The sequence below is a fragment of the Halobaculum halobium genome (assembly GCF_030127145.1).
Lineage (GTDB): Archaea > Halobacteriota > Halobacteria > Halobacteriales > Haloferacaceae > Halobaculum > Halobaculum halobium.
The window spans coordinates 1,830,995-2,056,580 of record NZ_CP126158.1 but is presented as its reverse complement, the minus strand read 5'-3'; the positions used below and the strand labels follow the sequence as shown (position 1 = coordinate 2,056,580).

215 protein-coding genes, 3 tRNA genes and 9 pseudogenes (2 of these 227 cut by a window edge) are annotated in these 225,586 nt (G+C 66.3%); 93 read left to right on the top strand and 134 right to left on the bottom strand.

Features of this window, described 5'->3' with window-relative positions:
• Window positions 1–800, top strand: the 3' portion of a protein-coding gene (locus P0Y41_RS10675; RefSeq protein ID WP_284061327.1) for a glycosyltransferase family 4 protein. The gene continues 301 nt to the left of window position 1, outside the view; the window shows 800 of its 1,101 coding nt (coding positions 302–1,101); its start codon lies off the left edge, out of view; it ends in the stop codon at window positions 798–800.
• Here the strand turns inward: P0Y41_RS10675 and P0Y41_RS10670 are convergent.
• From P0Y41_RS10670 to P0Y41_RS10655, 4 genes are read right to left on the bottom strand one after another with little or no spacing between them, the layout of a single operon-like run.
• A complete protein-coding gene (locus P0Y41_RS10670) occupies window positions 797–2,320 on the bottom strand; it encodes a flippase (RefSeq protein ID WP_284061326.1) in 1,524 nt (507 codons plus the stop codon). The genes P0Y41_RS10675 and P0Y41_RS10670 overlap by 4 nt on opposite strands.
• Window positions 2,317–3,414, bottom strand: coding sequence for a glycosyltransferase family 4 protein (locus P0Y41_RS10665; RefSeq protein WP_284061325.1), 1,098 nt, complete (start codon window positions 3,412–3,414; stop codon window positions 2,317–2,319). The genes P0Y41_RS10670 and P0Y41_RS10665 overlap by 4 nt, the downstream gene beginning before the upstream one ends.
• Before the next feature lie 28 nt (window positions 3,415–3,442).
• The gene (locus P0Y41_RS10660; RefSeq protein ID WP_284063402.1) at window positions 3,443–4,972 is read right to left on the bottom strand and encodes a glycosyltransferase family 39 protein; all 1,530 of its coding nucleotides are present in this window, start codon (window positions 4,970–4,972) and stop codon (window positions 3,443–3,445) included.
• On the bottom strand, window positions 4,965–6,251 hold the full coding sequence (locus P0Y41_RS10655; protein ID WP_284061324.1) for an O-antigen ligase family protein: 1,287 nt from the start codon (window positions 6,249–6,251) through the stop codon (window positions 4,965–4,967). The genes P0Y41_RS10660 and P0Y41_RS10655 overlap by 8 nt, the downstream gene beginning before the upstream one ends.
• Before the next feature lie 533 nt (window positions 6,252–6,784).
• On the opposite strand from P0Y41_RS10655, the gene P0Y41_RS10650 reads away from it, so the two are divergent.
• Window positions 6,785–7,462 (top strand): hypothetical protein, encoded by a 678-nt coding sequence (locus tag P0Y41_RS10650; RefSeq protein WP_284061323.1) that lies wholly within the window; start codon window positions 6,785–6,787, stop codon window positions 7,460–7,462.
• Window positions 7,463–7,492: 30 nt separating this feature from the next.
• Here the strand turns inward: P0Y41_RS10650 and P0Y41_RS10645 are convergent, their stop codons facing one another.
• The 4 genes and pseudogenes from P0Y41_RS10645 to P0Y41_RS10630 all read right to left on the bottom strand — a co-directional run.
• Window positions 7,493–8,839, bottom strand: a complete 1,347-nt coding sequence (locus P0Y41_RS10645; RefSeq protein ID WP_284061322.1) for an arylsulfotransferase family protein — start codon at window positions 8,837–8,839, stop codon at window positions 7,493–7,495.
• 1,539 nt (window positions 8,840–10,378) lie between these two features.
• Window positions 10,379–12,280: a glycosyltransferase family 39 protein gene (locus tag P0Y41_RS10640; RefSeq protein WP_284061321.1), complete on the bottom strand. Its 1,902-nt coding sequence runs from the start codon at window positions 12,278–12,280 to the stop codon at window positions 10,379–10,381.
• 1,413 nt (window positions 12,281–13,693) lie between these two features.
• Window positions 13,694–15,595 (bottom strand): ABC transporter ATP-binding protein, encoded by a 1,902-nt coding sequence (locus P0Y41_RS10635; protein ID WP_284061320.1) that lies wholly within the window; start codon window positions 15,593–15,595, stop codon window positions 13,694–13,696.
• A gap of 399 nt (window positions 15,596–15,994) precedes the next feature.
• Window positions 15,995–16,348 (bottom strand): annotated as a pseudogene (locus P0Y41_RS10630) (calcium:cation antiporter family protein); the annotation flags it as partial.
• Here P0Y41_RS10630 and P0Y41_RS10625 point away from each other — a divergent pair.
• Together P0Y41_RS10625 and P0Y41_RS10620 are read left to right on the top strand one after the other, a co-directional pair.
• Window positions 16,341–17,264: pseudogene (locus P0Y41_RS10625) on the top strand (RNA-guided endonuclease InsQ/TnpB family protein); the annotation flags it as partial. The pseudogenes P0Y41_RS10630 and P0Y41_RS10625 sit on opposite strands and share 8 nt — an antisense overlap.
• A 354-nt stretch (window positions 17,265–17,618) precedes the next feature.
• Complete coding sequence (locus tag P0Y41_RS10620) at window positions 17,619–18,812, top strand: orc1/cdc6 family replication initiation protein (RefSeq protein WP_284061318.1); 1,194 nt, start codon at window positions 17,619–17,621, stop codon at window positions 18,810–18,812.
• A gap of 318 nt (window positions 18,813–19,130) precedes the next feature.
• Here P0Y41_RS10620 and P0Y41_RS10615 read toward each other — a convergent pair whose 3' ends face one another.
• From P0Y41_RS10615 to P0Y41_RS10555, 13 genes are all read right to left on the bottom strand, one after another.
• A complete protein-coding gene (locus P0Y41_RS10615) occupies window positions 19,131–19,913 on the bottom strand; it encodes a phage NrS-1 polymerase family protein (protein WP_284061317.1) in 783 nt (260 codons plus the stop codon).
• A 112-nt stretch (window positions 19,914–20,025) separates the two neighbouring features.
• On the bottom strand, window positions 20,026–22,122 hold the full coding sequence (locus P0Y41_RS10610; protein WP_345783155.1) for a VirB4 family type IV secretion system protein: 2,097 nt from the start codon (window positions 22,120–22,122) through the stop codon (window positions 20,026–20,028).
• Window positions 22,115–23,125, bottom strand: coding sequence for a TraC-like domain-containing protein (locus tag P0Y41_RS10605; protein ID WP_284061315.1), 1,011 nt, complete (start codon window positions 23,123–23,125; stop codon window positions 22,115–22,117). The genes P0Y41_RS10610 and P0Y41_RS10605 overlap by 8 nt, the downstream gene beginning before the upstream one ends.
• Window positions 23,122–24,420, bottom strand: coding sequence for a TrbL/VirB6 family protein (locus P0Y41_RS10600; RefSeq protein ID WP_284061314.1), 1,299 nt, complete (start codon window positions 24,418–24,420; stop codon window positions 23,122–23,124). The genes P0Y41_RS10605 and P0Y41_RS10600 overlap by 4 nt, the downstream gene beginning before the upstream one ends.
• Window positions 24,417–25,040: a hypothetical protein gene (locus tag P0Y41_RS10595; protein WP_284061313.1), complete on the bottom strand. Its 624-nt coding sequence runs from the start codon at window positions 25,038–25,040 to the stop codon at window positions 24,417–24,419. The genes P0Y41_RS10600 and P0Y41_RS10595 overlap by 4 nt, the downstream gene beginning before the upstream one ends.
• A 243-nt stretch (window positions 25,041–25,283) precedes the next feature.
• Window positions 25,284–26,966, bottom strand: a complete 1,683-nt coding sequence (locus P0Y41_RS10590) for a DUF8186 domain-containing protein (RefSeq protein WP_284061312.1) — start codon at window positions 26,964–26,966, stop codon at window positions 25,284–25,286.
• A 38-nt stretch (window positions 26,967–27,004) separates the two neighbouring features.
• Window positions 27,005–27,292 (bottom strand): hypothetical protein, encoded by a 288-nt coding sequence (locus tag P0Y41_RS10585; RefSeq protein ID WP_284061311.1) that lies wholly within the window; start codon window positions 27,290–27,292, stop codon window positions 27,005–27,007.
• 474 nt (window positions 27,293–27,766) lie between these two features.
• Window positions 27,767–28,924 (bottom strand): hypothetical protein, encoded by a 1,158-nt coding sequence (locus tag P0Y41_RS10580; RefSeq protein WP_284061310.1) that lies wholly within the window; start codon window positions 28,922–28,924, stop codon window positions 27,767–27,769.
• A gap of 191 nt (window positions 28,925–29,115) precedes the next feature.
• On the bottom strand, window positions 29,116–29,601 hold the full coding sequence (locus P0Y41_RS10575; protein WP_284061309.1) for a DUF8154 family protein: 486 nt from the start codon (window positions 29,599–29,601) through the stop codon (window positions 29,116–29,118).
• Complete coding sequence (locus P0Y41_RS10570; protein ID WP_284061308.1) at window positions 29,591–30,181, bottom strand: nucleotidyltransferase domain-containing protein; 591 nt, start codon at window positions 30,179–30,181, stop codon at window positions 29,591–29,593. Before P0Y41_RS10570 ends, P0Y41_RS10575 begins: the two co-directional genes overlap by 11 nt.
• 189 nt (window positions 30,182–30,370) lie before the next feature.
• Window positions 30,371–30,772: a hypothetical protein gene (locus P0Y41_RS10565; RefSeq protein ID WP_284061307.1), complete on the bottom strand. Its 402-nt coding sequence runs from the start codon at window positions 30,770–30,772 to the stop codon at window positions 30,371–30,373.
• Between the two features lie 79 nt (window positions 30,773–30,851).
• Window positions 30,852–31,796: a transcription initiation factor IIB gene (locus P0Y41_RS10560; RefSeq protein ID WP_284061306.1), complete on the bottom strand. Its 945-nt coding sequence runs from the start codon at window positions 31,794–31,796 to the stop codon at window positions 30,852–30,854.
• 70 nt (window positions 31,797–31,866) lie between these two features.
• On the bottom strand, window positions 31,867–32,349 hold the full coding sequence (locus P0Y41_RS10555; RefSeq protein ID WP_284061305.1) for an SWIM zinc finger family protein: 483 nt from the start codon (window positions 32,347–32,349) through the stop codon (window positions 31,867–31,869).
• A gap of 148 nt (window positions 32,350–32,497) precedes the next feature.
• Here P0Y41_RS10555 and P0Y41_RS18135 point away from each other — a divergent pair, with 148 nt between their 5' ends.
• A complete protein-coding gene (locus tag P0Y41_RS18135) occupies window positions 32,498–32,692 on the top strand; it encodes a DUF8150 family protein (RefSeq protein WP_465260676.1) in 195 nt (64 codons plus the stop codon).
• A 142-nt stretch (window positions 32,693–32,834) separates the two neighbouring features.
• Here P0Y41_RS18135 and P0Y41_RS10550 read toward each other — a convergent pair whose 3' ends face one another.
• Window positions 32,835–33,605 carry a DNA-binding protein gene (locus P0Y41_RS10550; protein ID WP_321170846.1) on the bottom strand — a complete coding sequence of 257 codons (771 nt, stop codon included), beginning with the start codon at window positions 33,603–33,605 and terminating at the stop codon, window positions 32,835–32,837.
• A 1,071-nt stretch (window positions 33,606–34,676) separates the two neighbouring features.
• Between P0Y41_RS10550 and P0Y41_RS10545 the strand changes: the two genes are divergently transcribed.
• The 3 genes from P0Y41_RS10545 to P0Y41_RS10535 all read left to right on the top strand — a co-directional run bounded on the left by P0Y41_RS10545 (window position 34,677) and on the right by P0Y41_RS10535 (window position 40,546).
• Window positions 34,677–37,766 carry an ATP-binding protein gene (locus P0Y41_RS10545; RefSeq protein ID WP_284061303.1) on the top strand — a complete coding sequence of 1,030 codons (3,090 nt, stop codon included), beginning with the start codon at window positions 34,677–34,679 and terminating at the stop codon, window positions 37,764–37,766.
• 811 nt (window positions 37,767–38,577) lie between these two features.
• Window positions 38,578–39,975: a DUF4330 family protein gene (locus P0Y41_RS10540; protein WP_284061302.1), complete on the top strand. Its 1,398-nt coding sequence runs from the start codon at window positions 38,578–38,580 to the stop codon at window positions 39,973–39,975.
• 67 nt (window positions 39,976–40,042) lie between these two features.
• The gene (locus P0Y41_RS10535; RefSeq protein WP_284061301.1) at window positions 40,043–40,546 is read left to right on the top strand and encodes a hypothetical protein; all 504 of its coding nucleotides are present in this window, start codon (window positions 40,043–40,045) and stop codon (window positions 40,544–40,546) included.
• 21 nt (window positions 40,547–40,567) lie between these two features.
• Here P0Y41_RS10535 and P0Y41_RS10530 read toward each other — a convergent pair whose 3' ends face one another.
• Entirely contained in the window at window positions 40,568–40,972 is a 405-nt protein-coding gene (locus P0Y41_RS10530) for a hypothetical protein (protein WP_284061300.1), read from the bottom strand.
• A 211-nt stretch (window positions 40,973–41,183) separates the two neighbouring features.
• Here P0Y41_RS10530 and P0Y41_RS10525 point away from each other — a divergent pair, with 211 nt between their 5' ends.
• Together P0Y41_RS10525 and P0Y41_RS10520 are read left to right on the top strand one after the other, a co-directional pair.
• A complete protein-coding gene (locus P0Y41_RS10525) occupies window positions 41,184–43,478 on the top strand; it encodes an STT3 domain-containing protein (RefSeq protein WP_284061299.1) in 2,295 nt (764 codons plus the stop codon).
• A gap of 56 nt (window positions 43,479–43,534) precedes the next feature.
• Window positions 43,535–43,879: a VanZ family protein gene (locus P0Y41_RS10520; protein WP_284061298.1), complete on the top strand. Its 345-nt coding sequence runs from the start codon at window positions 43,535–43,537 to the stop codon at window positions 43,877–43,879.
• A gap of 229 nt (window positions 43,880–44,108) precedes the next feature.
• Here P0Y41_RS10520 and P0Y41_RS10515 read toward each other — a convergent pair whose 3' ends face one another.
• The 13 genes from P0Y41_RS10515 to P0Y41_RS10455 all read right to left on the bottom strand — a co-directional run bounded on the left by P0Y41_RS10515 (window position 44,109) and on the right by P0Y41_RS10455 (window position 62,375).
• Window positions 44,109–44,717 carry a flagellin gene (locus tag P0Y41_RS10515; RefSeq protein ID WP_284061297.1) on the bottom strand — a complete coding sequence of 203 codons (609 nt, stop codon included), beginning with the start codon at window positions 44,715–44,717 and terminating at the stop codon, window positions 44,109–44,111.
• Window positions 44,718–44,828: 111 nt separating this feature from the next.
• Window positions 44,829–45,641, bottom strand: coding sequence for an undecaprenyl-diphosphate phosphatase (locus P0Y41_RS10510; RefSeq protein ID WP_284061296.1), 813 nt, complete (start codon window positions 45,639–45,641; stop codon window positions 44,829–44,831).
• Window positions 45,642–45,695: 54 nt separating this feature from the next.
• Entirely contained in the window at window positions 45,696–45,824 is a 129-nt protein-coding gene (locus P0Y41_RS10505) for a hypothetical protein (RefSeq protein WP_284061295.1), read from the bottom strand.
• A gap of 81 nt (window positions 45,825–45,905) precedes the next feature.
• The gene (locus P0Y41_RS10500) at window positions 45,906–47,225 is read right to left on the bottom strand and encodes a hypothetical protein (protein ID WP_284061294.1); all 1,320 of its coding nucleotides are present in this window, start codon (window positions 47,223–47,225) and stop codon (window positions 45,906–45,908) included.
• Window positions 47,218–47,952 carry a hypothetical protein gene (locus P0Y41_RS10495; RefSeq protein WP_284061293.1) on the bottom strand — a complete coding sequence of 245 codons (735 nt, stop codon included), beginning with the start codon at window positions 47,950–47,952 and terminating at the stop codon, window positions 47,218–47,220. Before P0Y41_RS10495 ends, P0Y41_RS10500 begins: the two co-directional genes overlap by 8 nt.
• A 30-nt stretch (window positions 47,953–47,982) precedes the next feature.
• Complete coding sequence (locus tag P0Y41_RS10490; protein ID WP_284061292.1) at window positions 47,983–49,173, bottom strand: AI-2E family transporter; 1,191 nt, start codon at window positions 49,171–49,173, stop codon at window positions 47,983–47,985.
• Window positions 49,174–49,297: 124 nt separating this feature from the next.
• Window positions 49,298–49,906, bottom strand: a complete 609-nt coding sequence (locus P0Y41_RS10485) for a flagellin (RefSeq protein ID WP_284061291.1) — start codon at window positions 49,904–49,906, stop codon at window positions 49,298–49,300.
• 279 nt (window positions 49,907–50,185) lie between these two features.
• The gene (locus tag P0Y41_RS10480; RefSeq protein ID WP_284061290.1) at window positions 50,186–50,797 is read right to left on the bottom strand and encodes a flagellin; all 612 of its coding nucleotides are present in this window, start codon (window positions 50,795–50,797) and stop codon (window positions 50,186–50,188) included.
• 2 nt (window positions 50,798–50,799) lie between these two features.
• The gene (locus P0Y41_RS10475; RefSeq protein ID WP_284061289.1) at window positions 50,800–51,405 is read right to left on the bottom strand and encodes a flagellin; all 606 of its coding nucleotides are present in this window, start codon (window positions 51,403–51,405) and stop codon (window positions 50,800–50,802) included.
• Window positions 51,406–51,641: 236 nt separating this feature from the next.
• Window positions 51,642–52,253: a flagellin gene (locus P0Y41_RS10470; RefSeq protein WP_284063401.1), complete on the bottom strand. Its 612-nt coding sequence runs from the start codon at window positions 52,251–52,253 to the stop codon at window positions 51,642–51,644.
• Window positions 52,254–52,508: 255 nt separating this feature from the next.
• Entirely contained in the window at window positions 52,509–53,261 is a 753-nt protein-coding gene (locus P0Y41_RS10465; RefSeq protein WP_284061288.1) for a VOC family protein, read from the bottom strand.
• A 155-nt stretch (window positions 53,262–53,416) separates the two neighbouring features.
• Window positions 53,417–61,153 carry a PKD domain-containing protein gene (locus tag P0Y41_RS10460; RefSeq protein ID WP_284061287.1) on the bottom strand — a complete coding sequence of 2,579 codons (7,737 nt, stop codon included), beginning with the start codon at window positions 61,151–61,153 and terminating at the stop codon, window positions 53,417–53,419.
• A gap of 139 nt (window positions 61,154–61,292) precedes the next feature.
• A complete protein-coding gene (locus P0Y41_RS10455) occupies window positions 61,293–62,375 on the bottom strand; it encodes a hypothetical protein (RefSeq protein WP_284061286.1) in 1,083 nt (360 codons plus the stop codon).
• Window positions 62,376–62,519: 144 nt separating this feature from the next.
• On the opposite strand from P0Y41_RS10455, the gene P0Y41_RS10450 reads away from it, so the two are divergent.
• Both P0Y41_RS10450 and P0Y41_RS10445 read left to right on the top strand, forming a co-directional pair.
• A complete protein-coding gene (locus tag P0Y41_RS10450) occupies window positions 62,520–63,020 on the top strand; it encodes a hypothetical protein (RefSeq protein ID WP_284061285.1) in 501 nt (166 codons plus the stop codon).
• A gap of 60 nt (window positions 63,021–63,080) precedes the next feature.
• Window positions 63,081–63,980: a DUF7979 domain-containing protein gene (locus P0Y41_RS10445; protein WP_284061284.1), complete on the top strand. Its 900-nt coding sequence runs from the start codon at window positions 63,081–63,083 to the stop codon at window positions 63,978–63,980.
• 43 nt (window positions 63,981–64,023) lie between these two features.
• On the opposite strand, the gene P0Y41_RS10440 is transcribed toward P0Y41_RS10445, so the two are convergent.
• The gene (locus P0Y41_RS10440) at window positions 64,024–64,473 is read right to left on the bottom strand and encodes a DUF8050 family protein (protein ID WP_284061283.1); all 450 of its coding nucleotides are present in this window, start codon (window positions 64,471–64,473) and stop codon (window positions 64,024–64,026) included.
• 1 nt (window position 64,474) lies between these two features.
• Window positions 64,475–65,584, bottom strand: a complete 1,110-nt coding sequence (locus P0Y41_RS10435; protein WP_284061282.1) for an OBG GTPase family GTP-binding protein — start codon at window positions 65,582–65,584, stop codon at window positions 64,475–64,477.
• A gap of 201 nt (window positions 65,585–65,785) precedes the next feature.
• Here P0Y41_RS10435 and P0Y41_RS10430 point away from each other — a divergent pair, with 201 nt between their 5' ends.
• The 7 genes from P0Y41_RS10430 (at window position 65,786) to P0Y41_RS10400 (ending at window position 69,930) form a co-directional block, all read left to right on the top strand.
• The gene (locus P0Y41_RS10430; RefSeq protein WP_284061281.1) at window positions 65,786–65,986 is read left to right on the top strand and encodes a VNG_1110C family protein; all 201 of its coding nucleotides are present in this window, start codon (window positions 65,786–65,788) and stop codon (window positions 65,984–65,986) included.
• Between the two features lie 57 nt (window positions 65,987–66,043).
• Window positions 66,044–66,421: a DUF7541 family protein gene (locus tag P0Y41_RS10425; protein ID WP_284061280.1), complete on the top strand. Its 378-nt coding sequence runs from the start codon at window positions 66,044–66,046 to the stop codon at window positions 66,419–66,421.
• 94 nt (window positions 66,422–66,515) lie between these two features.
• The gene (locus P0Y41_RS10420) at window positions 66,516–66,965 is read left to right on the top strand and encodes a DUF6684 family protein (RefSeq protein ID WP_284061279.1); all 450 of its coding nucleotides are present in this window, start codon (window positions 66,516–66,518) and stop codon (window positions 66,963–66,965) included.
• Window positions 66,966–67,093: 128 nt separating this feature from the next.
• Window positions 67,094–68,845 (top strand): cbb3-type cytochrome c oxidase subunit I, encoded by a 1,752-nt coding sequence (locus P0Y41_RS10415; protein ID WP_284063400.1) that lies wholly within the window; start codon window positions 67,094–67,096, stop codon window positions 68,843–68,845.
• Window positions 68,846–68,925: 80 nt separating this feature from the next.
• Entirely contained in the window at window positions 68,926–69,078 is a 153-nt protein-coding gene (locus P0Y41_RS10410; RefSeq protein ID WP_284061278.1) for a hypothetical protein, read from the top strand.
• Window positions 69,075–69,428, top strand: a complete 354-nt coding sequence (locus P0Y41_RS10405) for a DUF7520 family protein (protein ID WP_390215211.1) — start codon at window positions 69,075–69,077, stop codon at window positions 69,426–69,428. Before P0Y41_RS10410 ends, P0Y41_RS10405 begins: the two co-directional genes overlap by 4 nt.
• A 100-nt stretch (window positions 69,429–69,528) precedes the next feature.
• Complete coding sequence (locus tag P0Y41_RS10400) at window positions 69,529–69,930, top strand: universal stress protein (RefSeq protein WP_284061277.1); 402 nt, start codon at window positions 69,529–69,531, stop codon at window positions 69,928–69,930.
• A gap of 176 nt (window positions 69,931–70,106) precedes the next feature.
• On the opposite strand, the gene P0Y41_RS10395 is transcribed toward P0Y41_RS10400, so the two are convergent.
• The 8 genes from P0Y41_RS10395 to P0Y41_RS10360 form a co-directional block, all read right to left on the bottom strand.
• On the bottom strand, window positions 70,107–70,814 hold the full coding sequence (locus P0Y41_RS10395; RefSeq protein ID WP_284061276.1) for a DUF4013 domain-containing protein: 708 nt from the start codon (window positions 70,812–70,814) through the stop codon (window positions 70,107–70,109).
• Window positions 70,815–70,998: 184 nt separating this feature from the next.
• Window positions 70,999–71,718 carry a thioredoxin family protein gene (locus P0Y41_RS10390; protein WP_284061275.1) on the bottom strand — a complete coding sequence of 240 codons (720 nt, stop codon included), beginning with the start codon at window positions 71,716–71,718 and terminating at the stop codon, window positions 70,999–71,001.
• 2 nt (window positions 71,719–71,720) lie between these two features.
• Entirely contained in the window at window positions 71,721–72,440 is a 720-nt protein-coding gene (locus tag P0Y41_RS10385) for an ABC transporter ATP-binding protein (protein ID WP_284063398.1), read from the bottom strand.
• A 143-nt stretch (window positions 72,441–72,583) separates the two neighbouring features.
• Window positions 72,584–73,342 (bottom strand): ABC transporter ATP-binding protein, encoded by a 759-nt coding sequence (locus tag P0Y41_RS10380; RefSeq protein WP_284061274.1) that lies wholly within the window; start codon window positions 73,340–73,342, stop codon window positions 72,584–72,586.
• Window positions 73,339–74,508, bottom strand: coding sequence for a branched-chain amino acid ABC transporter permease (locus tag P0Y41_RS10375; protein ID WP_284061273.1), 1,170 nt, complete (start codon window positions 74,506–74,508; stop codon window positions 73,339–73,341). The genes P0Y41_RS10380 and P0Y41_RS10375 overlap by 4 nt, the downstream gene beginning before the upstream one ends.
• Window positions 74,505–75,458 (bottom strand): branched-chain amino acid ABC transporter permease, encoded by a 954-nt coding sequence (locus P0Y41_RS10370; RefSeq protein ID WP_345783207.1) that lies wholly within the window; start codon window positions 75,456–75,458, stop codon window positions 74,505–74,507. The genes P0Y41_RS10375 and P0Y41_RS10370 overlap by 4 nt, the downstream gene beginning before the upstream one ends.
• A gap of 127 nt (window positions 75,459–75,585) precedes the next feature.
• Window positions 75,586–76,929, bottom strand: coding sequence for a substrate-binding protein (locus P0Y41_RS10365; protein ID WP_284061271.1), 1,344 nt, complete (start codon window positions 76,927–76,929; stop codon window positions 75,586–75,588).
• A gap of 186 nt (window positions 76,930–77,115) precedes the next feature.
• Window positions 77,116–77,790, bottom strand: a complete 675-nt coding sequence (locus P0Y41_RS10360) for a haloacid dehalogenase type II (RefSeq protein WP_284061270.1) — start codon at window positions 77,788–77,790, stop codon at window positions 77,116–77,118.
• A gap of 160 nt (window positions 77,791–77,950) precedes the next feature.
• Between P0Y41_RS10360 and P0Y41_RS10355 the strand changes: the two genes are divergently transcribed.
• The 3 genes from P0Y41_RS10355 to P0Y41_RS10345 all read left to right on the top strand — a co-directional run bounded on the left by P0Y41_RS10355 (window position 77,951) and on the right by P0Y41_RS10345 (window position 80,586).
• Window positions 77,951–78,703 carry a GNAT family N-acetyltransferase gene (locus P0Y41_RS10355; RefSeq protein ID WP_284061269.1) on the top strand — a complete coding sequence of 251 codons (753 nt, stop codon included), beginning with the start codon at window positions 77,951–77,953 and terminating at the stop codon, window positions 78,701–78,703.
• Window positions 78,704–78,814: 111 nt separating this feature from the next.
• Window positions 78,815–79,732 (top strand): P-loop NTPase, encoded by a 918-nt coding sequence (locus tag P0Y41_RS10350; protein ID WP_284061268.1) that lies wholly within the window; start codon window positions 78,815–78,817, stop codon window positions 79,730–79,732.
• Complete coding sequence (locus tag P0Y41_RS10345; RefSeq protein WP_284061267.1) at window positions 79,729–80,586, top strand: fructosamine kinase family protein; 858 nt, start codon at window positions 79,729–79,731, stop codon at window positions 80,584–80,586. The genes P0Y41_RS10350 and P0Y41_RS10345 overlap by 4 nt, the downstream gene beginning before the upstream one ends.
• A 101-nt stretch (window positions 80,587–80,687) precedes the next feature.
• Here the strand turns inward: P0Y41_RS10345 and P0Y41_RS10340 are convergent, their stop codons facing one another.
• The 5 genes from P0Y41_RS10340 to P0Y41_RS10320 form a co-directional block, all read right to left on the bottom strand.
• The gene (locus P0Y41_RS10340; RefSeq protein ID WP_284061266.1) at window positions 80,688–82,298 is read right to left on the bottom strand and encodes a long-chain-fatty-acid--CoA ligase; all 1,611 of its coding nucleotides are present in this window, start codon (window positions 82,296–82,298) and stop codon (window positions 80,688–80,690) included.
• A gap of 239 nt (window positions 82,299–82,537) precedes the next feature.
• Window positions 82,538–84,532, bottom strand: coding sequence for an acetate--CoA ligase (gene acs / locus P0Y41_RS10335; RefSeq protein ID WP_284061265.1), 1,995 nt, complete (start codon window positions 84,530–84,532; stop codon window positions 82,538–82,540).
• 215 nt (window positions 84,533–84,747) lie between these two features.
• The gene (locus tag P0Y41_RS10330) at window positions 84,748–85,050 is read right to left on the bottom strand and encodes a DUF8036 family membrane protein (RefSeq protein WP_284061264.1); all 303 of its coding nucleotides are present in this window, start codon (window positions 85,048–85,050) and stop codon (window positions 84,748–84,750) included.
• 70 nt (window positions 85,051–85,120) lie between these two features.
• Window positions 85,121–85,396: a winged helix-turn-helix domain-containing protein gene (locus P0Y41_RS10325; protein WP_284061263.1), complete on the bottom strand. Its 276-nt coding sequence runs from the start codon at window positions 85,394–85,396 to the stop codon at window positions 85,121–85,123.
• Window positions 85,397–85,512: 116 nt separating this feature from the next.
• Window positions 85,513–87,216 (bottom strand): acyl-CoA mutase large subunit family protein, encoded by a 1,704-nt coding sequence (locus P0Y41_RS10320; protein ID WP_284061262.1) that lies wholly within the window; start codon window positions 87,214–87,216, stop codon window positions 85,513–85,515.
• 128 nt (window positions 87,217–87,344) lie between these two features.
• Here P0Y41_RS10320 and P0Y41_RS10315 point away from each other — a divergent pair, with 128 nt between their 5' ends.
• Window positions 87,345–87,788, top strand: a complete 444-nt coding sequence (locus P0Y41_RS10315) for a DUF5788 family protein (protein WP_284061261.1) — start codon at window positions 87,345–87,347, stop codon at window positions 87,786–87,788.
• A gap of 107 nt (window positions 87,789–87,895) precedes the next feature.
• Window positions 87,896–89,689: a DNA polymerase/3'-5' exonuclease PolX gene (locus P0Y41_RS10310; RefSeq protein ID WP_284061260.1), complete on the top strand. Its 1,794-nt coding sequence runs from the start codon at window positions 87,896–87,898 to the stop codon at window positions 89,687–89,689.
• A 150-nt stretch (window positions 89,690–89,839) separates the two neighbouring features.
• Here P0Y41_RS10310 and P0Y41_RS10305 read toward each other — a convergent pair whose 3' ends face one another.
• Window positions 89,840–90,901 (bottom strand): cell division protein CdpA domain-containing protein, encoded by a 1,062-nt coding sequence (locus P0Y41_RS10305; RefSeq protein ID WP_284061259.1) that lies wholly within the window; start codon window positions 90,899–90,901, stop codon window positions 89,840–89,842.
• Window positions 90,902–91,084: 183 nt separating this feature from the next.
• On the opposite strand from P0Y41_RS10305, the gene P0Y41_RS10300 reads away from it, so the two are divergent.
• Together P0Y41_RS10300 and P0Y41_RS10295 are read left to right on the top strand one after the other, a co-directional pair.
• On the top strand, window positions 91,085–91,375 hold the full coding sequence (locus tag P0Y41_RS10300; protein ID WP_284061258.1) for a DUF5789 family protein: 291 nt from the start codon (window positions 91,085–91,087) through the stop codon (window positions 91,373–91,375).
• 105 nt (window positions 91,376–91,480) lie between these two features.
• Window positions 91,481–91,930 (top strand): DUF302 domain-containing protein, encoded by a 450-nt coding sequence (locus tag P0Y41_RS10295; RefSeq protein WP_284061257.1) that lies wholly within the window; start codon window positions 91,481–91,483, stop codon window positions 91,928–91,930.
• Here the strand turns inward: P0Y41_RS10295 and P0Y41_RS10290 are convergent.
• The 3 genes from P0Y41_RS10290 to P0Y41_RS10280 all read right to left on the bottom strand — a co-directional run bounded on the left by P0Y41_RS10290 (window position 91,906) and on the right by P0Y41_RS10280 (window position 95,004).
• On the bottom strand, window positions 91,906–92,262 hold the full coding sequence (locus P0Y41_RS10290; protein ID WP_284061256.1) for a twin-arginine translocase TatA/TatE family subunit: 357 nt from the start codon (window positions 92,260–92,262) through the stop codon (window positions 91,906–91,908). The genes P0Y41_RS10295 and P0Y41_RS10290 overlap by 25 nt on opposite strands.
• 115 nt (window positions 92,263–92,377) lie before the next feature.
• Window positions 92,378–93,652, bottom strand: a complete 1,275-nt coding sequence (nreA, locus tag P0Y41_RS10285) for a DNA repair protein NreA (protein ID WP_284061255.1) — start codon at window positions 93,650–93,652, stop codon at window positions 92,378–92,380.
• A gap of 347 nt (window positions 93,653–93,999) precedes the next feature.
• Entirely contained in the window at window positions 94,000–95,004 is a 1,005-nt protein-coding gene (locus P0Y41_RS10280) for a transcription initiation factor IIB (protein WP_284061254.1), read from the bottom strand.
• An 85-nt stretch (window positions 95,005–95,089) separates the two neighbouring features.
• Between P0Y41_RS10280 and rnhA the strand changes: the two genes are divergently transcribed.
• Window positions 95,090–95,680 carry a ribonuclease HI gene (gene rnhA / locus P0Y41_RS10275; protein ID WP_284061253.1) on the top strand — a complete coding sequence of 197 codons (591 nt, stop codon included), beginning with the start codon at window positions 95,090–95,092 and terminating at the stop codon, window positions 95,678–95,680.
• Between the two features lies 1 nt (window position 95,681).
• On the top strand, window positions 95,682–96,329 hold the full coding sequence (locus P0Y41_RS10270; protein ID WP_284061252.1) for a DUF7108 family protein: 648 nt from the start codon (window positions 95,682–95,684) through the stop codon (window positions 96,327–96,329).
• Between the two features lie 72 nt (window positions 96,330–96,401).
• Here the strand turns inward: P0Y41_RS10270 and P0Y41_RS10265 are convergent, their stop codons facing one another.
• Entirely contained in the window at window positions 96,402–96,767 is a 366-nt protein-coding gene (locus P0Y41_RS10265; protein WP_284061251.1) for a PadR family transcriptional regulator, read from the bottom strand.
• Window positions 96,768–97,097: 330 nt separating this feature from the next.
• On the opposite strand from P0Y41_RS10265, the gene P0Y41_RS10260 reads away from it, so the two are divergent.
• From P0Y41_RS10260 to P0Y41_RS10235, 6 genes are all read left to right on the top strand, one after another.
• On the top strand, window positions 97,098–97,631 hold the full coding sequence (locus P0Y41_RS10260; RefSeq protein WP_284061250.1) for an inorganic diphosphatase: 534 nt from the start codon (window positions 97,098–97,100) through the stop codon (window positions 97,629–97,631).
• Window positions 97,632–97,791: 160 nt separating this feature from the next.
• On the top strand, window positions 97,792–97,950 hold the full coding sequence (locus P0Y41_RS10255) for a hypothetical protein (protein ID WP_284061249.1): 159 nt from the start codon (window positions 97,792–97,794) through the stop codon (window positions 97,948–97,950).
• A gap of 109 nt (window positions 97,951–98,059) precedes the next feature.
• Window positions 98,060–98,983 (top strand): rhomboid family intramembrane serine protease, encoded by a 924-nt coding sequence (locus P0Y41_RS10250; protein ID WP_284061248.1) that lies wholly within the window; start codon window positions 98,060–98,062, stop codon window positions 98,981–98,983.
• A 6-nt stretch (window positions 98,984–98,989) separates the two neighbouring features.
• Window positions 98,990–99,838 carry an endonuclease V gene (locus tag P0Y41_RS10245; protein WP_284061247.1) on the top strand — a complete coding sequence of 283 codons (849 nt, stop codon included), beginning with the start codon at window positions 98,990–98,992 and terminating at the stop codon, window positions 99,836–99,838.
• 57 nt (window positions 99,839–99,895) lie between these two features.
• A complete protein-coding gene (locus tag P0Y41_RS10240; RefSeq protein WP_284061246.1) occupies window positions 99,896–100,720 on the top strand; it encodes an SDR family oxidoreductase in 825 nt (274 codons plus the stop codon).
• Between the two features lie 4 nt (window positions 100,721–100,724).
• Window positions 100,725–101,048 (top strand): DUF8152 family protein, encoded by a 324-nt coding sequence (locus tag P0Y41_RS10235; RefSeq protein ID WP_284061245.1) that lies wholly within the window; start codon window positions 100,725–100,727, stop codon window positions 101,046–101,048.
• 8 nt (window positions 101,049–101,056) lie between these two features.
• Here P0Y41_RS10235 and P0Y41_RS10230 read toward each other — a convergent pair.
• Window positions 101,057–102,273, bottom strand: a pseudogene (locus P0Y41_RS10230) (ArsA family ATPase).
• Between the two features lie 213 nt (window positions 102,274–102,486).
• Window positions 102,487–103,587: a pyridoxal phosphate-dependent aminotransferase gene (locus P0Y41_RS10225; RefSeq protein ID WP_284061244.1), complete on the bottom strand. Its 1,101-nt coding sequence runs from the start codon at window positions 103,585–103,587 to the stop codon at window positions 102,487–102,489.
• Window positions 103,588–103,662: 75 nt separating this feature from the next.
• On the opposite strand from P0Y41_RS10225, the gene P0Y41_RS10220 reads away from it, so the two are divergent.
• A complete protein-coding gene (locus P0Y41_RS10220) occupies window positions 103,663–104,181 on the top strand; it encodes a CinA family protein (RefSeq protein ID WP_284061243.1) in 519 nt (172 codons plus the stop codon).
• Window positions 104,182–104,286: 105 nt separating this feature from the next.
• Entirely contained in the window at window positions 104,287–104,793 is a 507-nt protein-coding gene (locus P0Y41_RS10215; RefSeq protein ID WP_284061242.1) for a metal-dependent hydrolase, read from the top strand.
• Between the two features lie 29 nt (window positions 104,794–104,822).
• On the opposite strand, the gene P0Y41_RS10210 is transcribed toward P0Y41_RS10215, so the two are convergent.
• Window positions 104,823–105,584, bottom strand: coding sequence for a PHP domain-containing protein (locus P0Y41_RS10210; protein WP_284061241.1), 762 nt, complete (start codon window positions 105,582–105,584; stop codon window positions 104,823–104,825).
• A gap of 156 nt (window positions 105,585–105,740) precedes the next feature.
• On the opposite strand from P0Y41_RS10210, the gene P0Y41_RS10205 reads away from it, so the two are divergent.
• Window positions 105,741–106,037, top strand: coding sequence for a DUF7565 family protein (locus P0Y41_RS10205; protein WP_284061240.1), 297 nt, complete (start codon window positions 105,741–105,743; stop codon window positions 106,035–106,037).
• A 120-nt stretch (window positions 106,038–106,157) separates the two neighbouring features.
• Here P0Y41_RS10205 and P0Y41_RS10200 read toward each other — a convergent pair whose 3' ends face one another.
• The 5 genes and pseudogenes from P0Y41_RS10200 to P0Y41_RS10180 all read right to left on the bottom strand — a co-directional run bounded on the left by P0Y41_RS10200 (window position 106,158) and on the right by P0Y41_RS10180 (window position 111,198).
• Window positions 106,158–106,613 carry a transcription elongation factor Spt5 gene (locus P0Y41_RS10200; protein ID WP_284061239.1) on the bottom strand — a complete coding sequence of 152 codons (456 nt, stop codon included), beginning with the start codon at window positions 106,611–106,613 and terminating at the stop codon, window positions 106,158–106,160.
• Between the two features lie 2 nt (window positions 106,614–106,615).
• A complete protein-coding gene (locus tag P0Y41_RS10195) occupies window positions 106,616–106,789 on the bottom strand; it encodes a protein translocase SEC61 complex subunit gamma (RefSeq protein ID WP_284061238.1) in 174 nt (57 codons plus the stop codon).
• A 223-nt stretch (window positions 106,790–107,012) separates the two neighbouring features.
• The gene (gene ftsZ, locus P0Y41_RS10190; RefSeq protein ID WP_284061237.1) at window positions 107,013–108,203 is read right to left on the bottom strand and encodes a cell division protein FtsZ; all 1,191 of its coding nucleotides are present in this window, start codon (window positions 108,201–108,203) and stop codon (window positions 107,013–107,015) included.
• A 151-nt stretch (window positions 108,204–108,354) separates the two neighbouring features.
• A pseudogene (locus P0Y41_RS10185) lies at window positions 108,355–109,799 on the bottom strand (D-aminoacyl-tRNA deacylase).
• A 73-nt stretch (window positions 109,800–109,872) separates the two neighbouring features.
• Complete coding sequence (locus tag P0Y41_RS10180) at window positions 109,873–111,198, bottom strand: calcium:cation antiporter family protein (RefSeq protein WP_284061236.1); 1,326 nt, start codon at window positions 111,196–111,198, stop codon at window positions 109,873–109,875.
• Window positions 111,199–111,313: 115 nt separating this feature from the next.
• Here P0Y41_RS10180 and P0Y41_RS10175 point away from each other — a divergent pair, with 115 nt between their 5' ends.
• The 6 genes from P0Y41_RS10175 (at window position 111,314) to P0Y41_RS10150 (ending at window position 116,742) form a co-directional block, all read left to right on the top strand.
• Entirely contained in the window at window positions 111,314–112,150 is an 837-nt protein-coding gene (locus P0Y41_RS10175) for a shikimate dehydrogenase (RefSeq protein ID WP_284061235.1), read from the top strand.
• Between the two features lie 100 nt (window positions 112,151–112,250).
• A complete protein-coding gene (locus P0Y41_RS10170; protein ID WP_284061234.1) occupies window positions 112,251–113,000 on the top strand; it encodes a helix-hairpin-helix domain-containing protein in 750 nt (249 codons plus the stop codon).
• A gap of 73 nt (window positions 113,001–113,073) precedes the next feature.
• On the top strand, window positions 113,074–114,696 hold the full coding sequence (locus P0Y41_RS10165) for an anthranilate synthase component I family protein (protein WP_284061233.1): 1,623 nt from the start codon (window positions 113,074–113,076) through the stop codon (window positions 114,694–114,696).
• Window positions 114,693–115,316 (top strand): anthranilate synthase component II, encoded by a 624-nt coding sequence (locus P0Y41_RS10160; RefSeq protein ID WP_284061232.1) that lies wholly within the window; start codon window positions 114,693–114,695, stop codon window positions 115,314–115,316. The genes P0Y41_RS10165 and P0Y41_RS10160 overlap by 4 nt, the downstream gene beginning before the upstream one ends.
• Window positions 115,313–116,281, top strand: coding sequence for an aminotransferase class IV (locus P0Y41_RS10155; RefSeq protein WP_284061231.1), 969 nt, complete (start codon window positions 115,313–115,315; stop codon window positions 116,279–116,281). The genes P0Y41_RS10160 and P0Y41_RS10155 overlap by 4 nt, the downstream gene beginning before the upstream one ends.
• Before the next feature lie 35 nt (window positions 116,282–116,316).
• Entirely contained in the window at window positions 116,317–116,742 is a 426-nt protein-coding gene (locus P0Y41_RS10150; protein WP_284061230.1) for a Rieske (2Fe-2S) protein, read from the top strand.
• Window positions 116,743–116,754: 12 nt separating this feature from the next.
• Here P0Y41_RS10150 and P0Y41_RS10145 read toward each other — a convergent pair whose 3' ends face one another.
• The 5 genes from P0Y41_RS10145 to P0Y41_RS10125 all read right to left on the bottom strand — a co-directional run bounded on the left by P0Y41_RS10145 (window position 116,755) and on the right by P0Y41_RS10125 (window position 119,392).
• Window positions 116,755–117,207: a hypothetical protein gene (locus P0Y41_RS10145; RefSeq protein ID WP_284061229.1), complete on the bottom strand. Its 453-nt coding sequence runs from the start codon at window positions 117,205–117,207 to the stop codon at window positions 116,755–116,757.
• A gap of 320 nt (window positions 117,208–117,527) precedes the next feature.
• Window positions 117,528–117,602: transfer RNA gene (locus tag P0Y41_RS10140), tRNA-Met, on the bottom strand.
• A gap of 74 nt (window positions 117,603–117,676) precedes the next feature.
• Window positions 117,677–118,126 (bottom strand): GtrA family protein, encoded by a 450-nt coding sequence (locus P0Y41_RS10135; RefSeq protein ID WP_284061228.1) that lies wholly within the window; start codon window positions 118,124–118,126, stop codon window positions 117,677–117,679.
• Window positions 118,123–119,064, bottom strand: a complete 942-nt coding sequence (locus P0Y41_RS10130; RefSeq protein ID WP_284061227.1) for a glycosyltransferase — start codon at window positions 119,062–119,064, stop codon at window positions 118,123–118,125. Before P0Y41_RS10130 ends, P0Y41_RS10135 begins: the two co-directional genes overlap by 4 nt.
• A gap of 61 nt (window positions 119,065–119,125) precedes the next feature.
• The gene (locus P0Y41_RS10125) at window positions 119,126–119,392 is read right to left on the bottom strand and encodes a hypothetical protein (RefSeq protein ID WP_284061226.1); all 267 of its coding nucleotides are present in this window, start codon (window positions 119,390–119,392) and stop codon (window positions 119,126–119,128) included.
• 197 nt (window positions 119,393–119,589) lie between these two features.
• Between P0Y41_RS10125 and P0Y41_RS10120 the strand changes: the two genes are divergently transcribed.
• Window positions 119,590–122,001 carry a DUF2298 domain-containing protein gene (locus P0Y41_RS10120; RefSeq protein WP_284061225.1) on the top strand — a complete coding sequence of 804 codons (2,412 nt, stop codon included), beginning with the start codon at window positions 119,590–119,592 and terminating at the stop codon, window positions 121,999–122,001.
• Window positions 122,002–122,040: 39 nt separating this feature from the next.
• Here P0Y41_RS10120 and P0Y41_RS10115 read toward each other — a convergent pair whose 3' ends face one another.
• The 6 genes from P0Y41_RS10115 to P0Y41_RS10090 all read right to left on the bottom strand — a co-directional run bounded on the left by P0Y41_RS10115 (window position 122,041) and on the right by P0Y41_RS10090 (window position 127,685).
• On the bottom strand, window positions 122,041–122,307 hold the full coding sequence (locus tag P0Y41_RS10115; protein WP_284061224.1) for an HAH_0734 family protein: 267 nt from the start codon (window positions 122,305–122,307) through the stop codon (window positions 122,041–122,043).
• Between the two features lie 84 nt (window positions 122,308–122,391).
• Entirely contained in the window at window positions 122,392–123,177 is a 786-nt protein-coding gene (locus P0Y41_RS10110) for an ABC transporter ATP-binding protein (protein WP_284061223.1), read from the bottom strand.
• On the bottom strand, window positions 123,174–123,989 hold the full coding sequence (locus P0Y41_RS10105) for an ABC transporter ATP-binding protein (protein WP_284061222.1): 816 nt from the start codon (window positions 123,987–123,989) through the stop codon (window positions 123,174–123,176). The genes P0Y41_RS10110 and P0Y41_RS10105 overlap by 4 nt, the downstream gene beginning before the upstream one ends.
• Window positions 123,982–125,403: a branched-chain amino acid ABC transporter permease gene (locus tag P0Y41_RS10100; RefSeq protein ID WP_284061221.1), complete on the bottom strand. Its 1,422-nt coding sequence runs from the start codon at window positions 125,401–125,403 to the stop codon at window positions 123,982–123,984. The genes P0Y41_RS10105 and P0Y41_RS10100 overlap by 8 nt, the downstream gene beginning before the upstream one ends.
• Window positions 125,400–126,347, bottom strand: a complete 948-nt coding sequence (locus tag P0Y41_RS10095) for a branched-chain amino acid ABC transporter permease (RefSeq protein WP_284061220.1) — start codon at window positions 126,345–126,347, stop codon at window positions 125,400–125,402. Before P0Y41_RS10095 ends, P0Y41_RS10100 begins: the two co-directional genes overlap by 4 nt.
• Before the next feature lie 6 nt (window positions 126,348–126,353).
• Window positions 126,354–127,685, bottom strand: coding sequence for an ABC transporter substrate-binding protein (locus P0Y41_RS10090; protein WP_284061219.1), 1,332 nt, complete (start codon window positions 127,683–127,685; stop codon window positions 126,354–126,356).
• A 182-nt stretch (window positions 127,686–127,867) separates the two neighbouring features.
• Here P0Y41_RS10090 and P0Y41_RS10085 point away from each other — a divergent pair, with 182 nt between their 5' ends.
• Window positions 127,868–128,746: a proline dehydrogenase family protein gene (locus tag P0Y41_RS10085; RefSeq protein ID WP_284061218.1), complete on the top strand. Its 879-nt coding sequence runs from the start codon at window positions 127,868–127,870 to the stop codon at window positions 128,744–128,746.
• Here the strand turns inward: P0Y41_RS10085 and P0Y41_RS10080 are convergent, their stop codons facing one another.
• Window positions 128,747–129,460 (bottom strand): helix-turn-helix domain-containing protein, encoded by a 714-nt coding sequence (locus P0Y41_RS10080; protein WP_284061217.1) that lies wholly within the window; start codon window positions 129,458–129,460, stop codon window positions 128,747–128,749.
• 127 nt (window positions 129,461–129,587) lie between these two features.
• Here P0Y41_RS10080 and P0Y41_RS10075 point away from each other — a divergent pair, with 127 nt between their 5' ends.
• Window positions 129,588–131,108 carry an aldehyde dehydrogenase family protein gene (locus P0Y41_RS10075; RefSeq protein WP_284061216.1) on the top strand — a complete coding sequence of 507 codons (1,521 nt, stop codon included), beginning with the start codon at window positions 129,588–129,590 and terminating at the stop codon, window positions 131,106–131,108.
• Window positions 131,109–131,256: 148 nt separating this feature from the next.
• On the opposite strand, the gene P0Y41_RS10070 is transcribed toward P0Y41_RS10075, so the two are convergent.
• Entirely contained in the window at window positions 131,257–131,802 is a 546-nt protein-coding gene (locus P0Y41_RS10070) for a hypothetical protein (protein WP_284061215.1), read from the bottom strand.
• A 256-nt stretch (window positions 131,803–132,058) separates the two neighbouring features.
• Between P0Y41_RS10070 and P0Y41_RS10065 the strand changes: the two genes are divergently transcribed.
• A complete protein-coding gene (locus tag P0Y41_RS10065; RefSeq protein ID WP_284061214.1) occupies window positions 132,059–132,970 on the top strand; it encodes an HVO_0234 family beta-propeller protein in 912 nt (303 codons plus the stop codon).
• 76 nt (window positions 132,971–133,046) lie between these two features.
• Window positions 133,047–133,898 (top strand): ribose-phosphate diphosphokinase, encoded by an 852-nt coding sequence (prs, locus tag P0Y41_RS10060; protein ID WP_284061213.1) that lies wholly within the window; start codon window positions 133,047–133,049, stop codon window positions 133,896–133,898.
• 23 nt (window positions 133,899–133,921) lie between these two features.
• Here the strand turns inward: prs and P0Y41_RS10055 are convergent, their stop codons facing one another.
• Window positions 133,922–134,164 carry a DUF8151 family protein gene (locus tag P0Y41_RS10055; RefSeq protein WP_284061212.1) on the bottom strand — a complete coding sequence of 81 codons (243 nt, stop codon included), beginning with the start codon at window positions 134,162–134,164 and terminating at the stop codon, window positions 133,922–133,924.
• Window positions 134,165–134,375: 211 nt separating this feature from the next.
• Here P0Y41_RS10055 and P0Y41_RS18130 point away from each other — a divergent pair, with 211 nt between their 5' ends.
• The 6 genes from P0Y41_RS18130 (at window position 134,376) to P0Y41_RS10030 (ending at window position 137,604) form a co-directional block, all read left to right on the top strand.
• Window positions 134,376–134,474: a DUF7860 family protein gene (locus tag P0Y41_RS18130; RefSeq protein ID WP_465260675.1), complete on the top strand. Its 99-nt coding sequence runs from the start codon at window positions 134,376–134,378 to the stop codon at window positions 134,472–134,474.
• Window positions 134,475–134,667: 193 nt separating this feature from the next.
• Entirely contained in the window at window positions 134,668–134,997 is a 330-nt protein-coding gene (locus tag P0Y41_RS10050) for a TM2 domain-containing protein (RefSeq protein ID WP_284061211.1), read from the top strand.
• A 75-nt stretch (window positions 134,998–135,072) separates the two neighbouring features.
• On the top strand, window positions 135,073–135,540 hold the full coding sequence (locus P0Y41_RS10045; RefSeq protein WP_284061210.1) for a zinc ribbon domain-containing protein: 468 nt from the start codon (window positions 135,073–135,075) through the stop codon (window positions 135,538–135,540).
• Between the two features lie 111 nt (window positions 135,541–135,651).
• Complete coding sequence (locus P0Y41_RS10040; protein ID WP_284061209.1) at window positions 135,652–136,161, top strand: hypothetical protein; 510 nt, start codon at window positions 135,652–135,654, stop codon at window positions 136,159–136,161.
• Between the two features lie 133 nt (window positions 136,162–136,294).
• Complete coding sequence (locus tag P0Y41_RS10035; RefSeq protein WP_284061208.1) at window positions 136,295–136,714, top strand: HIT family protein; 420 nt, start codon at window positions 136,295–136,297, stop codon at window positions 136,712–136,714.
• Window positions 136,715–136,800: 86 nt separating this feature from the next.
• Window positions 136,801–137,604 (top strand): P-loop NTPase family protein, encoded by an 804-nt coding sequence (locus P0Y41_RS10030; protein ID WP_284061207.1) that lies wholly within the window; start codon window positions 136,801–136,803, stop codon window positions 137,602–137,604.
• Between the two features lie 95 nt (window positions 137,605–137,699).
• On the opposite strand, the pseudogene P0Y41_RS10025 reads toward P0Y41_RS10030, so the two are convergent.
• A pseudogene (locus tag P0Y41_RS10025) lies at window positions 137,700–138,214 on the bottom strand (DUF7858 family protein).
• A gap of 167 nt (window positions 138,215–138,381) precedes the next feature.
• Here P0Y41_RS10025 and P0Y41_RS10020 point away from each other — a divergent pair.
• Window positions 138,382–139,242, top strand: a complete 861-nt coding sequence (locus P0Y41_RS10020; RefSeq protein ID WP_284061206.1) for a transcription initiation factor IIB — start codon at window positions 138,382–138,384, stop codon at window positions 139,240–139,242.
• Window positions 139,243–139,333: 91 nt separating this feature from the next.
• Here the strand turns inward: P0Y41_RS10020 and P0Y41_RS10015 are convergent, their stop codons facing one another.
• The 10 genes from P0Y41_RS10015 to P0Y41_RS09970 all read right to left on the bottom strand — a co-directional run bounded on the left by P0Y41_RS10015 (window position 139,334) and on the right by P0Y41_RS09970 (window position 149,084).
• Window positions 139,334–139,996 carry a MinD/ParA family ATP-binding protein gene (locus P0Y41_RS10015; protein WP_284061205.1) on the bottom strand — a complete coding sequence of 221 codons (663 nt, stop codon included), beginning with the start codon at window positions 139,994–139,996 and terminating at the stop codon, window positions 139,334–139,336.
• Window positions 139,993–140,838 carry a DUF7857 domain-containing protein gene (locus P0Y41_RS10010; protein ID WP_284061204.1) on the bottom strand — a complete coding sequence of 282 codons (846 nt, stop codon included), beginning with the start codon at window positions 140,836–140,838 and terminating at the stop codon, window positions 139,993–139,995. The genes P0Y41_RS10015 and P0Y41_RS10010 overlap by 4 nt, the downstream gene beginning before the upstream one ends.
• A gap of 73 nt (window positions 140,839–140,911) precedes the next feature.
• Window positions 140,912–141,832, bottom strand: a complete 921-nt coding sequence (locus P0Y41_RS10005; protein ID WP_284061203.1) for a DUF7856 family protein — start codon at window positions 141,830–141,832, stop codon at window positions 140,912–140,914.
• Window positions 141,829–142,167 (bottom strand): DUF7855 family protein, encoded by a 339-nt coding sequence (locus P0Y41_RS10000; protein WP_284061202.1) that lies wholly within the window; start codon window positions 142,165–142,167, stop codon window positions 141,829–141,831. The genes P0Y41_RS10005 and P0Y41_RS10000 overlap by 4 nt, the downstream gene beginning before the upstream one ends.
• A gap of 67 nt (window positions 142,168–142,234) precedes the next feature.
• Window positions 142,235–142,519, bottom strand: a complete 285-nt coding sequence (locus P0Y41_RS09995) for a DUF7854 family protein (protein WP_284061201.1) — start codon at window positions 142,517–142,519, stop codon at window positions 142,235–142,237.
• Between the two features lie 6 nt (window positions 142,520–142,525).
• On the bottom strand, window positions 142,526–144,640 hold the full coding sequence (locus tag P0Y41_RS09990; RefSeq protein WP_284061200.1) for a minichromosome maintenance protein MCM: 2,115 nt from the start codon (window positions 144,638–144,640) through the stop codon (window positions 142,526–142,528).
• 486 nt (window positions 144,641–145,126) lie between these two features.
• Window positions 145,127–145,444, bottom strand: coding sequence for a 2Fe-2S iron-sulfur cluster-binding protein (locus P0Y41_RS09985; protein WP_284061199.1), 318 nt, complete (start codon window positions 145,442–145,444; stop codon window positions 145,127–145,129).
• A gap of 6 nt (window positions 145,445–145,450) precedes the next feature.
• A complete protein-coding gene (locus tag P0Y41_RS09980; protein ID WP_284061198.1) occupies window positions 145,451–146,854 on the bottom strand; it encodes a selenium-binding protein SBP56-related protein in 1,404 nt (467 codons plus the stop codon).
• A gap of 254 nt (window positions 146,855–147,108) precedes the next feature.
• Window positions 147,109–147,181 (bottom strand) — tRNA-Pro (locus P0Y41_RS09975).
• 61 nt (window positions 147,182–147,242) lie between these two features.
• Complete coding sequence (locus tag P0Y41_RS09970; RefSeq protein ID WP_345783206.1) at window positions 147,243–149,084, bottom strand: SLC13 family permease; 1,842 nt, start codon at window positions 149,082–149,084, stop codon at window positions 147,243–147,245.
• Between the two features lie 159 nt (window positions 149,085–149,243).
• Between P0Y41_RS09970 and P0Y41_RS09965 the strand changes: the two genes are divergently transcribed.
• Window positions 149,244–149,843, top strand: a complete 600-nt coding sequence (locus P0Y41_RS09965; protein ID WP_284061196.1) for a DUF5789 family protein — start codon at window positions 149,244–149,246, stop codon at window positions 149,841–149,843.
• A 64-nt stretch (window positions 149,844–149,907) separates the two neighbouring features.
• Here the strand turns inward: P0Y41_RS09965 and P0Y41_RS09960 are convergent, their stop codons facing one another.
• From P0Y41_RS09960 to P0Y41_RS09950, 3 genes are all read right to left on the bottom strand, one after another.
• Window positions 149,908–150,330, bottom strand: a complete 423-nt coding sequence (locus P0Y41_RS09960) for a DUF7539 family protein (RefSeq protein ID WP_284061195.1) — start codon at window positions 150,328–150,330, stop codon at window positions 149,908–149,910.
• Between the two features lie 123 nt (window positions 150,331–150,453).
• A complete protein-coding gene (locus P0Y41_RS09955) occupies window positions 150,454–152,496 on the bottom strand; it encodes a DEAD/DEAH box helicase (protein ID WP_284061194.1) in 2,043 nt (680 codons plus the stop codon).
• Window positions 152,497–152,666: 170 nt separating this feature from the next.
• A complete protein-coding gene (locus P0Y41_RS09950; protein ID WP_284061193.1) occupies window positions 152,667–153,110 on the bottom strand; it encodes a cupin domain-containing protein in 444 nt (147 codons plus the stop codon).
• 75 nt (window positions 153,111–153,185) lie between these two features.
• On the opposite strand from P0Y41_RS09950, the gene P0Y41_RS09945 reads away from it, so the two are divergent.
• The gene (locus P0Y41_RS09945) at window positions 153,186–154,373 is read left to right on the top strand and encodes a CBS domain-containing protein (RefSeq protein ID WP_284061192.1); all 1,188 of its coding nucleotides are present in this window, start codon (window positions 153,186–153,188) and stop codon (window positions 154,371–154,373) included.
• A gap of 143 nt (window positions 154,374–154,516) precedes the next feature.
• Here the strand turns inward: P0Y41_RS09945 and P0Y41_RS09940 are convergent.
• Window positions 154,517–154,589 (bottom strand) — tRNA-His (locus P0Y41_RS09940).
• A 200-nt stretch (window positions 154,590–154,789) separates the two neighbouring features.
• On the opposite strand from P0Y41_RS09940, the gene P0Y41_RS09935 reads away from it, so the two are divergent.
• Together P0Y41_RS09935 and P0Y41_RS09930 are read left to right on the top strand one after the other, a co-directional pair.
• On the top strand, window positions 154,790–155,245 hold the full coding sequence (locus tag P0Y41_RS09935; protein WP_284061191.1) for a DUF5814 domain-containing protein: 456 nt from the start codon (window positions 154,790–154,792) through the stop codon (window positions 155,243–155,245).
• Between the two features lie 74 nt (window positions 155,246–155,319).
• On the top strand, window positions 155,320–155,628 hold the full coding sequence (locus P0Y41_RS09930; protein ID WP_284061190.1) for a HalOD1 output domain-containing protein: 309 nt from the start codon (window positions 155,320–155,322) through the stop codon (window positions 155,626–155,628).
• Here P0Y41_RS09930 and P0Y41_RS09925 read toward each other — a convergent pair.
• The 3 genes from P0Y41_RS09925 to P0Y41_RS09915 form a co-directional block, all read right to left on the bottom strand.
• Window positions 155,625–156,044: a DUF8146 domain-containing protein gene (locus P0Y41_RS09925; protein ID WP_284061189.1), complete on the bottom strand. Its 420-nt coding sequence runs from the start codon at window positions 156,042–156,044 to the stop codon at window positions 155,625–155,627. The genes P0Y41_RS09930 and P0Y41_RS09925 overlap by 4 nt on opposite strands.
• 95 nt (window positions 156,045–156,139) lie before the next feature.
• Entirely contained in the window at window positions 156,140–156,739 is a 600-nt protein-coding gene (locus tag P0Y41_RS09920; protein ID WP_284061188.1) for an RPA family protein, read from the bottom strand.
• The gene (locus P0Y41_RS09915) at window positions 156,739–157,677 is read right to left on the bottom strand and encodes a replication factor A (RefSeq protein ID WP_284061187.1); all 939 of its coding nucleotides are present in this window, start codon (window positions 157,675–157,677) and stop codon (window positions 156,739–156,741) included. The genes P0Y41_RS09920 and P0Y41_RS09915 overlap by 1 nt, the downstream gene beginning before the upstream one ends.
• Window positions 157,678–157,887: 210 nt before the next feature.
• Between P0Y41_RS09915 and P0Y41_RS09910 the strand changes: the two genes are divergently transcribed.
• A complete protein-coding gene (locus P0Y41_RS09910; RefSeq protein WP_284063397.1) occupies window positions 157,888–158,181 on the top strand; it encodes a DUF7091 family protein in 294 nt (97 codons plus the stop codon).
• 96 nt (window positions 158,182–158,277) lie between these two features.
• Complete coding sequence (locus tag P0Y41_RS09905) at window positions 158,278–159,366, top strand: mannose-1-phosphate guanylyltransferase (RefSeq protein WP_284061186.1); 1,089 nt, start codon at window positions 158,278–158,280, stop codon at window positions 159,364–159,366.
• A 68-nt stretch (window positions 159,367–159,434) separates the two neighbouring features.
• On the opposite strand, the gene P0Y41_RS09900 is transcribed toward P0Y41_RS09905, so the two are convergent.
• The 3 genes from P0Y41_RS09900 to P0Y41_RS09890 form a co-directional block, all read right to left on the bottom strand.
• Window positions 159,435–160,217 (bottom strand): SDR family oxidoreductase, encoded by a 783-nt coding sequence (locus tag P0Y41_RS09900; protein WP_284061185.1) that lies wholly within the window; start codon window positions 160,215–160,217, stop codon window positions 159,435–159,437.
• 112 nt (window positions 160,218–160,329) lie between these two features.
• Complete coding sequence (locus P0Y41_RS09895) at window positions 160,330–160,824, bottom strand: Tfx family DNA-binding protein (protein WP_284061184.1); 495 nt, start codon at window positions 160,822–160,824, stop codon at window positions 160,330–160,332.
• Window positions 160,825–160,899: 75 nt separating this feature from the next.
• Window positions 160,900–161,355 (bottom strand): TRAM domain-containing protein, encoded by a 456-nt coding sequence (locus tag P0Y41_RS09890; RefSeq protein WP_284061183.1) that lies wholly within the window; start codon window positions 161,353–161,355, stop codon window positions 160,900–160,902.
• A 136-nt stretch (window positions 161,356–161,491) separates the two neighbouring features.
• Here P0Y41_RS09890 and P0Y41_RS09885 point away from each other — a divergent pair, with 136 nt between their 5' ends.
• On the top strand, window positions 161,492–162,172 hold the full coding sequence (locus P0Y41_RS09885) for a hypothetical protein (protein WP_284061182.1): 681 nt from the start codon (window positions 161,492–161,494) through the stop codon (window positions 162,170–162,172).
• A gap of 37 nt (window positions 162,173–162,209) precedes the next feature.
• Here P0Y41_RS09885 and P0Y41_RS09880 read toward each other — a convergent pair.
• Window positions 162,210–162,544 (bottom strand): annotated as a pseudogene (locus P0Y41_RS09880) (hypothetical protein); the annotation flags it as partial.
• 279 nt (window positions 162,545–162,823) lie between these two features.
• Here P0Y41_RS09880 and P0Y41_RS09875 point away from each other — a divergent pair.
• The 5 genes from P0Y41_RS09875 to P0Y41_RS09860 all read left to right on the top strand — a co-directional run bounded on the left by P0Y41_RS09875 (window position 162,824) and on the right by P0Y41_RS09860 (window position 167,444).
• Entirely contained in the window at window positions 162,824–163,939 is a 1,116-nt protein-coding gene (locus P0Y41_RS09875; protein WP_284061181.1) for a tRNA (guanine(26)-N(2))-dimethyltransferase, read from the top strand.
• 107 nt (window positions 163,940–164,046) lie between these two features.
• Window positions 164,047–164,874 carry a YihY/virulence factor BrkB family protein gene (locus P0Y41_RS09870; protein WP_284061180.1) on the top strand — a complete coding sequence of 276 codons (828 nt, stop codon included), beginning with the start codon at window positions 164,047–164,049 and terminating at the stop codon, window positions 164,872–164,874.
• Window positions 164,875–165,023: 149 nt separating this feature from the next.
• Window positions 165,024–165,923, top strand: coding sequence for a YihY/virulence factor BrkB family protein (locus tag P0Y41_RS17835; protein WP_321170844.1), 900 nt, complete (start codon window positions 165,024–165,026; stop codon window positions 165,921–165,923).
• A 3-nt stretch (window positions 165,924–165,926) separates the two neighbouring features.
• Window positions 165,927–166,346, top strand: a complete 420-nt coding sequence (locus P0Y41_RS17830; RefSeq protein WP_321170843.1) for a hypothetical protein — start codon at window positions 165,927–165,929, stop codon at window positions 166,344–166,346.
• A 9-nt stretch (window positions 166,347–166,355) separates the two neighbouring features.
• Window positions 166,356–167,444 carry a phosphatase PAP2 family protein gene (locus P0Y41_RS09860; RefSeq protein ID WP_284061179.1) on the top strand — a complete coding sequence of 363 codons (1,089 nt, stop codon included), beginning with the start codon at window positions 166,356–166,358 and terminating at the stop codon, window positions 167,442–167,444.
• A 218-nt stretch (window positions 167,445–167,662) separates the two neighbouring features.
• Here the strand turns inward: P0Y41_RS09860 and glnA are convergent, their stop codons facing one another.
• Entirely contained in the window at window positions 167,663–169,042 is a 1,380-nt protein-coding gene (gene glnA, locus P0Y41_RS09855) for a type I glutamate--ammonia ligase (RefSeq protein WP_284061178.1), read from the bottom strand.
• A 126-nt stretch (window positions 169,043–169,168) separates the two neighbouring features.
• Here glnA and lrp point away from each other — a divergent pair, with 126 nt between their 5' ends.
• Window positions 169,169–169,627, top strand: a complete 459-nt coding sequence (gene lrp / locus P0Y41_RS09850) for an HTH-type transcriptional regulator Lrp (RefSeq protein ID WP_284061177.1) — start codon at window positions 169,169–169,171, stop codon at window positions 169,625–169,627.
• A 69-nt stretch (window positions 169,628–169,696) separates the two neighbouring features.
• Here the strand turns inward: lrp and P0Y41_RS09845 are convergent, their stop codons facing one another.
• The 5 genes and pseudogenes from P0Y41_RS09845 to alaS all read right to left on the bottom strand — a co-directional run bounded on the left by P0Y41_RS09845 (window position 169,697) and on the right by alaS (window position 174,547).
• Window positions 169,697–169,849 (bottom strand): hypothetical protein, encoded by a 153-nt coding sequence (locus P0Y41_RS09845; protein ID WP_159435754.1) that lies wholly within the window; start codon window positions 169,847–169,849, stop codon window positions 169,697–169,699.
• Window positions 169,850–170,182: 333 nt separating this feature from the next.
• Window positions 170,183–171,271: an aminopeptidase gene (locus tag P0Y41_RS09840; RefSeq protein ID WP_284061176.1), complete on the bottom strand. Its 1,089-nt coding sequence runs from the start codon at window positions 171,269–171,271 to the stop codon at window positions 170,183–170,185.
• Between the two features lie 52 nt (window positions 171,272–171,323).
• Complete coding sequence (locus P0Y41_RS09835; protein WP_284061175.1) at window positions 171,324–171,485, bottom strand: hypothetical protein; 162 nt, start codon at window positions 171,483–171,485, stop codon at window positions 171,324–171,326.
• Window positions 171,482–171,739 carry a DUF7964 domain-containing protein gene (locus P0Y41_RS09830; RefSeq protein ID WP_490396653.1) on the bottom strand — a complete coding sequence of 86 codons (258 nt, stop codon included), beginning with the start codon at window positions 171,737–171,739 and terminating at the stop codon, window positions 171,482–171,484. The genes P0Y41_RS09835 and P0Y41_RS09830 overlap by 4 nt, the downstream gene beginning before the upstream one ends.
• 40 nt (window positions 171,740–171,779) lie before the next feature.
• A pseudogene (gene alaS / locus P0Y41_RS09825) lies at window positions 171,780–174,547 on the bottom strand (alanine--tRNA ligase).
• Between the two features lie 103 nt (window positions 174,548–174,650).
• Between alaS and P0Y41_RS09820 the strand changes: the two are divergent.
• A complete protein-coding gene (locus tag P0Y41_RS09820) occupies window positions 174,651–177,419 on the top strand; it encodes a GAF domain-containing protein (RefSeq protein WP_284061173.1) in 2,769 nt (922 codons plus the stop codon).
• 150 nt (window positions 177,420–177,569) lie between these two features.
• Here the strand turns inward: P0Y41_RS09820 and P0Y41_RS09815 are convergent, their stop codons facing one another.
• Together P0Y41_RS09815 and P0Y41_RS09810 are read right to left on the bottom strand one after the other, a co-directional pair.
• Entirely contained in the window at window positions 177,570–178,094 is a 525-nt protein-coding gene (locus P0Y41_RS09815; protein ID WP_284061172.1) for a TspO/MBR family protein, read from the bottom strand.
• A 92-nt stretch (window positions 178,095–178,186) separates the two neighbouring features.
• Window positions 178,187–179,212, bottom strand: a complete 1,026-nt coding sequence (locus P0Y41_RS09810; protein ID WP_284063396.1) for a threonine aldolase family protein — start codon at window positions 179,210–179,212, stop codon at window positions 178,187–178,189.
• Between the two features lie 121 nt (window positions 179,213–179,333).
• On the opposite strand from P0Y41_RS09810, the gene P0Y41_RS09805 reads away from it, so the two are divergent.
• From P0Y41_RS09805 to P0Y41_RS09790, 4 genes are all read left to right on the top strand, one after another.
• Window positions 179,334–180,122: an alpha/beta fold hydrolase gene (locus tag P0Y41_RS09805; protein WP_284061171.1), complete on the top strand. Its 789-nt coding sequence runs from the start codon at window positions 179,334–179,336 to the stop codon at window positions 180,120–180,122.
• Window positions 180,123–180,213: 91 nt separating this feature from the next.
• Window positions 180,214–180,927, top strand: a complete 714-nt coding sequence (locus tag P0Y41_RS09800) for a type 1 glutamine amidotransferase (protein ID WP_284061170.1) — start codon at window positions 180,214–180,216, stop codon at window positions 180,925–180,927.
• A gap of 127 nt (window positions 180,928–181,054) precedes the next feature.
• Complete coding sequence (locus P0Y41_RS09795; RefSeq protein WP_284061169.1) at window positions 181,055–181,210, top strand: DUF7859 family protein; 156 nt, start codon at window positions 181,055–181,057, stop codon at window positions 181,208–181,210.
• A 125-nt stretch (window positions 181,211–181,335) separates the two neighbouring features.
• Entirely contained in the window at window positions 181,336–182,541 is a 1,206-nt protein-coding gene (locus tag P0Y41_RS09790) for an inorganic phosphate transporter (protein WP_284061168.1), read from the top strand.
• 96 nt (window positions 182,542–182,637) lie between these two features.
• On the opposite strand, the gene P0Y41_RS09785 is transcribed toward P0Y41_RS09790, so the two are convergent.
• Both P0Y41_RS09785 and P0Y41_RS09780 read right to left on the bottom strand, forming a co-directional pair.
• Window positions 182,638–183,651, bottom strand: coding sequence for a two-component system sensor histidine kinase NtrB (locus P0Y41_RS09785; RefSeq protein WP_284061167.1), 1,014 nt, complete (start codon window positions 183,649–183,651; stop codon window positions 182,638–182,640).
• Window positions 183,652–183,791: 140 nt separating this feature from the next.
• Entirely contained in the window at window positions 183,792–185,174 is a 1,383-nt protein-coding gene (locus tag P0Y41_RS09780; RefSeq protein WP_284061166.1) for a hemolysin family protein, read from the bottom strand.
• A 131-nt stretch (window positions 185,175–185,305) separates the two neighbouring features.
• Between P0Y41_RS09780 and P0Y41_RS09775 the strand changes: the two genes are divergently transcribed.
• Genes P0Y41_RS09775 through P0Y41_RS09765 form a run of 3 tightly spaced genes read left to right on the top strand, consistent with a single transcriptional unit; the run spans window position 185,306 to window position 186,715 of the window.
• Entirely contained in the window at window positions 185,306–185,575 is a 270-nt protein-coding gene (locus P0Y41_RS09775) for a glutaredoxin family protein (RefSeq protein WP_284061165.1), read from the top strand.
• Complete coding sequence (locus P0Y41_RS09770; protein WP_284061164.1) at window positions 185,576–186,088, top strand: redoxin domain-containing protein; 513 nt, start codon at window positions 185,576–185,578, stop codon at window positions 186,086–186,088.
• 9 nt (window positions 186,089–186,097) lie between these two features.
• Entirely contained in the window at window positions 186,098–186,715 is a 618-nt protein-coding gene (locus tag P0Y41_RS09765; RefSeq protein ID WP_284061163.1) for an L-threonylcarbamoyladenylate synthase, read from the top strand.
• A gap of 18 nt (window positions 186,716–186,733) precedes the next feature.
• Here the strand turns inward: P0Y41_RS09765 and P0Y41_RS09760 are convergent, their stop codons facing one another.
• Entirely contained in the window at window positions 186,734–187,447 is a 714-nt protein-coding gene (locus tag P0Y41_RS09760; protein WP_284061162.1) for a CRISPR-associated protein Cas4, read from the bottom strand.
• A 434-nt stretch (window positions 187,448–187,881) separates the two neighbouring features.
• On the bottom strand, window positions 187,882–188,478 hold the full coding sequence (locus tag P0Y41_RS09755; protein ID WP_284061161.1) for a conditioned medium-induced protein 4: 597 nt from the start codon (window positions 188,476–188,478) through the stop codon (window positions 187,882–187,884).
• 200 nt (window positions 188,479–188,678) lie between these two features.
• Here P0Y41_RS09755 and P0Y41_RS09750 point away from each other — a divergent pair, with 200 nt between their 5' ends.
• Complete coding sequence (locus P0Y41_RS09750; protein WP_284061160.1) at window positions 188,679–190,805, top strand: heterodisulfide reductase-related iron-sulfur binding cluster; 2,127 nt, start codon at window positions 188,679–188,681, stop codon at window positions 190,803–190,805.
• 51 nt (window positions 190,806–190,856) lie between these two features.
• Here the strand turns inward: P0Y41_RS09750 and P0Y41_RS09745 are convergent, their stop codons facing one another.
• Window positions 190,857–191,177, bottom strand: a complete 321-nt coding sequence (locus P0Y41_RS09745) for a 4Fe-4S dicluster domain-containing protein (RefSeq protein WP_284061159.1) — start codon at window positions 191,175–191,177, stop codon at window positions 190,857–190,859.
• 142 nt (window positions 191,178–191,319) lie between these two features.
• On the opposite strand from P0Y41_RS09745, the gene P0Y41_RS09740 reads away from it, so the two are divergent.
• Window positions 191,320–191,808, top strand: coding sequence for a cupin domain-containing protein (locus tag P0Y41_RS09740; protein WP_284061158.1), 489 nt, complete (start codon window positions 191,320–191,322; stop codon window positions 191,806–191,808).
• 63 nt (window positions 191,809–191,871) lie between these two features.
• The gene (locus P0Y41_RS09735) at window positions 191,872–192,255 is read left to right on the top strand and encodes a thiol-disulfide oxidoreductase DCC family protein (RefSeq protein ID WP_284061157.1); all 384 of its coding nucleotides are present in this window, start codon (window positions 191,872–191,874) and stop codon (window positions 192,253–192,255) included.
• Window positions 192,256–192,258: 3 nt separating this feature from the next.
• Here P0Y41_RS09735 and P0Y41_RS09730 read toward each other — a convergent pair whose 3' ends face one another.
• Together P0Y41_RS09730 and P0Y41_RS09725 are read right to left on the bottom strand one after the other, a co-directional pair.
• Window positions 192,259–192,564, bottom strand: a complete 306-nt coding sequence (locus P0Y41_RS09730; protein ID WP_284061156.1) for a DUF7853 family protein — start codon at window positions 192,562–192,564, stop codon at window positions 192,259–192,261.
• 177 nt (window positions 192,565–192,741) lie between these two features.
• Window positions 192,742–193,905, bottom strand: coding sequence for an acyl-CoA dehydrogenase family protein (locus tag P0Y41_RS09725; protein WP_284061155.1), 1,164 nt, complete (start codon window positions 193,903–193,905; stop codon window positions 192,742–192,744).
• Between the two features lie 308 nt (window positions 193,906–194,213).
• Here P0Y41_RS09725 and P0Y41_RS09720 point away from each other — a divergent pair, with 308 nt between their 5' ends.
• Together P0Y41_RS09720 and P0Y41_RS09715 are read left to right on the top strand one after the other, a co-directional pair.
• Complete coding sequence (locus tag P0Y41_RS09720; protein ID WP_284061154.1) at window positions 194,214–195,161, top strand: NEW3 domain-containing protein; 948 nt, start codon at window positions 194,214–194,216, stop codon at window positions 195,159–195,161.
• A 108-nt stretch (window positions 195,162–195,269) separates the two neighbouring features.
• The gene (locus P0Y41_RS09715) at window positions 195,270–196,220 is read left to right on the top strand and encodes an ArsR/SmtB family transcription factor (RefSeq protein WP_284061153.1); all 951 of its coding nucleotides are present in this window, start codon (window positions 195,270–195,272) and stop codon (window positions 196,218–196,220) included.
• Between the two features lie 306 nt (window positions 196,221–196,526).
• On the opposite strand, the gene P0Y41_RS09710 is transcribed toward P0Y41_RS09715, so the two are convergent.
• Window positions 196,527–197,045, bottom strand: a complete 519-nt coding sequence (locus tag P0Y41_RS09710) for a metallophosphoesterase (RefSeq protein ID WP_284061152.1) — start codon at window positions 197,043–197,045, stop codon at window positions 196,527–196,529.
• An 88-nt stretch (window positions 197,046–197,133) separates the two neighbouring features.
• On the opposite strand from P0Y41_RS09710, the gene P0Y41_RS09705 reads away from it, so the two are divergent.
• Window positions 197,134–198,099: a cation diffusion facilitator family transporter gene (locus P0Y41_RS09705; RefSeq protein WP_284061151.1), complete on the top strand. Its 966-nt coding sequence runs from the start codon at window positions 197,134–197,136 to the stop codon at window positions 198,097–198,099.
• Between the two features lie 21 nt (window positions 198,100–198,120).
• Here P0Y41_RS09705 and P0Y41_RS09700 read toward each other — a convergent pair whose 3' ends face one another.
• Window positions 198,121–199,110 (bottom strand): replication factor C small subunit, encoded by a 990-nt coding sequence (locus P0Y41_RS09700; protein WP_284061150.1) that lies wholly within the window; start codon window positions 199,108–199,110, stop codon window positions 198,121–198,123.
• Between the two features lie 134 nt (window positions 199,111–199,244).
• Between P0Y41_RS09700 and samp2 the strand changes: the two genes are divergently transcribed.
• Both samp2 and P0Y41_RS09690 read left to right on the top strand, forming a co-directional pair.
• Window positions 199,245–199,445 carry a ubiquitin-like small modifier protein SAMP2 gene (gene samp2 / locus P0Y41_RS09695; protein WP_284063395.1) on the top strand — a complete coding sequence of 67 codons (201 nt, stop codon included), beginning with the start codon at window positions 199,245–199,247 and terminating at the stop codon, window positions 199,443–199,445.
• On the top strand, window positions 199,442–199,894 hold the full coding sequence (locus tag P0Y41_RS09690; RefSeq protein WP_284061149.1) for a GNAT family N-acetyltransferase: 453 nt from the start codon (window positions 199,442–199,444) through the stop codon (window positions 199,892–199,894). Before samp2 ends, P0Y41_RS09690 begins: the two co-directional genes overlap by 4 nt.
• Before the next feature lie 16 nt (window positions 199,895–199,910).
• Here the strand turns inward: P0Y41_RS09690 and P0Y41_RS09685 are convergent, their stop codons facing one another.
• Complete coding sequence (locus tag P0Y41_RS09685; RefSeq protein ID WP_284061148.1) at window positions 199,911–201,278, bottom strand: alkaline phosphatase family protein; 1,368 nt, start codon at window positions 201,276–201,278, stop codon at window positions 199,911–199,913.
• A 69-nt stretch (window positions 201,279–201,347) separates the two neighbouring features.
• Window positions 201,348–202,748, bottom strand: a complete 1,401-nt coding sequence (locus P0Y41_RS09680; protein WP_284061147.1) for a phosphoglucomutase/phosphomannomutase family protein — start codon at window positions 202,746–202,748, stop codon at window positions 201,348–201,350.
• 181 nt (window positions 202,749–202,929) lie between these two features.
• On the opposite strand from P0Y41_RS09680, the gene P0Y41_RS09675 reads away from it, so the two are divergent.
• Complete coding sequence (locus P0Y41_RS09675) at window positions 202,930–203,550, top strand: NADPH-dependent FMN reductase (RefSeq protein ID WP_284061146.1); 621 nt, start codon at window positions 202,930–202,932, stop codon at window positions 203,548–203,550.
• Between the two features lie 36 nt (window positions 203,551–203,586).
• Here P0Y41_RS09675 and P0Y41_RS09670 read toward each other — a convergent pair whose 3' ends face one another.
• The 3 genes from P0Y41_RS09670 to larB all read right to left on the bottom strand — a co-directional run bounded on the left by P0Y41_RS09670 (window position 203,587) and on the right by larB (window position 205,168).
• Window positions 203,587–203,814, bottom strand: coding sequence for a GIY-YIG nuclease family protein (locus tag P0Y41_RS09670; RefSeq protein ID WP_284063394.1), 228 nt, complete (start codon window positions 203,812–203,814; stop codon window positions 203,587–203,589).
• A 273-nt stretch (window positions 203,815–204,087) separates the two neighbouring features.
• Window positions 204,088–204,240 carry a DUF7563 family protein gene (locus tag P0Y41_RS18010; RefSeq protein WP_432764881.1) on the bottom strand — a complete coding sequence of 51 codons (153 nt, stop codon included), beginning with the start codon at window positions 204,238–204,240 and terminating at the stop codon, window positions 204,088–204,090.
• A 103-nt stretch (window positions 204,241–204,343) separates the two neighbouring features.
• Entirely contained in the window at window positions 204,344–205,168 is an 825-nt protein-coding gene (gene larB, locus P0Y41_RS09665; protein ID WP_284061145.1) for a nickel pincer cofactor biosynthesis protein LarB, read from the bottom strand.
• A 153-nt stretch (window positions 205,169–205,321) separates the two neighbouring features.
• On the opposite strand from larB, the gene P0Y41_RS09660 reads away from it, so the two are divergent.
• Window positions 205,322–205,489 carry a DUF1931 domain-containing protein gene (locus tag P0Y41_RS09660; protein ID WP_073308856.1) on the top strand — a complete coding sequence of 56 codons (168 nt, stop codon included), beginning with the start codon at window positions 205,322–205,324 and terminating at the stop codon, window positions 205,487–205,489.
• 130 nt (window positions 205,490–205,619) lie between these two features.
• On the opposite strand, the gene rpiA is transcribed toward P0Y41_RS09660, so the two are convergent.
• Window positions 205,620–206,315: a ribose-5-phosphate isomerase RpiA gene (gene rpiA / locus P0Y41_RS09655; RefSeq protein ID WP_284061144.1), complete on the bottom strand. Its 696-nt coding sequence runs from the start codon at window positions 206,313–206,315 to the stop codon at window positions 205,620–205,622.
• Between the two features lie 105 nt (window positions 206,316–206,420).
• On the opposite strand from rpiA, the gene P0Y41_RS09650 reads away from it, so the two are divergent.
• The 4 genes and pseudogenes from P0Y41_RS09650 (at window position 206,421) to P0Y41_RS09635 (ending at window position 210,552) form a co-directional block, all read left to right on the top strand.
• The gene (locus tag P0Y41_RS09650) at window positions 206,421–206,663 is read left to right on the top strand and encodes a ferredoxin (RefSeq protein WP_284061143.1); all 243 of its coding nucleotides are present in this window, start codon (window positions 206,421–206,423) and stop codon (window positions 206,661–206,663) included.
• Window positions 206,609–207,079 (top strand): annotated as a pseudogene (locus P0Y41_RS17825) (lycopene cyclase domain-containing protein); the annotation flags it as partial. The gene P0Y41_RS09650 and the pseudogene P0Y41_RS17825, both read left to right, overlap by 55 nt.
• A 263-nt stretch (window positions 207,080–207,342) precedes the next feature.
• Window positions 207,343–207,711, top strand: a complete 369-nt coding sequence (locus P0Y41_RS09640) for a lycopene cyclase domain-containing protein (RefSeq protein WP_284061142.1) — start codon at window positions 207,343–207,345, stop codon at window positions 207,709–207,711.
• Window positions 207,712–208,047: 336 nt separating this feature from the next.
• Window positions 208,048–210,552, top strand: a complete 2,505-nt coding sequence (locus P0Y41_RS09635) for a DEAD/DEAH box helicase (RefSeq protein ID WP_284061141.1) — start codon at window positions 208,048–208,050, stop codon at window positions 210,550–210,552.
• A gap of 44 nt (window positions 210,553–210,596) precedes the next feature.
• Here the strand turns inward: P0Y41_RS09635 and P0Y41_RS09630 are convergent, their stop codons facing one another.
• Window positions 210,597–211,355, bottom strand: a complete 759-nt coding sequence (locus tag P0Y41_RS09630; RefSeq protein WP_284061140.1) for an Sjogren's syndrome/scleroderma autoantigen 1 family protein — start codon at window positions 211,353–211,355, stop codon at window positions 210,597–210,599.
• A gap of 54 nt (window positions 211,356–211,409) precedes the next feature.
• Window positions 211,410–211,883, bottom strand: a complete 474-nt coding sequence (locus tag P0Y41_RS09625; RefSeq protein WP_284061139.1) for a histidine kinase — start codon at window positions 211,881–211,883, stop codon at window positions 211,410–211,412.
• Between the two features lie 166 nt (window positions 211,884–212,049).
• Here P0Y41_RS09625 and P0Y41_RS09620 point away from each other — a divergent pair, with 166 nt between their 5' ends.
• Window positions 212,050–214,245, top strand: a complete 2,196-nt coding sequence (locus P0Y41_RS09620; protein WP_284061138.1) for an ATP-dependent DNA helicase — start codon at window positions 212,050–212,052, stop codon at window positions 214,243–214,245.
• Window positions 214,246–214,484: 239 nt separating this feature from the next.
• On the opposite strand, the gene argF is transcribed toward P0Y41_RS09620, so the two are convergent.
• From argF to P0Y41_RS09575, 9 genes and pseudogenes are all read right to left on the bottom strand, one after another.
• Window positions 214,485–215,423 (bottom strand): ornithine carbamoyltransferase, encoded by a 939-nt coding sequence (gene argF / locus P0Y41_RS09615; RefSeq protein ID WP_284061137.1) that lies wholly within the window; start codon window positions 215,421–215,423, stop codon window positions 214,485–214,487.
• A gap of 111 nt (window positions 215,424–215,534) precedes the next feature.
• Window positions 215,535–216,620 (bottom strand): [LysW]-lysine hydrolase, encoded by a 1,086-nt coding sequence (locus P0Y41_RS09610; protein ID WP_284061136.1) that lies wholly within the window; start codon window positions 216,618–216,620, stop codon window positions 215,535–215,537.
• A 19-nt stretch (window positions 216,621–216,639) separates the two neighbouring features.
• Window positions 216,640–217,803 carry an aspartate aminotransferase family protein gene (locus tag P0Y41_RS09605; RefSeq protein WP_284061135.1) on the bottom strand — a complete coding sequence of 388 codons (1,164 nt, stop codon included), beginning with the start codon at window positions 217,801–217,803 and terminating at the stop codon, window positions 216,640–216,642.
• The gene (locus tag P0Y41_RS09600) at window positions 217,800–218,738 is read right to left on the bottom strand and encodes an acetylglutamate/acetylaminoadipate kinase (RefSeq protein ID WP_284061134.1); all 939 of its coding nucleotides are present in this window, start codon (window positions 218,736–218,738) and stop codon (window positions 217,800–217,802) included. Before P0Y41_RS09600 ends, P0Y41_RS09605 begins: the two co-directional genes overlap by 4 nt.
• Window positions 218,735–219,796, bottom strand: coding sequence for an N-acetyl-gamma-glutamyl-phosphate reductase (argC, locus tag P0Y41_RS09595; RefSeq protein WP_284061133.1), 1,062 nt, complete (start codon window positions 219,794–219,796; stop codon window positions 218,735–218,737). Before argC ends, P0Y41_RS09600 begins: the two co-directional genes overlap by 4 nt.
• Window positions 219,793–220,671, bottom strand: coding sequence for a lysine biosynthesis protein LysX (lysX, locus tag P0Y41_RS09590; protein ID WP_284061132.1), 879 nt, complete (start codon window positions 220,669–220,671; stop codon window positions 219,793–219,795). The genes argC and lysX overlap by 4 nt, the downstream gene beginning before the upstream one ends.
• A gap of 1 nt (window position 220,672) precedes the next feature.
• A complete protein-coding gene (gene lysW, locus P0Y41_RS09585) occupies window positions 220,673–220,843 on the bottom strand; it encodes a lysine biosynthesis protein LysW (protein ID WP_284061131.1) in 171 nt (56 codons plus the stop codon).
• 358 nt (window positions 220,844–221,201) lie between these two features.
• A pseudogene (gene argH / locus P0Y41_RS09580) lies at window positions 221,202–222,742 on the bottom strand (argininosuccinate lyase).
• A 4-nt stretch (window positions 222,743–222,746) separates the two neighbouring features.
• A complete protein-coding gene (locus P0Y41_RS09575) occupies window positions 222,747–224,012 on the bottom strand; it encodes an argininosuccinate synthase (RefSeq protein ID WP_284061130.1) in 1,266 nt (421 codons plus the stop codon).
• A 381-nt stretch (window positions 224,013–224,393) separates the two neighbouring features.
• Between P0Y41_RS09575 and hemC the strand changes: the two genes are divergently transcribed.
• Window positions 224,394–225,530 carry a hydroxymethylbilane synthase gene (gene hemC / locus P0Y41_RS09570; protein ID WP_284061129.1) on the top strand — a complete coding sequence of 379 codons (1,137 nt, stop codon included), beginning with the start codon at window positions 224,394–224,396 and terminating at the stop codon, window positions 225,528–225,530.
• Window positions 225,531–225,586 carry the 5' end (the start) of a uroporphyrinogen-III C-methyltransferase gene (cobA, locus tag P0Y41_RS09565; protein WP_284061128.1) on the top strand. It continues 835 nt past the right edge of the window, so 56 of the gene's 891 nt are visible here — the first part of the coding sequence; it begins with the start codon at window positions 225,531–225,533; its stop codon lies off the right edge, out of view.

Genomic DNA, 225,586 nt, shown 5'->3' with positions numbered 1-225,586 from the left:
TTGCCGGCCTTCTTGCTGGCACCCCAGTCATTATTCACGAAGTCCACGGCGATCCAATCACTGACGATCGGCCGTGGCTGTTTAACCAGTTTCTGCTCACGTCTGAACGGCTCTGCGCTCGGTTTTCCAACCGAATCGTCGTGAAATCTGAACGGATCCGTGAAACATATCTCAAACGGGACATTGGCCAGCCGAATCAGTACAAACTCATCTATCATGGTGTAGATATTGAGCAGTTCCGAACGGCAACGCCTTCGTCTGTTCCTGCCGACAATTGTACAACCCTACTGTACGTTGGCCGCCTTGCGGACGGAAAAGGGCTTTATGACCTGCTAACTGCGCTAAACCGACTACACCAGCCGAGTGTTGAGTTGCTCATAGCGGGCGAAGGTCCAGAGCGAGCTGGGCTGGAGGCTAAGGCCGAGGCGCACGGACTTCCAACTCATTTCCTCGGATACCGCGAGGATGTGCCAGCACTGATGGCAGGCGCCGATGTGTTAGTTTTACCATCATACCGCGAAGGGACGCCTCGGGTTGTCACGGAAGCGCTAGCCTCCGGAACCGCCGTGGTGGCGACCAATGTCGCGGGCATCCCTGAACAGGTGGCAGATGGCGAGACTGGCCGATTGATTGAACCCGGCGATGTGGAGGCTTTGTCGACAGTCCTCGCCGATGTTGTTGAGAACCCGAAAAAGTGGGAACTGATGGGTAACCGCGCTCGTGAAAGCGTTGCCAAGTTTCGTTTAAGTAGGGCATCAGAGGCTTATCGGAAATTATACCGCTCAATAACTCCGGATTAATCATCGACAAACCGGTCAAGTATCTCGGTGAGTCGCCCGTCTGATAATCCGATCCGCTGACCGACCTGTTCCAGTAGCTCAACTTCACGTACGCTAATTCCGCCAAGCCGTACCACCGCAACGGGAAACAGCAACAAAGCGACGGCGGCGACGATCAAGCGGACTGTAGCGGCGTCAATGAACCACGTCCAAAGGACGGCTGCTGCGCTAATGAGACTAAAGAGGTATAGACGAATTGCTGAGCCAGGGAAGGGTAGGATACCGAGCGCACGAAAAAGCTGTGCGGAATAGAGAATATTAATTCCGACATACGCAACTGCGGTGGCGATCGCAGCACCAAGGATTCCATATCGAGGGATGAGCAAAAAGTTCAATATCACATTAATAGCAGCGACAACAATATTGTCATACATTATAGTCCGGGTGCGGCCGATGGATGTGAGTGTCGTCCCGTTAGGACCGACAGCTGTGTGAGTGACAAAACCAACACAGAGAACAATCAGCGCGAGTGTGCCGCCAGTGTACTCGGCACCAAACAACAATATGATAATTTGTTTAGGAGCACTGATAAGAACAAGGAACACAGGAACTGTGGCGACAAACACCCACTTCGTGACGGAAGCATACGCTTCGACGGCACCCGCAAGATCATCATCAGCGTGCCGCTCAGAAATCTGTGGCATAAATAGGAACTGGAACGAACGGAGGACAATCAAAAGTAACATCGCCAGTGGATAGACGACTTTATAATCGCCAACCGTCCCAGAGGACGCGAAGTATCCCAGCATGAGAGTATCGATCTCAGAAAATACCAACAACATCGCTGAAGTGATCAGAAGAGGTATGGAGAAACTGAGTAACTCGCGGTGGGCCGGGTCATAGCCGGTTGTTCGAATCGATGAAAGCGAACGCGAAATAACCCATAACGCATATCCTGAAAGGGCTACATATGCGCCGACAGTCGCAGCGACAACTCCCGATAAACCCAACCCGAACAGAACCGCGATACCGAGGAATACAAAACGGGCGCCGGGGATCCCAATGTTCTGAAGATAGACTCTGGGGAGTACCTCTTGACTCCCTTGAATAGTCCCATTAGCGAATCTTACGACAGTATTGAATGGTACACCAACGGCAAAAGCGATGATTACCCACCTAAGCTTCTGATCGTTGAGTAGGGCTTCAGCCAACGGAGTTGAAAACACGGCGAGGACGACTGCCGCCACTACTGACAGGGGAATGACAATATGTAGGGCAGATATAATAACCCCGTTTCGCTCTCGAGGGGTATCGGATCGAGGGATATAACGACCGACACCAGTGTGCAACCCAGCAAGAACCACAGTAGCGACGATAGTCATCAGCGTCATACCGATGGAGACAATGCCAAAGTCGACACGGCCTAGATAGCGGGCCAAGAGTACTTTCACACCGAAGGATATGCTCAGTTCAATGGCTAGACCAACGAGTAGAAGGCTGCCTCCTCTGAATAACGCTTGTATACCGTCCTCGTTTGTCATCGCCCTGTGAGTCGATTGAGCACCTTCCGAAACTGCTTGCCAACGGCGCGGTCGGTGTTACGTTCAGCGACTATTCTGCGGTGAGCTCGTCCGAGCGACCTGCGGTGGTCGGAGTGATTAATCAATTTGTTGAGAGAGTCTTTGATTGTCGTCGGCTCGCCAAGATCAACGACATAACCTGTCTCGCCGTCCGCTACCTGCTCGGGCATTCCACCCGAATCGTTCACGACCACCGGCAAGCCGTAGCTACCTGCTTCGAGTACTGTCGAGGGGTAAGCGTCAAGCCGCGAGAAGTGAACAAACACATCGGCACTGCGGTACTCGGTAGCGAGATCATCAACATAACCCAGTAAATTGATATCGTCGGTGTCGGCAGCTGAGACAGCATTAGCTACCAAGTCATGATGCCGCCCATCGCCCGCTATTCTGAGCTGCCATTCTGGATGTGCGTCAAGAACCTCTACGATTTCCGGGATGGCATCAGCCAGCCCTTCGGCCTTCTCGCGGAATACAAAATTACTAACTGAAAGAATGACTCCTCCATTGTCAATCCCGGTTACAAGGGCATTCCCATCTGAAGTATCGGTTTCTGTCTCAGGAAGCGGTGTAGGTGTGGGAATGACTGGGTCTTGTTCGTGTTTAAATAGCCGACATAGGCTGCGATCGCGAAGAAATTCGGAGACGAACAACCGACAGGATGCAGCTGACAGCGAGACTACAGTGCATCCAGTCTTGATTATCTCTTTCAGAAACTGGAATGCAGAACGCTCACTGGCGTGCTCTCGTAGCCATATACCGTGTTCAGTTAGCGCGTCACCGCGAACCCGGACAGCATACGGTATGCGGTGGCGAACGGCTACGGCGAATGTGATTGCGCCGACCCAGCCAACGGAGTCTGTGATGATGATGTCAGGATCGAAGGCACCAACGCGCCGGGAAAACGGGAGGAGTGACTCTGATCCAGTGAACTGGAGATGTTTCACATCAATGTCGGCTTGGGTGAGGGGACTAGTTATTTTGCAGGTTCGGTCGGTGGTGCCGACGACAAACACGCGGATCGGTCCATCGGTCAAAGACATTTTACGGATCGACATTGTGGAATACCATTTAAAAAATCATTTATTAAGGGCTCTCGGAGTCGCGCCAATATCGGAGTCCGCGGTGATAATCATCTGGTCCCAGATACTGGTCGCGGACAACCATACAACTCCGAGAGAGTGTCCGGCAATCGCGAATGATAACCACAGGTGGCCGAGTAGATGCGATTCGTCGTGCGAGACCGGCATCGGTGTACGAAATTCCTCGGTTGATCGGTAAGTAGTAGACGTTTCGCCCCATCGGACGACGGTCAGCTAAGAAGTAGAATTGCGGTTCTGCCGAAAGTAAAACGATAGGTTCATTCGGGTCAGTCTCCATGGCGATACGATCTGCAAGGACACGTTGATCGGCCAGCGTACCATCGCCACCGGGAACCGTCACAGTATTGATGGCTGTGGGCCCGATGATTGGCGATGTTATTACGAGTACTCCAATAATTAATCCACGCCGGGTAACCACACTCGACAACTCAAATCGCTCGGCGAGCCATTCGCCTGCGACAAAAATTCCCCCGGCCGTGAGCAATACTACGAAAGGGAGCATAGTGATGAAATAGTGGTGGAACTGATGGACAATCAGAGGAACAGCTGTCGCTACCAGTAGCGCCGTAAACACAGCTCCCCAAACTGCCCACTCACGCTTAGCGACAGTGAGGAGTAGGCCAGTACTAATTGCAGCAATCAACCACAACTCCGTCGCGAGACCAACCCGTTCGATTATCAACTTGAGAGTTCGAGTTGGAGACATGATCCCGTAACCTACATTTGCAGTAGTAGTCCAAAATAATAGTTCACCTATCGAATCATTTGCAATAAAGTATCCAGAAGTTATCAGTAGCGGAACTGCGAAACCGATTGCTAGCGGTACTAATGGACGTAAATAGTGATAGGAGATAGGAAGAGCCAATCTATTGTCGTGGACTGCTGGGAGTATGACGATGGCAACGGCGAAGATTGGAAGTCCAGCAAGAGCGACTTGTTTGAACAACAGTGCAGCACCTATTGCGAATCCAGCGGCAGCTGCAAACTTTAGATCGCGGTGTTCGACATACCGGCTGAGCATAACCACCGTAGCGACTAACGCGAGCGCGAGAAACGGTTCAGTGAGGAGAAATACACCTTGGTATAGCGGAAGCGCCGCAAGGTAGAGCAACGCTGCAAGCAAACCAACGTCGCGCGACCAGCAATTGCGTGCGACGGTCACCAGCAACGCTGACGTCGCGACGTTAGTCACTAGTAATAATGTCCGAGCTGTCTCGACCGACCGGTCAATAACCAGTACAGCCGCTAGCGTATAATAAATGCCCGGTGGCTTATGGTCTACGTACTCGCGGTACGGTAATTGACCCTCAAGTATACCATCGGCAATTGTAAGGAAAGCACCTGCGTCACGTGGCACCCGGATTGTGAAGAGATTAATATGAGCCAGGATTGTAAATGTCAAGAGTACCAATATTAGGAATTCGACGCCACCTGTAATTGGCAAACGATCTGTCAACGACCTCTGAATATGAGAGAGCGTTTCAGTGAGAGACCGTAAGCGAGCGTTAGACATTTTGGTCATTATGATCTGTCTGCCGCAGGAACATACCGCTGGCGACAGCGAACACGATCCAAAGTTCATATGAATACACTCCACGGAAAAATTGTGCCTCAAGAATGACTGCTGCAAGCGCGAAAGGTGCAGCCGATGCTAGTATATTGTCTCCATTTTTCAACAACTGGGTTCCTCGTCGAGCAACCCGGCAGAAGAGGGCGAGGAACAAAGCCAATCCAGTCAGCCCCGTTGTGACAGCAATCTCAAGGAATAGGTTGTGGACAGCAACGTCAATACCAACTGGGGTTGCGAGTGGACGGAATCCGTCGAATCCGACGCCTAAAACCAGGTTGTCGGCGATTACGACAAGAGCAAATCGGTAGACGCGGATGCGCTCAAAAACCGTGGCAGGCTCAATAGCAACGAGAAAACGAGCCAGGAGCACTGCGAGCGGTCCAGTCAGCAGCGCTGTCACTATCACGACAGCGACTAGATCCGCCAGTGAGTAGCGTTCAGTGATTCGTCGAAAAGCGATCAGTCCAATGACGACGCCCGCTGCCATCCAAGTTGCCCGGGACTGCGAAACGAGGACGCCAACCAGTAGAACACCGATGGCACTCGCGGCGAACCAGCGGCGTTGATTTGACCGACCCGCTGCTACGAGTGCGACCGCCAATCCCGTATTCACCAGCATTCCGTACCGTCCATACGTACCGTATGGGCCAGCACTCCGGTCAAACGGTAGGTTAAAGCCCGCAACAGACCGTCCCGGGAGGAGTCGACCAATGCCTGCCGGGACGCCGGTTACGCTTTGGGTGACAGCCACGCCTGCAGCAAGTACAGCAGCTCCGACAACCGCGGCAACGATCGCGCGGGTCGCCGGCAACATTGCGATTATGTATGCGACCAGCGCATACGTCAAGAAAAATTTAGTATACAGTTTGAGCACGGCTAACGCATCAGCGCTCCCGGAGACGAAGGTAGCAACAACAGCGAGTCCAACGAATACACCAAAAATGACGATGTCACCAACGAGCGGTCGTGGGATGACTAGTGGTCCGTCGGTGAGCGCAGCTAAACCGACGATAGCAGCCGTTATCAGAAGCGCTAGATCCGCAAACGAGAGCCGTCCAACCGAGAATGTCGTTAGGCCCTCGACTGGTAACGCCAAGAGGAACGTAATTAGCACTACCACTGCTAACTTTTGAAGTCGAATCCTGCGAATGCTGTTGGTGGAAAGACAATTGAATGCTGGATCGGATTCAGCAGTAGATTCAGAAGATGCTTCCGAGGTCACTCGTTGTCGGAACGAACCACTGGTCACACATGAAACTGCCGACAGTCGCTAACCGAGGATTACTCAGTTTATTAATATTTTATGCGATATTATACAAATTAGTTTGATAACTGAGAATTTAACTTCTCGATAGGGCATATTCTGAGTTAACTTTCCATGTTGTTTTTATTTGACATTAGTCTTTTACTGTGGTTTCTACATTTTTGTTCCAATTCCTCATGATTAAGAACATAGTCATGCGATTGTAGATGTTGGCCAGGCCCGGAATCACACCTCCGAAGATCAACGCATCCCCGACGATGACGCCGGTCGGTTTGAGGAATTCGGAACCAACTACAATATCCTCGACAGATCAGGTATGGAATCCGACCCTTCCGAATGCTATCAGACCAATCATCACCCAGAGTTTTTATACCTAATCAAGAAGATTCTATCATTAAATGAATCGCCGTCAATTTTTGTCTTCCACCTGTACTGGCCTGCTCGGCCTGGGTTCCGGTTGTATTAGTGGTAGGCAAAGCTCCCCAAGTGTAATGGAGTACCACGATGATTTCACATGGACAGACCCATCAGAGAGTGAATTTAGCTGGAACCCCCGGTTGGGAGATGGTTCTAAAATTACTCCCCATCCCTCTGAGGGATTCGTTGAATTTAAAAACTCAAAGACAGATGAGCAAGCATACTTAGAAATGGAAGAAAATGTGATCGATTTAGACAAGAATCCAGATGTCCGATTCACTGTGGTTGAGAGTGCTTCACAACCGCAAATGGGCGGTGCTTGGGAGTTCTTTATTATATCTCAAGATTCTGCTGGACACAGGCCGTGGGTACTAATTGACGCCGGAGGTGGGATGGGGGTCGAAAATACAGAATTGAAAGATGATAGCTCTGGAGATGGATTCTTCGCCAGAAAGGATCAAATCTTATCGCATTGGCGAGATGATGTAGGTAACCCAATGTTTAGTTGGGATAAATTCAAATCCGCGCCCATTGATCATTCTGAGAAACGCGAACTAAGGCTTGAACTCCGTTCATCTACGGGTGAAGTCCGAGGATATGTTGACGGGGAATTGCAAGCAGATCTGTCCAAAGAGAATGGGCAAAATTTCCCATCAAAAGGAAAAGTTGCCGTCATGATGAAGCTCCATGATAGGGGAGATCACTCAGAACGGGGGTTCGTACACAGCGCAACTTTGGAGATCATAAATTAAACTCCAAAATCGTATAATTCACTACCCACCTCACAAGCCCATTCCCCTCCGAACCTGTAGTTGACGCTTAAGTTCAAAGATTACTTCTCCGAATATCGCCACAGCCCCGAGTACGACGCCGACCACAGTTTGTGCACCCACCCATGGCGGGATGATGAACAGCAACCCATTAATCAATAGTCGAATGTGTGGTGAGAAGAATGCCCCATTCACGTTGTCAGCCTCGTTATCGGATTCCCCACGGATCTCGCTCATAGGGAGACCAGTTTCACTTTCGTCACCTGTTCCAAGTCGTTCGGCTTCGTAGTTCCCGTCAACTCGAACTCCCCAGACTACCTCTCCAGAGGGGGTCACCTCTATAATTCGGTCTCCTCCAGTGTCACCGACGAGCGTGTTTCCATTGGGAAGCCGATCAGCGTCTCGTGGCCACCGGAGACCGTCATCACGCCACGTCCATGTCTCTACCCAGCTGCCGTTCCGGCGTTCGTATTCGATGATTCGATTATTCTGTGAATCCGCGACCAGGACGCTACGTGTTTGCCCGTCGCCGGTGAGGTAATCCGGATTATGCTGCTCGTAGAGGATGTCGTACTCCTCGTCAGCACCCAGCGTTCGATCGCGGACGAGCCCTTCGCCCGGACGAACGAATATCACTTGGTCGTGGTTTCGGGGGCTGAGCATATACGTCCCATCCTCAAGAATCTCCACGTCATTCAGATGAGCCCAGTCATCGCTATCGCCACCAGAAGTAGCTGGATCAAATGCGGAGTCCATCCGCCATTCCCACACAGTTTCATCACTCGTGATATCGACAACGATGAGCCTATCCTGTGAGATATCGGCGATAGCGAAGTGAGTCTCATTGATCCGATCTGCATCGTGCCAGCGCGTGTTCGCCACACCAGCCGTCTTCTCAGTGTAGAGACGCTCCCGTTCTCCCGTCGAAAAGTTCAGGTACTCGATGAAATTCCGAGTGCACGGCGATGAGTTGAACCCAGCACAGTCCTCACCAGTCAGTATTTCCGCAGCAACGTATGAAACGCTGTACCGGCCGTATGGACTAGGATCGACATCATCATAGATGTTGTACCGGGACTCCTGATGGACGACAGTTCCGTTCGGCGTCACAACAAATAGTGCACCACGTTCTTGCGCCGAAGAAATCGCTCCTGCCACACTCGTTACGACGGTCAAGTTGTTCGGCTTATAGGAGGAGTTCGTTTCGATCAGTACAACCGACTCAGACGGACTTCCCTGGAGTGAAGATCGCTCTTCAAGGGTGTCTCTTTGGGCGAATACATACTCGGAACCAACCAGCCCAACCGAGACGAGAAGGAGCAGTGCAAATATCGTTCGAATTGTCCGTGCGGAGACCACGATAATTGGTAGATCCTTCCGTTGCTAAAATCAGTTTGGAACTCTCATTCAATGGGCCAGCGATCAATCACCAAAATGGCGTGGAAGATTTATGTGGCGTGTGGCTTGTTGCCGAACATCGACCTCTGTACGTACCGAATCTGCGGGCCTTTCATCCCGACTTGGAGCCCACTCCATGTCCATCCCATCGAGCTTGTGGAAGTGCTTATTCGGACACTGGTCAATGGTTGTCTCCGCCGGGTCATATACCTATGACATCACCGCTGTCAATAAGATCATAGATAGTCCCAATCAAAGACACCAACAACTCCAGAGAGTCTCTTTAGCGTAAGTGAAGCGATTGACTACGTCGTCTACAAAAAGCGGAGAGATTCTCGCGGGCCCACAGTCTGAGAGATTCACACCCTGGGTTGCGACGACCTTTACACCGTTCTTTAGGTTGCTATCGAGGGATTGAACGCCTGAAACTTAGGACCTGCGTTCAGTACAGCAAGGCCACGGTCAAAGCCAGAACCAGCAATCCGGCAAAAAACGCACAACTACGGTCAGACGAGAGTCAACTAGGGAAACGATCTCGACGATGATCTATTCGTAACAACGGGGTACAACTGCTTCTTGAATCACTATCTCAGCGGTAACAGAGATAACAACACACCTGGCCACGTCATCCATCGGGATGAAACTGTTGACTGCTATTCAGCTGGACGGTGTTAATACTACGAATTTTTGATAAACGAAACGCCTGAAGACGGGATGCACCTAGAAAACAGATATTGGTACTTTTTGGCGATTCTACCAGGTCTACTGTGGGGAAAATACGTTGTATTGCGCCCGCGTCCACGCTGCGACGGGCAAATCTGTAGTCTTGGCGAATACCATCAGAGGAAACGACGCAGCCAACCTTGGTCAATGAAAGAGACGGATATTTTATCAATGTTATTGGCTTTAAGTGGATAAACCCAGAGACTCTATAGAAGTCTTGGAAACATAGAACGCTCGCTGACTTTACCGACACAGATGACGACAACTGCATTTAGCTCACGCCAGGTGACGGAGTCATGCACAAGTTGCGTAGGATCAAACTTTGTAGCAAGTTGTTCTCTTATTGCTGGCTGTATCAATCCTCGACGGCGATGTGTCGCCCTCAAATCTGACCGGTCCTCGTCGGAGTCATCACACAAACGGCCTGACGGAGGCGCCGTGTCTGAGAAGAAATAGCGACAAGTGAGTTCTGACGGTCCATCAGATGGATCCAGCTTAGACTTTCTGGATGATCATCTGAAATATGATCTGAATATCAGGTCAGAACAATACGGTCTGTCATAATAACTACTGAGACCCATAAATTGTGAACGACAATTGGGTCAAATCGGGTGTTCTCACTACTGCAGATGGCCAATGAGCTGAAGCTGGGGAATTCGCACGCGAATACTGTGTGAAGAAACGAAAATAGCTATCTGTTCTAAATTGAAATCCGACGGCACATTATTAAAAATCAGCTCCGGAAATTCATCGGGTTTCACCAAACTGTCAACCAGATCAACATCCGTCAACCGTCGTGCTCCCATTGTTGTATCGGATCACCATTGCTTCACAGTGGTCACGGTTGACTTGTGTCTTGGAGTCAACTAATTCCGGACTTGTTTCTCGTGCCCCCGGGACCGCCCCATAGTGCCACGTTCCATTCATTGGCACTCCTGAGTACGTGAGTATTCGGACAGCGTCACCCCTGTAGAACCCATTAAATGAGTTGTACGACCAGTTTCCGACGAACACGACATCGCTACGCGACTCGACACCGTGCGCCTTCAGTTCCCGACCGAGAGCGACCCCGCCAGTATATCCGGCTGGGCCACTCGCGGGATACGCAAAGTTATCAACTGCGTCTTGGGTGGGTCCGAGAGAGCCCTCATGGACTACGATACTTCCGGAAGCAACGATCACAGCGAATATCGCAATGACGCGAAGGCATGCTTGAGCAGATCCTTTCGTTCGTTCTTGCTCAATCTTATCGACAATCTGACCGACAAGTGCAGCAGCTGTCAAAGACATTGGAGCCATCAATCCCCAGAGATAGTATGAGTGGTTCACCCCGCCAGGTAGAAAAAACGGAATTGTGAGTCCAGAAATTAACCAACCCACCATCACATCCGGTCCTAATTCCCTTTGTCGGGCAGTCCACGACCAAAACCCGATTGTGGGGAATGCTAGTAGCATATGAAGTCGGTGCGCGGCGAAGTACGGTGGCATCGGCCATCGATTTATCACCTGGAACCACCGAGACCACCATTCACCGCTCCAGAGAAGACCCGGGCCGGTATTGATTACTGCATATTTCATTGTTTCTGCAGGATTCGGCTGGAAGCCTGTCGCGATGAACATCATCCCCACCATCGAGAAGATCGCTATTGTGGTCGTTGTGATTTTCTTCCACTCAGATCTCCAAAGAAGTACAATCACCAATGGAAGCCCGATAATAGCCTCCCACGAGTGATTAGTAATTCCAAGCAGCGCCACGGCTATACTCACATAGAACCACTTCTCGTCCGAGGTTCGAATATATTTCAAGATAGCTGCGAGAGCAGCAACAGTGGTTGCCACGCTAACTGACTCTGGATAGATAGTCCATGAGTACCTGATGAAATACGGGTTCGCTAAAAGCGCAACTGGGGCTAAAAGGGCGACCCTCCGTCCGAACAGTTCCTTCGCAACGACGGCAAGGCAAACTGCTGCAACTACTGTTGCACCGAAACTAACCAACCTCCCTCCCTCAACGTACCCGAGTGCGACAAGCGGACTTGCTAAGATCGATGAGAGGTGGAGCGCCGCGTCAGATTCTTGCAGAGTGATGTAAGTAAACGACTGAATAGGGTCCCGAATAAATGCGAATGCTTGATAATAACCTGCGTACTCCCGCGCTGGGCTAAGCGAGAGTGGAATCTTTGTTGTCAGAAGTGGGATTAGAAAAGCTACTGGGAGGTACCGAACCAACCGAAACGCGAGATTGAGTTGTCCGAATCGAAGATCTTCAGTGACCTTTTGGGTAGAATCCTCGAAGCGGACGTGTTTAGATATCTCTGATAGGAGTATGTCTGAAGTAATTTCATCAGATCGTGTGATAGGCGCGCATGAAGCTTTGCTTGCGTCTGTACTATCCATACTGGCAGGAGAATGAGACTCAGGCTCTGATTTTTGTGATGATTTGGTAGCTGACGATGCGTAATCGACAGACGAAACTAGATCTTCAAACAGCGAGATCACCTCTTCGTCCAACGATTCATCTGGTGCATTTACCGAGCTTGCCAAAGCCTCGGCCAGTTTCTCCCCCTGTTGACGAGACAGCTTCGACTTCTCCGATGCCCGCTTGACGTATTCCTTGATCGTCTCATCATCGTTTTTATCGATCCCAGTATGTTCCTCAATTTCTGCGACTGATCTCATTTGCCGAGAATACGATCACACATCTCGCAAGGGTACTTATTATGCTCTTGAGCCTTGGAAACTGATACTTCCTCAAACCCAGTATCTGAGTCGCCGGCGCCATAGATTGGATTTCCATATTCTCCCGGTTCTTGATAGGCGTATCCATAGTTCGCGGCCCCTTGTCGTCGAGATAAGACAACCTTGTCTGGTGAACGCCAATCGTCTTTGGCGAGTTGATTTCGTTTCTCTGGCGATGGGCGAGAACTACCAGGCATGGAACGAGTCCACACTCTGTCTTGGTATTAATCTAACTATAGCATTAAACTATGCAGAATTTTCCTATCAGTTGTTCAACCTTAGTAAATATCTAACCAAAATAACCCAATAGGGTCGAATGTTCTGAAAGTCAACTATTTTCCTCTAGCCTACGTGCCCTCGTGTCTGAAGCAGGGATACGCGTAGACTTTCTATTCGGTGAGATGTCGCCCTCACACAGCACGCTCCCACTTGTAACGTTACGTTCTCCTCAATGTTCACTCCATCAGATGCTGTCGAGAAGAGACCCTGTGTGATCTCCACTTCGAATCTGTCTCCGGGAACTTGCGCGTTCGAATTGGACGCCACCGCGAACATCCATCACCCCTGACAGTGACTGTCTGGCTCTCAAGGATCGCCAGACTCCTCAAACACGCGTCCGAGTTCGTGAGGGGGCGACGTAATCTGGGATACACAACATCGACTCCCACAACCGGCAGCACTCGCGTCCAGTCGTATCCGCAGTGACGGTGATGGCTGCGATAGGGCGGAACCTGACAGCTGTAGGATCGTCGACTGAACGCTGGAGGACACCCTCACCGAGTTACGAGGTGAGAACTCGTACTGCGAAACCAAACCCCGGGGGGATCTGATCGGTATCGACCCATCGATGCAGCCGCCAGAATGATGTGTGCTGTCAGCGAATGCGAACTGGACTCGATTTTCGGAATGAGGCCGCCCCGAATAGCGTCCCGTCAGGGTACTCGCATAACCGGAAGTTGCCCATTTCGAGGAACTCCTCACCAACGGAGCGCAGTCGCGGTGGCGTTATCTCGTCAACGGGCGGGTCTGACACGGGAGAACGATCCATACCGCCACCAACATCCAGTAGTTCATCGTGTTTCTCGCGCCCATCGTTTCGACCGTCGTCGACAACAAGGTTGCAGTCCGCCGCGTTGGCCATAGAAAACTGGCGTGCGATCACCAGCGTTGTCCCCGGTCGGCAGTGGACCGGGCGAACCCGCGCTGGATGAACATCACCGTCTCGTTATCAATGACCAGCGTCATCGATATTGCCCTCCGAGGTGCGGCGACGGAGACCACAGCGACTGTCTGACTCAACTTTGTTCACCGTGTACCACGACGGATGGGGCCCACAGTCGACGACAGGCGTCCCTACTCATCCCCGTCCGAGAGGATCGTCGACTGGCGCTCGAGGGCGCGTTCGAGGAACTCCGCCGGCAACGACTGGACATCTCCGACCTGCACGCGCCAGAGGTTCGCGTACAGGCCGTCCGCACACAGGAGGTCCTCGTGGCTCCCGTCGTCGACGACCCGCCCGCCGTCGAGGACGAGTATCCGGCCGGCGTTGCGGACGGTCGAGAGCCGGTGTGCGATGACGAACGTCGTCCGGTCCGCGGCGAACTCCCGTAGGCTGGCCTGGATCAGTGCTTCGGTCTCTGTGTCCACCGCCGAAGTGGCCTCGTCGAGGATCAAGATCTCGGGGTCTTTGAGCATCGTCCGGGCGATGGCGAGCCGCTGGCGCTGGCCGCCCGAGAGTTTCACCCCGCGCTCGCCGACGGGCGTGTCGAACCCGTCGGGGAGCTTCCGGACGAACTCGGCGGCCTGTGCTCGCTCGGCGGCCCGCTCGACCTCTTCGTCCGTTGCGTCGAAGGTGCCGTAGCGGATGTTCTCGGCGACCGTCCCGTAGAACAGGAACGGGTCCTGGCTCACGTAGCCGATCGACTGCCGGAGGCTCCGAATGGTGACGTCTCTGATGTCCTGCCCGTCGATGCGGACGCTCCCCTCGTCGGCGTCGTACAGGCGCGGCAGGAGCTTCAACAGCGTCGACTTTCCGGCGCCGGTGGGTCCGACCACCCCGACGGTCGCGCCGCCCGCGATGTCGACGTCGACGTCTCGGATCACCGGTTGCTCACGGTAGGCGAACGAGACGTCCGCGAACGTCACGGCGCCGTCCGTCACCGTCAGGTCGGGGGCGTCGGGACGGTCGGTTACGGCCGCGTCGCGTCCGAGTAGTTCGTCTACCCGGAGGCCGGCTGTTTTCGCCCGCTCGTAGTCGTCGACAACGTCGCCCAGCCGAATAATTGGCCAGATGAACTGCTGGGCGTAGATGACGAACGTGACGAACGCGCCCGGCGTGAGCGTCCCCGAAAAGCCGAACGGGGCGACGCCGAGTACCCACAGTCCGCCGACTAGGAAGGTGACCGCGAACCCGGCGCCGGAGATGAGTGTGAGTCCCGGGAAGTAGGTGATCCGGACGCGGATGGCCGCCAGGCTGGCCCGGAGGTAGCTCTCGGACGCCTCGCGCACTCGCTCGGTCTCGAAGGACTCCCCACCCTGCGTCTTGATGACCTCGATGCCGCTGACGCTGTTTTCCAGCCGGGCGTTGAGATCGCCGATCTCCTCGCGGACACCCAAGTACCGCGGCTCGACGATCCGCGTGAACGCCAGTGTGAACGCGGCAAGCAGGGGGATCGGCAACAGGGTGATCGCCGTCAGCGCCGGATTCAAGCCGACGAGGATCGCGCCGATGCCGGCGACAGTCGCGAGGATCCACACCGTCGCGCTGAGGCCGTCCTCCAAGAACGTCTGCAGGGCGTTGACGTCGTTGTTCAGGACCGACATGAGGTCGCCGGTGCGCCGTCGGGTGAAGTACGCCAACTCCTGGCGCTGGAGGGCGTCGTAGGCGTCGACACGGAGCGAACGCTGGACGCGCTGGGCGAACACGCTCCACCCCCAGTCTTCGACCCAAGAGGCGACCGCGCCGACCGCGGTCGCGACGACCAGCACGGTGACCGAGAAGTACAACTGCCCCGTCGCATCCGCAGGGATCAGGTCGGCCGGGACGAAGGGAAGGTTGTAGGGTCGCTGTGCGAGAAAGACCGCGTCGACCGCTAGCCCGATCACCAGCGCGGGAACCAGGCTGACGGTCCGCCCGACCAGGGTCGCGACCGTCCCCAGGGCCGCGTATCGGCGTCCGTCGTCGGCGTACTCCGTGTACAGCCGCCAGACGACATTCCTAGGTTGGCCCTCGGCGCCGGACGTCCGCTCGCACATACGGTACTTCCCGCCGCCCACACTCATCAGCATGTGGGCGCCTCGCGTCGCGTAGCCGGTCCTCACGCCCAGAATCCGTGACGGCGTCGCCGCTCCCGTCCGCCCGGTCGGTACGTGGTTCCGCGTCACCAGCCGGAGTAGTTCGTGAGAAACGCTCACCGTCGGGCGATGAATCCGCGCTGTGGAAGGCAGGGGCTGGCGAACGTCCCATCCACCACGTGCGCCCGAAGTCGGACGGGGGACACGAGCCGATTTCCGGTCGAGTTCGTCACGGATCTCCCGACAGCGTCGGGGGAGTGATCCCCGACAGCGTCCGTGTGAGACCACCTCCGATCACTCGTATTCACGCGATGAGACCGATACCGTCGCTTGACCGTCTTCGTTCGGTGGGCCCGCGATTCAGATCCCCCGGACGGTGTTGATCGCACCGATCGATTCGAGGGTCATCCAGACGAGGAACAGCCCATACAGCGCGATGAAACCGACGGCTTCGAGATTGGTGAGCTCCAAGTCCGTGCGGGCGAACACGATGAATACCAGGGTGGCGAACGCGAGAAACCCCATCGTCGGTATCGCCGCGAGGAAGTTGATGGTCGCCGATCCCGCGAGGAGGACGCCGATTGGAATGGCAACGAGGAGGTTGAACGTGTTGCTCCCCAAGACGTTCGTGAGGCTGGTGACGCTGTCGTCGTTGCGAGCGGCGCGGACGCTGACGAACGTGTCGGGCAAACTCGTTCCTGCGGCGATGACACTGTTTGACGACGATACCTTGTCGCTCTCCACAACGGAGAGTCGCGTCCGGTGCGACCTTGCTCTGCCCCACGCCGACGACGGCTACCAACGGCAGTATCTCGACTCGGACACGTGGAGCGTCACGGAAAGCACGCTCACCGCCCGCGACGGCGACTACTTCCTGCACATGGGGTTTCGCCGACCCAAGACAGACACCGAGCGAAACACCGCCGAGGACGGAACGGTTCTCGGGGTTGACCTCGGTATCGAAAACCTCGCCGTCACTAGCACCGCCCGATTCATCAATGGGCGCGAACTCGCTCATACCCTCCGCGAGTTCGAAAAAGTTCGTGCAGGACTCCAACAGACCGGGACGCGAAGCGCCCACAGAACACTCGAACAGTCAAGTGGACGCGAGCTACGATACGTTCGTGACGTGCTTCACCAAGCGTCGAACGCTATTGTAGAAGAAGCACTCCGATACGAGTGTGACGTGATCGCGTTCGAGGACTTAACCCACATCCGCGACCGGACAGGCGCGTCGTGGGGGCACAAATGGGCGTTCCGAACGCTGTACGAGCAAGTAGCGTACAAAGCCGAGGTAGATGGCATCTCGGTGAAGCAAGTGGGGTCGGCGTACACGTCGCAGCGGTGTGCCGAGTGCGGGTTCACGGCAGCCGAAAACCGCCTGACTCGTACTGACTTCCGGTGCGTGAAGTGCGAGTCAGAGGCGAACGCGGACTACAACGCAGCAAAGAACATCGGGATGCGGTATGTCCGTCGAGGCCAACAGTCGTCTCGACGGACGGGCGACAGTCAGCTCGCCCTGAAGTCTGGAACAGTGACGCCGAGTGGCGGATTCACCGCCCACCCAGACGGGTTCGAAGCCGGGTTCACGGACAAGCCCCACCCTCAACGAGCAAACCCGTCAGGGTGAGCGAAGTAGGGTGGGGTAGTTGACCAGAACCGTGTGAGAGTACATTTCGTGTGTTCTACTCTAGCAGGTCTCGGATTCTTCTGTGGATGAGAGAGAGTACATTTCGTGTGTTCCATTCGCGGAGGTGCGGGGGCCTTCTATGAGTGAAAGAGTACATTTCGTGTGTTCCATTCGCGGAGGTGCAGGGGCCTTCGATGAGTGAGAGAGTACATTTCGTGTGTATTCTCACGTGGTCTATCCCGGGAAATCGCTAACAGTGCCCTTGCTGCACTGATAGTAGGATGAACAGCGATAACAAACAAAACTCGCGAACAGTACCTTTATAAAATCACTCAGGTATTGCAGAGACAACCGATGTCGGGCCCGTTCAGTGATGTGGGAAACACGATCTTCGAAAACAAATCCGTTCTCACCGAAAGCTATCAACCGGATACGATTCTAGAGCGGGATGAGGAGATCGAAGCCTACAGTCACGCACTACAGGATATCCTGTTCGGTCGCGAACCCGAGAACATTTTCTTGTACGGTAAAGCTGGACTCGGGAAGACTGCCGTGACGACGTATATGATGAACGAGCTGCTGGCTGAAGTGGATACCCGTCCTGAAGCAGACCACGTCCACATCCACAAAATCAATTGTAACGGCCGAACGCTGTTCATGGTAGTCCGCGAACTGGTGAATGAACTCTTACCAGAGAACGCGAGTCCGTTTCCGAAACGCGGACTCGGAACTGGGGACGCATTCGACGAACTATATGCGCAACTCGACCGGATCGGCGGGACGCATCTGTTCGTTATTGATGAGATTGACCACCTGGAGGACGTGAACACGCTACTGTATGAGCTCCCACGGGCACGGGCAAACGACCATATCTCAAACGCGTTCGTTGGAATCGTTGGAATCAGCAACGACTACACGTTTCGACAGTCGCTCTCCCCAAAAGTCAAAGATACACTGATGGAAACCGAGATATCCTTCAGTCCGTACGACGCCGCTGAGCTTCAGACAATTCTCCAGTACCGTGCCGACAAGGCGTTTCGTGATGGCGTCTGTAAGCAGTCTGCGATCGCGAAGGCCGCCGCCCTCGCAGCGCAGGACATGGGAAATGCACGACAAGCGATCGATTTCCTGCGGGTTGGCTCTGAGGTTGCAGAACGAACTGGCGAAGCTCACGTGACCGACGAACACATTGAGCGGGCGCGAGGACTCGTCAGGCGCGGTCGATTGGAGAACAAGATCCGCGATCAGACTGAACACGCCCAGTACATCCTCGAGGCGATTGCACGGCTGGCAGAGACAGACGACTTACCGGCGCGTTCGAAGGCGGTCCAAACAGTGTATGAAACTGTTGCTGACTCACACGGTGCGACGCCACTGACGACACTCAAAAGCGTTCAAGATCATCTCTCTGACCTCCAGATGCTTGGGTTTCTCATTCGCCACGAGCGAAACCACGGGCGCAGTGGGGGGCAGTACTACGAGTATGAACTCAACCTCGATCAGGAGATCATCCTTGAGACTCGGGCGGAAATCGCGCGCCACACGTAGCGGTGTAGTTCGCTCTGAGAACACACGAAATGTACTCTCTCACTCGTACTCCCGCGGACGGCCACGTATCCAGAAAACGCCAGTAGATACTCCAAAACAGAACTATGACGAAGGACAGGTCTCTTCGTCGATAACAAAGACCAGACCATCAGCTTCCGCACGACCTCTGCCGAGAACCCGACAAGAGGGGTTCCACCAGTGGACGCGAGAACACACGAAATGTACTCTCTCACTCGGTGGTCTCAAGACATTCGGACAGTCGATCGCCTCCCGTGGAGTGAACCGTCTCGGGGTCAAGCCCCGAGGCACTCGCCTTGTTTATCTGTATAAATCGTCTGTCCTCACGATCGCTCGCTCGATCGTTCGTTCGCCGTACGTCGCGCCGTCACTGAAGTGAACCTCATCCCACTTCTCCCGAAGAAGTCCAGACTCTCGAAAGAGGCGATCCATCTGGACGTCATCGCCACCGGTCCAGAACGCGAGCAAACAACACAATGCCATGTCGGCCTCAGAGTGACTTTCGTATCCACTGATTGAGCCGTTCCACAGTCTGGAGAACTTCTCACCGTTTTTCGCAGCCTTCGCACGCTGGAGCACCTCCGTATCGTCCATCGTAGTAGACACAGAGCCAACCTGCGCAACCCGACTTGACACAGCCTCATCAGGGCCTTCGTCATCGTCGTCCGCCACATACGACGCATGGACCCACCGAAGCGCACTGGGGCGGACACAGGCCCGCTCAGGCGTTCCCTGTACTCGATCGCCGGTCATCGTGAAGAAGCGCGCGTCGTCGTACATCTCGACGCCGCCGCGGCGTCGCGGCCCACCCGGAAGTCGACCGCGTGCGATCACGTGGACACCCGTGCCTGACGGCGAGACCTCCGTGTATGACTGCAATCGTGTGACGATACGGATTGCATCCGGATCGAAGGCCCCGGATTCTGGATCGCGACAGTCGTCCAAGTCGACGCCGACATACGGATCATCACTCGTGAACACGAAACCAATACCGCTGACATCGGGGCGCGTCGCTGTCGAGAGGGCTTCCTCGAACGTACTCCACGTCTCCGGGTCGGCTGTCGAGGCGAACGTCCTGCTCACCGGGTCGAGTGGGACTTTCGTTTGCTTGCCACCGCGTTCACGCGACGCCCAGCACACCCACTGGGGACGGGAGCGAAGATCGACCGGGAGTGCATTCGGATTCACAATCGAATCACAACTTCCGAGGGATCGAGTCATCACCCGTCAGGGACTCCGATAGACCGCTCTCTGGCGTCGATCCAGACACAGGCTTGTTCTCACGCTCGACTCCAGCAGGTGCAGGTCCTGGCATTCCACTCGCGATCACCTGCGCTTCGAACCCACTGGCCCGCACGCGAAGCGGGAACCACCCTTCCTCGTCGATACCGAGTAACGCCTCTGAATACCCGTCTTCATCATTCCCAGCTTTTGCCGTCTGCACCCAGTTCACCTCGCGTTCGCTCAACCCGAACCACTCGGCGAGCTTCTCAGCCTCCTCTTGCACACGGTGGATGAGTGTCATCGAGCAGAGGCTCGCGATCGTCCGCGCCTCCGGTGTCAAGGCGAATTCACCACCAGTTTGCGTGATAAACTGCAGCGACAGGTCGTAGTGCCTGCTGTGACGTACGGCCGTCTCCAGAAACCCGAGTGAGGTCGCATCCGACATCAGGTAGTGCGCTTCGTCGATGACGAACACGACGCGCTTGTCGGTCTCCTTCGCGCGTTCATACACCGCGTTGAATAGTACCTGCATCATGAGGCTCGTCTCCGAGCGTCCGCGGGTACCCTCCTCTTGGTGTAAGTCGAGGTAGATCACGTCCGAGTCGAGTTCGAGCTCGGTCGGCTCGGCGAGGTTCGCGAGGTCGCCACCGTCGCGGAACGAGGGACGAAGGTCCTTCAACAGCGATTGTGCGTCCGCAGCGACGCTCTCTTGCTCACCTGCAGTCACATACCCGAAGTCACCCGGGTCTGCGAGCAGGTCCTCAAGCACACCGACCACATCACGGACGGTCGGCGATGCACGCGAGTGCGTCGACGGATCACGTGTGATTCCCTTGCGCTCGTACGCCTCTTGGATCGCCCGCCGAAGCGTCTGTGTTCGGTCACCGAGCGGATTCGCCGCGATGTGTGCGAAGAACGTCTCGAAGAAGGTGAGCACCCACGAGATCTGCTCAGACCACGGATCGAGGTCAGGGACGTCCGCAAGGATCGCGTCGGGCGTCGCCTTCAGCTCAAGCGGATTCAGCCCGCGCGTCCCGCCGATAGTCACACGCTCGCCGCCGAGCGCGTCGTTCACGCCCGCGAAGCCCTCCAGTGGATCGAGCATGACGATGAGTGTGTCCTCATCGTACATCGCCCGACGGAGCAGCTGGAGCTTTGTCGAGAAGGACTTGCCCGCACCGAGCTTTCCGATGACCATCGCACAGTAGCCTGTCTCGCGATTGAACCGATCGAGAATAAGCGGGCTTTCGTTCAGGGCATACGTCCCGTACTCGATCCCGGGCTCGGCGAACGCGCCGGCGACGAACGGGAACATCGCACCCAGTGCGCCACCGAGCATGGGCGTCCGGGTATCCATCGACTGGTTGAGCGTGTCCACGCCGATTGGACTCGCCGAGATGAGTGAGTCGAGTTGTGCCCACCGCGGCGTCACCGGCGTGAGATTCGATGGGGAGCGTCGCGCAGCGTTACTCACGCCGTCGACGTTGATCTCATCAGCCGAGTCACCCCGGACGGTGAGATACATCGAGGCGTCGAACGCCCGCATCGACGTGTTCCTGAGGACATCATACAGTTCCTGGTAGTCGGCAAGATCTTTCTGCACGCCACGGGCACCGGCGCGGCGCTTCTCTGCGAGATATTCGTGATTCGCCTCCAGCGACTCGAGTTTGTTCTCAAGTGAGTCAAGCGTCCGATGCGTATCACGTGGCTCGATGTGTAACGAGATGTCCGTTGTGCGCGTTTCTGGTGTTGAATAGAGTCCTTCGAAGAGCCCGTCACTCGGTGCGTCTGGAAACTCACTTACCCACAGTGTTTGCGCCCACTGTTCGCCCGTTCGGGTTGCATTTGGCGTCCGCTCGATATCCGAGGGCGTGAGGATTGACTGGTGGACAGACTCGATACTCCCCAGTGGGGAGTCATTTGTCTCGTAATTGATTGAGAGTCGATCCGAGGGTTCGCCTTCATGCTCGTCTTTCGAGTCCTCGGTATCTTCGTTCGCCGTCTCCACAGCGTGTTCATCACTCGGGCCCCCACCGTTTCCAGTAAATGGCAGTCTATCTCTAATCATTGCTCACGAGCGGGCGCGTTCGAAGCACCTGCTCCAGATTTGCATATTCTCGTGTCTCGCCAGCCCAGAACTCGGCAAGAAGCGTCGTTGCATCCTCAACCGCGAGTCGACTCGCCCCGCAGCCGTCGATCTCGCGAATCCCCGCCTCGACGTGTCGCAAGCGCTCGTCGAGTTCATCGAGCATCGCCGATCGTTGGTCGTCAACAGACGGCGCCAGCCAGACATTGAGGAATACGCCGAGCACGGGCACGGCCGCGAGTTTCTCGATGAGGCTCTCGCGTTCGAAGCGAACCTCCGCTGGCGTTACGGGGATCACGATATAGTGATCGCGGATCGTCATCTGTCGGTTATCGAGTTCACTCGCATACCACTCGAGGTAGTGCTCGATGAGCGCCGCCAACCGCGGGTTTGCCTTCACATCCGGATCGCTGAGTCGTGCTTCATATTCGGCGAGGAACTCGTCGACGGGAAACGGCTGTGTCGTCGAGTAGATCTGAATCGGATACTCAACGACCGTGTTGCAGAACTCCTCGAACGCATGGGCTTTCGCTCCCCACTCTGCACTCGTCGCAAGTGCCATCGACGGCGGCTTGACGTGGATCAGCCCGACGAACGCGCCGTCGGTCCGCTCGATCACACCCTCGATCGGGTGCACACGCTCGACGTGTGTGTACTGCTTCGCCTCCTCGTGGGTGAGTTCGTGCTCACTCCGGTGGAAGCCGACGAAGGTAACGAACCAGTCCAGACTTGTGGTGTACGCCGGAGTGAGGTAGACAAAGAGCACACCGACTGCGATTCCCACTCCCGCGAGCGGAAGTGTGAGCGTCTGTGGGTGATACCCCCCGACTGTGAACTCCGATGGGAGGAGCACCTGCGTCAGGAGAATGACTGCGACGCCTGGTGAGAGCGCAACCGCGAGGTCAGTAAGCGTGTATGAGCCAAACAGCTTCGTCTCCGTCCCGATGAATTTCGGAATACGCTTCGCTGGGTCGCTCGTGCTCATGATCGGTCCCTCCGATCACGATCATCTCGACCGGGTGCATCTTGTTTTGGCCGAGAGCGAGACGGTGCGCTCCCCGTCTCTTCTCTGAACGATCGTTCAGGATTTTCCCCTCCTGAAGCGCGATCCGGTGCAAGCGGATCACGCCGCGTGTCTCCACGTCCACGGCCGACGCGTTCGCGAAGCCCGCCGTCGCGGTTAGATGCATCATCACGTGTCGGTCGTGCGACGCGGTCGGCGAGTTTCGTCTTCGTCTTGCGCGTCCGCGAGCGCAGTTGCATCCCCGCCCGATTCGCGCGTGAGTCACCCGACCCGAACTCGCGGGTTCCATCACGAGCGATCGCGCCGTCGCCGCGGACGCCACGGAGGAAATTCCGTCCGTGGTGCGCCCCTGACTGGCTGGCAGTCGTCGCTTGCGTGGCTCGTCGACGAGCGCGTTCTGCAGACACGTGTTGGGCCGTCCGATCGGCTGTGAACAGTAGGGCCCCTGCCTGCCAGAACAATACGAACGGCGACGCGACTGCGACGACGGGGATCACGAGTGCCGTGATCCATGCGCCGATTCCATCCGGGGAGAGCGTGACGCTATCGCCGAGGATCTCTCCGAGACGAAAGAGGATCGCCACCGGGACTGTCATGAATAAGAACGGCACGTAGAAGCCGGCAAGGCGACGGACGAATCCAGAAACCAGTGTGAACGGACCGACCCCGGGAACCCAGAGGGCGATGAGGATCGGCATCATCAGAACGAACAAATAGAGGACGATCTCGCGAACGAAGTAGACGAGTCCGACGAGGACGAACAATGTGAGATTAACAGAAAGAGAGAGCGCAACCCCGAGAACACCGATTGTGCCGAATGAGAGGGTCTCAAAGAGCGTAATATCTGAGATATCCGGAACGAGATAGCCAGTGAGAGCCTCCATGAACCGCAACGAGAGTGCGGCGATCCACCACCAGAAGAGGATTCCGAGAAGCCCCGAAAAAGCCCGCTTCTTCAGTTTTGAGCGGTGGTATCCGCTGAACAGGTAGCTCGTCGATTCGAGAAAGATCACAATCCCGATTGAGAGTCCCCAAAGGAGGAGTGCAAGCGGGAAGATGAATTCCCAGTACTGGTCGTACATTGCGGGCCAAGCGTTGTTTGTTGGGCGAGTAAACACGGAATCTGGACGCGGTGTTCCAACGATAGTTTTGATGACTGCCTCAACGTTCGATTCGATTACAGATGGTACTTCATTCAGCAAGTCCTCGATAAACTGCTTCAGTGCTTCAATGATCACCTCAATGAGCGAGTTCATGTCGCACCTCTAATGCTCGGATTTGCATGTGCCAGTCGTTGACGAGTTATTGATATCGAGAGGGCTGAACAAACGGTTTCCCCAAATCTCACTGTATAGACATCGCCTCCATATGAGACATCAAGATCCAGGCGGATGTGTGATCCATCACTAATTCCTACAAGTAGAATCACCTCATCGCCGCTATCGCACATTATGCCGTCCTCATCGAAGAGGAACGGACTCTCATCGGCAACGTATTGTTGACTTTCACCGGCTTCAATGAGAGCCTCAGCAGGAGTTTCTTGGATACCAAAATAGGGGATACCTGATCCGACAATTAGCTCTTCATTGGTAGCCCAATTCGGAGCACCACGAACCGCGAAGTCTGTGAGCCAAGCCGGAGCAGTACCAGTATTTTCAACCGTGACAACAAGTCTGGCCAAGTCTATGTTGGATTTCCCATCAGTGTACTGTGAGACATCCGTAATTCGGATATCAGGAGCCAGCTGAAGCTCAACAGATTCCTGCGATTCACCTGAAATTGCGATGACCTCGTGGGTACCGGTCGTGTAGTGATCGGACATTCCAGAGCGCGGGTCAAGCATCTCAATTGCCACTTGGGTCTCCCCGACTGCCACACCTCGCTGTGCGAACAGACTCCCATCGGGCCCGATCACGTTGACTGCTGAGACATCGTGGTCTTCCCGAAGTCGAATCACGAGATGTTGGCCCTCGAACTCGATCGACTCAAAGACGGAATCGCGCGATGGCGTCTCACTCGACGGTCCGTCGCCACCTACACAGCCCGCGACCGCTGTCGCACCAAGCGCACCAACGCCCGCGAGCACACGCCGACGTGACCACCGTTGATCACGCCGCATCTACAGCCCCCTCCATGGTGGCCACACGGCCCAGCCTGTCAACCGGTCGATGACGAACACCCCGAACAAGAGCAACGCCAGCGGTATGGCGAACTCGAAGAGCGTCCGTACCGTCTGGAGAACCACACCTCGGGGATACACCGCATCAGAGTCCCCGACGTATGCGGTCCCGCCGAACCACCACGGGCGTGGCTCATATCGGGCAGAGACCCCACCGACATCGCGATCAAGCGTCACAGTCGCCGTTCCATCGGGGCCGGTGTCGACTTCGCGGTCGGCAATGTGGATTGATTCGTTGCGTTCGCTGGTATCGATCGCTGCTCCAGAGCCAGCATCACGGAGGTCGAGTCGAACCGTGATCGTCTCGCCGGTCGTGTTCTCGATAGCGAGTGTGAGATTGCTACGGTTCATCGGTACCGATGGGAGATCCGCAGGGTCAAGGACGACGTGCTCGCGGCCAACCAGTCCACGTGCGGTGACCTGCCACGGAGCAGTCTCGTCCCCAGCGGAGCGCGTTGCGATCCCGTAGCTGGCCGTGTATGGGTCAGTGAGCACGTCGAGGTTGATGTCCTCGGGCAGCGTGGGTGGAACGACTTGCTCGCCGTAGGTCTCCACAAGCTCGATGTGTGAGCGCGGCGCCGCGGTCGGCCCCGTCTTGATCGGATACGCGTGTACCTGTAGCGGATGCACTGGCGAGTGCTCGACCGTCTCTCCCGTTCCGTCACTCCGCGTAAGCGTATCCCACGACAAGTCGCGTGCAGAGTAGAAGCGCCACACGCCGCTAACCGAGCCCTCGCCGAGCGAATAGCCGAGCCAAGGCTGGTTCTTGTAGAGGACGATGCCGATATCGCCGTTCGGATAGCGCGTTCGCGCTCCAGAAACGTCGAGTTCGTACCCAACGACATCGATGGAATCGGAGACCGTACGCGTCTCCTCAATGGTCCGAACACTCGTCGTCCACGTCGTCGTGCAGTTCGTGCTGTTGTTCACACTCCGGCAGGTTCGGTCGCCGACGCGCGTCGTCCGGATGAGTGAAATGGCGATTTCAGCTTCGAGTGTGAGCGTTCGCGGCTCGTCGGCTGCATCATCGAGATCGTACGCGAGTGTGGGTGTCCGAGTCCCGTCACCGCGGGCGACGATACTCTCGTTGACCAATAGTCGCGTTTCAGTGATCTCGTGATCGGCCAAGCGCCATGACACGCGGTACAGGCCGCTGCGATCATCACGGGGAACTGCGATGCGATAGTCCACAACGCCGAGCACGTCGCCGCGATCAGCGACATATAACGGAGCGTCACCGACTGAAAGCCGTGCACGCGTCGACGGCTGCACTGTGACCAGCGTCGCGTGTGCATCCGCGATGAATCGCCCATCAACTGGCTCTGCACGCGCAGGATACACTGATTCACTCGGACCGGTCTCCGGAAATTCGGTGAGCTCGCCCTCGTTCCACTGCTCGACTGCGGCAGGCGGCGCATCCAAGGGAATGTCCGTCCCCGCGGCAAGCAGTCGGAGTTCGGAGGGAGATTCGCCGTCACCCCTCGAGTTGGCCAGCGCTGTGAGGTTCGCGGTGTCTGTATCTCCTGACCACAGCGTCGCGTGCGTCGACTCGTTGACGCCGTGGTCAGTCTCGTTCACCGGGTGGGCGAGCGAATGCGATGTCGTCGCGACGACTGTAGCCACGACCAGCAACGCGAGGAGGACAGACCGCGTCGCCGTGGTTAGAAGCCGCAACTGGTGCCTCCGACGACCACGTTGTTGAGCAGGAACGCGATGATGGCCGTCCCGAGCGGCGCCACAAGCACCCCCCAGACGACTGCCTGATTGCGCATCTCGGTGAGTTCCTTCTTGCGGTCTGCACGCGAAACGGCGGGGAGTGCGACCGTCGCTCCCAACGCGATCACGCCGCCGATGAGCGGCCCGCCGAACTGGATGAGCGTGAAGACGTTCTTGATCGTCGCGACCATATCGGTTTCACAGAAGGCCGTCCCCGTGGTCTGTGCCTGCACCGGGGCGATAGCGACGATCGCGAACAACACGAGCGCGGTCAGTGGCCCGTGAAGGCGAATACGACGAGCGGCGATCCAGCGAACGATCGAGTAGGATATTCCTAGCATGATCTGTCGAATACCCGCAGCCAGCAGCGACAGCCGCAGTGCGTGGAGATCGACGATTCACTCGGAGGAGAACGCGCTAATAAAATTTCTCTTTAATTATTGAGTAAGAAATGGTGGCCAATTAGCTGTATCCGGTGAAAACCAGGCTATCATCCGGTGCTGTAAGAGAGATATCTATGACACATCTGAGTCGTAAATTCGCGGGGTCAGACGGCGTTCGACCACGTGCACACGCCGAGGGTTCCCAACAGATCAGAACGCTCTCGCCGACGAGAAAGGAGAATGCCAAATGAGCTACACAGAATCAGAAGAACGTACAGACCGCACAGACTATGCGGCTACTGAGGAAAGCGAATCGTGTCCAACTCAGTCGTCAGCGACTGACGCAAACCGGCTGCGAAGTTCTGCTTCTCGCTCCTCGAATCGGCGCGCGTTCGAATGGATGTCTTCGCCGACGCGTTCGAGTTGTGCGAGGGCAACCTGGCTTTCGAGATCAGTCTGCCCGTTCGTCTCCCTCGCTTCAGCCGCACGTCGTTCGAAGCTTCGTTCGACCACGTCCAGCGTCGCACTCGGGTTAAACAAGATATCGTTCGCGGTCGTGACGTAGCGGTCGAGAGCCACTCCATCACCGCCCGTGAAGAAGTGCGTGAGTGCATACGTCGCTCCCGAGTGAAGTGTCCACATATCCACATCGAGTGGGTTGCTCGCCATCGCACGGACATCGCGAACCGCGTGGTCGACGAGGTACTCGGGGAATCCAAGCAGGGCGTAGAACTCGGCGAGGTCGAACGGAACCTCGGTGAAGTCGACGGAACTGTCGCTCGCCTCGGCGATGAACGCGATGAGGTCGTTAGCAACGAGGTCCAACTGTGTGAGGATGCGCTCCCACCACTCGCGGAAGTCGCCAATCGCGCCGACGTGTCGCACTGTCTCACGATCGGTGAGCTGTCGAATCGAGTTCGCACACACGGTATCGCGTGCGAAGCCCTCGACGTAGACCGCGTGCCCGCCGAAGTAATCGTATCCAGTAGTCACACCGAGTGTAATGGGCTCACGGCGACCGGGAAGTTCGACCGAGTAGCCGTCGAAGAGGATGTCCATGTGGACTTCGCCACCGCCGCGCGATTGGCGTATCTCGCCGAACGTCACCTCCCCGAGCACTCTGTCGTCGTACTCTGTCTCATGGAGCACCTTTTCGAGCGGTCCGTACACGTCAACGGGGTTGATCACAGAGTACGCATCAGTCGGGATCGCGAATAGCGGCTCTTCGGCTTCATCGGACTGCTGCTCGGCCAATCGCCCGGGCTCGACGATCGCTGTGAACCGATCGGTCGCAACCCAGTCATCCAGGTAGGGATTTCTGTAGGCAACCTCGGTGGTGCTCGCCCGTGGAAGGCACCTGATCGCCTCAGAGAAGGTGATCGTCTCCGGATCGTGGTGGTGACGACGGTACCACTCGGGGAGGCTCGCTGGCGTTCGTGCATCGATACCCGCAAACACGGTTGTGTGTGGTGTGTTCGACATCGAGTTCTCACGAGCGCGATGTTCTGTGCGCCCGCACCCGTCAGGGGGCAACAAACAGCTCTATGCGAAAGTGAAACGCCGACCGCGACAGTACTCAACCATACCCAACACGAGAAGGACGAACCTGACCAGATCTCATCTGGAAATTCCCTCAAGCGTCAATTAACACGCTCAAGTGGTGCGTCTACTCATCAACAGAGACACTGATAGCTCGCTCGACTCTCGTCAACGAGATGAATATGAACTGCATTTGCGAGTTCCTGCATCGCTTCAGCCTGCTCTTTCGTCGCGATGCGGAGGCGGTAGTACGTTTTTGTTCGGTTCTGATTCCACAACTCCGCTAATTCGTCACCGAACGCCTCGTCATAGAGCCCGATCTCGGCACCGCGCTGGTAGAGCCGGCGATGACTACTGATGACCTGAGATGGATCCATTGCGCCATCGTGAATAAGCCGGAACTGTATCGTCCGCTCGATTGCCACGAATGAGGACTCGATGACGACCGTGTAGTAGCCATCTTCGAGTAGCAGTGAGCTAGCTGCGAGGAGCCGGCACGCCCGCCGGAGCTGTACTAACTCCGGCTCGTCGACGTCAAGCCCGTCCTCCACTGTATCTGGTGACTGTTCGAAACTGTGCTCCGCCTCTGCCAGTGCATCCAAAACGTCGCTATTCTCCATCTGTGTGGGCCCTCCGTCGGATAGTGGTCAGTTCGTCGGAACTGACAAGCGTGATTCCACCGTCGAACTGCTGATGGAGTCGATCCCCGATTCGTTTCGCGCTGTCGGTCGACTCAACCAATACCTCAAACGCATAGCGGTTTCCGTCGAACTTTGTCTCTTCAAGATCCCTTACGATTGATTGGACGGTTTGACGAGCCTGGGTCTTGTTTTCTTCAACGAAGACGATGAGATCGATATCACTCGCTCTGTCAGCCTCTCCACGCGCAACGCTGCCGAACAGAACGATTCCGACAAGTCCGGAGATCTTCGTTTGGACGCGGTCGACGAACGTTCGAACCGGCTTGTGAAACTCCGCTTGTGGAATCAAGAGCACTGGATCGGAATTCGTGAGTCGGTCACGATCGATACTCACGTACTGTTTCCGACCGTCGCGGCGGGTCTGAATCGGTCCTAGTTCTTTGAGGAGCTGAACGGCTTTCGAGACTGTTGCTTGGTTCGCCCCGACTAGCTCCCCTAGTTCGCTGACGGTGAACTCTTCGTAGGGCTCCTCAATAAGAACCGAGAGGACATCCTGCATCGCCTGGTATCGAAATACTCGGTCATCGGGAAATGGATACTCCAGCGCAATTGTAGCCGATCCATTCCTATTGGGCATAGGATTCCTATTAGGAATACATTCCTATAAATTTGTTTTTTGCTGGAAGTCGTACCAGCAGAGCTACACAGAGGTCACATCACTGCAGTGTACGATTCTCTCGCCAGACACTCAGTCGCTGCGCGTGATCTCTACAAGTCGACCATCAGTGAACTTCGCTTCAAGGCTGACATAATCGCCGTCCACGGTCCGGTGGAATTCGAATATCCCGTGATAGTCTGTATCCGACCACCCATGGTGCACCTTCTGCAGACTACCCGCGGCCCTCATAAGTGGGCTCTCGAACCCACCGGCATCTTCGTCGTAGTGTGGGCGCTCTTCCTCAGGAACGTGCTCGTAGTCGGTATCTTCCTTGAACAGACGGCCTGCGTTCGTTATTTTGTAATTCTCCATCAGCGGGTTGTGGCGAGTAATCGATTTCTTCTGCCACGTGATCTCGAATGGATCAGCACCGATGCCCGGGAACTCAATAGCAAGGCCGTCTTCGAATCGGAGTCGATCGAACGCTCCCATCGCTATTCTTCCTCATATTTGAGGTCCCGGTAGTAATCAATTTCTCCAGAAAAACACGGCCTGTTCATTGTGATCTACATTACGACTCGATCGCGCCAATCGCCGCAGCGTCATTCATCCGCGCTCGAAGCGTCACATCTGTCACGCCCGCTGCCTCCGCGACCGCTCGCTGGAGAAGCGGAACATCGTGTTCGCGAGCCGCGAGATACACACACGCGGCTGCGATCCCGGCCGGATTGCATCCGGTCCCACGCTTCACCTCGAAAACCGCTGTGGCCACGTCGGTCGCTCTCGCGCGGACCGCCGCGGGCACGTCGAACTCGCTCGCGAGGCGGGCGAGTGTCTCCATGGGTGTTGGTGGCTCTGCTTCAAGGCCCAGTTCCGTGTTGAGCACGCTGTATCGCGCGCGAATCTCCTCCGTCGAACAGTGTGAGACCGCCGCGATCGACGCAAGGGTCCGGGTGCTCGAGCCACACCGACAGCCAGCATACACACTCGCGGCTGCCATCCCCTCGATCGACCGCCCGACAATCAAGTCGTGTGTCTGGGCCTCCCGGTAGATCCGCGAGGCAAGTTCGCGCGTTGCCCGGTCGAGTTCGAGTGCACTCGTGAGCCGGGCGATCTCACTCAGAGCGGCCGCGAGATTCCGCTCGGCTTTCGACGCGAACAGCCCACGGCTATCCTCACGCCGAAGGCGCTGGAGTTGCGCACGCTTCTTCCCGGTGAGGAACGCACCATTCGCGTCCCTTCCGCGGCCGATCGTCGTCGAGAGGCCGCGGTCATGGCGCGTCTCCGTGAGTGGTGCACCCACCTGTTCTCGGCTCTGGTCACACTCAGCGAACGACCGCGGCGTCGCACCGTGATCGTAGCGATACTCGTCGATGAGTAGTCCACACGCCGTGCACGCTGTCTCGCCGCCGTCGGTTCGAAGCCCACCTTCGCATTCTGGGCAGGTCGCTGTCGGGAGCTCGCCGCCGTATTCGTCATCGTACTGCTCGTCGAAGTAGTCGATCTCTGTCGTCATCGGTAGTCACGCGAAGCACATCACGCGCCCCGCACCCGTCAGGGGGCGATAAACAGCCCACGCCACGATCCTACTCGGGGACTGTGCGGCGACCCGCATCCACACATGCCCAGCACGGGAAGCCATCGAGGCCGTCGCACTCGCAGTCTTCGGGGGTCTCCACGTCGCCACCGCCTGCAGGTGTGTCGTCCTCGTCGATCGAGTCGGTATCGACGGGCGATCTACGGGGAGTGACCGCGCCACGCTCCCCACCGTCGGCCGCAACGCGGGTCGTGCTCACGTCGCGTGCTGCAGCCAGCACGGGACTTCGAATCGCGACGGCAACCCGGTGTTTGCACGCCCCGTCGAACCGCGCATCCGCGGGGCACGTACACGCCGCTGGAATCTCCTCTGAGAGCGTCACGAGATACTCGTGATTCTCAGGATCCGCGTAACTCGCATTCCTGACGTGGATGCCGTCAGTTCGGATGGAGAACTCGAATGCTTCGTATTGTGCACGCTTGAGGACGCGCGTTGTCGGTGCTAGCTGTCTGAGTGCGTCTGCTGGAGTCATCTGTTCGATCCGAGTAGCCTCGTGAGGCCACCCGCACCCGTCAGGGGATGATAGACAGCTCTCGGTTGATGACATCCTCCTGGCCGTACACGGCGAGGTTTCCCCATCCGCGCTCGGGGTCGCTCCGGCCATCGCACCCCGCAAACTGGTGCATGGGACTCCGGTGCGTCCGACGGGGGCAAATCCGTGGGTCGAGTACATTCAGACACATCCGCCTGAGGAGTGGGGCCCTCAGCAAAACGCTGTGGTAAACGAGCAACTCCGTAGTGCACAGGAGACGGGACTGTCGGCCGAACACGAACAGCGTGTTCGTGCGTTCGCAGAAGAAAATCCTCCCGAATGATCGTACTTGCGAGTATGATATTACGAATACGAAGTGCTATCGCCAACCCGATTTGACGGTGGGCGCTCCAACGGAAGGACCCACTTCTCGAACACGGCACTGTTCCCAACGCTTTGGAGGCAAAATCGAACGCGCTCGCTCGTTAGCCGACCCACTCCACCTCGCTCCACCCCGTCAGTGACACGCTCACACGCCCATTGTACCAGTTCTTCGCGACGTGACACAGCCGCACCCGCTCGCCCACCCTGACTGGGTCGACACCGCTGCGCTTCCAGGCAGTGAACTTGATCGTCCCCGTATCATCCTCGATGAGTCCCACCTGCGCGATCGCCTGTGACGTGTGCTCGAATAGCTGCGTCACCTCGCCTTCGAGACTCACTTCCCCCGATTGAACATCTCCGACCCGCGCGATATCGACCACCCGCTCGGGCCGCGTTTGCTCGGCTTCCACAACTGCCAGTGACGCGCTCATGAGTGACCGCCCTTGCTCGACTCGCTCGGCCAACTGCCGTGCAAGCGCCGCCCGGGACGTCCCGTTCGCCAGCCCCGCCTCCAACCGTGCCGCCTCCTGATTCACAGCCGCCAACTCCTCGCGCGCCAACCGCTCTCTCGGGTCGACCGGGTCGAACCGCGGGTCGACACTCGCCGCCCGCTTATCGAACGCCGCACGCGCCGTCCGCGACGCCGTCTCCACAACGTCTTGTGTACACGCCTCACGCAGCCGTCCCTGACCACGGTCTGCCCGCTCGACCGTCCGCGCGATCTCGAACTCCCACGCCGCAATGCATTCTGCTTCTTCCAGCGTCAATCCCGCCTTCCGAGCCGCCGGGTTGTCCGTATCGATCACCGCCTGCGTCTCCATCTCGACTGTGGGCCGCAGTGCCGCTTCCCGCTCTGCCGCCTCATCGATCACCTCGAATCCGTCTTCATCAACCACCGCGTCCGCCGATTGTTCAGTGTCCTGTCCGACAGCTTCACTACCGAGTGCGTATTGACTACTCATTGGTCTACTTGACCGAAGGCGTTTCACGACGCCCACAATCCGCGCTCCACCGCGGATTTTCAACACGAACCGACTACTCTACTGAGATTCGTCTTCGCGCGCCGCTCGCGCCTTCACGCGCCCGCAGGGCGCGGGCGGCGCGCGCCGATGGAAGGGACACAACCAGCCGCGCGCGCCGAAGCGGTCGGGGCGAGCGGCCAGCAGAGCGTGGGTTGCGTGTCGCGAGCACGCGAGGGACGAGCGCGCGAAGCGACCGCAAGCCACAGCCTGCTGGCGTGCCGGGGAGGCACGAGCGACGCACGGCGCGACGACAGGAGCGCCGTGAACCCGGCCGTGAGAGGCGAGCGCGGCGTGCCGTCTGCGATGTGAACACTGGTATCTCCGATGGAGGCGTCGACGAGACAGATTGCGACAACATCCAGCCGGATGGGTTCACGATCAGCTTCAGATACGGTCGTTCGGGCTTATTACAGAAGACTCGAACCGGATGCCAGTAGTCGCCGTCTACGCCACGCAGTCATGTCAGCCCCACATTCAGACCCCGATAAGCGGAATCTCCCCGTTCCCGCAACGACAACGCGGACCTACCTGCAGATCACGCCGAGTGATGACCCGCTTTCGCCGTCACGCATTACGCAGCAGCTTCGGCGTCTTCACGCACTGTGTTCGCCTGACTCTAGCGAGCAGGGAATACTCACACGCCTCTTCAGCACTCGAGATTCAGCGACACTTGAAGTCCTCCTCGTTTCGCCCGCCGAGACGACCACCGTCTCCTACTACATCGGTATCGACGATCCCGAGGCCACCGCCTCGATCGAACACGTGCTTCGAGCAGCATTTCCGGATACGTATGAATTTCAGCGAGTCACCCGGAGCGAGACGTGGCCGACAACCTCGCTTCAGGTGGCCGAGGATGACCCACACACGACTTCAACGGCCGTCGAGTACTACGGAGCCCCTTCACGTAGACGCGACTGGCTCATGCCTCTCGGGCGCTTTGCCGACGCCTACACCGAAGAGGCGCACCGACTTCCGTTAGGGTCGGTGATCGACACACTCACCGAGACGACAGGCGCGGGGGTGTACCAGGCGCTGATCACACCTCACCCAGATCTCACGGGAGCGGTCTCGGATCGAATCGCACGCCTGCAGGCGAATCAGGATACGTTCAGGCAGCAAGTCGCGAATACGTTGCTCGGGGCACCGGACCCACAGACAGACGTCGAGGACCTCCTTCCGACAGAACGCGATCGAATCGCCGGCCTCGAAACCCGACACGCCCACAACACCTTCACACTCACCGCCCGGGCTGGCGTCACAACCGACGAGGCTGGGGGGACCCGACTCGCTCGCGAACTCGCCGACGCGTTCGAGACGCTGTCGACGCCGTTCAACGGAGTCGATGGACGGGTTCGAACAGGACGCGACGCACGCGGGGTTATTGACGACCTTGCCGCGCGCGTTTCGCCTCCGCCCGCTCACGGTGGGCGACGACGCCTCCCTGGAACTTCGAATGCGACCCGTGGGATCGTCGTCGACGAAGCCGAACTCGCGAGCTTCGCGTTCGTCGATGGCAACGCACTCACTGCCGAAGGCGGGCGGACGCTCGCACCGACACCGGGAGAGCGACACACCCTGCCTGCACCACCTGTAGCGCAGCTTGAGCGATATCACACGCCCGGCCTGCTGCTTGGCCACCCCCTCGGCGAGGATGGCACGAGCGACCCGACGCCGATCGCACTCCCACCAAGCCACCAGCCGATGCACACGCTCTGGAGTGGGCGCACCGGCCACGGGAAGACGATCGCACTCATCAACGCCATCCTCGCGAACCACGAGGCGACAGCTGGCGCGAGCATCGTTATCGACCCTAAGGGGGATGGCATGCCGACTGAACTCCTCAGGGCACACTACGCTCGCCATGGAAACCTCGACGATGTCGTCTACTTCGATTGTGCGGAGGTGCTGCCCGCGCTCTCGTTTTTCGATATCCGCGCAGAGCTTGCTGCGGGGGTTGACCGAACGACCGCAGTCGAGGATCGGGTCGACCACTACCTTGAGATCCTGATGCAGGTCATGGGCCGTGAGCGCTTCGAGCGCGCGGTCCGTGCTCCAGACATCATCCGCTATCTCGTGAAGGCGATGTTCGACCCCGTCTCCGGGTATGACGCCTACTCACATCGCCAGTTCCACTCGATGGCCCGTCAGATGCACGAGCGCCGTGCAGCACCCCCCGTTTCTGATGGCGACCTTGAACGGATGCTCGAAGGCGTCGTCTCGAATCGCGCCCAAACCTTCGATGAACTCATGGGCGGGGTCGCAAACCGTATCGAGAAGATTCCCGTCGACCGCCGTCTCGCCGCGATCTTCAATCACGTCCCCGAGGGGGATGACCCACACTTCGACCTCGCCGACTACCTCGATGAGGACGTCCTCCTCATCTTCGATACGGGTGGGCTGCGCTCGGAAGCACAGCGTGTCCTCACGCTCGTCTTGCTGTCGAATCTCTGGACGGCTCTTCGACGGCGGAAATTGGACCCGCACACAGAAACCGAGAGAGATGACCCGCTGGTGAACCTCTATCTCGAAGAGGCCGCGAGCGTCGCCGTCTCTGATCTCCTCTCGACGCTGTTGTCACAGGCGCGTAGCTTCGATTGTGCAGTCACCCTCGCGACGCAGTTCCCGGGGCAATTCGCCCAGCATGAAGCCGGGACGTACGAGGAAGTGCTCAACAACGTCTCGACGATCATCACGGGGAACGTCCCACTCGACCGCGATCTCGCCGAGCGGCTCGCAACCGAAGATCTGAACTCGAGGGCCGTCCGCGCACGGCTGCGTGCACTCAAGCGTGGACAGTGGTTCGTCTCACTCCCAGCAGGATTCGGCAAGCCCGCACCGCGACCGTTTCTCGTCGAATCCGCACCACTGCCTGCGGGACATCCAGAAAGCACACGCCCGCTCACTCCTGCAGAAGAGACGCGGTTTCAACACCTGCTGCAGGCGTGTGCTGTCGAGACGGGTGACCGGGCGGGCATCCACCTCACCACGCCCGGGGGAGTTGATCGGGATGGTGCCGAAGAAGATGATGATGCCGTCGATCCCGAGGACCTCCCGCGGATCGACTCGGCACTCCCGTATACGAACCGGTTGCCGGAGGCGGTCGAGTACGACGCCGCACTGCATGCCCTCCGCTGCCAGTCGTGTTCGAATCGATACGACCCGGATATCCGCGGGATGCAACGGGCGATCCGCTGTTGTCACAGCATGGACGCTGTCGAGAAAGACGATATCCCCATCTGCGACCTGAATGTGAAGCTCACACCCGATGAGCGAGCCGTCTCCGAGTGGGATGACCACCACCTCATGTTCCTCCAAGCGGTGTACAACGCCCAGCAGTTGCGGTATGATCCACTCGAATATGACCTGCTCTCGGATTCGATGATCCGCCTGCAGGAGTACGTCGGCATCGACTCGAGTGCGATTCATGACCTCATTGATGCGGGTCTGCTTCGCCACGATACGGATCATCCCCACCGGCTGTACACGGTGACGCCTGACGGCCGCACCGCCATCGGCGAGAGCTATCGCCAGGGTGTTGATTACGGCCACGGCGCAGGCGACCTCGAAGAGTCGAGTCAACACGTGTTCGCGATCGAACTCGCACGGCAGTACCTCATCACAGAGTACGTCGACGACCCCGAGTCGTCCGTCGCCGAGGTCATCCCCTATTACGATCTCGATGAGAACCGTCGCCTCGATATCGCCGCCGTCGATGAGGACGGCGAGATCGTCATCGCGGTCGAGGCCGAACGCGTGAATCACGACCTTCGACGAGCTGTTCCTGAGGACTTCGATAAGATGGCCGACTGCGATGTCGAGGAGGCCATCTGGGTGGTGATGACCCGCAGCGCTGGCCACGACGTCCTCGGTGCGTTGAACGACCCGCTCGATGGTGACCCCCGCGTCGAGAAGACCTACAGCCCGAATACCCCGCCGAGTCAGTTCCGGATCGACACACCGGGCCTCACCGCGGTCTTCCCGGTCGAATACCTCCGGAAGAAGCGAATGTGAACGAGCGCTCGAACACGCGTTCCCGATCGGTGGCCGTCTCCTCGATACTGTATCGGCCCTTAACGCGCGCTCTGACTGGTGCACAACGGACTCGGTATGCGTCAACGAGGGAGACCACTCACTGTTCGGCGGTACATCAGCACGAGAATCCATTCATGTCTGAACAATATCTAGAACGAGAGAACAATCGACAGCGGCGCCGAGGGAGTGTCTCGTGGGGAGAGGATGCGCCGTGGGAGTTGCACAATCGCCTCCAGCCACCGCAATCGGGTGTCTGAAGGGATTGAGTGGGCGTGTGTGAAGCGCGATTCGCGGGGGGTGGCCGATAACTGTCGTCGGCGATCGAGGGTTTCAGGGCTGTACTCCTCCAGTCTCGATGAGATGCGCGTCTGTGGTGACCGCGTGGTCGACCCTCGCAGCGCCGGGTGAGTGAGGTGTGAGACTGAAACCGCAAGACGCGACCCATGTGTGAGCGCCTTCGAGAGGAGACTGTACACTCGTTGCAGACTGCTCACTGACCGCCCAAGCAACGACGACATCGCTGTTCTCGTACGCGAGCCCCGCGCTCACACACTGCTCTGGATCTTCGTGTCGGGGTCCCCCCGGGGGCGACGACGGACTACACAGTGTGATTGCAACTGCTCAGCATGCTACTTCCCGGGGGATACAACCGATTGTGCTTGAACTGCCAGTCACGACGGTACCGGAGGGTACAATCGTACGGGAGCAGTGTGTGCGTGGGATTCGATCCGGAACCGTTTTGCTGCAGATACTACACGTACGGAGCAATGCGACTAGCGGGTGACTTCCAATGAATCTCATCGACGACGAGGGCAACCTCTTTGGCGTCATCAATGTCATCGACGCCCTCGCCGTACTCCTCGTTCTCGCCGTCGTCGCCGCGGGTGCGGCGTTCGTCCTCCAGCCCGACCCGGAACCAGAGGGATCGAATACCGCGACCAGAAACGCGACGCTTGATCTCGGGACGGTCCCTCAGTATGTCGCCGACGAGATCAATGAAGGAGACAGCTACAGCCCCGGAAGCAACCAACAGATCACGATCACCGACGTCCACTTCACTCCCCAAGAAGACCAGACGCGGGCTATCCTTCGTGTCCAGATACAGGGCGTCCAGTCAGGTGGCTTCAGCTATGACGGTGCACCAGCCCGATTAGGACGCACGCTCCAGATCGCGACGGATCTTTACCAAATTGAAGGCCAAATCCGCGCAGTCGGCTCCGGGACCGCACTCGAAACCCCCGAGACTCCTGTGGTCATCCGCGACACCCTCTCCACACAAGACGCCCGTGACCTGACTGCCGGCGATGAGATCCGGCTATCGGGCCGCACAGTCGCGACAGTCGAGACAGTCCGTGCATACCCAACCGACGATTCGGGTCAACACCAAGTCTATCTAACAGCGAACCTCAGCACGCATCGACAAAGCGGAACACTCCGATACGGTGGGAACCAACTCCGTCGCGGACAAACGGTTACGCTTCCGGGAGACGGGTACATGATCGACGGGCGCGTCCTCTCGGTCAGAACTGGTCTCGAGAGCGGGCAGTCGGAGGTGCTCATCAGCGAAGTTGTCCCGACAGATGTCGCTGACCAAATCTCTGAGGGCGACACCGCGGCCGCAGGGATGCAAGACATCGCCACCGTCGAACACGTTGCCACCTACGGAACGAACGACCCCGATCGCAAGCGCGTGTTCGTTGGGCTGTCACTGACGACAGTCACCACCGGTTCCGAACCTCAGTTCGGGTCGACCGAACTCCGGCAGGGGTCGCAGTTGACGTTCGCGACGGACGCCTACAGCCTGACTGGCGACATCGAGCGCGTGGGCGCGACGACCCAACGCGGGACACTCGCAAAACGCACAGTCACACTGAGTATGCGCGAAGTCCGACAACCGATGGCACAATCCATCGACGCCGGCTTGCGTGAGCGCTCCGACGGCGAAACGATCGCACGCGTCAACCGCGTGAGTATCGAGCCGTCGACGATCATTCTTGAGGGTGACCGTGGAACTCTTGGTGTGTACGACCACCCCACGCTCCGGGATGTGACACTCACGACGACACTGCAGGTCCGTGAGACTACCTCGGGCGTCCAGTTCAAGGGACAGACAATCCAGCAAGGCTCGACCGTCGTGTTAGATCTCGGGTCGATCACTATCCGCGCAACGGTGGTCTCGGTCAGGTGACTAGCCAACCTCACCTCGTGACGCAACTGCCCATAGCGGCCAACCTGAACAGAAATCCAGACAAGTAATGTCGAACCAGAACCCAAAATCGCCCGTGCAACGGCTGAAGAGGCGTGTCCAACACGTCGCTGTGGACTCGACGATTGGGTCGACTATCGCCAGCCTCGCCGACGCAGCACGAACATCATCGTTCTCGACCCTCAGAACGCGTATCAGCACATTTGTACAAAACTCGTGGCTGTACACCTGGTTGACGAAAGAGCCCGAACCGGAGGTGATCGTCATTGATCTTCGAGAAACGTGGACTGTCGGGCCATTCATCGCATTACTCGACTGGCTGATCGAGCGAGTGCTCCCCTACTGGCGCGGGTCGATGATCAAGCGCGGCCTCACCCACGCTGTCGTACTCGGTGAGCAGGCTGCAGAGACGCGAGCCGGGCAGCTCATCATTCGAATCCTTGAACCACCTGAACCGCCCGAGGGAGACACAAAACACTCCGACACCGGTCGCGTGGAGACACATGAGCAAACGAGTGGTACTGAAAGCGAGCACGTCGACGACGATCGCTGAAGGCATTACGCCGCCCAACTACTACTCGTCGTCAGGCGATCCATATGTCCCCGTTGGGTCCTCCAAATTTAAGACGACCAGCGACTGGTCGTCATCGTCGTCCCAGACAGGGTCATACTGCGTGGTCACATCGGGGATGAGGTCGTACGTTTCGAGAAACGCCTTCGGTGCGATCGTTCCACCCGAATCGGTCACCGAGACGGTATAGGCGGCATCATCGGCGTCCGTATCGGGAACAGGTTCGATTCCGATCCGATTCACGTCCTCGTCAAAGTATAAGACTGCACCCTCGTTGTCCTCGAAGAACTCCTCAAGTGCTGCCCGGTTCACACCGATGCTTCCCGACTTCCGGATAGAGATCATCGGGTCGGTACCTGCTGGTCGACCGCGGCCGGAACCTGCCTCGTCGAATTTTTCGAATCCCATAGACCGATTTCGACGGATATTGTGATATAACTATTGTCTATTTGTATATTGCTGAGTAGAGATGTTTCTAAGCGTTGATGGAGATAGTTCTACGCAATCTTCTAAGTTTCATATATCGACTACTCAAAACAGGTTCGGTCACCGGTCCCGTGGCGTACTCGCACGTACTGGAGACGACGGCTTCTTTACCCGAGTGACACAGACTGGCGCTATGGTAACCGCTCGCGACATCAGGGACCTCCTGGACGAGCGGCCTGATCTCGAACCCGCAATCACCGCCGTCCTCGAACCCAACGACCCCTGGACGTTCGAAGACGTTGACGTCGACTCGGGTGCCTTCGGCGAATTAGTCTCACGCGGCGTCGTCACGAAGACCGACGACGGCTACGTCGTCGCGGATCGCGAGGCCACACGACAGGCACTCACTGGTGAGGTCTCCGAACAGGCCGACAGCCACACCGCAGAATTCGACCTCTCGCTTCCCTCCCTCCCGAACACGCGCGTTCTCACAGGACTTGCTGGAGCGTTAGCAGTTGTGGTCCTGCTCCGCATCACGACGTTCTCGACTGTCTTCCAAGGAGAGGTCGTCCTCACTGCGAACGATCCCTACTTCTACCGGTACTGGGTCGAGCGCATGCTCACCAATCCCGACACCACACTCACCACCGTTCCAGGTGGGATCGCAAAGGGTGAGCCGCTCCTCGTTGCCACGCTATGGCTGGTCAGTTCCATCCTTGGTGGGACCAAAGCCGTCACCGGGCAGGTCTTTGCGTGGTATCCCGTCGTCTCTGCGCTCATTACCGGCGTGTTCGTGTACGGCCTGACCGTTGAGGTCACCGACGATCGCCGCATCGGGATCGCAGCCGTCGTGTTCATGGGCACCGTTGCTGGCCACGGCCTTCGCACGAGCCTCGGATTCGCCGACCACCACGCATTCGACTATATTTGGCTGCTGCTCACTGCACTCGGTGCAACAGTGATTGTGCGCGATGCGATCGATGCACGACCACTCACCTCACTGCGAACGGTCGCCGCAATGGCGGCAGTCACTGTCGGCGTCGCCGCACAGACGCTCGCGTGGGACGCCGGCCCGCTCCTCCTCGTTCCGCTCGGTCTCCTCATCGCCGCGGACGCCGTCGTCGCGGTCTACACCGACCGCGACCCGCTGCGAAGCGGCGGACCGCTCATCATCGCGAGTGCGCTTGGAGCGGGGCTCGTCTGGATCGCTCACACCTCCTTCGACTGGCACACGACGCTCGTCGTCATCTCGCCAGCACTCCTAGCGGCCGGCGGCGTCGGGGTCGTCCTCGCCGGCACCCTTACACACCGCTTTGACCTCCCAACGACAGGCCTCGCTGGAGTCACAGTCATCGGCGCAATCGGCGGCACCATCGCATTCACCAGACTCGCACCAGACCTGTGGGCCCGCATAGAGCAGAGCCTCAATTCCCGCCTGTTCCGTACAGACTCGATCGCCGAGACGACAGGGCTGTTCGGTGAATCAGGTGGGTGGCTCCTGCTCATTGGGTTGCTCCTGTTCGTCGGCGTCCCGTACCTCCTGTGGGCGACCTACCGGGTACGCAACGACAGCAAATGGCTGGTCCCCGTCATCTACACGTGGTACTTCCTCGCGCTTGCGGCGGTGCAAATCCGCTTTGTCGGCCAACTCGGGCCGTTCCTCGGCATCTTCGGTGGCCTCGCGTTCGTCCACCTCGCCGAGCGTGTCGATGTCGCCAGACCACCGACTCCCTTCGGTGGCGACCCAGTCCGTGATATCGGCACACCGGATCGACAGACCGTCTTCGCGGTCGGCGCGTTATTCATCCTGCTTGGTGCGTTCGGTGCCGCCCAAGTACCGCTCAAGAGTTCACAAATCGTCCACACCCAAGAACAGTTCCAGACGACGTCGTGGATGAGTGACCACGCAGCAGAACATAACAACGAATATCCACAGAACTACGTGTTCAGCTTCTGGCCGGATAATCGCCACTACAACTACTTCGTGAGTGGCGAGTCCCGATCCTACGGATACGCACGAGCGAACTACGGGTCATTCGTTTCGGCAACTGATGGGGGCGGTTGGTACAATCGCCTCAACAATCGTGCTGGATACGTGGTCGTCACACCCAACGTTGTCGGGAACGACTCTCAACTGGGTACGCGTCTGTACCGCGAGCATGGCTCCGGTGCCAACGGAACAGACGGCCTCGCCCACTACCGACTGCAGTACGTTAGCAGCGACGAGCAGTACAAGGTATTCACACTCGTTCCCGGTGCGGTCATCCGTGGAACTGCAACGCCGAATGCGACTGTGACCGCCGAGACAACTGTCGAGGTCGAGGGCGCATCGTTCACCTACACGAGACAGACGACAGCCAATCCGAACGGCGCATATACACTGCGTGTGGCACAACCCGGGAAGTACAGCGTTCCAAATGGAACAGTCGCTGTTAACGAATCAGTGGTCAACAACGGAACGACAATCACAGAGAATACAGGCTCATGAATCGAATCAGGTTCCCACTCCTCCCGCGGTGGGTCCGGTACCTCGGAGTTGCGAGTGTGCTCGGCGTCATCGGGTACTTTTCGTTATTCACTGCACCACCGTCGGCACCTGCACAGACCCCCTTCTGGGACAAACACCTACACTTCGCTGCATATGCGGGCCTCGCACTCACGCTGGCGTACGCGACCGTTCGATACCGCGACCGCCCGGCTGTTCGTGCGGCCATCGTCATTGGGGGCGCGTTCGCGGTCGGAGCTGGAATCGAACTGATCCAGGGAACGCTCCCGAATCGCTACTTCGGCTGGGGCGATCTGCTTGCGAATATGCTCGGAAGCATCCTCGTCGGGATTTGGTTCTACATTGAGCGCCGCGTGCGCTACGTGCGGATCCAGCGAATCTGAATGCGGACGCACTGAAGTGAGTTCTCTTCCAGACAACCACACATGCTGGTACCTGGTCGATACACTTAGCCCAGGGAGAACACGAATATAGCGTGCTGAGCCCTATCCGGACTCAGTGAACTCAAACATTGGAGCAGTCCTCACGGACCGCTTTTGTGGAGCTAACTATCGGATAGCTCAGAAGCTATTACTGTATTAAAATAGCTGATCGAAAAAGGGTGCAGCGACGTTACAGCTCGACCGCTTCCTTGTTCCCGAGCGCTTCGGGCACACTAAACCGGATACTTGTGGTGGCACCAGCCATCGTGTTGATCTTGATCGTCACTTCATTGCCCTCACCCAGATCGCTGGTGAACGTACTGACATCGAAGACCATCTGAAGTCTATCGTCAGCGTCGTTCAGCACCGGTGCGGAGTTGTCCGTGTCTTTCGTCACCTTGTGACCGAACTCCTTGGTATCCGCCGGCACCACTTCACCGGCGGTGAAGTTCGCACCGTGCGTCAGCTGGTACGTTCCCTTTGGTCCGATCCAGGTGACAGTTGCGTTCTGGAGGTCGATCTCACCAGCACCAGGTGCCTGCGTCACCGTTACGTTCACGAAGTCTACCTTCTCGGGAGAGCCGGTCACGTTCCCGACGGTTGCAACTTCCTGCAGGCGGTTGCTAACTTGCTTACTACTCTGTTGACCCGTTTCTTGCGACTTACTCTGGAGGAAGCCAGCAGTGTTGATGAGGACACCAGCGGCGATCGCTGCTACGAGTACCATCGCGATGAACACGATGAGCGTCCCAATACCAACTTGCCCGCGCTCTTCCTCGTCGGTGATAAACTCGAACATTGTGTTGTTGTCCGCTCCCTCTCCGGAGCTATCTCCCGATATTCCGAAGGAGTACTTACCTCTAACTCCACACTAATCAGAACTAATAATCAGACGACTCCGACAGGAAGATCACACCACTAAGAGCCCACCAGCCATCGCCAACCCCCCCAATCCAACACACACCGCCCAGAAGGAAACGCGCTCAACGATACGAATGAGCACGTCGATTGTGGCATACCCGACGACACACGCTGCCGCAAGCGAAACGAGCGCCGCAGTGGGAGTCACCCCACCCAATCCTGTATCGAGATACGCGAGTAGTCCCCCGCCGACAGCTGCCGGAATCGATAGTACGAACGAGTACCGGAATGAATCGGGCGCGTCATGCCCCCGCAACAGGAGCGTTCCAGTCGTCATCCCCGACCGAGAAATCCCCGGAAGGATAGCGAGTCCTTGTGCGATCCCCACGAGAACAGCGTCAATCGCATCCGGATCGCTCCGCTCATCTACATCCAGCCGTGAAGAGACCCGCTGAAACACGCCGGTCAGCACCAACAGTACGCCAATCGCAACGACCACTGCACCGCCAGTGAGCGCTGGGACGACCTCCTCAAGCGTCGCGTAGGCGGCGATACCCACAACACCCGAGACGAGCGTCCCGATCGCGAGAAACGTGACGACTGCTTGTTCACCCTCAAATGCGCGACCCGGACGCCACCGTGGCAACAACGCAATCAGTCCACGAAGTTCCTCACGGTAGTAGACGGTCGCAGAGAGCGCGGTTCCCAGATGGAGAAACAATGCGAACGCGACAGCTGTCTCGGGTGGGCGACCCAAGGCAGAGAGCGCGATCGTGATATTCCCCTCACTGGAGATAGGGAGCCACTCGAAAATCCCTTGGAGTGCACCGATGACGAGCGCGACGACGAGCGAACGGTCCACACTCAAAGAGAGGACCGTCCGGCTATAATGGCATACTGATTTGCTACTGGAATCTCACGTCGGCTGCGGAGCCCTTATCGTTAGACGAGCCCGGCGCCCGTACACGACGAAGCAGTCGTGACCTGGCGACTCAAACGCCTCTTCGAGCGCCGCAAACTCGTCGACCCGGTCGTAGAAGACCATTATTTGGGTGATTATTATCGCGATACGGACCTCGCTGCACTCCTTAGATACACCCCGAACGGCCTGCCCACGAGATCACAGTCACTCGCGTTCCAGCGCCCGCGCCACCGCGGCGCTGGCGTCGCCGACAGACCGCGCGACCGCCTCGATCCGGACGTAATCGCGCAGCTCCCAGTTCAGCCGCGAGAGCGCGAACTCGTCGTCGGCGTCGAAGTGCGACAGTTCGTCGTCGACGTACCCCAATACAGCCGCGAGGCGATGCGTCTGAAGCCGGTCGAGCCGCGGGTACGCTCCGTCGGCGTGGACCGCGACGAGCGCCTCTCGGGCGCGAGTACGGATCGTGTCGACGTCCTCGACCGACGCGGGGTTGATCGCCTCCCCGGCGTCGATCCGCGCCCGGAGCGTCTCGACGGCGCCGATCGTCGCGAGCGCGTTGTGTGCCTCGACGATCGCCTGCGGGAACGCGCCGGCGTCCCGTGTCTCTCCGATGTCGCCGCGGCGGATGTCGTCGCGGAGGTCGCGCAGCGCCCGCTCGGCGGGCGTCGCTTCCCGGTCGGCTTCGGCAGTGAACACGCCCTCATCGAACCCGGCCGCGGGGCGACGCTCGTCCACGCGGTCGACCAGCGCGTCGGCCGCGGCCGCGAGCGCGTCCCGACGATCCCGAACCCCGTCGCGTTCGCGGAGGCGATCGAGGAGGTGGGCCGCGTCCCGGAGCTCCCCGCGGGCGGACGCCAACCGCTCGTCGGCTTCGGCGACATCGAGCACGGTCGTCGAGTCACGCTCGCGCACTGACAGCACATGGTTCAGGTCTCCGATGCACGCCCGAACGAGCCCCGCGATCGCGGAGTTGACGACGACGGCCTCGATCGTGTCCGTGCCGAGGTACGCCCATCGGCGACGAAACGTGTCGAGTTCGCCGCGAATGACCTCCCCATCTTCCCGTACGTCGGGGATCGTCCGGTCGTCGTCGATCGCCGTCCAACCGCCGACCACGAACCCCATCTCCTGTCGGGCACGGCGGAGGCTGCCGGCGCGTTCCCAGGGTGCCGGCTCCTCGCCCGCCCCGGCGAGCGTCTCGCGAGCGGTCTCCGACTCGTGGTTGAGTTGGTCCCGGATCGCGCCGTTGGGAATCTGCGCGGCGTCGAACGGCGCTGGAACCGACGCCAGCGCCGACTCCAGTTCGCTCGCGACCTCGTCGAGGTACGATCGCCCCATCCCGACCGGGAGTCGGTCGGGGATCGCCGGCGCCTCCTCGTCGAGGACCGCAGAGAGCTGTTCGCCCGTGACTGTCGGCTCGTCGTCGCCGAACGGGAGCCCCGAACAGCCCGCGAGCGACGCGGTGACGGCCGCACCCGCGCCCGCGAGGATCCCACGACGTGTCCGCCCGGTCGACTCACGCATCGTCGCCCTCCGCGGTCGCGTTCGGCGCCGGGACCGCGTCGGCGGTGATCGGTTGCTCGCGCTCGGGCGGATGGCGCCGCTCGCCACACGAGTTCCCGCTCACGCCCGAGCCGTAGCTCGTGATCTGGTCGGTGTCGAGCGCCTCGGGGATGCGGACGAGCCACGCCGTCGAATCGCGGGCGTCGGGCTCGCAGGCGACGTCCGCGTCGCGAAGCACCCGGCCGAACTGCGTATCGATGTCCGTCGCCGACCACGACACGTCGCACAACTGGAGCTCGTAGCAGCGCCGAACGGGAAACCGTTCGAGGAAGATCGTTGCCGAGTCGAACGCCGTTTCCTCGAGGAACGTTCGGGCGGTCTCGACGCCCTCGACGTCGGCAAATTGGAGGCGGTCGACCTGGTCGCCGGACGTGAGGAACGTGGGCCGGCGACGGCGCGGCTCCCCGTTCGTCTCAGTTTGCGTCTCGTCGGGCAGCCACACCAGCGGCCCGTCAATCGTCCCACGGAGGCGCCGGTGCGGGGGCACCGACTCAGGGTCGAACGGTTCGCGTGCAGGCTCGGTCGGCGTCACGCGGTCACCGCTGCTGTCGCTTCCGCTGCAGCCCGCGAGCGCCGCGAGCGCCCCGGCGGCGCCGAGGAGGGTTCGTCGTCGGGTAGGTTTGGAGGGGACCATCGCCCGGAACTGCACGCGAGCGTACCAAGTGTCTTGTTCTTCGGTAGCCCGCATGCCCACCCCGGCGACAGTCGTTCATGGCGGCTACCTGGTCGGGTCGGGATCGACACCGGCACCCTCGTCGACATCTGTGCCGGCACCTTCATCCACGCGAGGTCCCGAATCATCGTCGCGCTCGCGGTCGCCCTCGGCGTCGTCGGACGCCGATAGCGTCGTCTGGGCGTCGTCGGCCCCGAGCAGCCGCGGGAGAGCGGTGTTCGCGAATGTCAGCCCGATCACGAGCACGATCGGTGCGAAGAACAGCCCGTAGAACCCGAGCACGACCGGGCCGAGCGTGTACGCCAGCATCAGCAGGCCGACGTGGGTCTCGTCGCCGCTCAACAGCGGCCGCAACACCAGATCCGGGACCGTGTCGACGACGACGACCGCGACGACGAGAAACGCGAGGACGTACCCGAACTCCCCGATCGACCCGTCGAGCAGCGGCGGGACCGCCATCGCCGCGGTGACGGGGAGGTACACGATCTTCATCCCGACGATCGGAACCAGGCTCGCGACCCCGGTGAGTGCGCCGGCAAGGGCGGGGTACGGCACGCGAACGCCTGCGGGGACGAGCGCGTTGTACGCGCTGAACGTTGCAATCGCGATGAGCGAGATGGCGACGACGTTCAGGAGGTTGCCGAACAGGACCGCCTCTAGTTCGCGGTCGACGGCCTCCAGGTACTCGCGGATGATGGCGTCGTCGTCGAACCGAAGCAACCAGTCGCTGATTCGATCGCCGTCGACGAGGAGGTAGTAGGTGACGATGGTGACGACGAAGAGATTGAGCACGAACTCCGAAACGACCGTCGTGAGGAACGCGGCGTTATCAGTCGCGAACTCGACGAACGGCTCCAGGTCGCCCGAGCGATACGCCTCGTAGATCCCCTGCACGGTGAACTCCGGGATGCGCTCGATCGCGGCGAACCACGCGATGTTCGATGCCGCCGCGCTCACCAACGCGGTGTCGGCGACGAACTGCCGCGCCTCGACGACGAGCAGGACGCCCGCGTAGCTGATGAGCAAGATCAACGGGATCGCCAGCGACGCGAGCACGACCCCCGCCCGCACCCGCGGCGGGAGCCGGAACCGCGCCAGGAACCGGTGATAGCGTCGCGTCGAATAGTAGAGGAACACCGAGACGGTGAACGCCGCGATGAAGCGGTACGCGAGCGCCCCGATGACGACTGCGACCGCGAGCCCGAACAGCGCGACGACGAGGCGCTTCTCGTTCACGTCGTGATTAGGTCAGCACGTTGACTTAATTGATTCGAAACTATGAGATCACGTAGTGACGGTTCAGCGGTCTCTTTCGGTTCTGAATGCGGAGTCCGAAAAGTCGTCCGCAGGAATATTCGAATTATAGTTCGACTGCTTCCTTACCCCCGAGCGATTCGGGCACAGTAAAGCGGATAGTTGTCGTCGCACCGGACATCGTGTTGATCTTGATCGTAACCTCGTCGCCCTCGTTGAGGTTGTTCGGTGCATCCGTGTCACCGAATCCGTTGTCTCTCAGTGGGAATTCGATATTAAATCGATCGTCGGCGTCGTTGAGGACCGTGGTCGAGTCGTCGGTGTTCTTCACCTGGTGGGTGTTGAACTCCCAGCCAGCCTCGCTGGAACTGGAGTGAGTCAGGGTCTCAGTTCCCTGTGGGCCGATCCAGTTGATCGTCGCGTTCGAGAGATCGATCTCGCCGGCACCGGGTGCCTGCGTTACCGTCACGTTGACGCTCTTAACTGTATTATCGGTCGTGTTGACTGTTCCGGTCGTGACGACCTCCTGTAGACGATTACTAACTTGCTTACTACTCTGTTGACCCGTTTCCTGTGACTTACTTTGGAGGAAGCCAGCAGTGTTGATCAGGACACCGGCAGCGATCGCTGCCACCAGCACCATCGCGATGAACACGATGAGCGTCCCAATACCAACCTGCCCGCGCTCTTCCTCATCGGTGATAAACTCGAACATTGTGTTGTGATTGGCTCCCTATCCGGAGCTATCTTATCGGAAAACAAGATGCTATTAGAGCATTCCCCACAGAGAATCAACTTCGATATTCGTGAGAATGTACAGCTATCCGATGGTTGTCACTCAAGTAGGGTTAGAAGAGTGGTGGGAGAACCACCACTGTTCGAATTCATGGGCCGAGCAGGCCCAAATGGGCCTATACACAACTCGCATATAACATCTTCTACCCAAGCTGTGGGCTCATGCTATTCCGCAGCAAAAATCAATTGCTCCGATGGCCTACAACTCGACGCCTTGGCTTTGCCCAAGCGACTCGGGCACAGTGAAGCGGATCGTCGTCGTCGCTCCTGCCATCGTATTGATCTTGATTGTCACTTCATCACCCTCGTGGAGGAAGTTCGGCTGTTCGCTTGTATCGGAGAGATCAAAGTCAATGGTGAATCGATCGTCAGGATCGTTCAACACTGTACTTGTGGAGTCTCCGTCAGCGTTCTTGATTATCGATGTACCGAACTTACTGTCGACATTCCCTGACGCATCTTCATGGATGAGAGTGAACGTCCCTTCTGGACCGATCCAGGTTATCGTCGTATTCTGGAGATCGATCTCACCTGCACCAGGAGATTGTGTCACTGTCACATTTACGGCACCAATGACGTCTTCGCCACCGTTCTGTGTGACATTACCGACAGTTGTGACCTCCTGCAGGCGGTCGCTGACCTGTTTGGTCGACTGTTGACCTGTTTCCTGTGACTTACTTTGGAGGAAGCCAGCGGTGTTGATGAGAACGCCAGCCGCGATCGCAGCCACGAGCACCATCGCGATGAACACGATGAGCGTCCCGATACCAACCTGCCCACGCTCTTCCTCATCTGTAATGAACTCGAACATTGTTACAGTTCCACAGCGTCCTTCTTACCGAGCGACTCAGGCACGGTAAAGCGGATAGTCGTAGTCGCACCCGCCATGGTGTTGATCTTGATCGTCACAGACTGACCTTCCTGCAGTAGTCCCGGTCCGTTACTAATCCCAGTCGATGTACTAAGATTGAAATTAATATTGAACCGGTCGTCAGCATCATTCAGGACAGTGCTATCCGTAGTACCGTCGCTATTTTTCACTGCAGTTGTTGTGAAGACCCAGTCAGTTTGACCTGCGCTCTTGTGCGTAAGCGTTTCAGTCCCCGAAGGACCGATCCAATTGATCGTCGCATTGGACAAATCAATCTCGCCGGCGCCCGGAGCCTGTGTGACTGTCACGTTAACATCAGTGACACCATTGTCACTCACTTGTCCAACAGTCACAACCTCTTGCAGTCGGTTGCTGACCTGTTTGGTTGACTGTTGACCCGTTTCTTGTGATTTGCTTTGGAGGAAGCCGGCAGTGTTGATCAGGACACCGGCAGCGATCGCTGCCACCAGCACCATCGCAATGAACACGATGAGCGTCCCAATACCAACCTGCCCGCGCTCTTCCTCATCTGTGATGAACTCAAACATGCTTGATTGACCACGCGGTCGTTGCGGGTCAATTGGGGATTGTGTAGAACTACTACTATAACGCACTGCAGAAAATATCTTACTTGATATTCACAGATAGAGGTTACGTACCGAAACAGTAGAGCGTGAAAGCGCTTCAGACTGAATATCGGGGACCAATTGAAACCAACCCTTCGTGAACCGTAAGACCCGCTCAGGTTGGTTCCAATCGTCCCCAAAATGATGATTTCGTGGCGTTACAGCTCGACGGCTTCCTTGTTCCCAAGCGACTCGGGAACAGTGAAGCGGATACTCGTTGTCGCGCCGGCCATCGTGTTGATCTTGATCGTGACCTCCGAGCCCTCGGTGAGATCATTTGCAAACGTGTCTACGTCGAACACGAGGTTGAGGCGGTCGTCCGGATCGTTCAGGACATTCGAGCTACCGTCAGAATCCTTGACAGGCTGGTAGCCGAACTCCTTCCCCTGAAGGCCAGAACCCAGCTTATCGAATGTCCCAGTACTGTTCGCGATTAATTGGTACGTCCCGCTGGGACCGATCCAGGTGACGGTCGCGTTATGGACGTCAATCTCACCAGCTCCGGGGGCCTGGGTAACTGTGACGTTCACGATACTGACTTTCTCGGGAGAGCCGGTCACCTTCCCGACGGTTGCAACCTCTTGCACACGGTCGCTAACTTGCTTACTACTCTGTTGACCCGTTTCTTGCGACTTACTCTGGAGGAAGCCAGCAGTGTTGATCAGGACGCCAGCGGCGATCGCTGCTACGAGTACCATCGCGATGAACACGATGAGCGTCCCAATACCAACCTGCCCGCGCTTTTCCTCGTCGGTGATAAACTCAAACATTGTGTTGTTGTACGCTCTCTTTCCGGAGCTATCTCCCGATATTCTGAAGGTGTACTTACCTGTAACCCTGTACAAATCAGATATGATAACCATATTTACTCCTATAAAGGGTTAGATACGACGGGAGCAAGGTGATCAAAATTCAAGGGTACGTCCTTAAAAGTACGTCACAGCAGAGCCAGATCCGAGGGGCTAGGTTCGCCAATCACGTACTATCAATCATATTTCGATTCCTGTATTAAAGATGTTGTCGGCTTACCGCTCTAACAACTCAATCTCATGTCCGTCTGAGTCCGTCGTGAACGCATAGCTGTACCCACACGACTCCGGATCACGATACTCAGCCGACTCCCGCATCAGCACCGTCTCCCAGTCTTCCTCTAGGTCATCCACGCGAACACACAGGTGCCCCCACGCGTCGCCCATCGTGTACTCGCGGCCGTCGTAGTTGTACGTCAGCTCCACAGCCATCGCCTCCTCGGCGGCGTCCTCGGGCTTCATGAAGTAGTTCGCGAACGTGTCGGCCTCCCAGCGGCCGGTGTGTTCGTACTCGAAGGTGCGCGTCCAGTAGCCGAGCGCCTCGGTGGCGTCCTCGACGCGGATCATCGTGTGGTCGATCGACCAGCGGGCGCCGTGGTCGCGCTCGACGATCTCGATCTCGTGACCGTCGGGGTCCTTGACGAACGCGTAGCCGGGGTTCTCCTCGGGCGGGCGGTAGTCCTCGACGCCCTCGTCCATCAGCTCGTAGTACGCCTCCTCCACGTCCTCGACGCGGACGGCGATGTGGCCCCACGCGTCGCCCATCTCGTAGGTGTGGTCGCCGTGGTTGTAGGTGAGCTCCAGCAGCGCGCCGTCCTCGTGCACGTCCTCGGGCCCGAGGTAGTAGTTCGTGAAGTCGCCGCCTTCCATCTCGCCTTTGATCTCGTAATCGAGGTGCTCGGTGTACCAGTCGAGGGACTCCTCCTCGTCCTCGATCCGCATCATCACGTGGTCGAGTGTATACGCCATACACGATACACCGGCCGCGCGCTCGAAAAGCATACCGGACGGGGAATCCGAATCGGGCGTTCGAATCGATCGAATCAGATCGGAGCGGAACGACACGATCCCGTCGGGCGATTCGGGAACGGTCGGCGGTGCGAGCCCGGTAAGGCGACGGTCGTCTACCGATCGTCCTCGACGGAGACGGCGTACACGCCCGCACCGGTGCCGACGTACAGCGTCCCGTCGCGATAGCCGGCGCCGTAAAGGGCGTAGTCGGTCGCGCCACGCCACCGGGTCTCGCCGGTCTCTGCGTCAAGGACCGTTCCGATCCCGTCGGACTCAACGAGGACTCGACCGTCAACGATCCGGACGACGTTGGGATAGTCGATCGACAGGCTACGGTTCCACACGACCGAGCCGTCGGTCCGGTCGTAGGCGGTGACGCCTCCCTCGGCCGCGACGACGACGTGCTCCGGGCCGACGCGGAACTCGGCGTCGTCGCGGACCCGCGTCGACCACACCCGAGTGCCGTTCGAGCGTAGTGCGGTCACCGACCGGTTCGGGTACTGTTCGGCCATCGCGTAGATCGTGTCCCCCTCGATCCGAACGTCCGAAATGTACGAATACTCGGCGGCGTCGGGGAGTCGGCGCGTCCACAGCTCCTCGCCGTCCCCGGCGTCGCGCGCGGTGAGGTTACCGTCCGTCGAGACGAGGACACGACCGTCGACGACGCCCGCGAGCGAGGGCGCCCCCTCGCGGGTCAGCGACCAGAGAATCGTCCCGGTGTCACGGTCGCGGACGACGAGCGACGAGACCAGGCGGTTCGACGTCTCGTTGTACGTCTGCCCGTACGTCGCGATCACGTCCGCACCGACGACCTGCTCGTAGACCGGGGCGTCCGCGGTACGGTTCCACCGCTCAAGTCCGTCGTCGATAGCCAGTGCCACCGCCCTCCGGTCGTCGGTGACGTACACTGACTCCCCGGCGACCGTCGCGTCGACATAGCCATCGCCGCTCCACGTCCAGTCGACGGCGCCGGTGTCGACGTCCACCCGCGCGACGCCCTCGCCCACGGCGTACACTGCTCCGTCGCGAACGATCGTCTCGTATGCGCCGAACGGGAGCGTCGCCTCCCAGATGGTCGAGCCGTTCGACCGCGAGAGCGCACGGATCGTCGATCCACCCTCGTCCTCGCCTTCGGGAGCTTGCTCCTCACCGCCGGAGACGATCACCCGGTCGTTAGTCACGGTGACCGTCTCGCCGATACCGACGTCGCGCCGCCAGTCGATCGTCACGTTCGTGTCGACCGAGTCGACGGACACTGTCTCCGTCTCCGTGGTCGTCGGGATCTCCGGCCCGCTCACGCGGACTGCGACCTCGTAGGTTCCCGACTCGTTGACGATCCGGTCGTGGACATATCCACCGGCGGTCTCGAAGCGTCCGTCGCCGTCGAGATCCCACTCGAAGGAGACGTTCTCGTCGTCGTAGCGGTAGTCCGGATACGAACTGGCGGAGAGCACCCGTCCCCCGAAGAGCGGTTCGACCTCGAGGGAGAGATCGTAGGCCGGTTCGACCTCGATCGTTCGGTTCACCTCGGTCACAGCGCCGTCGTCGTCCTCAACGAAGAGATCAACACGAACGTCGCCCGCCTCGGACAGTGTGACCGTCACGTTCTGCCCAGTATAGCTGTCGTTGCCGACGAGCCACGTGTACTCTCGGACGGTACCGTCAGTGTCGACCGCGTCGGCCGACAGCGTCACCGACTCGCCTGCGACGACCTCCGTGCGCGCGTCGATCCCCGCGTCCGGCGGCGCGTTCACCGGTAGCGTCCGGTTCACAGTCGTCGTCGCGCCGTCGTCGTCGAAGACCGTCGCCACGACCGTCCAGTTGCCGCTCTCGTTGAATCGGACGGTGGTAGTCCCGTCGGCGAGGACGGTCCGCGTGCGGTTCGTCGGCGACGTGAACGTGATCGAGGTGTTCCCCGCGGTCCCGTCGTCGTCGAGCGCGTCGACGGTGTACTCCACGGTCTCGTACGTTTCAACCGGTGTCGTGTCGGGCGAAACACGGGTGAGCCACAGCTCCGGCGGCCGGTTCTCGACGGTCACGTTGCGCGTGAGCGACGCGCTCGCACCGTCGTCGTCCGTGACGGTGAGTGTGACCGCGTAGGTGCCGTCGTCGGCGTACTCTCGGGAGACGGTCTCGCCGGTCTGGACCGCAGTCCCGCCGAGATCCCATTCGTACGCAACTATCTCGCCGTCGGGGTCGGCGCTCTCGCTGGCGTTCAGCGTGAGTTCCTCGCCGGTCAGCACCGAGGAGGGGAGATCCACCGCCGGCTCGGGCGGCGCGTTCACATCCACGGTTACGTTCGTCCGGTTCGTCGCACCGTCGTCGTCGGTCACGCGGACGGTGACAGTCTGGTTGCCGGACTCGGCGAACGACGTCGTGACGGCCTCACCCATTCGTTCGAACGAACCATCACCGTCGAGGTCCCACTCGTAAGCCTCGACCTCGCCGTCAGGATCGACGCTGTCTGCGGCGTCGAAGCGCATGACCGATCTAACGGTCGGGTCACTCTCATTGGCCGCCGCGACCGCCTGGGGCGGTCGGTTCAGCACCGTCACGTTCCCCGTCGCTGTTCGGGTGGTGCCGTTGTTGTCCTCGACGGTCAGTGTGACCTCGTAGGTACCGTCGTCGGGGTACGAGACCGACGTGGTCTGACCGTTCGCGTCGACTGCCCCGTCGGCGTCGGTGTCCCACAGGTAGGCGACGACGTCGCCGTCGGGATCGATACTGTCACCGGCATCGAGCGTGATCGGTTCGTCCGTGTAGACGGGAGTATCGGCGTCGATCGCGGGCTCAGGCGGCGCGTTCACGTAGAAGCTGACGGTCGTTTCGTTTGTCGCGCCGTCGTCATCAGTCACGGCGACCGTCGCAGTCTTCGTTCCGTACGCCTCGTAGGCGGCAGAGACAGTCGAGCCGTTCTTCTCAGCGGTACCGTCACCGTCGACGTCCCACTCGGAGGCAACGACTGTCCCGTCCGGATCGCTGCTCTCGGACGCATCAAAGGCGACCGACTCGCCGACGACCGGTACATCAGTCGTAACTGTTCCTTTGACGTTCGGCGGTCGATTCAACACTGTCACGTTCGCCATCACAGTGTCACTGGCCCCATCGTCGTCCGTGACAATCACCGACACCGGGTATTCCCCGTCGTCACTGAAGGTCACCGTCCCGCTCGCGCCACCATCAGGTGCTGGGGTAGGTCCATCAACTGTCCAGCCGTAGCCGACGATCGTGCCGTCCGGATCGGCGCTCTCGGTCGCATCGAGATCGACCTCTTCGTCGGTATAGACCGGTGATGTGGCGTTCAGCGCCGCCTCCGGCGGGGCGTTGACATGGACAGTGACCGTCGTCTCGTCGGTCACCCCGTCGTCGTCAGTCACGCGCACAGTGACGGTTCGGTTTCCAGGCTCGGTGAACGATGTCGCGATGGTCTCGCCCGTCCGCTCAAACGTTCCGTCGCCGTCAACGTCCCACTCGGAGGTGGTAACCTGGCCGTCTGGATCAGAACTTCCAGTCGCGTCGAAGGCAACTGACTCGCCGACGAGTGGAGTCGTTTGATTGGCCGCCGCATTAGCGGTCGGTGGCCGGTTGCGGACCGTAACGTTCGTCGTCGTGGTGTCCTGATCCCCGTCGTCGTCGGTCACTGTCACCGACACTGGGTACTCACCGTCATCTGCGTACGAGACTGGGGTGGTCCAGCCAGTCGCCTCTGTCGTCCCGTCGCCGTCGGTGTCCCATGCGACCGACTCAACTTCGCCGTCGGGATCGACGCTGTCGCCAGCGTTGAGTGTCGCCAGTTCGCCGGTCAGCACCGTTCTTTCGCCCGTCACCTCGGCGCGCGGCGGTGCGTTCACGCGGACCGTCGCCGTCTCGCTCGCGCTGGCGCCGAACACGTCCGTGACGCGGAGCGTGATCGTTCGAGTGCCGGAGTCGTCGTACGCGACGTCAGTCGTCGGCGCGTCGGTTGTCCGCTCGAACTCGTCGTCGCCGTTGAGATCCCACTCGTACGCCTGAATGTACTCCTCGTCCACCTCTCCGTCGGTCGACACGATCACGGTCTGCCCGACCGTGGCGTTCATCGGCGATGCCGACACTGGCGGGACCGTTGGCTCCGAGCCGATCGCACGGAGACTCGAGAGGACGACCGTTCCGTTGCCGCTGACTTCAACTCTGAGGCGGTCGGCGTCGGTGAGGTTACCGGGAAGATCGGCGACGACCGTCTGGTTACGCTCCTCAGTCAACTCGATCGACGAGATGGGAACCTCATTGCCGTCGCGAGACACCATGTATACGTCGAGCAGGAGCTCTCCGTCGATCTCGTCGACGAGCGCGTTGTACATGAGATACCCGCGTGCGGCATCCGCTCCGACCTTGGAGGCGTTCGGGTAGTCGTACTCGGTAGTGTTCCCACCAGCCACTGACCGCGATCCGTCCGAGATCGAGTCTGACCGCTCGGCTGGGAGACTGTCGAACGCGACGGGCTCCGTCCACGGGCCGACGTTGCCCGCGGTGTCGACGCCACGAGCGCGCAGTTCGAAGCTGCCGATCGAATCAAGGTCGACTGCGGTGGTATCTGTCGACCCGATCGTGTCCCACTCGCGCCACTCTGTCTCGCCAGCGGGACGGTACTGAAGCTGGACTGACTCGAGCGGCTCATCGGCGCTCGGGTTCACGACCGCACCGGTGATGTCGCTCGTTGCAGTCACGTCGACGGTCGGGTCGGATGTGTCACGTAGTATCGACACCGACCGTCTCGCAACGTTGCCCGCGGCGTCACGTACCTCTATGTGAACTGTTGTCCCGTCAGTCGAGACGGTCGGATCAGCACCGAACCACTCTCCACTGGACGTCCTCCACTCGGACCACGACTCATTATCAACCCGGACACGGTACTCGAGGTCGGAAACAAGCGTCTCGTCGTCGGTGGCCGACCACCGAACCGTCGCCGTCTCCGCGGAGACGACGCGCCGTTCGACGCGCTCGCCGTCGACGAGGGTCAGACGACGGTCGGGCGCCTGCTCAAGATCGACCTCCGGAGGCGTCGTATCGGGCGGGTCAGTGGGGTCGTACGTGAGCTTCTCGGTGGCCCACTCGCCCGTCTCGCCCGCAAGGTTCGCCGCGCGGGCGCGTATCACGACCTTGCCCTCGGGCGGAGCCATCACGCTCTCGAAGCCCGCGGTGTCGGTCACCGTCCGCAGATCACGCCATGTGTCGTTGCCGACCGGACGATACTGGACGTCGATACGTTCCATTCGCCGCTCGGGGAGCACCCGGACGAACACCTCGCCCGATTCGGGGTTGGCGGCGTCGGGCGCCGCAAGCGCAGTCTGAGGCACCCCCGCGGTCATGACCACGTCCGCGTTGCGGACGGTCGTACGACCGGCGCCGTCGCGGACCTGCAACTGGACGCGCGTAAGTCCGTCGTCGTACGTCAGGTCCGGACTGACGCGACCGTCAGCGGGCGCGCCCTGCCACGCGGTCCACGTGTCGAAGCCGTCACCGTCATCGACGCGAAGTCGGTAATCGATCGCAGTTGTCTCGGTCTTGTCGTCCCACAGGCGCCACACAAGGTCCGTGTCCGAGTCGTTCGTCGGATAGACGACGTCGCCGTCACGCAGCGTCACCGGATCGGGACCGGACACGAGGTCGGCGTGTGGTCGCTGGATGTCCGGGCCGGCCCGCTCTGCGACCGACATTCGAATAGGTGTCGACCCTGCGTCGGCCTGGATACGGACAGGACCGCTCGTCCCGCCTGGACGAACGACCAGGTACATCGTCTCTTCGGGGTCATCAACGACTGCAGTGCCGTCGGGCCCGAGCGAGCGCCCGGTGACCGTCCGCGGATCGTCCGGTCGGTCGGAGACGAGCGCGGTATCCAGTTCGGATGCGTCCGCACCCGTAACCGAGATGCTCACGTCGGCATCAGCCTCGACTGCCTGGCTTGCGTCAACCGCCACCACGACGTAGTCGTTGCCGTGGTCCATCGTGTCGTACACCTCCGCGTTCCCGAAGGCGACCCAGCCGTGCGTCGGCATCGACGTGTCGTACGCGAGTGAGCGCTTCGGCGCACCGTACAGCTGTTTCGTCGTCTCCCTGTAGTCCTCTTTCAACAGGACGCGCAGCGATTCCGTATTCGAGCGGATCAGCTTGTACGACTGTGGGTCCTCCATGCCTGCGGCGTTCCCGACGACGTCCTCGTGGACATCGTTCGTGTACCGGGGCAGCAGCTGATACGTCTCACGGAGGAGCGTCTCGCGCTCTCGGAGCAACGCACGGCGTTCGGCCGTGTCGCCCTCGGCGGTCGCGTTCTTCAGAGCCGCGGAGTTCTCCTCAAGGGCACGGAGGTTCGCTCGGAGTTCATCGTGCGACTGCTCTCCCGGATCAACGTGGATGGCGACTGCCTGCTTTTGAATCGCCGGACCGAGCGACCCGACAAACTCGCTCGAGGATAGCGTGATATCAAGCACCGTTAGCAGCGTGCCAATACCGCTGAACCCGATGGCAGTCTTGAGCACACCGTCGGCGTACGAGACGATTTTCGAGATTACACTGTCCTTCGCCGCCTGCTTCAGATCGATCCGGAGTCTCTCGCGGATCACCGCGGCCGCGTCGTCTGCATCACTCGTCGCCTCGGCGTTCCAGTAGCTGGCGTTGAACGCCTCGTCGTGGTACGTGTCATACGCAGTCGTCGGGAAGGAGGCACTTGGATCCGTTATGAGCGCCGCGTCGACCGGCTGTGCCGTTCCGTCGATTTCGATCACCTCCCCACGGATCACCTCCACGACAGCAAACAACGAGAGTGACTCCGTTCGTGCCTCGTAGACGTATCCATCGCTGGTGTTCGCGACGAACGAGATCCGTGTCGACGTCGTCTCCCACGTGTCGTTCTGCTCGTTATACCGGAGGAGGTCGACGGCCGTCGGCGTCCGCTGTGGCCCGTGTGGAAGCACGAACTGGAACGTCGCGTCGCCTATCGAGTCGTCAGCGGTCTCGGGGTGGGAAACGTTCAGATAGGTGAGCACCGAGGCATTTGTAGGAGCGGTGCGGTTACCCGGTGCGGTCCGATCCGTCGACGAGTTGGTGTTCGATCCGTCGACGGCGTCAACAGTCGTCTCGATTATCGTCTCGTTGGTATAGTTGATCTCAAGCGAGTCGACTCGGATATCGTCTTGGTCGGTGTCGGAGAGCTGACTAAGATCGAGGGTCAGTGACTGGCCGGCTGTCGCCGAACCGGTCAGACGAAGTTCATCCCCAGAGACTCGCGTCTGCGGCGTATCTTCGTCCGCACCTCCACCTGGATCCGTGTCGCCGTCATCCGATCCGCCTTCCCCGACGTCGGCTGACGCGTTCGCGGCGATCGTGATCTCGTCGACAGCCTCGATCGCACTCTCGTTCGACGTGTCAAGTTCGATCGAGACGTTCGCTGTCTCGCCGACCCCGACAGGGACACCCTCTGCGTCGGGACCGTCGAGTCGGTGCTGTGTCCCATTGTACGTCGCATAGAACGCGAGCCCCTCAGCCGGGTCGTCGATCGTGAGAGTCACGTCGTTCGTTCCACGGTTCGTGACTACGAACACGCCATCAACATACGTCGTTGCGTCCGGATTGAGGCCCGACGCGAGTGTCCCAGTTCCGTCGAACCGGAGCTCCAGCGTTCCGTCAGTTTGTGCCGCGTACACACCGTTGGAGCCGTCCGACGGTTCCAACGACAGGAACGCCTCGTCGTCGTCCGCGACCGCCACAGAGACGGAACGTTCCGCGGAGACGCTCGTGAACGCACCGGTTAACGGGATACCCGCCGTGACTACTGCGGCGGCCATCAGGAGGACAGCAATACGCTTCCGCCGCTTCATTCGGAACCACGCAGGCGAACGGATCGACTGCTCATACCGCGGATATCAGTGCCTTATCAGGTAGTATTGGACGTGCTGAAAACCGACAAAGACGATCTGAAGACTCCTCAAGCGTCCCCTGAATCCCGGCGTGAATCCCTCAGAACCGCTTCTTTCGTTTTTCCGGGACGTACCCCGGATCGACCCGGCCCATGACCTCGGCGGCCGAGTCGTGGGTGAACGACGGCGTCTCGGTGAGCGAGAAGGTGTCCGCGCGCGTGCCCGTCTCGTACCGGAGCGCCGCGCCGGCGACGCCGGTCGAGAACGGCGTCAGCGAGTCGCTGTACTCCGCCGAGAGCGCCTCGAGGAAGTCTCCGCGTGTCGCCGCCAGTTCGTCTGCGTACTCCGGTTCAGCTTTGTTGCGCGCGGTCGACGCGAACCGCTCGTCGGTCTCGCCGTGGCGCACGTGCCAGAGGTGGCTCGCGTACCGCCAGCGGAGCCGCGCGGTGTCGCGCAGCGCCAGCGTGAGTGACTCGTCCAGCGATCGCTCGGCGTCCTCGTCGGGCGCGTAGTCGAGGAACAGCAGGTCGCGGTCGATGCGCTTGAGCGCGCCGGTGTCGAGGAGATCCAAACACAACACCCCGTCGCCGTCGCGGACGCGCATCGTCGGGTGGTCACCGCCCGTCTCGACTACGCCGGTCCGGGGGCCGACCGCAAGCCGGTAGGCGGCCTGCAACGCGAACAGGTGGAACCACTCGATCCGACCGCCGGCCGATGCTTCCCCGGAGAGTGGCGGGTCGAACGAGTCGGCGTCAACGACACGCGTCGGCGTCGCGTCCGCGTCGGGCGCGAGCGACGGGTCGTCGCCGTCGGTGTCGCAGTCGGCGGCGTCGTACTCGCGGGTTCGAAGTCCCGCCGCGAGGACGGGCACGATCTCGATCGCCATGGGGACGACCAACAGCGGGCGGACCTGCTTGTGGGTGACGACGTACACGTCGGGCGTCGAAAACGGGACGAGGTTCTCGCCCAACTCCGCGAGGCGGCACTTCATCGTGGGGCCGTTCGAGGTGTCGAACCAGTGAGGCGCCGTGACCGGTCCGTCGAAGTGCGTTCGACGGACGTACTCCCCCATGCGGTCGGCGAAGCCATCTGGGGAGTCGACGCCGACGCGGTACACCTTGTACCACCGCTCGCCGGTCCCCCGACGAGTCTGCTGAAAACACACGAGCGCGTCGGACTCCATTCGATCGTAGGGAGCCTGCCGGGCGGTCATAACGCTTCGGCGCCGAATGTCACGACTGATTCTCACGCAGTGCACACCCGGCGCCACGCGCGTACCGGGAGCGGTTGCGTGGGGTTTTGTGGTTCCACCACGTCGGCATCCGCCATGTACTCCCGACACCACGCAGCGGTCTCTGCGGCCGTCGCCGCCGGGCTGGTTCTCGCGTTGCCGCTCGGCGCGACGCCCGCCGTCGCGGCCGTCGTGTGGGCAGCGCTCACCGCCGCGGGCGTCGCGATCGACCTCGACCACTTTCTGATGGCGCGGCTCGTCCGCGGCGACTGGGCCAACGCACGCCGGGCGATCGCCAACCCCCACGCGGCCGTGCTCGACCAGTCGGAGCTGTTCGACCCGGGCGACCTGTGGCCGCTCCACCGACTCCTCAGCCACGCCGTGCTCGCCCCGATCGGGGTGGCCGGGGCGTGGGTCGGCGGCGACGCGCTCGCTGCTGCCGGCTTCGAAGTGACGGCGACCGCGGCCGCGCTCGCGATGGCGGTCGTCCTGTACGTGCACGTACTCACCGACCTGATCTGGGACGTGTGGCGACACGACCAGTATCACGAGGACGTCCGACGCGTCGCGGCCGACGACGACTCGCCGAGTCCGTGAGCCGGTCGAAGCCCAGAGCCCCCACAAAGCACATCTCGACGGATCCGAGACACGGGAGGTATGGGTCCCACGCGACGCAGATCCCTCCTCGCCGCGCTCGGTGCGTCCGCCGTCGCGGGCTGTCTCGGAGACGGACCGACCGACTCGACGGACGGCTCGGCGACCGATGCGACCGACCCCGATCCGAGCGCCGACTCGGGCGACGATGCCTCCGACGTCGACACCCTCCGTCTCGCTGCGGCCGACGGACTTCCGACCGACCGCCCGATCCGGGTTCACCCGCGTCCGCTCGCTCGGCTCCTCGAAGGCGGCGCCGCGACTGACGGGCTGGTCCGGACAACGGACTCGATTCTCCTGACCGGACGGCCGCCGCTCGTGTCGGGCGAACAGACCGTCTACCTCGCGAGCACCGAGATCGAAGACGGGGCGTACGCGCTCGACATCGACGGCGGGTTGCTGTACGAGTGGCTCCTCGGTGCGACGGCAGTCGAGGACCCGCCGACGGATGCCGAGGTCGTGGCCGTCGACGACCTCGCGGACGATCGCCGAACGCTCGCGGTCGAAGCCATCGAGGGCGGTCGCGCGACCGTCGAGCCGCAGACCCCGCTGGGAACGTGGGCGCGCAGAGCGTTCGTCGGGAGCTACGTCCGGTATCAAGGAACGGTGTACCGGGGGCGCGAGCGTCAACAGACCGACGCCGCGTTCTTCTCGAACGAGGTGTGGTACGTCGCGAGCGTGACGCCGACCGACGACACCGCCACCGACGCACCGACGCTGCACCTCGATCCGCTTCCACAGGAGGCGCGCCGCGTTGTCGACGACCTGCTCGGAGACTGGGCGTCGGCGCTCGACCCCGTCGAGGCGGACGTGTCCGACCTCGACGAGCGATCGAGGCGGGCGCTCGCGGAGACGGACCGGCTCCTCACCCACGTCGCGGCGTTCGAGGTGGCCACCGCCTGAGCTGTGGCCGGTTCGCCGGTCGCGGCGGGCGACGACCGCCGAGTCACGCTCGCGTCCACGCCCGGTAGCGCCACGCCGCAACGCCCCACAGCGCGAGCGTGCCGACGGGATACCCCGTCCGAAGCGGCTGGATCCCGAACCGAACAGCGACGGAGGCGTTCACCGCGCCCGCGAGCACGAGGAGCCCGGCGGTGACGCGCGGGTCCTCGCGGTCGAGGAACGCCAGCGACGCCGACGCGATCGCGAGGACCCAGCAGCCGGTCGCGACGACCCAGGGGAGGACCAGCGGCGACCCAGACAGCGCGAGGTACTCGATCAGCGTCCGCGCGTACAGGACGGGCGTGAACGAGAGGCCGCCCCACGCGAATCGCAAGAACGGAACGCCGCTGTCGGCGAACGTCTGGACGGACCACGGGACGAGCCCGCACGAGAAGACGGCCACCAGCACGCGAACCGGCGTCGCTCGCGGGAGCCGGAGAGCCGTGCCGGCCACGTTACTTTCGAGCCACGATCCGGAGCACGTCCTCGTCCGCGAGCTCGTGCCCCTGTCCGACCTGCTGTTCGTCGTGTTTCGCCGAGGGCCCCGAGACGCGCGCGAACTTGAAGCGCTCGTCGAAGCTGCCCCCGAGCTTCTTGCACGCGTCGCCGACGGTGTCGCCCTCGCGGAGCACGAGCGGCTCCTCGTAGTCGACGCCGCGGCTGGGTTTGTCCATGTAGATGCGGATGAGTCCGAGCGCGTCGAAGATGCGCTCTTTCAGCACGTCGAGGCCCTTCTCCTCCACCGCAGAGATGAAGATCGCGTCGTCGGGCTCGATGTCGTGTTCGCGGAGGTCCTCCTCGACCGTGGGCAGATAGTCCTCCTCGATCAGGTCCGCCTTGTTCACCGAGACGATGGAGGGGAGGTACTCGCGGTTGTCCATCACGCCGTCGATGAGCTCGTCGATCGTGAGGTCGTGGGGGATCGTCACGTCGGCGTTGACGAAGCCGTGGGCGCGCAGGACGTCCTTGATCGTCGTCTCGTCGAGCGAGACGTCGTCGCGCATCGTCACCTGAATGCCGTCCTTGTGCGTTTTGCGGACGGAGATGTTCGGTGGGTCCGTGTCGAGGCGCACCTTGTTCTCGTACAGCTCGTGGCGAAGGCGCTCGTACTGGTCGATCTCGAACACCGAGAGGACGAACACGACGAGGTCGGCCGTCCGAACGACCGACAGCACCTCCTTGCCACCGCCGCGGCCGCCGGCGGCGCCCTCGATCAGCCCCGGAACGTCGAGGATCTGGATGTTCGCCCCGCGGTACTTCAGCATCCCCGGGTTGACGTTCAGCGTGGTGAACTCGTACTCGCCGATCTCGCTGTCGGCGTTGGTGAGCGCGTTGATGAGCGTGGACTTGCCGACGGAGGGGAAGCCGACGAGCGCGACCGTCGCGTCGCCGGTCTTCTCGACGGCGTATCCCTGTCCGCCGCCCGAGGAGGACTGGTTCTCCAGCTTCTCCTTCTTCTGGGCGAGCTTCGACTTCAGCCGACCGATATGGGCCTCTGTGGACTTGTTGTACGGGGTTTCGGCGATCTCCTCGCGGAGTTCCTCGATCTCGTCCTCCAGTCCCATCGCTAGGTGCTCGGCCGTCCGCGCGCCTAAACGCTTCCCTTCGGCGGACAGCCGAAGGCCCGACCCGTCCCTTCGGCGGACACCCCCGAAGCCGCCGGATCGATCGGATTGGGACGACCACCCGAGGGGACCCCTCGGCCCCTCGAAGTGGACTTCGGTACCACTATATCACGGCGGATCTGATCTGGATTCAAGGACGGCATGCCGGACCCCTCCACCCTCCGGGACAGCACGCAGATCGTTCTCCCGCGGCGCGAACTGGACGGGATCCGGTCGTCACTCGAATCGGAGTTCACGGTCTCTGTGTTCACGAACGGCGAGGAGTGCCGGATCATCGGCAGCCCCGTCGAGATCAAGGCGGTGTCGGACTTCCTCGCGCGCCAGGGAATCTCTATCCCCTGAGCGCGGCAGTCGGGGGACGACCGACAGCCTTTGTACGTACAGGCCCGTCGGTGGGACATGGACGAGAATCCGGGGTTGAGCGAGGAGTACCGGATGGCCAGCCCGTGGCCACTGTTCGTTGCGCTCGGGCTCCCGATCGCCGAGATCGGGATCCTGTTCGGCCTGGTACCGCTGGCCGTGGGCGGGCTGCTCCTGTTTTGCGGGTCGATCGCCGGGATCCTCCGCGAGAACGGGTACGTCTCCTCCGCCTGGCGCGGGCTCGCCGTCCTCTCGGCGTTCGTCCTCGCCGGGGGGCTGGCGCTGTGGTACGCCGACTCGGCGACCGCGTCCGACCTGCTGATCCGGGCGTACTCGATGATCGGCACCGGCGTGCTGATGTTGCTCGCCGGCGTCGGCGGCGACCTGTTCGCGCGCGACGCCGAACCCGGGCTGTAGCCCCGGCGTTGGACGCCACGGAACCGGACGCGGACGTGGGTCGAGGGCGCCGAAATGGGCAAGGTATTAGGTCGCGACGGTGTACGTTCCGGGCATGGCAGAGATCTTCGACAGGGACACCCTGCTGGATCTGACGGTCAACGTCATCCCGCTGGGCATCATCCTGTTCTTCGTCGCGGCGTTCGTCCTCATCGACCCGTTCGGCGGACTGGACTTCTACGGGCGCGTGCTTCAGATGGGACTGCTGGCGTTCCCGTTCGTCGCGCTCGCCATACTCACGTACGTCTCGGGGAAGGCGATCGCTGGCGACGAGAAGCGCTCGGAGGTGTTCTTCCAGGGACAGGCGACGATGGAGGGTGCCCAGGGGAGACACGAGGCCGAGGAAGCGATCGAGGCGGAGGCGACGGGCGAGGCCGACTCGGACGCCGAAGGGGACGCTGACGAGGACGACGCCGCTACCGACGCAGACGCCGAGGACGAGGTCGACGCCGATGTGGACACCGACGACGAAGTCGACACGGATACAGACACCGACGAGGAGTAGTCGAATCCGACCTCCGAACGAGCCCAGAATCGACGGCCCACGGGCAGAAGCGACCCGAATCTTTCTTGTGTATTCGCCGCTGAAGCGTTCCCATGGAGACTACCGGCCAACTACTGCTGACGGTGCTCATGGGGGCGTTCCTCCTGGGCGTGGCCGCCTTCCTCGCGCGGGTCGAGGACTGGCGGTCCTACACGCCGCTGGGCGCCGGCGGCGGCACTGTCGGTGAGACCGGGTACGGGCACTCGGAGAAGCCCGCCGGACTCATCCGCTGGTTCACGACAGTCGATCACAAGGACATCGGGCTGCTGTACGGCTTGTACGCCACCATCGCGTTCGTCGTCGGCGGGCTGATGGTGGTGCTGATGCGCGCAGAGCTGACCACCCCCGACACGGCGGTGTTGGGCTCTGCGACGTTCTACAACTCGCTGCTCACCAGCCACGGGATCACGATGCTGTTCCTGTTCGGGACGCCGATCATCGCGGCGTTCGCGAACTACCTCATCCCGCTCATCATCGGCGCGGACGACATGGCGTTCCCGCGGATCAACGCCATCGCGTTCTGGCTGCTGCCGCCCGGTGCGCTGCTCATCTGGGCCGGCTTCTTCCCGATCCCGGACGTCATCCCCGCCCAGACCGCCTGGACGATGTACACGCCGCTGTCGGCGGGCGTCGGGAACGGTAACCAGATGAACGTCGGGGTCGACCTGATGCTGCTCGGCCTCCACCTCACCGGCGTCTCGGCGACGATGGGGGCGATCAACTTCATCGCGACCATCTTCACCGAGCGCGCCGAGGAGGTCACCTGGGCCAACCTCGACATCTTCTCGTGGACGATCCTGACGCAGTCGGGGCTCATCCTGTTCGCGTTCCCGCTGCTGGGCAGCGCGCTGGTGATGCTGCTGCTCGACCGCAACTTCGCGACGACGTTCTTCGCCGTCGACGGGGGCGGTCCCATCCTCTGGCAGCACCTCTTCTGGTTCTTCGGCCATCCCGAAGTGTACATCCTCGTGCTCCCGCCGATGGGGATCGTGAGCTACGTGCTCCCACGCTTCTCCGGCCGGAAGCTGTTCGGCTTCAAGTTCGTCGTCTACTCCACGCTCGCGATCGGCGTGCTCTCGTTCGGCGTGTGGGCCCACCACATGTTCGCGACGGGGATCGACCCGCGCCTGCGCGCCTCGTTCATGGCGGTGTCGTTGGCCATCGCCATACCCTCGGCCGTGAAGACGTTCAACTGGATCACGACGATGTGGAACGGGAAGCTCCGGCTCACCACGCCGATGCTGTTCTGTATCGGGTTCGTGAGCAACTTCATCATCGGCGGCGTGACGGGCGTGTTCCTCGCCTCGATCCCCGTCGACCTCGTGCTTCACGACACATACTACGTCGTCGGCCACTTCCACTACATCGTGATGGGCGCCATCACCTTCGCCGGGATGGCGGGCATCTACTACTGGTTCCCGCTCGTCACCGGGCGGTGGTACCAGCGGCGCCTCGCGAAGGCGCACTTCTGGCTGTGGATGATCGGCACCAACATCACGTTCTTCGCGATGGTGCTGCTCGGCTACGGCGGCATGCCGCGCCGGTACGCGACGTACCTCCCGCAGTTCGCGACCCTGCACCAGATCGCCTCGCTGGGAGCGTTCCTGCTCCTCGTGGGCGGGGTCATCTGGGTGTACAACGTCTTCGTCTCGTGGATGGAGGGGCCGCACGTCGAATCGGGCGACCCGTGGCGCCTCGACGAGACCAACCTCAACACCGCCGAGTGGGACTGGTTCGAGGCGAAGCGCGAGACCTCGCTCGCGGCGACCGACGGCGGTGAGCCCGTCGAGACCGACGGCGGTCAGGAGGCCGCGGCCGACGACGACGACACGGCCGAATAACGCGACGACCCTGCGCGACGGCGGTCGGGGGCGTTTCAGCGATCTTTTGTGTTCGTTTCGGTGAGGTTCTTGATTTCATCGTGAGAAGCGACTCATCCGCCGACCGCGACGGCGGGGCTTTTGGTTGCGCGGCCCCGAGCGGGAGTATGAGCGACAAGGACCTCCTCGGGATCGTGCTCGGCGGCATCGCCCTGCTCATGTTTGCGACGGGCCTGATCCTCGTGTTACAGTGACCGCGGCCCGTGACGACGCGAGCGCGGACGCGAGCGGCCGCGGTCGCGACGGGGGCGACGCCGACCGCGAGCCCGGGCGAGGACGTGACAGGCGATTCAACGGCCCGCGGCTGGTGATCGTCCTCTATCTCGTTCTCACGGCCGTCGGCGGCGTCGCCGGCGTGCTCGTCGCCACGTTCGTCGACGATCTGAGCGCGCCTGCGCTCTATGCGGTGATCCCGCTCCCGGCGACGACGTTGGGGTTCGGCGTGTACGGCGCCGTCACGATCGCGACGGTGCTCGGGATCCCGCTCGCACTCGTGGTGTACGTCTCCCGGCGGATCGACGATCCGAACGCGGTCGACGAGTGAGGCGGAGACCGTCCGCGGGAGCCGGTAGCAACGATCAGCGACGGGCCCGATCCTCGCCGACGGCGAAAGGACTAATCCCCGTCCGGGAGTGGTCCACCGTATGTACCACGTAGTACTCGGCGTCGATGACGACGAAGAGCACGCGCGCGCCGCTGCCAAGGAGATCACGGAGCTGCCGGGCGACGGGAGCGAGACCGAGGTCACGATCGTTCACGTCTTCCAGGACAATCCCAGCGGCGCCTCCGCGACCCAGGTCGCCTCCGTTCGCGAGGCCCAGAAGCTGCTGGAGGAGGCCGGCGTCACCGTCGACGTGACCGAGTCCAGCGGCGACCCCGCGGACGCGATCATCGAGGTGAGCGACGAGACGGACGCGGATCTGATCGTCGTCGGCGGCCGCAAGCGCTCGCCCGCGGGGAAGGCGCTGTTCGGCTCGGTCACCCAGACGGTCATTCTCAACGGCGGCCGCCCGGTGATGGTCACCGGCGTCGTCGACGGCGAATAACGCGGTTCCAGCCCGATTCCGTCACACTCGGCGGGACCGGCGAAGACCTCTACACGTGTAGTCGCACACGCAGCGACTGCTGTGGGATTGGCGATCCCGACCCGCGCGGCGGTCGGCTCAGTGAGTGGCTCGGGTGACGGCCGAGTCGCCGAGATCGGACGTGTGATCCGTCGATGTCAGACGGCCGAACCGCCGACATCGGGACTGTTCAGCCCTCCGGCGCGCGTGCGAGCGTCGGTGTACCCGCCCGCCCACAGGCGCGCGGCCACGACCTGAGCGTAGAAGAACACGAACGCTCCGACGACCGCACCGAGAATCGGGATCCCGTTCAACACGCCGACGAGCACGCCGGCCGCGAGAAAGACCGCGATGGAGAGCGCCCACGCGGTCGCATACTCCCCGCTGAGGACGACCGGTTTGAGGATCCCGACGTCGAACGCCGCGCCGACGCGGCGCTCGTCCGCGAAGGCGACGACCGCGGCCACGGCCACGTATCCGAACACGAGCGAGAGAACGACCGTGAGCAGCGCGCCGACGGCGAGTCCGGCGAGCCCCGCGGCGGTGGCGCTCCTCGTTCCCGTCGCGATGGCGACGATCGAACCGCCGACTGCGATCGCCCCTACGATCCCGGGCACGAGCATGTACACGACCCCGACGACGACCGCCTTCGCGCCGTCGACGACGAGTTCCTCCCAGTCACCGAACGTCGGCGGTCGCGGATCCTCCTCCAGCGTGTGTCGGATGACCCGAACGATGTATCCGTACACTGGAAGCAGCGGGAGCAACAGGAACCCGAACGCGGAGAGGACACCGCCGATGAGTATCGTCTTCACCCAGTCGTCGTGCTCGGTCGGGTACGTGACCGCGTCGCTGATCTGTGACATGGACACAAATGGCACCAACTGGGCTTAGTAAGGCGCACTGTACAGCGAGTACGGGACACAAAACCGTCGTACGGGGTCGATCCGTTCGAGCTGGGCGTTCCGCCGGTGGTGACGTGACAGCGAACGTCAGTCCGGTCGCGACGGCGCTCCGTCGGAGTCGACCGGCCACAAACCGGCCGGCCGGTCAGTCGTCGCCGAAGGCGTCCGCCACCAGGTCGGCGACGGCCGAGGGCGACTGATAGCCGGATTCGGTCCCCACGGGTTCCCCGTCGGCGACGCACACCACCGCCGGCGCGACGTCAACGTCGAACAGCGCCCGGGCGGTCGGCGTCGACTCGCCGTCGACTCCGGCGACAGCAACGTCGTCGGGGATCAGATCGAGCGTCTCCTCGAGTTCCGGTTTCATCGACTCGCACGGGTCACACCGGAGGCGCCAGACGAACACGACCGCGCGGTCGTTGCTCGCGAGGAACGACTCGATCTCGTCGTCGTCGAGCTCGCGCATGTCCTGTGGAACGGGCGTCGCCGGCGCTACGTCGACGACGAGCTGTGCCATCGTCGCGCGTTCGACGGGGTCGGGCACCGGCTCGTCCTCGTCTTCGAAGTGCGCGCGCAACGAGAGGTACGCGACGAACTCCTCGCGGGTGACGCCCTCCTCGTCGATCCGGCTGACGGCCTCCGAGTAGTCGAGCCCGAACGCGTCGGCGACGGCCTCGGTGAACTCCTTGTCGGGGAGGTCGCCGTAGCTCTGATCGTACAGGTCGATGATGTCGTCCAGCGCCGACGAGACGCGCAACGCGCCGTCGTCGTCCTCGCGGATCGCGCCGACCTCGATCAGCCGATCGAGCATCGCCTCTGGGTCGGGCTGATCGACCGGCGGTCCGGAATTGGAGTTGGCGTTCACTGTTAGACACCCAGGTACCGCTCGCGCGTCTCCTCGTCGGCCCGAAGGTCCTCGGACCCGCCGACGAAGACGACCTCGCCCTGGTCGATCACGTACGCTCGGTCGGCGATGTTCATCGCGGCGACGGCGTTCTGCTCGACGAGCAGGATCGTGGTGCCCGTCTCGGCGATTCGCTCGATGGCGTCCTCGACCGTGTCGATGATCTGCGGGGCGAGCCCCTCGTAGGGTTCGTCCAGCATCAGCAGGTCCGTGTCCTGTTTGAGCGCGCGAGCGATCGCGAGCATCTGCTGCTCGCCGCCCGAGAGCGTCCCCGCCTTCTGTGAGTGACGCTCCTCCAGGCGTGGAAACACCTCGTACACCTCCTCGGTGCTCATTCCTTCGTTGTCCATCGAGACGGCGCGACCGACGACGTTCGACCAGTTGCGTGCGACGTCCGAGAGGTGGAGGTTCTCCTCGACCGAGAGGTTCGGGAAGACCCGACGCTCCTCGGGAACCAGCGAGATCCCGAGCGAGGAGATGTCCTCCGTCGAATAGTCGGTGATGGCCGTCCCCTTGAACGAGACCGTGCCATCACGCACGTCCGGCGGTCGCGCGCCCGCGATGGAACGTAGCGTCGTCGACTTCCCGGCGCCGTTGCGTCCGAGCAGCGCGCACACCTCGCCTTCCTCGACGTGCATCGAGAGATCGCGGAGGATGTGGCTCTGCCCGTAGTAGGCATCCACGTCCTCGACCGAGAGGAGGTGGTCTCCTTCGGCGGCCGCCGCGGTCGCCCGAGCGGCGTGAGAATCGGTGTCGCCGCCGGCATCGCCCTCAACGGCCGCGGCGTCGCCGGTCGCGTCCGCGGCGGGCTCGGAGGCGTCGGAGCTCACAGCTCCACCCCACCGAGGTACGCTTCCTGCACCTGTTCGCTCTGTTGAACTTCCTCGGGCGTGCCGTCGGCGATGACCTGCCCGCGGTTCAACACGAGGATCCGGTCGGCGATTTGGAAGATGATCTCCATGTCGTGTTCCACGATGAGTATCGTGAGACCGAGGTCCTCCTGGAGTTCCTCCACGAGGTCCACGGTGGCGGCAGTCTCGTCCGGCGACATGCCGGCGGTCGGTTCGTCCATCAACAGCAGGTCGGGCTCGGACGCGAGCGCGATCGCGATCTCCAGACGGCGCTTGTCACCGTAGGGGAGGCTCCCGGCCTCCATCTCCGCGCTCTCGAGGAGATCGACCGAGTCGAGCATCCGGTCGGTGATGTCGTGGACCGCGTCGAACCCGGCGAGTCGCTTCAAGAAGTCGACGCTGAACGAGCCGTTTTCGGCCGCCAGCGCCGCGATCTCGACGTTCTCCCGGACGGTCATGTTGGGGAAGATCGACGCCGTCTGGAATGATTTTGAAATCCCCGCCTGTACCGTCTCGTGAGGTTCGAGGTTCGTGATGTCCTCGCCGTCGAACTCCACGGTGCCGGCAGTGGGTTCGAGCGCTCCGGTGATGCAGTTGATGAGCGTCGATTTCCCGGCGCCGTTCGGTCCGATGACCGCGCGTGTCTCGCCAGAGTCGACCTCGAAGCTCACCTCGTCAACGGCGACGAGGCCGCCGAACTGCTTGGTGAGTCCGTCGGTGCGCAGGAGGCTCATTCGCTCTCACCTCCGTCAGTCGCGGCCGGCTGGTTGCCGTCGCCGCCACCGCCGGTGATCCGTGCGCCCAGGTCGGAGAACGCCCCGTAGATACCGCGGGGGAACACCCACACGATGAACACGAACACCGCGCCGAGCACGAACCGCCACAGCGAGCCGATCGAACCGATCATCGGCAGGCTGACCCCGGAGACGACGTTCGCGACGTACTCGAACACGAGCGCGCCGAACACCGGACCGACGAGGCTGCCGGTGCCGCCGAGGACGGTCATGATGACGAAGTCGCCCGACTGGATCCAGTACAGCCCCGTCGTCGGGTGGATGTACTGCTCGTGGATGACGAACATCGCGCCGCCGACGCCCGCGAACACCGCGGAGATGACGAACGCCATCAGCTTGTAGCGGAACACGTTCAGTCCGACGAACTCCACGCGCTCCTCGTTCTCGCCGAGCGCCTCGAAGATGAGGCCGTACGGCGAGTTGATGATCCGGTTGCCGACCCAGACGGCGATGAGCATCATGACCCCCGCGAACGCGTACATCACCGTGTACGAGTCGAACACGGGTACCAGCTGGGTGTCCAGCGGGACCGCCCCGACGAACAGCCCGTGCGCTTCGATCCCCGAGAAGCCGTTGTCGCCGTTCGTGAGCCACGAACCGGGACCGAGGGCCCAGAAGTACAACGCCTGGCCGAACGTCAGTGTCAGGACCGCGAAGTACACGCCAGAGCGACGGATCGAGACGAACCCGATCGGCCACGCCAGAAGCGTCGCCACGATCGTCCCGACGATCACCATGAGGATCGGACTCGGAACGACCTGGCTGAACAGCGCCGCCGAGTACGCCGCCGAGCCGAAGAACGCGGCGTGTCCGAACGACAGCAGTCCGGTGTATCCCAACAGGAGATTGAACCCGATGACGATGATACCGTAGATGAGTACCAGCGACGGGAGCCCGGCGTACCCACCGATGGAGATGCCGATCACGTCCCCGACTGCGCCGAGCACGTCGACAAGCAGGAACGGGAAGACGACCAGCGCTGCGGCCGAGGCGATGACGACGAAGTCGTCGCGCTCGCGCAGCCTCGCGATCCCGGAGCCGCCCGAGGCGGCCTCCTCCGTGTCGGCGACGGCGCCGCCGTCGGTCGCGATCTCCTCGTCGTTCATTCGCCCACCTCCGCGGTGCCGAACAGCCCCTGCGGACGGAAGATGAGCATGAGCGCGACGAAGAGGTAGAGGACGATCTGCGCCCACTGGCTGTACGTCTGGGTCATCGCCGAGACGATGACGCCGAGAACCAGCCCGCCCGCGATGGCGCCCCGGACGGAGCCGGCGCCGCCGACGACGATAGTGAGGAACGCCGGGATCAGCGCCTGATCCATGCCGATTTGGGGACTGAGCGTTTGGATCGACGCACCGATGAGGCCCGCGAACGCCGCGAGCGCCGCGCCGAGCGCGAACACCAGACTGTACGACCGGTTGATCTTGATCCCGAGCAGGCGAACCATCTCGGAGTCACGCGTCCCCGCCTGCACTACGAGCCCGAAGTCGGTGCGCTCGATGGCGAGGTACGTCAGCCCGATGACGAGGAAGGCGATGCCGATGATGATGAGCCGCCACGAGGGGAATAGCCCGACGAGCGGCAGGCTGATCGGCTGAGAGACGTTGACGCCGAAGATTGTCGAGGGGGCTATCGACTGGAACGTATTCCCGCCGATGACGTTTTTGATTGTCTCCTCGACGATCAGCGCGAGGCCGAACGTCACGAGCAGTTGGTCCGTCTCGGGCCGGTCGTAGAACGGTTCGGCGACGAATCGCTCCATGAGGAGTCCGACGCCGAACCCGAAGGCCGGAACGATGACGAGCGCGGCGAGGAAGCCGCCCTCGAAGCCCATCGTGGTGATTCCGAGACTGTACAACAGCCCATTCGAGAGGGCGGTCTCCTGAAACACGATCAGTCCCGTGTACGCGCCGACGAGATAGAGCGCCCCGTGCGCGAGGTTCAGGAACTCCATCGTCCCCAGGATGATGGTGAGGCCGATACCCAACAGCGCGTAGATGGCGCCCTGCTGAAGGCCGTTGAGGAGTATTGATGCGATCTCGGACTGTAAGAGCAACATTATCGTTCGTGTAGGTGCGGTGTGGTCCGCTTGGTAGTAGTTGTCGGTGTTGACATTCGTTGACGTGGTTCAGTTGATCGGATAAGAACGTGCCGGTGCTGGACGGGGAGGACCTAGCCGGTGCTCACTCGTCGCCGTACTCGCCCAGCTCACACTCCGCGGCCGGGCCGGCGTCGCACGCGTATCCCAGGTCGTCCTGAGAGGTCTGGCTGACGATGTTGAGCAGCTTGTCCTCCGTCTGCTCCTCCTCGCTCGCCCCCTGCATGACGAGCACGTCACGCTGGGCCTGGTGGTCGCAGCCGCGCATGCTCTCGCTGCCGAGGCCGGCGCCGCTGTACTCGTGGCCCTCCAGCTCTCGGATGACCTCCGGCGGGTAGAACGTCTCCGCCCGTTCGGCGGCCGCGGCGTACTGGAGCGTCTGCGTGTACGCGATCCGGGCGCCGTAACTGGGCGCGCGGTCGTGCTCTGCACGGTACACCTCGACGAACGACTGAGACGCGTCGTCCTCGAGCTGCCAGTTCCAGTCGGCCGTCCCGAAGATGCCGTCGATGGAGCCACTTGCCGCCTCGGCCATGAGCCGATTGTACAGCGGGACGACGATCTCCATGTCCTGATCGAGGCCGGCCTCGATCGCCTGCGGGAGCGAGTTCGCCGCGTCCAGCCCGTAGTGGTTGAGCACGAGCACGTCCGCCTCGTCGCGGGGCACGTCCGAGAGGTACGACGAGTAGTCGGAGGTCCCCAGCGGCGTCGGCACCGATTCGATCTGGCTCCAGTTTGCGACATCGGTGAAGAACTGCTCCATCGAGGCCTGCTGGGTCTGGCCCCACGAGTAGTCGGCGTACAGCTGGTAGAAGTTCAGGTCTTCCCCGTACTCCTCGGCGAGAACGGGCGCGAGCGCCTGGCCCGTCATGTACGCGTTGAACATCTCCCGGAACGAGTAACGGACGCACTCGCTACCGGTCGTGTCGTTCGAGTGGGTGATGCAACACTGGAACAGAACCTTCTCCTCTTGACACAGCCCCTGGACCGCGATGGCGACACCGGAGGACGACCCGCCGGTGACCATGATCGCGTTGTCGCGGTTGATCATCCGCTGTGCGGACTGTCGAGCGGTGTCCGGGTCCGTCGCGGTGTCACCTTCGACGGACGTGACGGTCTTTCCGAGGACGCCGTCCCCGGAGAGGCCGTCCCAGTTGTCGACCCAGCCACCGCCGTTGTTCAGGTGCTCGACCGCGAGGTTGTAGCCACGCAGTTCGTCGGCACCCTCCTGCGAGTACGACCCCGACTGCGGAACGTTGAAGCCGAAGACGACCTCGTCGCCCTCGACCGGGTAGTTCCCGAGTGCGGGGTACTCCGAATCGCCGCCGCCGCCGGCACAGCCGGCGAGTCCGGTGAGTCCTGCGGCGCCGGCTGCGCCTGATGCTTTGAGCACGTCACGTCTACTGAGTGCGGTGGTTTCCCGTGCCATGCCACTACCGGTGGAAGCAACCTTAATGAACGTTCCGCCCATATCCCCTTAAATGATGTTAATATTGGTAATATGGACTGCCGACCTTCACCATGATAATTGTTATCACACGTAGGATGTTTCAGTCGGTCGATCAAGCAAAAAACACGGTCCCGGTTGCCGCCCGGTTCCCGCCGAGAGGAAGGGTTACGCGAGTTCGTTCGCGACGTCCGAGAGGGAGGTCACCTCGAGAGAGGGGTCGACGCCGATCTCCTCGAACGGGTCGTTCGCCCGGTTCACCCACGCGGTCTCCATCCCCGCACTCCCGGCGCCTGCGACGTCCCACGCGTTCCCCGAAACCAGCCGACAGCTGTCGATCGGCGTGTCAGTTCGGGCGGCCGCGTTCTCGTACACTCCGGGGTTCGGCTTGAACGTCGACACCTCGTCGGCGCTGATCACGTCATCGAGGTGCGGGGCGAGCCCGGCGTTGTCGGCGAGGGTCTCCAGCATCTCGGGATTGCCGTTCGACAGCACCGTCACGGTGTGGCCGGCTTCCGACAGCCGGGTGAGGGTCTCGATCGCGTCCGGATACGGGTCGAGGTGTTCGTAGGAGGCGAGGATGCGCTCGCGGGTCGCTTCGCCCGCGTCGACGCCCCACTGGCTGAGCGCGTACGCGAGCGCGTCGGCGGTCACCTCCCAGAACGGCTGGTACTCCTCCATCAGCGCCGACTGGTAGGAGTACTGGAGCTGCTTGGCCCGCCAGGTCGCGTCCAGTTGGGACACGAGCGCCTCGGGCGCATCGAGTTCGTCCGCGAGCGTGTCGGTCACGCTCCCCGTGTCACACAGCGTCCCGTACATGTCGAAACAGAGCGTCTCGGCCATACGCCACCGATCCTCATCGTGCGTCATAGTAGCACGGGAGGCGGCGGTTCGTGACGGTGCCGCGTTTGATCGCCGCGACCGGCTGAGAGACGAAGGGACTCGCGTCGACGGGGCAGTACGCCCCCACGTGATTAAGTGGCCTACCGTGATACACACTCACATGGACCTCAGAGACGCGACGACCGAGGACGTTGACGGAATCCGCGAGACCGCCCGTGCGTCGCTGTCGACCTCCTACGGGCACGCGCTCTCGGCGGATCTCATCGACGACGCCGTCGAGTCGTGGTACGATGCCGAGGCGGTCGCTGACTCGCTCACCGGCGAGGACGCGGTGTTCGTCGTCGCCGTCGACGACGGTGCCGTCGTCGGCTTCGTACAGAGCCGGTTCGTCGAGCGTCGCGAGCCGGTCGGCGAACTGGACTGGCTCCACGTCCACCCGGACCACCGCGGGGAGGGGATCGGCGACGACCTGCTGCGCCGAGCGGAGACGGAGCTACTGGAGTTGGGTGCCGAGCGCCTCGAAGGGCGCGTGCTCGCCGCCAACGAGTCGGGCGGCGAGTTCTACGAGCGCGAGGGGTTCTCCGAGATCGGCGAGCGGACCGTAGAGATCGGCAGCGAGGAGTTCCTCGAGCGCGTGTTCGCACGTTTTCCCAGCGGCGACGGCGAGCAGGTGCTCACAGAGGCGCGCGTCACCGACGACGACGGGCAGGTGTACGTCGCCTACGACGAGGCCGAGCGCGCGTCGGTCGCCCCCTTCTACGCGACGTACGCCGACCGCGAGCGCACCGATCGCGTGGGCTACGTCTGCGGCAACTGCGGCGGCTTCGCGGTGAACGTCGACACCATGGACCGCGTGCAGTGCAGCGAGTGCGGCAACAAGCGGAAAGCGAGCCGCTGGGACGCGGGATGGTGACGGCGGACGCCACGCGAGCGATCGAGTCTCCGACTCCGAACGGGCACCGACAGTCTCACGCGCGATACTTCGAGGGCGGTAGTTAAGTCGCGGCGGCGGCCTCGGGCACACATGGACGGACGCGTGCTCGCCGTCGTCGGCGCGAAGGGGGGCGTCGGCAAGACGACGACGAGCCTCAACCTCGCGGCCGCGCTCGCGGAGGACGGCCGTGCCGTCGCGGTCGTCGAGGCGGATCTGGCGATGGCGAACGCCGTCGACTTCCTCGACATCCGCGTCAACGGTGGCCGGACCCTCCACGACGTACTCGCCGGCGGGGCCGGCGTCTCCGACGCCACCTACCCCGCGCCGGGCGGCTTCGACGTCGTTCCCAGCGGCGTGACCCTCGACGGCTTCGTCGACTCCGACCTCGACCGGTTCCCGGCCGCGATGGACGCGCTGAAAGCCCGCTACGACGCCGTGCTCGTCGACACCGCCGCCGGCGTCAGCAGCGAAACGGTGGTACCCATGTCGGGGGCTGACGCCTCGGTGCTCGTGTCGACGCCGCGGGTCGCCTCAATCCGCGACGCCGACAAGACGATCACCGTCGCCGAGCGCGCCGACGCCCCCGTCGGCGGCGTCGTGCTCACGAAGTCCGGGACGGGCCGGTCGCCCCCGGCAGACCGCATCGCGGACTTCCTCGACACCGAACTGCTGGGACACGTCCCCCACGACGAGACGATCCCGAAGGCGCAAGACGCCGGCCAGCCGGCGATCTCGTACCGCCCGCACAGCGCGGCCGCAGACGCGTATCGCGAGGTCGCCGCCGCGCTTCGCAAGCGCCCCGACATGCTCGGGATGACGGTGACGACGAACGCCGGCGGCTTCCGCTTCGGCGACGGCGACGACGGCGCCGTCGCGGACGGCGGCAGCGGGGACGGCCCCGCGCCCGGCGCCGCCACCGACGACGGCTTCACGAACCCGTTCGGCAGGGACGAGACCGCGGATCGACCGGAACGCCTACCCACCAGCGCCACGCTCGCGACCACGTGAACGAGGAAACCCTCGCGGTCGTCGAGCGCTGGGCCGACTGCGCGGTCGCGGAGGCAGCGCGGCTCGACGGCGGCGAGGTCGGGACGGTCCACCGCCTCGACCTCGCGGACGGTCGCCGGGTCGCCGCCAAGACCGGCCCGACCGATCCGGGCGTCGAGGCGGCGATGCTGCGCCACCTCGACGAACGGGGCGGCCTCCGCGTACCGGCGGTTTTCCACGCCGGCGACGGCGTGCTGGTGCTCGAGTACGTTCGGAACGACGGCGCCGCGACCATCACGCCGGCGGTCGAACGCGACCTCGCCGGACGCCTCGCCGCGCTCCACGCGACGGCCCCCGACGCCGACGCGTTCGGCTTCCCGTTCGATACCCTCACCGGCCCGTACACGCAGCCGAACCCGTGGACCGAGTCGTGGCCGACGTTCTTCGGCGAGCGTCGACTCGAGCACGCGGCGACGCGAGCACACGAGGAGGACGTCCTGCCGGCGACGGACCGCGAGCGGATCGAGTCGCTCGTCGCTGATCTCCCAACACTGCTGGGCCACGACCCGAGCCCGTCGCTGATTCACGGGGACGTGTGGGCCGGAAACGTCCTCGTTGACGGCGACCGGGTGGCGGCGCTACTCGACCCCGCCTGTTACTACGCCGACCCGGAGGTCGAGTTGGCGTACGTCGAGTGGACCGGGACCGGCGGCGACGCGTTCCTCGAACGCTACCGGGAGGTCGCCGGGGTCGCCGACGGCTACCGCGAGCGCGAGCCCGCGTACCGGCTGTACCCGCTGCTCACGCATCTCCGGTACTTCGGCGACGAGTACCTCGGCGAGGTTCGGGCGACGCTGTCGGATCTCGGGTACTGAGTGTCGGCGACGAAAAGACGGGGTGCGGTGGTCGGCGGTCCGTGATTGACCGGTGTTCGATCGGTCGTCGGTCGGTGCGGCGGCGATCACCGGGAGGCGGGCTATCCTTCGCCGACCATCCGGTCTTCCTCCTCCCACTCCTCCTGGCGGAGTTCGTACTTCTGGACCTTCCCGGTCGAGGTCTTCGGGAGCCGCTTCACGAACTCGATCCGGGTGGGCGCCTTGTAGTGGGCCATGTTGTCGCGGGCGTACTGGATCAGGTCGTCGGCGGTGACGCCGGGGTCGTCTGGGTCGCCGCTGGTCGGCACGACGTACGCCTTCGGCGTCTCGCCCCAGTCGTCGTGCGGCGAGGGGATGACCGCCACGTCGTCGACCATGTCGTGGCTGAAGAGGGTGTCCTCGACCTCGATGGAGGAGATGTTCTCCCCGCCTGAGATGATGATGTCCTTCTTGCGGTCCTGGATCGAGATCATCCCGTTGTCGTCGACGACCGCGAGGTCGCCCATGTGGTAGTAGCCCTCGACGCGGTCGGTGAAGGCCTCCTCGGTCGCCTCGGGCTTGTTCCAGTAGCGGTCCATCACCTGGTTGCCGCGGACGACGACCTCGCCGATCGTCTCGCCGTCTTCGGCCACGTCGTTGCCGTCGTCGTCGACGACGCGGATCTCCGTGCCGAGGTACCCGATCCCCTGCGTCTTCTTCACCGCGAAGCGATCGTCGGAGTCGTCGTCGAAGTAGCGGCGAGCGTCGGAGGTCGTGATGAGCGGGCCGGTCTCGGTGGCGCCGTACACGTGCTTGAGGTACCAGCCGAACTCGTCTTCCACCGTCCGGATCGTCGCCTCCGGCGGCGCCGCCCCCGCGGTCGCGACGCGCACGTCCTGACCGGCGTCGGGCTCGCCGCCGTGCTCGTCGAGGTGGTCGCCCAGCATCTTCAGCACCGTCGGCGCCGCACAGAAGTACGTCACGTCCTCGCTCCGGAGCTTGTCAAAGACGTACTCCGCGTCGACGCCGCGGGTGCAGACGTGCCGAGCGCCCATGCCCGTGATCGCGTAGATGTGCCCCCAGCCGTTCACGTGGAACATGGGCAGCGTCCAGAGGTAGGTGTCGTCGTCGCGGATCTCCTGGTGGATCGAGATGATGTACGCGTGCAGCGTCTCCGTCCGGTGAGTGCGACAGACGCCTTTCGGGTCCCCGGTGGTGCCCGACGTGTAGTTGATCGTGACCACGTCGTCCTCGGACAGTTCCGGGCGATCGTAGTCGGTGGACTCGGCGATCGCGTCGTCGAACTCCTCCCAGTCGCCCTCAACGGCGTCGGCGTCGTTCGTGATGAACGTCTCCGTCGGGACGTCGTCGCGGATCGCCTCGATCTTGTCTGCGTAGGCGTAGTCGGCGTAAATGGCCTTCACGTCCGCGTCGTTGAGGATGTACTCGAAGTCCGATTCAACGAGGCGGTAGTTCAGCGGCGTGTGGACCGCGCCGGCCTGGAAGCTCCCGTAGGCGGCCGCCAGGTGGTAGTGCGTGTTCGGGTCCAGCACCGCCACGCGGTCGCCCTGCTCGATGCCGCGCGATTGCAGCGCCGCCGCGAAGCCGTCGGCGCGCTCGCCCAACTCGTCGTACGTGAATCGCTCACCGTCGACCCCGAGGACCGCCTCGTGGTCCCCGTAGTTACGGCGAGCCCGATCGAGGAAATCGGTCACCAGCAGCGGTTTTTCCATAGACAACGGACGTTCAGGCACGTTCGTGATAATCGTTGCGGGCGCGGTGACAACTGACACAGTCTGTTCCTCCACCGATCCGTCGTCTCCGCTCGGTGCCCTGTGGATCGCGTCCCGCCTGAATCGAGTGGTCTTCGCGCACACAGGGAGCCACCACCGACGGGCAGTACGTGGCCCCGCGGCTGGCGGACGGAGTGTCAAAAATCTGCGAGTCGAGTCGGTGTCGCGATCCGGGGCGCTCAGTCGCCCTGGACGACCTGTCGGATGTCCTCGACGATCTCGGGGTTGCGGAGCGTCGAGGTGTTGCCGAGCTCGTCGCCGTTGGCGATGTCCTCCAGCAGGCGGCGCATGATCTTCCCGGAGCGCGTCTTCGGGAGCTCCGGCGTGAAGATCACCTGCTCGGGGCGGGCGATCGGCCCGATGGCGTCCTCGACCGCCTCGACGATTTCGGCGCGGAACGCCTCGGACTCCTCCTGGCCGTCTTCGACGATGACGTACGCGTAGACGGCCTCGCCTTTCACCGGGTGGTCGCCGCCGACGACGGCGGCCTCGGCGACGCCCTCGACGCCGACGATCGCCGACTCGATCTCCATCGTGCCGAGGCGGTGGCCGGAGACGTTGAGCACGTCGTCGACGCGGCCGAGCACGGTGATGTAGCCGTCCTCGTCGATCTTCGCGCCGTCCTCGGGGAAGTACACCCAGTCGTCGGAGTCGTCGGAATCGGTGTCGGAATACTCCGCCCAGTACTCGTCGATGAAGCGCTCGTCGTTCTTGTACAGCGTCCGGAGCATCCCGGGCCACGGCTTGTTCACCGTGAGGTAGCCCGCGCGACCGGGTTCGACCTCCTCGCCGTCGGTGTCGACGATCTGCACGTCGAGGCCCGGGAGCGGCGGCCCCGCGGAGCCGGGCTTCATGTCCTTCACGCCCGGCAGCGTCGTGACCATCATGCCGCCCGTCTCGGTCTGCCACCACGTGTCGACGATCGGGCACTCCTCGTTCCCGATATGCTTGTAGTACCACTTCCACGCGCGGGGATTGATCGGCTCGCCGACCGTCCCGAGCAGCCGGAGGCTGGAGAGGTCGTGCTCGTCCGGATACTGCGAGCCCCACTTCATGAACGCGCGGATGGCGGTGGGCGCGGTGTACAGCTGGGTCGCTTCGTAGTCCTCGACGATCTCCCACAGTCGGTCGCGGTCGGGGTGGTCGGGCGTCCCCTCGTACATCATCGTCGTCGTGCCGAGCGCGAGCGGGCCGTAGACGATGTAGCTGTGACCGGTGATCCAGCCGATGTCGGCCGAGCAGAAGTACGTGTCCTCGGGCTTGATGTCCAGTACCGCTTGCGAGGTCCACGCGGTCCACGAGAGGTAGCCGCCGGTGGTGTGTTTCACTCCCTTCGGCTGGCCCGTGGTGCCGGAGGTGTACATGAGGAACAACATGTCCTCGGCGTCGCGGTCGACCGGTTCCACCTCGGCGCCCTCGTTGGCGGCCATGAGGTCGCCCCAGTCGTGCTGGTCGTCCGCGAGGTCGTGGCCGAAGTCGTCGCCGTTGGGACCGAGGCGGTCGACCACGACCGTGTCGGTGTCGTGTTCGACGCCCGAGAGGCCCTCGTTGGCCTTGTCGAGGTGGTCGAGGGGATCGCCGCGGCGGTAGTAGCCGTCGCAGGTGACGAGGTACTCGGAGTCGGCCGAGTTCATCCGGGTCGCCAGCGCGTCCGCCGAGAAGCCGGCGAACACCACGGAGTGGGGCGCGCCGATGCGCGCGCACGCCAGCATGGCGATCGGCAGCTCCGGGATCATCGGCATGTACATCGTCACGACGTCGTCCTCGCCGACGCCCAGGTCCCGCAGCGCCGCGGCCGCCTCGTTCACCTTTTCGTGGAGATCGTTGTACGTCAGCGTGACGTTGTCCTCGTCGACGGGCTCGCCGACCCACTCGATGGCGGCCTCGTCGCCGCGCTCGTCGAGGTGCCGGTCGATGCAGTTCGCCGAGGCGTTGATCGTGCCGTCGGTGAACCACTCGTAGAACGGCGGGTTCGAATCGTCGAGCACCTGATCGTACGGCTCCTCCCAGTCGAGCAGGTCGGCCGCGGCCTGCCAGCACTCCGGCCAGTTCTCGTCGAACTCCTCGTAGATCGCGTCGTCCGAGACGTTCGCCTGCCCGACGAACGAGTCGGACGGCTCGAACACCTCCTGTTCTTCGAGCCGGGCCTCAAGTTCCACGTCATCGTCTGACATAGTCACGCGATACGTCGGAATCGACCGTGATAAAACTGCCTCACTCCGTCAACATCCACGTGTCGTCGGTCGGTTTGACGGGTGGGATCCAGACTGGTTCGTCGGGCGACCCACGCGGAGAGCGCGCCGCCGGTATCCTGGCACGTTGAAACGACGGCCGAAAGCGACGCGCGCGGACCGAGTTCGTCGGAAGCGACAGACGCAACGGTGGCTTGTCAGTCCCAAGTGACCCACGCGAGAAACGCGAGCGCGACGAGTTCAAGCAGGCGGAGCCCACCGACGGCGAGGTGTGCGATAGGCGCCTGGGCGGCGATCCACTGGCTCAGTTCAGGGTGGAAGTAGAAGATGTAGACCGCGAGGGCGTTCTCCGCGAGTAAGATGAGGCCGAACGCGGCGAGCCCGAGGGTGTGCTTCGACCGGAACTTCGCGTAGTTGCGGCCCCACACGTAGCTCAGCCCGAGGAGGAGGACGACGTTGAGGGCGGCAGCGGCCCAGATCACCTGCAACCAGACGCTCATCTGCTCTCCCTCCAGTAACGGGCTGGCGCGTTTATACTCTTTCCAAAATTCGACCCCAATGCGTATCCGGTCATTCCACTTGCTCCATGATCTGTTCGACGGTCTCCCAGTGCTGGCGGGCGCGGTCGGTCGGGAGGTACACCGCGCCGTAGTCACCGCCCTGCTTGCGTAGCACGTCGTTGTCGCACAGCACGTCGAGGTGGTGCCGCACGGTGGTGTAGTCGAGTTCCAGCGCCTCCGCGAGCTTGTTGGCGTTCCGCGGCCGCTCATCGAGGGTCCGCAGGATCCGGACTCGGTTCTCACCTCCCCGAGTCCCGGTCAACACGTACCACAGAACGCCGTCCATCGTTCATTCATCACGTCGACTACCGAAGTAAGTCCACCGAACCGTGCGGGTGCGGTTTCGACGTCCGCCCGGGGTCGCGGCAACCGCGCGTGGGCGAGAGACCGCGACGACGTCGTCTACGACGCGAGCCCGATCGTCTCGCGGTAGGCCCCGTAGTGCGTCTCGAACACGTCCATGATCTCGCCCATCGTGGCGTACGTCTTCACCGCGTCGACGACGGACGGCATCACGTTCTCGTCGTTCTCGATGGCCGCATCGAGCGACGCAAGCGCCTCCTCGACGGCGCCGTCGTCGCGCTCCTCCTTCACCTCGGCGAGCCGCGCCAGCTGTCGGTCCTGCACCTCCTCGTCGACGTGGAGCAGGTCGGGCTCGGGGTCGTCTTCGACGGTGTACTTGTTCACGCCGACGACGACCTCCTCGCCGTCATCCACGCGTTCTTGGTACTCGTAGCTCGCCTCCTGGATCTCGCGGTGGAAGTAGCCCTGCTCGATCCCCTCGAGGACGCCGTCTCGCACCGAGCCGTCGCCCATCTCCTTCAGCTCCTCCAAGTACGCCATCGTCTTCTCTTCGACCTCGTCGGTGAGGCTCTCGACCATGAACGAACCTGCGAGCGGATCTACGGAGTCTGCCGCCCCAGACTCATCGGCGATGATCTGCTGGGTCCGCAGCGCCACGCGGACCGCCTGCTCGGAGGGCAACGCGAGCGCCTCGTCGAAGGAGTTCGTGTGGAGGCTCTGCGTCCCGCCCAGGACACCCGCGAGCGCCTGAATCGTCACGCGGACAATGTTGTTCAGCGGCTGCTGAGCGGTGAGCGACTGCCCCGCGGTCTGCGTGTGGAACTTCAACCGCTTCGAGGCCTCGTCCTCGGCGCCGTACCACTCGTCCATGATCCGGGCGTAGATGCGCCTGCCGGCGCGGAACTTGGCGACCTCCTCGAAGATGGAGTTGTGGGAGTTGAAGAAGAAGGACAACTGCGGCGCCACGTCGTCCACGTCGAGCCCGCGCTCGGCGGCGTCCTCGACGTACGCGAAGCCGTCGGCGAGCGTGAACGCCAGCTCCTGTATCGCCGTCGAGCCCGCCTCGCGGATGTGGTACCCCGACACCGAGATGGGGTAGATGCCGGGCGTCTCGTCGATCGCGAACTCGACGGTGTCGGTGACGAGATCGAGAGAGGGCTCGGGGGGGATCACCCACTCTTTCTGCGCGATGAACTCCTTGAGCATGTCGTTCTGGAAGGTGCCGCGAAGTTCCTCACGCGGGACCCCCTTCTCGTCGGCGAGCGCCACGTACATCGCGAAGATCACCGGCGCGCTGGGGTTGATCGTGAACGAGGTCGACACCTCGCCGATGTCGATGCCGTCGAAGAGGATCTCCATGTCGCGGAGGGTGTCGACGGCGACGCCTTCCTTGCCGACTTCCCCGTCGGAAAGGGGGTCGTCGGAGTCCTTACCCATCAGGCTGGGCATGTCGAACGCCGTCGAGAGGCCGGTCTGACCGTTCTCGATGAGGTAGTGGAACCGCTCGTTCGTCTCCTCGGCGGTGCCGAAGCCGGCGAACTGACGCATCGTCCACGTCTGTCCGCGGTACATCGTCGGGTACGGTCCGCGCGTGTACGGCTCCTCGCCGGGGAAGCCGATGTCCTCCTCGAAGTCGATATCGGCGACATCCTCGGGCGTGTACAGGTCGTCGATCTCGAGGTTCGAGACGGTCGCGAATCGCTCGTTGCGCTCGCCATGTGCGTCCAGAACGGGGTCACGGGTCTCCTCCTCCCACTCCTCGCGGGACGCTCGTATCTCCGCGAGGTCTTCGTCGTCGTACATGCTCGCAACAACTGCCGGAAGGACCATTAACGATTCGGATGGCGGGGATCTTCGCGAATCAGGCGTGGACTGGTCGGCACCGGGCGAAACACGAAACACCACGGCGCCCCAAACGTCGCTGACTGACTGTGCAGGAGTACCAGCGCAAACAGCTCCTCGAACGCGTCAACAAGGAGAGCGCGACCATCGGCGCGGACATCCCCGACCGCATCGACGTGCAGGGCGAGGAGATTGACCTGCGGACGTTCGTCTTCGAGATCAAACGCCGGGAAACCGTCCCCGAGGGCGAGCGCGAGCGCGTCGAGCAGGCGAAGCGGAACCTCCGCCGCGAGCGCCTCGAACGCCTCGAACGGATCGAAGAGAACCGTGTCGACTTCGAGACCGGCGAAGAGATCGCGACGGCGATCATCGGCATCGACCGCGCGCTCGACGCCCTCGACACCCTCCGTCCCGCGGACGTCGAAACGGAGGCGAGAAAACAGGAGACGATGGATCAGAAGCGCTGGATGAGCTTCCTCAAGAAAGCGCTCGGGCAGGAGGACGCCAGCGGCAGCAAGCGCGGCGGGTACTGATCCCCGTCGCATTCGCGGGTGCGGTCGCAACCGCCCCGACAGCGACGGCGACGACGGCCACCTCCGGCCCCTCGTTCTAAGTCCACGCCTCACCCACGAACACGCATATGCGAAACGCCGAGGTCGCCGGCCTGCTGGAGGAGTTCGCGGACCTGCTGGAGGCGCAGGGCGTCGAGTACAAACCGAACGCCTACCGCCGCGCCGCCGAGAACATCCGCGATCACCCGCGCGCGATCGAGGACCGCGCGATCGAGGGCGGCGCCGACGCCGTCGCCGAGATCGACCGCGTCGGCGACGCGATCGCCTCGAAGGTCGTCGAATATTTCGACACCGGCGAGATCGAGGAACTGGAGGAGCTTCGCGACGACCTTCCCGTCGACATGGCCGCGCTGACGCGTGTCGAGGGCGTCGGTCCGAAGACGGTCGGCGCGCTGTACGAGGAACTCGATGTCACCACCCTCGACGAGTTGGAGGCGGCCGCCGAAGCGGGACGGATCCGGGAGGTCAAGGGGTTCGGTGCGAAGACCGAACAGAACATCCTCGACAACATCGAGTTCGCCAGAGAGGCAGGCCAGCGACAGCGCCTCGGCGACGCGCGCCCGCTCGCGGAGGCGGCGATCGGTCACCTCGACCACGAGGCGATCGTCGAGCGCATCGACGTGGCGGGGTCGATCCGGCGGTGGAGGGACACCATCGGCGACGTGGACGTGCTCGTCGCGAGCGACGACGGCGAGGCGGTCGTCGACCTGTTCACCGACTGGTCCGCCGTAGACGACGTGATCGAGGCTGGCGAACAGAAGGCGAGCGTCCGCGTCGACGGGATCCGCGTGGACCTCCGCGTCGTCGTCCCCGGGGAGTTCGGAGCCGCGCTCCAGTACTTCACCGGCTCAAAGGCGCACAACGTCACCCTTCGCAACCTCGCGATCGACCGCGGGCTGAAGCTGAACGAGTACGGCGTGTTCGACGTCTCCGAGCTCCGCTCGGACGGCCAGTCGGGCGCGGACGCGTCCGACGACGCGGGCGGAGTCGAAGCCTCGGGGTCGGGTCAGCGCGTCGGCGAGCGCCTCGGCGGCGCCGAGGAGTCGGAGATGTACGGCGCACTCGATCTGCCGGTGATTCCCCCCGAGTTGCGCGAGGACACCGGCGAGATCCAAGCCGCGCTCGACGGCGACCTCCCTGACCTGCTCACACGGGGCGAGATCCGCGGCGACCTCCACACGCACACCGAGTGGTCCGACGGCGGCAATACGATCGCCGAGATGGTGCAGGCGGCGGCCGACCGAGGCTACGACTACCACTGCATCACCGATCACGGTGCGGGACCGGGCGTGTTCGGCGACGCCGGGCTCAGCGACGCCGAGGTGCGCGAACAGGTCGACGAGGTCGCCGGCGTCCGTGACGACGCCGAAATCGACGTGTTCCACGGCCTCGAGGCGAATATCGACGCCGACGGCGACGTGACCACGAGCGACGACCTGCTCGCGGCGCTCGACATCGTGATCGCCTCTCCCCACGCCGCGTTAGGCCAGGACGAGGCGACCGACCGGTTGATCCGCGCGGTCGAACACCCGCACGTCGATATCCTCGGCCACCCCACCGGCCGGCTGATCAACCGACGCCCCGGGCTGGACGTTGACTTCGAGCGCCTCGCCGAGGCCGCCGCGGCGGCCGAGACAGCGCTGGAAGTCAACGCGAATCCGGCCCGCCTGGACTGCAACGGCGACGCCGTCCGGGCCGCCGTCGAGGCCGGCGCGGCGATCGCCGTGAACACCGACGCCCACTCCCCCTCCGAACTCGACAACGTCCGTTACGGCGTCTACACCGCCCGGCGAGGATGGGCCGAAACCGCGGACGTGGTCAACGCGCGCGACGCTGACGGGCTTCGCGCATTCCTGGAGTGACCGACGCGGGACCGCTGTGGCGGTGTTGCAAGCGTGGTCAGCACTTCGGATGGGAAGCACGGTGACGAGGCGAGCGAACCGCTCGAAGATCAAAACACCGACGACGAACGGACGGAAGCGACAGAGGAGTGCAGAAGCGCTCGGCGCCAGTCAGCGCGGGCTCCACTCGTCGCAGGCCTCCATGTCTTCCATCAAGTCGTCGTGGAGGCCGCAGTACGGCTGCATTCCCTGATCGGTGCGGACGTACTGGAAGTGCCCGCACGAGCCGCAGTAGGAGTCGCCGGGCGACTGCGAGTGCGCCGGTTCCCGCTCAGGTTCTGACGGCGACTGAGCCGCAGAGCGCTCGGCGTCGGGACCGACTCGGTCGATCCCCGGCGCCGATTCGGCCTGTTGGTGCTCCGAGAGCGAGGTGATATCGGACGACGACGCCCCGCCGTCGCTCGCGGCGCCCGCGGTCGTAGTCGTGGTCGGTCCGGGTCCGCGACTGGACCCCGAACCCCGCCCGGCGCCCGATCCGTCGGCGGTCGACGACGACTGACCCGCGCGGCCGCCGTTCTGTTTGAACTCGGGCCGGTTCGTCTGCGTCTCGACGTTCCCGTCGGGAGTGGTGCCGAGCAGGCCGACGCCGCCGACGCGGTCGGTGGTTCCCTTTGCGCCGCGGAGTTCCTCGGCAGTCGACTTCGGCACCTCGATCACCTTCGTCTCGCCCTCGCGAGTGATCTCCAGGGTCACCGTCCCGCCGGGATTGTTTCGCGCCTTGAAGTTCGCGACGCCGGTGAATAGACACCAGAACGTCGTGAACGCCCCCAAGAAGTACACGCCGGCGGTCGGGAGCGTGAGATCGGCGTACTCCCCGACACATCGCGCACCCGACCAGTGGCACGGGTACGCGTGGGCGAACAGCGCCACGCCGAGGACGGCGACGCCCGCGCCGACGACCGCGGCCGCGCGCGTTCGCCGACTCGTCGGCATCACCGCCAACACGCCGAGGAACGTCGCAGGGAGGCCGAGTCCGGCGAGGATCCCCGCAGTCTCGCGAGCCTGTCCGAGGTCCCAGCCGAGGACGCCAGTCGTCAGGTCCGTGGCCGCGATGACGATACTGACGACGACGAGGAGCGCGCCAAGCGAGAACGACCCCACGCCGAGGTACAGCCGCCGGAGGCTGGCGTACTCGCCGACTTGCCCCTCGTACACCTCGGCGAGGCTGCTCATACACGAATGTTATACCATCTTCACTTAAAACGGTACGTCAGACATCGGCATGACGCGCGTCCGCACCCGCGGGCGGCGCTACCGCGCTTGGGAGCGACAACGCCCCCTCGAGTGCACGCCCCGAGAGACGAGTCGCAGCGGCGCTCCGAAAGCATTAGGCGGGCCCTGGGCGAACCCGGGGACATGGCTGACGACGACGAACCCGAAGAGGAGGAGCCCGCCGTCGAGCTCGGCGAGGGTCCGGCGATCGAGGGCGCACCGCTAGCGCGCGTCGCCTCGCGGCTCACGTGGCCCCAAGAGCGATCGAAAGTGCTCGACAAAGAGGGCGACGCGATCATCCGAACACCGGACGGCCCGCGCGAGCTCTCCGACGTGCTGAGCGAAGTCGACGTCACGTACTTCGACCGCCGGCAGACGTTCGTCGACGCCGTCGAAGACGTGACCGGCCGCGGCCCCGTCCAGACAGCCGAGTAACCACGCGGCTGCGCCGTCGCGTCCCGCCTGGATCGACAGACGGCGGACGGGCACGGCGCACGCACTGGCGCCAGTTTTTCCACCGGTCGAGCCGAACCGAGAGTCGTGACTCTACCAATCGACCCAGCGGCGGTCAAGGCCGGAGACATCGGAGAGAAGCGCGCGACGCTCGAGATGGAACACGATGAGGCGATCGAGCACGTCCGCGAGGTGTTCACCGAGAACGGCTTCGGGATCCCCGTCGAGTTCTCCGTCTCGGACATGCTCAACGAGAAGGTCGACGCCGGCCGCGACCCCTACTACGTGCTCGGCGCGTGCAACCCGTCGGTCGCCGACCGCGCGCTCGAGGCGACCGATAATCGGCTCGGCGCGCTCATGCCGTGCAACGTCGTTGTATGGCAGGAGGAACCGGGTGTGCAGACCGTATATCACGTCTCGATCATGCGGATCGCGCGGCTGCTCGGGATCGACGCCGATAGCGAGGCGATGGAAGCGATCATCGGCGAAACCGGCGAACTGGTCGAAGCCGCCTACGCCGATCTCGACTCGTCGTAATCGTCCTCGGCGGTGGCGTCCCCGACGGTGGCATCGCTACTGTCACCGGCGTCGTTTCGCTGTCCCGTTGCGGGGTCGGTCCCCACTTCTGGGTCCTGATCCTCGCGGAGTTCCGCGAGCTCTCGGCGGGTCTCGGCGAGATCCCGTTCGAGTGTCGCGACGCGGTCGTCGTCGACGCGACCGTCCCCCCGGTCCGCGCCCCCGAAGAGCTTGAGTCCGCCCACGCCGAGAACGAGCACCAACACGGCGGTTCCCCCGAAGAGTAACAGGAGAATCAGGAGGATGATCAGCAGCTCTGGACCGCCCGGAACGCCGCCGAACAGTGGGACCATGCCGAAGCTGTCGCTCCGCGAGAACGTAACAGTGTGGTGTATTGTGACGAAACCGGTACGGTGTGGGCCGCGCCGCGGTGATCGGTTTCGATCCGCCGCTCCAGATCGTCGGCGACTACCGGATGAAGTCCGCCAGACTCGACTGGAGGCCCGCGATCATCGTCGACTTCTTCCGAAGCCGGGCCAGCGAAACCGGGAGCTGCTCGCTCACGCCGCGAACGGCGTCCTCGAACGTCTCCGCCTCTCCGTGTTCGCCCTCGAAAGCGTTGCGGACGCTCTCGCGCACCTGCCAGACGCCGACCGGGCCCCAGTAGTCGTCCGAGACGTGCCGGATGACGAGCACCTTCCCCTGCCGGCCGCGCTCGGAGAGGTGTTCCAGCACGCCGAATCGCGAGGCGTAGTACGCGCCCGCGGTCTCGTCGACGTACCGCGTCCGCCCCTCGCGGTTCTCGTGTGCCGACGAGAGGAACGTGTCCCCCCCGGGGTCGGGGTGCCAGATGCTCCCCGGCGACTTGATCTCGACCAGTTCGAACTCCCAGTCGCCGGGCGCCAGGATCACCCAAAACGCGTTGCCGAGGTACTCGTTGCGCCACACCTGTACGGTGTCGACGCTCCGCCGGTCACGGATCGTCCCTCGGAGGTACTTCCCGATCGTGTCGTCGACGGCGGTGATGGACCACCGCGTGGGCACGAGCCGTCGCTGGTCACCCCGGCCGAGCGCGCCCGCCGAGAGCACGGTGTTGATGTCGTACACGTCGAATCCACGGCGATAGAGGTAGTTCATCGCACCCTCCGCGCGCCAGTCGTCGTCCTCCAGCGTCTTCTTGACCGGCCTGGGGACGTGGGGGTTCTCGCCGAGGTCCGCGTCGGCGGCCCGGGCGCGCGGACCGGTCGGCGTCGCCACGTCGTCGGCGGTCACGTCGAAATCGAGGTTCGGCCCGTCGTCGAGGAACACCTCCACGTCGACCGGCCGGTCGGCGATGGCGACCTCGCGCTGAACGCCGAGGAAGCCGTCCCACGCGTCGTGGACGGAGCCAGCGTCGCGGGCGTCGACGCCCTGCGTGGAGTTCAACAGCGAGGTGCGCCGCTCGAAGACGTCCGAGATTGAGACGCCCTCTTCGTACCACGCGCCGCTCGTCTCGTACTTCGCCGCCTCGCCTTCTTGGCCCACGGGCGAGAGGAGGCCCGTCGAGAGATTCGGGTAGTTCGACGAGCCGACGAAGATCGACGGCGAGACCGAACCGAACACCGAGTCGCCGCCGGTCGCCTCGTCGAAGCGGTGCTGGAACGACTCGAGGTGGTCCATCAGCTCGTAGGACTTCTCCTGGGCGAGCCGCCGGCGCTCGGCTCGCTCGTTCTCCTCGAACTCGACGTAGTCGTCCAGCTTCACGGTCGGTTCGGCGTAGCCGCTCCGCGGACATGAACGTTCCCCGCGCGGTTGGCGGCGTCGACAGCCGCGACGCTCGGAAGTTGGCTGACAGGCAGTCGGTGCCTCGCCGGTGGCTTCCCGACCCCCGAGAGAAAACGGCCGACGACGCGACACGCGACGGATGACTGCACGCGCGCACGGCTCCCGCCGTACGCATCGAGGCCGCCGTTCTGTCGACCTCGAACCCGATGTTGACCGTCGCGCGGCTGAAGTCAGGTCATGCCGGGCGTGGTTCCGCTATCCGACAAAGATGTTCGCGACCCCGCGAAAGCGAGAACTGGAGAAATCGCTTTCGAGTCCGTGTCCGCCTACCCGTGGATGCCCATCGCTTCGATCTGTTCTTGATAGCGGTTGCGGATGGTGACTTCGGTGACCTGGGCGACGTCGGCGACCTCGCGTTGGGTCTTTTTCTCGTTACACAGCAGCGACGCGGCGTAGATGGCGGCCGCGGCGAATCCCGTCGGCGACTTCCCCGACAGCAGTCCCTGCTCGGCGGTCGTCTCGATGATCTCGTTGGCCTTCGATTTGACCTCCTCGCTGAGTTCGAGTTCGGAGCTGAACCGCGGAACGTACTGCTTGGGGTCGACCGGCTTCATCTCCAGGCCGAGCTCCTGCGAGACGTAGCGGTAGGTCCGACCGATCTCCTTGCGCTCGACCCGCGAGACTTCCGATATCTCCTCCAACGACCGAGGAATGCCTTCCTTGCGACACGCCGCATACAGTGTCGCGGTGGCGACGCCTTCGATGGAGCGGCCGCGGATGAGGTCTTCTTTGAGCGCGCGGCGGTAGATGACGGAGGCGACCTCGCGGACCGAGCGAGGGACGCCCAGCGCGCTGGCCATGCGGTCGATTTCAGAGAGGGCGAACTGGAGGTTGCGTTCGCCCGCGTCTTTCGTGCGGATGCGCTCCTGCCACTTGCGCAGGCGGTGCATCTGCGAGCGCTTCTCCGAGGACAGCGAGCGGCCGTAGGCGTCCTTATCCTTCCAGTCGATCGTGGTGGTCAGGCCCTTGTCGTGCATCGTCTCGGTCACGGGCGCGCCCACCCGCGACTTCGACTGCCGCTCGGAGTGATTGAACGCCCGCCACTCCGGCCCCCGATCGACGTGATCCTCCTCGACGATCAGCCCCGTCGGTTCGTGCATCAGCTCGCCGTCCGCCGTGCGCACGAGGTCCTCCTCGTCGAACTCCTCGGGATCGATCTCGTCGCCCGTGTCCTCCTGCTCTGCCTCGTCGGTCGTTGATTCGTCGCCGCGCTCGTCCCCGGTCCACTGTCGTCGCTCGCGTTCGTCCCGCTGCCGGGTTGGCCCTGTCATCGTGTTTACAAGGTGTCGGTGTGGAGACTGTTAAGGGTTCGTGCCGATGGCAACGCTTTCTCCGCGTCGGCTGCCACCGTCTGGTATGCCGGTCATCGACTGCGACCCCGAGGCGGCCCGCGAGCGGGTGACGGACGCGGGCCTCGAGGTGGTCGCGGGCAACACAGACCACGAACGCTGGCGCGCCGAGCGCGACGGCGCCGTCGCGGTGGCGTACGACGACAAGGTCGTCGTCCAGGGTGGCGATCCGCAGCGGCTCGCGGCGCTCGTCCGCGAGGGCGGCGGGCGGGGGCACGTCTACTTCGACGGCGCCTCTCGGGGGAATCCCGGGCCGGCGGCCATCGGCTGGGCGATCGTCACGGGCGACGGCATCGTCGCCGAGGGCAACGATCGGATCGCAGACACGACCAACAACAAAGCCGAGTACGAGGCGCTGATCCGGGCGCTGGAGGCGGCTGCCGACTACGGACTTGACGAGGCGGACGTGCGCGGCGACTCCCAGTTGATCGTGAAGCAGATCCGCGGCGAGTGGAACGTGAACGACCCCGGGTTGCGCGAGAAGCGGGTTCGGGGACTGGAACTGCTGGAGCGGTTCGACCGCTGGAGCATCGAGCACGTGCCGAGGGAGATAAACCAGCGCGCCGACGAGTTGGCGAACGAGGCGTTCGAGGGCTGAGATGGAACCCACAGAGGACACCACCGACGCGACGGGAGTGGTATCGACCGACGACGAATCCGACAGCGCGTCCGGCGGAACCGCGGCAGACGGGGACGAATGGGACGAGGAACTCCCCGAACGAGCTGTCGACGCAGCCGAGCGACTCACCCGGCTGGCCCGTGAGGCTGTCGACGACGCGGAAGCCGACGCCTACCGCGCCGATCGCGCCGAGCGGCTCGCCGAGCACGACTTCACCGCCCGCGTCCGCGACGAGGACGACACGCTCGTGTGTTACCCCGAGGAGTGGATCGAGGACGGGACGGTCCAGATCGACCGGATCGATGACACCGATCGCGCCGTCGAGGTGTCGCTGTCCGGGCCTGGCGACCCCGACGACTGGGCCGAAATCGAGGAGCATAACGCGGCGCTCGTGGACGCAGTCGCCGAGGCGCACAGCGAGATCCACGCCGCGAACGCGCGGGCGTTCGCCGACTTCATGGGGAACCACTACGCGCGGCCGATGGACTCGGCCACCGAGGCGGAGCTATCGGAGTTCCTCGACGAGTACTTCCCACGCAACGCGTGGCCCTCCGAAGAACAGCGCGACGCCGTGCGGGCGTCGCTGCGGTACGTCTTCGAGGCCGCGGACGAACGGACTCCCTTGTGAGTTCGTCTGGGCGGTGACGCGCCGCAGGGTCGTTCGTACCGGGGTCGATTCTGGTCGATCTGAGTGCGGCGATTACGCGTCGAGTGCGTCGTCGACGAGCGTGCGAACGTCGCCCGCGCGCGAGTCGTCGGTAACGTACTTGCCGACGACCCAGTTCAGGCGGTCGAGCACGGCCTTGCGGCCCGTCTCGGTCAGCTCGTACTGGTTCGTCCGCTTGTCGAGTTCGCTCTTTTCCACCAGGTCGAGTTCGACGAGGTCGTCCAAGTTGGGGTACAGTCGCCCGTGGTTGACCTCGGCGTCGTAGTAGTTCTCGAGTTCGCGCTTGATCGCGAGCCCGTACATCGCCTCCTCAGAGAGGATGACGAGGATGTTCTGCTGGAACGCGGTGAGATCCCGCGCAATGTCGACCACTTCCGTTTTCGATTGTGCCTCTGACATGGTCAGCCGATGAAAGGTCACGAGTGTATTTAATTGTTACCAACCAGACGAGAAATTCGGCACGTAGAAGGACTGAGGCGCGGCTATTCGGACGATCCGTGGTTGACTCCCCCCACGTTGCCAACCGCCCAGTTACCGAGAAGACGGGTGGCAAACATAAGTACTCTTCCGTCTATATTCGGGTGGTCGGACGCACGTCTTCTCGAGGGAGTATCTCGGCGGGTCTGTGCGCACTAATGGGACTCACACCGCCGTCGACGGGGACGGCTGTCCGACGTTGTCATCGCGTGCCGAAAGGCCTTTGCTCGCGTTGGCGGAACCGTCGTGCGCATGACGAACCTCTGGGAAGACCTCGAGACGGGGCCCGACGCCCCCGAGGAGATCTACGCCGTCGTGGAGTGCTTGAAGGGTGAGCGAAACAAGTACGAGTACGACAAGGACATTCCGGGCGTGATGCTCGATCGCGTCCTCCACTCGAACGTTCACTACCCCTCTGACTACGGGTTCATCCCGCAGTCGTACTACGACGACGAGGACCCCTTCGACGTGCTAGTGCTCGTCGAGGACCAGACGTTCCCCGGCTGCGTCATCGAGGCCCGCCCGGTCGCGCTCATGAAGATGGACGACGACGGTGAGCAGGACGACAAGGTCATCGCCGTCCCGAGCGAGGACCCGCGCTACGATCACATCGAGGACCTGGAGGACATCCCCCAGCAGCAGATCGACGAAATCGACGAGTTCTTCCAGACCTACAAGAACCTCGAGGAGGGCAAGGAGGTCGAAACCCTGGGTTGGGAGGACAAGCAGGCCGCGATGGACGCTATCGAGCACGCCCAGGACCTCTACGACGAGCAGTTCGCGTAAACCGGACCGGTCCACGAGGGTCCTCGTTCCCGCGACCGCCACCGCACCGTTGGCTCACCGCGACTGAGACCAATTAGCCGTGGGCATCCCCGCCGCGTCGGGGGATAAGTTATGAGCATGGGTAATTATTAGTGCGAGCACCGGCAAGTGTCGACCGAGCATGGCCGCGAAACAACCCGCCGTCGGCATCGACCACGTGACCGTCGTCCCGACGAACGCCGCCCGCGACGACGAGCGAACGACAGCCGACGGCGACGATCGAACGAGCGACGACGAGGGGGAAGCCGCCGAGCGCGCCGTCGACCGCGACGATACGTGACGGGAGCGGCTTGCCGACGGCGAGCGGTCCCGTCGACAACGGCTCACGAGTGTGCGCTCGCGCTCCCGAGAGGGGCAGACATATACCCGGCCCGAGGCTAGGGCGGGTAATGGCGAAGTGCGCGGAGTGCGGCGAGTACGAGAACCTCCCGTACCAGTGCAGACGCTGCGGCCAGACGTTCTGTGCGGAACATCGTCTCCCCGAGAACCACGACTGCCCGGGACTCAGCGAGTGGAACGACCCCGGCGGGGTGTTCGACTCCGGGTTCGACGACGGGGTCGAAGACGGCGACTCCGGCGGCGTCGGCTCGCGGGTGAAATCCAGGATCGACCGGGAGACGGGCACCGGCGGGATCATGGGCGCGTTCCGGGGCAACATGACGTACGTGTTCCTCGCGCTGATGTGGGTCACATTCGCCGCCCAGTGGGCGGTGATCCTCACCGGCGGTCCGTGGCGCGACATCTTCGTGCTCAGCGAGACCGCCCTGCTGCAGGGGTACGTCTGGACGATCGTGACCTCGATCTTCTCGCACTCCCCGACCGTCTTCTTCCACATCGCGGGCAACTCGATCGCGCTGTACTTCTTCGGCCCGCTGGTCGAGCGGTACCTCGGGTCGAAGCGCTTCACGGCGATGTTCCTCGTGACCGGCGCGGTCGCCGGGCTCTCGCAGATCGGCGTGGGCGCGCTGCTGGGAGCGGCACCGTCCGGCGGCGTTCTCGGGGCCTCGGGCGCGATCATGGCCGTGATGGGCTTCCTCTCGGTGGTGAACCCGAACCTCAAGGTGATGCTGCTCATCCCGCCGATCCCGCTGAAGATCCGGACGATCACGCTGCTGTACGCCGGCTTCTCGCTGTTCGGCGTCGTCTCCAGCGGAAGCATCCTCGGCGGCGCCGGCGGCATCGCCCACGCCGCTCACCTCTCGGGGCTGGTGATCGGCGTCCTCTACGCGAACGTCGCCGACAGCCGACGCAGCGTCCCCAACCAGATCGGCAGCGGCGGGGGCGGGCTCGGCGGCGGCCGGCGGCGGTTCTGACCGGCGATGCCCGAGCCGATCCGCCCGGAGTTTCTCCCCGACCCTGTGCTCGACCGCGAGTCGATGGAGGCGCTCCAGCGCGACATCGCCGAGGCTGCGAGCTTCGACGACGACTTCAGATTCGACTCCGCCAACGTAGGGACCATCGATGACCGCGACGCGGGCGCCGCCAGCGCGGATTCGACCGTCAGTCTCGACCGCTTCGACGCTGACGGCGACAGCGCCGACAGTTCAGCGGCACCGCTCGTCGCCGGCGTCGACCAGGCGTTCCTCGACGACCGAGCCGTCTCTGCGGTCGTCGTCCAGCGCGGCGGCGAGGTGGTCGAGCGCACGTACGCGGTGACGGAGCTGTCGATCCCGTACGTCCCCGGACTGCTCGCGTTCCGCGAGGGCGGTCCGATCGTCGACGCGCTGGCGACGCTGGAGTCGGAGCCGGACCTGTACGTCCTCGACGGAAGCGGCCGGATCCACTTCCGACAGGCCGGTATCGCAACCCACATCGGGGTGCTGTTCGACGCGCCCGCGATCGGCGTTGCGAAGTCGCTGCTGTGCGGGACGCCTGCGGATCCCGTCGACGAACGGCCCGCGGGCTGGCGGACCCCGATCGCCGCGGACGACCGCGTCGACGCGCCCGACGGGACCACGATCGGATACGCCTACCAGTCGCGACAGTACGACTCCTCACCGGTGATCAATCCGCTGTACGTGAGCGCCGGCCACCGCGTGAGCGCCGAAACGACGGTCGACCTCGTGGCCGCGCTGTGTGACGGCTACAAGCTCCCCGAGCCGACCAGGGTGGCCGACGCGTACGCCGACGAGGCGAAGCGCGAGGTCGCAGCGACCGGTTCGAGGTAAGTACCCGACGCGGCCGAGACGGCGGGAGTTAACTTCGGGGCCTCCGAGGGCGGTGACATGACACGAACCGTACTCATCACGGGCTGCTCGTCCGGCATCGGGCGGGCGAGCGCGACGGCGTTCCTCGAGGAGGAGTGGACGGTGTACGCGACCGCGCGCAACCCGGCGGACATCCAGACGCTGGGCGAGCACGAGGACTGCCGCATCGCGACGCTGGACGTGACCGACGAGGGCGACATCGAGCGCGTCGTGGATCGGATGCTCGACGAGGAGGGCCGCATCGACGCGCTCGTCAACAACGCCGGCTACGGGCAGATGGGCCCGGTCGAGGACGTGCCGACCGACGCCGTGCGCGACCAGTTCGAGGTGAACGTCTACGGCCCGCACCGCCTGATCCGCGAGGTGTTACCCGCGATGCGCCGCCGCGAGGACGGCGCCATCGTGAACGTCTCCTCGGCCGCCGGCCGGGTCGCGTTCCCCGGCGGCGGCGTCTACTGCGGCTCGAAGTACGCGCTGGAGGCGATGAGCGACGCGCTCCGCAACGAGGTCCGCGAGTACGGAATCACCGTCTCGCTGATCGAACCCGGGCCGGTCGAGACCGACTTCGAGGACCGCGTCGAATCGGAGATCGACGGGCTCGACCGATCGGGCGCCTACGAGTCCTTCTACGACCTGTTCGAGGACTACGACGCCATCGGCGGCGGCGGATTCGCGGCCGTCTCCCCGGAGCGCGTCGCCGAGGACGTCGTCGACGCCGCGAGTTCGACGAAGCCGCCCGCGCGCTACCCGGTGGGGCCGCTGGCGACGGTCGCGGAAGTCGGGCGACTCGTCCCGACGCGGATCGCCGACTCACTGTGGTCGCTCGCGTCGAAACTGTCGTGAGCCCGTGAGCGACGACGCCCCCGCGGACCCCGAGGAGGTCGACGACCCGCTCGAGGCGCTGCACGGACACCTCGCCGCGACGGCCGAGCGGCCGGTCGCCCGCGCCGCGAGCGCGCACCTCGGTGAGGCGGAGGCCGTCGCACGCGACCTCGCCGAGCGGCCCGCTGACCCAGACACCGTCCGCGAGCGCGTGAGCCACGTCATCCGCCTGCTGCGCGAGGCGGGCGACACCGAAGACGAGACAGCCGACGAGCACGTCGCTGCGGCGCTCACCCTCGCCCAGCGACTGATCGAGGAGTCGTCCGACCGCGACGGCGACTCGACGTAACGGACCGATCAGGCCAGACAGGCGGCGACGACGCGCAGGGCGTCCTCCCCGCGCACCTCGTCGGCGAGGAGGGGGACGCGCTTCACGGCGCGGCCGCGATAGAGGTCGGTCGCCTCCGCGAGGCTGTTCTGCTGGACCTCCCACCGGCGCTGACAGAACTCGCAGTCCTCCAGGTTCGGCGTGACGATCCACGAGGCGTCGACGCCGTCGCCGAACTCCGCGACCTCGCGCGGGTCCTCCATCACGCGATTCACGACGAGCGTGTTCACCGGGATGGAGAACTCGTCCAGCCGCTCGACGAGGCGTTCGGACTCGACCACGCTCATCTCCTCGGGGACCATCACGACGCGGAAGTCGGTCTTCGACGGGTCCTGTAGGGTCTCGCGCAGGCGGGTGATCCGGGCTTTCAACTCGTCGAGGTCGGGTTCCCCGCCGGCGCCGTCGCCCATCCCGAACATTCCCTTCATCCCCTCCATCATCCCGGAGAACTGCTGTTTGAGCTTCATCATCCGGCCGACCATCGAGTCGAGCATCTCCGGCAGTTGGAGGAGCCTGAGCGTGTGTCCGGTTGGCGCCGTGTCGACGACGACGCGGTCGAATCGAGGGTCGTCCAGGTGATCGAGCAGCTGGCGCATCGCGGCGGCCTCGTCCGCGCCGGGCATCGTCCCCCCGAGCATCCCGCCCAGCGGCGAGTCGGCCATCGCCTCGCCCATCCCCCGAGGCCGCCGAGCGGGTTCGCGTTGCCGCCCGCGTCGCTGGCGCCGGCGCCGACATCCGCGTCGTCGTCTTCCCCACCAGTAGCCATCCCCTCGCCGAACATTCCCTCCTCCATCGCGGCGTCGGGGTCGATCTCGGCGCCGTACAGGGGCACGTCCTCCCGGATGCGCGATGGCTGCGCCGGGACGTCGGTTCCGAGCGTGTCCGACAGGGAGTGGGCTGGGTCGGTCGACACCACGAGCGTGGCGACGCCGTCGTGCGCGCTCGCGAGCGCGGTCGCCGCCGCGCACGTGGTCTTCCCGACGCCGCCTTTCCCACCGTAGAGGACGTACTCCGGGGCGTCCGGGCCGTCGAGTCCGGCTGCGCCCCGCATATCGATCTCCGCACCCATCCGTACCGGGTCGTCACCGGCCTCGTCGCTGGCGCCGGCGTCGTCGTGTGCGGAGTCGCCGGGATCGTCCGGCTCCGAATCGATCTCGTCGACGGGCTCCACGTCGATGTCGCTCATTACGTGACGGTGGGGTTCGGACGCTTGTCTATCCGTTGGTCCGAAGGAGTCTGGACGCTCCGCCTCGCCGAGGGTTCAAATACGATGCCGGGACCAGCACGAGCCGGACGGTTCGGGTCGTCGGCGTCGACCCACAGTCCGCGTAGTTCCGCACGCGTCGCCGGCGCGTTCGGGGCCGAGCCCAGCGCTCGCGACGATCGGCGACCGATCGCGCTACCCGAAGTAGTCGACCAGCCGCTCCGCCGCCTCCTCGGCACGGGGGGTCACCAGCGCGAACCGGAGCCACTCGTCGCGCGCCGAGCCGAAGGTCTCCCCCGGCATCCCCGCGACGCCGGCCTCGTCGATCAGCCGCTTGGCGTTCGCCATCGTGCCCGGGAAGCCGTCGAAACGAGCGAGGACGTAGAACGCGCCATCGGGCGTCGTGTACTCGGCGCCGGCGGCGTCGAGCGCGTCCGTGAACGTCGCCACACGTTCGCGCAGCATCGCCCGCACGTCGGCGTAGTAGTCGGGGCCCGTCTCGCGCAGCGCGTTCAAGACGGCGACCTGTGGCGGGCGCGAGGTCGCCACGTTGACGAGCATGTGCCGGGTCTTCGCAGCGTCGACGAGGTGGTCGGGCAGCACCGCGTAGCCGACGCGAAAGCCGGTGATCGCCATGGACTTCGAATAGCCCGTCGTCACGATCACGCGGTCGCTGTCCAGCGTCAGCGCCGACTCGAACTCCCCGGTGAAGTCGAAGTGGTCGTACACCTCGTCGGCGACGAGTGTCGCGTCCACCTCCTCGGCGATCGCCGCGAGCTCCGCCATCGTCTCGCGGGAGTAGACCGCACCGGTGGGGTTGTTCGGGGTGTTCACCAGGATCAGCGCCGTCTCCTCGTCGGCGGCCTCGCGGAACTGCGCCGGATCGATCGACCCGTCACGCTCGGTCGGCACGAGCGTCGCCGCCGCGTCGAACAGCTCCGTCTTCCCTGGGTAGTACGGGTACACCGGGTCCGTCAACAGCACCTCCGAGCCGGCGTCGCGGTCCAGCGCCGCGGCCATCGCGAGGTAGTTGGCCTCGCCGGTGCCGTTGGTGACGACGATCCGGTCGGCGTCCACGTTCCGGCGAGCGGCGATCTCCTCGCGCAACTCGCGCAGCCCCTCGCTGGGCGGATACTGGAACTCGTCCGGGCTCGCGTCGGCGTACTCGCGCAACCCGTCGCGAAGCGCGGTCGGCGGTTCCCAGTCTGGATTGCCCGACACCATGTCCACCACGTCGCGGTCGGCCGACGCGGCGTACTGCATCACGTGAAAGAACTGCGGGCGTTCGTAGTGCACGGCTGGTCGGCGGTACTGTGCGCCCTCGCTCCTTGACTCCCGCGGTCTTAAGCCGCGGCCGACAGACGACCAGGTATGCGTGAGTTCGAAGCCGATCCGCCCGTCGAGGAACGCGTCGGCGACGCCCTCCGTGAGGCGGGTGCGACGGTCGCGACCGCCGAGTCGTGTACTGGCGGCCTAATCGGGTCGCGCTTGACTGACGTCCCCGGATCCAGCGACTACTTCGACCGCTCGATGGTCACGTACAGCTACGACGCGAAGCTGGAGGAGTTAGCAGTGTCGCGCGAGTCTCTCGACGAGGAGGGCGCGGTCTCGGAGCCCGTCGCCCGCTCGATGGCCCGCGGCGTTCGCGACACCGCCGGCGTCGACTGGGGCGTCTCGACCACCGGGATCGCCGGCCCCGACGGCGGCAGCGACGAGAAGCCCGTGGGGACGGTGTTCGTCGGCGTCGCGCACGCCGGCGCGTGGGGGTCCGGCGAGAGCCGCGCGGGCGTCGAGCGCTACGAGTTCGACGGAACGCGAACGGAGATCAAAGCGCAGATCGCGAGACAGGCGCTGACGGATCTACTCGACGCCGTAAGCGAGCGGCAGTAGCGACAGGACGACGACTGCGCCCGGCGATGGAGAGGCGACGACAGCGCTCCATCGACGCCGGTCGATGCCGAAACGGTTTGGTCGCTCCGGCCTCCACGGCCGGGCGTGAACAAGAAGGGCCACGTGCTGAACGCGATCCTCCTGGCGATCGGGTTGGGTTACGTTCTCCAGCCGTCCGGGGACGTGGAGACGTTCGTCACCATCGTCGAACTGTTCGTTCCGCTCGTGCTCGGCGCGCTGTTTCCCGACGTGGACACCGCCTTCGGCAAGCACCGGAAGACGCTGCACAGTCTTCCAGTCCTCGGGATAATCATCGCGTACCCGGTCTACTTCGGGAACCTCCAGTTCGTTTGGATCGGCGTCGCGACCCACTATCTGCTGGACGTTGTCGGGAGCAAGCGCGGTATCGCGCTGTTCTACCCGCTGTCGTCGACGGAGTACGGTCTTCCGATCGGCGTGACGACCTCCAGCAAGTGGGCGGACACGTTCACGGTCGCCATCACGCTCGGCGAGCTCGCGGCGCTGGCGGCCGTGCAGTTCTTCGTCGTCGATCTCAACACCGGGACGCCGCGCGAGGCAACCGCGGCGGTTCTCGCCAGCATCCCGGTGTGAGTGACTGTCCGCCCCGACCAGACCGCTGATCAGTACACCGAGACGTCGTCGAAGCGACCGTCGTAGGCGATGTGTCGCGGGTGGGTCGCCTCCATCCCCGAGAGCAGCAGGCGGTCGAACTTCCCCCACGAGTTCTCGTAGCCGAGGTGCCCGAACTCCACCAGCCGCCGCAGTCGCGTCGCCGGGTCCCGCTGCGTGACGACCGACCGGGGCATCCCGTCTTTCAGCGCCGTCACGAGTGCGTCCTCGCCGCGAGCGTCGCCCTCGAACTCCGTCCACGTCGACCCGACGGTCCCGGGGAGGTGCGCGTACGAGGAGCCGAACGCTGACAGGTCGAACGCCTCGGCGATCCGGCGGCCGCGGTCGTTCTGGCGGCCGAACAGCTTCGCGTTGTACGTCTCGACGGCGTCCAAGCGGTCGCGGTACGCGCCGACCTCCGCGCGCGTGAGACTGACGTTCATGAACTCCGGGTGCGGGACGAGCACGGCCGCGCCCTGGCGTTCGAACTCCGCCAGCGCCGCCTCGAAGGTGATGAAGTCGGGGACTGGCTCGGAGAGGCCCACCACGAGGAGATGCCGACGGTTGCCCCAGTCGCCGGTGAACACTTCGCGGGCGGGGACCACGGTGACCTCGTCGGTAGAGAACCGCTCGGCGCGCTCGCGGAGTTCGGGGAGCCGCGTGAAGTGGCGGGCGTACACGAGCGTGTCGATGCCCGACTGGCGCGCCCGCTCGACGACTCTCTCGTCGAGTACCTTCACGTGGGGGTCGACCCGCGTCGGTCCTGCAGTCACACGCGGAGGTACGTCGGGCCGAGGTTAGTGATTCCGCTTTGGGATCGAATGCGGGCGCAGAGATACACGACAGCTGGAGGTCGATCCCCGGACGAGCGACGACCGCGGGGGCGACCCCACGGAACGCTTAAGCGAGCCAGTCCTCTGCATCCGGGTATGTCCCGGTGGGCCTGTGGACTCGACGGATGCGACGCGGCGTTCGACGCGATCGAGGACGCCGTCGTCCACCAAACGACCGCACACGAGCGCCACGAGTGCCAGGTGTGCGGCGCCGTCGTCCCCGACGGCTACTTCGCCATCCGCCACGCCTTCGACGAGCACACCCGCGCCGAGTTCGTTCGCGCGTACGACGCCGACTCCGACGACGTCCGCGAGCGCGAACGGATCAAAGCCGACATCGAGGAGATCGCTGACCTCGACCGGATCGTCGAGCGCGTCGACGGCGACGTGTGAGCCTGTCGAACCCGGCGAGTACCGGTCGTATACCGTACTGAGAACGCTTCGCATGGTACGACGAACTGTCGTTCGTCGCTATTCCCGCGAGCGAACGCGAGCGGGAGCACGACGAGCGCGTCAGCGCTCGTCGGAGTCGAGCACGCGGATCTGGTCGCCGCGCACGGTGACCGGAATCGGGACCGTCGCCTCGTACAGTTCGACGGTCACCTGGTCTTTGCCCTCGTCGATCCGCTGCACCTGGGCCTTCTCGCCCTTGAACGGGCCGGCGATGAGCTCGACGATGTCCCCCTCGGCGATCCCCTCCACGTCGGGTGTCGGCGAGAGGAAGTGCTCGACCTCCGACATCGACGACCGGCCCGCCTCGCCGCCCGGCCCCTCGACGAGGCCGCGAGCGTGGGGTACCTCCTCCAGCACGCGCCGGATGATCGCGTCGTCGTCGGCCTCGACCATCACGTAGCTGGTGAGCTGATCGGGCGCGAGCACGGCGTGGATCTCGGCCATCTCCTTGCTTGCGATCATGTCGGCGACGGTGCGCTCCTGGCTGGCCGTCGTCTTTACCGAGTAGATCGGCACCGTCAGATACCTCCGGTGAGGACGGACATGACCGCGAAGATCATGAATCCGAGGAACCCGACGAGAAAGATGCCTGCACCGGCGATCTTGGAGATCTGGGAGAACTCTTCCCAAGAGGGCGTGCTCGCCAGCTTGAGCACCCTGACGTAGCTTGTCAGGTCGTACTTGACATCCATGGTTATCGGGCGTACTTCGCCGCACCTTCTATATCTGTTGCTCTGCCCGCGAACCGCCCGTCACGGGGACGCACGCGGCGGACGCGAGCGTCGGCGCGAAGCAGGTCGAGAAACCGAGATCGGTGGACCGGTCGAGACTGCGCCGCGGGACCGGACGAAAGAGGGCGTCGCAGCGGGGGGTCGTCACCGCGGGACTCCGGGTCGGCGGCGACGAGCGGGTGAGTTACTCGACGTAGTCGAGGTCCTCGAGCTGGTCACCGGCGGCCGCCTGCGCGGCCTCGTTGCGGCCGTAGATCTGCGGGGAGTCGACGCCGGTGACGACGATCATCGTGCGCATCTGGCCGTCGAGTTCCTCGTCGATCGAGGTGCCCCAGATGATCCGCGCGTCGGGGTCGATCCGGTCGTAGATCTCCTCGACGACGCCCTCGGCCTCCTCGATGGACATGTCCGAGCCGCCGGTGACGTTGACGAGCGCGGAGTTGGCGCCGGAGATATCCACGTCGAGCAACGGCGAGCGCAGCGCCGACTGGACGGACTCCTGCGCCTTCGTGTCGGAGTCGGACTCCCCGAGGCCGATCATCGCGACGCCGCCCTTCTCCATGACGGTGCGGACGTCGGCGAAGTCGAGGTTGACGAGGCCGGGCTTGGTGATGAGTTCGGTGATGCCCTTGACGCTGCGCATCAGGACTTCGTCGGAGATCTTGAACGCCTGCCGCACGGGGAGTTTCCCGACGGCGTCGAGCAGGCGGTCGTTGGGGACGACGATCACGGTGTCGGCCACGTCGCGGAGGCGTTCGAGGCCGGCTTCGGCGTTGGTGCGGCGCACCTCCCCCTCGGCGGTGAACGGCGTCGTGACGATGGCGATGGTGAGCGCGCCGATTTCGCGTGCCGCTTTCGCGACGACGGGCGCCGAGCCGGTGCCGGTGCCGCCGCCGAGTCCGGCGGTGACGAACACCATGTCAGACCCCTGCAGCGACTCGCGGATCTCCGACTGCGACTCGATGGCCGCCTCCTCGCCGACCTGCGGGAGCGACCCGGCGCCGCGCCCCTGGGTCTTCTCTTGGCCCATCAGGATCTTCGTGTCCGCCTCGATGTTGACGAGGTGCTGGACGTCGGTGTTGGCCGCGACGAGGTCCGCGCCGTGGATCCCCTCCTCGGCCATCCGGTTCACCGTGTTGCCGCCGGCGCCGCCGCAGCCGACGACGGTGATGTTCGTCTGGAGGTCTTTCAGGACGTCCTGAAGTTCCTCGTCGGTCATCTTCCCCGTGCGCGGCGCGCCGTCATCCGATGCGGACGAATCCGCCGCGGCGTCGCCTCCGGCCTGGTCGGACGCCGGGTCCGCGGAAGCGCCGTTCTCCCCCGCTTCCCCGGCCTCCTCGGCCTCGTTGATCGCGTCCTCAACGATGGAGTCCATAGGTATGAGGAGCCGTTGCCGACGGAGAGTTATTATCCTTCCCCCTCGTGTCTTGCACCCGTCAGACGCCCCGTGTCGGGCGGCGCGAACGTCCGAAGCGGAGACAGCGCCGCCGTCGGGGGACACGGTGGCCGAGCTGTCGGGCGATCGGTCAGACGGGGAACACGTCTTCGCGCTCGCGTGCGACCGTCGCTGGACGGATCGTTTCGCCGTCGACCTCGACCGGTTCTCCCGCCGAGAGCGCGCCGAACTTGGGGCCCTCGGGAACGCCCAGCGTCGCGGCCCGCTCGGGGTCGAACGACTCGACGCGGGCGACGACGGCGCCGTCCTCCCGGACGACCTCGTCGTACTTCTCCGCGAGCACTGCCGCGAGGTCGTCGACGAGCGCGTCGTAGGGGTCGGGGTCGCCGTCGTCGGTGTGACCGCTCGCTGAGTCGACTGCGAGCGCGACCCGCCCTGCGGCGCGCGTGCCTGCCTGTTCGGTCTCGAAGCCGACGGCGTGACGCTCGACGGCTGCGCGGGCGCCGTCGGCGTCGACCCCCTGCGCCTCCGCGAGCAGATCCGCCGGGAGGTCGACGACTCGGTAGGCGTCCGCGGGGTCGCTCTCCAGGCCCGTCCCCAGGTCGTCGACCCGGTCGCCGAACCGGAGGCCGTCGTCGACCCGAATGAGGTCGCTCTCCAGCGCCCCGACGAGGTCAAGCGGGCGGTCGTCGACCGCGCGGAGCCACGTCTCGCTCACGACCCGCACGTCGCGGTCGGCGAGCGCCTCGCGGAGCACCGGCCGGTCGCCCTCGACGAGAGCGAATTCGGCGTCGCTCGCGCGGATCGCCGCGTCGACCACGTCCCCGTGCTCCTCGGGGTGGCCGAGCTCCTCCAGTTGCCAGTCGGACGCGATGTGTCCGACCCCCACGCGGTCCCGCGGACGATCCGCTCGAACCGCGGGGCGTAGTGGCCGCCCCCGAAGCCCACGACGTGGCGCGGACGGTCGGGATCGCCGACGGCAACGCTCGCGCCCCGGTCGGAGAGATCGAGCACCGCCCGGGCGACCGCGTCGGCGCCGTCGGGGTCGTCCCACTGCTCGTCGTCGCTGCCGAGTTCCGCGAACACCGCGGGCGTCGCGAGGTCGGTGGGACCGTGGTGCGTCCCCTCGATCGCGACCCCGTAGTCCTCGGGCGCGTGCTCGTCGAAGCCAGCGACGAGCGCGCGCTGGACGCCCGGGCAGGCGGGCGCGAACGACCCTGGCTCGCCGCCGTACTCCGCGTCCCCGAAGTTGCCCGTGAAGTGGCACGTCAGGAGGGGGCCGGTGTCGCCCGAGTGGCGCGAGACGAACACGAGGTACTCCGGGGGCTCGGAGAAGGCGGGCGTGGGGTCGTCCAAGCGGATGTGCAGGTCGTCGAAAGTGCGGAGTTCGAATCCCCGGATCGCGCCTTCCGTGTCCCCCGCGTCGCCGCCGCGGGCGAGCGTGTGGTACGTGCCGCCGCCGTCCGCGTCGGCGCGGGACGCGTCGGTCCGCTCGGTCCACTCCGCACGCGCGAGCAGTCGCTCGGCGATGTGGGTCGAGGCGCGGTCCGCTCGGGAGACGACGATGCCGATCACTGACTGGCAGTAGCGGCGTGCGGGAGGAATACGCGTCGGTTCCGGACGGGGGCGCCAGCAGAGAACGAGCGCGTCAGTCTGCCGGCTGTTCCGCGTCGCTACCGACGGCCTCGCGGATGGTCGTCCCCGTGAGCGAGGCGACCGTCCGGATCTCGTCGCGGCGCGTCGCGAGGAGGCCGATCGTGAGCACCAGGTAGAGGACGGTGTACGCCTCAAGCAGGAGGATCGAACTGGCCTCGGCGGCCGCCTCCGTCATCGTCCGGATGAAGTAGAACTCGGTCACCACCTGCGAGAGGAACAGCACGAGCAACACCAACGCCTCACGCACGGATATCTGGAAGTTGATCAGGATAGCGAGCGCGAAGAAGCTCTGTGCGGCGGTGATCCAGATCTCCGCCGCCTGCTTCTCGTCGAACATGAGCACGCCGTACTGGCCCGCGGAGATGCTGTACACGACTGCGAGCGTCCCGATGAGCAGCGTCCACTGGTTCAGCTTCGAGGAGATGAGCGCGTTGAACGCCGCCGTCGCGCGCGCTTTGTTCACGAGGTACGCGGTGACGATGAGTTCGGGGCTCTCGGAGGCCAGCGGGGCGATCCACTGGATCATGAAGAACTCGGGGATCCCGTACTGGAGACCGAGGTCCTCGAGCCCGTGGGCGAACGGCTCGACGGCGGTGAATATCAGCAGTCCGGAGTAGCCGAACAGGCCGAGAACGGCGGCCGCGCGGACGGGGAACGGCTTCGACTGGAGGTACGCGGGAACGCCGACCTGCTCTTCGATCTCTTCGACCTCGCCGCGGATGATGACGAGGATGTACGCGGCGTACAGCCCGACGAGCACCAGCGTGTCGATACCGCCGATACCGCCGCCCAGCGGAACGAAGAACGCGAACATGGTCGCGGCGAACAGGAACGCGATCTCCAGCGAGATGTCGCGGTCGAGCGAGACGTAGTCCCCGAGGGCGCGGTCGGTCGTGACGACGTTGGGGTCGTCGCCGCGGGTGTACGCCTGATAGATCGAGAACAGCGCGATGCCCGACCAGCCGATACCGATGAGGATCCGGTTCGCGCCGGTCATGTTTGCGACCGCGAGATTCGCCGCCTGCGCGTCCCCCTGGCCCGCCTGCCAGGCGTACAGCGCGTCGACGGCGTACTCGGGCGCGACCGCCAGCACCGCGAGCACGGCGATCGCGAACGCGCGCGGCACGTCCTTCTCTGCGGTCTCGGCGCCCCACGCGAGCAGGAACGACGCCCCCAGCACCGCGACGCCGCTCACGGCGACCGTTCCGAGCGTCGAGAACCCCGCGGCTCGCCCGGTCAGCCACGAGACGATCCAGGGGAGTGTCAGCGCCAACCCGCCGAACAGCGCGACGAGCGGGCTCCGAAGGCGTGAGCTCATTACCGCCACGGAACCAGCGGCTGTCCCTTACTCTTGCGTTTCGCGACGATCGGTTCGGGGAGCGGTCTCGCCCCGCCGTCGGGACGCTTTTCCGGCCCCTCGGGAACTGACTCGTATGGACGTGTACGGACTCATCGGGACCCCGGTCGAGCACTCGGTGTCGCCGCCGATGCACGAAGCGGCGTACGACGCGCTCGGGATGGACGCCCGCTACGTGACCTTCGAGCCGGACGTCGACGACGGCGCCCGCGCAATCGAGGCCGCGGCCACCCTCGGCGTCGCGGGGCTGAACGTGACAGTGCCGTTCAAGCAGGACGTGCTGTCGGCGGTCGAGCCCGACGAGCTCGCCGCCGAGGTCGGCGCGGTGAACACCATCGACTACCGGAGCGACCCACCACGGGGGTACAACACCGACGTGGCCGGCGTCCGCAGGGCGTTCGAGCACCACGGCGTCGAGCGCGAGGGCGCCACCGCCGTCGTCGTGGGTGCCGGCGGCGCCGGACGCGCGGCGGCGTTCGCGCTCGCCGACGACGCGGTGTCGCTCCACGTGGCCAACCGCACCGCGAAGCGAGCGGAGTCGCTCGCTGCGGACGTTCGCGCGTCGCTTCCGGACGATCTCGACACGACGACGACCGTCTCAGCGGGCGGGCTGGATTCGCTGGCCGACCGCGTGCCCGCCGCGGACCTGCTGGTGAACGCGACGACCGTCGGGATGGAGTCAGACGAGACGCCCGTGCCCGGCGACCTGCTCCACGAGGACCTCGCGGTGCTGGACGCGGTGTACGCGCCGCTGGAGACGCGCCTGCTGCGGGAGGCGGCCGCCGCCGGCGCCACGACGGTCGACGGCGCGTGGATGCTGCTGTATCAGGGCGTCGAGGCGTTCGAGCGCTGGACCGGCGAGGACGCGCCGGTCGACGCGATGAACGCCGCGCTGCGCGCGGCGCTCGAGTGACACCGGGAAGCATCGGGCATCCGTTCGTCACCGCTCCTTCCCGGTGTTTTCTCGACGATCGGCGCTGGATTTTTAAAAAGGGACGGCGTGGGTCAGCCAAATGGGACTCCTTCAGCAGATCAAGCGAATCCTTGGCATCGGGGGCGACCAGTCGAGCGGTCGGACGACCGAGACGTCGGTAACGGTGGAACGCGAGCGCGACGAGCCGGACCCCGAGACGGCGACCGAGGACGCCGTCAAGGGAACTGACGGGGAGATCGACGACGGCGGCGGGGACCCGGCTGCCACCGGCACCGACGCCGCCGCCTCGACTGGATCGACCGTCGACACCGACGACGAGGGCGCCGCCGAACCCGCGGAGGCCGCCGCGAGCCCGGGGACGGAGTCGGTCGACGAGGACGACGCCGGGGAGGACGACGAGCCCGTCGCCGCCGAGACGGACGCCGCCGCCTCCACAGATTCGCTGGTCGACGAGGCGGAGGCCACCGACGATGCGGCCACGAAGGCCGAGCCCGCGGAGGCCGCCGGCCCCGAGTCTGAGGACGTCACGACCGACGTGGACGAGGTCGACCCGGACGCCGACGAGGGAGAAGCAGGCGGCGAGGCTGACGACGGAGAAGCAGGCGGCGATGAAGCGGACGGCGAAGAAGCGGACGACGGATCCGCCGGCGTTCCGGTCGATCAGGTCAAGGGGATCGGTCCCGCGTACGCCGAGCGCCTCGCGGAGATCGGGATCGAGACGGTCGCGGATCTGGCGGCCGCCGACGCCGAGTCGGTCGCAGAACGGACCAGCGTCTCCGAGAAGCGCGTCGGCCGCTGGATCGACCGCGCGGCCGAGTTCGAGGCGTAACGACTCGGGTTCGCCCCGGCGTCGCGCCGGCCCGAACCGAACTCGCTTTTTCGCTGCCGCGACACGGTCGGCCATGGAGACGGTCACGGACCGCGAGCGGTTCCGACGCCTCGCGGCCGACGCCCCGGCTGACGCCCGGATCCCGGTCGAACGCCGGATCGCGGTCGGCGACCCCTTCGACGCCTACCGCCGTGCCCGCCGCGACGACCGCCCGGGTGTGTTCTACGAGACGACCGGCGGCCAGTCCGGTCGGGGGTACCTCGGCGTCGACCCCGCGGAGACGCTGACGGTCGGCCCCGAGGCGGTCGTCCGCGATCCCGAGCACCCGGGCCACGGCGACTACGCCGCCCCGTCGCCGACGCTGTCGGCACTGGAGGGACTGCTCGACGCCGGGACGCTTGTCCGCGACCACTGCGACGTGCCGTACCCGTGCGGCGCCTTCGGGTGGCTCTCGTACGACGTCGCCCGCGAACTGGAGTCGTTCCCTGCCGACGGCGCCGTCGACGACCGCGGCCTGCCGCGACTGCAGGCGGCGGTGTACGAGACGCTCGCGTCGTGGAAAGAACCTCGGGCCAACGGGAGTGTCACGCTCCAGATCACCTCGTGTCCCCGGCTCGAAGATCACGCGGACGCCGACGCGGCCTACGACGCCGGCCTCGGCGCCGCCGGCGACCTGATCGACCGGATACGCAACGGCGATCCTGCGGTCGGTCCCGCGCCCGCCGGCGGCGACGCCGACGGCGCGACCTTCGAGAGCGACTGCGGCCGCGAGGCGTACGCCGAGCGCGCTCGCCGCGTCAAGGAGTCGATCCGCGCGGGCGACACCTTCCAGGCGAACGTGAGCCAGCGGCTCGCGGCGCCGGCGGCGGTCCACCCGGTCACCGCCTACGCCGCCCTTCGAGCCCGCAACCCCGCGCCCTACTCCGGGCTGGTGGAGTTCTCCGGGGTCGACCTCGTGAGCGCGAGCCCCGAACTCCTGGTGCGCCGGGACCCAACCAGCGACGACGCGGACGGCGCCCGCCTCGAAACCGAGCCGATCGCCGGCACTCGACCTCGCGGTGCCGACCCGGAGACCGACGCCGCGCTGGAGGCCGAACTCGCGGGCGACGAGAAGGAGCGCGCAGAGCACGCGATGCTGGTCGACCTGGAGCGCAACGACCTCGGAAAGGTCAGCGAGTACGGCAGCGTCTCGGTCCCGGAGTACCGCCGCATCGACCGCTACTCGGAGGTGATGCACCTCGTCTCGCTGGTCGAGGGGACCGAGCGCGCCGACCGATCGCTGGCGGACACGCTCGCGGCGGTGTTCCCCGGCGGCACGATCACCGGCGCGCCGAAGCCGAAGACGATGGCCATCATCGACGCGCTGGAGGGGACCCGGCGCGGCCCATACACGGGGTCGATGTTCGCCGCCGGCTTCGACGGCCGCCTCGTCGCCAATATCGTCATTCGGACGCTCGTGCGGACCGGCAGTGCGTACCACCTTCGGGTGGGCGCGGGCATCGTCCACGACTCCGACCCCGAGGCCGAGTACGAGGAGACGCTCGCGAAGGCGCGCGCGCTCGTCAGGTCCGTCGACGACGCGCTGGATGCGGATATGGCGGTCGCACATGACACGGAGGCGGACGCGAACGCGGACGACACCCCGGAGGTGGACCCCGACAACCAAAGACAGGGGGACGGGGAGGTGGACGAGTGAGCGACTCGGTCCCACCGGGCGACGCCGCCGGCGGCCGGGTCCTGGTCGTCGACAACTACGACTCGTTCGCGTACAACCTGGTCCAGTACGTCGGCGAGCTGGCCGACGAGGTGCTCGTCCGGCGAAACGACCGCGTCGACGTGGACGGCATTCGGGACCTCGATCCCGACGGCGTCGTCGTCTCGCCCGGCCCGGGAACGCCCGAGGAGGCGGGCGTCTCGATCCCGGTGTTCGAGGAGCTCGACTACCCGACGCTTGGCGTCTGTCTGGGCCACCAAGCGCTGTGTGCGGCCAACGGCGCCGCGGTCACGCTCGCACCCGACGTCGTTCACGGCAAGCCGTCCGACGTGCGTCACGACGGCCGCGGCGTGTTCACCGCCCTGCCCGACCGCGTCGAGGTCGGGCGCTACCACTCGCTATGCGTCGAGCACGACGCGGTACCGCCGTCGCTGGTGGAGACCGCCTGGACGGACGACGAGCGCGAGGTGGTGATGGGCGTGCGCCACGCCGAACGACCCCACATCGGGGTGCAGTTCCACCCCGAGAGCATCCTCACGCCCGACGGCAAGCGCATGATCCGCAACTTCCTCGGGGTCTGCGACCGAGGTGCGATCGAATGAGCGACGACGGCGACGATCACGGGAATCTCGTCTTTCACGTCGACGGCGAGCTCGTGCCCGCGAACGAGGCGTCGGTCTCTGTGACGGACCGTGGCTTCCAGTACGGCGACGCCGCCTTCGAGACGGTGCGGGCCTACGGGGGAACGCTGTGGCGGTGGGACGCCCACGTCGAGCGACTGTTCGGGACCCTCGACGCGCTGGGGATGCCCGCCGGCGAACTCGGGCTGTCGGCGCTGGATCTGGAGGCCCGCGTTCGAGACGCCCTCCGCGCGAACGACCTCGCGGACGCGTACGTCCGACTGTCGGTGACGCGCGGCGAGACCGCCGGATTCGCTCCGCCCGACGCCGCCGAGACCGAACCCACTGTCGTCGCTGTCGTGAAGCCGCTCCCCCGGGGAGGGCGCGAGGCAACCGGCGGCTCGTCGACGTGGGAGGGCCCGGCGACCCTCCAGACAGTGAAGACCCGCCGAGTCCCCGACCGTGCGATCCCGAGCGAGGCGAAGACGCACAACTACCTCAACAACGTCCTCGCTCGCGTCGAAACCCGCGTCACGGGTGCCGACGAGGCGGTCATGCTCGACGGCGACGGATTCGTCGCCGAGTGCGCGACGGCGAACCTCTTTTTCGTCGCCGACGACGCGATCCGGACTCCCTCGCTCGACGGGCCCGTGCTTCCGGGCGTCACCCGCGCGGAAGTGCTCGATATCGCCCGCGAGGAGGGGTTCCCGGTCGAGGAGGGACGCTACGTCCCCGACGACGTTCGCGACGCCGACGAGGCGTTCATCGCCTCCTCGATACGGGAGCTCCGCCCCGTCGGGACCTACGACGGCGTCGATATCGGAGGAGGGCCGGTGACGACGCTGCTGTCGCGGCTGTACGACGAGCGCGTCGAGGCGACGTGTTACGTCGACGATTCGGAAGACCAGGCCGGCGTCGACGAGGGCGCAGACCACGCTCCCGAATAGGGAGGCATACAAGTCCGCCGGCCCTCCCGGCGGGCATGGACGATGACGCGCGCGTCGCCGACGCCGACGACGTGCCCGAGGGCGAGACGCTGCTGTTCACCGTCCGCGACGCCGACGGCGAGCTCGCAGAGGCGTTCTGCACCCGCCTGTCGGACGGGACGGTCGTCGCGTACCGCAACTACTGCCAGCACTGGACGGACGTGCGCCTCGACAAGGGCGACGGCGCCCGCGTCACGAACGGCGAGGTGTGGTGTCAGAAGCACGGCGCGACGTTTCAACTCGACACCGGCTACTGCGACTTCGGCCCCTGCGAGGGCTCGGTGATGGAGGGCGTCGACGTGACCGTCGTCGACGGCGGCGTGTACCTCGATGACGACGAGTACGCCTTCGAGCAACTCGGAGCCAGCGGCGTCGACAGGGGCGACGGCGGCGACAGCCGGATCGACTTCACCGGGAACTGAGCCGGCGATCGGTCACCGGCCCGACGCGGAGAGCGCGTCGCCGGTGGCACCGAGTTCGGGGTCGATCGCGTCGCGAACGGCCTCGACGGCCGCCGCCACGTCGGCGCTCGGGTCGAGCGTGAGGAGCAACCCGTCGTTCCCGGCGTACATCCGGACGATCGTGAGGTGTTCCATGGTGGTGGCGATGTGCTCGACGCCGCCTGCGCCGGGGAACAGTTCGTCGACGAACAGCCCGATCTCCGAGAAGTCGATCCCGGCGTAGTCGTGGATCTGGTCGAAGTGCTCGCTCATCTCCCCGCGGTCCGCGTAGAGCGACTCGGTGACCTCGTCGCAGTAGACGATATCGTAGGCGTCGCGGGTGAACGCGGCGACGACGTGGAGGTCGGAGCCGTCGTCGAACGCGTCGTGGACGGCCGCGACGGCGGCGTCCGCGTCGAACGAAACGGGGGCGTCGCTGTCGGCCATGTCAACGGGGAACCAGCGGTGAGACATATAGCCACCGCTGTGGAGAGGGAGAAGATTGCCTGAAAGCGGGAAATTACCGAAGCCGATTGGGAGGGGCGAATCGCCCCTCCCTCGGATGAGCTCTGCGCCGAACGCGAGCGAGTCGTGTCGCTCGTCGGTCGAGCAGTCGGCGCGCAGGAGTAGCGGGAGGGAGCTTTGAACACGGTCGTTCCGCTCGCATGCGCTCGCTTCACTCCCTGCTCAAATCTCTCTCGGACGCACTGTCTGGCGCGCGACTCACGATTCACTCTGTTCATCGTTCGCGGCGCGCGTCGAGAACATAGCGGGAGGTAGATTTGAACTACCGATCTCCGGGTTATGAGCCCGGCGGAATCTCCTGGCTATCCCATCCCGCTACCAAATACAATTCGACCTGTACTTGTAAGGGTTGTGTTTCGTATCCCGCCGCCGTGTGTGGGTTTGAGCCACGTCAGTCAAGCACGCGCCAGGTGAACACGCTCTCTGCGACGTAGTTGACGATCATCCCGACACCGATGCCGCCAGCCCGGGAGACGACGAACCAGAGGTCGATCCCCGCGACCGACAGCGGCAGCGCGAGTCCGCGGTACAACGCCGTGAACACCAGCAACTGGACGGCGATACCGCCGGCGCGAACGACGTTCGACTTCGCGAGCCGCCGCAGCGTCGGGGCGAGCCCGCCGAGCCCCTCCTCGGCGAACGTCACGCGGTCGTTGAGCAGGAACATCACGACGACGGCCACCTCGATACCGACGAACGCGGCGACCTCCGGGAAGACGCCGAGCTCGCGCAGCGCCGTCGAGGTCGCGATGTCGAAGGCGAAGCCGACGACGCCGACGGAGACGAACTGGCCGATGCGCGTCCCCGAGGCCAGCGCCGCGAGCGCGCCGTCGTCGCTCATCGCGACTCGGTTCCGTCTGGGTCGTCATCGCTCGCGACGTGTTCCCCTTCGGTCCCGTCGTGCTCGCCCGCGGCGCCCGGGGCGGCGCCCCCGTCGCTCACGGCTCCGCTGTCGTCAGGTCGGTCTATCAATGCGACGCCGTCCTCGCGGTCGATCAACCGATGGAGCCGGTCGTCGCGGATGAGCCGCGCGCGGTGTCGCGCGACCAGCAGCCCGCGGCCCATGTCGAGCGTGTCGCTCACGGGCGAGACCGTCGATCCCGGCTGATCCTCCCAGGCGACGGGCACTTCGAGGATCCGGTAGTCCAACCCCGCGGCGACCGCGACGAGTTCGATATCCCACGCGAATCCCGGCTCGTACAGGTGGTCGCGGGCGCGTTCCCACGCGGTCGCGGTGATCGCCTTCGCGCCGCACTGGTAGTCGTACAGTTCGGCGTCGAGCAGGCGGCGCGCGATCCACGCGAAGCCGTCGCCGAGGAAGCGCCGAGCGAACGTCTGGTGGGATCGGACCACGGAGTCCGGGTGACGGCGGGACCCCGCGGCGAGATCCGCGTCGCCGTCGCGGACCGGGGCGATCACGTCCGCAAGCGATGACGCCGGCGTCGCGCCGTCGGCGTCGGCGAAGGCGTACACGTCCGTCGAGAGCGCCTCGAAGCCGGCGGTGACGGCCGCCCCCTTGCCGCGGCGGCGACGAACGACGCGGCAGTCCACGTCGTCGGGAAGCGCGAAGGAGACCGAGTCTTCGGAGCCGGAGCCGGGAGTCGTCGAGGCGGTCGCGGCGGCGTCACCGTCGCCGGCGCCCCGGGCGCCGTTCGGGAGGTCGAGTTCGACGCGGAGCTCGTCGGGGTCGATCGTCTCGCGGATCGCACGGAGGTAGGTCCGGAGCCGACCGAGGTCCGGGTGATAGGCGGGGACGACGACGCCGACGGTCGGCTGCATACCCGGGGATTCCGTACCGCCGGATAAAAACGGTGCGAACACGGCCCGGTAGCGGTATCGGCTACCGCCGGAGGAACGACCCGACCAGGACCACCAGTCCGACGACGGCGACCGCCGCAAAGACGGGCAGCGTCGCCTCGTCGGCACCGGAGGGGAGCGTTCCCTCGGCGACCAGCACCTGCACGACCAGGTTTCCCGCCACCGCACCGACCAGCGTGACCCCGCCGGCGATCAGCATCCGATTGTCGCCGAACGGCTGCACCTCGGCGTCGACTCCGTCGGCCCCGTCGGCCGTATCACCCCGATCGGACTCGTCCTGTCGTGGCACACACCGTCTCGGAGTCGCCGACGCTTAGTCGTTGGTGTCGGCCGGATCGAGTACCGCCGGGAACTCACAGCCGAGGGACGCTGACGCCGCCGGCGGCGGTCGACGCCGGCGGCGTCGCTTGCGGACGTGTGCTGCGAGCGGTCCTCCTCCGCGGTGGAGGGAAAGGAACTTACCCCGGCGGCGACCGGTGGAAACCGATGGAGTACGGTCTCGTCGTCCGCTGGCTCGTCGCCCTCCTCGCGCTCGGCGCCGTCGGGATGCCGCTGGCCGCCCGACTGTTCCCGCGGTCGGCGACGCGGGGCATCGGCTTCTCGCTTCCTCTCTCCGCGCTGACGCTCGGCCTCGTCGCGTTCTGGGTCGGGCGCGTGGCGTTCGGCCCGATCGCGCTCGCGGCGGGAGTGGTCGTCCTGCTCGCGCTCGCGGTCGCGACGGTGCTGGACCGCGACGCGCTTCGCGAGGGCGCCGTCGCACTCGACGACGACGCGGTCGAGAGACTTCCGGACCGGACCGTCGTCGCCGAGACCGCCGCGGTGTTCGCGGTCGCGTTCCTGTTCGTCGTGGTGATCCGCGCGTTCGATCCCGGCGTCGACCCCAGCGCCGGCGAGAAGTTCCTCGATTACGGGCTCCTCAAGTCGCTGCTGCGGGCGGACGCGCTGCCGCCGGAGGACATGTGGTTCGCCGGCGAGTCCGTCCGCTACTACTACGGGGGGCACCTGCTGGCGGCGCTGTTCTCACTGCTGACGGCGACGCCCGCCCGCTTCGGGTACAACCTCGCCCTCGCGGGCGTCTTCGCGATGCTCGTCGCCGCTGTCTACGACCTCGCGGGCGCGGTCGCGGCGAGCAGAGGGCGTTCGCGCCGGATCGCTGGTCTCCTCGGGGTGTTCCTCGTCGGCCTCGCCGGGAACATCCACACCGCCGGCTGGGTGTTCGTCCGCGCGCTTCCGCCCGGGCTTCGCGAACGCGTGGCCGGCGTCCTCGACCTCGACGCGGGCGAACTCGTCGCCCGGGAGTTCTCCTACTGGACTGCCAGTCGCATCATCGAGGGAACGATCAACGAGTTCCCGCTGTTCGCGTGGCTCAACGGCGACCTCCACGCGCACATGACGATGACGCCGTTCCTCCTGCTTGGGGCGGCGCTCGCGTTCTCGCTCTATCGCACGCCCGAGTCGGAGACGCGTCGCCGGCGGCTGCTCCTGTTCGGCGCCGTGCCGCTCGTCGGCGGCTTCCAAGTCGTGCTCGACACGTGGAGCTTCCCGAGCGTGTTCGGCCTGGCGTGGCTGGCGCTCGCGGCCGCACCCGCGGCGCCGCGGACGCTGCTTCCCGCGTCGCTTCGGCGCCGGCTCGACGCGGCGCTCGGCAGCGAACGGGGAGACGGGAGAGCCCACCCGACCGCTCCCCGTCTTCCCGCGGAACTCGCCCGGCCGGTTGTCGCCGCAGTGGTAGTCGCCGCCGCGGGGGTGCTCGCGGTCGTCGTCGCCGCCCCGTTCCTGCTCGTCGCCGTCGCCGGCGGCGGCAGCGAGCGCGAGCTCGCGGTGCTGCCCGTCGAGATGCGCTCGTCGTTCGGCAGCCTCCTCGTCGTCCACGGGGCGTTTCTCGCGACGTTCCTCGCGGGGGTGCTCGGGGCCGTCGGCCGGGAGCGCCCGGTGGCGGTGGTCACCGGGGGCGTCGCGTTAGCGCTCGCGGGGTTCGCCGTCGGACTCCCCGCGCTCGGGCTCTTCGGGACGCTGCTGATCGCGGGGTGGGTCGCGCTCCGGACCGACCGCGCTGGGTTCGAGACGGTGTTGATCGTCGGCGGCGCGGGGCTGGCGCTCGCGGTCGAACTCGTCTACCTGAACGAGCAGGCCGGTCCCGGCCGGATGAACACGGTCTTCAAGACGTACGCGCAGGTGTGGCCGCTGTGGGCAGCCGCGGCGGGCGTCGTCCTCGCGGGGATACTGGAGGCCGTACCGCGCCCGGGCGCCTCGGCGCTGTGGCCGAGTTCGGGCACGCGCGACGTGGCGGCGGCGCTGTTCGTCGCCGCGCTGCTCGTGTCGACCGGGATGTACGCCGCCTTCGCCGTTCCGGCGCACGTGAACGAGGGATATCCCGACGACCCGACGCTCGACGGCACCCACTTCGTCGGCGCGTTCCACCCCAGCCAGGAGCGGGCGATCGACTGGCTGGACGCCCGCGAGGGCCAACCCGCGATCCTCTCGGCGCCCGCGACCGGAGTGTACCCCGGCGCAGAGAGCCGGTACGGCCACTCGCCCAGGATGTACCAGTGGGACGCCAGTCCCGCCGCGAGCCTCACCGGACTCCCGACGGTCGCCGGCTGGCACCACGAGGTCGGCTACCGCGGCCCCGAGGCGTACTTCGGGCGGGTCCGCGCGGTCGACGACGCCTACACGTCCGATGCGGCCGCCGTCGAGGTCTTCCGCGAGTACGACGTGCGCTACGTGTGGGTCGGCCCGGCCGAGCGCGAGCGCTACGACGGCCGCGGGCTGATCGACTTCGCGTCGATCGATGGCGTCGACGTGGTCGAGGAGGCCTCGACCCCGTCGGTGACGGTGTTCCGGGTGACGGAGTCGGAGCTGCCGCCGGCGTCGTCGCTGCGGGAGGAAGAAAACTGACGGGCGACCCAGAAAGCGGGGAGCGGCGGTCGCCGGCGTTCAGACGTTGAGGTCGCCGCCGGCTTTGACGATGTCGAGCGCCTCGGCGTCGATGGTGTCGACCTCCAGCCAGTGGGGAACGTACGTCTTCGTCTCGAAGTCCTCGCGCTCGTCGTCGGTGCCGATGGTACACCACAGCTGCGGCTCGTCTGGGCCGTGGTACTCCCCCTGGCGCTGGACGGAGAAGACGCGCATCTCCTCGTCGTCGTAGTCGATGATGCCGTCCTTGCGGAGGCCCGGGTCACCGTGGACGATGAGCTTCTTCATGCGCTCGGCTTGGCGGGTTCCTACACTAAGGGTTTCGATGCCGTGCGTCTCCGCGGCGCGCAGCCGCCGACGACGCGGCGACGACTACCCGCCGAGGTACAGCCTCGACACCTCGGGGTTGTCGAGCAGCGCGTCCGCCTCGTCGGCGTACGCGACGCTCCCCTGGTCGAGGACGTACCCCGAGTCGGAGATGGACAGGCCCTTGCGGGCGTTCTGCTCGACCATCAAGATCGCCGTCCCGAGCTCGTTGACCGCGAGCACGTCGTCGAACACCTCGTCGGCGGTGTTGGGCGCCAACCCCGCGGACGGCTCGTCGATGAGCAGGACGTCCGGCTCCATCACGAGCGCGCGGGCGAACGCCAGCACCTGTCGCTGGCCACCCGAGAGCGTTCGGGCCTTCGCGTTCCGCTTCTCGGTGAGGATCGGGAACCGGTCGTACAGTTCGTCGATCACCGGCCCGAGGTCGTCGTCGCGGGCGACCCCGCCCATGCGGAGGTTCTCCTCGATCGTGAGGTTCCCGAACACGTTCTCGGTCTGGGGAACGTAGCCGATCCCTTCGCGGACGACGTCTTCGGGAGCCAGCCCGCCGATGTCGTCGCCGCGGTAGCGGACGTGCCCCGACCACGGCGTCAGCAGTCCGAACACGGTCTTCAGCACCGTCGACTTGCCGGCGCCGTTCGGCCCGATGAGACACGCGACCTCGCCGTCCGCGAGCGTCAGTGAGAGGTCGTCGAGCACCTGCACGTCGCCGTAGCCGCTGTCGACGTGTTCGACCGAGAGGATGGGGTCGGCGGCGGGCGGGTCCGACTCGACGGACGCGTCCGCCGAACCGTCCGCGTCAGCCGTCGACGACGCCGGGTCGTCGCTCATTCGCCCGGCCCTCCGAGGTAGGCGTCGATCACGCGGTCGTCGCTTCTGACTGCCTCGGGCGTCCCCTCCACGAGGACGCTGCCCTGGTCAAGCACGATGATCGGGTCGGCGAGGTTCATGATGAACTCCATGTCGTGTTCGATGATGCACAGCGTCACGCCGTCCTCGTTGAGGCGGGCGATGTGGTCGCGCAGCTTGTTCGCGAGCGTCGGGTTGACCCCCGCGACCGGCTCGTCGAGCATGAGGAGCTCGGGCTCGGCGAGCATCGCCCGTGCGAGCTCCACCAACTTCAGCTGGCCGCCCGAGAGGTCGGTCGCCGGCTGCGTCGCGAGGTGGTCGATCTCGAACTGCTCCAGCATCCGCTGGGCGTCCTCGATGTTGCGCGTCTCCGCGGCTTCGACCTCGCCGGGGCTCGTGAACAGCTTCACGAACGACTCGCCGGGCTGGCGCTGCGGCCCGACGAGCATCGCTTCGCGGACGGTCATCCCCTCCAGTTTTCGGGGCGTCTGGAACGTCCGGATCAGCCCCTCGTCAGCGACTTCGTGGGGTGGGGCGCCGGTCACGTCGACCCCGTTGACCGAGACGTGCCCCGCGTCGGGCTCGTAGAAGCCCGAGATGAGGTTGAACAGCGTGGACTTGCCGGCGCCGTTCGGACCGATGAGCCCCGTGACGCTCCCCCGCTCGACGGCGAAGGAGGCGTCGTCGGTGGCGACGAGGCCGCCGAACGTCTTCCGGAGCTCGTCGACGCGCAACACGATATCCTCCTTGTCGAGGTTCGGGCCGTCGTACAGGTCGGGAGCGGCGTCACTCATCGGACTCACCCCCGTCGCGGCCGGCGGCGCCGGCCTCCGCCTCGGAGTCGGCAGCATCGGCCTCCGCCTCCGGGGCGGCCGCGGTCGCCGTCGCGGTCGTCTCCTCGTCGATCGTCTCGCGGGGGTTCGTCTCGCCCGGCCCCGCAGAGGCGGCGACCGATGCCGGCCAGATGAGCTCTCGCTGCGGCGGGAGCACGCCCTGCGGCCGGAACCGCATCACGAGGATGATGAGCACGCCGACCGCGAGCAGCCGCGTCGACCCGAAGTTGTTCACGATCGTCGCGTACGTGCTCGTCACGAGCGGCAGATCGACCGGGAACGACGCCGGCAGCACCTCCGCGAGGAAGCGGGTCCCTTCGCGGATGGTGATGACGACGAAGCCGCCCAAGATCGCCCCGCGGTTCGAGCCGCTCCCGCCGAGGATCACCGCGATCCACACGTAGAACGTGTTGATCGGCTCCAGGTCGCCCGGGCTGACGAAGAGATTCAGGTGCGCGTAGAACACGCCCGCCAGCGCCATGATGACGCTCCCGAGCACGAACGACTGCATCTTGAACGCGTAGGTGTTTTTCCCCAGCGCCTCCGCGAGGTCGTCGTCCGACCGGATCGTCCGGAGCACGCGCCCCCACGGCGAGCGGTGGACGCGGCGCAACACCGCGTACACCGCGCCGGCCATCGCGACCACGAGCGCGACGTTCAACAGCGCCTGCCAGAACGGCGTTCCGAGCGTGAACCCGAAGAGGCGCGTCGTGAACACCCCCGGGATCCCGAGTTGGAGTTCGTGGACCCGGATGCCGGGCAGCGTCTGCGGGAGCGTGCCAAGCACCGGCCAGCCGTCGAAGAAGCCAGGCAGCCCCCGCAGCCCGGCGCTCCCGTTGGTCACGTCGCGCTGGTTCAAGAACAGCAGTCGGACGACCTCTGCGAGTCCAAGCGACGCGATCGCGAGGTAGTCCGCACGCAGGCGGAGCGTCGGGATCCCGATCGCGACCGCGACGACGACCGCGAGGAGGATCGCGGCCAGCAAGCCGACGAGGGTGAGCGGGAGGAGACCGTAGAGCCGCGCCCCGGAGACCCACACGAGGTCGACGCCGAGGAGCCTGAACTGCCACCCGTCGGCCCCGATCGGCGAGTTACCGGCGGTCAACAGCGCCGTGCCGTATGCGCCGATCCCGAAGAACGCCGCGACGGAGAAGTTGATCAGCCCGGTGTACCCCCACTGCGCGTTCAGCCCGAACGACAGCAGGACGTACATCCCGACGAGGCCGACGAGATACAGGAAGTACGTCGGCGCGAGCCCGCCGGTGACGAGCCCGAACACCAGCAGCGCCGCCAACGCGACGACGAAGCCGACGACGCCCTGTTCCGCGCGGGTCAGGTCAGCGAACCGCCCGCGCACTCCATCGGCGACGCTCACGTCGCCTCCTCCCCGGCGATGCCGGACGGGCGCACGAGCAGCACGGCGACCATGATGAGAAAGGCGATGGCGTTCGCGTACTCGATGCCGATGGGAATGCCGAAGCTCTCGGGAACGAACGAGATCTCCTGTCCGAGTCGCGGGAGGATCGGCGTCAGTTGGTTGATCATCCCGATGAGGAAGCCGCCGGCCATCGCGCCGTAGACGGAGCCGATCCCGCCGAGGATCACGGCCGCGAACACGACCAGCAGGATGTTGAACCCCATCCGTGGCGAGATATTGTTGTAGAGGCCGAGGAAGACGCCGCCGGCGCCGGCGAGTCCGGCGCCGATGACCCACGTCCAGATCTCGATCCGGTCGGTCCGGATCCCCGAGACCCGCGCGAGCGATGGATTGTCCGCCGTCGCGCGCATCTTCCGGCCGAGGTCAGTGTACTGGAGCAGCGCGTGGAGCCCTGCGACCAGCACGGCGGCGCTGGCGACGATCGCTACGTCGTGTAGCGTCATGCGGATCCCGAACGGGATCAGCGCCTCGATCGGTCGCAACAGCGGGATCTGGAACTCGACGAACCCGGTGCCGAAGCCCAGTTGGATGACCGCGCGATACACGAACGCGACACCGATCGACGTGATGAGCAGCCCGATCGAGCCGACATCGAGCGGCTCGTAGACGATCTTGTGGGTGAGTACCGCGACCACTGCGGCGACCGCGACGCCGACGACCAGCGCGAGGAAGAACCCGAGCGGAAGCCCGAGTACCTCGGCGCCGAGCGTTCCCACAAACCCGAACGTCACGAGCGCGGTGTAGGCGCCGACGGTCATCGTGTCGCCGTGGGCGAAGTTCGCGAAGTTCGCGATCGAGTACACCAGCGAGAGCCCGATGCTGGACAACACGATGATGCTGCTGAACACGAGCCCGTTCGCCAGGTATTCGAGAACCGACATCGAGGGTTAACCCTCGATCGTGCCCGAGGAGACGTACTCGTGGTTCTCCACGGAGAGGATCTGCAGGAAGCCGACCGGATCGCCGTTCTCGTCGAAGTCGATCGGGCCAGAGACGCCCTGGTAGTCGATGTCGGCCGCCGAGCCGTCGTCCCCGAGCACGTCCATGGCCTCCGCGAAGGTGAAGACTGTCTCCCCCTCGGGCCGGGTCACCTCCCGGACGGTCTCTTGTAAAGCCGCGCCGGTGAACTCGTCGGCGGTCGCGATCGACAGCGCCGCCGTGATCACGCAGTCGTAGGCGAACGCCGACCACGAGGTCGGGCTGTCGCCGTACTCGGCCTCGAACTCGGACGCGAAGTTCTGGTAGTTCTCCTGGTCGATTGCCGCGGAGGGGACAACAATCTTCATGCCGTCGAGGCTCCCCTCGGGGGTGTTCCCGAGCACGTCAGATCCCTGGACGGAGTCGGCGCCGTAGAACTGCGCCTCGTAGCCGTTGGAGTACGCCTCCTGTGCCATCGAGGTGAACTCTGGCTGGTAGGTGATGAACAGCCACGCGTCCGCGCCGGAGTTGGCCATCCCGGACACCGTCGAGGAGTACGACGACTGTCCCTGGTCGTGGGGCTCGTCGTAGGCGATGTCGCCGCCCCACTCCTCGCGGAACGTCTCGGCCAGCCCCTGCCCGTAGTCGTTGTTCACCCACGCGAGCGCGACCGAATCGTAGCCGTCCTCGCTGATAATGTTCGCTAGCGCTGTCGACTGGGTGCTCCCCGTCGGCGACATCCGGAGCAGGCCCGGGAAGTCCGTCAGGTCCGGGCTGGTGGAGTTCTGGCTCAGTTGTACCACGTCGGTCCCCTGGATCACCGACTCGTAGATCGCCAGCGACACGCCGGAGCCGACCGCGCCGATGACGAACGGCACGCCGTCCTGGTTGACGAGTTTCTGGGCCGCCGAGACGCCGGCCTGCGACTGGCTCTCGGAGTCCTCGACGATGATGTTCAGGTCGCGGCCGCCGATACCGACCTCGTTCACGTCGGCGAGTGCGAGCTCCATCCCGCGCTGGTTGCGCTGGCCGAACGCCGACAGCGACCCGGTCAGGGAGTTGACCATCCCGATGGAGTACGGTCCGCTGTCTCCGCCGTTCCCGCCGTCTCCGCCGTCGTCGGCGGTGGTCTCCTCGCCGCCGCCACCGCCGCCACCGCCGTCCGATTCCTCGGTTGCGGTGTCGGTCGCCGCGTCGTCGGTCGTGCTACAGCCCGCAAGGCCCGCAAGGCCAGCGAGGCCCGCGGCCCCGGACGCCTTCAGTACGTCCCGCCGGTTCGGTTCGATATCATCCGGTATCATGACTAACGATAACGTTCTCCACAACCTTATCCCTATATCCCGCCCCGACCATGGTCGGAGCCGAGACGGTGACCCCGGCAGCCGCGTCGGATCGGCCCCTCGGCGACATTATATTCACATAGTTCGAATCGAATCATTTGGTCGGGTTCCGATTGATGGGGGACCGAGTCGGACGGTGGCACGTGATACCGCCCATCGCGAACAACTTCGTCGCCGGGGAGACGCCCGAGGCGGCCCTGGCGCACGTCGAGGAGCTGAACGGGCAGGGGATCGGGGCCATCCTGAACCTCCTCGGCGAGCACTACGACGAGCGGAGCGACGCCGACGCGGACGCAGACGCGTACGTCGCGCTGGTCGAGGCGCTCGCCGAGCGCGACCTCGACGGCTGCGTCTCGGTGAAGCCCTCGCAGATCGGACTCGGCGTCTCCGACGCGGCGTTCGAGGAGAACCTCGCGCGGATCGTCGAGGGCGCGTCGGGTACCGACGCGACCCCGTCGACCGAGCGAAGCCCGGGAGCCGACGACGACTGCTTCGTCTGGATCGACATGGAGGACCACGACACCACCGACGTGACGCTCGACGCCTTCGAGCGCCACGCCGTCGAGACCGACGGGAACGTCGGGGTCTGCGTGCAGGCGAACCTGAAGCGCACGCCCGAGGACCTCGACCGCCTGGCGTCGCTGCCGGGAAAGGTCAGACTGGTGAAAGGCGCCTACGACGAGCCGGCGGGCGTCGCCCACCGCGAGAAGTCGCGAGTCGACGAGGCGTACCGCGAGTGCCTGTCGTTCATGTTCGAGTCGTTCGACGACGGCGTCGCCGTCGGGAGCCACGACCCGGCGATGATCGACTGCGCCCGCGAACTCCACGAGGAACACGGAACCCCTTACGAAGTACAGATGCTGATGGGCGTGCGCGAGGAGGCGCAGGTTGATCTCGCCGCCGACGGCGTCGAAGTGAACCAGTACGTGCCGTACGGCAGCAAGTGGTTCCAGTACTTCTCGCGGCGGGTGCGCGAGCGCAAGGAGAACGCGCTGTTCGCGCTGCGTGCGGTGCTCGGGTGATCAGGGGTCCAACAGCTTCGACTCGGCCTTCCGCAGGTGTTCGAGCAGCGTCGTCTTCGACCGGCCCACGCGGTCGGCCAGTTCTCGCGTCGAGCAGCCGCGGGGCCACTCGTAGTAGCCGGCCGCGCGGGCGGCCTCGAACACTTCCCGCTGGGTCGGCGTGAGCGTGTCGAGGCGCTGTTCGCGCTCCGAGCGGTCGGTCGCGCCGTCGGCGGCCGTGATCGAAACGACCGACACCTCCGCGCCGGCATCCTCGCGGACGCTGTCGAGCGCCGCCTCGATGTCCGACCGCTCGCCCGTGAAACACAGCTGCCACTCCTCGCGGCCGCCCTCGATCCGGACCGGCGCGCTGTGGACAAAACCGTAGCGCAGCAGCGTCGGGCAGACCATGTCGTTCGGGTCGTACTCGAGGAAGAACTCTCGGACGACGTTGCCCGGAGCGTCGCGGGCGCGGCCGAACCGCTCCTGGAGTTCGAGGACCTCGCCCGCGTGGTCAGACGACCGGATCTCCTCGAGGAGTGCTTCCACCTCACGGTTCGTCTCGCCGAAGGCCGTGAACAGTCCGTTGACCGACTCGGGCGCCATCTTCGGCGTGTCGTAGATGGCGTGGGCCAACACGCCGCCCCCGGTCCGTTCGGTCGCCTCGATGGCCCAGCAGTTCGGATGCCAGAGGTCGAGCGTCAATCGGGTCCCGGCGTTCAGCGCCTGACTCATCATGTAGCTAGTCTATGCGGAGTATATATGCGAACGGGTACCAACTCCCAACCGACCATGGTCGGGGTAATCGCGGCCGACCATGGACGGTTCGGGAATTACGTGAGGAGGTGACGGAGTCTCGAACATGCCTGACACGTATCAACACTACATCGACGGCGAGTGGACTGACGGGACGGGCGAGGAGACGTTCACCAGCGAGAATCCCGCCAACGGCGACGAATTAGGCGAGTTCCGCCGCGGCACCGAGGCCGACGTCGACCGCGCGGTCGCGGCCGCCGACGGCGCCTTCGAGGAGTGGAAGGAACTCTCCCACATCGACCGCGCGGAATACTTGTGGGATATCTACCACGAGCTGAAGGAGCGCCACCAGGAGCTCGGCGAGGTCGTCACGATGGAGTGCGGCAAGGAGATCTCCGAGGGGAAGGCCGACGTGACCGAGGCGTGGCACATGGTCGAGTGGGCCGCCGGCGACGCTCGCCACCCCAAGGGCGACGTTGTTCCCTCCGAAATCCCCAGCAAGGACGCCTACATGCGCCGGAAGCCGCGCGGCGTGGTCGGCTGCATCACCCCGTGGAACTTCCCGGTCGCCATTCCGTTCTGGCACATGGCCGTCGCGCTCGTCGAGGGCAACACGGTCGTGTTCAAGCCCGCCGAGCAGACGCCCTGGTGTGCGCAGATCCTCGCGGAGATGTTCGAGGACGCGGGCGTCCCGGACGGCGTGTTCAACCTCGTGCAAGGCTTCGGCGACGCGGGCAACGCCATCGTCGAGGACGACCGCGTCGACACCGTCCTGTTCACGGGGTCGGCCGAGGTCGGCCACAAGATCGCCAGCAAGGTCGGCGGCGAGCCGGGCAAGCTCGCGGCCTGTGAGATGGGCGGGAAAAACAACATCGTCGTCACCGAGAACGCTGACCTCGACACGGCAGTTCACTCGGCGACCATGTCGAGTTTCAAGACGACGGGCCAGCGCTGTGTGTCGAGCGAGCGCATCGTGGTCCACGAGGACGTGTACGACGAGTTCAAGGAGCGCTTCGTCGCCAACGCCGAGCGCGTCGCGGTGGGCGACCCGCTGGACGAGAACACGTTCATGGGGCCCCTCATCGAGGAGGAGCACAAACAGAAGGTCTCGCAGTACAACCAACTCGCGAAAGACGAGGGCGTGAACGTGCTGGTCGACCGCGAGGAACTGGACGATTCGGAGATCCCCGAGGGCCACGAGGAGGGCCACTGGGTGGGGCCGTTCGTGTACGAGACGGACCCCCACGAGGACCTGCGGTGCACCCACGAGGAAGTGTTCGGCCCGCACGTCGCCCTGCTGAAGTACAGCGGCGACATCGAGGAGGCGGTCGACATCCACAACGACACCGACTACGGCCTCGCGGGCGCGATCATCTCGGAGGACTACCGGCAGATCAACTACTTCCGGGACAACGCCGAGATCGGGCTGGCGTACGGGAACCTGCCGTGCATCGGCGCGGAGGTCCACCTCCCGTTCGGCGGCGTGAAGAAATCCGGAAACGGATACCCGTCGGCGCGTGAAGTGATCGAAGCGGTGACCGAGCGGACTGCCTGGACGCTCAACAACTCCAAAGACATCGAGATGGCACAGGGGCTCTCGGCCGACATCAAGACCAAAGACGACTGAGGCGTTCGCACGGGCGCGGTGACGCCACGCTCCGGCCACCGGTCGGTCGCTGCCGGCCGGCTACCGACTCATTATCGCGACCGCTGGCGACCGACTCATCATCGCGGCCGCTGGCGACCGAACCGCCGAAAAGACAGGACGGGGCGCCTCAGGCGTTCTCGGGCCGCGGAGCCTCCTTGTTCCCGACGCCGCCCTCGACGTCGACGTGGTACTCCCATTCGTTCCAGATCGGCGTGCCCGTCCCGTCGTAGCGTGGGTCCGACTCATGGACGAAGATCCAGTTGAAGGTCCCCGACTCGTAGCCTCGGCAGTTGACGACGTTCTTGATCCACCCCGAGTCCTGGTACGGGTCGTTCTCGAAGGTTCCGCGGTACTGGATCTTGTAGAAGCATTTCGTGGTGGTTTCTGGGTCGAGATCGCTCTTGTCGCCGACCGTAGCACCGGTGTTCGAGAGGTTCTCTCCCCAGACGTTCCCGTCGGCATCGTACCAGTACTCGGCCCGGTAGACGCCGGTGACGACTTCTCCCTCGTCGGGGAATCCGTTGTCGTCCTCGTCGTAGCGATCGTTGTCGCTGTTGCCTGGGGTGGCCATCGCGCTGCCACCCAGCGCGAGTGCGGCCGTCCCCGACCCGATCGTCGCGAGCGCGCGTCGGCGTGTCGTTCTCCGGTTGCTGTTGTCTGGTCCGTCAGTCATCGGTGGTCACCCGTATTGGGCGATCACCAGTCGTCCAGTCGTCACTTAGCACTGGTCACGATTTGAGTGAGGGTGGAAGCGACCAGTCGCTTTACCACGCCACTTCCGTACCCAGAGCAGCGAATTCGCAGTCGGCCGGTGAGAGCGGAGCGAGGACGGAAGCGTTCGACGGGCGTCCGCGACCGCCTTGCTCCGAGCAGATCCGAGGCACGCACGCTCCGCGGCACTTATTCGCCGCGCCGTCACACCCCCGCGTATGCCGACCATCGCCGAGAAACGCGTGTTCACGAAGCGCGACGACGTGGTGCGGGCGCTCGCGGCCTCCTCGATGGGCGTCGTCGGGGTCTCGATCTCGGGCGACATCGTGGGCGAGTTCGGGATCGACCACCGCTGTGACGCCCGCGACGTGGCCGCTCGCGGCGACGCCGTCGCGGTCGCGACCGACGAGGACGTACTCGTCGGCGACTTCGAGCCGACGGGACACGGACCCGCCGTCGCCGCGAGCGTCGCGGGCGACGGCGTGCTCGCGGCGGCGCCCGACGGGACCGTCTCGCTGCTCGCCGCCGAGGCAGACGCCGACGACGCGAACGGGGATCCGACCGACTCGGCATGGATCGAGGTCGGGTCGGTCGACGACCCCCGCCGGCTGGACGGCCGCCTCGTCGCCGCCGGCGACGGCGTCCACCGCCTGACCGACGGGAGCCTGGAGTACGCCGGCCTTGAGGACGTCAGAGACGTGAGCGACCGCGGCGTTCCGCTGGCGGTGACGGCCGACACGCTGTACACCCTCGGAAACGGCTGGATGCGTGACCTCGACGCCGACGGCGGCGGCCGGGACCCCGGGTCGCACGCGGAGAGCGGAGCCTTCCGCTGCGTCGTCGCCGACGCGGAGGGCGAGCGCGCGGTCGCCGCCACCGACGCTGCGGTGTTCGAGCGGGGGACGCGACCGCGACCGAGTGGGTCCGCCACGACGAGTCGGGGGTCGTCGACGCCGCGTTCGCGGGCCGACACCTCCTCGGCGTCACCGACGGCGGCGAGGCGCGGGTGTACGCCGACGGCGGCTGGCGCGGCCGGACGCTCGGCCTGCCCGACGTGCGGGCGGTCGCGGTGCCCGGCGAGCACTGAGTTATCGGAGAGCGACGCCACCGTTCTCTCCCCGACCCGGTAACTCCGAGAGTCGTACCGGCGTCGCACGCGTCGCCCGAGTAGGAACGCGTTTGTATCCGGCCGCGGGAACGACGTGTATGATCGTACCCGGGTCCGCGTCGCAGGCGCTCGCGGCCGCGCTCGCCGACCACGCCGGTCGCCCGCTCGCCACGCCGGAGTTCCGCTGGTTCCCGGACGGCGAGGAGTGCGCCTCGGTGCCCGATTTCGAAGGTCAAGAGGCCACCGTCGTCGCCGCAACCGACTCCAACGACGCGTTCGTCGAACTGCTCCAGCTCCAAGACGCCGTCCGCGAGGCCGGCGCCGAGACCGTCACAACCGTCTTGCCGTACATGGGGTACGCCCGTCAGGACCGGGCGTTCGAGGAGGGGCAGCCCGTCTCCGCGCGAGCAGTCGCGCGCGCCGTCTCGACCGGCACGGATCGCGTGATCCTCGTGACCCCCCACGAGCCCGACGTGGCGGACTACTTCGACGTGCCCGTCGACGTGGTCGAGGCCGCGCCGCTACTCGCGGACCCGCTGCCCGCGGGTCTGCGCGACCCGCTGTTTCTCGCCCCCGACGCGTCCGCCGAGGGGCTCGCGGTCGCCGTGCGCGACGCTTACGGTGGCGGCGAGACCGACTTCTTCGAGAAGGTGCGCGACTACGACACCGGCGAGGTGACCGTCACGCCCACCGACGCCGACGTGACAGCCCGCGACGTGGTCGTCGTCGACGACATCATCGCCACCGGGTCGACGATGAGCGAGGCGGTCGCCGCCATCCGCGAGCGCGACTGCGGCGACGTGTACACGGCGTGCGTTCACGGGATGCTCGCGGGCAACGCCCGCACGAAGCTCGCCGCCGCCGGCGTGACCCGCGTCGTCGCAAGCGACACAATCGAGCGCGAGGCGAGCGACGTATCCGTCGCGCCGCTGGTTGCCGACGCGCTGTAGCGACGGCGCGGTCACCGACGTGTTCAGCGGGACGCGAAGACGCGCTGCATCCGCGGGAGCGCCTGCTTGTAGCCGACGAGGTACACGCCCCAGAAGAGCGCGAGCGCGCCGATCACGGCGTCGACCGCTGCGACTTCGGGCGCCGTCGTCATCGTCGCCGCCGCCGCTCGCTCGAAATGAACGCCGATTCCCGTGAGGACGACCGACGCGAGCGTCACGAAGAGGTACTCTGCGGCGAGCCACGCGGTGTCGAACAGTCCCGGCATACCACCAGGGCGGCCGTCACCGAGTGAAACGCTTTCGGTCGGACCGAAGGAGCCAATCGACCGAATCCGGAACTCGTTCGCATGTCAGGCGGATACGGGACCCTCGACTACCCGACGCTCACCAAACGCGCACTGCTCGGTTGTGCCACCGCGTTCCTGCTCGCGGTCGCCGTCCAGATCGCCACCGCGTTCACCGGGGCAACGCTCCCGAATGGAGTACGCGCTGCTGGTCGACCTCGAACTTGTCGCCGTCGTCGGCGCGTTCCTCTCGGTGTTCGTGTTCGACGTCGCGCTCCCGCTGACGGAGTAGCGACTCCCGTTCCTCGACAGAGACCGAGCCCGACAACCTGTTTACTGTGTCCGTCACACCGGTCGACAGCGCCCGCCGACCGGAACCGAAGCCGCCTCCATCCGGTGATCGGTTGCGTACCGTATATTTCATATATCGTATCCGATAACCAACCAGTATACTTATCTTGCCTCGTGAAAGCTTTGACACGAAGATGAGTAATGCAACTCCAGGCGCGGACGAGCAGTTCTGCAGCAGCTGCGGCGAAGTGATCAAAAAGGAAGCGGAGATCTGCACCGAGTGCGGCGTTCGCCAGTCGAGTGCGGGGGCCTCGGGCTCGGGCTCGAAGGACAAAACCAGTGCAGCGCTGCTAGCCATCTTCCTCGGCGGGCTCGGTGCACACCACTTCTACCTCGGCAACACCGGCCGGGGGATCATCTACCTCGTCTTCTCGTGGACGTTCATCCCGCTCCTCGTCGGCCTCATCGAGGGGATCATCTACCTCACGAAGTCCGAGGACGAGTTCCAGCGCCAGTACGCCTGAAGACGACGTTCGTAGCCAGTTTTCGATGTACGCTGACCCACCAAGCCCCGGGACCGCCGACCGCCCAGCACAGCCATGACCAAACAGAAGGGAGCCGACGAGGTGTTCTGTCGCTCCTGTGGCGAGGCGATCAAGGAGGCGTCGGAACTGTGCCCCAACTGCGGGGTCCGAAACGACAACTACCGCTCCGCCGGCGGACGACGCTCCGGTGCCTCGGCCGGCGCCCACGACCCCGCGCAGTACGAGACCACTGTCGCCGACACGTGGTGGTACGGCGTCGCCGCGGGAACGGGCGTCTGGGTGCTGCTCGTGCTCGCATCGGCGCTGAACGGCGACCTGGGTGCCGCGGGCGGACTGCTCGTCCTGGTCGGCTGGGTGGGCCTCCCGCTGTCGGTGTTCTTCGACAGCAAGTACGTCCGTGCAAACTCCGAGTGGGACCCCCAGACCGTCGTCTGGGTGATCCTGACCGCGCTGTGGTTCGTCAACATCGTCGCCGGCGCGGCCTACCTCTATCGGCGCCACCAGGTGCTCGGCGAGCCCTGACTGCGACCGGACCGAACCCGCTAACGCCGCTGTTCCGTTCGAACGCAGTCGTTCGCTATCACGAGCGAGCGAGATAGCAACTGGTATCTACACGGTCACCGGAGTTCGCCCATGTCTGCTGGCGATCCGTACGTCACTAACCGGATTAACGGGACCACCGAGGAGTTCTTCGATATCTCCGATCGCTACGATCCCGACGAGATCGAGGAACTGTTCGCCGTCTCCGAGGTCGAGTTCGTGGTCGGCGGCGCCGGCGCGGCGATCCCGTACGAGGCGCACGACGGGATGCGAACGTCGTTCAAGAAGGACGTGGTGACGCACCGATACTCCGAAGACGCGATATGCGTGATCACCGAGTCCCGCATCGACGTCGTCTCCGAGGAGGGGTACTCGTGGGCGGTTCCGTTCGAGTCGATCGACGCCGTCGGCCACAACGGCGTCTGGAACACCACGACGTACGGGATCATTCGGACGAAGACCGAGGATCGGTTCCGGTACAGCCTGTCTCTCGTCATCGGTGGGACGGTGGTCGAGATCAACTCGACCGAGTACGAGTTGGAACCGAACAGGCCGGATATCGAGGCTGTTGCCGGATCAATCACCGCGTTCATCTCGACGTAGCGGGCACGCCGAGAGACCGTCGCGCGAACACGGTCGGCGCCGGAGGCGGTGAGCGATCTCCTGAACGGTGGAGGTGGCCGTCGGGACGACGGAGCCCCTATCTTGAAGCGTGACGCCGACACACCGATCGCACATGACCGACGACTGCATCTTCTGTTCGATCGTCGCGGGCGATATCCCGGCCCGCGTGATCGCCGAGACCGACGGCGCGATCGCGTTCCTCGACGCGAACCCGCTGGCCCGTGGGCACACCCTCGTCATCCCGAAGGCCCACCATCAGCGCGTCGCGGACCTGAGCGCCGAGGAATCGCGCGCCGTCTTCGACCTCGTGCACGACCTCGCTCCCGCGATCGAGGACGCGGTCGACGCCGACGCGCACACGATCGGCGTCAACGACGGCCCGGACGCCGGCCAGGAGGTCCCCCACGCGCACGTCCACGTCATCCCGCGGTTCGAGGGCGACGGCGGCGGGCCGATCCACGTCGCAGCCGGCGAGCGCCCGGACCTCGGCGACGACGAGTTGGACGAGATCGCCGCCGCGATCGCGGAGTAAACGGGGCCCGCGGCGACCGGGCCGTCACGCTTGTTCCGAGCTCACTTTTTACGCAACTATTTATCGGATGCGGGCACAGGCGCCGTATGGCCAGCATCCGATCGCTCTCGTTCGTCGGTGCCGTCGGCGGCGCCGGCACGACCCGAACGACCGTGGAGTGTGCCGCCGCGCTCGCCCGCGGCGGCCGCGACGTCGCCGTCCTCGACGCCGCCTACGCCACGCAGGGGCTCAGCGAGTTCGTTTCGGGCCGCGTCGATCCAGACCTGACATCGATGTGTCTCGATCCCGAGCGCGCCCTCGCCGACGGGCTGTACGACCTCGACGTGGCCGTCGACGGGCGAGTCGCGCTCGCACCGGCGCACGCGCCGTTCGAACGCCTCGCCCGCGCGACCGACGAGCGGGCGGCACAGGTGCTCGCAGACCGCGTTGCGGAGGCAGTCAGCCGGTTCGACCACGTCGTCGTGGACGTTCCGCCGGTCGCCGCGAACCCGGCGATCGCCGCGATCCACGCCGTCGACCGCGTCGCCATCGTCGCGCCCGACACCGAACACGGCGCCGACGGTCGGCGGCGACAGCGGGACGTGCTCCGGGACATCGACGCGCCCGACAGCGATCCCGCGAGCGTTGCGGTCGCCGTCCCCGGATCTGACGAACGGAGCGGGAAGGACGGGAGTGATGCAGACAGCGCTGACGGCGCTGACGCGATGATCCCTCGGGGACCGGAGGAGTTCACTGCCGCACCGGCGTGTCTCGGGTCGGGCGCGGTCGCCGCCGGCGTCGTCGCCGCGACCGAGCGCCTGTTCGGAACGGATCTCGGAATCGAGTTCGCGGACCGCGGCGTGGTCGGTCGCATCAACGCCGGTGTCGACCGCGTCCGCCGTAGGGAGTGACCGGGGGCCAGCGAACGGGGGCGCTGATCGCCGAGGAACTACCGTCCGTCGAGAACGCGCGCGCAGCGCTGACAACCGACCCCTCGCCGCGGGAGTCAGCGCAGGTCCGAAACCGAGCTCATCGTCTCGCCGAGCGCGTCCCGTTTCTCCACGCTTGCGTTGCCGCCGTCGGCCAACGCGCCGCGCGCGACGTCGGCCAGTTCCGGGATCGACTCGTGTGACTCGACGTAGCTCGCGAGTGCGAACGCCGCCTCGTCGCCGCCGGTCAACTGGAGCGCGTCCGCGCGCGAAACGTCGCCCGACAGCCAGTCGCGGACTACGCGGCGCGCGGTCGGCGCGAGCGGAGAGACCCCTGTACGCCGCAGCGGTGGAGCACCTTCGCGGCCGTCATCGCGGCGACGCCGGCCGCTCGCGCGCTCGAACCCACGCTGCGGCCGCGAGCGTGTTCGGTGAGAACGACCGCGGCCGCCTCCGGCGTACACGCCAGCGCGTCGGCGTGCGGAGCGAGCCGAGCCGCGAGATCGCCCCCGGTGTCGTCCACCGAGGCGACGCCGCGCGCCTCCTGGCGAGCGGTCACTTCGATGCCGGCCGCGATGTCGGAGAGCGCCATACCGCCCCTCGGCCGGCATTCGATATAAATTCGTGCGTTCGAATCGCTACGACAACGAGGTTCAGCCTGTAACGTACCGGTTATCGGTACGTTCGAGCGCGGTCGAGCAGGCCGAACACGGCGGATCCCCCCACACCTAAGTATGGGTTCGGGACCGACGTTCGAGTATGGCAACGAGTACGACGGCGTGTCCGGAATGCGACGGTCGAGTGCGTGCGGACGGCGACGAGGCAGTCTGCCGCGAGTGCGGACTCGTCGTCTCGGAGGACCGCATCGACCGCGGACCCGAGTGGCGAAGCTTCGCCGACGACGACCACGACCCCAGACGAACGGGGGCGCCGCTGACGCGGTCGCGTCACGACCGCGGGCTCTCCACCGAGATCGGACACACCCGCGTGAAGGGTCGCAAGCGTCGGCAGTGGGCGCGGATGCGCAGACAGCACACCCGAGCGCGAATCGCCTCGAAGCGGGACCGCAACAAGGTGTACGGCTTCACGGAGATCCGTCGGATCGTCTCGTCGGCCGGGCTGCCCGACTCACTGCGCGACCAGGCGTGTTCGCTGTTCGAGTCAGCGCAGGACGCCGACCTGCTCCGCGGGCGTTCGCTGGAGGGATTCGCCGCGGCGGCGGTGTACGTCGCCTGTCGCGTCGCCGGCGTCTCTCGGAGCCGTGGAGAACTCGTCGCCGACGCGAAGGCCGACGCCGACGAACTCCGTGCGGCCTTCGATGCGATGAACCGCGAGCTCGGACTCCCTGTCGGGCCGATCGACCCGATCGAGTACCTCCCGCGATTCGCCACGGAGCTCGGGCTCGGTGCCGCAGTCGAACGCGCCGCCCGCGAGTACCTGAGCGCCGCCCGCGCGGACGGGCTCACGAACGGCCGTAACCCCTGCGGCGTCGCCGCGGCGTGTCTGTACGCCGCCGCGCGCGACGCCGGCGCCGACTGCACGCAGGCGGCTGCGGCCGAGGTCGCCGACGTCACACCCGTCACGCTCCGCTCGTCGTACGTCGAGCTTCGGGAGGAGTAGATCAACGGCATCGCGGTCTGGCTCGTCGCGGGGTCCGTAGTCGGACCACCGACGCCCTCACTCAGGATCGACCGGGAGCAGCGGGTTCCTCCTACGCGACCCCACAGCGCCGGACGGCCTCGGCGAGTTCGTCGACCGCCCGCGCCGCGGCGGAATCAGGGGCCGTCGCCCCCACCGGTGTCTCGACCGCGATCGATCGTTCCAGCCGCGGGTCGGCCGGCACCGCCGTCGCCGGGGCGCCGAGTTCGCGTCCGACGGCCCGCGTCGGTGGCTCCTCGACGGCTCGGTTGAGCGCGACGGCCGCGAGCCCGCAATCGAGTTCGCGGGCCAACTCCCGGGCGGCCATCGCGTCCGCCAGCGCCCACCGCGTCGGCGACGCGACGAGGAGACAGCCGTCGGCGACGGCCAGAGGCGCGCCCGCGTCGACGCGAAGCCCGGCGGGCGAATCGACGACGACGTGTTCGTACGCCTTGACGGTCACCGCCTCGCGGAGCTGACGGACGTCCGCCAGCCGCGCGCCCGCGAGCGTTCGACCGCACGGAAGCACGTCCACCGGTCCTGGCCGGACGGCTTCCGCGGGCGTCGCCCGGTCGGCGAGGACGTCGTGGAGATCGGGACCACGTTCACAACCCCCCGGCAGGTCGGCCATCGCCAGGTCTGCGTCGACGACGAGCGCGTCCAGCGCGCCCGCGACGTTGTACGCCAGCGTCGACTTCCCGACGCCGCCCTTCCCGCCGGCGACGGCGACGATCACGCGAGTCGCTCCAGCGTGTCCGTCGGCACGTCGACGGCGTCCGCCCGCTCGGCCAGCGACTCGGCTCGCTCCGCGATCCGGGCCAGCGATCGAGCGTCGTCTGCGACGAGCCCCGCCAATCCAGCGGGACCGACACCGGCCTCGAGCACCGCCGTCGCATCCGCCACCGGTCCGGTCGCGAGCGTTTCCGCCCGTGAGACCCGCGCGTCGGCCTCGTCGAGAACGCGTGTCACCGCGGGCGGAAGCGCAGCCGAGGCGGGAGGTGGCCCGGCGACCGTCGACTCGCCGACCTCCTCCCTCGAGGTGGCCGCGGCTCCGCCGGTGGAGGCGGCCGCGTCCGGCGTCGGATTCGGGGGAGCCTCTCCGTTCCGATCCGGCGGAGCTGGCGGAGCCGGCAGATCAGTCACCGGGGTGACCGCGTCCGGCGGCGGCCTGTGGTCCGCCAAATCGGCGAGCGCGTCCGCCAGCGAGTCCGTCTGGGCCGACGACGGGTCCGACACGTCGGCGAGTTCGACCGGGGCTTCAGTGTCAAGGGTGTGCGCGTCGCGGTGGGCGGCTCCGTCTGTCTCGTCGTCGGCTTCGTCCGAGTCGTTTTCAGCCCCGCCGTCCACTCGGCACGCGTATCCGAGCGCGAGTTCACCGTGCGCGTCGACGACGCCTGCGTAGCCGTCGACGGACCACCCGGGTTCGGGCGTGCCGTGCCGTCTCGGCGGGAGCACCGGCCCAGAGAGGAGATTCGCGACGGTGACGCGGCGGGCGACAGGCTCCGAGTTCCGCACGCGGACGGCGACGAGCGCGACGCCGTCGGCGGTCGTGACCGTGGAGTCGAGCGAGACCGGCATACGGTCGGTGGTCCCGTCATCGGCGATAAACGTCCGCCTGTCCCCTGTCGCCGTTTCCCTCTGCCGGCGGCGGTCAGTCGGACCCGACGAATACGACCGGCGAACCGAGCCACTCGCGCGCCACCTCGCGACCGGGGAAACAGTCAGCGGCGACGACCACCGGGTCACTCCGTCGGGCGATGCGAACCGCGGCCGCGTGCGCGACGACCGCATCGCCCTCGAACTCGCCCGGACCGTCGCCGATCCCACCGGAGACGGGGTCGCCAGCATGGCCGGCAACGTCCGATCGGAACGCCGAGATAGCGTCCGAGAACGCCGGATACACCGCCCGAGCGAGGTCGCGGCGCGCCTCTCGACGGCGGTTGGCGAGCGCGTCACGCAGACGCAGGCGGCGCTCGCGAGCGTCGCGGACCGATCGCGAGCGCTCCGTGGCGCGGGCGAGCGCCTGTTCGGCCGCGACGCGCTCGGTCTCCGCCTCGGTCAGCGCCCGCGTCGCCGCCGCGAAGTCGTCCCGCAGCGATTCGACGGTCGCTGCGTCCCCATCGGGATCGGCGGAATCCGCGGGGTCGCCGGATCGACCGAGATCGGCAGAGGTGGGTCCGGTTCCCTCCCGCGCCTGCGTGAGCCGCCCGCGGAGCGTCGCCGCCCGTTCGCGCAGGCGCTCCACGTCGCTGTCGGCCGCCGCCGCACGACGCCGCGCGGACGCCAGTGCCTCGCTCGCGTCCCCTGCGGCGTCGAGGGTCGCAGAGACGGCGTCGAGTTCGGACCGGAGGCGCTCGCGGTCGTCGTCCGCGCGGTGATCGCGACCGCGTCCGCGAGCCGCGGCTGCGAGCGCGTGCCACAATGACGGGGGCCGGTTCGTCAGCGTCGCCAGCGGGTCCTCCGGGTCGAGTCCGAGCGCGGCACAGACCCGCGCTACGTCGCCCTCGGCGGCGGCGCGTCGGATGACCTCCGACGTCGGCGGGTCAAGACGGTCGACGAGCTCCCGCGTCACAGTTCGGCGTCGCGCATCGTCGCCGGGTCGGGATGGTCGGCGCCGACGGCGAACTTGGCGTACGGCGTGCTCGGCGCGTCGCGGCCCTCGTAGGCGACGGCGGCCTCGCGGACCGCCGGCCGCACGGCGGCGAACTCGTTGAACGGCTCCGTGCGCTCGACCTGGACGTCCGTGCCGTGTTTCGCTCGGAGCCGACACGCGAGGAACGCACCCAGCTCCGTCTCCGCGAACAGCGCCGCCCGGCCGAAGCGCCGGACGACGGTGTCGCCGTGGCTGCGACAGACGTTTCGGAGCGTCGTCCGCGCCCCGCGAGAGTACGTCACGACAAGTAGCATACGCTCACAGGTTCGAAATGCAATATAAACCTACGGAGCCGCGTATCGAAGTCGAGACCGCCGCGGCTTACAGTGGTTCGACGGTCACGTCGTCGGGAGCGACCTCGTCGTCGACGGCCGCGAGCGCGGCGACCTGTTCGCGGGCCTCAGTGGGCGCGTCGGCGACGACGACGCGCCCCTCACCGGGGCCGGCGACGACGCGGTACGCGCGGCGGTCGTCGCGTTCGAACTCCGTCGCGTAGGTGCGCAGCACCGTGGCGACGCGCTGTTCGGTGTCGGCGAGGTCGGCCTCGCCGTCCTCGAACGCGCGGATGGCGTCCTCGACGTTCCGGAGGGCGGAGATGCGGTCCATCGGCGGTCACGTGGTCCGCACGTACCCCTGCTGGGGTTCGTAGATCTCTCCTCTGGTTCTGAGCTTCTCCAGTTCCTGTTCGGCCTTGCCCGCGTCCATCCCGACCTCGTCGGCCCGCTCGAGGATCGTGTCGACGGGCGCGCCCGGTTCGTCCTCGTACTCCTCGGCGAGGGTGCCGATCAGCTCTTTGATGTTCTTGATCCGGTCGCGCTGGCTCTTCGAGGTCCCGGTTTCGACCACGTCGGCGTCGAACTGCCCGGTCTCGGGGTCGACGCCGATGTCCTGCAGGCACGAGCGCACGATCTCGATCGCGCGCTCGGCGTCGGACTCCTCGACGGTGTCCGAGAGGCGAACGCGCGCGCTCGCCTCCGACAGGCGCACGAGCGCCTCCAGCTTCCGCGCGGTCACGGGCACGGGCGCGTCCTCGTCGGCGCCCTTCGATCGGAGGTCGACGTAGAACTCACGGATTTGCCCTTTGGCCTCGTCGGTCATCGTCGGGTAGCAGTTGCGCTTGGCGTAGGCGATGTACTTGCGCAGGAGGTCGGCCTCGATCGCGGGTGCGACGTCCTCGGTCGCGTCGTCGATCTCCGCCTGCGTGAACTCCGAGCTGGCGACCTCGGTGCGCTGGGTGTTCAATTCGCCCGCGTAGTTCGTCGTCAGGATGTGGTCCGCCAGCCGGGAGTCGTGCTCCGGGTCGGGGCTGTCGGTGACGGTGAAGATGAGGTCGAACCGCGAGATGAGCGCGGGTTCGAGGTCGATCTGCTCGCCGATCGGCTCGTACTGGTCGAAGCGCCCGTACTTCGGGTTCGCCGCGCCCAGTAGCGAACAGCGCGCCTTCAGCGTCGCGTTGATGCCGGCCTTCGAGACGCTGATCTTCTGCTGTTCGAGCCCCTCGTGCATCGCCGAGCGGTCGGAGCTGTCCATTTTATCCAGCTCGTCGACGGCCGCGATCCCCTTGTCTGCCAACACCAGTGCGCCCGCCTCCAGCGTCCACTGCTGGCCGTCGCCGAAGTCGTCGCGTACCGCCGCTGCGGTCAACCCCGCCGCCGAACTGCCTTTCCCCGACGTGTAGACCGAGCGCGGCGCGATTTGTTGGATGTACGACAGCAGCTGCGATTTCCCGGTTCCGGGGTCCCCTATCAGCAGCATGTGGAGGTCGCCGCGGATACGCGATCCATCGGGGAGGTGCTTGGTGACGCCGGAGAACAGTTGGAGGATCATCGAGAGCTTCTCTTGGTCGTAGCCGTAGATGGCGGGCGCGACCGAGGCGATCATCTGCTCGTAGAGGTCCGGCTCCTCGGAGAGTTTGATGATCTCCTGTTTGTCCGCGTCGGTGATGTCCATGTCCTCGAACTCCTCGTCCTCGATGACGACGGAGACCCCCTCCATGTAGGGGTCGAACACGGTCGTCTTCTCTTGTCCGCTCGTCACCTGCTCCATCTCCAGACGGCCGACGACGGTGACGTGGTCGCCCGGCGTCACCTGCCCGCAGACGTCGTCCTCGAGGTTCACGTCGATGCTCTGGGGCGTCTCTCCGCCGCGCAGTCCCTCGGGCGATTCCTGCACCCGGAGCTGCTGGGAGTCGATGAACTTCGACTCGTTGTTGTTGACGCGGAAGGGGCCCTGTCGCTCGCAGCCCTGGCACTCGTGAGGCTCCTGGAAGCCGGAGTCGTTCTGCGGGATGTACGTCATCGTCCCGCAGCGCTGGCACTCGAAGGCCGCCTCGACGATCTTCGGGCGCACGTCCGTCGCCTTCCGGACGATCCCCATCACCGCGACCATCGAGCCGATGTGGTCGTCGCTGACGCGGACGCCGCGGATGTCGATGGTGTTCTCGCGCGGGAGATTTCGCAGACGGACGTGCGCCTGTCCCAGCGAGATGTCGACGGGGAGGTCGTACGTGCGCAGCGCCTCCTCGGCGACCTCCTGCATCTCGCCGGGGCGGTTGAGGTACCGCTCGGCGAGGTCGGCGTCGTACGTGTACAGGTCGTCGTACTCGACGTACAGCGACCGCTTCTCCTTCGGGTAGTTCTGGGCGAGGCGCGCGATCTCGTCGGCGTAGTATGTCCGGTAGAAACTGAGGAACGCGTCGACGTCCTGCCCCTCGGAGACCTGACTCATTGCACAGAGGTAGCTCCCTCATCGGGTAAGAACTGTCGCCTCTCGGTGGAAGTGATCGCCCCTGGCCCGAGGGCTGGTGAAGTTGCCGTCGGGCCAGCGCTCGTCGAACTCGGAGTGTTCAGCCCGGTTGCCGTCTCGGTTCCACCGGTCAGGAGCCACACTCCGGAGTGAGATCCCCGTGTCTGACCCACTCGGCGGACGAGTTGAAGCGTGTATCGAGTCCCGGCGAACGCGACGAGTACGAGGCCGATCGGATCCGCTCCTGCGAGTGAACAGCGGGATCTGGTCGGATTCGTCTCTCGCGCGCCATGCCGTGTTCGACTGTGGTCCGTATCCGGTCTCGTTTCGAGGCGAGATGGCCTCCGCCGGCACGGCGCCCGCAACCTACCGACGCCGTGCCTTCGGGGTGTCGACTACGAGGAGGACGTCCCCGACGAGTACGAGGGGGATCCGTTGCGGCGGCGGCCGCGCGTCGGGGGATCGGTCTCACTTCCACGGGTTCGCCACGAGGTCGGCCTGTATCTCCGCACCCACCTCGATCCGGCAGTCGGAGCGCGGTTCGGCCACACACAGCAGGACGTAGCCGTCCTGTCGATGGCGGGGCTTCAACCCCCGTGGGCGTTTGACGTGGACGAGGTCACCCTCGAGCAGGCGCCCGGTGCAGGTCGCGCAGGCGCCGTACAGGCAGCCGTAGGGGACGCCGAGCCCCGCACGCTCGGTCGCGTCGATGACCGTCTCGGCCTCCTCAACCTCGACGGTCGCCTCTCGGCCGTCTCGCCACTCCAGAGAGACCGCATGCGGCATCGGCGGCTACTGCCAGACGTCGCTGGTACAGTCGCCGCCGGGCCAGCGGATCTCGTGGGCGCGGGCCGGGCCGCCGGGCGCGTCGCCGAAGTCGACGACGAACTCCTCGTCGAGTTCCATGCGTCCCTCCTCGGGATGCACGTCCGCCTTCAGCATCAGCGACCCCTCCTCGCCCATCTCGGGGTAGAACTGGTTGTCCCAGGTGGAGAACAGCGACGTGGTCCAGTAGAGACGGCGCCCGTCGCGGGAGAGCTGGAGCATCTGCGGGGCGCCACGGATGTCGTAGTCGCCGACCGTCTGTCGGTCGCCGAAGTTGCCGCCGGCCCACACCTGGTCCACCAGCCGGGGGCTCCCCGTGTCGCTGACGTCGTACATCCGCACGTCGCCGTGGAGCCAGTTCGAGAAGAACAGATACTGGTCGTCCAGCGAGACGAGCAGGTCCGTCACGAGGCCCGGGACCGGCATGTCCCAGTCGGGATGTTCGCGGTCCTCGATGTCGATGACTTTCTCCCAGTCCCAGGTCCCATCGTCTGCCTCCCAGAAACGGAGGATGTTCGAGGAGAGCGCGGCGCCGACGTACCCCTCCGTCTCCTCGGGGTTGTGGGGCATCCGCACCTCCAGCGGGATCAGCCCCTCCTCGTCGAACGAGAGGGTCTGTCGGTGTTCCCTCGTCTCCCAGTCCCAGATGTGGATGCTGTCACCGTACTTGCCAGCCTCCACGTCCTCCAGGTCGAAGCCCGGGTAGTACGTCTCCGGGGCGGCCCACTCGCTGGAGATCATCACCCCGTGGCGGGGCTGATACCAGTAGTCGTAGTTCATCTCCATCGGACCGCTGTCGACCTCCCAGTGGCCGTCGATGGAGAAGTCGTCTTGGTCGAGTTGGAGGAAGCCGCCGGGGAGTTCGCCGTCGGCGTTGCCGAGCATGCTGATGACGATCTTTCCCTCGGGGACGCAGTGGACCGTGTGCGGCGCCGAGAGGTCGTGCTCGAACACCTCCTCGGGTTCGATCACCCGCTCGATCTCCGGGGTCCGGGGGTCGGCAGCGTCGATGATGTGGATCCGAGAGGAGCGTTGCCCCGGGACGATCAGGTGGTCCCGGGTGAGCCCCTCGGCGTGACACGAGGACGAACAGGTGTTCCAGCCGAAGTGGTGGAGTTCGTCGCCCTTGTTCGGCATCTCGACGGTGTCGATCAGTTCCGCGTAGGTGTCGGAGTCGGGGTCGACGTCCACGACACCGACGAAGTCGGGGCCGTCAACGTCCATCCCGACTCGAAGCGACATGACGAAGGCGGTCTTCTCGCGGTCCGATTCGGTACGCATCGCCGCCGGGGTCGGATACCCCGGCCCCGCTACTTCGCGGTGCTCGTGACCGTGTGCGTCGGCGGAGTGATCGGGGTCGTCAGTACTCATGGCTGTACTGACAGGTTCGAGGCAATCATGAATAATAGTGTAGGATGATTGGGGCCAACCCACTCCGCGGTAGGGTTCCGTCGCGTTCACCGGCGTCGATCGGTAGCGTGTCGAGATCACGCGCTATCAACCACCGTCGGATCGGCCGAGTTTCGTTGCTTGACGTGCGCTTCCCGCCGCCAGTGATATCCGACCGCACGGGCAGGTGTACGACACACACCGGTGGCTCGGGATACTAAAGGCGCGAAAACGGATGGGACCGCCCGGATTTGAACCGGGGTCACGGGCACCCAAGGCCCGAAGTATACCAGGCTAACCCACGGTCCCTCACCGGTATGTCCCTGCCGCCCGAACTAAACGGTTCCGTTCGCTCCGACCCGGGGCCGCCTCACAGCCCCAACCCGAACACGACCGGGATCCCGAGCGTCGTCACGACCGCGAACAGCGCCTGCAGCGGCGCTCCCACGCGCACGTAGTCGGTGAAGCGGTAGCCGCCGGGGCCGTACACGAACAGGTTCGTCTGGTACCCAACGGGCGTCATGAACGCCGTCGAGGCCGCGAACGTCACCGCCATCGCGAACGCGAGGGGGTTGGCGCCGAGCGCCGCGGCCACCTGAAGGGCCACCGGGATCATGAGCACGACGCTGGCGTTGTTCGAGATGACGTTCGTCAGCAGGGCCGTCACGACGTAGAATGCGCCCAAGAGGATCACCGGAGAGAGGACGTCCGCGCTCGCGACGATCGCGTCCGCCAACAGACCCGCGGTGCCGGACGTCTGCATCGCGATGCCGAGCGGGATGACGCCCGCGAGCAGGAAGATCACATCCCACTCGACGGCATCATACACTTCGCTGGGCTTCAGACAGCCGGTGACGACCATCGCGAGCGCGCCCGCGAGCGCCGAGACGACGATCGGCAGCACGTTCGCGGCGGCGAGGCCGACGACGAGTCCGACGATGCCCGCGGCGACGACCGTCTTCGAGCGCCGGTAGTCGTGCGTCTCGATCTCGCGTGCGAGGATGAAGTTCCGGTTGGTGTCGAGGCGTTCGACGGACGCCTCACTCGCCTGCACGAGCAGGGTGTCGCCGACGCGGAGCGGGATTCGGTCCATCCGCTGGCGGACCAGTTCACCGCCACGGCGGAAGGCGAGCACGGTCGCGTCGTAGCGCTGGCGGAAGCTGGCGGAGGCGAGCGACTCGCCGATCAGCGACGATCCGGGGGCGACGACGACCTCCACGAGGTTTTGCGCCTCCTCTGCGGTCTCCAATTCGGCCTCGTCGACGACCTCGGGGATGAGGTCGAGCCCCTCTACGTCGAGCAACTCGACCAGCGTCCCCCGGTCGGTTCGCACGGCGAACACGTCGCCAGCGCGGATCTCCTTTTGTCCGAACGGTTCGAGGAACGTCCGGTTGTTGCGGACGAGTTGGACGAGGTCGATGTCGAACGCCGTCTCTGAGAGCGCCGTCTCGACGCGCTGTCCCACGAGCGGGGAGTCCTCGCGGACGACGACCTCGGTCAGATAATCGGCCATCTGGAACTCCTCGGTGAGGTCTGCGCGCGGCTTGATCCGGGCCGGGGTAAGCCACCGCCCGACGGTGAGGAGGTACGCCGATCCGACGACCAGCAGGACGAGCCCGAGCGGGAGGAATTCGAACATCCCGAACTGGCGGGCCACGTCCGCCGGCGCCAGCGTCGCGTACAGGTCTGACGCGAGGATGTTGGTGGAGGTGCCGATGAGCGTGAGCGTGCCGCCGAACATCGAGGCGTAGCTCAGCGGGAGCAGCAGCTTCGACGGCGACGTGCGGCCCCGCTCGGCGATGTCGATTACCATCGGGAGGAGGATCGCGACGGCCGCGGTGTTGTTGATCAGCCCGGAGATCGGCCCGACGACGCCGATGGTGGCGCCCAACTGCTTGGACTCGTCATCCTCAGTGAGCCGCGAGATGAACCCGCCGAGGCGCTGGACGATCCCGGTCATCCGGACGCCCTCAGAGAGGACGAACATCGCGAGTACCGTCAGCGTCGCAGGGTTCGCGAACCCCGACAGCCCCTCCTCGACGGTGACGAGTTCGAACGGCTCCGCGAGCAGGCCGGCGCCCGCGAGGGCGGCCGTGACCGGTCCGGCGAGCAGCAGCGCGACGAGGATCCCGATGGCGGTGATGTCCACCGGGACGGGTTCAGTAACGAACAGCACGAGCGCCGCGAAGATCACCGCGAAGACGAACAGGATCTCGGGCGCGAGCACGCCAAATGCGACACCGGGGGACAAGAAAAATGGCACGGGAACGGAGCGACACGGCACTCGGGTCCGTCTGTGTGAGCGGCCGGCGTTCGTACGGTCCGACAATCGGACGCGGAGTTATCCGGACCGGACGCCAACGATAGACGAATGGCAGACGACAAACGCGGACGTGACAAGCAGGCGCACGACGCCGAGAAGCGCCGGCGGGAGCGAGCCATCGCCACGGATCTGGAGCGGTACGACGAGGAGGAACCGCCGGTCGACGAGGATGTGCTCGCGGATATCGAACGGGACGTCGAGTCGTTGGAGTTCCCCGCAACCGGAGCCGAGGTCGTCGACGCGATCGGCGAACGCGAGATCTCGGCGGGCGCCGACACATACACCGTCGAGGCGCTGCTCCCCGACACCGACGAGGAGGTGTTCGACTCCCCCGCAGCTGTCCGAGTCCGGGTACAGCGGCCGACGGTCGCCGCGGCGATGAAGCGGATCGTTGAGGCCGTTGGGGCGCTTCGAGAAGTGAAACTCACCGGGTCCCAGCGAGACGCCTACGAGCGAACGCTGCAGGAGCTCATGGATATCGACCCGATCGACGAAAACGAGGGGATTCCGGTCGTCGCCGACTGGATCGTCGAGCAGATCCGCACCGACCGCGACCTTCCCGGGTCTCGGTCGGTCCGGCGAAGGGCCGCCGAGTACTGTCGGGCGAACGGCTACGAGGTCCGGAACGACGAGTGGCTCGGCATCTAACGAGAGCAGCACGCCCCGTGTAACCGAACCGAAGCCGCGCCCGGTTCCGTATCCGCGGCCGCGATCAACCGCGGTCGAGATACTCATCGAGCCGTTCGTCGATCCGTTCCGTGACGCGCTCGGCGTACGTCCACAGCGCCGCGTTGATCCGCTCTTCGGTCTCGTCGTCGAGGTCGTCGAGACCGCGGAGAACCGAGTCGCTCGTCACCTGCGGATGGTACACGCAGACGACCCCGAGCGCGTCGGTCGACTGCCCGTCGTCGGCCGAATGGATTCCATACTGGTCGGTTCCCCAGACCCCGTCGCCGCCGTGACGCTCAAGGCGCGAGTCGATCGCATCGAGCAATCGGAGTTCCTCCGCGGAGAGAACCGGATCGTCGCCCTCGAATAGTTCGGCGTACGCCTCGCTGCGGGCGCGGGCCGTCCATTCGTCGAGCTGGGATCGAACCTCGAGAACGAGCTGTCGGCGGTCGGGAGCGTCGGCCATAGCCATACGACGGCAGCGACCGCAATTAAGATGCGCACAATCTCCCACTCGTCCAGAACGTGACGGGAGTCAGCATCCGATCCGACGATCGAACGACCGGGTCGCTGCGCGGCTCGCGCCCGGCTACAGTTCCTCGTCTGCCAACTCCATGTCCCCGATGATCTCGTATGGGTGGTGGTCCTTCCGGATCCCGTCGAGGATACGGAACGCGTCGTCGGGCGCGAGGAAGTGCTCGGCGACAGCGCGACCCAACGGTGTCGGGGCCAGCCCGTCGATGAACTCCCACTCCAGCAGCTTCCCGACCGCGTGCGTGGTTGGGACCTCGCCGATCATTCGGTCGTTGAGCTTCTTGGCGCCCGTGCCGGCGACGACGACGTTCGCGAGCGTCTCCTCGGCGGCGGAGGCGGTGTCGTACACCGTCGTCACGTCTTCCATCTCCCCTTTCAGGAGCTTGAACGCCGTCTCGTCTTCGGTCCCTTCCATCGAGGAGTGGTAGCTCGCGTCCGGTTCGACGAGCACGTACACCGTCCCCTCGTCGTGGTAGTCGGGGCGCCCCGCCCGGCCGAGCATCTGCTCGAATTCCTGTACCGAGAGCCACTCGATGCCCATCGCGAGCGTGTCGAAGATCACCTGTGAGGCGGGGAAGTCGACGCCGGCGGCGAGCGCGGCGGTCGTGACGACGGCCGCCAGGTCCTGGTTGCCGAACTTGCGCTCGACGGTCTTGCGGCGCTTGTAATCGAGCCCGGCGTGATACGGCGCGGAGTCGTACTCCAGCTTCCGAGAGATCTCGTGGCAGCGTCTGCGGGAGTTAGTGAAGATGATCGTCTGCCCGCGGTACCCCTTCGAAGACTTCGTATCGAACTCGCGTTTGACGAGCTTCTGTTCGATGTCGACCTTCTCGCGCTGGTCGGCGAATGTGACGTGGCGTTCGATGGGAACGGGTCGTTCCTCGAACTCGATGAGCGTCGCACGGAGGCGCTCGGCGAGGAACTCCGGGTTACCGACGGTCGCCGAGAGGTACACCCACTGCGCGGACGACCCCCGGTTTTCGGAGTAGTGCTTCAGCCGGGAGATCATCCCGTCGAGGCGGTGGCCCCGCCTCTCCTCTTTCAGGGTGTGGACCTCGTCGATGACGACCGTGCCGATATCACCCATGTCCTTGCCGGTGCGTAGCGCGTGGTCGATGCCCTCGTAGGTGCCGACGATGACGTCGGCGTTCGGGTCGAAGCGGTTGCCGTCGTCGTTGATCCGGGAGGCGCCGACGCGGATCGTCACGTCGAGCACGTCGCCGTAGCGCTCCTCGAAGTCCTCGTGTTTCTGATTCGCGAGCGCGACCAGCGGGACGAGAAACAGCAGCTTCCCCTTCCCGTTGAGCGCGTTGTCGACGCCGGCGAGTTCGCCCACGAGCGTCTTCCCGGTCGCCGTCGCGCTCACCACGAGCTGGTCGTCGCCGTCGAACAGACCGTTCTCGACCGAGAGGCTCTGCACCGGCAGCAGTTCGTCGAACCGCCCCTCGACGCGCTCTTGCAGCGCGGGGTGGAGGTTCAGCGAGTCGGTCGGAACCGGGTCGATCTCGTCGGTCGTCGCCGAGATGGTGTCGAACTTCGTGAGGTCGGGGTCGAGGTTCCCCTGGAGGAGGTTCGTGATGCGCTCCAGGTCCTGTACCTCGAAGAGGAGGTCCTCCAGCCGCTCCTGGGCGTTGCCGGTGAACTGCCCCTTGTAGGAGAGTTCGCGTTCGAGTTCCCGTTTCGCGCAGTCGGGGCAGATCCAGTCTCGGTCGGCCTTCACCGCGGTGTCGCTCGTGACCGGGGAGTAGCGCCCGGCGTTCGCGCAGTAGCGACAGGTACGCACCTGCTTGGCGTCGATCTGATAGGCGTCGAGCATCGCCGTGAGTCGGTCGCGAGCCCGCGCGGTCGTCTGCTCGGAGATACGGATGCGGCGCGCGTTGCGCGCGAGTTCGACGAACTGGTCGGGCTGGCGGGGTTCCTCGCCGCCCTTCTGCGTGACGCGAAAGCGACGCGGGCGCGGGCCGGCACTGGCTTCCTTCAGCTCGAGGACGCCGTGGAGAACGCGCGAGCCGTCGCGCTCGACGACGACGGTGAACTCGTCGTCGCCGTCGCGTTCGTGGAGGAACAGGGTCTCGACCTGCGGGAGTTGCTCGGACACGGTCTTCAGTTGGCACAGGGTAGGCGGATGCGGTATTTCAGGGATTCGGCTCGTCCGCGTACTGTCGGGATCGGCCGTCGCGGGCGTGCGTACCGATCGCGTCGCCCTCGAACGCCCCGAGAGCCCCGTTCAGTCCCGCCCACCGCACCCCTCGACACCGCAGAACCGGGCTACTCCTCGTCCAGCACGTGGATCGTGTCGTCGCCGTTCGGCACGACGCAGATGAACGCGGCCTCCTCGTCGCCGTCGTTGCGGTACCAGTGCGGGACGCCCGCAGGAATGAACAGCGCGTCGCCCGCGCTCACGCTGTGTTCCTCGCGTGCGACGGCTTCGCCGTCTTCGGTAGGCGCCTCCGACGCCGCCCCGAACCCCACCGTGTACTCGCCGGCGAGCACGTACTGCTCGTGTTCGACCTCGTTCGTGTGGTTCGGAACGCGCGCGCCCGGCGCGAGTTCGAACCGGCGCATCGCGAAGTGGGGCGCGCCGTCGGAGTCGTCGATGAGCACGCCCTTCGACATGCCTTCGCCCGCGTCGACCGCCGCCATCTCGAGGTCGCCACCGCGCTTCACCGCGGGGTCCGGTCCGGTCGCCGTCGTCGCATCAGTCTCGCTCATGCCGGAGTGGTTCGGACGTGGAGGGCATAAGTCCCGGCGGCCGGGTTTATACGTAATGAGGGACAACCCCGAGGCATGCGAGGAATCCGTATCGGGCGGGTCGCCGGTATCCCGATCCAATTGAACTGGACGTTTCTCTTGATCCTTCCGCTGTTCGCGTATCTCATCGGGAGTCAAGTCGGGGAGTTCTCCGGGATCGTCTCCGACACGTTCGGGGTGCCGATCGCCGCCGAGGCACTCACCGGCGGAGTCGTCCCGTGGGTGCTCGGTACCGTCGCGGCCGTCGGGTTGTTCGTCTCCGTCCTGCTGCACGAGTTCGGCCACTCGCTGACCGCGATGCACTACGGCTACCGGATCGAGGCGATCACGCTCTGGCTGTTCGGCGGCGTCGCCTCCTTCGAGGAGATGCCCGAAGACTGGAAACAGGAGTTCACCGTCGCGATCATGGGTCCCGCGGTGTCGGTCGCGCTCGGCGTCGTCGCGTACGCCGTCCTCATCGGCGTCAGCCTGCCAGCGACGGTCGCGTTCGTCGTCGGCTACCTCGCGCTGATGAACCTCGTACTCGCGGTGTTCAACATGCTCCCCGGCTTTCCCATGGACGGCGGGCGCGTCCTCCGAGCCCTCCTGGCGCGCAATCGGCCGCACGCTCGGGCCACGCAAATCGCCGCCGAGGTCGGGAAGGTGTTCGCCTTCCTGCTCGGGCTGTTCGGGCTGCTCGGCGGTAACTGGCTCACCGTCGGGCTCGCCTTTTTCATCTACATCGCCGCCTCCAGCGAGGCGCAGCAGACGACGATGCGCGCCGCCTTCGAAGGCGTGTCAGTCAGCGATATCATGACGCCACGCGACAGCCTGCAGACGGTCGAACCGCGCACGAGCGTCGCTCGACTGATAGAGCGGATGTTCCAGGAGCGTCACACTGGCTATCCCGTGTTGAAGAACGGACGGCTCGTCGGAATGGTCACGCTCGAGGACGCACAGGGCGTCCGAGAGGTGGAGCGCGACGCCTACACCGTCGAGGACGTGATGGAGCGGGACATCGCCAGCGTCACTCCCGGAGCGGATGCCCTGACCGCGCTGGAGACCATGCAACAGAGCGGGGTCGGCAGGCTCCCGGTCCTCGACGCCGACGGGGAGTTAGTCGGACTCATCTCTCGAACCGACCTGATGACCGCCCTCAACATTATTCAACGCGGCGGCCGGGAGTCGCTCGGTGTGGGCTCCGACACCGGTGTGCTCCCGGACATCGGCGGACGGAGCGTCTAACGGGCTCGGGGGTATCGCGTCGCGAAACCCTGAGACAGTCCGGGCGTGAGAATCGGATCGCGGTCGGTTCGCTCGCTCCGCTCGCTTCTGCAGTGCCCTTCTGCATAGACGTTCGGCTGCCCACATTCGGTCGCAGCCAGAAGGTCCAGGTGCGAGAATTGAACCCGCGTCTCAGCCTCCACAAGGCTGAAGGATAGTCCACTACCCCAACCCGGACACGCACCCGTAGGTAGCCCGGTGCGATTCAAATACGTTACGACTCCGCGGGTCCGCCTGCGTGCGAGAGACACGCACGGCCGAAAGGGGCGCCCAGCAACCGGACGGGGTCGTCGCCCGCGCCCACCGGCAGACCGTCGTCCGGGGTCCCCGGGCGACCGTCGCGCTTTTCTCGTCGGCTTGGCTACGATCGGGTAGCAGTGGCCATCACGGACAAGATCTACCTGAAGAACCACCGGCAGATCGCCTCGCAACTCGACGTCAACATCCCGAAGAGCGCGTTCGCCGGGGCGACGCTGGATCTGGTGTTCTCCGGCGACGGCCTCGCCGACCTCGACGAGTCGACCCGCGATCGGCTCCTGGAGTTCGCCGAGGACTTCCTCGACTGCGGCTGTGAGGACGCGCCGTACTGCGGTCATCCCGAGCGGAAGTTCATCCGTTATCTCCTTGAGCTGCGCGCGCAGGGACTGGGTCCCGACGCGATCGTCGACGTGATGGGCGACGAGTACATGCTGTACGCGTACCCGGGCGACGTGCTGTCGTTCCTCGACTCCGCGGTGCGCACGCTGGAGGCGACCGAGTCGCTCGCGGCCGTCGAGGGAGCTGAAGGAGCCAGAAAACGCGCCCGAGAGGCGCACGACTCGCTGGCCCGATAGCCGCCGTCTACCGGCCCGAGCAGAGCGACTCCGCGTTACTCGGAATTGATCGCGATTCGCGACGCGCGGTCTTCATGTCGGTCCCGCACGACCGGCTATCCGTGCTCGAACCGATGAATCCCTCCCGACCGGACGCCGACAGTCCCGCGAGCGAACGGATTCTCGACTGCGTCGCCGCCGCCGAGGGAACAGAGCCCGCCGACCTCGAAGAGCGACTGTACGACTCGGTCGACGCCGACGCGCTCCACGCGCTGCTCGCGCACGGGTCCTCCGAGCTGGCTGTCGAGTTCACGTTCTGCGACTACGTCGTCACGGTCGCCGACACGGGGGCGGGACCCGCAGTCGTCGAGGTGGCGGAGCGAGCGTCGGCCGGCCGCGACTAGCCGAGCTGGTACGGCTCGTCCTCGTCGCGCTCGCGGTCGCCGTCTAGTTCCTCCAGGAACACGACCTCCTCGCCGTCGTCGGCCTCCTCCAGCCTGTCCTGCAGGTAGGTGACGAACGCCTTGTACTCGTCGAGCTGCTCGCGGAGGTGTTCCGCTTCCAGCTCCAGGCGCTCGTGCTCTCGCACGAAGCTCTTCGGCACCTCGACGGTCGGGGGGAACGACTCCCCGTCGGTGTCGGTCTCCTCGACGCGGTGCTCCGGGACGACCTCGACCTGCCCGTCGTGGGCGACGAGCGTGTCCACGTAGTCGCGAAACACCGCCGACAGCGACAGGTCGCGCTCGTCAGCGATCTCGCGCAGGGCCTCGAACGCGTCTTCGTTGACGCGGAACGAGACCGTCTTGTTCTTGCTCCCCATTTGCCGGCTACTCGCTCGTGACGCTACTTAATCGTTCGTCAGACGGTGCCACGGATCGCTCGCGACCGAGCGAAAATCGGAAATGAAGGCCCTGCTTACGCCGGGGGCTCGCTTTCGAGTTCGTCGGCGTCGTCGAGCGACTGCAGCGCCGCGACGGCGGCGTCGCGGTACTCCTCGACGGGCAGGTCGTACTGCTCGCGTGCCATCCGCGCGTATTCGTTGCCCTCGTCGTCGAACGCCTCGATGCGGTCGAGCGTGCGTGCGGCGGTCTCGGCGACCCAGCGATCGCGAGTCGCGGCGTCGACGGTCGTGATCGACTCCGGTCGGACCGAGACGTTCACGCTGCCGTCGTCCGTCTCGTAGGTGCGCGGTTTGCCGACGACCGCGACGTACGCGGGCGGTTCCAGTTCGCGCAGGGCGCTGGCGGCCTCCGGCTGGTACTGCCCGGCGTACGTGAAGAACGTGCCCGTCGGGTCGACGATGCGGCCGCGCCAGTACTCGCTGTCCTCGCCGACGTCCTCCTTCTCGGTGAGGGTGCCGACGATGAACACGCGGTTGGCGCGCTCGCCCGTCGGGAGCAGCAGGTACAGCGGCGCCCGCTCGTCGTCGGACTCCTTGAACGTGTAGCTGGCGTCGTTGTACTCGCTCGCGAACACGCGGCGTGCGACCTCTCGGGTGGGAACAGACTGGCTCATTACAGGGACCTCGCGCGGATCAGCAGCGACTCGGCATCGACGGTGTCGTCAGTGCCGGACAGTTCCTCGAAGTCGTCGGCGAGCACGTACCGGCCCAACGTGGGACCGCGTACGCGGTAGTAGCGACCGACGATGCGGTCGGCCATCTCCTCGCCCACGACGGTCGTGTCGAGGGCGTCCTGGGCCATCTCCTTGGCCTCGTCGAGGCCGATGCCGGTGAGCTCTGCGGTCGCCTCCTCGTTGAAGATGACCTCCTGGACGGCGTCACCGTCGTCCAGCACCGCCTTGATGCGGAGGTCGAACTCGCCGTCGACCTGGCCGTGCTCGCTGCAGCGGCCGTTCTGGAGCACGCGCGTGCAGTCGTCCGCTGGACAGCGCTTGATGAGGCCCGACCCGGACTGGATGTCCACCAGCGCGCCCTCGACCTCGTCGCTGTCGTCGCCGACTTCGATCTCCTCGTCGAGTTCGGTGATCGTCGTCGTCCGGTTGAGCTTCACCGAGTAGTTGCCCTGGTACTCGTCGGTGACGACGTTCGAGAGGGCGTAGCTCTGCCCCTCCTCGAGCTCCTCCAACTCGCTCGTGGAGAAGGAGACGAACTTGATCGTACCCGACTCGTCGCCGAGCAGGCCCACCTGTGCGATGGAGTCGTGGTTGGGGTCCCACAGGTCGGCCACCGTCACGCGGAGGTCGACCCACTGCTCGTCCTCGTCGATGTCGCCGACGAGCGCCTGCTCGGCGCCGCCGGAGCCGATCTCGTCGCGCTCGATCCCCGCCTCGTCGAGGTAGGAGTTGACGACGCTGCGGCGCGCCTCGTCGACGGGGACGCTGTACTCGTTCACCAGCGAGGCGAGGCGCTCCTCGATCTCCTCGACGGTGAGGTCCAAGTGGTCTGAAAACTGCTCGTGTATCTCTTCCGCGTGGGTTTGCAAGTCTGCCATGGTTTTCCTGCCTCCGGGTATGTGTTCGGTGGGAGGCGTACGACAGTTGGTTCGCGATCCTATTTAGTATTCCGTGACCGCGGCGGAAGTGAAACCGTTCGACGGCACGAGACCGTCGGACGAGCGGCTGACGCGGCGGACTTCCGGGTGCACCGCGACGGCAGCGGCAACGGACTGATAGTCGGGGCGGCCGGAGGTACCGTCATGGGACTGGGCGACAGGCTCCGACGGGTGCTCCAACAGCAGGCGCGCAAGGCCGGTCGCGAGTACGCGCGGAGCAAGCGCGCCTACCACGAGGGGCGCGAGTGGGGGGAGAACCACGCCGGTGAGTTCGACCTCCCGGTCGACGAGGAGGACCGCGCCCGGATCGTCTGTCGCCGCCACGCCGAGAAGCGTCGCGTCGCCGTGAACGGCGACGGCCAGCCCGCGTGTTTCGAGGACGGGCATCCGGACTGTGAGGGGTGTGCCGAGGACGTGCGGGAAGGGCGCGTGCAGACGTGGTGAGCGCGGTCGCGCGAGCGAAACGAACGGACATCGAAGGACCGACCGTCGGCAGCGCTTCCCCACCGCGCTTATCACCGGCAACGACCACGCGAGCGTATGGATCGACCCGTCGTCGCCGTGATACTCGCTGGCGGCACCGGCTCACGTCTGTATCCCGCCTCCCGCAGCGACCGCCCGAAGCAGTTCCTCGCGCTCGGCGACCCCGACGACGACCGGAGCCTACTCGCCAGAACGACCGACAGAGCGGGCTTCGCGGACGCGACGCTCGTCGCCACTCGTCCCGAGTTCGCCGACGAGGTACCGGAGCACGCCCCCGACGCGGAGATCGTCGTCGAGCCGGCCGGCAAGGACACCGGCCCCGCAATCGTGTACGCGACCCACCGCGCCTGCGACGCCGTCGGCGGCGACGAGGAACCGGTCGTCGTTGTCCTCCCCGCCGATCACCACGTGCCGGACGCCGACGCCTTCGAGGCGACGATGGAACGCGGTGCCCGCGTCGCCGCCGGCACCGATCGGCTGGTCGCCTTCGGCGTCGAGCCGACCCGGTCCGCGACGGGCTACGGCTACATCGAGCCCGGCGAGCGGCGGGAGACTGCGCGTGATAGCGGCGATGCAGCCGGCGACGGCGCGGACGGCGCCGACGGCTATCGCGATCTCGCCGCGTTCCACGAAAAGCCCGGGGCCGACACCGCCGGCGAGTACGTCGCCGCCGGCTACTACTGGAACGCGGGGATCTTCGCGTGGACTCCGGAAGCGCTGTTCGAGCAGGCGCGCGACACTCCCCTCGGCCCGCTCGTCGACGCGCTCGACGGTCCCGATCCGGACCCGGAGGCGGGCTTCGACGCCGTCGACGCCGTCAGCATCGACTACGCGGTGATGGAGCGCGCCGACCGCGCGGCGGTGGTGCCCGCCGCGTTCGCGTGGGACGACCTCGGCGCGTGGGACGCGCTGGAACGCGTCCTCGACGCGGACGGCGACGGGAACGTCGTCGACGCCGGCGCGGAGGCGCTCGCCGTCGACGCCGCGGGGAACGTCGTCGCCGGCGACGACACGCACGTCTCGCTCGTGGGCGTCGACGGACTGTGCGTCGTCGCGTACGACGACCGCGTGCTCGTCGTTCCGAAAGACGACGCCCAACGCGTTCGCGACGCGGTCGACCGGCTGAAGGATTCCGGACGGTTCTGAGGCGGTGACGGACGCGCCGACTGCGGGCGGGTCACGCGATAGGAGGTCGCTCGCGTGCTCGCGAGCGTCTACGAGCGCAGGCGGCCGCCGTCGACGGGGAGGGCGGCGCCGTTGACGAAGGACGCGCGTTCGGACGCGAGGAACGCGACCGCGTCGCCCAGTTCGCTGGGGTCGCCGATGCGGGCCAGCGGGATGTCGCTGGCCCAGTCTGCGAGCCCCTCCTCGTAGCTGTCGTACTCGCCGCGGTCCATGGCGTCCTCCACCAACTCCTCGATGCGGGCGGTCTCGTGGGCGCCGGGAAGGACGGCGTTCGCGCGCACGTCGGGCGCCCACTCGCGGGAGACGGTCTTCACGAGCCCGATGACGGCCCGCCGAACGGCGTTCGACAGCACCAGCCCGTCGATTGCCTCCCGGACGGAGGTCGAGGTGATACACGTGACCGTCCCGGCGTCGCTGTCGGTCAGGTGTGGGCGCGCCTCCCGGAGCGTCCAGACCGCGCTCATCACGAGGGTGTCGAACGCGCCGCGCCACTGCTCGTCGGTGGCGTCGTCGAACGTGCCCGGCGGCACGCCGCCGGCGCTCGTGACGACGTGATCGAGTCCGCCGAACTCGTCGACGGTCGCCTCCACGAGCGCCGCCACGTCGCCGCGGTCGGTTACGTCGGCCTCGATCGCGAGCACCTCGCCCGGTTCGTCCGCCAGCGCCGCCTCGGCCTCGTCGAGGCGCTCCGGGGTTCGGCCGCAGATCACCACGTTCGCGCCGTCGGCCGCCAGCGACGCGGCCGACGCGAAGCCGAGGCCGCTCGAACTGGCTGTCACTACCGCCGTGTCGCCGTCGAGTCGCAGATCCATACCGGCGGCTCCGTCCGACGCGTACAAAAAGCCGCCAGAGCCGGCAGGACGTGCGGTCGTCCGGTGATCGCGGGGTGCTCGTCCGACGGACGATCCCCGGGCGGGCGCGCAGTCACGTGGCGTTCGCCTGCTCCGATCGGCGGACCCGAACGGAGCCGGCGCCGGTGATGCCGACCAGGATCGGGGCGACGACCTCCCGGCCCTGGACCGCGTCGCCGGCGTTGTCGCTCACGAGCTTCATCAGATCCGGCGCGGTGTGGTTCACTTTCACGTCGGCCTCGTCGCAAGCGTCGTACACGCGATCGGGGACGTCGTAGAGGTCGGTCCCGGCGGCGATCTCGATCCGGACGGGCGCCGACAACGCCTCCGCGAACGCGACTGTCTCGCGCGCCTTCTCGACGTTGTCGCGGGCGGACGACTCGACGCTGGAGACGTTCGCGCGTGAGGTGCCCAGCAAGTCGGCGATGTCGGCCTGCCTGACGTTCCGCTCGCGCAGCGCGAGCACCTCCGCCTGCCGGCGGGTGAGGACGCTTCGATCGGCGTCGAAGCCGGCGCGGTCGAGCAGTTCATCGACGTCGACCGCGTCGAGGGGTCCCTCGGTAGTCATGCTGAGAAGTCGGACCCCGGCACACAAAAAGGATAGTACGGACTGTCCAGGCGCGACCTCCGGGGCGGGTCGGCGCTACGAGCCCCAGAAGTTGTCGCGCGATCCGAGTCGCTCGCCTCGCTTCGCTTCGGTCTCCTCGTCGATCTCCCGCTCCTCGCCCTCGACCTCCGAGTCGCCTTCGGCGCTCTCCGGCTCGTCGGGAAGCCGCTCGATGACCCGCTTCGCCTTGGCGTGGTTCTGCTTCACCCGGTCGATGCGGACGACCGCCCGCGCGGGCGGGAGCAACCCGTCGACCATGACGATGAAGCCGTCTTCGGTGCGGCCGACGCCCGCGCCGCTCTCGTGGATATCGTCGACCTCGACGATGACCTCTTCGCCGGGTTTGACAGGCTGTTGTTTCAGGTCCGAGATGGGCATATTGTAATCGCTGCACCACTCGGCGCCGCCGCGGTCGCCGTAGTGCTGACAGCCCATGCCCTGGATCCGTTCGGAGAACCGGGGGCAGTCATCTGCAAGTGGACAGTCCGCCATGCGGAGTCCTACCTCGGGCACGGTCTAAACGCTTCCGTCTGTCTATGTCGGCCGTACGGAGCGACGGGAGCGAGGACGCGGGTCCATCGAGCGAACGCGACGAGGGGCTTTTGCTCGGCGCGCCCGTACCGCGGCCGTGAATCGCCGCGCTCCCGAACTCGCGCTGTTGACCGGGGTTCTCCTCGCCGCGCCCATCGGCGCGTTCGCGCTGTGGGCGACGGGCGATGTGTCCCGGTCTGTGCTCACCGGTGCGGCGCTCCTCTACCCGTTCGCGGTGTACGCGGTCTATCACGACGACGATCCGACGACCGTGCTCCCGCCGCGAGCCGTCGCGGTCGCCGGCACGGTGGCGGGTGCCGCGCTCGTCGCCGACGCGGTAACGACCGGCGGCGCCGCCGACGCGACGCTTCGCGGCACCTTCCTCGGACTGTTGGTCGCTGCGCCCGCATGGACATACGCCGTCATGTACGCGCCGGCCCGCGCGCTTCCCGACGGCCGGGTCCTCCTGCTTGCCGGCGCCGTCGGCGGCGGAGCGCTGCTGCTTGTCGGGCTCTCCCTCGAAACGCCGTTCGGCGCGGCGGCGGCGCTGGTGCTGTGGATCACGGGCGCGATCGCCGCCCGAACCGCCGGGTTCGCCGCGACGCCGACCGCCCGGCTCGGCGCCGTCGCCGGCGGCGTCGTCCTCGGTGTCACCGTCCTGTTCGCCGCGCTGTTCGCCGGGTCGGTGTCGCCCGCGGCGGTCCTCTCGGCGGTGGCGCTGGCGCTCGCCCCCGCTGTGTACTACGGGCTCACGGTCCGAACGGCGTCCTTCGAGTGACCGACGGTCCGGCGGGAGCCGCCGCGCCGCGGGTCGGTCAGAGGAACTCGACGACCTCGGAGTACCACATGTCGTGGTCGTCGACGCGGCCGACGCGCTCGGCGACGTCGACGGCGAGCGCGTGCCAGCAGCGCTCGCTCGGGTCGGACGTATCGAGGTTGTAGGTGGCGTCCCGGCAGTCGCAGCCGCCGTCCTCGACGATGTGCTCGTCGCGATAGCCGACGACGACGGTGAAATCGCGGTACCGCTTCACCCTGCCCTCGGCGACCGCCTCGATCGCCCGGCGACCGCGGTCGCCGTGAAGCGTGATGATCTCGGCGACGACGGGGGCCGAAGCTCGCCGACGGCCGCGAGCGCCGCGCGCCAGTCGTCCGCCGCGAGGTCGGCGAGCGCGCCCGGCGCAGATCGTCCGGGTCCGCCGCGACGGAGTCGGCGTCCGCTGTATTGGGGTCAGTGTCGGTGGCGTCGGCGTCGGCCGCGGCTTCGGGTGTCGCGTCCGGGTCGGCGCCGCCGTCGCCTCGAGTCACGTCGCGCCGGTTCGCGTGGCCGCGGCAAAACGCTTCGGTCCCGCGAGACCGCAGTGGCCTCGGTTGACCCGACCGCGCGGATTCCGCGCCAGTTAACCCCGCGGGCGGCGCACGTCCGGCAACGATGGAGGTCACGGAGGGCGGCGTCACCGTCGAGATCGAGGGCGCGCGCGACGGCGCCAGCGAGGGCCGCGCCGACGAGGTGTTCTACAACCCGGAGATGGAACTGAACCGCGACATCACGGTCGCGACGCTGCGGGCGTACGCCGACCGCGAGCCGCGCGCGGAGACGTACCTCGACGCGATGGCCGCCTCGGGCGTCCGCGCCACCCGCGCTGCCGCCGAGGGATGGGACGTGACGGCCGCCGACGTGGACGAGGACGCCGTCTCGCTCGCGGGTCGGAACCTCGCGTCCCACGGCGGGGAGGCGCTCCAGCGCGACGCGAACGCGCTCCTGCACGAGGGCTTCTACGACGTGGTCGACGTCGACCCGTACGGCTCGCCGATGCCGTTCGTCGACGCCGCCGTCGCCGGCACGCGGAACCTCCTGTGTGTCACCGCGACCGACACCGCGCCGCTTTGTGGCGCCCACTTCGAGTCAGGCGTCCGCCGGTACGACACCGTCCCCCGGAACACCGAGTACCACCCCGAGATGGGGCTGCGCGTGCTGATCGGAGCGCTCGTTCGCCGGGCGGCCAGCCGGGACAAGGCGGCCGTTCCGATCTGTTCGCACAGCTCGCGTCACTACGCGCGAACCTACCTCGAACTGGAGGCCAACGCCACCGAGGCGACGGCGACGCTGGACTCGCTGGGCTTCGTCCACCACTGCCAAGACTGTCTCGAACGCGATCACGAGTTCGGCCGGCTGCCGGACGTGCCGGAGTCGTGTCCCCGCTGCGGGTCGAGCAGGGTCGTCACGGCCGGCCCGATCTGGCTGGGCCGCGTCGCCGACCCCGAGTTCACCGCGCGCGTCGAGTCGGCGGTGACCGACGACATGGGCGAGGCGAAGCGCGCCCGCAAGCTGCTCGACACGGTCGCCGCGGAGCTGGACACGCCGACGCACTACGACCAACACCGGCTGTGCAAGCAGTGGAGCCGGCCGGCCGTCGGCATGGACGAGTTCGTCGACGCCCTGCGCGAGGCCGGCTTCGCGGCGTCGCACGCCCATTACTCGGGGACCGCGTTCAAGACCGACGCGACCGTGGCGCAGATGCGCGAAGCGACCGCGGACCTCGGATGAGGGTCCGCGACGGCGCCGCGTGAGACGCCCCGGAAGACGGGGGCCGACGACAGCCGCCGAGCCCTCGGCCGCCGCCCTCTTTGACCTCGGCTGACAACCCGGCCGGTGTGTCGAACGACGCTCGCGGCCCTGCGGGCGGTGACGACGGCGGAGGGTCCGACATCGACGGACCGGTGACGGCCGCCTTGGCCGTCGTCCGGGCCGTCCGCGCCGCCGACGCCACCTTCGTCGCCGGGAGTCTCGCCTACTACAGCGGCGTCGCCACCCTACCGGTCGCCGTGTTGGCGGCGGCGCTCGTCACGCAGACCGGCGACGGCGTCGTCGCCGCGGGAGCCGTCACCGCGGGGGGCGAACTCTTAACGCCGCGGGGGCGGACGTTCCTCCGGGCGTCGATCGTCGACGTGTCGCGACGGCGCGGGATCGTCATCGTCTCGGGAGCGCTCGTGTGCTTCTCGATCGTGCAGTTGTTTCGCGGGTACGATCGCGCCTTCGCCGCCGTCTACGGCGTCGAGAAGCGAGGCGTGCTCTCTCGCGTCCGCGACACGCTGTTCGCGCTCGGCGTCGGCGGGCTCGGCGTCCTCGCGGTGGTGCTCGCGGCGGGGACGCTGTCGCTGTACACCAACGAATCGCTCGTGCGCGCGGCCGTCCCGGTCGCGGTGTTCCTGCTGTCGACCGTGGCGCTGTTCCCGCTGTTTTACGCGCTCCCGGCGACGCCGGTGTCGGGCAGAGAGGTACTCCCGGGGACGCTCGTCGCCGCAGTCGGGTGGACGGTCACCGGGGCCGGGCTCGGGTCGTACGCCGCCGCCGCCGGTGCCGGTGTCGGGATCTACGGCGTCCTCGGCGGCCTCCTCGTACTCGTCGCGTGGTTCTACGCCGCGAACCTGCTCGTGCTGGTGGGGGCGGCGACGAACGCGGTGCTCGCCGGGCACGCCTGAGGAACGGGCGAGCGAACGCGGGAGAACCGATCGGTCACAGCTCGATCCGTCGAACACCGACCGACGCGTCGTCGAGCAGATCGCACCGCAGTTCTCGCGCTCCCGACACGAACCGTGCGCTTTTCTCGCGGTCGCGAGTACAGCCCGACGTGCAAACGGAACCCGATCCGGCGGGGGCGACGGAGTCGCTCAAGCGGATCGCGTTGCTCGCCCGCGGCGTCGCCGCGCGGGCGAGCGAGGAGAACGTCACGTTCCTGGCGGCGAGCGTGGCGTACTACGCGTTCGTCTCGCTGTTGCCGGCGGCGGTCCTGGCGCTTGTCGTCGCGGTGACCGTGGGCGGACAGCAGCTCGCGAGCGCGGTCGTCGTCGCGAGCGCAGACGTGCTCACCGACAGCGGTCAGGAGCTGCTCGTCACCGCGCTCGTCGACGGCCCCGGACAGGGGTCGGTGACGCTCATCAGCCTCCCGCTGACGCTGTGGGGCGCGCTGAAGGTGCTTCGCGGCCTCGACATCGCCTTCTCGCAGGTGTACGGCACCGACGGCGCCGTCGGGCTCGTCAACCAGCTCCGCGACTCGCTCGTCGTCACCGTCAGCGTCGGCGGGAGCCTCGGCGCGATGGTCGTACTGGGGACGCTCGTCGCCGTCGTCGACGTCGGCGTCGTCGCGGTCGCCGCGAGCTACCTCGCGCTCCCGGCGCTGCTCACCGCCGCGTTCCTCCCGATGTACTACGTGTTCCCCGACACGGACGTGACCCTCCGGGAGGTCGTTCCCGGCGCCGTCTTCGCCGGCGTCGGCTGGACCGCGCTTCGGATCGCGTTTCAGGCGTACGTCGATCTCACCGCCGGTGGCGACGGCGAGGGCGCGGTGTACGGCGTGCTCGGCGCCGTGCTGCTGTTCGTGACGTTCCTCTACTTCGGTGCGACCCTGGTGCTCGTCGGCGCCGTGGTCAACGTCGTGCTCGCGGGGGATCCGGAGAAGACGGCGGAGGGGTCCGGCGACGCCGACGGGAGAGACCGGCAGGATAAAGGGACGGACACGCGTGCGAAGTGACGAATGAGCGGCGAGACCGCGAGCGCCGAGACGACGGCCGACGGCGAGGAAGACGACGGCCGCCCGGCGCCCGACATCGGGGAGTTGGACGACCGCGTCGCCGAGATCCGCGCGGACCTCGACGCGATCGACGAGAGGACCGTGGAGAAGCCGGCGCTGGAAGCCGAGTTGAAGCGATACGTCCGGCGACGGGTGCGCCGCGGCCACGCCAGCGGATGGGGACCGTATCTGGTGCTTCTGTACGGCACCGTCATGACGCTCGGCGCGTTCTACTTCCTCCAGGGATGGGTTGCGATCGCCGCGATGCTCGTGTTGTTCCTCTCGACGCTCGGGTTGTACACGCTGTTCGTCCTCGTCGGCGTCGGGCTGAACCTCGTGTCCGTTCCCGGGCGGGCGGTAGACGCTCTCCGGGAGCGGCGGTGAGGTGAGCGGATGGGTCGAAGTGTCACGGGCGAGGTACTCGGGCTCCCAGAGTGGATCGTTCCGATCGCGGCGGCGCTCACTCAACTGGGCGACGCGTGGTTCCTCTACCTCGGGCTCGCGCTGCTGTACTGGCTCGCTGACCGTCGGATAGCCGCCAATCCCCGTCGCGTCGGCGCGACGGTCGTCGCCGTCGGACTCGGCGCGCTGGCGGTGACTGTCGGCTTCAAGAGCCTGTTTGCGTTGCCGCGGCCGCCCGGCGCCGGCGACGCGACCGCGCCGCTGTGGCTCCCCGAACTCCTCGCCGGCGCCTACGTCAACGCCGCCACGGGCGACGGCTTCGGCTTCCCGTCGGGCCACGCGATCGGCGCGACGATGGCGTACGGCGCACTCGCGACGTTCTTGGACGTGGGCGACCGGCGGACGCGTCGCGGGGTCGCCGCCCTCGTGATCGGCGTCGTCGCGCTCACGCGAGTCGCGCTCGGCGTCCACTACCTCGCGGACGTCGTCGTCGGCGTCGGAGTGGGACTCGCCGGCCTGTGGCTGTTCCACCGAGTCGCCCGATCTGGGTTCCGTCCGAACCCCGACCGGGCATTTTTCCTCGCGGCCACGCTCGGCGCGGTAGCGCTGCTCGTCGCGGCTGCCGGCGGCCACGGCGGCGAGGTGTTGGAGGCGGGGACCGTCGTGGGCGGCGGGCTCGGTGGGTACGCCGTCTGGCGGGTGCGCGGCACCGACGACGCGCCGGTCGGACTCCCCGGCGCCGCCGCCGGGCTGGCCGTCATCGGCGTGGTGTTCGGGGGCGCCTACGCCGTCGCCTCGGCCGGGCTCCCGTACGTCTTCGGCGTCGTCCCCGACACGACCCCGTTCCGCCTGCTCGCGGTCGTCCCCCTGTCGTTTGCCGGCGTTGCGCTCGTCGTCGCGTGGCCGACGGTCGTGGGCCGGCTGCGTGGACCGGACGCGGACGCGCCGGACGACGGATCGAGGCGGGAGGCCGAAGCTGACGCGGACGGCGACGCTGTCGCCGACCTCATCTCCGAGGCCGAGGCAGCCGTCCCCGAGGGCGTCGACGCCGACGCGGACGGTCCGGACCGGTCAGACTGACGACAGTGAGAACCGCGTGAGACCGCGGCAGCGAGCCGCGTCGGCGACACACCAGCACCGGTGGAGCGACTCAACGGCGGGGGGACCGTTCACACCGGCGTCCGGTACGGTCAAACTCGCGTGAAGGACAACCCAAATCGGCGCGAGGTGTCGATCGAGTCGCCGGAAAAGAATATGAAGTGCTGCCGGAGCCCGAGCGATCGGGAGGCAGTCGCCGTTCAGAACGTCTCGAGGTAGCGGTCCAGCTCCCAGTCGGAGACGTCGACGCGGAACTCGTCGTACTCGGCGGACTTGGCCTCCACGAACTTCTCGGCGACGTGCTCGCCGAGCGCGTCCTGGACGACCTCGTCCGCTTCGAGTGCGTCGAGCGCTTCGCCGAGGTTCGACGGGAGCGTGGTGATGCCGTACTCCTCACGCTTCTGCTCGTCGAACTCGTAGATGTTCTCGCGGACCGGGTCGTCGCACTCGAGTTCGCGCTCGATGCCGTCGAGGCCGGCGTGGATGAGCGCCGCGAACGCGAGGTATGGGTTACACGAGGGGTCGGGGAAGCGCGCCTCGATGCGGGAGGCGGCCGGCACGCGCGCGGCCGGCTTGCGGATGAGCGCCGAGCGGTTCCGGTCGGACCACGCGACGTACACGGGCGCTTCGTAGCCTGGGACGAGCCGCTTGTAGGAGTTCACCGTCGGGTTCGTCACCGCCGCGAGCGCCTCGGCGTGATCGAGGATGCCGGCGGTGAACTGCTTGGCCGTCTCCGAGAGGTCGAACTCGTCGTCGCCGTCGTGGAAGGCGTTCTCGCCGTCCTCGGTGAACAGCGAGATGTGGGTGTGCATCCCCGAGCCGTTGATCTTCGGGATCGGCTTGGGCATGAACGTCGCGTGGAGGTCGTGCTGGGCCGCGATGGCGCGCACGACGGTGCGGAAGGTGCCGACGTTGTCGGCGGTGGTGAGGGCGTCGTCGTACTCGAAGTTGATCTCGTGTTGGCCCTCGGCGACCTCGTGGTGGGAGGCCTCGATCTCGAAGCCCATGTCCTCCAGGCCGTAGATGATGTCGCGGCGCACGTCGCTGGCGAGGTCCTTCGGCGCGAGGTCGAAGTAGCCGCCCGCGTCGTTGGTCTTCGTCGTCGCGCGGCCGTCCTCGTCCTCCTCGAACAGGAAGAACTCCGGTTCGGGCGCGGCGTTGACTTCGTAGCCCATGTCCGCGGCGCGGTCGAGCGCGTCCTTCAGGACGCGGCGAGGGTCGCCCTCGAACGGCTCGCCCGTCGACGTGTCGATCACGTCACAGATGAGTCGGGCCGCGCCGCCCTCCTCGCCGTCGCGGGTCCGCCACGGGAGGACCGCGAACGTCTCGGGGTCGGGCTTGAGACGCATGTCCGACTCCTGGATCCGTACGAAGCCGTCGATCGAGGAGCCGTCGAAGTAGATGCCCTCGCTGAACGCCTTCTCCGCTTGCGTCGCCGGGACGGAGACGTTCTTTACCGTCCCCAAGATGTCCGTGAACTGGAGGCGGAGGAAGTCGATACCTTTCTCGTCGATCTCGTCGATGACGTCCTGCTCGGCGGCGCTGAGCCCGCCGTCCGGTTTGGTGTTACCGTCCGTCATGTTGTGACGTTTGACTCCATACACTCCCGGTATATAGGAGTTGACGGTCGGCGCAATTCCGCCCTTCCGCTCGTCTGCAGTGGACATCCGTCAAATTCTAAAGGGAGGCACCCGTGGTCGAGTGTAATGACGTACGAAAATCTCGACGCCAAGCTCGTCAACGCGCTCTTAGGAAACGGTCGCGCCAGCCTCCGATCGCTGGGCGAGGACCTCGACGTATCGGTGACCACCGTCTCGAATCACCTCCGCGACCTCGAAGACGAGGGCGTGATCGACGGGTACACGCCGCGGGTAAACTACGACCGACTCGGCTACGACGTGACGGCGATCGTCCAACTGAAAGTCGAGGGGAGTTCGCTGCCGGACATCGTCGAGCGCCTGCGCGAGCAAAAGCAGATGGTGTCCGTCTACGAGGTGACCGGCGACTACGACGTCATCGCGATCGGGAAGTTCCGCGACACCGACGAGATGAACGAGGGGATCAAGGGGCTGCTCGCCGACCAAGACATCCGCGAGACGAACACCTCGGTCGTGCTCAACACCGTCGTAGAGCACGCGCAGTTCGACCTCGACGTCGAGGAGTGAACAGTCGCTCGCGGGCGCGTACGTTCGAAAACACGCCGGATCAGTAACCGAGTCGACCGACCGCCGAGTTCAGACGATGAACTCGGTCACGTTTTCCATGTCCGTCCGGCAGAACGGACAGCGGTACCGGGTCGAGAAGCCACCGGACTGCGCCGTCGTCTTCGCCTCGAGTTCGTGCATCCCGATTTGACGGCCGCAGTCGGGACAGTTCACCTTGGGCACATTCGAGTGACACGGTCACACACGCATAAATCCCGATACCGTACCGCAGAGAGAAACCTATTAGTACACGCACTTCCGTGAACGTTGGAGACTCGACGTCTTGTACTAGCAACGGCGTCAAAATACCGACCGGGTGAGAGCTGGTCGCACACGGGGGCACAGAACGACCGCTGCCCTGCTCCGTGAGTTCAAGTGGATCGATCCGGTCGTCGGTCTGGTCGAAAATCGCGACGAACCGTTCGAACGTCGGTCGTCCGGGGACTCGTTCACGCTCACAGCCCGCTCCGTTTGTCGTCGCGGTCCCGCGCAGTTCGATCGCGTACGCTCCGCCGCTCACTCGTCCTCTCGGTCCTCAAAGACGAACGTCCCGTTCCGCTGAACGACCTCGCCGTCCAGTTCGATCACGGAGTCCTCGCTCATGTCGACGATCATGTCGACGTGCTCGGCGGACTCGTTGACTTCGTTGCCCTCGCCGACCGTCTCGGGGTACGCCGACCCGACGGCCATGTGGACGGTGTCGCCCATCTTCTCGTCGAACAGCATGTTGTACGTGAACCGGTCGATGGCGCGGTTCATCCCGATCCCGAGTTCGCCGAGGTAGCGCGCGTTCTCGTCGGTGTTGAACACGCCCTCCAGCACCTCCTCGTTGCGCTCGGCGGAGAACGCCTCGACGCGGCCGTCCTCGAACGTGAGCCGGACGCCTTCGATCTCCCGTCCCTGCCGATACAGCGGCAGGTCGAAGTACGCCTCGCCGTTCACGCTGTCTTTGACCGGCGCGGTGAACACCTCGCCGCCCGGGAGGTTCGCCTTCCCGTCGTCGTTGAGCGCGGTGTTGCCCGCGACCGACATCGTGATGTCCGTTTCCTCGCCCGACCGGATTCGGACCTCCTCCGCCTCGTCGATCAACTCGACCATCTGCTGTTGGAACTCCGCCTGTGCCTCCCAGTCGAGGCTCACGGCGTCGTACACGAAGTTCTCGTACTCCTCGGTGCTCATGCCCGCAAGTTGGGCGTGTCCCTGCGTCGGGAACTGCGTGAGACACCACGTCTTGGAGAGTCGTTCCTTCTGGACGGGCCGGCGTGCGCGGTTGTAGTCGGCGGTCGTCTCCGGGTCCACGTCGACCTTCTCGGAGACGTTGCCGCCGCTGCGGGCGATGACGAACGCGTCGGCCGCCTCGTAGAGTGCCAACTCGTGGTCGGGGAGCTCGAAGTCGTCCGCTCGTGCGCGCAGGTACGCGCGAGTGGCGCGCTGGGAGTTGTTCAGGTAGACCGGATTAGCGCCGATGTCACCGGCGTACTCGTGGAGGGCGACTGCCAGATCCTCGGCCTCGGCCGGAAGCTGGATGACGAGATCGTCGCCCGCCTCCAGTTCGATGGAGTGGTCGACGATGGTCTCTGCGTGTTCGCGGATACGCGGGTCCATGTCACGCGCTTGCTGTCCGGCGGAGTAGGGGTTTCGGTCGCCGCCCGCCGGTTCAGGGTTCCTCGACGCGCTGCAACGCGACACCGCCGTCGAACCCGCCGCGTTCGGTGGCCTTCTCGTGGCACCGCCGCTCGATCCGGTCGCGCCCGCGTCGCTCGACGAGCGTGTCCAGGGCCGCCGACAGGTCCGCCGCGTCGTCGCCGTCGTCGCTCACGGTCCCCCGTACCCCTGCTCGGTCGCCCACTCCCGAAGCTCGGCGTACACGTCCTCGCGGTCGTCGCGGTCGCCCGAGGCCAACACGCGGTACCGCTCGGTCGCGCGGTCCTCGACGACGGCGAACGACGTCGCCTCGGTCGTGATCAGCATTGCCGGCACGACCTCGGTACCCGATCGCTGGGCGATCACCTCGTGGTGAGCTTCGACGATCCGCTCGGAGTCGGTGAGACCACGAACCGCCGCCGCGCTCATCGGGTACGGAAGCGCGTCGATCAGCGACATCGGAAGCGGATCAGACCTCCAGTTTCTGCCGGAGTATCTCCGCGGCTGAGTCGAGCGCGTCGTCGAGCGCGCCGACGTCGGGGCCGCCGCCCTGGGCGAAGTCCGGGGGCCGCCGCCGCCGCCGCCGACGCGTCCGGCGAGTTCGCCGACGACCTCGCCGGCGTTGACCGCGACGCCGTCGGGGACGCCGACGACGAACGTCGCCGCGCCGCCGTCGCCGGACCCGAGCACGGCGATGCGACCGTCCTCGACGTGGGCGTTGGCGGTGGCGCGAAGCTCGTCGGTGTCGGCGTCCATCCGCTGGACGACCGCGACGGCGTCGCCCACGGCGACCTCCTCGCCGCCCGCCGCGGCCCGGAGCTCCGCCAGCTCTTCTTTCAGGCGGTCGATCGTCTTGCCGCGCTGTTTCCACTCGGTGAAGAAGCGCTCGGCCGTCTCGGGGACCTCCTGCGGATCGATCGAGAGCACCTCGGCGGCGTCGTACAGCGCGTCCTCGGTGCGGTGGGTCGCGTCGAGGGCGGCCTCGCCCGCGGCGAACACGAGTCGCTCGACGCCGTCTTGCACGGGTTCGGTCTTTAGCAGCTTGATCGCGCCGATGTCGCCCGTGCGGGCGACGTGGGTGCCGCCGCACGCCTGCACGTCCTCGCCGACGCGGATCAGCCGGATCTGCTCTCCCGGCGGAATGCCCCCCTGGTAGAGGTCGAAGCCGTGCTCGGACTCCGCCTCGTGGCGGTCGGGCCACTCCTGTTTCACGGGGAGGTTGCGGCGGACGAGGTCGTTGGCGACCTGCTCGATCGCCTTCACCTCCTCGCGCCTCACCCGGTCGTAATGGGTCACGTCGAGCCGGGAGGAGGTGAGTCCCTTCTGAGCCCCCGCCTGCCGGAGGTGCTCGCCGAGCACCTGTCGGGCCGCATAGCCGACGATGTGGGTCGCCGTGTGGTGGCGCATCAGCCGGCGGCGGCGCTCGCCGTCGACCTGGCCGGTGACGAACTCGCCTTTCCCGGGGTCCGCGTCGGTCCGGTGAAGCACCACGTCGCCGCGGATCTGCACGTCCTCGACCTCGACGGTCGTGTCCTCGCTGGAGAGGGTCCCGCGGTCGGCGGGCTGGCCGCCGCCCTCGGGGTAGAACATCGTCTGGTCGAGCACCACGTCGTAGCCGCCCTCGCGTTCGAACACGTCGAGGACGACGGCCTCGAACTCGGTGCGGTCCTGGTCGTCGTAGTAGAGCCGCTCGGTCTCCGGGAGGTCGTCGAGCCGCTCGTCGGCCGAGTCCTCGCGGTCGAACGCCTGCGCGGAGTCGTGGCGGGAGGCGACGAGCCCGTAGAAGTCGTCGGGGACCTCGACGGTCGCGCCGCGTTCGGCGGCGATCTCCTCGACCATGTCGGGTTGGATACCGTGGGAGTCGTAGAGTTCGATCAGTTCCTCGACCGGGATGGGATCGCCGGTGCCGGCGTACTCGTCGGCCAGCGCTTCGACCTTTCGGCCGCCGCGTTCGAGCGTCTCGCGGTACTTTTCGACCTCGGTCCGGACCATGTCGCGGATCGTGTCGCGGTTCTCGTAACCGAGGCGCTCCGCCTGCATGTCCACGAGTTCGTCCAGCGGGGCGTCGACGCCGACCTCGTCGACGAGGCGCTTCGTGCGGCGCAGCACCATCCGTGCGAGGTAGCCCGTCCCGACGTTCGAGGGGACGATCTCGTCGCCGAACATGTACGCGAGCGTCCGGCAGTGGTCCGCGATGGCGTAGATATTCTCCAGCGGTTCGAGGAGGGCCGTCAGTTCCTCGGTGTCGACGTCGAGCTTGTCGGCGATGTTGTCGCGGGCGGCCTCGATGTCCTCGGCCTCGTCGATGTCGAGGTGGCCCGCCAGCGTGGAGGCGCGACGGACCAGTTCCTCCTCCTCGTCGCTCAGGTCGATCCCGGCGTTGTTCTTCAGGAACTCGATCGCGTCGGGGTAGATGGCCTCGTAGACGGTCGGGGTGCCTTGGCTCATCCAAGTCCACCGCTCCAGTCCGTACCCCGTGTCCACGATGTACGTGTCCATCTCGGAGTACGTGTTGCCGTCCTTCAGTTCGTAGTCGCCCTCCGGGTCCTGCTCCAGCGACATGAAGACGAGCGTCGCCAGCTCGGCGCCCTTGTAGATGACCTCGATGGCGGGACCGGCGTTGCCGCCGCCGACCCACGGGTCCTCGATGTAGGTGATCTCCGACAGGTCCGCGCCCATCTCCTCGAACAGGCCGTCACACAGGCGGACGGTCTCGTCCTTCCAGTACACCTCGCCGGAGTAGGCGTATTTGTCGCCGACCTCCTCCTTGGCGTTGAACGCGTGGTGGGCCATCATCTCGAACGCCATCGTGTGACGGCCGGTCTTTCCCACGTTGTCGATGTCCTGCATCCGAATGCACGGCTGGCTGACCGTGAGGGGATTCGCCGGCGGCGGCGTCTGCCCGGAGGTGACCAGCGGCTGGAAATCGTAGATGGACGCCTGCGTGAGCAGCACGTCGTCTCGCCAGCGGTTCGCCGCGACCGGGTACGGCTCGATGCGCTCGTGGTTGTGGTCCTCGAAGTACGAAAGGAACGCCTCGCGCATCTCCTCCAGCGAGTACTCCTCGTCGAATCCGGGCTCGCCGATGAACGAGTAGTCCTCGCAGGGCGGCTCGCCGCACAGCTCCCGCTCGTCGTCGCGGGTCCAGAAGTGGTCCCCGCAGGAGGTACACTCCCGGCGGGAGAACCCCTCCTCCTCGAAGTAATCGAGGCGGTACTCCGCGGTAAGATCGCTCATTATCACGTTGTGCCCCGTCGTCGCGCAAAAGGGTTCCGGGCCGCGTTCGACGCGCAACGACGCCCGTTACTCTTAAATCGGGAACCGACAACATTGGGTAACTATGGCGGATCCTGTCGCGGAGCCGTCGACCGCCGTCCTCGTCGTGGCGGCAGCCGGCGCGACGGTTCCCGACGGATTGGTCGACGCGCTCGCGGACGCCACCGACGGCGAGGTCGACACCGTCGCCCCGAGTGCGCTCGATAACCGACTCGACGGGTCCCACTGCCCGGAGTCGGTGCTGGTAGTCGGTGACGCGTCGCTGTCGGAGGACGCCCGGGAGGCGCTGTCGACGACAGCCGCGTCGCTCGTCGCGTACGCCGAGCGCGAGCCGGACCCGGATGCGTCGTACGTCGACGGCTACGTCTCGCGGACGGCCGACGCCGACCGGGTCGTCGAGGAGATCGACCGCGCGTGCGACGGCGAGACGCGCCGACAGCTGCGAGCGGCGCGGCGACGAATGACCGAACTGCACGCCGGGACCGCCGACATCGCGGCCGCTGACGACGTCCAGAGTCTGTTCGAGCGGACGATCGCGGTGGCGCGGCGCGTGCTCGATTTCGACCACTGCGCGATCGCCGTCCACGAGAACGGCGAGATGGTGGTCCGCGCTCGCTCACAGGACGTGGACTGGCTCCGGCCACGGGTCCCCGTCGAGGACTCGGTCAGCGGGCAGGCGTTCCAGCGCGGCGAGACGCTGCATGTCGACGACATCTCGACGCGAGACATCTCCGACTCCGACGCAACCGGGTCGGGGATCTCGGTCCCGCTCGGCAGCGACGCCGTCTTTCAGACGATCTCGACGACGCCGTACGCGTTCGACGAGACCGACCGCGAGCTGGCGGAGCTGTTGGCGACGCACGTCGGACAGGCGTACGAGCGCCTGCGTGCCCAAGCCGGCCTGACGCGACGCGAACGGGTGATGACCGAGCTCCACGAGGCGGCTCCGCGACTCGTCGACGCCGACAGTGTGGACGCACTGTACAAGCTGGTCGTCGAGATCGCCCAGCGGGTGCTCGCGTTCGATCGCTCGTGTGTGTACACGGCCGACGCCGAGCGGTTTACGATGCGGGCGACGACCGACACCGACTTTCCGGGGGAGTTCCCGCGCGGGTTCGGCGCAATGGAGGTGAGCCACGTCGAGAGCCGCTCGTTCGTCATCGACGACGTCACCGACAGCGAGTTCGCGGAGTCGCACGACGGAACACCGCGTTCGCTCATCTCGGTGCCGTTCGCCGGCGACGCCGTCTTTCAGGCCGTCACCGAGCCCGTGGGCGCGTTCGACGACGGCGACCTGGAGTTCGCGGAGCTGCTCACGTCGTACGCGACGGCGACGCGCGAGCGGATCCGGTCGGAACGGGCGCTCCGGGAGGCCCGCCGGGTGACCGAACAGCTCCACGAGGCGGCGACCGACCTCGCGGCCGCCGACGACGAGGAGGCGCTGATCGCCCGGGCGATCCGCGCGTCCGAAGAGATCCTCTCGTTCGACAAGTCGACGCTCACGCTCAAGCGAGGCGACAAGCTCGTCCCCGCGGCCGACTCCACCGGCAGCCCGGTCGACGGCTCCCGACCGATGGACCTCGACGAAGGGATCGCCGGGCAGACGTTCCAGTCCGGGGAGTCGGTGCTCATCGAGGACGTCGACGAGACCGACGCCGCGGCGCCCGCGCGACCGGAGTACCGATCCGGGCTGTCGGTCCCGGTAGGCGACGTCGGGGTGTTCCAGGCAGTCTCCACCGTCCCCGGCGCGTTCACGCGCGACGACCTCAACCACGCGGAGTTGCTGATGTCCCACGTCGCCGTCTCGCTGGAGCGGGTGCGCACGGAACGGGACCTCCGCGCCGAGCGCGACCGACTGTCGGCGCTGTTCGAGAACATCCCCGACGCCGCCTTCTCGTTCGAGTTGGTCGACGGCGAGCCGGTCGTTCAGAACGTCAACTCCGCGTTCACCGACACGTTCGGCTACGACGAGGAGGTGGTCGGCGAGTCCATCGACGAGTACATCGTCCCCGACGACGCCGAAGCCGCATCGGAGGCGACCGAATTCAACGAGCGGCTCCGCAGCGGCGAGAGTCTGCGGCGGGAGTGTCGCCGCAAGACGGCGCGCGGTCTCCGCGACTTCCTGATGTACGTCGTCCCGCTGGAGTTGGGCGCCGAGAACGTCGGCGGCTACGCCATCTACTCCGACATCACCGAGCGTCGCGAACGCGAGCGGGCGCTGCGCCGACAGAACGAACGGCTCGACGAGTTCGCGAGCGTCGTCTCACACGACCTCCGCAATCCCCTGTCCGTCGCCGAGGGGTATCTCGAACTCGCCCAGGAGACGGGCGACGTCGAACACCTCGCCACCGTCAGCGGTGCCGTCGAGCGGATGCGTACCCTCGTCGACGACCTGCTCCGACTCGCCCGCGAGGGGCGCGTCGTCGGCGAAACGGAGCCGGTGGACGTCGCGGTCGCCGCCCGTGCGGCGTGGGGGAACGTCGACACCGGCGACGCGACGCTCTCGGTCGAGGACGGCCTCGACGTGGATGCGGACGAGGACCGCCTGCGTGAACTGTTCGAGAACCTGTTTCGCAACAGCATCGAGCACGGCGGAGACGCCCCGGCGGTCCGCGTGGAGGCGACTTCCACGGGGTTCGCGGTCGCCGACGACGGACCGGGGGTCCCGGCGGACCGTCGCGAGGAAGTGTTCGAAGTCGGGATCTCCACGGGGGAGGACGGCACCGGCTTCGGACTCGCCATCGTCCGGCGCATCGCCGAGGCGCACGGCTGGTCTGTGACCGTGACCGCCAGCGAGGACGGCGGTGCCCGCTTCGAGTTCAGCGGGGTGTGACTACTCGGAGGCGCGAGCGAACGAGCCACGCGAGTGAGCGACCGCCTCGGTCGACCCGCGCACCAACAGCGTGAGCGACCCTCAACCGACCCGCGCAGTGACGTGGTGAGGCCCGACAACCGACGGCCGATGGAGCGTCGTGTCGCCGACTCAGTTCAGAACGAGGAAGCGGTAGTTCAACACCGCCGCGAAGCAGACCCACGCGAGGTACGGGACGAGCAGCGCCGCGGCCCGCCGGTCGACGCGGGCGAACGCGCCGACGGTGCCCGCCAGCAGGACGGCGAGGGCCACGATGACCCCCAGCGCCGCGGCGATCTCTTGGAACGCGAAAAACGTCGGAGTCCACGCGACGTTGAACACGAACTGCACGACGAACGCGGCGAACGCGAGACGGCGCGCGCCCGACGGCTCCGCTCGGACCACCAGCCACACCGCCGCGCCAGAGAGCGTGAACAGCGCCGTCCAGACGACGCCGAACAGCCACGGCGGCGGGTAGAGTGCGGGCTTGGTCAACGCCTCGAACCACGCGGAACTCGGCCCGCCGAGGAGGGCGGGGACCGCGCCGGCGACGTTGACGAGAACGACGAGCGCGGCGAGGCCGACGAGACCGTCGAGGCGGTCGTCGAGCGCGGAGAGCGGGCCCGCGCGGTCGACGGTGGAGGGCGAGTCGGTCATATCCGAGTGGACGCGCTCAGGTGTGATAAAGCAACGTGGGCGGGACCGCGTTTCCCGGCGAGCGTCCGCTCAGGCGTCGTCAACCGGCCAGTTCACGACGCTTCGACGGCCGATTCGATGCGGTCGAGGGCCTCGTCCACGTCGTCGGCGTCGACGTCGAGGTGGGTACACAGCCGGCAGGTGTGGTCGCCGAAGGCGTGGAATTTCACGTCGGCGTCTTTGCAGGCCGCCGAGAGCTCTTCGCCCGTCAGCCCGGCCGCCTCGCTGTCGACCATCACGATGTTGGTGTCCGGTTCGGGCGCAGACAGCCCTTCGATCCGATTCAGCCCCTCTGCGAGGCGGGCCGCGTTGGCATGGTCGTCGGCCAGTCGGTCGACGTTCTCCAGCGCGAGCAGGCCGGGCGCCGCGATCATCCCCGCCTGTCGCATCGCGCCGCCGAACAACTTCCGGATGCGGCGGGCGCGCTGGATGAAGTCCGCGGAGCCCGCGAGCACCGACCCGACCGGCGCGCCCAGCCCCTTCGAGAGACAGAACATGACGCTGTCCACGTGCTCGGTCAGCTCAGCCGGGTCGACGTCGAGCGCGACACAGGCGTTGAGAAACCGCGCGCCGTCGAGGTGAACCGGGACGCCGAGGTCGTGTGCGGCGTCGGCCGCGGCGTCGATGTCGGCCTTCGGGACCGCGACGCCACCGCGGGAGTTGTGCGTGTTCTCCAGACACAGCAACCCCGTGCCGGGACGGTGGAGGTCCTCCTCGACGTACCCTTCGCGCACCTGCGCGGGCGTCGGGACGCAGCGGTCGCCGCAGTCGAGGATGCGCGGCTGCACCTGCGAGAGCTGCGGGATGCCGCCCAGCTCCCATTTGTACACGTGCGCCTGCTCGTCGCACAGCAGCTCTTGGCCACGGTCGGTGTGCGTCCGGATCGCGATCTGGTTGCCCATGGTCCCCGACGGGACGTACAGCGCTGCCGCCATGCCGGCGAGATCGGCCGCGCGCGCCTCCAACTCGTTCACCGTGGGGTCGTCCGCGTACACGTCGTCGCCGACGTCAGCGTCGCGAGCGGCATCGCGCATCTCGTCACTGGGCCGTGTCACCGTGTCCGACCGGAAATCGATCATGTTCGTCGGGTCGCTCTCGCCGTAGAAATACGGACCGGTCACGGCGCGGCGGCGCCCGTGACTGACTGCCCGCGTCGGCAGACCCCCGGGATTGAGGCCCTGCCGCGCCGAACTCCCGGTCGTGCCCTACGCATCGAACGGGGATGTGGATCTGTACTACGAGAGAGACGGCGAGGGCGGCGACGACCGCGACGTTGACGCCGTCGCGTTCTGCGGAGAGATCGGCTACGGGCCGTGGCAGTGGGGCTGGCAGCACGCCGCCGTCGCCGGGCCGTACCGGGCGATCGTCCCCGCGACGCGCGGCACCGGCGACTCCGACGCGCCACAGGGGCCGTATACGGTCGGGCAACTCGCCGCGGATCTGGACGCCGTGCTCGCCGACGCGGGAGTCCGCGCGACCCACGTCGTCGGCGTCGGCCTCGGCGGAATGGTCGCCCTACACGCGGCGCTGCGCTCCGAGCGCGTCCGGAAGCTCGCGCTCGTCGGCACGCCGGCGTATGGCAGCGGGCTGAACCCGGATCCCCTGTGGGCAGACCCCGCCGATCCGGACGCGCTCGAGTCGTCGCTGCGAGCGGCCGTGACCGACGAGTTCCTCGAGTACCAGCCGGACGTCGTCTCGCAGATCGTCGAGTGGCGCGCCGTCGAGGACGCCGACCGCACGGCGTGGACCGCCGCCCGCGAAGCTGTCGCCGAATTCGACGTCGCGGACCGGCTGTACGAGGTGTCGAACGAGGCGCTCGTGCTCCACGGGAGCGAGGACGCGGTGTGTCCGTCGACCAAGGGCGAGGAGCTCGCCGAGGGGCTGCCGCGCGGGGAGTTCGTCGAGATCGGCGGCGCCGGCCACCTCGCGAACGTGGAGGCGAGCCGCGAGGTGAACGACCGGATCGTGGCGTTCTTCGACGAGGAGTAGCCGACTGGAGCCGTCAGCGTCGCCGTCGGCGACGCCGGCGGAACTCGGCGGTGGCGCAAACCCTTTGCCCGCGAGCGACCCAGCACGCGTAATGACACGCCTCCGGCTCGCGCTGCTCAACGCGGCCCACGACGGTGCGAACACCGCCCGGAACTTCCGGCGGGAGCTCGACGCCGACCTCGCGGAGTTCGACGCGAACGCACGGGAGCTGCCCGAGCAGTTCGACTTCGATGGAGTGGTGATCACCGGCTCGCGATCCTCCGTCTACTGGGACGAGGAGTGGATCCCGCCGCTGGTCGAGTGGACCGCCGAGGCCGCCGAGCGCGGCCTGCCGATCCTCGGCGTCTGCTACGGCCACCAGGTGCTCGCGGAGGCCTTAGGGGGCCGCGTCGGCGGCATGGACGACTTCGAGATCGGGTACAACGAGGTCACCCACCGCGGCGACGACGAGCTGTTCGCGGGCATCGACGAGGAGTTCACTGTCTTCACCACCCACGGCGACGCGGTGGTCGAGCTCCCTCCGGGCGCAGAGCTGCTCGCCGAAAACGAGTTCGGCGTCCACGCGTTCCGCAAGGGGGACTGCTGGGGCGTCCAGTTCCATCCGGAATACGACATCGAGACCGCCGAGAGCGTCACCGACGGGAAACGCGACCGCATCGGCGACGAGCGCGTCGACGAGGTGCTCGCGGCGATCACGCCCGAGCGCTACGACGCCGCCTGCGAGGCGAAGGCGCTGTTCGACAACTTCACCGTCCACTGCAGCCGCGTCCGCGATGCGGAGTCGAACACCGAAGTCGAGGCCTGAGGGCGGTTGCGACGGGCCGGTCTGGGTGTGATATCGGCCCGGTCGATGCGCGAGAACGGGCCCGACCGGTCCTCGCCGCGCCACCCCTGTCGAAACCCATATCCCCTGCACCGCCGCATCGGCGGGCATGGCCGTTGTGGACACGCTGATCGACGCCGTCGCGGCGAACCCCGGGCTGACGATCATCCTCGTGGTGCTGCTCGCGCTGGTGTTCGGCGCGTACCTGTTCGTCCGTCGAATCGTCGTCAACGTCGCCGAGGGCTACGATCAGGGTCGCCAGTGACCGCTGGCGTCATCTGCGGTCGCGACCCTCGGCGCGCCCACGGGAGGCAGTACGCCCGCCGTCGGCCACCCGCGCTCCGAGGACCGACCCAACAAGGACTTAGCCGCGGGGCCTGACGCCAGGGTATGGTCGCAGCCGGTACCCTCGCCACGCTCCTCGTTGCCGCCCTCGCATCGCTGTTCATGGCGTGGGCGATCGGCGCCGGCTCGTCCGGGTCGACGCCGTTCGCCCCCGCCGTCGGCGCCAACGCAATCTCCGTGATGCGCGCTGGCCTCGTCGTCGGGGTGCTCGGGTTCCTCGGCGCGGTGTTACAGGGCGCTAACGTCACGGAGGCCGTCGGAAACGACCTCATCGTCGGCGTCTCGATCACCGCGTCCGCCGCCATCGTCGGGCTGATCACCGCGGCCGTGCTCGTCGCGATCGGCGTGTTCGCGGGCTACCCGATCGCCACCGCGTTCACCGTCACCGGCGCGGTCGTCGGCGTCGGCCTCGCGCTCGGCGGCGATCCCGCGTGGGAGAAGTACCGCGAGATCGTCGCGCTGTGGGTCGCAACCCCGTTCGTCGGCGGCGCCATCGCCTACGGCACCGCGCGGCTCCTCCGGGCCGAGCGAGTCCCCGAGCGCGTCGCCGTGCCGACCCTCGCCGGTCTCGTCGCCGCCCTCGTCGCCAACATCGGCTTCACCGTGCTCGGGCCGCCGGGCGTCCAGCGGTCACTGGCCGAAGCCGCTGCTGTCGCCCTCCCCGCGATCGAGGTCGCCGGAGTCGAGAGCGGCTGGATCGTGGTCACCGCCGCGTTCTCGGTTATCGTGGCGCTCGCGCTGTTTCGCGACATGTCACTCAACGAGGCGCGCGGGCAGCGGCGCTTCCTCCTCGTGTTGGGCGGGCTCGTCGCCTTCTCCGCGGGCGGCTCGCAGGTCGGGCTCGCGATCGGCCCGCTCGTCCCGCTCATCGGCGGCGAGGGCGCCGACGTCCAGATCCCACTGCTCGCCGTGCTCGTCGGCGGCGGCCTCGGGCTGCTTGCTGGCTCGTGGACGGGCGCCCCGCGGATGATCAAAGCGCTCGCACAGGACTACTCGTCGCTGGGTCCCCGTCGCTCCATCGCCGCGCTCATCCCGAGTTTCGCAATCGCCCAAACCGCCGTCGCGTTCGGCATTCCCGTCTCGTTCAACGAGATCATCGTCTCGGCGATCATCGGATCGGGGTACGCAGCCGGCGGTGCGGGCGTGAGCACGCGGAAGATGGCCTACACCGTGCTCGCGTGGGTCGGCTCGCTGGCGCTGGCGCTGGCGCTCGGGTACGGAGCATTCACCGCGGTCGACGCGGTGGCGTGAGGGCGAGGCGGTTCCGGAGTCCCGTGTCGATGCGATTCGACGCGGCCGTGCAGTCGTCGCGAGCGACGAACGGCCCGTCGAGAGATCGGCGACTGCTCAGTCGGCGAACTCGACGCCGGAGATGTCGAACCGTGCGCCGCCGCCGGCGCTTTCGGTTATCTCCACCGACCACCCGTGTGCGGTCGCGACCTCCTCAACGATGTTGAGGCCGAAGCCGGTCCCGTCTTCGACGGTCGTGTAGCCGGTGTCGAAGACCGTCTCGCGTTCTTCAACTGGGATGCCGACCCCGTCGTCAGCGACCGAGAAGCCGTCGGATCGCGTTTCGACGGTGACGGTGGTGCGCTCGCCGCCGTGTTCGATCGCGTTCCGAAAGAGGTTCTCGAAGAGCTGCTGGAGACGCGACCGGTCGGCGATGACGGCGACGCTCCGGTCGGGATAGACGATGTCCGCCGCCCCCGTCGAAACGGTGTTCCACGCTGCCTCCGCCACCTCGGAGACGGAGACCTGCTCGGTGTCGCCGATACCGTCGCCGCTCTTGGCGAGCGTGAGCAGTTCCGTTATCAGCGTGTCCATCCGGTCCAGCGAATTGATCGCGAGTGCGAGCTCGTCTCGGTCGACGTCCTCGGTGAGAATGTCGAGATAGCCCTGCGCGATGTTGAGCGGATTGCGGAGGTCGTGTGAGACCACCCTGGCGAAGTCGTCGAGTCGCTCGTTTTGACGGGAGATCTCCCGCTCCCGCTCCTTCCGCTCGGAGATGTCTTTGATCGTTCCGAAGTGGTACGCCGTCCCGTCGAATATCCGCCGCGTGGTGATCGTGTCGACCGGCACGGTCGTCCCGTTGTACTCGTGCACCGTCTCGGTGCTCCGGGTTTCGCCAACCTCGAACGACGCCCAGTAGCGGTCGAACTGGTCCGCGTCGATCCGCGGGACGATATCCCAGAGTGGCGTGCCCACCAGCTCCGTCGAATCGACGCCGAAGAAGTCGGCATACGCCTCGTTGACGTAGACGTACGAGCCGTCGTCGCCGTAGACGGCGACGCCAACGCCGACCGTCTCGACGAGCTCGGTGAAGAACAGCGGGGAGAGATCCCCAACAGGCTCGGAGTCCATCGTGTGACAGGTTCACGGTCGGGAGATAAAGTCTTGCCCTCGTGAGAAGTCAGCCACGCAAGCGAGCGCGACCGTTCGCGCACATCGCATCGGGAACGAGGCCGCACGGCGGGGTCGTCGACCGGTGCGTCGTCGTCCGGTCAGCTCTCTGCTTCCGCGCCCGCCTCCGCCTCCTCGTCGTTTTGGAAGTACTCCTCGGTGACGGTGACGCGGGCGCGCATGATCCGCGTGTTGTCGACCTCCTCGATGCGGATCTTCACGCCCTCGTAGTCGATCTCTTCGCCCTCCTCGACGAGCCGGCCGGCGCGGTTGAACACGAATCCCGCAAGCGTCTCGAACTCCTGACCCTCCGGGAGTTCGATATCGAGCACCTCGTTCACCTCGTCGATGTTGACCTCGCCGCGCACGAGGACGGTGTTGTCTTCGACGAACTCGAACGGCTCCTCCTCGTCGCCCTCGAGGATCTCGCCGACGATCTCCTCGACCATGTCCTCCAGGGTGAGGATCCCCTCGGTGGTGCCGAACTCGTCGATGACGACGACCATCTGCATCCGCGTCTCCTGCATCTCCTCGAGCAGCTCGTCGGCGTTCTTCGACTCGGGGACGTGCAGCGTCGGCTGGACGACGCTGGCGAGGTCGTTCTCGCCTTCGCCGTAGTAGCGCGCGCGGACCAGATCGCGGATGTTCACGACCCCGGTGATGTTGTCGAGGTTCCCCTCGTAGACGGGGACGCGCTCGTGGTCGGCCTGCACGCACGTCTCGATCGCCTCGTCGATAGAGGCGTCCTTCGGCACCGCGGTCACGTCGAGACGCGGCGTCATCACCTCCTTGGCGATGGTCTGGTTGAACCGGAAGATGCGGTCGAGCATCTCCCGCTCCTCCTCCTCGATGACGCCCTCGCGCTCCCCGGTCTGGATCATGTTCTGGATCTCGTCGCGAGTGACGTAGGAGGTCTCGATAGCCGACCGTCCGCCGGTGACCTTGTTGATGACGCGGGTGAGGTAGTCGAAGACGACGATCAGCGGGAACAGAACGATCTCGGACAGCTGTAGCGGGCGGGCGATCCGCAGCGCCCACGACTCGGTGTTCTCGACGGCGTAGCTCTTGGGCGCGGACTCGCCGAACAGGAGCACGAGCGCGGTGATCCCGAACGTCGCCGCGACGACGGCTTGCCCCTGGCTCATGTAGATGGCGAACAGCCCGGTCGCGATGGAGGACATCGCGATGTTGACGATGTTGTTCCCGACGAGGATCGTCACGAGCAGTCGGTGCGGGTCGTTCTTCAGCTCCTTGACCGCCTCGGCGCCGAGGCGACCGTCTTCGACGAGCTGTTCGACCCGGTGGCTGGCCAACGAGAACATCGCGATCTCCGAGGAGGAGAAGAACGCGGAGAGGCCAATGAGCACGACGATCGCGACGACGCCGCCGACGGTGATCGTCGTGTCAGTGATTGGCACGGCGTTCGTGAGTCCGCCGAGTTGCGCGGGCGCCCCTCTGAGTGCGTGTACCGGCGACAAACCCATGTGATACGGAAGCTAACCCGGCCCCCGAATTAAGCGTTGTCCTCGAATCTCGGACCCGCCCGAGTACGAGGACTCAATCGACCGATTCCGCGGGCGAAGGCGTTACCCGGGATGCCGTCGTACGGCCGCGTATGCCCGAACCGCAGATCACGTTGTACCGACTGCAGGCGTGTCCGTACTGCGAGCGCGTCGTCCGGAAGCTGAAGCAGTACGACCTGGATTACGAGTCGCGGTTCGTGGAGCCGATGCACGCCGATCGGAACGCGGTCGCGCGGCTCACCGGCAAGCGCTCGGTGCCCGCGATCCGCGACGAACACACCGGCGTAACGATGTCCGAGTCGGGGAACATCGTCGAGTACCTCGACAACACCTACGGCGACGGCGCGGCGGGGGGTGCCTGAATGGTCGACTTCGACGTCGTCGAACTTCCGGAGGCGGACCACGTCGCCGTCGGCGATGCGGCGCCCGAGTTCACCCGGCCGCTCGTCGGGGACGAGTACTGGACTGACACCTCTCTGTCGGACCTCGACGGTCCGGTCGCGCTCGTGTTCTTCCCGATGGACGGCGCGTTCCCCGCGACGTACGTCTGGAACGAGATCCGCGACCGCGGGTGGGGCCGCGGCGACACCGAGGACGTGACCGTCGTCGGCGTCTCGATTTCGAGCCCGTACGAACACAAGACGTTCGTGGAGGAGCGCGGGATGGAGTACGAACTGTTCTCGGACCCCTCGGCCGAGGTCGGCGACCTGTACGGCGCCGTCCAGGACCTCGACGGAATGATGGGGATTCGCGAGCACCGCCCGGCGGTGTTCCTACTGGATGCGGACCACGTCGTCGAGTACGCGTGGGTCGCCGCCGAGTGGCCGGACTTCCCGGACTACGACGAGATCGAAGAGCAGATCCACCGCCTGTAAGAAGCCACCATGAACGCCGACGGATCGGACCGCGGACTGACGGACGCTGATATCGAGCGCGCCGCGGAGGCGGTGCGCGCCGGCGACCCCGTTGTCTATCCGACCGAGACGGTGTACGGGCTCGGCGCCGACGCCACCGACCCCACCGCGGTCGAGCGCGTGTACGAGCTGAAGGACCGCTCGCGCGACAAGCCGCTGTCGGTCGCGTTCGGGGGCGTCGAGGCGGCGCTGTCGCTCGTGCCCGCGAGCGACCGCGCCGAACGGTTCGCGCGGGCGTTCCTCCCGGGGCCAGTGACCGTCGTCGTCGACCGCGGCGACGCGCTGGCGCCCGAGCTCACCGACGGCGGGCCGCGGGTCGGGATCCGCGTCCCGGATCACCGAACTGCGCGGACGCTTGCGGGCGCCGCGGGCCCGATCACCGCGACGAGTGCGAACCGCTCGGGCGCCGGGAGCGTCCGCCGGGTCGCCGATCTCGACCCGCGGATCCGCGACGGCTGTGCGGTCGTGCTCGACGGCGGCGAGACGCCCGGCGGCGAGAGCACCGTCGTCGATCCGGATCGCGGCGTCATCCACCGCGCCGGCCCACTGGCCGACGAGATCCGCGAGTGGCTGGCGAGCGAACCCTGAGCACGGAGCGGAGGCGACTCACAGTCCGATCAGGCTCCGCAGGCTCCGCGTTTTCACCCCGCAGTTCGCTCGGTGACGGCACTCTCGACACTTCGTGTCGCCCGACAGCCGCGCCGGCGGGCCGTCCATGTCTCGAACCGAACGGAGTACCCGGCGGTACGTTCCGGAGCGCCGGACCGACAGGGAGACCTCGCGAACGACGCCGTGGGCGGGGTACTCCACGAGCGCGCGCCTGATCCGCCTCCCTTCCTGCCACGAGAGGGCGTGCATCGCCGCGACGGCTTTCACCGACTGCGGCTCCCACACGCCCTGATCGGGCGGCTCGCCGGGCGAGACGACAACCGGAACCGGCGGGTCCCCGGTCGGGTTCCCCTCGTCGTCTCGCGGCGCCGCCGCCCCGATCGGCCCGAGGATCTTGTGCGCGACGCCGCGTGCGTCCTTCCCGTCGAGCAGGACGCGCGTGTTCGTCGGACTCGACAGCGACTCCCAGTCCGCTCGGTCAGTCAGCCGAGCGAGCGCCGCACGGTACTTATCCGGCGGGCGATCGATCGATTCCGCCGCCAGGGCCGCGTCGTCCAGATCTCGCAGCTCGGGATACCGGAAGGCGAGCTCGATCCGGACGGTCGCCTCCGGCGGCGGCTCGCGGTCATCCTCGCGGCGGTCGTAGTACAGTTGCCGCGGGCAGTACGTCGCCGTCGCGAGGTCCGTGAACGTCACCTTGTCCCGGGACACGTGGGTGGTGGTTCCGGGTTCGTATTTGAACGTTCGCGGCGAGCGGTGGGCGTCGCGGTCGCGGAAGTGGTGCGGTCGCGTCGCAGTCGCAGTTTCGGTCGCGTCGCAGTCGCAGTTTCGGTCGCGTCGCAGTCGCAGTTTCGGTCGCGTCGCAGTCGCAGTTTCGGTCGCGTCGCAGTCGCAGTTTCGGTCGCGTCGCAGTCGCAGTTTCGGTCGCGTCGCAGTCGCAGTTTCGGTCGCGTCGCAGTCGCAGTTTCGGTCGCGTCGCAGTCGCAGTTTCGGTCGCGTCGCAGTCGCAGTTTCGGTCGCGGAGTCACCAGCGTGAGTACCCCGAGCGAGGCCGGAGGCCGAGCGAGCGGCCTTTTGGCATCGACGGGGTTTCGCCGAGCGGTTCCCGCAGCGCAGCGAAGAAACCCGAGGCGGAAAGAGGTCGGTTAGAATGAAACGTTCGTCTCGATGTCCTCGGCGGCCTCTCGAAGCCCGTCCTCGCGGGCGTCCTCGGTGTGACCCCCCTTGAGGTCCTGCTCGGCGAGCAGGTCGGCGAACTCGTCGCGGAAGCGGTCGTTCGCCCGCGTCGACTCCAGGTCGGCGGCGACGACCCTCGAGTAGTGCTCGACGGTCGCCTCGTCGGCGTCGAGTCGGGCGGCGCGCTCGTCGGTCGCCACGCCGTCGACGTGCATCGATCGGAGCTGCGAGAGGTCGAACGGCGCCTCCCGGTCGCCGTCGCGGACGAGGTGGAGGTCCATCCGCGCGTCGAAGACCGCCCCCTCATCGGTTCCGAGATCGTCGGCGATGGCGGCGTCGTCAGCGCCCTCGAAGTACAGGGTGACGACCCGAACGAGATCGTCGTCGGAGCGCCCGGAGTCGAACTCGTAGCGCTCGGACATCCGCGCGACGAGGTCGGCGACCTGCTCGGTGGCGTCGGTCTCGCGAGCGAGCGAGCCGTGCCCCTCCTCCTGACGCTCGGTGACGGTGTCGTCGCCCGTCGCGTCGAGGAAGATGTCGCGGAGTTCCTCCGTCTTCTCGTCCATAGACTGAATTGATGACCGTCGTCGAACAAAAGGGTGTTGCCGGCGACGACCCGCGCGACCGCGCCGACGAGAACTGACGGACGCCAGATCACCAGAATACAGCTGCTGGCCGACATCGGGAGCAGTTCTGACAGTCGTCGGAGACCGTCACGCACGATCGTGTGAGAAGATTTAACCAGAAACGGAGACGCGGTATCGACATGCAAGCCGACGTGACGCGCGAGACCTTCTGGACGATCGGTCCCGTCGGGAAGGCCGCCTTCTACTACCTCGCGGCGGTCGCGATCGCGGTGTTCCTCTACGGAACGTACGCGCGGTTCGCGCGCTACGCCGCCGGCGAGGACGACTGGTTCGACCGCCTCGACGACCTGCCGCGCCGGGTGCTACGGGCCGCCGGCATCGTCGCCTCGAACCGCAACCAGTTCGATCGCGACCTGTACGCGGGCGTGATGCACGCGTTCATCCTCTGGGGCTTTCTGACGCTGCTTATCGGGACGACGATCCTCGGGATCGATCTCGACTTCTGGCGACCCGTGACGGGCGAGTCGTTCTTCGTCGGGGACTTCTACCTCTCGTACTCGTTCGTCATGGACGCGATGGGTCTGCTGTTCGTCGTCGGCGTGGGCATGGCCATCTACCGCCGGTACACCGAGCGCGAGGGACGCTTGTGGGGCAAACACACCTCGCTAGAGGACGACGCGTTCGTGTGGACCCTGTTCGCGCTCGGCGTCGGCGGCTACGTGGTCGAGGCGCTCCGGATCGTCGGCTCCGCGCAGTTCGCCGACTTCGAGCGCGTGTCGTTCGTTGGCTACTTTCTCGCCGGCATCTTCGCCGAGGCCGGCCTGACCGCCGGGATGGCTGAGTCGCTGTACGCCGCGACCTGGTGGAGCCACGCGCTGCTGGCGTTCGCGTTCATCGCCCTGATCCCGTACGCGAAGCCGTTCCACATGATCTCCTCGTTCGCGAACGTCGTGACCCGCGACGAGAAGGCGGGCGTCCGGCTCCCCGGCGTCCCCGAGGACGCCGGCCCCGACGAGATCGGCTACGGTTCCATCGAGGACTTCTCGTGGCGCCACATTCTCGATCAGGACGCCTGCACGAAGTGCGGCCGCTGTTCGTCGGTGTGCCCGGCGAACGCCTCCGGTCGGAATCTCGACCCGCGCGACGTGATCCTCGACCTGAAACAGTATCGGCAAGACCTCGACGCCGGCCGTACGGAGGAGGTCGAGATCGTCGCCGACGGCGGCGACTCCGTCATCGCCGCCGAGTCCATGGAGTCGTGCATGTCCTGCATGGCCTGCATGGACGCCTGCCCCGTCGACATCGAGCACGTCTCGGAGTTCACCCAGATGAACCGCCGGCTCACCGAGACGGGCCAGATGGACGAGATGGTGCAAGACGCCATGATGAATGTGTTCCAGAACGGCAACACGTTCGGCGACCCCGCGCGCAAGCGCCCCGACTGGACCGAGGACCTCGACTTCGAGGTCCCCGACGCCCGCGAGGAGGACGTGGAGTTCCTCTGGTACGTCGGCGAGTACCCAAGCTACGACGAGCGCAACCAGCGCGTCGCGCGCTCGCTCGCGACGCTGTTCGAGCGCGCGAACGTCTCCTACGGGATCCTCTACGAGGACGAGCAGCACGACGGCAACGACGTGCGACGCGTCGGCGAGGAGGGCCTCTTCGAGATGCTCGTCGAGGACAACACCGAGGCGTTCGCGTCGGCGACCTTCGAGAAGGTGGTCACGACCGACCCGCACTCGATGAACACCTTCCGCAACGAGTACCCCGAGGTCTCGGAGTTCGACGACCCCGTCTTCCACTACACCGAGGTCGTCGAGAACCTCGTCGAGCAGGGTCGCCTCGGGCTGGACGGCACCGAACTCGACTACACCGCGACGTACCACGACCCGTGTCACCTCGGCCGGATGAACGACGTGTACGAGGCGCCCCGCGACCTCGTCCGCGCCAGCGGCGTCGACCTGTACGAGATGCCGCGCAACCGCTCGGACTCGTTCTGCTGTGGCGGCGGCGGCGGCGGCCTCTGGATGGATCAAGACGAGCACACGAAGCCCAGCGAGGAACGCCTCCGCGAGGCGCTGGAGGACACCGACGCCGGCGGCGCGGTCGAGAAGTTCGTCGTCGCCTGCCCGATGTGCGGGACGATGTACGAGGACGGTCGCAAGACGGGGAACTTCGAGGACGATATCGAGATCGTCGACATCGCCGAGTTGCTGTGTGAAGCGCTGGCGGCGAAGGACGGCGTCGCGGTCGAGGCACCCGCCGACGCCGACGGCGACGATACGACGCCCGCGGCGGCGGACTGACCGACCGATTCGGCGGGGTGGGGGCGAGCCGATCCCCGAGTGTTCGACGGCTTACGACCGCGAGGCGTCCACGTCGATCGCGTCGACCGGGCAGATATCCACGCACAGCATGCAGTCGATACACTGGTCCTCGCGGGTCGGCTCGACCTTCCGCTCGCTTTCGGGGTGGTCGGGCGTGTCCACCCAGTCGAACACGTCGACCGGGCAGTTCTCGAGGCACGCGCCGTCGGCGATGCAGATGTCGTAGTCGACGGCGACGTGGGCGCCGTGGATGCCGAGCTTCTCCGGCGGGTCGACCGGCCCCCACACGTCGAGGCCGTTCTCCTCGCCGGCCTTCTCGCGGTTGTCGTCGAAGTTCGGATCGATTCCCATTGTCGGTCTTTGCCGCGACACGTACAAAAACGCCGGCATCCGGGCACAGCCGCGAGAGGAGTGTCGACGACGACCGCGAGCGCCGCCTCGACGCGACGACGGCGGCGATACGATTACCACCCGCGGCGGCGACGCGAGGGCCGTGAACCGCGTCAACGTCGACGGTGTGGACTGGGACGAGACCGACCGGAGCGAGCAAGTGGGATGGCGCCGAAAGAGACTAGCCGCGGCCGCCGGCGGGGACGACCTCGGGTGTAGCCTCTACGAGCTCCCGCCCGGCAAGCGCGCGTGGCCGTACCACTACCACGCGGGCAACGCGGAGGCGCTGTACGTCCTCTCGGGGGAGGGAACCGTGCGCCACGCCGACGGAACGACCCCGATTCGCGCGGGCGACTACGTGGCGCTTCCCGCCGGCGAAGACGGTGCCCACCGGGTGGTCAACGACGCTGAGGACGTGCTCCGCTACCTCGCGATGTCCACGATGCGCGACCCGGACGTCCTCGTCTATCCCGACTCGGACAAGGTGGGCGCGATGGGCGGCGCGCCACCGGGCGGAACGGGCGAACGCGACGTGGACGCCTACTTCCGTCGCGACGACGCCGTCGACTACTGGGACGGCGAGGACGGGTGAGAATCGGCGCGGTCGACACGGTCCGCCCGAAACCACATATTCGACGGGCCCGTACACTGGAGTATGTCCGTACCACGCCTCGTGTACGACGACGACTGCGGGTTTTGCACGTTCGTCGTCTCGCACGCGCTGGAGCTGGGCGAGTTCGAGGCCGTCGGCTTCTCCGACCTCGACGAGGACGACGGGCTGCGCGCGCGTCTGCCCGACGACTACGAGGAGTGCATGCACCTCGCCACCGACACCGCGGTGTACTCCTGCGGCGAGGCGCTCGAACAGGTCGCGAAGCGCACCGGCGCCGCCGGATGGTGGCTCACCGCGGCTGCGAGGGGGCTACCACGGTATCCTGAGGCGCGCGAGCAGATCTATCGGTGGGCTGCGGACCGCCGGGCGCTGTGGGGGAAGCTCGCGCGGCACGACTCGCTGTCGAACGGAGACGTCTCGACGTAGCGCTCAAGCGTCGGGAGCGTCGGCGCCAGCAGTCCGGCGCAGCGCCGCCTGCCCCGGCGCTCTGTCGCGTTTGGGCGCGCCCCCGAGGTACGTCTTCAGCGCCCCGTGAATGACGCCCGCCTCCTCGCGGTCGAAGCGCTCTCGCCCGCCCTCTATCGCCCTCAAGGCGTCGAGCTCCGGATACCCCTCCGCGGAATTCCCGTCTTCGACCGCCGTCCGGACCCCGTCGAGAAGCGCGGCGTGGACCACCCACGCCTCCTCGCGTGAGAACGCGAGCGTCCGGCGTTCGCCCTCGACTGGGTTGGCCATCTTGGTTGGCGCCTCAAAGTCCACCTACTTAGCTATGTTCATGGTTCGCACGCCGTCACAGCGGCGAGTACGGGGGCGAGACCCGACGGCGCGCTCGTGTCGTCGCCCGAGGCTTCGATGCAACCGGACGACGTGAGTAGCGCGTCGGTGACTACCGACGAGCGAAACCCGTGCGGTTCACTGATAGGCGGCGAGACCCGTGAGGTCCTCTCCGATGATGAGCGAGTGGATGTCGTGGGTCCCCTCGTAGGTGTACACCGTCTCCAGATTGCTCATGTGGCGCATCGGCGAGTAGTCGGTCGTGATGCCGTTGCCGCCGAGCATCTCTCGGGCGACGCGCGCTTGATTCCGAGCCATCCGGACGTTGTTTCGCTTGGCCATCGACACCTGCTGCGGGCGCAGATCGCCGCGCTCCTTCAGGTCCGCAAGCCGGTACGCGAGCAACTGCGCGAGGGTGATCTGCGTCGCCATCTCCGCGAGCTTCTCCTGTTGGATCTGGAAGCGCGCGATGGGGCCGCCGAACTGGTCGCGGTCGGTCTGGTACTCGCGGGCGGTCTCGAAGCAGTCGCGGGCGGCGCCGACGGCGCCCCACGCGATGCCGTATCGGGCCTGCGTGAGACACGACAGCGGCCCCTTCATCCCCGTCACCTCGGGCAGAACGTTCTCCTCGGGAACGCGCACGTCGTCGAGGACGATGCCGCCGGTGACCGACGCGCGCATCGAGAGCTTCTCGTCAATCTTCGGCGTTTCCACCCCGTCGCGGTCGGTCTCGACGAGGAACCCCCGCACCGGCGACTCCTCCTCGGAGGCGAGCCGCGCCCACACGACCGCCACGTCGGCGATGGGGGCGTTGGTGATCCACGTCTTCTCGCCGTTGAGGACGAAGCCGTCGGCGTCGCGCTCGGCGCGCGTCTCCATCCCCGAGGGGTTCGAGCCGTGCTCCGGTTCCGTCAGGCCGAAACAGCCGACGGCCTCCCCTTGCCCGAGCGCGGGGAGCCACTCCTCCTTCTGGGCCTCGCTGCCGAACGCGTGGATCGGGTACATCACGAGCGCGCCCTGGACGCTGGCCATCGAGCGCAGGCCGGAGTCGCACGCCTCCAGTTCCTGCATCAGCAGGCCGTACGCGCGCTCGGAGACGTTCGGCGAACCGTATCCCTCCAAGTTCGGGGCGTAAAACCCGATCTCGCCCATCTCCGGGATCAACTCGGTGGGGAACGTCCCGGCCTCGTAGTGGTCGGCGATGTCGGGGGCGACCTCCTCGGCGACGAACTCCCGGGCCGTGTCCCGGATCAACTTCTCCTCGGCCGAGAGGTCCGCCTCCAGACCGACGTAATCGAGCATACGAGGACTCGGTGACACGTCGACAAAGGGGTGTCGGGATCTGCCGGATCCTTCGTGAAAAACGCGGTCGAGTCGGGGCAAGCACGGAGGAATCGAACCGGATCACGGTCGATCGGTTCCGAACGCCGGCCGTAGCTACGATAGCGGTTTGTCTCTCCACGAGGCACTTGGCGGTCGAATCCGTATCGAAAGCCATGCGACGGAGCGAAGATCGCGCCGCGGTCGCCTGCGCGGCGTGTCTGCTGTGCGCGGTGTTGGCGGTTGGGGGAGCGGCAGTGACAGCGACGGCGACAGCGACAACAGCGACGATGACAGCGACAACAGCGACGACGCCACCCGCAGCCGCGGGGCAGAATCACGGTCCTGGGGACGAGATTCGGATCGAGGGAACGGTGACCGACCCCGTCGGAGAGCCGGCCGCCGATGCAGTCGTACTCATCGGAGAGTCCGGGGCCCTACGCGAGCGGTCGGCGGGCGAACTGCGGTCGCTCGCGGCGGCCGATCCGCCGAACGTGACCGTAGTCCGGGTCGCTGACGACGGCGCGTTCGCGACGGCCGTCGACTGGAGGCGTGCCGACGCCGCCGTCGCGGTGAGCGACCGCGGGATCAGCGAACTACGGGTACTCGACCACGAGAACGCGACGCTCGCGCTTCGTCTGCACGAGCGGCGGCCACAGACCGTCTTCGCGCACCTCGGTTCGGTCGGGCACGACGAACGACAGGGGGAACTGCTCCTCAGTCTCGTCAACAACGGCGAGACCCCGATCGAATCCCTCTCCGTGTCCGTCGCGTCGTTGCCCGAGGGCTGGTCGATAGCGGGCGTGCGGGGCGACGGCCGGTACCGGTCAGCGAACCGGACGGTCGAGTGGCCGTCAGTGGCGCCCGGCGAGGAGATCGACACGACGGTCGTCGTCGCGGTTCCGCAGACCGCCACGCCCGGCGAGTACTCGGTGGGGCTGCGGGTCGCCAGCGCGACCCACGCGGTCGCCGTCGAGAACGAGACCGTCGAGGTGCGTCCGGCGGAGACGCCGGGACCGACGACCGCGCCGCCGGCGACGAACGGGGACGCAGCCGCGACGACCGCGGGCGGGGACGAGTCGCCGACGGGGACGACCGCGACAGCCGCGCTGTCCGAGACAACCGACCCCGGCGGGACGAGCGCGACCGGCGACGGCTTCGGGATCGCGACAGCGATCGCCGGAGCGGCGACGATCGCGGCGGCCGCCGTCGTGTTCGGCCATAGCCGGTTGGGGTGACGGAACGCGAGGGGGGACGGGACGACGAGCGCCGCGGACCCGGCTGTCCGTCGCCGGGCGTGAGCGCACGGAAGGCTTACCAACTCCACCGCGAAAGAGGAACGACGAATGGCCGACATGCCCTCCTCCATCCCCGGGATCGGCGGGCCGTGGTCCCGCGGCGACGACGACGGCGACCGCGACCCGCGGGTCATCGGCGTCGACGGCGACGACGCCGACGACGTGCTCGCCGCGTTGTCCTCGGACACCGCCCGCGCGATCCTCTCTGCGCTCCACGACAGCCCTGGGCCCGCCAGCGACGTCGCCGATCGCGTCGACACGTCGCTGCAGAACACCCAGTACCACCTGAAGCGCCTGCGCGAGGCGGGCGTCGTCGAGGTCGTCGACACCTCCTACTCCCAGAAGGGCCGCGAGATGGACGTGTACGCCCCGGCCGACGGGCCGCTCGTGCTCGTCGCCGGCCCCGAGTCCGAAGCCTCGGGCATCCGCGCGACGCTCAGCCGCCTGCTCGGCGGGATCGGCGCGGTCGGCCTCGGCGCCGTCGTCGTCGAGACCGCACTCGACGGCCCGTTCGCGCCCACGTTCGGGTTCGGGGCGGCCGGGGGCGCAGACGGCGCCAGCGGTGCGGACGGCGACGTGAGCGTCGAGTCGACGAACGCGACGGCCACGGAGGCGGCAGCCGACGACGCCGCGACACCGACGGCGACGGAGGCGTCGACTGAAACCGCCACCGACGGCGGCATCGGGATCCAGGAGGCGACCGAGACGGCCGCGGAGACGGCCACGTCCGCGCCCACTTCGACGCCCGCAGCGACACCGACGCCCGCGTCGACCGCGACGGAGTTGGCGCGAGAGACGACGTACGCCGTTTCCGGCGACGCGGGGCCGACGCTGGTCGACCAGCTCGCCGCGTCACCCGGCTTCCTGTTCCTGTGCGGGGGCTGCTCGCGCTCGCCGTCGTCGCGCTGGTCGCCCGCCGCCGCGGCGGGGCGTGAGCCGTCGTCGCGGTCGCTATCACCGACAGCCGGGGGTCGCGGTCGCCGCGGACGCGGTGACTAAAAACGGCGTTTGACCATAGAGAAGGTACTTGACACGAGCGCCGCTACGAGTTGGTACCGGTTCCCGGTGACGCGCCGACCCTCCGTTCGCGGTTCCCGCACCGGCCCTCCACCCACCGCGCCCGAGCCACCCGCCAGTCACCCTCCCCCTTCCCCCCTGACATCCCCCGACCGGGCGCGAGGGGGTCGAGCGACCCGGGAACCCGGTCCCCGTTGACGCGACCGAGACCACCTCGCGGCGGCAGCCGCGCGCGTCTCAGACCCGATTTCGACTCCATGGCTCGGCAGTCACATCCGTCGAGCGAGCTCACGGGCCGCGAACGGGTACCGAGAACCGCTCGAACACCTCGCCGTCGGGCGTCACGAGTGCTCCAGAGAGCCCCTCGTCGGTCCGCGTGAGTTCGGCGTGGGCCGCTCGGTTTCCCCGTGGCTGCGCGTAGCTCCCCGGATTGAGCAGCGGCACCCCCCCGGAGTCGTCGAACTCCGGGCGGTGACTGTGACCGAAGACGACCAGGTCCGCGTCGCGCTCGCGGCCGAACATGACCAACCCCGTCGCGCCGCTGCGCGAGCGGTGGCGAACCGCGACAGTCGCCCCCTCGTAGCCGACGACGCGCTCGCGGGGCAGTCGTTCGCGCAGCGCTGCGTCGTCGTTGTTCCCCGTGACCCCGTACACCGCGTCGGCCGCCCGCCGGAGATCGTCGAGTACTGCTTCCCGGTAGAAGTCCCCCGCGTGGATCACGGCGTCGGCCTCCCGCACCGCCGTCAGGGTTCGCCCCCGGAGCTGGTGGCCGTCGGTACCGTGCGTGTCGGAGATGACGACGAGCATATTCGTCGGAGGCGGTGGGCGGTACTAACGCTTCGGGAGCCCAGGGCCGTCCCGGGGGTTGATTACGGTCGGGGGCGAGGAGCCGGCAATGGCTGGAGGCAGCAGATCCGTCGTCATCGCCGCGCTGATCGCCAACGGGTCCATCGCGGTGCTGAAGTTCTTCGGCTTCCTGCTCACCGGGTCGCCGTCGATGCTCTCGGAGACGTACCACTCCATCTCCGACACCGGGAACCAGGTGTTTCTCCTCGTCGGCATCCGCTACTCGAACAGAAAGGCGAACCGGGCGCACCCCTTCGGCTACGGGAAGGCCCAGTTCTTCTACGCGTTCCTCGTGTCGGTGCTGCTGTTCGGCATCGCGGGATGGGAGTCGCTGAAACACGGGTATAGCGCGCTGATGAACCCTGGACACGGCGGCGAGCGTGCCGACGTGATCCTCGCGGGGATCAACTTCACCGAACTCGTTCCGGTCGACCCGTTCTGGATCAACGTCGTCGTCCTGCTTGGCGCGATCGTGTTTGAGGTCTATGCGCTTGCGAAGGCGAACGCTGAGCTCCAGCGGCAGATCGACGCGTACGACTGGTCCGGGATCCGCGAGGCGTTCTCGAAGACCAGCGACGTGACGACGCTCACCGCGTTCACCGAGGACGCCATCGCGCTTGCGGGGGCGGCTATCGCCCTCGTCGGCATCTCGCTCGCGCGGTTCCTGGAGATGCCGATCTTCGACGCGATCTCCTCGGTTCTCATCGGTGCGCTGCTGATGGGCTTCGCCGTCGCGCTCGCGTGGGAGAACAAGCGGCTCATCCTCGGCGAGTCGCTGGCGGCCGACGTGGAGGAGACGCTCCAGTCGGCTATCGCCGAGCACGAGGGGGTCGTCCACGTCGACGGGTTCCGCACCGTCTTCGTCGGTCCCGGCGAGGTGCTCGTCACCGCGGACGTGAGCTTCGACGGCGACGCCACGGCGGATACGGTCGACGAGGACATCACGGCGATCGAGGAGAAGCTCAAGTCGCTCGACGATCGGGTTCGGATCGTCTACATCGAACCCGAGGTGTGAGTGACCACGCCGATTCGGGACCTACTCGTCCGCGAGCGCGAGCGACGCGAGCAGCGCCTCCAGTTGTACCTGCTCGTTTGCGCCCTCGGTGATCCGGAAGTCGGTCTCGCCGATGCGCTCCATCAGCCGCACCGCTTCCCGGTCCGAGAGCCCGAACTCCCACACTGAACGGTGAAGCTGGTCGATGATGTCGCCGCCGGCCATCCCCGTCTCCGTGAGGAGGGTGTCGAGCGTCGAACGCGATTTCGAGAAATCGCCCGCGAGCGCGTCCTCGACCATCGCTTCGATCTCCTCGGGACGGGCGGTCGCAGTGATCTCGTAGACGGCTTGCTCGTCGACGATCTCCCCCGTAGTCGCCGCCGCCTGCAGCGAGTTGATCGCGCGCCGCATGTCGCCGTTCGCGGCGTACACCAGCGCGTCGAGGCCGTCGTCGGTGATCTCGATGTCCTGCTCGGCGGCGATGTCGCGCACCTGCGCCTCGACCGCCTCGTCCGCGAGCGGCGAGAACCGGAAGACGGCACACCGCGACTGGATCGGGTCGATGATCTTCGAGGAGTAGTTGCACGAGAGGATGAAGCGCGTGTTGTCGGAGAACTGCTCCATCGTCCGGCGGAGGGCGGACTGCGCGTCGTCGGTGAGTGAGTCGGCCTCGTCGAGGAAGATGATCCGGTAGTCGTGGCCGCCGAACGACGAGCGCGCGAAGTTCTTGATCCGGTCGCGCACCACGTCGATCCCGCGCTGGTCGGAGGCGTTGAGTTCGAGGAAGTTCGTCCGCCAGTCGTCGCCGTAGATCGACTTCGCGATGGCGACGGCCGACGTCGTCTTTCCCACGCCCGCGGGGCCTGCAAAGAGGAGGTGCGGCAGGTCGTCCTGCCGGATGTAGCTCTGGAGTCGGGAGACGATCTGCTCGTGTCCGTACACGTCCTCCAGCGTCTGCGGGCGGTACTTCTCGATCCAGACCTCCCGCCCGGGCGTGGACTCGGCGGCCTCGCCGTCGTCGGCCTCGCTCATAGACGGTGGTCGGCGGCCCGGGGGGATAAACGCCCCGAGATTGCGACCCGGCGCTGCCGGGTCGGCGCGCGGTGGCACCGCCGGCGGTCGCCCGCGACGGCAACGCTGAAAGCCGCGCGGCGGCGACTGCGGACATGGACGTGACCTGCGAGGTCGTCGGCGAGGGGACCGAGACCCTCGCGCTCGACGACGACGCGACCTACGCCGACGTGTGCCGGGCGACCGGCTACTCGCCACACGAGGTGACGGTCCTCGTCGACGGCGCTCCCGTTCCCGAGGACGCGCCCGTCGAGGCGAACGAGCTCAAGGTGCTCCGGCTGATCAAGGGCGGATGAGCGACGGGGACGGGGAGAGCGGGAGCGACGTCAGCGTCCGCGCCGCACGCGACGACGAGACCGAGGCGATCCGCCGGCTGTTCGACGCCGCGGTGTTGACCGTCCCCGTCGACCTCTCCGACCGCGTCGGCGGCGGCGACGCGTTGGTCGCGCTGAGGGGGACCGAGAGACGGGCCGGCGCCGATCGCGACGTGATCGGCGCGCTCGTTCTCGACGGCAGCCACGTCGATGCGGTCGCGGTCCGTCGGTCGCGGCGGGCCGACGGTGTCGGCACCGCACTCGTCGCCGCCGCGGGCGACCGCGTCGACGGACCGCTGACGGCGACGTTCCGGTCCCAAGTGCGGCCGTTCTACGAGTCGCTCGGGTTCGAGGTGGAGGAGCGCGACCGGCGACTGTTCGGGAGGCTGGCGGGCGGTGCGGTCGACGAGGGCGACGACACCATCGGCTGACCGCCTCGCGGCCGATTCAGATCACGTCCGACAGCGGCGCGGCCGCGAACGGCGTCAGCATCTCTTCGGGCGTCAACCCGCCGTGCCAACCGACGTATCCGAGTTTGCCGGGCTCGTCCCCGCGCCAGACCGCCTTCCGCCGGTGGACGAACACCACGTCGCCGCAGCGCCGGCGGAAGCGATCGGCGGGCTCGCGATCGCCGAACAGCCCCCGGTCGAGGGCGTCCTCGCGGGCGAACGCCCGCCCGTCGAACGTCCGGTCGAGGTAGTCGATCACCTCGTCGGTCGTGCCCGGACGGAGGTGGAGGTGGACGTTTCGCGCGCCTCCGACCGGCGGGAGCGGGTCGCCCGCGTCGGCGTCGTCCCCGCCGTCGTCGTTCCCCGTGAGGGGATAGCCGGCGGGGGCGCCGGTCTCGTAGCGCCGCATGCGCTCGGTGAGGAAGTCGTGCTCCCAGAGGTCGACGTTGGTCTCGGGGTCGGTGTCGACGTGGCCGTGATCGGCGGTGAGCACGAGCAGCGTCGACTCGGCGACCGCCTCGGGGACGCCCGACAGTGCCGTCGAGACGGCCTCGGAGACGGCCGCGAGCGTCTCGCGGTAGTGGGCGGATTCGGTGCCGGCCTCGTGGGCCGCGCCGTCCACGTCCGAGAGGTACGCGTAACAGTAGGTGCCCGGATCCGACTCGGAGAGCGCCTCGGTCAACAGCGATCGGAAGCCGTCGAGATCCTCGTAGCCGCGGGCGTCGGCGCCGGCGAGCGCGTGCGCCGAGTAGGCGCCGGTCGCCGCCTTCGTGGGCTGGACCGTCACCGAGTCGACGCCCTCGGCCGCGAGCGGTTCGTATATCGATCCGCCCGCGAAGAGGTCGGCCGCGTCGACGCCGTACGCCTCGGCGGCCCCCTCGCCGGACTTCGCCGTGAACGGGAGCGCCTGAACCACGCGGTCGGCGTCGGGGAGGTACGCGTCCCACCCGATCATCCCGTGCTCGGCGGGCGTGCGGCCGGTGTGGACCGTGGTGATCGCCGCCGCCGTCTCGGAGGGATAGACGGACGTGAGCGGCGTTACCCCGGCCGCTTCTGCGAGAGCGGCGAACCACTCGGGCGCTCGGTCGGCGGCGACCTCGCGGCGCCACTGCTCGTAGCCGAAGCCGTCGACGAGTACGTGACAGACCCGGTCGTAGTCGGCGTCGTCGTCGGGGGCGGTGCCGGCGAGGCCGGGCACGTCGGCGACGGCGCCGTCCGGGAGCGGGTCGCCCGGGAGGTCGACGCCGAGCATCCCGCCGAGGGTGGCTGGGACGCCCGCGAAACAGTACCGACCGTAGTCGGGAAACAGGTAGCCGTCGCGCTCGCGGTCGTCGCGGATGGCGGCGGCGACCTCGTCGTCGAACATGGCGGTCGTAGCGACGACCGCGCCGTCAAACCCGGGGATCCGGCGATCGGGCGCGGTCAGCGCCGGCGCTCAGACGAGGGCCTCGACCAACCCGCGGCCGTCCGCGAGGATCGCCGCGGTGTCCGCCTCGGAGCCGGATTCGCCGTACACGCGCATCTTCGGCTCGGTTCCGGACGGGCGTACGAGCAGCCACGAGCCGTCCGCGAGCAGGAGCTTGAAGCCGTCAACCGTCACCACGTCGGCCACCGCCTCGCCGGCGACCTCGTCGGGGATGTGGTCGGCGAGGTCGTCGATGACGCGCGCCTTCTCGCCGTCTGGGCAGTCGACGCTCACCTTGTCGGCGACGATGCGACCGTGCTCGGCCTCCAGTCGGTCGACGCGGTTGTCGTAGGACTCCTCGCGCTCGGCGGCGGCCGCGAGCAGCGCCATCAGGACGCCGTCCTTCTCGCGGACGTGCCCGCGAACGGAGAAGCCGCCCGACTCCTCCCCGCCCATCAGCGCGTCGTGCTCGCCCATGGCCTCGGCGACCCACTTGAAGCCGACCGCGGTCTCGACCACCTCCTCGCCGTGGGCCTCCGCGATGCGGTCGATGAGGAAGGTGGTCGAGACTGTCCGGATCGCCGGGCCGCTGTCGCCCTCGAGCAGGTGGTCGTACGTCGCCGCGAAAAAGAGGTTCTCGTCGAGGTGACCCCGCTCGGACGTCACGATCGCCAGCCGGTCGGCGTCGCCGTCGTTGGCGATCCCCAGATCCGCGCCGCCCTCGGCGACGCGCTCGGTGAGTTCCGTCAGGTTCTCGGCCGAGGGCTCGGGCGAGCCGCCGCCGAACTCGGGGTCGCGCTCGCACCGCAGGCGCTCGACCTCGGCGCCCGCCGCCTCCAGCAGCGCGTCGGTGACGCCGCGGCCGCTGCCGTGCATCGCGTCGTACGCGACCGTCAGTCCAGACAGATCGAGCGCCCCGTCGCCGGCGACGAGATCGCGGGCGTGCTCGGCGTGCGGCGTCACGAGGTCGACGCGGCGGATCTCGCCCTCCTCATCGGTGCCGGCGGCGTCGAGTGCCGGCTCGCGGAGGTTTGCCTCGATGCGCTCGGTGACCTCGGGGAGCGCGGGGGCGCCGTCGTCGGGGATGAACTTCACGCCGTTGTACTCCGGCGGGTTGTGCGAGGCCGTCACCATCATCGCGCCCGCGGCGTCGCGCTCGACGATGGCGTGGGCCACCAGCGGGGTGGGGCAGTCGCGCTCGGGGAGTAGCACGTCGAAGCCGTTGCCGGCGAGCACCGCAGCGAGCGACTCCGCGAACCCCTCGGAGGTTGGGCGGGCGTCGTAGCCGACGATCACCTGGCGCTCGGAGCCGTCGGGCTCCGACGCGGCCAAGGTGTCGGCGACCGCCTGGCCGACGATGCGGACCCGGCGGTCGGTGAACGTGTCGAGGGTGGCGCGCCACCCGTCGGTTCCGAAGGAGATCTCGTCCATGCGGGAGCCGTCGGCGTCGGACGGCAAAAACCCGGGTGTCCGGTGTCGCCGCCTCGGTCCGCGCGCGGACGACTCGGCAGTCGTGCGCTGATCGGCGGACGGTCGATCGCCGGTCGGCTACCGATCGACTGACGGTCGAGTAACCCGACGGCCTTTTGCGCGCGCCCGGGAATCCACGGGCATGTCGGAGACACCCACCGTCGTCGCCGTGAACGGCTCGCGGCGCGACGGGAGCTACGGTCGGGCGACGCTGGAGTACGCCCTCGATGCGGCCGCCGAGTACGGCGCCGAGCCGGACGTCATCGACCTCGGGGACCCCGACCTCGACGTCCCCCTGTATCACCCCGACGTGGACGCCGCCGACGCCGGCGACGTGCCCGATCTCCTCGGGCGGATGCGCCGCGCTGACGGCGTCCTGCTGTGTTCGCCGGTGTACCACGACTCGTACTCCTCGGCGTTTCGGTCGTTCCACGACTGGTGCAGCTTCGACGAGTACGAGGACACCGTCGTCGGGCTGTTCGCCGTCGCCGGCGGCGGATCCTATGGCGGCACGCTCGAACACATGCGCGCGACGATCCGGGGCGTCCACGGCTGGGTCGCCCCGCTCCAGGTCGGGATCCGCAACGCCCGGAACCGGTTCGAACCGTGGGACGACGGCGAGCGCCCGCCCGATGACGCGATCGGATCGGGGGCGCGCTACGAGTTCGTCGACGACGCGCTCCGCGAGCGGACGGCGAAGCTCGGCCGTCGGGTCGCCCACTACGCCGGGCACAAAGACGAGTTCCTCGACGTTCCGGAGTAGCCGAGCGCCCGTCGCTGATACGGGGCCCGCGCCGACCTAGTCGACCAGCGACTCCTTCTCCCGGCGCGAGCGCTGTTTGATCGCGTACTCCCGGGACATCGCTGCCGACTTCGAGTCGAACGTCTCGACGTGGACCAACTCGACGGGCGTCCGGCCGCGGGTGTACTTCGCGCCGTCGCCGGCGTCGTGTTCGGCGACGCGACGAGCCACCTCGGTCGTGTAACCGGTGTACAGCGAGCCGTCCGCACATTCGAGGACGTACACGTAGTGATCGGCCGATGGGACGCGGACGCCATCGACGCGTACGGGACCCTCGCCGCTGTCGCCGCTGTCGCCGTCGGCGACACCGACGCGCGCGCAGTCGTCGCCGTCGCCGCCGGCGTGTTCCGGATCGCTGTCGCTCACAGTCGAAGTGGCGGTGACGGCGAAATAAACGGGTCGGGTGCGGCACGGCGCCGCCGGTCCCGAGTCCCGCGGGGGAACGGGGAACGGGCGGGTGGTGGCCGTCGCGGCGCGGTGAGGTAGTCGCAGAGCGGTTCAGTCGTCTGCGCGGGTCCGTTCTCGTGCCACTTCGGCGATGCCCGCGTTCGCAGAGCAGGACGGGCACGCATTCAGATCCCCGCGTTCGTCACTGAACACGCGGGCGAAGCGGTCGGATACGTGCGACCCGCAGTGGTCGCAGCGTGGCATGTGGTCGTCCGGCATCCACCGCTGCCGGTGACAGACGTAGGGGAGCATGACACATATACCCTTTCACGGCGAACCCGCCGCTCAGCGGCGCCAGATCGCCCGGTCAGCGTTCCGACTCGGTGGGGGAGCCATCGGTGGCGTCGGCGGCCGGTTCGTCAGCGGACCCGGCGGCGGCGCCGTCGACGCCGATGGCGATCAGTCCGGCCTGCGTTCCGGCGACGAAGCCCGCGTCGACGTTCACCACCGACAACACGGTACACGACTGGAGCAGGCCCAACAGCGCCGCGACGCCGTCGCCGCCGACCCCGTACCCCGTCGACGTGGGGAGGCCGATCACCGGCGCGCCGACCAGCCCCGCGACGAGCGTCGGGAGCGTCGCCTCCCGTCCGGCGGCGACGACGAGCACGTCGGCGGATCTGAGCGTCTCGATCTCGTCGAGCACGCGCGTGAGGTTGGCGACGCCCACGTCCTCGACCGTCTCGACGCGGGGGCCGGCCTCGCCGGCGACGACGGCGGCCTCTCGCGCGGCGTGCGCGTCGGCGGTGCCGCCGGAGACGACGACCACGTCCGCGTCGACGCCGGGTGGCTCGTAGTCGGCCGCGTGGACGACGACCGTCTGGGCCCGCGCGTCGCGGTCGACGGTCGCCTCGGGGTGCTCTTGGTCCATGTACGTCCGGACCTGTTCGGCTGTCTCGTCGTCGGCGCGCGTGACGAGCGCTCGCCCGGTCGAGTCGACAGCCGCGTCGGCCATCGCCGCCACCTCCGCGGGCGTCTTCCCCTCCGCGAGAATCCCCTCCGGGATCCCGCGGCGGTGCTCCCGGGCGGCGTCGAACCGCCCGGCCTCTGTGGTCGCGTACCCGCGCAGTTGCGCCTCCGCCTGTGTGGGCGTGAGGTCGCCGGCAGCGACCGCCTCCAACGTTTCGCGCATGACCGACCCTCCGACGTGGAGCGACTCGAACCCACCGACCGACGAAGGTATATAAAGTCACAGCCGGAAACCCCCGCGAACGGCCGCGAGGACCCCCTCCTCGCGGGATGACTTGGGAAATCTTATAAGGAGGCGTCTGGAAAACCAGATTGCATGGCAGACCTCATCGTCAAGGCAGCCGTCAAGGAGTACCTCGAGGAGAAGAACGTCGCGTCCGATTTCTACGACGCGCTCGACGGGGAAGTCGAGGAGCTGCTCGAGGACGCCGCTCGGCGTGCCGAGGAGAACGACCGGAAGACGGTCCAGCCGCGCGACCTGTAAGCAGGTTCCCTTCCTCCACTTCTTTCAGCGACTGAGTAGCTGCGGCACCGTCGAACGGGTCACGCCGGCGTGGGACGCGAGTCACGTCCGGATGGGAGTCGTGTCGGTATGCAAATGACGCGGGGAAGGATCACAGCGTCGTCCGAGTCACGTCGCCGTCGTCGTCGCCGACGAACACCGTCTCCGCCACGTCGACGAACAGCCCGTGTTCGACGACGCCGGCGACGCCCGACAGCGTCCGCGCGAGCGACGCCGGGGCCTCGATCGCGCCGAAGTCGCAGTCGAGGACGAGGTTCCCGTTGTCGGTGACCACGGGGCCGTCCTTGCGCTCTGCGGCCCGCAGCTCCGGGTCGCCGTCGGCGTCGCGAACGGCCCGTTCGACGCGGGCGAGCGCGTCGGGGAGCACCTCGACGGGAACCGGGTACTCGAGCGGGTCGGCGAACTTCGACTCGTCGGCGACGACGAGAAAGCGGTCGGCCGCCGACGCGACCACCTTCTCGCGGGCGTGGGCGGCGCCGCCGCCCTTCACGAGCGCGTTCGCGTCCGGGTCGACCTGGTCGGCGCCGTCGATGGCGACATCGACGCGGGCCACGTCCGACAGCGACAACAGCGGAACGCCGACCTCCCGCGCGAGCGCTCGTGACTGGTAGGAGGTCGCGACGCCCTCGATATCGAGCCCGGCGGCGGCGCGGTCGCCCAGGTCGCGGATCGCGTGGGCCGCCGTCGACCCCGTGCCGAGCCCGACCACGTCGCCGTCGGCTACCTCGGCGGCGGCCGCCTCCCCGGCCGCCCGCTTCGCCGCCTCCGTCCCCGCAGTGTTCTTCATGTGGCGTGGGTCCGCGGGGGAGCGCAAAACGCTTCCCCGTCGCGTCGCCCGGACGCCGCCGCGGCGGGACGAAGACGTTACGACGAAGCGGACTCATTCGCGAGTATGCACATCGAGTTCGACCGCGACGTCTGCGTCGGGATGTTCCAGTGCGTGGCCGAGTGGGACGCCTTCGAGAAGGACATGGACGCCGGGAAGGCGACGCTCGCCGGCGCAGACGAAATCGAGGACGACGTGTTCTCGCTGGAGGTCCCCGACGGCGACGAACTTGACGCGAAGTTCGCCGCCCGGACGTGCCCGGTCGACGCCATCCGCTTGTACGACGACGACGGCGAACAGCTGATCTGACGCGGACCGATCGAGACCGGTCCGGAGCGTCGAACGGAGCGGTCCCGTCGCTCCGCCGCCGGCAGCTCTCAGGAGTGATTCGCGCGGGCGCGACCTTATCACGCGGCGAGTCGTGCGGCGAGTATGGCTCGGCAACGCCGGCGTGCACGTCGTGGAGGCGGCCCGCATCGCGGCCGGTCGCGCGGTCGGCGACACGGCCGATCGCCGCTCGGGGGCGATCGTCGGTGACGCTCACCTACCTCGGCGTCCACGCGGTGTTCGTCCTCCCGGTCCTCGCGCTGTTGCTGTGGCGTCGGCCGACGCTGCCGGCGGGGCGTCGGCGGCCGGCCCGTGCCGCGCTCGTGCTCATGGGGACCGTCGCGTTCGCGTACACGACGCCGTGGGACAACCTCCTCATCGAGCGCGGGGCGTGGGCGTACGGGGAGGGCCGCGTCCTCGCCCGCGTGTGGGTCGCACCGGTCGGTGAGTACCTCTTTTCGCGCTCCAGACGGCGCTGGTCGGCCTGTGGCTCCACCGAGTCGGCTTCGACCCCTCGCCCGTCGACGGCGACACCGCGCTCGCGCCGCGGGCGCTCGGGGCGCTCGCCTGGCTCGCGCTCGCCGGCGTCGGCGGCTGGTTCGTCTTCTTCGGCCCCGAGCGGTTCCTCTATCTCGGCGCGATCCTCGCGTGGGCGTGTCCCGTGCTGGCGCTCCAGTGGGGCGTCGGCGGAGCGTTCCTCCTGCGTCGCTCCCGACCGCTGGCCGTTGCCGTCGGCGTCCCGACCCTGTATCTGTGGGTCGTCGACCGGATCGCCATCGCCGACGGCGTGTGGACCGTCGCCGCCGAGACGTCGACCGGCGTCCACCTCCTCGGCCTGCCCGTCGAGGAAGCCGTGTTCTTCCTGGTCACCAGCGCGCTCGTCGTCAACGGGCTCGTGCTGTTCGAGTGGGCGCTACGCCGGTTCCACGTGGTCGCCCACGTGGTCGTCCGTCTCGGGCGGGTCGGCGACGGTGACGACGCGCGCGACGAGGTCGCGAGCGAGTCCGATCAGCCGCCGATCGCCGACTGATCGCGGCGCTCGTCCGATCGCGACGCGGCGTGCGACCCCCCGTCGCCGACGCGCGGTATGAAGCGGCCACCCGCGCCCGAGCGAGTGGGAACGCGAGAAACGATTATCACGGACCCTCGTGTTGGCTCGACCGATGCCAGCACCTGACCGCTGTCACATCACGGAGTGGGCCGCGCTCCTCGAGGAGTCCGTGCCCGAAACGGCGTGTGACGAACGCCGGTTCGAGTTCCGGCCGCGCGAGGAGCGCTGAATCGACCGGTCGAGTCCGGACGCGTCAGATTTCACGTTCGCCACGCTTCGCGAAGGTTTACCACGCGTGCCGCGCAAGTGTGAGCGATGGCCGAGGCCGCCGCGGAGGGCGAGTACGTCGAGCACCCGCTACTGGTGCCGGAGTTCATCGAGAACCGGCGCTATCAGAGGGAACTGGCGGCGACCGCCCGGGAGGGGCACACGCTCGTGTGTCTGCCGACCGGCCTCGGAAAGACGACCGTATCGCTGTTGGTGACTGCCCACCGGCTGTACGAAACCGGGGGGAAGGCCCTGTTTCTCGCGCCGACGAAGCCGCTCGTCCAGCAGCACGCCGACTTCTACCGCGAGGCGCTCGACGTCGCCGACGAGGAGATCGTCGTGTTCACCGGCGAGGTGCGCCCTGACGACCGCGCGGCGCTGTGGGAGGACGCCAGTATCGTCATCGCGACCCCGCAGGTCGTCGAGAACGACCTCGTCGGCAACCGCATCTCGCTGGCGGACGTGACCCACCTGACGTTCGACGAGTGCCACCGCGCGAGCGGCGACTACGCGTACGTGTACATCGCCGAACGGTACCACGCCGACGCCGCGGAGCCGCTCGTCACCGGGATGTCCGCCTCGCCCGGTGGCGACCGCGAAGAGATCACGACCGTCTGTGAGAACCTCGGCATCGACCAGGTGGAGGTGATGACCGAGGACGACGCCGACGTGTCGGAGTACACCCACGACACCGACGTGCAGTGGGAGCGGATCGACCTGCCGGAGCCGATCGTCGAGATTCGCGACGCGCTCAACGAGGTGATCACGGACAGGCTGGAGAGTCTGAAGCAGTTGGGCGTCACGAACACCACCCAACCGGACGTCTCCCAGAAGGACCTCAACCGGATGCGCGGGGAGCTCCAGCGCATGATGGACGGCGGCGACTCCGACGCGTACACCGGCATGTCCGTCCACGCGGAGGTGATGAAGCTCCGGCGCGCCGTCGAGCTGGTGGAGACTCAGAGCGTCGAGGCGTTGCGTCGGTACTTCGAGCGCCAGCGCAACGCCGCGCGCTCGTCGGGCGCCTCGAAGGCGAGCCAGCGGATGGTCTCCGAGCCCAAGGTGCGGGAGGCGATGCGGAGGGCCGAGAGCTTCGACGACCTCCACCCGAAGTTCCGCCGGACGAGAGTGCTGCTCGCGCAGACGCTCGGCATCGGCGGCGGCGAGCGCGTCATCGTGTTCACCGAGTCCAGAGACACCGCAGAGGCGCTCACGGAGTTCCTCTCGGCCTCGTTCGACACCCGGCGGTTCGTCGGGCAGGGCGACAAGGAGGGCTCCGACGGGATGACGCAGAAACAGCAACAGGAGACCTTAGACGCCTTCCGCGCCGGCGAGTTCGAGGTGCTCGTCTCCACCAGCGTCGCCGAGGAGGGCCTCGACGTGCCGGAGGTCGACCTCGTCCTGTTCTTCGAGCCGGTCCCCACCGCGATCCGCTCGATCCAGCGGAAGGGGCGGACCGGCCGCCAGGCGGAGGGCTCGGTGGTCGTCCTCCTGGCTAACGACACGCGCGACGAGGCGTTCTTCTGGATCTCGCGTCGGCGCGAGAAGGAGATGGAGAACGAACTGCGCGAGCTGAAAGGCGTCGCCGACGAGCTGACCGACGAGCTCGACGACGGACAGGCCGGGCTCGAGGAGTTCGAGGCCGACGCGAGCGACGAGGCCGACGCCGGCGCCTCGGCCGCGCCCGAATCTGATCCGGCGGCGGCGTCGACCAGCGACGGAGCACAGCCCGGGCTGACCGACTTCGATTCCGAGGCGGCCGACGGCGACGACAGTGAGACGGCCGACGGCGGCGCGGACGATGGCGCCGACGAGGCGGCGGGCGACGGGGCCGACGACAGCGACGGCGCCGACGCCGAGCCGGAGGACAGCGTCGTCGCGACCGCCGGCACCGACGACAACGGCACGGAGATCGTCATCGACCAGCGCGAGCTCGAATCGACCATCGCGCGCGACCTCTCCACCCGCGAGGGGGTCACAACTCGACTGGAGACGCTGGAGGTCGGCGACTACGTGCTCTCCGATCGCGTCGCCGTCGAGCGCAAGTCCGTCGCGGACTTCCTCGACACGCTCGTCGGCGGCGACCGCTCGATGTTCGAGCAGGTGAAAGACACCGCCCGCGCGTACGCCCGACCCGTCGTGATCATCGAGGGCGAGGACCTGTACGGCGAGCGCAACGTCCATCCGAACGCGGTCCGGGGCGCGCTGTCGTCGCTGGCGATCGACTTCGACGCGAGCGTCCTCCGGACTGAGGACGAGGCCGATACCGCCGACCTGCTGGAGGTGATCGCCCGCCGGGAGCAGGAGACGAACGACCGGGAGGTGTCCGCCCACGGCGAGAAGGGCGCCAAGACGCTCGCGGAGCAACAGGAGTACGTCGTCTCGTCGATCGCCGACATCGGCCCCGTCACCGCTCGGGCGCTGCTGGAGCACTTCGACACCGTCGAAGGCGTGATGACCGCCCGCGAGGATGACCTACTGGAGGTGTCCGGGGTCGGACAGGTGACCGCCGACAGGATCCGCGAGGTCGTCGGCAGCGACTACCCGGAGTAGCCGGCTGGACTCGGACGTCTACCCGGCGGGGAGTACGTGCCGCGTCAGCGACGCAGCGCCGCCAGCGCCTCGGCCGCCTCGCGGGCGGCCGCGAGGTGATCGGCGGCGACGCGCGGGTCCGACGACTCCGCCGCCGCCTCCGCGTTACGCCGGAGCGCGCTTGCGAGCGCGTCGCGAGCCGCTGCGACGTCGTCGCCGGCAGCCCCGCCCGCCGGCTGCGAGTCGCCCGTCCGCGACGGACCGCCGGGGGATCGGTCGGCCGTCGCCGCCGACGGCGTCCGAGCGGCGTCCCGAGACGGCGTCGCGTCGACGGCCGCGTCAGCCGACGGCGTTGGGTCGGCGGCCCGGTCAGCCCGCGCGCTCGCGTCGGTGTCCGTTTCGGCACCGCGGTCGCGAGCGCGTGCGTTCGTGTCCTCCGTTTCCGACGGCCCGTGCCCTTGAGCCGACGGGTCCCGAACTGCGCGCGCGTCGGTCGAACCGTCCGCACCCGCGCCCGGGCTGCCCGCATCCGCGGTCGCGGCCGAGGTCGTCTGAGCATCGCCCGCGACCGCGTCGTTCGACCCCTCCACGTCGCACTCGGGGCAGAACTCCTGGCCGTTCTGCCGGAAGATGGGCGAGCCACAGGCGTCACAGTGGTCGTTAGTCATCGTCGCCCCCTTGAGGAGGAGTTCGCTCATCCGCCGCGTTGACTGGCGCTTCTGGTCGTCGCGGGCGAACTTCTCGCGGAGCTTCTCCCGTTCGGCCTCCTTGTCGAAGCCTGAGTCGTCGCCGTCGACCGTATCGTCGGACGCGTGTTCGCTCATGTCCGGAAGGTAGTCGTCGCGAGCGAAAAAGTCAGCGGCGGCGTCGCGAGCAGATCACAGCCCGCGCAGCGACGGGAGCGCCGCGCCGAGCACCGCGCCGTACAGGACGTGGGCCGCGAGGCTGAGCGTGTCGAGGTTCGGGAGCGGCGGGGTCGCGGGCGAACCGACCGCCCCGAGCCACGCCGGCATCACCACCGCCGCGAGGACCACCCAGAGCGCGACGCCGTACCCGGCGCCCAGCAGCGCCGAGCGGGTCGGATCGGTCGCCCCGAGCGCGTTCGCGATCGCGACGAACGCCACGCCGAGGACCGCGGCGTGGCTCACGTGGACGATCCAGCCTGCGAGACCGCCAGAGAGGCCGTACAGCGAAGGGATCGCAACCTCGAGGGCCGCCGGCGCGAACAGCGAGAACACCACGCCCATCGCGACGCCCGCGAGCGCGCCCGCCGCGACGCCGCCGCGCCAGCCGCCGTTCACCGTGTCGATCTCGTCGGTCGCCGTCGTGACTGTGGGTGTTCGTGTCGCCATAACGAGAGGATGTTCGCGCGCTCAGGACATAACCGTACGTGCACAGTACGGCCCCCGTCCGCTCGCCGGGGCTCGGTGGTCGGTGTCGAGGCCCCGGCCGCGAGCGCCGCGCGCGCCCGTGCCGCCTCACCCGTAGGTTCAAAGCCGATGAGACGGTAGTGCGGGTGTGTCGACGACGGACGGCCACCTGCGCTTTTTCCCATACGACGAGCCGTACCCGAACCAGGAGGAGGCGATGGACCGGGTGGCCAACTCGCTCGAGCGCGGACAGGACGTCCTGTTCGAGGGCGCGCCCGGGACCGGCAAGACGCTCTCGGCGCTCGTGCCGGCGCTGGAGCACGCCCGCGAGCACGACCGCACCGTGGTCATCACGACGAACGTCCACCAGCAGATGCGACAGTTCGTCGAGGACGCCCGCGCGATCAACGAGACGGAGCCGATCCGCGCGACGGTGTTCAAAGGGAAGTCGTCAATGTGTCACATCGACGTCGAGTACCAAGAGTGTCAGACGCTCCGTGACACGACCCGCTCGCTCGTGGAGGACCAGTCCGACAAGGAGCAGTTAGAGCAGCGGCTGGACGACCTCACCGACGAGATGCGCGACGACGGGGCCGGGGGAAGTACCGGCAGCGACGTGGGAAGCGCCGCCGAGGCCAGACAGGCCGTGCAAGAGGAGTTGGAGCGGCTCGACGAGGAGATCGACGACGAGGCGGCGAACACCTGCGACCACTACCTGCAGAACCTCACCGTCGACACCGGCGAGTTCTTCTCGTGGCTGTTCGCCGACGTGCGCACCCCCGACGAGGTGTACGAGTACGCGGGGGACCGGGGCTTTTGCGGCTACGAACTGCTGAAGGAGGGAATGGAGGACGTGGAGTTGGTGGTGTGCAACTACCACCACCTGCTCGACCCGCAGATCAGAGAGCAGTTCTTCCGGTGGCTCGACCGCGACCCGCAGGACGTAATCACGGTGTTCGACGAGGCGCACAACGTCGAGGACGCCGCCCGCGACCACGCTTCGAAGACGCTCACCGAGAACACGCTGGAGTCGGCGCTCAACGAGCTGGAAGAGACGGACGACTCCCGCGCCGAGCCCGCCGAGAACGTCCTCCGGGCGTTCGCCGAGGCGCTGCGTGCGACCTACGACGAGCAGTTGGGGTTCGGCGCGCGCGAGCAGGTCGACGAAAACTGGGAGGACCTCTCGATCGCGAACGACGACCGCCGCGACGACCTGACGCTCGCCTTTCTCGATCGGTACGAGGGTCGGGGCATCCGCGCGGAGTGCGACCTGGCGCTCCAGCTCGGCAAGCGCCTCGACGAGGAGTACGAGGAGGCGTACCGCGACGGCGAGACCACCACCCGGCGAGAGTGCCAGACGCTTCAGGCGGCCGGGTTCGTCTCGGCGTGGATGGACGGCGGCGGGGAGTTGGGCCAGCACCCGGTCGTCTCCGTCCGGCGCGACGCCGGCACCGACGAGGTGTACGGCCGCGCGGAACTGTACACCTGCATCCCGCGGGAGGTGACCGCGGATCTGTTCGAGGAGGTGTACGCGAGCGTCCTCATGTCCGCGACGCTGCGGCCGTTCGACGTGACCGAGGACGTGCTCGGCCTCTCTGATCCCGCCACGCTCGCGTACGGGATGGCGTACCCCGAGGAGAACCGCCGGACCTTCTCGGTGGCGACGCCCGCGCTGTTCGCCGCCGAGCGCGACGACCCGGCGACGCAGGAAACCATCGCGGCGACGCTGTCGGAGGTGGTGCGGTTCACGCCCGGCAACAGCCTCCTGTTTTTCCCGTCGTACGCCGAGGCCGAGCGCTACCACGAACTCCTCTCGGGCGACCCGAACCTCGCGGAGCTGCTGCTCGACGCCTCGGAGCCGGACACTGAGCAGCTGCGGCGACGGCTCGTTGCCAGCGAGAATGCGGCGCTGTTCACCTCGCTGTGGGGCACGCTCGCGGAGGGCGTGAGCTTCGACGGCGACGACGCCCGGACCGTCGCGGTGGTCGGGGTGCCGTACCCGCACCTCTCCGAGCGCATGGAGGCGGTACAGGACGCCTACGACCGCGCGTTCGCCGAGCGCTCTCGGGACGCCGGGTGGGAGTACGCCGTCGAGATCCCCACCATCAGGAAGACACGGCAGGCGCTCGGCCGGGTGATCCGCGCGCCCGACGACTTCGGCGTGCGCGCGCTGTTGGACAAGCGCTACACCTCGGCGGACATGGGAAAGTACTCCGTCCGCGAGGCGTTCCCGTCCGAGGAGCGCGAGGAGCTGATCGACATCCTGCCGGAGAAACTGAAGTTCGCGATGCTGAACTTCTACACCGACCACGGGGCGTACGACGGGCCGCCGCCGGAGCCGTAACCCTCGTCGCTCGCGCCGACTACTCCAACAGCTCCACCAACAGCCCCTTCTGGGCGTGCATCCGGTTCTCCGCCTGAACCACGACCGCTTTTCACGGAGTCCTCCTCGCTCGCTCCGCTCGCTCGTCGAACTCCGCCAAAACCCGTCGATGACAAAAACGCTCGCTTCGCTCACGGCTCACTCCGTTCGCCGTTCGACACGAGGCCTCCCGCTGGTCGACCTCGCTCCGCTCGCGCCGACTACTCCAACAGCTCCACCAACAGCCCCTTCTGGGCGTGCATCCGGTTCTCCGCCTGCTCCCAGACGAGCGAGCGCTCCGACTCCAGCACGGCGTCGGTTACTTCCTCCCCGCGATGGGCGGGCAGGCAGTGCATGAACGCGGCGTCGGTGTCGGCGAGCAACCCCTCGTTCACTTGGTAGCCCTCGAAGTCGGGGAGTTTCACCTCGCGCCGATCCTCCTCGCCCATACTCACCCACACGTCGGTGTAGACGACGTCCGCGTCGGCGACGGCCGCTTCGGGGGTGTCGACCGCTGTGGGTTCGGTACCCAACTCCGCACAGCGCTCGTACACGTCGTCACCGAGCCCGTAGCCGTCGGGCGTCGCGACCGTGAGATCCAGCCCGGCGAGCGCGGCGCCGACGGCGAACGACCGCCCGACGTTGTTGCCGTCGCCGACCCACGCCGCCTGTACCTCCGAGAGGTCGCCGACCTCCTCGCGAATCGTGAGCAGATCGGCCAGCGTCTGGCAGGGGTGGGCGTCGTCGGTGAGTCCGTTGATAACCGGAACGCCGGCGTACTCCGCGAGGATCTCGGCGTTCTCGTGGGCGAACGTCCGAACCATGATCGCATCGGCGTAGCCGCCGAGCGCGCGTGCGGTGTCCTTCAGCGGCTCGCCGTGCCCGAGCTGGATCGCGTCGGGGCCGAGAAACATCGCGTGGCCGCCGAGTTGGGTCATCCCCGTCTCGAAACTCGCGCGCGTTCTGGTCGACGGCTTCTCGAACAGCATCGCGAGCGTCGTCCGCGGCAGTTGCGTCAGGTCTTTGCCGGCCTTCAGGTCGGAGGCGCGAGCGAGCACCCGCGCGAGCTGGTCGGTGGTCAGGTCGTCGATGTCGAGGAAGTCGCTCGGGAACTCCTCGGTGTCGTCGTCGGTCGTCGTCGATGTCGTGTGAGTGCTCATCGTGATCGTGGGTCGTGGGGTGTCTGGGCGTGTCAGTGGGGTGTAGTGTGACAGTGTGGAGCGACGTGAGAACGGAGGCGGGCGACGTGGGAGCGCCGGGTCCGCCGTGCGTCAGTCGTCAGCCAATCGTCGCGAGGCGTCGGTCAGTACCTCGACGGCGCGGTCGAAGTCGTCCAGCGGCAGACGCTCGTCGGGCGCGTGGTCCAGCGCGGAGTCGCCGGGGCCGTACGTCGCCATCGGCGCGTCCCACGCGCCGGCGAAGATGTTCACGTCTGCGGTGCCGGTCTTGCGCAGCAGCCGAGGGTCGCCGCCCGCGCGGCGGATGCCGCCGCGGAGGGCGGTCGCGACGGCCCCCCTGGGACTGCCCATCACGGGCGGGATCGGCTCGTTCCAGTGGACGGTCCCGACGTCGAGTTCTGCGTCGGCGCGCTCGCGCACGTCTTCGGGCGTCAGCGACGGCGGCACGCGGAACTGCACGTCCATCGTCGCCTCCATCGAGAGGCCGTCGTCGGAGAGGCCTCCCTCGACAGCGACGGGCTTGGTCGTCACCTGCTCGAAGACGGCGCCGTAGTCGTAGTAGTCGAACGCGTCCTCGACGCGCTGCCACCAGTGCATCGCGTGCTGGACCGCGTTGGGGTCTGGCCGGGAGGTGTGGCCCGACTCGCTGGTCGCGACGTACGTCCCGGAGATGAGCCCGCGGTAGCCGAGGGTGACGGCATCCCACCCCGACGGCTCGCCGTTGATCACGGCCTCGGGCGCGTCGCGCGTCTCGACGAGGTGGCGCGCGCCGCGCGAATCCGTCTCCTCGCCGGTCACGCCGACGAAGGAGACGCCGGTCTCGACGGCCGCGATCGCCATCGTCGCCAGCGGCCCCGTGGCGTCGACGCTGCCGCGGCCCCACAGCACGGGGCCGTCGGCGTCCAACTCGTCGTCGTCGGCGGCGATCTCGACGGGGATGTCGCCCGGGACGGTGTCGACGTGCGACGTGAGCAACAGCGCGTCGTCGCCCGGCGCGCGGACGTTCCCGACCTCGTCGGTGTACGCCTCGCGGCCGTGTTCCTCGAAGAACTCGACGAGGACGGCCGCGGCGTCGGCCTCCTCGCCCGAGACCGAAGGGGTCGACACCAGGTCGTACAGCAGCTGGCGACCCTCGGTGTCGAGCGCCTCCGTCGGGTCCACTGGGTTCTGAACGGCCATCACTCGGTCCCCGCCATGCTCACAGCACCTCTGTCAGCGCGTCGACGACCTCGCGGGCGTGACCCTCGTTGATCACCAGCGGCGGGAGGAGGCGGAGGACGGAACGCCCCGCCGGCAGCGCCAGTATCTGGTGGTTCAACGCGAGATCGCGCAGGTAGCGGTTCGCCCCGCGCTTTACCTCGATGCCGATCATCAGTCCGTCGCCGCGCACCTCGCGCACGGGGAGGTCGTGTTCCTCGACGGCCTCCGCCAGTTGCGTGGTGAGGTACTCGCCCACCATCGCCGCGTGGCCGGGCACGTCGTTGGCGACCAGTTCGTCCAAGGTCGCGTTGGCCGCGGCGGCGACGACCGGATTGCCCGAGAACGTCGAGCCGTGGCTGGCGGCGCCGTCGGCGATCCAGTCGGCACACAGCGTCGCGCCCAGCGGGAGGCCGGAGGCGATGCCCTTCGCCGTGGTGAGGATGTCCGGTTCGACGCCGACGCCCTCGCAGGCCCACAGGTCGCCTGTGCGACCCATCCCGGTCTGGATCTCGTCGAACACCAGCGCCGCGCCCGCGTCCTCGGTCAGGTCGCGGGCCGACTGCAGGTACTCGGCGCCCGCGGGGTTGATCCCGCCCTCGCCCTGCACCGGTTCGAGGAAGACGGCCGCGGTCTCGTCGTCGACCGCCTCCGCGAGCGCCTCCTCGTCGCCGTAGTCGACGAACTCGACGCCGCCGGCGACGGGCTCGAACGGCGCGCGGTACTTCTTCTTCCACGTCATCGCCAGCGCGCCCAGCGTCCGGCCGTGGAAGCCGCGCTTCGTGGCGACGATCTTCTCTCGCCCGGTCGCCGAGCGCGCGAACTTCATCGCCGCCTCGTTCGCCTCCGTCCCGGAGTTGCACAGCCACACCTTCGAGATGTCACCCGGGGCGACCGCGCCGAGGCGTTCGTACAGTTCGGTCCGGGCGCTGTTGGGGTACGACGCCTGCACGTACAGCAGCTCGGCGGCCTGCTCTTGGACCGCGTCGACGACGACGGGCGGACAGTGGCCCAGCGGGGCGCAGGCGTAGCTCGCGCCGAAGTCGAGGTACTCGGTGCCGTCGCTGGCGGTGAGGTGGACGCCCTCGCCGGACTCGATCTGGATCGGTTTCTCGGAGAAGACGAACCCCTCGCCCGCGTCGCTCAGGTCCTCGAAGGTGCTCATCCGTCCACCTCCGCGTCGACCGCGTCGGCGTCGGGAGCGGCGTCCGCCGGATCGTCGACAACTGCCGGGCGCTCGATGCGCGTCCCCGCGCCGTCGAGCGCGGCGACGATGGGGTCGCGAACGTTCGCGTCGGCGACGGTGACCGCCGTCGCGCCCGATTCGAGCGCCTCGGTCGCCGCCATCACCTTCCGGGTCATGAACCCCTCGGCGGCGTCGGTCAGCGCGTCGTACTCCTCGCCGGTCGCCACCGACTCGATCAGGGTATCGGGGTCGTCCGGGTCGGCGTACACCCCCGACACGTCCGTCAGGACGACCAGTTCGGCGCCGAGCGCGCCCGCGACCGCCGCGGCCGCGCGGTCGGCGTCGGTGTTGACCGGCGTCCCCTCGCTCTCGGACTCCATGCCGAACATCGGCGGGGAGACGACGGGCGTGTAGCCGCCCGCAAGCAGGGTGGACAGGAGGTCGGCGTTCACCTCCTTCGGCGTACCCGAGTGGTCGCCGCGTTTGATCTTCTTCTTGCCGTCCTCGACGACGCGAACCGCGGACTTACGCGGTCCGGTCAACAGGCCGCCGTCGACGCCCGAGAGGCCGACCGCATCGACCCCCGCGTTCTTCATCGCGGTGACGAGGTCGGTGTTCACCTGTCCGGCCATCGCCATGGTGAACGCCTCCATCGTCTCCTCGTCGGTGAAGCGGCCGGTGACGCCCGAGGGCGTCTCGACGTACTCCGAGTCGATCCCGAGGCGCTCGAGCAGGTCGTCGACGGCGGTCGAGCCGCCGTGGACGACGACCACGTCGCGTCCGTTGGCGACGAGGTGGGCCACGTCGCCGACGGCGCCCGCGGGGTCGACCGCGCGCGCGCCGCCCAGCTTCACGACCACCGGGGGAACCTCGCCGGAGCCGTCGGTCAGCGGCGTCGATCCGAAGCCGGTCACGGCGATCCCACGGGGTGGAGCCCCTGGAACTCCAGACCGGCCGTCTCCTCGAGCCCGAGCGCGACGTTGGCGGCGTGGACCGCCTGCCCCGCCGCGCCCTTCATCACGTTGTCGATGGCCGAGAAGGCGACCACGCGGCCGTTCTCGGGGTCGAGCTCGAAGCCGACCTCGGCGTAGTTCGTCCCGGCCACGGCCTTCGGCTCGGGGTAGCGGTACACGCCGCCGCCGCCCGCGACGAGGCGGACGAACGGCTCGTCGTCGTACGCCTCCCGGTAGGCGTCCCACAGGTCGCCCGTGGTGACGCGCTCGCTCGGGAACGCGTGGCACGTCGCCGCGGCGCCGCGGGTCATGTCGACCGCGTGGACGGTGAACGACAGCGACAGTCCCAGCTCCTGCCGGATCTCCGCCTCGTGGCGGTGGCCCGTCGGCGCGTACGGGCGCACGACGCCCGAGCGCTCCGGGTGGCTGGAGGCGGCGCCGCCGCCGGCACCGCCCTCCGAGGAGCCGACCTTTAGATCGGCGACGACCTGGTCGTCGGGCGTGATAACCCCGCCGTCGACCAAGGGTTTCAGCGCCAGCATCGTCGCCGTCGCGTTGCAGCCGCCGGAGGCGATGAGATCCGCGCCTTCGAGCTTCTCGCGACCCAACTCGGGGAGCGCGTACGCCGCGTCCGCGAGGTGTTCGGGCGCGACGTGTCCGTCGTACCACTCGTCGTAGTCGGCTTCCTCGTTCAGCCGGAAGTCCGCCGAGAGGTCGACCACGGTGCCCGCGGCGTCGCGGAAGGCGTCGATGTGCTCCATCGAGACGCCGTGGGGCGTGGAGGCGAACAGCACGTCCACCGACTCCAACTCCTCCGGCGAGGAGAAGCGCACGTCGACCCCGCGGAGGTTCGGGTGAACGTACCCGAGCGTCTTGTTCTCGTACTCGCGGCTCGTCGCCTGGACGAGTTCGAAGTTCGGGTGGCCGGTCAACAGGCGGCACAGTTCGCCGCCCGCGAAGCCGGAGGCGCCGACCACGGCGACGGTGAGCTGCTCACCGCGCTCGTCGCCGCCGTTCATGCCGTCATCACGGCCTCGTCAGCCGCGACCTCCGCTTTCAGTTCGAGCCAGTCGACGACCGCCGCGGGCACGTCGACCTCGCTCGCCTCGTTCAGCGCCTTGAACTCGACCGTGTGGTTCACCTCGTGGACGGTGTACTCGCCGTCCTTCGTCTCCATCAGATCGACGCCGAGCAGGCCGCCACCGACCGCGTCGCTCGCGGTCGCCACGAGGTCCTTCGCCTCGTCGTCGAGCTCGAAGTCGGCCGTCTGGCCGCCCTTCGCGGCGTTCGTGAGCCAGTGCTCGGAGGAGCGCGTCATCGCGGCGACGGGCTCGCCGTCGCAGGCCAGCACGCGGATGTCGCGGCCGGGCTTGTCGACGTACTCCTGCACGTAGAACACCTTGTGCTCGTAGTGGCCGAGCGTCGCCTTGTGCTCCAGAATCGCCTCGGCGGCGTTCTCGGAGTCGATCTTCGCCATCAGCCTGCCCCACGAGCCGACGACCGGCTTGATCACGCACGGGTAGCCGAAGTCCTCGATGGCCTCCATCGCGGCCTCCGTCGTGAACGCGACCTCGGTCGCCGGCGTCGGCACGCCCGCCGCCTCCAGCGCGAGGCTGTTTTTCACCTTGTCCGCGCAGACCGCGGCGGTCTCGGGACTGTTGATCACCGGCACGCCGTACGCCGACAGGAACCGCGTCGCGTACAACGACCGCGACGTGGCGAGACAGCGGTCGATCACCACATCGCAGTCGGCGATCTCGGCGGTCGTCTCGGTCAGGCCGAACCGCTGCTTGCGCACGTCGATCTTCGCGACCTCGTGGTCGCGCTCGCGAAGCTCTGAGAGGAGGAGCTTCTCGTCTTTTCGGATCCGGGAGTAGAGCAGGCCGATCTTCATCTTACTCCCCCCAGTCCTCTTCGAGCTCCGGGGCTCGATCGAGGACCGGCGGGGAGACGTCAACGACCTCCAGCTCGGCGCCGCACGTTTCACAGTCGACGATCTCTCCGATCTCCAGGTCGTCGTGCAGGGTCACCGTTCCCCCGCACTCGACGCATTCGGACTCGGTCATGGTGTACTCCACACTATCCGGGAAGACACCTTTAATCCGTCGATCCTGTCAGCGAAAATTAATGCCAGAGACGTCGCTACGCGGCGATTTCGGGCGGGTCGGCGCGGATCTCGAATCCGATGTTCGAAATCTGAGTGGTGTAGGCCCCGAGGGGGCCGGCGGGGCCACCGCCGCCGGCGGGCGCGGGGCGGCGGCCGGGACCGGACGCGGCGCCGGTCGCGGTCGAACGGCCCCTCGCGGTCGTCGCCGGTGCGGTCGTCGCGACCGCCGCGGGAGTCGACCGACCGACGGAGCGGCCGCTCGCGGTCGGGCGAGCGGTCGGAGTCGTCGGTGGTCGGTCATAGTCGCGGTGTCGTGCTCAGGCGTAGCCGTCGACGGCCTCGGTCAAGTTCGTTTCGGCGACCGCGAGCGCGTCGCGGCGGGCCGCGAGTTCGGCTTCGTGGTCGCCGTGCGTCTCGGACATGCGCGCGAGGGACGTGGTCACGGCGTCGGGGGCCGGGCCGCCGCGCGACGCGCGGGAGGCGACGCTCCCGGCGGGGTCGAGCGCGGCGTCGATGTCCTCGCGGCTCACGTACTCGTACAGGGACTCCCCAAGTACGTCTTCCGCGGCCGCGTCAAGATTTGCAGCGAGCGTCTCCGGGTCGGCGTCGTCGGGTGCGGTCGCGGCGGCGTCGGCGACGACCTCGTGGGCCGTGCGGAACGGGACCCCGGCGGCCGCTGCGCGTCGGCGACGCCCGTCGCCGTCGAGAAGCCCGCGCCGGCGTCGGCGGCGCACGCCTCGGCGTCCCACTCCCCCGTCGCGACCGCGCCGGCGACGACCTCGGTCGCCTCGGTCGCGTCGTCGACGGCGTCCCACGCGTGGGGCGTCGCGCGCTGGAGGTCGCGGTTGTACGCGCGCGGCAGCCCCTTCAGCGTCGTCAACAGGCCATTCAGATCGCCGGACACGTCCCCGGCGACGGCGCGGGCCAACTCCAGGGTATCGGGGTTCACCTTCTGGGGCATGATCGACGACGTGGACGCGTAGTCGTCGGAGGGGAGGAAGTAGCCGTCCTTCGCGTGCTCGATCAGGTCCGCGGCGAGTCCCGACAGCGTCGCCGTCAGGTTCGCGAGCGCGGCGGTTCCCTCGACGAGGAAGTCGCGCGCGGAGGCGGCGTCGGTGGAGTTCTCGACGAGGCCGTCGAACCCGAGCAGCGCTGCGGTGCGCTCGCGGTCCACGTCGAAGGTGGTACCCGCGAAGGCGGCGCCGCCCAGCGGCGACTCGTTCGTCCGGTCGAACGCCGAAAGCAGGCGCGCGGTGTCGCGCTCGACCGCGCCCGCGTACGAGGACAGGAAGTGCCCGACCGTCGTCGGCTGGGCGTACTGCCGGTGGGTGAACCCGGGCATCACCGTGTCGGCGTGCTCGGCCGCCGTCTCCAGCAGTGCCTCCCGGAGCGCGAGGGTCGCCTCGGCCGCATCGAGCAGGTCCGCGCGATACCGGTAGCGGATGCAGGCGGCGACTTCGTCGTTGCGCGAGCGAGCCGTGTGCATCTTCCCGCCGACGTCGCCGACCTGGGCGACGACCCCCGACTCGATGGCCTCGTGGACGTCTTCGCCGTCGGGGAGTGCGGCGTGGCCGGCGGCCTCGACGGCGTCGAGGCCCGAGAGGATCTCGGCGGCCTCGCCGTCGCCGACGATCCCCTGCTCCGCGAGCATCACCGTGTGCGCGCGGTCGACCGCGAGGTCGGCGGCGAAGATGCGCTCGTCGGCCGCGAGGCTCGACATGAAGCCGCGGGCGGGGCCCCCGGCGAACCGGTCGCGGCGGACGACGGTCTCGGCGGATCCCGCCTCGCCGTCCGCGTCGCTGCCGGTCGCGTCGCCGGCGGTTGGCTGAGCGTCGGCGTCCGTCGGATCGTCGCTCACGGCGTTACTCCTCGGTGGGTTCGCCGCCGTCGGCTTTCAGCTTCTCCCCCTCGTCGTCCTCCTCGCCGTCCTCGCCGGTCTTCACGTTCTCCAGCACGCGGTTCGCGAGGCGCTCTTGGAAGCCGTGGTACTTCGCGACGCCCGTCGCGTCGGCCTGCTCGATGCCGTCGACCGTCTCCGTGTTGAACGACGCCGCCGACTCGGAGTAGACGCCGTACTCGGAGTCGCGGGCGACGGGGCGGCACTGCCCGCCCTGCAGCTTGACGGTGACCGTCCCGGTGACCTTCTCTTGGCCCGCGTCAAGGTACCCCTCCAGGGAGTTGACGAGCGGTGAGTCGACGAGCCCTTTGTACCCTTGCTGGGCCCACTGGTCGTCGATCTGCTGCTTGAAGTCGCGCTCGGCCTTGGTGAACACGAGCTGTTCGAGGGCCTCGTGTGCCGTCAAGAGGACGGTCGCCGCGGGGTGCTCGTAGTTCTCGCGCACTTTCAGCCCGAGCATGCGGTCTTCCATCATGTCCGTGCGGCCGACGCCGTACTGACCGGCGAGGTCGTTCAGTTCCTCGATGAGCGAGACCGAATCGACCGCCTCACCGTTCAGCGTCACGGGGTAGCCCATCTCGAAGCCGACCTCGACCAGCTCTTCGCCCTCCGCGTCGCCGGGCGTCGTCGTCCAGTCGTAGATGTCCTCCGGCGGGACGTAGGTGGGGTCCTCGAGGTCGTCGCCCTCGACCGAGCGCGACCAGAGGTTCGTGTCGATCGACCACGCCCCCTCGTTGCCGCCCTCGACGGGCAGGTCCTTCTCGTCTGCGTACTCGATCTCCCACTCGCGCGTGAGGCCGAGCTCGCGGACGGGCGCGATGACCTCCTTGTCGGAGGCGCGCCAGACGGTCTCGAAGCGAAGTTGGTCGTTCCCCTTGCCCGTGCAGCCGTGTGCGAGGGCGTCGCAGTCGTGCTCCTCGGCGACCCGCAAAATGGCCTCCGCGATCACCGGGCGCGCGAGCGCCGTGCCGAGCGGGTAGCCCTGATACGTCGCGTTCGCGCGCACGGAGTCGAAACACAGCTCCGCGAACTCGGTCTTCGCGTCGACGACGTAGTGTTCCAGATCGAGCGCCTCGGCGGTCTCCTCGGCCTCGTCGAACTCCTCGGCGGGCTGGCCCACGTCGACGGTGACGCCGACGACCTCGTCGTAGCCGTACTCCTCCTCGAGGAGTGGGACGCAGACGGTCGTGTCGAGTCCGCCGCTGAATGCGAGTGCAACGCGCTTTGTCATACTCCACGCTCGAACGCCGACACTCATAAATTCGGCGTTTGCTGTCTGTGAAAATTAATCGCGGACTGCACGCTACCCGGAGGAACGCGAGCGGGTCGGACCGACGAGGGAGTGGTGATGTGTGGGCCTAGCGGCCCGGTCGTCGCGGCGCGGAGGGTCGGCTCCGGGCCGCGGCACCGCGAACGCGTCGCTCGAAGGAGTCGCGAACGTGAGCGACGGCGTTCGCTGTCATACTCGGTGGTACTCCCTCGATCGATAAAAACGGTACCGGTCCGGCGAAGGTTGCGACGCGGCCGACGGCGGGTGGCCGTGGGACGGTCCACCGTCCCGCCGTGTTGGCGAAGCGAACCCGTTTTCCCCGGTCGCGCCGGAGTTTCGGGTATGACAACCGGGACGCTGCGGCTCGCAACCCGCGGCTCCGACCTCGCGCTCCGACAGGCGGCGGGCGTCCGAGACGAGATCTCGACGCGCCGCCGCGACGTGGAGCTGGTCGAGGTGGAGACGCGGGGCGACCGACTCGACGAGGAGCTCATCACCGAACTCGGCCGCACCGGCGCGTTCGTGCGCGCGCTCGACGAACACGTGCTCGCGGGCGACGTGGACGCGGCGGTCCACTCGCTGAAGGACATGCCCACCGAGATGCCCGACGGCCTCGTCGTCGCGGCCGTCGGCGAGCGCGCGCCCGCCGGCGACGCGCTCGTCACCCGCGACGGCGGCGACCTCGCGGACCTCCCCCGCGGCTCGGTCGTCGGCACCTCCTCGCTGCGCCGGAAGGCCCAGGTGCTCGCCGAGCGGCCCGACCTGGAGGTGCTCCCGCTGCGCGGCAACGTCGACACACGGATCCAGAAGCTGATCGCGCCGGACTTGCAGGCCGAACACGAGCGCCGGGTCGAGGCCGAGGCCAACGAGAAGGGGGAGGCCGCGGAGTTCCGGGAGACCGACGACGAGTACGAGCGCAGCGTCGAGGAGTGGTTCGACGACCTCACCGAGTTCCAGCGCGGCGCGCTCGAACACGAGGTCGACCACGAGTACGACGCGATCGTGCTCGCGGAGGCCGGTCTCCGGCGTTCGGACCTGTTCTACCGCGACGAGTACGAGGTCGAGCGCCTCGACCGCGCGGACCACGTCCCCGCCCCCGGCCAGGGCGCCGTCGCCGTCACCGCGAGCGACCCGGACGTGATCGAGGCGATCCGGTCGGCGATGGACCACGAGCCGACCCGCGTCGCCACCAGCGTCGAGCGCACCGTGCTCTCGGAGTTGGGCGGCGGCTGCATCGCCCCGATCGGCGTCAACGCGCTCGTACAGGGCGAACACGTCAGCACCCGCGTCCGGGTGCTGTCTGCCGACGGCGACACCGAGGTGGCGGCGAACCGCGATCTCCCGCTGCGCACCCACCGCGAGGCCGCCGCGGAGTTCGCCGATTCGTTGCGCGAACAGGGGGCCGCCGAACTCATCCAGGCCGCGAAGCGGTCCGCCGAGACCGAGACCGCCAAGCGAGCGGAGGAGGGCGACGCGTAGATGAGTCGCGACGGCGACGCCGCGGGCGACGAAATCGACCGCGGCGGCGGCTTCGT

What these genes read in the sequence shown, in the direction of transcription:
- P0Y41_RS10355 (WP_284061269.1), top strand. Translation starts at nt 77,951, where the DNA reads ATGGACCTCAGAGACGCGACGACCGAGGACGTTGACGGAATCCGCGAG.
- P0Y41_RS10150 (WP_284061230.1), top strand. Translation starts at nt 116,317, where the DNA reads ATGGACGATGACGCGCGCGTCGCCGACGCCGACGACGTGCCCGAGGGC.
- P0Y41_RS09720 (WP_284061154.1), top strand. Translation starts at nt 194,214, where the DNA reads ATGACAGCGACAACAGCGACGACGCCACCCGCAGCCGCGGGGCAGAAT.
- P0Y41_RS09820 (WP_284061173.1), top strand. Translation starts at nt 174,651, where the DNA reads ATGGCGGATCCTGTCGCGGAGCCGTCGACCGCCGTCCTCGTCGTGGCG.
- P0Y41_RS10180 (WP_284061236.1), bottom strand. Translation starts at nt 111,198, where the DNA reads ATGAGCTCACGCCTTCGGAGCCCGCTCGTCGCGCTGTTCGGCGGGTTG.
- P0Y41_RS10475 (WP_284061289.1), bottom strand. Translation starts at nt 51,405, where the DNA reads ATGTTTGAGTTCATCACAGATGAGGAAGAGCGCGGGCAGGTTGGTATT.
- P0Y41_RS10105 (WP_284061222.1), bottom strand. Translation starts at nt 123,989, where the DNA reads ATGAGTGACGCCGCTCCCGACCTGTACGACGGCCCGAACCTCGACAAG.
- P0Y41_RS10380 (WP_284061274.1), bottom strand. Translation starts at nt 73,342, where the DNA reads ATGAGCCTCCTGCGCACCGACGGACTCACCAAGCAGTTCGGCGGCCTC.
- acs (WP_284061265.1), bottom strand. Translation starts at nt 84,532, where the DNA reads ATGTCAGACGATGACGTGGAACTTGAGGCCCGGCTCGAAGAACAGGAG.
- P0Y41_RS10240 (WP_284061246.1), top strand. Translation starts at nt 99,896, where the DNA reads ATGACACGAACCGTACTCATCACGGGCTGCTCGTCCGGCATCGGGCGG.
- P0Y41_RS10130 (WP_284061227.1), bottom strand. Translation starts at nt 119,064, where the DNA reads ATGCAGCCGACCGTCGGCGTCGTCGTCCCCGCCTATCACCCGGACCTC.
- P0Y41_RS10030 (WP_284061207.1), top strand. Translation starts at nt 136,801, where the DNA reads ATGGCCAGCATCCGATCGCTCTCGTTCGTCGGTGCCGTCGGCGGCGCC.
- P0Y41_RS09860 (WP_284061179.1), top strand. Translation starts at nt 166,356, where the DNA reads ATGGGTCGAAGTGTCACGGGCGAGGTACTCGGGCTCCCAGAGTGGATC.
- P0Y41_RS10450 (WP_284061285.1), top strand. Translation starts at nt 62,520, where the DNA reads ATGTACTCCCGACACCACGCAGCGGTCTCTGCGGCCGTCGCCGCCGGG.
- P0Y41_RS10365 (WP_284061271.1), bottom strand. Translation starts at nt 76,929, where the DNA reads ATGGCACGGGAAACCACCGCACTCAGTAGACGTGACGTGCTCAAAGCA.
- P0Y41_RS10620 (WP_284061318.1), top strand. Translation starts at nt 17,619, where the DNA reads ATGTCGGGCCCGTTCAGTGATGTGGGAAACACGATCTTCGAAAACAAA.
- P0Y41_RS10090 (WP_284061219.1), bottom strand. Translation starts at nt 127,685, where the DNA reads ATGATACCGGATGATATCGAACCGAACCGGCGGGACGTACTGAAGGCG.
- P0Y41_RS18010 (WP_432764881.1), bottom strand. Translation starts at nt 204,240, where the DNA reads ATGCCACGCTGCGACCACTGCGGGTCGCACGTATCCGACCGCTTCGCC.
- P0Y41_RS10000 (WP_284061202.1), bottom strand. Translation starts at nt 142,167, where the DNA reads ATGCTACTTGTCGTGACGTACTCTCGCGGGGCGCGGACGACGCTCCGA.
- P0Y41_RS10050 (WP_284061211.1), top strand. Translation starts at nt 134,668, where the DNA reads ATGAGTAATGCAACTCCAGGCGCGGACGAGCAGTTCTGCAGCAGCTGC.
- lrp (WP_284061177.1), top strand. Translation starts at nt 169,169, where the DNA reads ATGACGTACGAAAATCTCGACGCCAAGCTCGTCAACGCGCTCTTAGGA.
- P0Y41_RS09605 (WP_284061135.1), bottom strand. Translation starts at nt 217,803, where the DNA reads ATGAGCACCTTCGAGGACCTGAGCGACGCGGGCGAGGGGTTCGTCTTC.
- P0Y41_RS10290 (WP_284061256.1), bottom strand. Translation starts at nt 92,262, where the DNA reads ATGGTCCCACTGTTCGGCGGCGTTCCGGGCGGTCCAGAGCTGCTGATC.
- P0Y41_RS10540 (WP_284061302.1), top strand. Translation starts at nt 38,578, where the DNA reads ATGAATCTCATCGACGACGAGGGCAACCTCTTTGGCGTCATCAATGTC.
- P0Y41_RS09925 (WP_284061189.1), bottom strand. Translation starts at nt 156,044, where the DNA reads ATGGGGAGCAAGAACAAGACGGTCTCGTTCCGCGTCAACGAAGACGCG.
- P0Y41_RS10500 (WP_284061294.1), bottom strand. Translation starts at nt 47,225, where the DNA reads ATGCGTGAGTCGACCGGGCGGACACGTCGTGGGATCCTCGCGGGCGCG.
- P0Y41_RS10570 (WP_284061308.1), bottom strand. Translation starts at nt 30,181, where the DNA reads ATGCAGGATGTCCTCTCGGTTCTTATTGAGGAGCCCTACGAAGAGTTC.
- P0Y41_RS09730 (WP_284061156.1), bottom strand. Translation starts at nt 192,564, where the DNA reads ATGGCCAACCCAGTCGAGGGCGAACGCCGGACGCTCGCGTTCTCACGC.
- P0Y41_RS09690 (WP_284061149.1), top strand. Translation starts at nt 199,442, where the DNA reads ATGAGCGACGGGGACGGGGAGAGCGGGAGCGACGTCAGCGTCCGCGCC.
- samp2 (WP_284063395.1), top strand. Translation starts at nt 199,245, where the DNA reads ATGGACGTGACCTGCGAGGTCGTCGGCGAGGGGACCGAGACCCTCGCG.
- P0Y41_RS09715 (WP_284061153.1), top strand. Translation starts at nt 195,270, where the DNA reads ATGGCCGACATGCCCTCCTCCATCCCCGGGATCGGCGGGCCGTGGTCC.
- P0Y41_RS10020 (WP_284061206.1), top strand. Translation starts at nt 138,382, where the DNA reads ATGGCAACGAGTACGACGGCGTGTCCGGAATGCGACGGTCGAGTGCGT.
- P0Y41_RS10545 (WP_284061303.1), top strand. Translation starts at nt 34,677, where the DNA reads ATGCCTCTCGGGCGCTTTGCCGACGCCTACACCGAAGAGGCGCACCGA.
- P0Y41_RS10145 (WP_284061229.1), bottom strand. Translation starts at nt 117,207, where the DNA reads ATGGCCGACAGCGACGCCCCCGTTTCGTTCGACGCGGACGCCGCCGTC.
- P0Y41_RS10670 (WP_284061326.1), bottom strand. Translation starts at nt 2,320, where the DNA reads ATGACAAACGAGGACGGTATACAAGCGTTATTCAGAGGAGGCAGCCTT.
- P0Y41_RS09965 (WP_284061196.1), top strand. Translation starts at nt 149,244, where the DNA reads ATGGCAGACGACAAACGCGGACGTGACAAGCAGGCGCACGACGCCGAG.
- P0Y41_RS10170 (WP_284061234.1), top strand. Translation starts at nt 112,251, where the DNA reads ATGGGACTCCTTCAGCAGATCAAGCGAATCCTTGGCATCGGGGGCGAC.
- P0Y41_RS09830 (WP_490396653.1), bottom strand. Translation starts at nt 171,739, where the DNA reads ATGAGCGCGGCGGCGGTTCGTGGTCTCACCGACTCCGAGCGGATCGTC.
- P0Y41_RS09755 (WP_284061161.1), bottom strand. Translation starts at nt 188,478, where the DNA reads ATGGACGAGAAGACGGAGGAACTCCGCGACATCTTCCTCGACGCGACG.
- P0Y41_RS09900 (WP_284061185.1), bottom strand. Translation starts at nt 160,217, where the DNA reads ATGGATCTGCGACTCGACGGCGACACGGCGGTAGTGACAGCCAGTTCG.
- P0Y41_RS09895 (WP_284061184.1), bottom strand. Translation starts at nt 160,824, where the DNA reads ATGACTACCGAGGGACCCCTCGACGCGGTCGACGTCGATGAACTGCTC.
- P0Y41_RS10110 (WP_284061223.1), bottom strand. Translation starts at nt 123,177, where the DNA reads ATGAGCGACGACCCGGCGTCGTCGACGGCTGACGCGGACGGTTCGGCG.
- P0Y41_RS09875 (WP_284061181.1), top strand. Translation starts at nt 162,824, where the DNA reads ATGGAGGTCACGGAGGGCGGCGTCACCGTCGAGATCGAGGGCGCGCGC.
- P0Y41_RS09790 (WP_284061168.1), top strand. Translation starts at nt 181,336, where the DNA reads ATGGTCGCAGCCGGTACCCTCGCCACGCTCCTCGTTGCCGCCCTCGCA.
- P0Y41_RS10430 (WP_284061281.1), top strand. Translation starts at nt 65,786, where the DNA reads ATGCCGGACCCCTCCACCCTCCGGGACAGCACGCAGATCGTTCTCCCG.
- rnhA (WP_284061253.1), top strand. Translation starts at nt 95,090, where the DNA reads ATGCCGGTCATCGACTGCGACCCCGAGGCGGCCCGCGAGCGGGTGACG.
- argC (WP_284061133.1), bottom strand. Translation starts at nt 219,796, where the DNA reads ATGAACGGCGGCGACGAGCGCGGTGAGCAGCTCACCGTCGCCGTGGTC.
- P0Y41_RS10040 (WP_284061209.1), top strand. Translation starts at nt 135,652, where the DNA reads ATGTCTGCTGGCGATCCGTACGTCACTAACCGGATTAACGGGACCACC.
- P0Y41_RS10660 (WP_284063402.1), bottom strand. Translation starts at nt 4,972, where the DNA reads ATGTCTAACGCTCGCTTACGGTCTCTCACTGAAACGCTCTCTCATATT.
- P0Y41_RS09675 (WP_284061146.1), top strand. Translation starts at nt 202,930, where the DNA reads ATGTCGGAGACACCCACCGTCGTCGCCGTGAACGGCTCGCGGCGCGAC.
- P0Y41_RS10305 (WP_284061259.1), bottom strand. Translation starts at nt 90,901, where the DNA reads ATGAGCAGCCTCGCCGAGGTGTACGAGGGGCAAGTCGGCGAGTACGCC.
- P0Y41_RS10155 (WP_284061231.1), top strand. Translation starts at nt 115,313, where the DNA reads ATGAGCGACGACGGCGACGATCACGGGAATCTCGTCTTTCACGTCGAC.
- P0Y41_RS09635 (WP_284061141.1), top strand. Translation starts at nt 208,048, where the DNA reads ATGGCCGAGGCCGCCGCGGAGGGCGAGTACGTCGAGCACCCGCTACTG.
- ftsZ (WP_284061237.1), bottom strand. Translation starts at nt 108,203, where the DNA reads ATGGACTCCATCGTTGAGGACGCGATCAACGAGGCCGAGGAGGCCGGG.
- P0Y41_RS09960 (WP_284061195.1), bottom strand. Translation starts at nt 150,330, where the DNA reads ATGGCCGACGCTCCCGACCGCCGACAGCTCGTTCTCGAGGTTCGATCC.
- P0Y41_RS10465 (WP_284061288.1), bottom strand. Translation starts at nt 53,261, where the DNA reads ATGGCGTATACACTCGACCACGTGATGATGCGGATCGAGGACGAGGAG.
- P0Y41_RS10505 (WP_284061295.1), bottom strand. Translation starts at nt 45,824, where the DNA reads ATGGTCTTCTACGACCGGGTCGACGAGTTTGCGGCGCTCGAAGAGGCG.
- P0Y41_RS10495 (WP_284061293.1), bottom strand. Translation starts at nt 47,952, where the DNA reads ATGCGGGCTACCGAAGAACAAGACACTTGGTACGCTCGCGTGCAGTTC.
- P0Y41_RS10515 (WP_284061297.1), bottom strand. Translation starts at nt 44,717, where the DNA reads ATGTTCGAGTTTATCACCGACGAGGAAGAGCGCGGGCAAGTTGGTATT.
- P0Y41_RS09920 (WP_284061188.1), bottom strand. Translation starts at nt 156,739, where the DNA reads ATGAGCCAGTCTGTTCCCACCCGAGAGGTCGCACGCCGCGTGTTCGCG.
- P0Y41_RS10115 (WP_284061224.1), bottom strand. Translation starts at nt 122,307, where the DNA reads ATGAAGAAGCTCATCGTCCACGGTGACCCGGGCCTCCGCAAGGACGGC.
- P0Y41_RS09980 (WP_284061198.1), bottom strand. Translation starts at nt 146,854, where the DNA reads ATGAGTACTGACGACCCCGATCACTCCGCCGACGCACACGGTCACGAG.
- P0Y41_RS09785 (WP_284061167.1), bottom strand. Translation starts at nt 183,651, where the DNA reads ATGGACTCCGAGCCTGTTGGGGATCTCTCCCCGCTGTTCTTCACCGAG.
- P0Y41_RS09780 (WP_284061166.1), bottom strand. Translation starts at nt 185,174, where the DNA reads ATGGGTTTGTCGCCGGTACACGCACTCAGAGGGGCGCCCGCGCAACTC.
- P0Y41_RS10070 (WP_284061215.1), bottom strand. Translation starts at nt 131,802, where the DNA reads ATGACTGACGGACCAGACAACAGCAACCGGAGAACGACACGCCGACGC.
- P0Y41_RS10395 (WP_284061276.1), bottom strand. Translation starts at nt 70,814, where the DNA reads ATGTCACAGATCAGCGACGCGGTCACGTACCCGACCGAGCACGACGAC.
- P0Y41_RS10600 (WP_284061314.1), bottom strand. Translation starts at nt 24,420, where the DNA reads ATGAACTCGCTCATTGAGGTGATCATTGAAGCACTGAAGCAGTTTATC.
- P0Y41_RS09800 (WP_284061170.1), top strand. Translation starts at nt 180,214, where the DNA reads ATGACACGCCTCCGGCTCGCGCTGCTCAACGCGGCCCACGACGGTGCG.
- P0Y41_RS10435 (WP_284061282.1), bottom strand. Translation starts at nt 65,584, where the DNA reads ATGGGACTGGAGGACGAGATCGAGGAACTCCGCGAGGAGATCGCCGAA.
- P0Y41_RS10575 (WP_284061309.1), bottom strand. Translation starts at nt 29,601, where the DNA reads ATGGAGAATAGCGACGTTTTGGATGCACTGGCAGAGGCGGAGCACAGT.
- P0Y41_RS17830 (WP_321170843.1), top strand. Translation starts at nt 165,927, where the DNA reads ATGAGCGGCGAGACCGCGAGCGCCGAGACGACGGCCGACGGCGAGGAA.
- P0Y41_RS10135 (WP_284061228.1), bottom strand. Translation starts at nt 118,126, where the DNA reads ATGAGCGACGACGGCGCGCTCGCGGCGCTGGCCTCGGGGACGCGCATC.
- P0Y41_RS09705 (WP_284061151.1), top strand. Translation starts at nt 197,134, where the DNA reads ATGGCTGGAGGCAGCAGATCCGTCGTCATCGCCGCGCTGATCGCCAAC.
- P0Y41_RS09990 (WP_284061200.1), bottom strand. Translation starts at nt 144,640, where the DNA reads ATGAGTCAGGTCTCCGAGGGGCAGGACGTCGACGCGTTCCTCAGTTTC.
- P0Y41_RS10080 (WP_284061217.1), bottom strand. Translation starts at nt 129,460, where the DNA reads ATGAGTCAGGCGCTGAACGCCGGGACCCGATTGACGCTCGACCTCTGG.
- P0Y41_RS10220 (WP_284061243.1), top strand. Translation starts at nt 103,663, where the DNA reads ATGCGTGAGTTCGAAGCCGATCCGCCCGTCGAGGAACGCGTCGGCGAC.
- P0Y41_RS10400 (WP_284061277.1), top strand. Translation starts at nt 69,529, where the DNA reads ATGTACCACGTAGTACTCGGCGTCGATGACGACGAAGAGCACGCGCGC.
- P0Y41_RS09610 (WP_284061136.1), bottom strand. Translation starts at nt 216,620, where the DNA reads ATGGCCGTTCAGAACCCAGTGGACCCGACGGAGGCGCTCGACACCGAG.
- P0Y41_RS09985 (WP_284061199.1), bottom strand. Translation starts at nt 145,444, where the DNA reads ATGCCGCATGCGGTCTCTCTGGAGTGGCGAGACGGCCGAGAGGCGACC.
- P0Y41_RS10425 (WP_284061280.1), top strand. Translation starts at nt 66,044, where the DNA reads ATGGACGAGAATCCGGGGTTGAGCGAGGAGTACCGGATGGCCAGCCCG.
- larB (WP_284061145.1), bottom strand. Translation starts at nt 205,168, where the DNA reads ATGCGCGAAACGTTGGAGGCGGTCGCTGCCGGCGACCTCACGCCCACA.
- P0Y41_RS10330 (WP_284061264.1), bottom strand. Translation starts at nt 85,050, where the DNA reads ATGAGCGTCTGGTTGCAGGTGATCTGGGCCGCTGCCGCCCTCAACGTC.
- P0Y41_RS10580 (WP_284061310.1), bottom strand. Translation starts at nt 28,924, where the DNA reads ATGTCGAACACACCACACACAACCGTGTTTGCGGGTATCGATGCACGA.
- P0Y41_RS09625 (WP_284061139.1), bottom strand. Translation starts at nt 211,883, where the DNA reads ATGGCGACACGAACACCCACAGTCACGACGGCGACCGACGAGATCGAC.
- P0Y41_RS09680 (WP_284061147.1), bottom strand. Translation starts at nt 202,748, where the DNA reads ATGGACGAGATCTCCTTCGGAACCGACGGGTGGCGCGCCACCCTCGAC.
- P0Y41_RS09775 (WP_284061165.1), top strand. Translation starts at nt 185,306, where the DNA reads ATGCCCGAACCGCAGATCACGTTGTACCGACTGCAGGCGTGTCCGTAC.
- P0Y41_RS10175 (WP_284061235.1), top strand. Translation starts at nt 111,314, where the DNA reads ATGGACGTGTACGGACTCATCGGGACCCCGGTCGAGCACTCGGTGTCG.
- P0Y41_RS10310 (WP_284061260.1), top strand. Translation starts at nt 87,896, where the DNA reads ATGCGAAACGCCGAGGTCGCCGGCCTGCTGGAGGAGTTCGCGGACCTG.
- P0Y41_RS10165 (WP_284061233.1), top strand. Translation starts at nt 113,074, where the DNA reads ATGGAGACGGTCACGGACCGCGAGCGGTTCCGACGCCTCGCGGCCGAC.
- P0Y41_RS10445 (WP_284061284.1), top strand. Translation starts at nt 63,081, where the DNA reads ATGGGTCCCACGCGACGCAGATCCCTCCTCGCCGCGCTCGGTGCGTCC.
- P0Y41_RS09765 (WP_284061163.1), top strand. Translation starts at nt 186,098, where the DNA reads ATGAACGCCGACGGATCGGACCGCGGACTGACGGACGCTGATATCGAG.
- P0Y41_RS18130 (WP_465260675.1), top strand. Translation starts at nt 134,376, where the DNA reads ATGGAGTACGCGCTGCTGGTCGACCTCGAACTTGTCGCCGTCGTCGGC.
- P0Y41_RS10665 (WP_284061325.1), bottom strand. Translation starts at nt 3,414, where the DNA reads ATGTCGATCCGTAAAATGTCTTTGACCGATGGACCGATCCGCGTGTTT.
- P0Y41_RS09745 (WP_284061159.1), bottom strand. Translation starts at nt 191,177, where the DNA reads ATGGGAATCGATCCGAACTTCGACGACAACCGCGAGAAGGCCGGCGAG.
- P0Y41_RS09890 (WP_284061183.1), bottom strand. Translation starts at nt 161,355, where the DNA reads ATGGCGGACTGTCCACTTGCAGATGACTGCCCCCGGTTCTCCGAACGG.
- P0Y41_RS10300 (WP_284061258.1), top strand. Translation starts at nt 91,085, where the DNA reads ATGGCTGACGACGACGAACCCGAAGAGGAGGAGCCCGCCGTCGAGCTC.
- P0Y41_RS10455 (WP_284061286.1), bottom strand. Translation starts at nt 62,375, where the DNA reads ATGGAGTCCGACGCGCTCGTGTGTTTTCAGCAGACTCGTCGGGGGACC.
- P0Y41_RS10195 (WP_284061238.1), bottom strand. Translation starts at nt 106,789, where the DNA reads ATGGATGTCAAGTACGACCTGACAAGCTACGTCAGGGTGCTCAAGCTG.
- P0Y41_RS10360 (WP_284061270.1), bottom strand. Translation starts at nt 77,790, where the DNA reads ATGGCCGAGACGCTCTGTTTCGACATGTACGGGACGCTGTGTGACACG.
- P0Y41_RS10565 (WP_284061307.1), bottom strand. Translation starts at nt 30,772, where the DNA reads ATGGGAGCGTTCGATCGACTCCGATTCGAAGACGGCCTTGCTATTGAG.
- P0Y41_RS10320 (WP_284061262.1), bottom strand. Translation starts at nt 87,216, where the DNA reads ATGTACGACGACGAAGACCTCGCGGAGATACGAGCGTCCCGCGAGGAG.
- P0Y41_RS09950 (WP_284061193.1), bottom strand. Translation starts at nt 153,110, where the DNA reads ATGAGCGAGACTGATGCGACGACGGCGACCGGACCGGACCCCGCGGTG.
- P0Y41_RS09710 (WP_284061152.1), bottom strand. Translation starts at nt 197,045, where the DNA reads ATGCTCGTCGTCATCTCCGACACGCACGGTACCGACGGCCACCAGCTC.
- P0Y41_RS09905 (WP_284061186.1), top strand. Translation starts at nt 158,278, where the DNA reads ATGGATCGACCCGTCGTCGCCGTGATACTCGCTGGCGGCACCGGCTCA.
- P0Y41_RS10460 (WP_284061287.1), bottom strand. Translation starts at nt 61,153, where the DNA reads ATGAAGCGGCGGAAGCGTATTGCTGTCCTCCTGATGGCCGCCGCAGTA.
- P0Y41_RS10635 (WP_284061320.1), bottom strand. Translation starts at nt 15,595, where the DNA reads ATGTGCGAGCGGACGTCCGGCGCCGAGGGCCAACCTAGGAATGTCGTC.
- P0Y41_RS09945 (WP_284061192.1), top strand. Translation starts at nt 153,186, where the DNA reads ATGCGAGGAATCCGTATCGGGCGGGTCGCCGGTATCCCGATCCAATTG.
- lysW (WP_284061131.1), bottom strand. Translation starts at nt 220,843, where the DNA reads ATGACCGAGTCCGAATGCGTCGAGTGCGGGGGAACGGTGACCCTGCAC.
- P0Y41_RS10045 (WP_284061210.1), top strand. Translation starts at nt 135,073, where the DNA reads ATGACCAAACAGAAGGGAGCCGACGAGGTGTTCTGTCGCTCCTGTGGC.
- P0Y41_RS09735 (WP_284061157.1), top strand. Translation starts at nt 191,872, where the DNA reads ATGTCCGTACCACGCCTCGTGTACGACGACGACTGCGGGTTTTGCACG.
- P0Y41_RS10120 (WP_284061225.1), top strand. Translation starts at nt 119,590, where the DNA reads ATGGAGTACGGTCTCGTCGTCCGCTGGCTCGTCGCCCTCCTCGCGCTC.
- rpiA (WP_284061144.1), bottom strand. Translation starts at nt 206,315, where the DNA reads ATGAAGAACACTGCGGGGACGGAGGCGGCGAAGCGGGCGGCCGGGGAG.
- P0Y41_RS09575 (WP_284061130.1), bottom strand. Translation starts at nt 224,012, where the DNA reads ATGACAAAGCGCGTTGCACTCGCATTCAGCGGCGGACTCGACACGACC.
- P0Y41_RS10035 (WP_284061208.1), top strand. Translation starts at nt 136,295, where the DNA reads ATGACCGACGACTGCATCTTCTGTTCGATCGTCGCGGGCGATATCCCG.
- P0Y41_RS09815 (WP_284061172.1), bottom strand. Translation starts at nt 178,094, where the DNA reads ATGACCGACTCGCCCTCCACCGTCGACCGCGCGGGCCCGCTCTCCGCG.
- P0Y41_RS09795 (WP_284061169.1), top strand. Translation starts at nt 181,055, where the DNA reads ATGGCCGTTGTGGACACGCTGATCGACGCCGTCGCGGCGAACCCCGGG.
- P0Y41_RS10415 (WP_284063400.1), top strand. Translation starts at nt 67,094, where the DNA reads ATGGGGGCGTTCCTCCTGGGCGTGGCCGCCTTCCTCGCGCGGGTCGAG.
- P0Y41_RS09995 (WP_284061201.1), bottom strand. Translation starts at nt 142,519, where the DNA reads ATGGACCGCATCTCCGCCCTCCGGAACGTCGAGGACGCCATCCGCGCG.
- P0Y41_RS09810 (WP_284063396.1), bottom strand. Translation starts at nt 179,212, where the DNA reads ATGATCGATTTCCGGTCGGACACGGTGACACGGCCCAGTGACGAGATG.
- P0Y41_RS10470 (WP_284063401.1), bottom strand. Translation starts at nt 52,253, where the DNA reads ATGTTTGAGTTTATCACCGACGAGGAAAAGCGCGGGCAGGTTGGTATT.
- P0Y41_RS10010 (WP_284061204.1), bottom strand. Translation starts at nt 140,838, where the DNA reads ATGCCGGTCTCGCTCGACTCCACGGTCACGACCGCCGACGGCGTCGCG.
- P0Y41_RS10270 (WP_284061252.1), top strand. Translation starts at nt 95,682, where the DNA reads ATGGAACCCACAGAGGACACCACCGACGCGACGGGAGTGGTATCGACC.
- P0Y41_RS10560 (WP_284061306.1), bottom strand. Translation starts at nt 31,796, where the DNA reads ATGACGACAGAGATCGACTACTTCGACGAGCAGTACGATGACGAATAC.
- glnA (WP_284061178.1), bottom strand. Translation starts at nt 169,042, where the DNA reads ATGACGGACGGTAACACCAAACCGGACGGCGGGCTCAGCGCCGCCGAG.
- P0Y41_RS10350 (WP_284061268.1), top strand. Translation starts at nt 78,815, where the DNA reads ATGGACGGACGCGTGCTCGCCGTCGTCGGCGCGAAGGGGGGCGTCGGC.
- P0Y41_RS10420 (WP_284061279.1), top strand. Translation starts at nt 66,516, where the DNA reads ATGGCAGAGATCTTCGACAGGGACACCCTGCTGGATCTGACGGTCAAC.
- P0Y41_RS10375 (WP_284061273.1), bottom strand. Translation starts at nt 74,508, where the DNA reads ATGAACGACGAGGAGATCGCGACCGACGGCGGCGCCGTCGCCGACACG.
- P0Y41_RS10325 (WP_284061263.1), bottom strand. Translation starts at nt 85,396, where the DNA reads ATGGACGGCGTTCTGTGGTACGTGTTGACCGGGACTCGGGGAGGTGAG.
- P0Y41_RS10610 (WP_345783155.1), bottom strand. Translation starts at nt 22,122, where the DNA reads ATGATTAGAGATAGACTGCCATTTACTGGAAACGGTGGGGGCCCGAGT.
- P0Y41_RS09685 (WP_284061148.1), bottom strand. Translation starts at nt 201,278, where the DNA reads ATGTTCGACGACGAGGTCGCCGCCGCCATCCGCGACGACCGCGAGCGC.
- P0Y41_RS09915 (WP_284061187.1), bottom strand. Translation starts at nt 157,677, where the DNA reads ATGGCAGACTTGCAAACCCACGCGGAAGAGATACACGAGCAGTTTTCA.
- P0Y41_RS10255 (WP_284061249.1), top strand. Translation starts at nt 97,792, where the DNA reads ATGGCCGCGAAACAACCCGCCGTCGGCATCGACCACGTGACCGTCGTC.
- P0Y41_RS09770 (WP_284061164.1), top strand. Translation starts at nt 185,576, where the DNA reads ATGGTCGACTTCGACGTCGTCGAACTTCCGGAGGCGGACCACGTCGCC.
- P0Y41_RS10095 (WP_284061220.1), bottom strand. Translation starts at nt 126,347, where the DNA reads ATGTCGGTTCTCGAATACCTGGCGAACGGGCTCGTGTTCAGCAGCATC.
- P0Y41_RS09660 (WP_073308856.1), top strand. Translation starts at nt 205,322, where the DNA reads ATGGCAGACCTCATCGTCAAGGCAGCCGTCAAGGAGTACCTCGAGGAG.
- P0Y41_RS09840 (WP_284061176.1), bottom strand. Translation starts at nt 171,271, where the DNA reads ATGGACCCGCGTATCCGCGAACACGCAGAGACCATCGTCGACCACTCC.
- P0Y41_RS10245 (WP_284061247.1), top strand. Translation starts at nt 98,990, where the DNA reads ATGCCCGAGCCGATCCGCCCGGAGTTTCTCCCCGACCCTGTGCTCGAC.
- P0Y41_RS09700 (WP_284061150.1), bottom strand. Translation starts at nt 199,110, where the DNA reads ATGAGCGAGGCCGACGACGGCGAGGCCGCCGAGTCCACGCCCGGGCGG.
- P0Y41_RS10605 (WP_284061315.1), bottom strand. Translation starts at nt 23,125, where the DNA reads ATGAGCACGAGCGACCCAGCGAAGCGTATTCCGAAATTCATCGGGACG.
- P0Y41_RS10530 (WP_284061300.1), bottom strand. Translation starts at nt 40,972, where the DNA reads ATGGGATTCGAAAAATTCGACGAGGCAGGTTCCGGCCGCGGTCGACCA.
- P0Y41_RS09750 (WP_284061160.1), top strand. Translation starts at nt 188,679, where the DNA reads ATGCAAGCCGACGTGACGCGCGAGACCTTCTGGACGATCGGTCCCGTC.
- P0Y41_RS10250 (WP_284061248.1), top strand. Translation starts at nt 98,060, where the DNA reads ATGGCGAAGTGCGCGGAGTGCGGCGAGTACGAGAACCTCCCGTACCAG.
- P0Y41_RS09650 (WP_284061143.1), top strand. Translation starts at nt 206,421, where the DNA reads ATGCACATCGAGTTCGACCGCGACGTCTGCGTCGGGATGTTCCAGTGC.
- P0Y41_RS10260 (WP_284061250.1), top strand. Translation starts at nt 97,098, where the DNA reads ATGACGAACCTCTGGGAAGACCTCGAGACGGGGCCCGACGCCCCCGAG.
- P0Y41_RS10265 (WP_284061251.1), bottom strand. Translation starts at nt 96,767, where the DNA reads ATGTCAGAGGCACAATCGAAAACGGAAGTGGTCGACATTGCGCGGGAT.
- lysX (WP_284061132.1), bottom strand. Translation starts at nt 220,671, where the DNA reads ATGAAGATCGGCCTGCTCTACTCCCGGATCCGAAAAGACGAGAAGCTC.
- P0Y41_RS09930 (WP_284061190.1), top strand. Translation starts at nt 155,320, where the DNA reads ATGTCGGTCCCGCACGACCGGCTATCCGTGCTCGAACCGATGAATCCC.
- P0Y41_RS09630 (WP_284061140.1), bottom strand. Translation starts at nt 211,355, where the DNA reads ATGAGCGAACACGCGTCCGACGATACGGTCGACGGCGACGACTCAGGC.
- P0Y41_RS10075 (WP_284061216.1), top strand. Translation starts at nt 129,588, where the DNA reads ATGCCTGACACGTATCAACACTACATCGACGGCGAGTGGACTGACGGG.
- prs (WP_284061213.1), top strand. Translation starts at nt 133,047, where the DNA reads ATGATCGTACCCGGGTCCGCGTCGCAGGCGCTCGCGGCCGCGCTCGCC.
- P0Y41_RS10065 (WP_284061214.1), top strand. Translation starts at nt 132,059, where the DNA reads ATGCCGACCATCGCCGAGAAACGCGTGTTCACGAAGCGCGACGACGTG.
- P0Y41_RS10650 (WP_284061323.1), top strand. Translation starts at nt 6,785, where the DNA reads ATGGAGTACCACGATGATTTCACATGGACAGACCCATCAGAGAGTGAA.
- P0Y41_RS10485 (WP_284061291.1), bottom strand. Translation starts at nt 49,906, where the DNA reads ATGTTCGAGTTTATCACCGATGAGGAAGAGCGCGGGCAGGTTGGTATT.
- P0Y41_RS10525 (WP_284061299.1), top strand. Translation starts at nt 41,184, where the DNA reads ATGGTAACCGCTCGCGACATCAGGGACCTCCTGGACGAGCGGCCTGAT.
- P0Y41_RS10555 (WP_284061305.1), bottom strand. Translation starts at nt 32,349, where the DNA reads ATGACTCCAGCAGACGCACTCAGACAGCTAGCACCGACAACGCGCGTC.
- P0Y41_RS09725 (WP_284061155.1), bottom strand. Translation starts at nt 193,905, where the DNA reads ATGCTCGATTACGTCGGTCTGGAGGCGGACCTCTCGGCCGAGGAGAAG.
- P0Y41_RS10280 (WP_284061254.1), bottom strand. Translation starts at nt 95,004, where the DNA reads ATGACAGGGCCAACCCGGCAGCGGGACGAACGCGAGCGACGACAGTGG.
- P0Y41_RS10205 (WP_284061240.1), top strand. Translation starts at nt 105,741, where the DNA reads ATGTCCCGGTGGGCCTGTGGACTCGACGGATGCGACGCGGCGTTCGAC.
- P0Y41_RS10055 (WP_284061212.1), bottom strand. Translation starts at nt 134,164, where the DNA reads ATGCCGGGACTGTTCGACACCGCGTGGCTCGCCGCAGAGTACCTCTTC.
- P0Y41_RS10340 (WP_284061266.1), bottom strand. Translation starts at nt 82,298, where the DNA reads ATGGAAAAACCGCTGCTGGTGACCGATTTCCTCGATCGGGCTCGCCGT.
- P0Y41_RS10640 (WP_284061321.1), bottom strand. Translation starts at nt 12,280, where the DNA reads ATGAGATCAGTCGCAGAAATTGAGGAACATACTGGGATCGATAAAAAC.
- P0Y41_RS10480 (WP_284061290.1), bottom strand. Translation starts at nt 50,797, where the DNA reads ATGTTCGAGTTCATTACAGATGAGGAAGAGCGTGGGCAGGTTGGTATC.
- hemC (WP_284061129.1), top strand. Translation starts at nt 224,394, where the DNA reads ATGACAACCGGGACGCTGCGGCTCGCAACCCGCGGCTCCGACCTCGCG.
- P0Y41_RS10535 (WP_284061301.1), top strand. Translation starts at nt 40,043, where the DNA reads ATGTCGAACCAGAACCCAAAATCGCCCGTGCAACGGCTGAAGAGGCGT.
- argF (WP_284061137.1), bottom strand. Translation starts at nt 215,423, where the DNA reads ATGAGCACTCACACGACATCGACGACGACCGACGACGACACCGAGGAG.